General features: G+C 46.4%; 125 protein-coding genes, 8 rRNA genes and 5 pseudogenes (1 of these 138 running past the window's edge). 100 read left to right on the forward strand and 38 right to left on the reverse strand.

From position 1 onward, the window contains the following. Positions 1-181: 181 nt before the first annotated feature. From NSQ57_RS11290 to NSQ57_RS11330, 9 genes are all read left to right on the forward strand, one after another. A 23S ribosomal RNA gene (locus NSQ57_RS11290) occupies positions 182-3129 on the forward strand. 151 nt (positions 3130-3280) lie between these two features. Continuing rightward, positions 3281-3397 (forward strand): 5S ribosomal RNA (rrf, locus tag NSQ57_RS11295). Positions 3398-4361: 964 nt separating this feature from the next. Continuing rightward, positions 4362-5186, forward strand: coding sequence for an alpha/beta fold hydrolase (locus NSQ57_RS11300; RefSeq protein ID WP_029517088.1), 825 nt, complete (start codon positions 4362-4364; stop codon positions 5184-5186). Positions 5187-5401: 215 nt separating this feature from the next. Further along, the gene (locus tag NSQ57_RS11305) at positions 5402-7297 is read left to right on the forward strand and encodes an ABC transporter ATP-binding protein (RefSeq protein ID WP_081317618.1); all 1896 of its coding nucleotides are present in this window, start codon (positions 5402-5404) and stop codon (positions 7295-7297) included. Then, on the forward strand, positions 7272-9137 hold the full coding sequence (locus tag NSQ57_RS11310; RefSeq protein WP_340955368.1) for an ABC transporter ATP-binding protein: 1866 nt from the start codon (positions 7272-7274) through the stop codon (positions 9135-9137). The genes NSQ57_RS11305 and NSQ57_RS11310 overlap by 26 nt, the downstream gene beginning before the upstream one ends. 51 nt (positions 9138-9188) lie before the next feature. Next, positions 9189-51443 (forward strand): non-ribosomal peptide synthase/polyketide synthase, encoded by a 42255-nt coding sequence (locus NSQ57_RS11315; RefSeq protein WP_342426031.1) that lies wholly within the window; start codon positions 9189-9191, stop codon positions 51441-51443. Between the two features lie 164 nt (positions 51444-51607). After that, on the forward strand, positions 51608-62827 hold the full coding sequence (locus NSQ57_RS11320; RefSeq protein WP_342426032.1) for an amino acid adenylation domain-containing protein: 11220 nt from the start codon (positions 51608-51610) through the stop codon (positions 62825-62827). Positions 62828-63093: 266 nt separating this feature from the next. Continuing rightward, on the forward strand, positions 63094-64995 hold the full coding sequence (locus NSQ57_RS11325) for a serine hydrolase domain-containing protein (RefSeq protein ID WP_342426033.1): 1902 nt from the start codon (positions 63094-63096) through the stop codon (positions 64993-64995). Between the two features lie 99 nt (positions 64996-65094). After that, on the forward strand, positions 65095-68151 hold the full coding sequence (locus NSQ57_RS11330; RefSeq protein WP_342426035.1) for an endonuclease: 3057 nt from the start codon (positions 65095-65097) through the stop codon (positions 68149-68151). Between the two features lie 220 nt (positions 68152-68371). Here NSQ57_RS11330 and NSQ57_RS11335 read toward each other — a convergent pair whose 3' ends face one another. Then, on the reverse strand, positions 68372-68731 hold the full coding sequence (locus tag NSQ57_RS11335; protein WP_029514846.1) for a hypothetical protein: 360 nt from the start codon (positions 68729-68731) through the stop codon (positions 68372-68374). Positions 68732-69096: 365 nt separating this feature from the next. Between NSQ57_RS11335 and greA the strand changes: the two genes are divergently transcribed. After that, positions 69097-69576, forward strand: coding sequence for a transcription elongation factor GreA (greA, locus tag NSQ57_RS11340; protein ID WP_013310174.1), 480 nt, complete (start codon positions 69097-69099; stop codon positions 69574-69576). Between the two features lie 134 nt (positions 69577-69710). Here the strand turns inward: greA and NSQ57_RS11345 are convergent, their stop codons facing one another. Continuing rightward, positions 69711-70250, reverse strand: a complete 540-nt coding sequence (locus tag NSQ57_RS11345) for a transcription repressor NadR (RefSeq protein WP_029514848.1) — start codon at positions 70248-70250, stop codon at positions 69711-69713. Next, the gene (locus NSQ57_RS11350; protein WP_342426036.1) at positions 70247-71401 is read right to left on the reverse strand and encodes an IscS subfamily cysteine desulfurase; all 1155 of its coding nucleotides are present in this window, start codon (positions 71399-71401) and stop codon (positions 70247-70249) included. The genes NSQ57_RS11345 and NSQ57_RS11350 overlap by 4 nt, the downstream gene beginning before the upstream one ends. A 166-nt stretch (positions 71402-71567) precedes the next feature. Here NSQ57_RS11350 and nadA point away from each other — a divergent pair, with 166 nt between their 5' ends. The 4 genes from nadA (at position 71568) to NSQ57_RS11370 (ending at position 74995) form a co-directional block, all read left to right on the forward strand. Next, complete coding sequence (nadA, locus tag NSQ57_RS11355) at positions 71568-72674, forward strand: quinolinate synthase NadA (protein ID WP_029514851.1); 1107 nt, start codon at positions 71568-71570, stop codon at positions 72672-72674. Positions 72675-72834: 160 nt separating this feature from the next. After that, a complete protein-coding gene (locus NSQ57_RS11360; protein ID WP_342426037.1) occupies positions 72835-73164 on the forward strand; it encodes a hypothetical protein in 330 nt (109 codons plus the stop codon). Continuing rightward, positions 73130-73963, forward strand: coding sequence for a membrane protein insertase YidC (yidC, locus tag NSQ57_RS11365; protein WP_069011673.1), 834 nt, complete (start codon positions 73130-73132; stop codon positions 73961-73963). The genes NSQ57_RS11360 and yidC overlap by 35 nt, the downstream gene beginning before the upstream one ends. Positions 73964-74305: 342 nt before the next feature. Beyond that, a complete protein-coding gene (locus NSQ57_RS11370) occupies positions 74306-74995 on the forward strand; it encodes a phosphatase PAP2 family protein (protein ID WP_342426038.1) in 690 nt (229 codons plus the stop codon). Positions 74996-75021: 26 nt separating this feature from the next. Here NSQ57_RS11370 and NSQ57_RS11375 read toward each other — a convergent pair whose 3' ends face one another. Continuing rightward, entirely contained in the window at positions 75022-75672 is a 651-nt protein-coding gene (locus tag NSQ57_RS11375) for an undecaprenyl-diphosphatase (RefSeq protein WP_342426039.1), read from the reverse strand. 146 nt (positions 75673-75818) lie between these two features. Here NSQ57_RS11375 and NSQ57_RS11380 point away from each other — a divergent pair, with 146 nt between their 5' ends. Continuing rightward, positions 75819-76532: a response regulator transcription factor gene (locus NSQ57_RS11380; RefSeq protein ID WP_069011671.1), complete on the forward strand. Its 714-nt coding sequence runs from the start codon at positions 75819-75821 to the stop codon at positions 76530-76532. Further along, positions 76529-77905 (forward strand): ATP-binding protein, encoded by a 1377-nt coding sequence (locus NSQ57_RS11385; protein WP_029514860.1) that lies wholly within the window; start codon positions 76529-76531, stop codon positions 77903-77905. The genes NSQ57_RS11380 and NSQ57_RS11385 overlap by 4 nt, the downstream gene beginning before the upstream one ends. An 82-nt stretch (positions 77906-77987) precedes the next feature. On the opposite strand, the gene NSQ57_RS11390 is transcribed toward NSQ57_RS11385, so the two are convergent. Next, positions 77988-78461: a C40 family peptidase gene (locus tag NSQ57_RS11390; protein ID WP_029514862.1), complete on the reverse strand. Its 474-nt coding sequence runs from the start codon at positions 78459-78461 to the stop codon at positions 77988-77990. Positions 78462-78814: 353 nt separating this feature from the next. Here NSQ57_RS11390 and NSQ57_RS11395 point away from each other — a divergent pair, with 353 nt between their 5' ends. Both NSQ57_RS11395 and NSQ57_RS11400 read left to right on the forward strand, forming a co-directional pair. Beyond that, positions 78815-79849, forward strand: a complete 1035-nt coding sequence (locus NSQ57_RS11395; protein WP_342426040.1) for a glycosyltransferase family 4 protein — start codon at positions 78815-78817, stop codon at positions 79847-79849. 5 nt (positions 79850-79854) lie between these two features. Next, positions 79855-80550 (forward strand): succinylglutamate desuccinylase/aspartoacylase family protein, encoded by a 696-nt coding sequence (locus tag NSQ57_RS11400; RefSeq protein ID WP_165150067.1) that lies wholly within the window; start codon positions 79855-79857, stop codon positions 80548-80550. A 229-nt stretch (positions 80551-80779) separates the two neighbouring features. Here NSQ57_RS11400 and NSQ57_RS11405 read toward each other — a convergent pair whose 3' ends face one another. Both NSQ57_RS11405 and NSQ57_RS11410 read right to left on the reverse strand, forming a co-directional pair. Continuing rightward, positions 80780-82123 carry a sugar phosphate nucleotidyltransferase gene (locus NSQ57_RS11405; RefSeq protein WP_029514867.1) on the reverse strand — a complete coding sequence of 448 codons (1344 nt, stop codon included), beginning with the start codon at positions 82121-82123 and terminating at the stop codon, positions 80780-80782. A gap of 62 nt (positions 82124-82185) precedes the next feature. Next, positions 82186-83022, reverse strand: coding sequence for a DUF6492 family protein (locus NSQ57_RS11410; protein WP_342426041.1), 837 nt, complete (start codon positions 83020-83022; stop codon positions 82186-82188). 208 nt (positions 83023-83230) lie between these two features. Here NSQ57_RS11410 and NSQ57_RS11415 point away from each other — a divergent pair, with 208 nt between their 5' ends. Together NSQ57_RS11415 and NSQ57_RS11420 are read left to right on the forward strand one after the other, a co-directional pair. Beyond that, positions 83231-84076 (forward strand): YheC/YheD family protein, encoded by an 846-nt coding sequence (locus NSQ57_RS11415; protein WP_342426042.1) that lies wholly within the window; start codon positions 83231-83233, stop codon positions 84074-84076. A gap of 180 nt (positions 84077-84256) precedes the next feature. After that, positions 84257-85036 carry an ABC transporter ATP-binding protein gene (locus NSQ57_RS11420; RefSeq protein WP_029514871.1) on the forward strand — a complete coding sequence of 260 codons (780 nt, stop codon included), beginning with the start codon at positions 84257-84259 and terminating at the stop codon, positions 85034-85036. 17 nt (positions 85037-85053) lie between these two features. Here the strand turns inward: NSQ57_RS11420 and NSQ57_RS11425 are convergent, their stop codons facing one another. Further along, positions 85054-85980: an AEC family transporter gene (locus tag NSQ57_RS11425; RefSeq protein ID WP_342426043.1), complete on the reverse strand. Its 927-nt coding sequence runs from the start codon at positions 85978-85980 to the stop codon at positions 85054-85056. 209 nt (positions 85981-86189) lie between these two features. Beyond that, positions 86190-87083 carry a rhodanese-related sulfurtransferase gene (locus NSQ57_RS11430; RefSeq protein WP_342426044.1) on the reverse strand — a complete coding sequence of 298 codons (894 nt, stop codon included), beginning with the start codon at positions 87081-87083 and terminating at the stop codon, positions 86190-86192. A gap of 209 nt (positions 87084-87292) precedes the next feature. Between NSQ57_RS11430 and NSQ57_RS11435 the strand changes: the two genes are divergently transcribed. From NSQ57_RS11435 to NSQ57_RS11445, 3 genes and pseudogenes are all read left to right on the forward strand, one after another. Continuing rightward, on the forward strand, positions 87293-88582 hold the full coding sequence (locus NSQ57_RS11435) for a glycoside hydrolase family 27 protein (RefSeq protein ID WP_340932115.1): 1290 nt from the start codon (positions 87293-87295) through the stop codon (positions 88580-88582). 256 nt (positions 88583-88838) lie between these two features. Then, positions 88839-89882, forward strand: coding sequence for a carbohydrate kinase family protein (locus tag NSQ57_RS11440; protein WP_029514878.1), 1044 nt, complete (start codon positions 88839-88841; stop codon positions 89880-89882). A gap of 505 nt (positions 89883-90387) precedes the next feature. Beyond that, positions 90388-92128 (forward strand): annotated as a pseudogene (locus NSQ57_RS11445) (proline--tRNA ligase). Here NSQ57_RS11445 and NSQ57_RS11450 read toward each other — a convergent pair. Beyond that, a complete protein-coding gene (locus NSQ57_RS11450) occupies positions 92125-92889 on the reverse strand; it encodes a fused MFS/spermidine synthase (RefSeq protein WP_340957767.1) in 765 nt (254 codons plus the stop codon). The pseudogene NSQ57_RS11445 and the gene NSQ57_RS11450 overlap by 4 nt on opposite strands. A gap of 218 nt (positions 92890-93107) precedes the next feature. Here NSQ57_RS11450 and NSQ57_RS11455 point away from each other — a divergent pair, with 218 nt between their 5' ends. After that, complete coding sequence (locus NSQ57_RS11455) at positions 93108-93827, forward strand: YebC/PmpR family DNA-binding transcriptional regulator (RefSeq protein ID WP_013310214.1); 720 nt, start codon at positions 93108-93110, stop codon at positions 93825-93827. A gap of 78 nt (positions 93828-93905) precedes the next feature. Here NSQ57_RS11455 and NSQ57_RS11460 read toward each other — a convergent pair whose 3' ends face one another. From NSQ57_RS11460 to NSQ57_RS11470, 3 genes are all read right to left on the reverse strand, one after another. Continuing rightward, positions 93906-95096 (reverse strand): oxalate decarboxylase family bicupin, encoded by a 1191-nt coding sequence (locus tag NSQ57_RS11460; protein WP_069011190.1) that lies wholly within the window; start codon positions 95094-95096, stop codon positions 93906-93908. 86 nt (positions 95097-95182) lie between these two features. After that, a complete protein-coding gene (gene ybaK / locus NSQ57_RS11465; protein WP_342426045.1) occupies positions 95183-95662 on the reverse strand; it encodes a Cys-tRNA(Pro) deacylase in 480 nt (159 codons plus the stop codon). Positions 95663-95679: 17 nt separating this feature from the next. Beyond that, complete coding sequence (locus NSQ57_RS11470) at positions 95680-96015, reverse strand: ribosomal protein L7/L12 (RefSeq protein WP_069011188.1); 336 nt, start codon at positions 96013-96015, stop codon at positions 95680-95682. A 314-nt stretch (positions 96016-96329) separates the two neighbouring features. Between NSQ57_RS11470 and NSQ57_RS11475 the strand changes: the two genes are divergently transcribed. The 10 genes from NSQ57_RS11475 to NSQ57_RS11520 all read left to right on the forward strand — a co-directional run bounded on the left by NSQ57_RS11475 (position 96330) and on the right by NSQ57_RS11520 (position 107179). Beyond that, complete coding sequence (locus NSQ57_RS11475; RefSeq protein ID WP_342426046.1) at positions 96330-97238, forward strand: ROK family protein; 909 nt, start codon at positions 96330-96332, stop codon at positions 97236-97238. A 35-nt stretch (positions 97239-97273) separates the two neighbouring features. Next, entirely contained in the window at positions 97274-97882 is a 609-nt protein-coding gene (locus NSQ57_RS11480) for a DUF1349 domain-containing protein (RefSeq protein WP_029515109.1), read from the forward strand. A 211-nt stretch (positions 97883-98093) separates the two neighbouring features. Beyond that, complete coding sequence (locus tag NSQ57_RS11485; protein ID WP_029515108.1) at positions 98094-99509, forward strand: glycoside hydrolase family 1 protein; 1416 nt, start codon at positions 98094-98096, stop codon at positions 99507-99509. Positions 99510-99740: 231 nt separating this feature from the next. Continuing rightward, positions 99741-100121: a VOC family protein gene (locus NSQ57_RS11490; RefSeq protein ID WP_069011186.1), complete on the forward strand. Its 381-nt coding sequence runs from the start codon at positions 99741-99743 to the stop codon at positions 100119-100121. 352 nt (positions 100122-100473) lie between these two features. Beyond that, positions 100474-101025 (forward strand): phosphodiesterase, encoded by a 552-nt coding sequence (gene yfcE / locus NSQ57_RS11495; protein WP_342426047.1) that lies wholly within the window; start codon positions 100474-100476, stop codon positions 101023-101025. 118 nt (positions 101026-101143) lie between these two features. Next, on the forward strand, positions 101144-102175 hold the full coding sequence (locus NSQ57_RS11500; protein WP_069011185.1) for an agmatine deiminase family protein: 1032 nt from the start codon (positions 101144-101146) through the stop codon (positions 102173-102175). A 29-nt stretch (positions 102176-102204) separates the two neighbouring features. Further along, positions 102205-103080, forward strand: a complete 876-nt coding sequence (aguB, locus tag NSQ57_RS11505) for an N-carbamoylputrescine amidase (RefSeq protein ID WP_342426048.1) — start codon at positions 102205-102207, stop codon at positions 103078-103080. Between the two features lie 141 nt (positions 103081-103221). Beyond that, the gene (locus tag NSQ57_RS11510; protein ID WP_342426049.1) at positions 103222-103752 is read left to right on the forward strand and encodes a hypothetical protein; all 531 of its coding nucleotides are present in this window, start codon (positions 103222-103224) and stop codon (positions 103750-103752) included. Between the two features lie 288 nt (positions 103753-104040). Beyond that, a complete protein-coding gene (locus NSQ57_RS11515) occupies positions 104041-106062 on the forward strand; it encodes an NAD(P)/FAD-dependent oxidoreductase (protein WP_029515097.1) in 2022 nt (673 codons plus the stop codon). A 196-nt stretch (positions 106063-106258) separates the two neighbouring features. Beyond that, positions 106259-107179, forward strand: coding sequence for a phosphotransferase family protein (locus NSQ57_RS11520; RefSeq protein ID WP_029515095.1), 921 nt, complete (start codon positions 106259-106261; stop codon positions 107177-107179). A 103-nt stretch (positions 107180-107282) separates the two neighbouring features. Here NSQ57_RS11520 and NSQ57_RS11525 read toward each other — a convergent pair whose 3' ends face one another. Further along, entirely contained in the window at positions 107283-107438 is a 156-nt protein-coding gene (locus NSQ57_RS11525) for a hypothetical protein (RefSeq protein ID WP_245231687.1), read from the reverse strand. A gap of 86 nt (positions 107439-107524) precedes the next feature. Between NSQ57_RS11525 and NSQ57_RS11530 the strand changes: the two genes are divergently transcribed. From NSQ57_RS11530 to NSQ57_RS11545, 4 genes are all read left to right on the forward strand, one after another. After that, positions 107525-107974 (forward strand): Imm63 family immunity protein, encoded by a 450-nt coding sequence (locus NSQ57_RS11530; protein ID WP_029515094.1) that lies wholly within the window; start codon positions 107525-107527, stop codon positions 107972-107974. Positions 107975-108102: 128 nt separating this feature from the next. Next, positions 108103-109086 carry an ABC transporter substrate-binding protein gene (locus tag NSQ57_RS11535; RefSeq protein WP_069011183.1) on the forward strand — a complete coding sequence of 328 codons (984 nt, stop codon included), beginning with the start codon at positions 108103-108105 and terminating at the stop codon, positions 109084-109086. A 33-nt stretch (positions 109087-109119) separates the two neighbouring features. Beyond that, a complete protein-coding gene (locus NSQ57_RS11540) occupies positions 109120-110145 on the forward strand; it encodes an iron ABC transporter permease (protein WP_069011182.1) in 1026 nt (341 codons plus the stop codon). Beyond that, positions 110142-111149 carry an iron ABC transporter permease gene (locus NSQ57_RS11545; RefSeq protein WP_029515089.1) on the forward strand — a complete coding sequence of 336 codons (1008 nt, stop codon included), beginning with the start codon at positions 110142-110144 and terminating at the stop codon, positions 111147-111149. Before NSQ57_RS11540 ends, NSQ57_RS11545 begins: the two co-directional genes overlap by 4 nt. A 162-nt stretch (positions 111150-111311) precedes the next feature. On the opposite strand, the gene NSQ57_RS11550 is transcribed toward NSQ57_RS11545, so the two are convergent. After that, entirely contained in the window at positions 111312-111887 is a 576-nt protein-coding gene (locus tag NSQ57_RS11550; protein ID WP_029515088.1) for an NAD(P)H oxidoreductase, read from the reverse strand. Between the two features lie 234 nt (positions 111888-112121). Between NSQ57_RS11550 and NSQ57_RS11555 the strand changes: the two genes are divergently transcribed. Then, positions 112122-112493, forward strand: coding sequence for a helix-turn-helix domain-containing protein (locus tag NSQ57_RS11555; protein WP_029515086.1), 372 nt, complete (start codon positions 112122-112124; stop codon positions 112491-112493). A gap of 101 nt (positions 112494-112594) precedes the next feature. On the opposite strand, the gene NSQ57_RS11560 is transcribed toward NSQ57_RS11555, so the two are convergent. Beyond that, complete coding sequence (locus NSQ57_RS11560; RefSeq protein ID WP_029515084.1) at positions 112595-113023, reverse strand: VOC family protein; 429 nt, start codon at positions 113021-113023, stop codon at positions 112595-112597. A gap of 202 nt (positions 113024-113225) precedes the next feature. Between NSQ57_RS11560 and NSQ57_RS11565 the strand changes: the two genes are divergently transcribed. Then, complete coding sequence (locus tag NSQ57_RS11565; protein ID WP_029515083.1) at positions 113226-113423, forward strand: DUF3934 family protein; 198 nt, start codon at positions 113226-113228, stop codon at positions 113421-113423. Between the two features lie 115 nt (positions 113424-113538). Continuing rightward, positions 113539-114231: a pseudouridine synthase gene (locus tag NSQ57_RS11570; protein ID WP_029515081.1), complete on the forward strand. Its 693-nt coding sequence runs from the start codon at positions 113539-113541 to the stop codon at positions 114229-114231. Positions 114232-114286: 55 nt separating this feature from the next. Here the strand turns inward: NSQ57_RS11570 and NSQ57_RS11575 are convergent, their stop codons facing one another. The 4 genes from NSQ57_RS11575 to NSQ57_RS11590 are packed head-to-tail and all read right to left on the reverse strand — an operon-like array spanning position 114287 to position 118284. Further along, positions 114287-115387 carry an endospore germination permease gene (locus tag NSQ57_RS11575; protein WP_340957757.1) on the reverse strand — a complete coding sequence of 367 codons (1101 nt, stop codon included), beginning with the start codon at positions 115385-115387 and terminating at the stop codon, positions 114287-114289. A 12-nt stretch (positions 115388-115399) separates the two neighbouring features. After that, entirely contained in the window at positions 115400-115627 is a 228-nt protein-coding gene (locus NSQ57_RS11580) for a hypothetical protein (protein WP_029515077.1), read from the reverse strand. Positions 115628-115633: 6 nt separating this feature from the next. After that, complete coding sequence (locus tag NSQ57_RS11585; RefSeq protein WP_318628355.1) at positions 115634-116842, reverse strand: Ger(x)C family spore germination protein; 1209 nt, start codon at positions 116840-116842, stop codon at positions 115634-115636. A gap of 14 nt (positions 116843-116856) precedes the next feature. Further along, positions 116857-118284: a spore germination protein gene (locus NSQ57_RS11590; RefSeq protein WP_029515074.1), complete on the reverse strand. Its 1428-nt coding sequence runs from the start codon at positions 118282-118284 to the stop codon at positions 116857-116859. A gap of 270 nt (positions 118285-118554) precedes the next feature. On the opposite strand from NSQ57_RS11590, the pseudogene NSQ57_RS11595 reads away from it, so the two are divergent. The 3 genes and pseudogenes from NSQ57_RS11595 to NSQ57_RS11605 all read left to right on the forward strand — a co-directional run. Beyond that, a pseudogene (locus tag NSQ57_RS11595) lies at positions 118555-118680 on the forward strand (LysE family translocator); the annotation flags it as partial. 166 nt (positions 118681-118846) lie between these two features. Next, on the forward strand, positions 118847-119215 hold the full coding sequence (locus NSQ57_RS11600) for a hypothetical protein (protein ID WP_165150101.1): 369 nt from the start codon (positions 118847-118849) through the stop codon (positions 119213-119215). Positions 119216-119340: 125 nt separating this feature from the next. Beyond that, positions 119341-120183: an alpha/beta hydrolase gene (locus tag NSQ57_RS11605; RefSeq protein ID WP_342426050.1), complete on the forward strand. Its 843-nt coding sequence runs from the start codon at positions 119341-119343 to the stop codon at positions 120181-120183. 153 nt (positions 120184-120336) lie between these two features. Here NSQ57_RS11605 and NSQ57_RS11610 read toward each other — a convergent pair whose 3' ends face one another. Next, entirely contained in the window at positions 120337-120939 is a 603-nt protein-coding gene (locus tag NSQ57_RS11610; protein ID WP_340957754.1) for a TetR/AcrR family transcriptional regulator, read from the reverse strand. Between the two features lie 188 nt (positions 120940-121127). Between NSQ57_RS11610 and NSQ57_RS11615 the strand changes: the two genes are divergently transcribed. Then, entirely contained in the window at positions 121128-122333 is a 1206-nt protein-coding gene (locus NSQ57_RS11615) for an MFS transporter (RefSeq protein ID WP_340957753.1), read from the forward strand. 480 nt (positions 122334-122813) lie between these two features. Here NSQ57_RS11615 and NSQ57_RS11620 read toward each other — a convergent pair whose 3' ends face one another. Beyond that, positions 122814-123032 carry a helix-turn-helix transcriptional regulator gene (locus tag NSQ57_RS11620; RefSeq protein WP_250262078.1) on the reverse strand — a complete coding sequence of 73 codons (219 nt, stop codon included), beginning with the start codon at positions 123030-123032 and terminating at the stop codon, positions 122814-122816. A 114-nt stretch (positions 123033-123146) separates the two neighbouring features. On the opposite strand from NSQ57_RS11620, the gene NSQ57_RS11625 reads away from it, so the two are divergent. Continuing rightward, positions 123147-123425: a DUF6809 family protein gene (locus tag NSQ57_RS11625; RefSeq protein WP_029515068.1), complete on the forward strand. Its 279-nt coding sequence runs from the start codon at positions 123147-123149 to the stop codon at positions 123423-123425. Between the two features lie 89 nt (positions 123426-123514). Here NSQ57_RS11625 and NSQ57_RS11630 read toward each other — a convergent pair whose 3' ends face one another. Then, positions 123515-123733, reverse strand: coding sequence for a helix-turn-helix transcriptional regulator (locus tag NSQ57_RS11630; RefSeq protein ID WP_029515066.1), 219 nt, complete (start codon positions 123731-123733; stop codon positions 123515-123517). 560 nt (positions 123734-124293) lie between these two features. Here NSQ57_RS11630 and NSQ57_RS11635 point away from each other — a divergent pair. Beyond that, positions 124294-124869, forward strand: a complete 576-nt coding sequence (locus NSQ57_RS11635) for a hypothetical protein (RefSeq protein ID WP_322252602.1) — start codon at positions 124294-124296, stop codon at positions 124867-124869. A 641-nt stretch (positions 124870-125510) separates the two neighbouring features. On the opposite strand, the gene NSQ57_RS11640 is transcribed toward NSQ57_RS11635, so the two are convergent. Further along, positions 125511-125666 (reverse strand): hypothetical protein, encoded by a 156-nt coding sequence (locus NSQ57_RS11640; protein ID WP_230585206.1) that lies wholly within the window; start codon positions 125664-125666, stop codon positions 125511-125513. A 252-nt stretch (positions 125667-125918) separates the two neighbouring features. Between NSQ57_RS11640 and NSQ57_RS11645 the strand changes: the two genes are divergently transcribed. The 3 genes from NSQ57_RS11645 to NSQ57_RS11655 all read left to right on the forward strand — a co-directional run bounded on the left by NSQ57_RS11645 (position 125919) and on the right by NSQ57_RS11655 (position 127817). After that, on the forward strand, positions 125919-127151 hold the full coding sequence (locus NSQ57_RS11645; RefSeq protein ID WP_342426051.1) for a WXG100 family type VII secretion target: 1233 nt from the start codon (positions 125919-125921) through the stop codon (positions 127149-127151). Then, the gene (locus NSQ57_RS11650) at positions 127138-127458 is read left to right on the forward strand and encodes a hypothetical protein (protein ID WP_237449070.1); all 321 of its coding nucleotides are present in this window, start codon (positions 127138-127140) and stop codon (positions 127456-127458) included. The genes NSQ57_RS11645 and NSQ57_RS11650 overlap by 14 nt, the downstream gene beginning before the upstream one ends. A gap of 83 nt (positions 127459-127541) precedes the next feature. After that, positions 127542-127817, forward strand: a complete 276-nt coding sequence (locus tag NSQ57_RS11655; RefSeq protein ID WP_318628357.1) for a hypothetical protein — start codon at positions 127542-127544, stop codon at positions 127815-127817. 578 nt (positions 127818-128395) lie between these two features. On the opposite strand, the gene NSQ57_RS11660 is transcribed toward NSQ57_RS11655, so the two are convergent. Beyond that, positions 128396-128629 (reverse strand): hypothetical protein, encoded by a 234-nt coding sequence (locus NSQ57_RS11660; protein WP_318628358.1) that lies wholly within the window; start codon positions 128627-128629, stop codon positions 128396-128398. A gap of 589 nt (positions 128630-129218) precedes the next feature. On the opposite strand from NSQ57_RS11660, the gene NSQ57_RS11665 reads away from it, so the two are divergent. Next, positions 129219-131114 carry a carbohydrate-binding protein gene (locus NSQ57_RS11665; RefSeq protein ID WP_342426052.1) on the forward strand — a complete coding sequence of 632 codons (1896 nt, stop codon included), beginning with the start codon at positions 129219-129221 and terminating at the stop codon, positions 131112-131114. Positions 131115-131181: 67 nt separating this feature from the next. Next, entirely contained in the window at positions 131182-133209 is a 2028-nt protein-coding gene (locus NSQ57_RS11670) for a family 43 glycosylhydrolase (protein WP_340885303.1), read from the forward strand. 336 nt (positions 133210-133545) lie between these two features. On the opposite strand, the gene NSQ57_RS11675 is transcribed toward NSQ57_RS11670, so the two are convergent. Beyond that, positions 133546-134658 carry an alpha/beta hydrolase gene (locus NSQ57_RS11675; protein ID WP_069011161.1) on the reverse strand — a complete coding sequence of 371 codons (1113 nt, stop codon included), beginning with the start codon at positions 134656-134658 and terminating at the stop codon, positions 133546-133548. Positions 134659-134804: 146 nt separating this feature from the next. Between NSQ57_RS11675 and NSQ57_RS11680 the strand changes: the two genes are divergently transcribed. Beyond that, positions 134805-135380 (forward strand): TetR/AcrR family transcriptional regulator, encoded by a 576-nt coding sequence (locus NSQ57_RS11680; protein ID WP_069011159.1) that lies wholly within the window; start codon positions 134805-134807, stop codon positions 135378-135380. 169 nt (positions 135381-135549) lie between these two features. Here NSQ57_RS11680 and NSQ57_RS11685 read toward each other — a convergent pair. After that, positions 135550-135952: pseudogene (locus NSQ57_RS11685) on the reverse strand (MBL fold metallo-hydrolase); the annotation flags it as partial. Between the two features lie 428 nt (positions 135953-136380). Between NSQ57_RS11685 and NSQ57_RS11690 the strand changes: the two are divergent. Both NSQ57_RS11690 and NSQ57_RS11695 read left to right on the forward strand, forming a co-directional pair. Continuing rightward, complete coding sequence (locus NSQ57_RS11690) at positions 136381-137883, forward strand: dienelactone hydrolase (protein ID WP_342426053.1); 1503 nt, start codon at positions 136381-136383, stop codon at positions 137881-137883. A gap of 655 nt (positions 137884-138538) precedes the next feature. Beyond that, positions 138539-139318: pseudogene (locus NSQ57_RS11695) on the forward strand (glycoside hydrolase family 16 protein); the annotation flags it as partial. A gap of 53 nt (positions 139319-139371) precedes the next feature. On the opposite strand, the pseudogene NSQ57_RS11700 reads toward NSQ57_RS11695, so the two are convergent. The 3 genes and pseudogenes from NSQ57_RS11700 to clpP all read right to left on the reverse strand — a co-directional run. Continuing rightward, positions 139372-139911, reverse strand: a pseudogene (locus tag NSQ57_RS11700) (MBL fold metallo-hydrolase); the annotation flags it as partial. An 88-nt stretch (positions 139912-139999) separates the two neighbouring features. Beyond that, a complete protein-coding gene (locus tag NSQ57_RS11705) occupies positions 140000-140206 on the reverse strand; it encodes a hypothetical protein (RefSeq protein ID WP_039275041.1) in 207 nt (68 codons plus the stop codon). Positions 140207-140263: 57 nt separating this feature from the next. Continuing rightward, a complete protein-coding gene (clpP, locus tag NSQ57_RS11710; protein WP_013310269.1) occupies positions 140264-140848 on the reverse strand; it encodes an ATP-dependent Clp endopeptidase proteolytic subunit ClpP in 585 nt (194 codons plus the stop codon). 198 nt (positions 140849-141046) lie between these two features. Between clpP and NSQ57_RS11715 the strand changes: the two genes are divergently transcribed. Beyond that, entirely contained in the window at positions 141047-141772 is a 726-nt protein-coding gene (locus NSQ57_RS11715; RefSeq protein WP_342426054.1) for an RNA polymerase sigma factor, read from the forward strand. Between the two features lie 153 nt (positions 141773-141925). Beyond that, a complete protein-coding gene (locus NSQ57_RS11720; protein WP_039275043.1) occupies positions 141926-142201 on the forward strand; it encodes a hypothetical protein in 276 nt (91 codons plus the stop codon). Positions 142202-142397: 196 nt separating this feature from the next. Here the strand turns inward: NSQ57_RS11720 and NSQ57_RS11725 are convergent, their stop codons facing one another. Beyond that, positions 142398-142928 carry a DUF4303 domain-containing protein gene (locus NSQ57_RS11725; protein WP_342426055.1) on the reverse strand — a complete coding sequence of 177 codons (531 nt, stop codon included), beginning with the start codon at positions 142926-142928 and terminating at the stop codon, positions 142398-142400. A gap of 687 nt (positions 142929-143615) precedes the next feature. On the opposite strand from NSQ57_RS11725, the gene NSQ57_RS11730 reads away from it, so the two are divergent. The 5 genes from NSQ57_RS11730 to NSQ57_RS11750 all read left to right on the forward strand — a co-directional run bounded on the left by NSQ57_RS11730 (position 143616) and on the right by NSQ57_RS11750 (position 152459). After that, positions 143616-143885, forward strand: coding sequence for a CD3324 family protein (locus NSQ57_RS11730; RefSeq protein WP_039275052.1), 270 nt, complete (start codon positions 143616-143618; stop codon positions 143883-143885). Between the two features lie 304 nt (positions 143886-144189). Further along, on the forward strand, positions 144190-145188 hold the full coding sequence (locus tag NSQ57_RS11735; RefSeq protein ID WP_342426056.1) for an alpha/beta hydrolase: 999 nt from the start codon (positions 144190-144192) through the stop codon (positions 145186-145188). A gap of 97 nt (positions 145189-145285) precedes the next feature. After that, positions 145286-147352: a thioredoxin domain-containing protein gene (locus NSQ57_RS11740; protein ID WP_039275054.1), complete on the forward strand. Its 2067-nt coding sequence runs from the start codon at positions 145286-145288 to the stop codon at positions 147350-147352. Positions 147353-147753: 401 nt separating this feature from the next. After that, positions 147754-149754, forward strand: coding sequence for a methyl-accepting chemotaxis protein (locus tag NSQ57_RS11745; RefSeq protein ID WP_342426057.1), 2001 nt, complete (start codon positions 147754-147756; stop codon positions 149752-149754). A gap of 143 nt (positions 149755-149897) precedes the next feature. Next, on the forward strand, positions 149898-152459 hold the full coding sequence (locus tag NSQ57_RS11750) for a response regulator (protein ID WP_342426058.1): 2562 nt from the start codon (positions 149898-149900) through the stop codon (positions 152457-152459). A gap of 5 nt (positions 152460-152464) precedes the next feature. Here the strand turns inward: NSQ57_RS11750 and NSQ57_RS11755 are convergent, their stop codons facing one another. After that, positions 152465-153151, reverse strand: coding sequence for a response regulator transcription factor (locus NSQ57_RS11755; protein ID WP_341070809.1), 687 nt, complete (start codon positions 153149-153151; stop codon positions 152465-152467). A gap of 591 nt (positions 153152-153742) precedes the next feature. Here NSQ57_RS11755 and ectB point away from each other — a divergent pair. Next, the gene (gene ectB / locus NSQ57_RS11760; RefSeq protein ID WP_029515041.1) at positions 153743-155005 is read left to right on the forward strand and encodes a diaminobutyrate--2-oxoglutarate transaminase; all 1263 of its coding nucleotides are present in this window, start codon (positions 153743-153745) and stop codon (positions 155003-155005) included. An 87-nt stretch (positions 155006-155092) separates the two neighbouring features. On the opposite strand, the gene NSQ57_RS11765 is transcribed toward ectB, so the two are convergent. From NSQ57_RS11765 to NSQ57_RS11775, 3 genes are all read right to left on the reverse strand, one after another. After that, entirely contained in the window at positions 155093-155611 is a 519-nt protein-coding gene (locus NSQ57_RS11765) for an NAD(P)H-dependent oxidoreductase (protein ID WP_341070811.1), read from the reverse strand. A 163-nt stretch (positions 155612-155774) separates the two neighbouring features. Further along, positions 155775-156899, reverse strand: coding sequence for a GGDEF domain-containing protein (locus NSQ57_RS11770; protein ID WP_029515039.1), 1125 nt, complete (start codon positions 156897-156899; stop codon positions 155775-155777). A 95-nt stretch (positions 156900-156994) separates the two neighbouring features. After that, entirely contained in the window at positions 156995-159430 is a 2436-nt protein-coding gene (locus NSQ57_RS11775; protein WP_342426059.1) for a glycosyl transferase, read from the reverse strand. A 224-nt stretch (positions 159431-159654) separates the two neighbouring features. On the opposite strand from NSQ57_RS11775, the gene NSQ57_RS11780 reads away from it, so the two are divergent. Together NSQ57_RS11780 and NSQ57_RS11785 are read left to right on the forward strand one after the other, a co-directional pair. Beyond that, positions 159655-160389: an alpha/beta fold hydrolase gene (locus NSQ57_RS11780; RefSeq protein ID WP_341040451.1), complete on the forward strand. Its 735-nt coding sequence runs from the start codon at positions 159655-159657 to the stop codon at positions 160387-160389. A gap of 19 nt (positions 160390-160408) precedes the next feature. Continuing rightward, positions 160409-161263 carry a sugar phosphate isomerase/epimerase gene (locus NSQ57_RS11785; RefSeq protein ID WP_039275066.1) on the forward strand — a complete coding sequence of 285 codons (855 nt, stop codon included), beginning with the start codon at positions 160409-160411 and terminating at the stop codon, positions 161261-161263. A 93-nt stretch (positions 161264-161356) separates the two neighbouring features. On the opposite strand, the gene NSQ57_RS11790 is transcribed toward NSQ57_RS11785, so the two are convergent. Further along, complete coding sequence (locus tag NSQ57_RS11790; protein ID WP_029515033.1) at positions 161357-161725, reverse strand: DUF423 domain-containing protein; 369 nt, start codon at positions 161723-161725, stop codon at positions 161357-161359. Between the two features lie 315 nt (positions 161726-162040). On the opposite strand from NSQ57_RS11790, the gene NSQ57_RS11795 reads away from it, so the two are divergent. The 29 genes from NSQ57_RS11795 (at position 162041) to NSQ57_RS11935 (ending at position 220045) form a co-directional block, all read left to right on the forward strand. Further along, positions 162041-164989, forward strand: a complete 2949-nt coding sequence (locus NSQ57_RS11795) for a glycoside hydrolase family 48 protein (RefSeq protein ID WP_342426127.1) — start codon at positions 162041-162043, stop codon at positions 164987-164989. A gap of 139 nt (positions 164990-165128) precedes the next feature. Next, the gene (locus NSQ57_RS11800) at positions 165129-165632 is read left to right on the forward strand and encodes a ferritin (protein WP_039275069.1); all 504 of its coding nucleotides are present in this window, start codon (positions 165129-165131) and stop codon (positions 165630-165632) included. A 290-nt stretch (positions 165633-165922) separates the two neighbouring features. Further along, a complete protein-coding gene (locus NSQ57_RS11805; protein WP_342426060.1) occupies positions 165923-166471 on the forward strand; it encodes a GNAT family N-acetyltransferase in 549 nt (182 codons plus the stop codon). Between the two features lie 290 nt (positions 166472-166761). Beyond that, positions 166762-168789, forward strand: a complete 2028-nt coding sequence (locus NSQ57_RS11810) for a S9 family peptidase (protein ID WP_342426061.1) — start codon at positions 166762-166764, stop codon at positions 168787-168789. 113 nt (positions 168790-168902) lie between these two features. Further along, the gene (locus NSQ57_RS11815; RefSeq protein WP_342426062.1) at positions 168903-170006 is read left to right on the forward strand and encodes a hypothetical protein; all 1104 of its coding nucleotides are present in this window, start codon (positions 168903-168905) and stop codon (positions 170004-170006) included. A 188-nt stretch (positions 170007-170194) separates the two neighbouring features. Then, positions 170195-171784, forward strand: coding sequence for an acyl--CoA ligase (locus tag NSQ57_RS11820; protein WP_342426063.1), 1590 nt, complete (start codon positions 170195-170197; stop codon positions 171782-171784). 47 nt (positions 171785-171831) lie between these two features. Further along, positions 171832-173064, forward strand: coding sequence for an aminopeptidase (locus NSQ57_RS11825; RefSeq protein WP_342426064.1), 1233 nt, complete (start codon positions 171832-171834; stop codon positions 173062-173064). Positions 173065-173291: 227 nt separating this feature from the next. Further along, positions 173292-173882, forward strand: coding sequence for a TetR/AcrR family transcriptional regulator (locus tag NSQ57_RS11830; protein WP_307354070.1), 591 nt, complete (start codon positions 173292-173294; stop codon positions 173880-173882). A gap of 18 nt (positions 173883-173900) precedes the next feature. Next, positions 173901-174527: an HXXEE domain-containing protein gene (locus NSQ57_RS11835; protein WP_342426065.1), complete on the forward strand. Its 627-nt coding sequence runs from the start codon at positions 173901-173903 to the stop codon at positions 174525-174527. Between the two features lie 120 nt (positions 174528-174647). Further along, positions 174648-175349: a DUF4309 domain-containing protein gene (locus tag NSQ57_RS11840; RefSeq protein WP_342426066.1), complete on the forward strand. Its 702-nt coding sequence runs from the start codon at positions 174648-174650 to the stop codon at positions 175347-175349. Positions 175350-175499: 150 nt separating this feature from the next. Then, entirely contained in the window at positions 175500-176027 is a 528-nt protein-coding gene (locus NSQ57_RS11845; protein WP_340957715.1) for a TetR/AcrR family transcriptional regulator, read from the forward strand. Positions 176028-176245: 218 nt separating this feature from the next. After that, positions 176246-176836 carry a sulfurtransferase TusA family protein gene (locus NSQ57_RS11850; RefSeq protein WP_342426067.1) on the forward strand — a complete coding sequence of 197 codons (591 nt, stop codon included), beginning with the start codon at positions 176246-176248 and terminating at the stop codon, positions 176834-176836. After that, positions 176833-177309 (forward strand): DsrE/DsrF/DrsH-like family protein, encoded by a 477-nt coding sequence (locus tag NSQ57_RS11855; RefSeq protein WP_342426068.1) that lies wholly within the window; start codon positions 176833-176835, stop codon positions 177307-177309. The genes NSQ57_RS11850 and NSQ57_RS11855 overlap by 4 nt, the downstream gene beginning before the upstream one ends. Before the next feature lie 76 nt (positions 177310-177385). Continuing rightward, a complete protein-coding gene (locus NSQ57_RS11860; RefSeq protein ID WP_013310304.1) occupies positions 177386-177652 on the forward strand; it encodes a metal-sensitive transcriptional regulator in 267 nt (88 codons plus the stop codon). A 233-nt stretch (positions 177653-177885) separates the two neighbouring features. After that, positions 177886-178566, forward strand: a complete 681-nt coding sequence (locus NSQ57_RS11865) for a DUF421 domain-containing protein (protein ID WP_342426069.1) — start codon at positions 177886-177888, stop codon at positions 178564-178566. A 303-nt stretch (positions 178567-178869) separates the two neighbouring features. Further along, positions 178870-180030, forward strand: coding sequence for an aminotransferase class I/II-fold pyridoxal phosphate-dependent enzyme (locus NSQ57_RS11870; RefSeq protein ID WP_165150849.1), 1161 nt, complete (start codon positions 178870-178872; stop codon positions 180028-180030). Between the two features lie 433 nt (positions 180031-180463). Further along, positions 180464-182019 (forward strand): 16S ribosomal RNA (locus NSQ57_RS11875). 403 nt (positions 182020-182422) lie between these two features. Beyond that, positions 182423-185370: ribosomal RNA gene (locus NSQ57_RS11880) — 23S ribosomal RNA — on the forward strand. 151 nt (positions 185371-185521) lie between these two features. Beyond that, positions 185522-185638 (forward strand): 5S ribosomal RNA (gene rrf / locus NSQ57_RS11885). Together the 16S, 23S and 5S rRNA genes form the textbook arrangement of a ribosomal RNA operon. 1043 nt (positions 185639-186681) lie before the next feature. Continuing rightward, positions 186682-186858, forward strand: a complete 177-nt coding sequence (locus NSQ57_RS11890; protein WP_238438043.1) for a GNAT family acetyltransferase — start codon at positions 186682-186684, stop codon at positions 186856-186858. A 749-nt stretch (positions 186859-187607) separates the two neighbouring features. Beyond that, entirely contained in the window at positions 187608-188831 is a 1224-nt protein-coding gene (gene fabD / locus NSQ57_RS11895) for an ACP S-malonyltransferase (protein WP_342426070.1), read from the forward strand. Beyond that, positions 188806-201486: an amino acid adenylation domain-containing protein gene (locus NSQ57_RS11900; protein ID WP_342426071.1), complete on the forward strand. Its 12681-nt coding sequence runs from the start codon at positions 188806-188808 to the stop codon at positions 201484-201486. The genes fabD and NSQ57_RS11900 overlap by 26 nt, the downstream gene beginning before the upstream one ends. A gap of 24 nt (positions 201487-201510) precedes the next feature. Then, positions 201511-210873 (forward strand): amino acid adenylation domain-containing protein, encoded by a 9363-nt coding sequence (locus NSQ57_RS11905; RefSeq protein ID WP_342426072.1) that lies wholly within the window; start codon positions 201511-201513, stop codon positions 210871-210873. A 12-nt stretch (positions 210874-210885) separates the two neighbouring features. Next, the gene (locus NSQ57_RS11910) at positions 210886-212139 is read left to right on the forward strand and encodes an MFS transporter (protein ID WP_342426073.1); all 1254 of its coding nucleotides are present in this window, start codon (positions 210886-210888) and stop codon (positions 212137-212139) included. A gap of 602 nt (positions 212140-212741) precedes the next feature. Continuing rightward, positions 212742-214297 (forward strand): 16S ribosomal RNA (locus NSQ57_RS11915). Between the two features lie 403 nt (positions 214298-214700). Next, positions 214701-217647: ribosomal RNA gene (locus NSQ57_RS11920) — 23S ribosomal RNA — on the forward strand. Positions 217648-217803: 156 nt separating this feature from the next. Next, positions 217804-217920: ribosomal RNA gene (gene rrf, locus NSQ57_RS11925) — 5S ribosomal RNA — on the forward strand. Positions 217921-218198: 278 nt separating this feature from the next. Beyond that, positions 218199-219050, forward strand: a complete 852-nt coding sequence (locus NSQ57_RS11930) for an alpha/beta hydrolase (RefSeq protein ID WP_342426074.1) — start codon at positions 218199-218201, stop codon at positions 219048-219050. Between the two features lie 272 nt (positions 219051-219322). Next, a complete protein-coding gene (locus NSQ57_RS11935; protein WP_342426075.1) occupies positions 219323-220045 on the forward strand; it encodes a YjjG family noncanonical pyrimidine nucleotidase in 723 nt (240 codons plus the stop codon). Positions 220046-220343: 298 nt separating this feature from the next. On the opposite strand, the gene NSQ57_RS11940 is transcribed toward NSQ57_RS11935, so the two are convergent. Beyond that, positions 220344-222620, reverse strand: coding sequence for an alpha-galactosidase (locus tag NSQ57_RS11940; RefSeq protein WP_342426077.1), 2277 nt, complete (start codon positions 222618-222620; stop codon positions 220344-220346). 84 nt (positions 222621-222704) lie between these two features. Further along, a complete protein-coding gene (locus NSQ57_RS11945) occupies positions 222705-223691 on the reverse strand; it encodes a LacI family DNA-binding transcriptional regulator (protein WP_209950343.1) in 987 nt (328 codons plus the stop codon). Positions 223692-223868: 177 nt separating this feature from the next. Here NSQ57_RS11945 and NSQ57_RS11950 point away from each other — a divergent pair, with 177 nt between their 5' ends. From NSQ57_RS11950 to NSQ57_RS11975, 6 genes are all read left to right on the forward strand, one after another. Continuing rightward, a complete protein-coding gene (locus NSQ57_RS11950) occupies positions 223869-225677 on the forward strand; it encodes a histidine kinase (RefSeq protein WP_342426079.1) in 1809 nt (602 codons plus the stop codon). Continuing rightward, positions 225670-226776 (forward strand): response regulator, encoded by a 1107-nt coding sequence (locus NSQ57_RS11955; protein ID WP_342426080.1) that lies wholly within the window; start codon positions 225670-225672, stop codon positions 226774-226776. Before NSQ57_RS11950 ends, NSQ57_RS11955 begins: the two co-directional genes overlap by 8 nt. A 197-nt stretch (positions 226777-226973) precedes the next feature. Next, positions 226974-228275 carry an extracellular solute-binding protein gene (locus tag NSQ57_RS11960; protein ID WP_342426081.1) on the forward strand — a complete coding sequence of 434 codons (1302 nt, stop codon included), beginning with the start codon at positions 226974-226976 and terminating at the stop codon, positions 228273-228275. Between the two features lie 78 nt (positions 228276-228353). Beyond that, complete coding sequence (locus NSQ57_RS11965; protein ID WP_039274981.1) at positions 228354-229232, forward strand: sugar ABC transporter permease; 879 nt, start codon at positions 228354-228356, stop codon at positions 229230-229232. A gap of 28 nt (positions 229233-229260) precedes the next feature. Continuing rightward, positions 229261-230103: a carbohydrate ABC transporter permease gene (locus tag NSQ57_RS11970; RefSeq protein WP_029518494.1), complete on the forward strand. Its 843-nt coding sequence runs from the start codon at positions 229261-229263 to the stop codon at positions 230101-230103. A 491-nt stretch (positions 230104-230594) separates the two neighbouring features. Beyond that, positions 230595-230686 carry the start of a response regulator transcription factor gene (locus NSQ57_RS11975; protein WP_069011312.1) on the forward strand. The gene runs 610 nt beyond the window's last position, so only the first 92 of its 702 coding nucleotides appear in the window; the start codon lies at positions 230595-230597; its stop codon lies beyond the right edge, outside the window.

A 230686-nucleotide genomic window follows, 5' to 3' on the forward strand; every position in this document is an offset into this window, starting at 1 on the left:
CGCTTCGATGAAGCGAATTGCACCTTGAAAACTGGATACCGAAACGAAATTGCGTTTTAGAATATTCCTTTAAGCTGATCTTGTGTAAACAAGTGAAATAAAGGTAGCTGCCTTGAATTTCATTCACACGTAAGTGTTGAACCGAAATTCAAAGCAAATCGTATTTACGATGTAAATACTAGGTTAAGCTACAAAGAGCACACGGAGGATGCCTAGGCGCCAGGAGCCGACGAAGGACGTGGCGAACAACGATAAAGCCTCGGGGAGCTGTAAGCAAGCTTTGATCCGGGGATGTCCGAATGGGGAAACCCGGCTGTCTTCATCGACAGTCACTTTCTGCTGAATACATAGGCAGAATAGAGGCAGACCAGGGGAACTGAAACATCTAAGTACCCTGAGGAAGAGAAAACAATAGTGATTCCGTCAGTAGCGGCGAGCGAACGCGGATTAGCCCAAACCAAGGAGCTTGCTCCTTGGGGTTGTGGGACGTCTCACATGGAGTTACAAAGGAACCGGTTAGATGAAGAGGTCTGGAAAGACCCGCCAGAGAAGGTAAAAGCCCTGTAGTTCAAAACTTGTTCCCTCCGAGACGGATCCCGAGTAGTGCGGGGCACGTGAAACCCCGTATGAATCCGGCAGGACCATCTGCCAAGGCTAAATACTCCCTGGCGACCGATAGTGAAGCAGTACCGTGAGGGAAAGGTGAAAAGCACCCCGGAAGGGGAGTGAAATAGATCCTGAAACCGTGTGCTTACAAGAAGTCAGAGCCCTATGATATTTTCCTTTGGAAAAATCACGGGTGATGGCGTGCCTTTTGTAGAATGAACCGGCGAGTTACGTTCCCGTGCAAGGTTAAGGTGAAGAGCTGAAGCCGCAGCGAAAGCGAGTCTGAATAGGGCGAATGAGTACGTGGACGTAGACCCGAAACCGGGTGATCTACCCCTGTCCAGGGTGAAGGTGCGGTAACACGCACTGGAGGCCCGAACCCACGCATGTTGAAAAATGCGGGGATGAGGTGGGGGTAGCGGAGAAATTCCAATCGAACCCGGAGATAGCTGGTTCTCCCCGAAATAGCTTTAGGGCTAGCCTCGGAAAGAAGAATCGTGGAGGTAGAGCACTGATTGGGTGCGGGGCCCGCAAGGGTTACCAAGCTCAGTCAAACTCCGAATGCCATAGATTTAGTTCCGGGAGTCAGACAGTGAGTGCTAAGATCCATTGTCGAAAGGGAAACAGCCCAGACCATCAGCTAAGGTCCCCAAGTGTGTGTTAAGTGGGAAAGGATGTGGAGTTGCACAGACAACCAGGATGTTGGCTTAGAAGCAGCCACCATTGAAAGAGTGCGTAATAGCTCACTGGTCGAGTGACTCTGCGCCGAAAATGTAACGGGGCTAAACACACCACCGAAGCTATGGCTTGATGCTTGCATCAGGGGTAGGGGAGCGTTGAATGCGGGTTGAAGGTGTACCGTAAGGAGCGCTGGACTGCATTCAAGTGAGAATGCCGGTATGAGTAACGAAAAGATCTGTGAGAATCAGATCCGCCGAAAGCCTAAGGGTTCCTGAGGAAGGTTCGTCCGCTCAGGGTAAGTCGGGACCTAAGGCGAGGCCGATAGGCGTAGTCGAAGGACAACAGGTCGAAATTCCTGTACCACCGTAATCCGTTATGAGCAATGGGGTGACGCAGTAGGGTAGTGACGCGGACGGATGGATGTCCGTCTAAGCAGTGAGGCTGGTGTGTAGGCAAATCCGCATATCATTAAGGCTGGGCTGTGATGGGGAGCGAAAATTATAGTAGCGAAGGTCATGATCTCAGACTGCCAAGAAAAGCCTCTAGCCAGGAGAAGGTGCCCGTACCGCAAACCGACACAGGTAGGCGAGAAGAGAATTCTAAGGCGCGCGGAAGAACTCTCGTTAAGGAACTCGGCAAAATGACCCCGTAACTTCGGGAGAAGGGGTGCCTCGGTAGGGTGAATAGCCCGAGGGGGCCGCAGTGAAAAGGCCCAAGCGACTGTTTAGCAAAAACACAGGTCTGTGCGAAGCCGCAAGGCGAAGTATACGGGCTGACGCCTGCCCGGTGCTGGAAGGTTAAGGGGAGTGGTAAGCCCTTCGGGGCGAAGCTATGAACCGAAGCCCCAGTAAACGGCGGCCGTAACTATAACGGTCCTAAGGTAGCGAAATTCCTTGTCAGGTAAATTCTGACCCGCACGAATGGCGTAACGACTTGGGCGCTGTCTCAACGAGAGATCCGGTGAAATTTTAATACCTGTGAAGATGCAGGTTACCCGCGACAAGACGGAAAGACCCCATGGAGCTTTACTGCAGCTTGATATTGAATTTGGGTACGATCTGTACAGGATAGGTGGGAGCCGTCGAACTTTGAGCGCCAGCTTGAAGGGAGGCATCCTTGGGATACCACCCTGATCGTATCTAGGTTCTAACTTGGTACCGTAAACCGGTGCGAGGACAGTGTCAGGTGGGCAGTTTGACTGGGGCGGTCGCCTCCTAAAGAGTAACGGAGGCGCCCCAAGGTTCCCTCAGAATGGTTGGAAATCATTCGAAGAGTGCAAAGGCAGAAGGGAGCTTGACTGCGAGACCTACAAGTCGAGCAGGGACGAAAGTCGGGCTTAGTGATCCGGTGGTACCGCATGGAAGGGCCATCGCTCAACGGATAAAAGCTACCCTGGGGATAACAGGCTTATCTCCCCCAAGAGTCCACATCGACGGGGAGGTTTGGCACCTCGATGTCGGCTCATCGCATCCTGGGGCTGAAGTAGGTCCCAAGGGTTGGGCTGTTCGCCCATTAAAGCGGTACGCGAGCTGGGTTCAGAACGTCGTGAGACAGTTCGGTCCCTATCTGTCGTGGGCGTAGGAAATTTGAGAGGAGCTGTCCTTAGTACGAGAGGACCGGGATGGACGTACCGCTGGTGTACCAGTTGTTCCGCCAGGAGCACCGCTGGGTAGCTATGTACGGAAGGGATAAGCGCTGAAAGCATCTAAGCGTGAAGCCCCCCTCAAGATGAGATTTCCCAGTATGTAAGACCCCTTGAAGACGACGAGGTAGATAGGTTGGGGGTGGAAGTGCAGTAATGCATGGAGCTGACCAATACTAATCGGTCGAGGGCTTATCCTAAAGATAAAGCGCAATGAGTTTCGGATCCAGTTTTCAGGGTGTAACCTTGAAGGTATGTACAAGTGACATACGACAAGCGCATGGCTATTCATTCACACAATAAGTGATGAACCGAATAACCTTACGGAAGAATTTGCGTAGCAAATTCATGTTTGGTGGCGATAGCGGAGGGGTTCCACACGTACCCATCCCGAACACGACCGTTAAGCCCTCCAGCGCCGATGGTACTTGGACCGCAGGGTCCTGGGAGAGTAGGACGTCGCCAAGCACGATAAAAAGAGCACAGCCTTAATGGGCTGTGCTCTTTTTGTATACCATAAGGCTTTCGCATTTTGGAAATTATATATACATGAACCCATACATATACTCCATTCCACTAAATTAATAAGATTGGGGGATAACTACAATAAAGCCTACAACACTCTGCATATCGACCGATAGTGAAGTCAAACATAATGAAATTTATAAAGCAGCAAGTCTCCAACAACGGGGAGCCTTGCTGTTTGCCGTTACTGTTTTTTGAGAGGGTGAAAGATTAAAAGTAAGGCTATAAATTTCTAGAGAACAGGTACTTTTGAAGCGAGATAGAAACGTTTTTATTAGAGTTTAAAAAGAAAATTCATAGATTTAGGAGAGAAAAATTCAATTCGAACTGGATTTTTTAGACGAAGAGTCAGAAAAAAATATGAAAAAAAATGGTTCTTTATGACTATGGAATAACAATATTTATTACAAAAATAAAGAGTTATTAATTTTGTCTTATGTGAGCTTGATACAAATCCAATCCAATATTTAGGTGATTGAAGAGAGCTGCGGAAAAAGTCGGAATTTGTCGGATGATATCAGGTTGAATTTGTTACATTTATGTTAATGGCAAGTAAAGATAAAATTGTTGTAGGATAAGGGGTTGGGACCTCAATGTAAATCAAAATGAGTTCAGTTTTACAAAATTCGTGAAAACCTGAAATCTTGTTTTAAACTAAATTAACAGATCATGATTGACAGATAACTCATACAAAAAGTGAAATTGTTGCTTTTGAAGTTTGGAAACAAATAACATAATATGGATTTTGTTTTATTTTTATGAGCTCTATCAATTTAGCCCTTTTGTCCCATGCCAAGTGGTTTTAAAGTTTGTATATTTAAAAACAGTTAGAAAGTGTTGGAAGAAAAAAAGAGATATAAGGATTTACTGTAAAATTATGAACTGCATAGAGGATGGAGGAATTCTTATGACAACTCGATCACAATCTTGGTTCGCGAAAACAGAGGTCCAACCGACTACGAAGCTCCAACTATTTTGCTTTCCCTACGCCGGTGGTGGTGCTTATATATTTAACTCTTGGAAGTCCAGGTTTGCGCCTGACATTACCGTGTTGCCTATACAACTTCCAGGACGTGAAAGCCGCTCAACAGAAGCTCCAATGGATACTCTTCAAGATATCGTTCAATCGTTGGTTCCAGCTATGGCTCCATACATACATAAGCCGTTCGCTTTTTTTGGACACAGTATGGGGGCACTGATTGCATTTGAAACAGCACGGCAATTGTACAGCAAAACTGGAAAGCTACCTGAGCATATCATCATATCCGGTAAATCCGCACCACATATTCCATATTCCAAAAAACGACTCCATGATTTAGCAGACGATTCTTTCACCGAAGAGCTTCGTTTGATGCAGGGAACACCTGAAGAGGTGCTGCAAAATGCAGAATTGATGCAAATTATTATGCCTCGTCTGCGTGCAGATTTTAAGGTATGTGAAACTTATGTTTATCAGCCGGGAAATCCATTGATATGTCCGATGACTGTTTTAGGCGGAATGAAGGATTTCGAGGTTAGCACAGATTCACTGCATGCCTGGCAACAGCATACGACATCACCTATGGATGTTCGAATGTTCGAAGGTAATCACTTTTTCATCCATGAACAAGAACAAGAGGTTATGAGCACAGTCGAGAACATTCTTTCTACATCCTCGCCGATGGCCCACGCGGCGGGAGCTCATACAGCTTACAACACAAGCACCCTACAACCACGATTCAGACAGAGTTAAATGTCCCACACATCACGATACACTTCGTTATTACCATCTCAGCAACAATCAACAACCAACCCACACCAAGATGCAAATTCCAGCATAGTTCAAAATCGCATTTTATTCTGTACGGATACTCATGCATCCAAACCCAGAGTTTATCTCAACGACGTCCACAGCCAATATAAAAAGTTCGCACTGAAAAAGTGTGGGCAGCGAAAAGAGGGATGCCCTTGTTTCGATTAAATTCTGCTTTTCGGAGACTCGCACGTTATGTAAGGCCGTATAATCTATGGGTTTTCATAACGGTGATCACCTCCTTGTGTTTGGCAGCTATTGACATTATTTTGGGTAAGGCCATTGAGCAAATGGCACAGGGGACATTCTCCTCTACCCAGAACATGATCTATCTGGTTGTTGGTATGACGCTAATTGGAATGCCCTGTAAGTTTGTGATGAGGTACGCTTCAGCGCGATTTAGTGTTAGTGCTCTGCGCGACTTGAGAGGCGATCTCGTACATAAGTTTTGCGATTTACCGGTTTCCAGCGTGGAAAGGAAATTTACCGGAGATTTGGTATCCCGTCTAACCAATAATACGGCAGTATTACAGAACTTTTTTATCCAGCAGTTTGCCAATCTGTTCTATTTACCGCTCGTGTTTACGGCATCACTCATATTGCTTTTACTGACAAGCTGGAAACTGATATTGGCAAGTCTTGCGCTCATGCCAATAGGAATGATCATAACATCACTAATGAGCAAGCCAATTGAAAAATACTCCGCGGATCTTCAGGAGAAAATTGCTCATTTGAACGCTGTGGGGCAAGATGCAATCGGAGGAATCCCTATCGTCAAGGCATTCAATATGCAAGCTGTGCTGTTGAAGAAGTATATGGTGATTATGGAGGAGGTCGTCAAGCGCGGCTTACGGCTAGAAAAGCGCTATGCAGCCATTACTCCGGTAGGTGTGATGATGCTAGCAACACCGATTATTTTGGTCATTGTATACGGAGGATACCTGATACAACATGGAGAGTTGAATGCTGGAGGCATTGTACTTTTTTTATACCTGATTTCGTTCATATTGCAGCCGATTGCCATGCTGCCGACGATCATTTCGCAAATGAAGGAAGCGGGTGGAGCCGCAAAGCATTTGTTTGAGGTGCTGGATTGGCAGAATGAACGTCAGGACGGCGAAATGACCTTGGTAGATCAGAAGCGAGAGAATAGGGCGCCTCATTTGAAAGACGATGCAGATGGGGAAGCCAACCGAATGAGTGAAGGCGGAGCAGAAAGTGATGATGACGTTGATAGTGTTGCTGTAGTCAGCTTTGAGCATTTGACCTTTGGCTACGATGAAGGGAACACAGTGCTGAAGGATATCAGCTTCCAGGCAGGGCAAGGGGATATGGTCGCGATTGTCGGTGCCAGCGGTGGGGGTAAAAGCACGATTTTCAAGCTGCTTTGCGGATTTAATGAACCTGGAGAGCATGCTGGAACCATTCAACTATTTGGAAAGAGTTTGACAGATTGGAATTTAACAAGCCTGCGCAGTCATATTTCGATGGTATCTCAGGAGCCGTCGCTTTTTCCGGCCACCATTGCAGAAAATATCGGATATGGACGTTTGGAGGCGACTCGAGAAGAAATTGTCGAGGCGGCGAAAGCGGCACATGCGCATGATTTTATTGTTCAACTTCCCGAGGGCTATGAAACCCTGTTGAGCGAGCGGGGAGGCGGATTGTCTGGCGGTCAAAAACAGCGTATTTCCATAGCAAGAGCATTACTGAAAAATGCTCCGCTGCTTTTATTGGACGAGCCGACTTCAGCACTCGATAGTCAGTCGGAGGCTCAGGTGCAGAATGCGATGAATGCGGTAATGCAAAACCGGACGGTACTGGTCATTGCTCATCGACTGTCAACCGTACGTCAGGCGAATCGCATTATTGTACTCGATCAGGGGAGCATTGTGGAATCGGGTTCTCATGAGGAATTACTGGGTCGTGATGGTGTGTACCGAAAGCTGTATTTGAAAAATTTTGAAGAAGAACAGCATACGGCGGAAAACGGTAATTCGTTGCCTGAGGAAAGGGGTGAGCGTCGTGACCTTCAAGCAGGGGTTTTATGAATTTAAGCAGTTGATGTCCCTGATGAAGCCGCACCAAAAATGGTATTTTACCGGGCTGGTTGGCAATAGTCTGACCAATGCCAGCATCACGATTTTACTTTCTTTTGTGGTGCATTATTTGCTGAATTTCGCGGTTAATGGCAATGTACAGGAGCTATACCGAGCGGTCTATTTGGTCAGTGGTACATTTTTGGCATTAAGTCTTATCTCCCCCCTGTGCAGCTATATGTATAAACGGTGTGTAAAGCTGGCGATTGCTGATGTACGAATGAAACTATTTGGCCACATTGTCAAGCTATCGTACGAAAAAGCCGAAAAACACCATTCGGGTGATCTTGTATCCCGTATGACGAACGATGTACAGGCGCTAGAGCAGGCTTACACCGTTCATATTCGCTCGATTATACTGGAAATTTCGCTTTTCTTGGGCTCGTTGGTCATTTTGATGGCTTTGGATTGGCGATTTGGGATTATGGCGGTTGTACTTGGGCTGGCTTCAGCCTGGATAAATGCTCATTTCGCGAAGAAAATGCGAAAGACGAGTGAAGAGTTACAGGGACGGATGAGCAGGTTCACGGAACGATTGAGTGATTTGCTTTCCGGTTTGCAGACGGTGAAGTTGTTTGGGTTGAGGACAAAGGTAGGTGGACTATGTAACGATGCAAGCGAGGACATCAATCGCATCAGCATCCGGCAGGGACGTCATATGGGCTTGCAGGATATGTGCAATTTTGTCATAGAGTTCATTACGCTGGGCGGTGTGCTTGTCGCCGGATTGATTCTGGTATCGCAGAAGCAAATGGAACTGGGAGTATTGGGACAGATTGTACAACTGCAAACCGGTATTTCAACGGTATTTTTGGAGCTAGGGGCGGCTGTAACACTGTTACAAAACTCCTTGGCAGGCTTGGCGCGTATCCGCGAAATTCTGGATGAGTCGAAGGAAGAGGAACAGTTCCCCGCGGCTAAAAAGAAGGGACCGCTGACTAGGCTTAGCGATCCCGAGACGGCAGCTTTATCAGCCCGTGAATCTGGGGAATTCTATGGCGATGTTGAAACCTTACGTTCAGACCACGCCATTGAACAGACTCCGGCTGCGCTGGAGCTGCACGACATCACCTTTGGCTATCAGCCTGACCATCCAACGCTGCAAAGGTTAAACTTGGTCGTGCCGGAAGGGCAGGTCACTGCACTTGTCGGTCCGAGTGGTGGTGGCAAAAGCACAGTCATGAAGTTGTTGCTGGGATTTTACCCACCGGATGAAGGTGTGCTGCGGGTTCGTGGTCGTTTGGCAGAAGAATTTCCGTTGGATGAGGTCAGGGATTTGATGGCCTATGTACCACAGGAGGCTACGCTGTTCCACGGTACAGTAGCGGATAATATCCGTTTTGGCTCACCGACTGCCACGGATGAGGAAGTGGAGGCTGCAGCCAAAACAGCCTATGCCAGCGGCTTCATAGCCGAGTTGCCAGAGGGGTACGACACGATTGTCGGTGAACGCGGAGCCAATTTGTCCGGCGGTCAAAGACAGCGGATTGCAATTGCCCGTGCTTTGCTCAAAAATGCACCGATTTTGCTATTGGATGAAGCGACCTCGGCTTTGGATGCAGAATCGGAATATGAAGTCCAGCAGGGCTTAAATGAGTTGATGAAGGATCGTACGACATTAGTTATTGCCCATCGATTGTCTACGATTGAACGGGCGGATACGATCTGTGTCCTTGCCGATGGCGAACTGAAAGAGCAAGGTACCCATGATCAGCTCCTTGCCGAGGGCGGCCATTATGCAGAGCTGTATGAGCTTCAATTTCGAAAGCATCCCGAGGAACAAACCGCATGAATATGCGAATTTCCTTTTTACCAAATATCTATTTTGTGAGGAGAGAGACGGATGACACAGCAAGATGTTCAATTGTTTTCCTTAAGCCAGCCACAGCAACGTATTTGGTATACGGAGCTTTTGTATCCTCATCGGAACACTTCAACAATTATTGCTACTGTAAAGATCAGGGGAACTGTTCGCATAGATGCCTTGCAGCAAGCAATGAATCGGGTAATTGCCCAAAATGATTCTTTTCGTATCAAAATTACTGCTCAGGATGGGATTCCATATCAATATGTAGAGCCATTTACGGCAGAAAGTATAGAAACGATCCAAGTTACCCCGGAAGAAGCGAATGTATGGTTAAAGCATCATAATCCACAGCCGTTCTCATTGTTGGATTCGCAGCTGTACCGATTTGTTATCTTGCAGCTCGGAACAGAAGAAACCTGGTTTAATTTTAAAATGCATCATATTATTTCAGACGGCGTGTCCATGAATCAGGCCATTAATGAAATCACAGGACATTATATGGATATTGTGCATGGTACAGGCCAAGATGCGCCGACCAAAGGCAATCCCTATCTGGATTTTATCCAGGTAGAGCAAAGTTATGAGCAATCAGACCGTTATCAAAAGGACAAAACGTACTGGACGGAAAAGTTTGCCGATTTGCCTGAGACTACAGGTTTGAAATCATATAACCCGCTGACACTGAGTACAGCTGCACGCCGGGAGAGCTTTATACTGGAACATGAGTTGTATCGTGGTGTTACGGCTTTTTGCGAAGAGCATAAAATTAGTATTTTCACGTTCTTCCTGGCGGCTCTGTATATTTATTTGCATAAAGTGACGGGGGAGCAGGACTTAACCGTGGGGACACTCTATGCCAACCGTACGTCTAAGAAGGAAAAGGATACCATCGGTATGTTCGTCAGCACCGTGGCTACGCGTCTGTTGGTCGAACCAGAATCCGAACTGCTGACCTTTCTGCAAGGTGTAGGGAAGGAGCAGGCGTCCATTTTGCGGCATCAGCGTTACCCGTACAACAAAATTATTCAGGATTTGCGTGAACAGCAAAGCAGCCTGGACATTCAGCGTCTGTTTGGTGCTTCCATTCAGTACCGCACCTTGAGTTTCTCCCGGTTTGATGAAGCGATTCAGCAGGTGGATAACGATTTCTGCGGAGATACGGTGAACGACTTCGATATTCACATGGTTGAAATGCTGGATGATGATAGACTCGTGCTGTATCTGGATTATCGTACCGAGCTGTTTAGTGAACAGGAAATTGCTCGAATTATTCGGCAATTTTTGAGTGTGGCGGAGCATATGGTGCAGGGCCCACACAAGCGGATACAGGAATTGTCGCTGATCAGTGAGGAAGAACGGGCGCAAATCGTCGACGTATTCAATGCTACAGCGGTGGAATATCCACACGAAGCAGGCATTCATGAGTTGTTTGAGGAACAGGCTGAACATACACCGAATCAGACAGCAGTTGTGTTTGGAAATGCCCGTTTAACTTATGGCGAACTGAATGTAAAAGCAAATCAACTGGCTCACACGTTGCGCGGACACGGTGTTACCGCCGAGCAAACTGTAGGTATCGTTGCTGAGCGTTCCACGGATATGATCGTCGGCATGTTGGCGATTCTCAAAGCGGGCGGTGCATATGTACCCATTGACCCTGATTATCCGGCTGAACGTGTACGTTACCTGTTGGAAGATTCGGGAGCGAAGTTGTTGCTGGTGCAGCGTGCAGAACAGCAACCGGAGGAATACACCGGAATCGTGCTGGATCTAAGCGATGCTAAGGTGTACGCGGCAGAGGATGACCAAGGCTTGAATACCGTACATGGGGAGCAAAACGAGGCTTATCATGTGGATTATGCCGATTATACAAATCCGAAAAATGAGATTTTAAAGGAATCGTCCTCGTCTGTCGTAGACAGCACTGCTGGGACACAAGAACGTAAATTTGGAAACCGACTAGCTTATTTGATGTACACTTCGGGCACGACGGGACAGCCCAAAGGAGTTATGGTAGAACATCGCAATGTCGTGCGTTTGGTAAAGCATACAAACTATGCGCAACTGGGTGCTGACACGCGCATTTTGCAAACTGGCGCCGTTGTCTTTGACGCGTCCACCTTCGAAATTTGGGGTGCGCTATTGAATGGTGGACAGCTCGTGCTGGTGAGTCAGGATGTTATTTTGGACGCTCCCAAGCTCAAGGAAGCCGTGCGCAACCATGGTATCACGACAATGTGGCTGACTGCGCCGCTCTTTAACCAGCTATCTCAGCAGGACTTGGAGCTGTTCGAGGGGGTAGAAGAACTGCTGGTCGGTGGTGATGTGCTGTCCGTACCGCATATTAACCGGGTACTGGAGGCTCATCCGTCCCTGCGGATTATTAACGGTTATGGTCCGACGGAAAATACAACTTTTTCTACAACTCATACGATTGCCAGCGTGCAATTGGAATCGGTGCCGATTGGGCGTCCGATCCACAACTCCACAGCGTATGTCGTAGACCGTTCCATGCAGCTTCAGCCTGTTGGAGCATGGGGTGAGCTGATCGTCGGCGGTGATGGGGTGGCACGTGGCTACCGGAACCGTCCTGATTTAACGGCTGAAAAATTCGTAGATAGTCCGTTCCGTAGCGGAGAGCGCTGCTACCGTACAGGCGATTTGGTTCGCTGGAATGAGGATGGAACGCTGGAATACAAAGGACGGATCGACGCACAGGTGAAAATCCGGGGCTACCGGATTGAGCTGGGCGAGGTGGAAGCGCAGCTCTTGAAGCTAGATGCGGTACAAGAAGCTGTCGTCATTGCACGTGAGGATGAGCAGGGACAGAAACAACTCTGCGCATATGTAGTCACCCTTGTGGATATCGCGGCTAGTGAGTTGCGAAGCACCTTGAGCCAAGAATTGCCGGGTTATATGGTGCCGTCGTATTTTGTGCAGATGGATCAATTGCCGTTAACACCAAATGGCAAAGTGGATCGTCGGGCGTTGCCGCAACCGGAGGGAAGCGTGGATTCCGGCGAGGATTATGTAGCAGCCCGTAATGAGGTAGAGCGGACATTGGTATCGGTATGGCAATCTGTACTGGGAATCGAACAGATTGGTGTTCTGGATAACTTTTTCCATTTGGGCGGCGACTCGATCAAGGCCATCCAAGTGTCTTCAAGACTGCTGCAAAATGGTTACAAGCTGGAAATGAGGGAGTTGTTCCAGTATCCGACGATTGCTGAGCTGAATGGACGGGTGCAGCGGGTGACCCGCGTTTCCGATCAAGGAGAAGTTAGTGGAACCGTGGCATTGACACCGATTCAACACTGGTTCATTGAACAGCAGCCATCCAATCCTGAGCACTATAACCAGGCTCTGATGCTGCATCGTGAGGATCGACTGGACGAAACGGCGCTTCGTCAGGCACTGCAAAGCATTGTCGAGCATCATGATGCTTTGCGCATCGTATTCCGCCAGAATGCAGACGGTGGGTATGAAGCATGGAACCGAGGCGTGCAAGAAGGAGAGCTGTATAGCCTCGAAGTGGTGGATTACACAAGGGAGTCTGACTTTGCTCATTTGCTGGAGAACAAAGCCAACGAAATCCAAAGCAGCATCCGTCTAGATGAAGGACCGCTGGTAAAGCTGGGTCTGTTCCGTTGCAACGATGGAGACCATTTGTTGGTAGCAATCCATCATTTGGTGGTTGACGGTGTGTCTTGGCGTATTTTGTTGGAGGATTTGGCAACCGGCTATGAACAGGCTTTACGGGGCGAGTCTGTCCGTTTGCCGAATAAAACGGATTCCTTCCGCCTTTGGGCTAATCAGCTGTCAGTTTATGCGAACAGCACAGCATTGGAGAAGGAGCGTGCGTATTGGGAGCAAATTGAGGAAGCAGGGAAAAGCCAGGCATCCTTGCCTAAGGATTACACTCGTAAATCTCAGGCCAAGCCACAGCTTCGCGATGATCGAACGCTGACCGTAGCGTGGACGGTAGAAGAAACAGAACAATTCTTGAAACAAGCTCATCGGGCCTACAATACGGAAGCGAACGACCTCTTACTGACAGCTCTGGGCACTGCAATTCAGGAGTGGGCGGGCATCCGTCAGGTGCTTGTAAATCTGGAGGGTCATGGACGGGAAGCCATTTTGCCGGATATGGATATTACGCGCACAGTCGGTTGGTTTACCAGTCAATTCCCGGTTGTACTCAATATGGGCGAGGATCGGAATGTAGGACGGCGTGTCAAGAACGTCAAAGAAGGGCTGCGCCGTTTGCCGCATAAAGGGATTGGATACGGGATTTTGAGATATCTTGCTAGCGGTGAAGGAGAAGCAGCTTTTGTTGCCGAGCCAGAAATCAGCTTTAACTATCTCGGACAATTCGATCAGGATTTAAAGAATAATGCCTTCCGCATGTCTCCTTATTCCATCGGAGCTTCCATGAGTGACACGTTGACCAAGCGGTATGCTCTGGATATCAACGGCATGATCACGGACGGTGCACTGGAACTGACGATCAGCTACAGCAACAAAATGTTTATGAAAAAATCAATCAAAAAGCTGGCTGATCTGTTGCAGGAGGGCTTACGTGAGGTATTGGCTCACTGTGTGGGTAAAGAGTTGCCGGAGCTGACACCAAGCGACTTGTCCTTCCAAGGACTGACGGCTGGAGAGCTGGATCATATTGTAGAGCAGACGGCTAATGCGGGAGAACTGGAAAACATTTATTCGCTCACACCCATGCAAAAAGGCATTCTGTTCCACGGCTTAATGGAGCCGCAATCCGGGGCGTACTTTGAGCAGGCGACATTTGATCTGCAAGGCAGCTTTCAAGTGGAGGCTTTTGCCGAAAGCCTAAATCAGCTGGTGGATCGCCATCAAATATTCAGAACGAATTTTTATAGCGGATGGAATGAGCAGCCTTTACAGGTGGTGTACCGTCACAAGCACGCCGGGTTCCGTTTTGAAGATGTACGTTCGATGGAACAAGGTGAGCAGGACGCATACATTGCTGATTTTGCTGAACGCGACAAAGCCGAAGGCTTTCATTTCAGCTCAGGCGAGCTGATGCGGGTGTCTATTTTACGTACAGGCGAGGAGTCGTATCGTTTTGTGTGGAGCTTCCATCATATTTTGATGGACGGTTGGTGCTTGTTCCTTGTTGTAGGGGAAGCATTTAATACGTACTTTGCCATCCTCGAAGACCGCAAGCCGGAGCTCGCTCCGGTAACACCATACAGCGAATACATTGAATGGCTGGATCGGCAGGACAACGTGGAGGGTGAACGGTTCTGGAGTGATTATTTTGCTGGCTTTGAGCAGCAGACCGTATTACCGCAGGTAAAACAGCTGGACAGTCACGCTAAAGAATATGAAGCGGACAAGCTTTCGTTTACACTGGGCCACGAAGTGACGGAACGGATGAACAAGCTGGTTAAGCAGAAGCAAGTAACGGTCAATACCCTTCTGCAAGCAGCGTGGGGCGTTGTGCTGCAACGGTATAACAACAGTCGGGATGTTGTATTTGGCAGTGTCGTATCCGGCAGATCAGCGGATATTCCGGGCATCGATAAAATGATTGGTTTGTTCATTAATACGGTTCCTGTACGAGTTCACAGTGAGAAAGATATGACGTTTGCTGCGTTAATGAAGCAGATACAGGAGCAGGCACTGGCTTCCCGTGCCTATGAAACCTATCCGTTGTATGAAATTCAGGCCCTAACAGAGCAGAAACAGGACCTGGTGAACCATATTATGGTGTTTGAAAACTACCCGGTGGAACAGCGCATGGAGCAAATGGGCAGTCGTGGCACGAATGGCTTTACGATTGCAAATGCTTCCGTGTCGGAGCAAACGAACTATGATTTCAACATTACGGTTGTGCCGGGCGATGAAATTCATGTCCATTTGGAGTACAACGCGCAAGTATTGGAACGCACGGCTGTAGAGCAAATCCGCGAGCATTTGCTGCATATGATTGAAGAAGCGATTAACAGACCAGATGCGCTGGTAGATGAACTTGAGCTGGTGACTGCTGCGGAAAAAGCAAAAATCATCGATGGTTTTGGATCCGTGGGCGTAGCTGCATGGAGTGATGAAAAGCAATCAGAAGGGTTGTTCCACGTCTATGTGGAAGAACAAGCGCAGCTTGTGCCGGATCATGTGGCAGTGGTATACGAGGAGCGGCAGCTTACGTACCGCGAGCTGAACGAGCGTGGGAATCAACTTGCTCGTAGATTGCGAAAGGAAGGCATTGGGCGTGAATCCATTGTTGGTATTTTGAGCGAGCGATCGGTGGACATGATGGTCGGCGTACTGGCGGTGTGGAAGGCCGGCGGTGCATACGTGCCACTGGATGCAGATTATCCTTCAGAACGTATCCGCTTTATGCTCGAGGACAGCGGCGCTACGGTGCTGCTTACGCAAACAGGTTTGCAGGAACGCGCGCAAGCATGGCTGGAGGAGAGCCGACAGGTCTTGGCCGGTGGGCAGTCTGAGGGCGAGTTGGAAATAGCGGCTGGCGCTGAAACGATGGAAAGAGGCAGCCTGAGTGAAGGCGTAAGTTTTAAATTAGATTCGAGTTCTGACAACGAAGAAGCATCCGAACCGGCAACAGGGCTGCGTCTGCGTACTGTATTGGCGCTGGACGATGAGTCGTTGTACACCGGAGATGCCACGGATGTGGAACATATCAACGAGCCGCAGGATCTGGCATATGTGATCTACACCTCCGGTACAACGGGACGTCCGAAGGGTGTCATGATCGAGCATCACAGTTTGGTAAACACAGCTGTGGCATACCGACGGGATTACCGTTTGAACCAGTTCCCGGTACGGCTGCTGCAACTGGCAAGCTTCTCCTTCGACGTGTTCGTCGGCGATATCGCGCGGGCGCTCTATAACGGTGGCACGATGGTCATCTGCCCGAAAGACGACCGCATTGATCCAAGCCGTCTGTATGGCTGGATTCACGATTATCAGATTACGGTGTTCGAATCCACACCGGCTTTAATCGTACCGTTTATGCAGCATGTGCATGAACAGGGCCTTGACATGAGCAGTCTGGAACTGCTGATCACCAGCTCGGATAGCTGCAGCGTGACGGATTATCGGGTGCTGCAAGAACGGTTTGGCGCAGATATTCGCATTATGAACAGCTATGGCGTCACGGAAGCGACGATTGACTCCAGCTTCTACGACGAAGAACTGTCAAAGCTGCCAAGTAGCGGCAGTGTGCCGATTGGTCAGGCATGGCTGAACGCACGCTTCTACATCGTGGACAGCCAGCTGAATCCGGTGCCGATCGGCGTACTGGGCGAGCTGTGCATTGGCGGTGCTGGAGTGGCACGTGGATACCTGAACCGCCCAGACCTGACGGCCGAGAAATTCGTGGCGAATCCGTATGTAGCCGGTGAACGATTGTACCGCACAGGTGACCTGGCGCGGTGGATGCCAGACGGCAATGTGGACTTTATCGGTCGGATGGACTACCAGGTCAAAATCCGGGGCTACCGGATTGAGCTGGGCGAGATTGAAACGGCGATCCAGCGGGTACCGGGTGTGCGTCAAGCCGTAGTCATCGACCGGACGGATGAGCGTGGACACAAGTACTTGTGCGGGTACATCACGGGAGAAGCTGAGCTGCGGATCGAGGAAGTACAAGCAGAACTGGAATCCGGGTTACCAGCGCATATGGTGCCAGCACGCTTGATGCGACTGGAGACGATTCCGCTGACCAGCAACGGCAAAATCGATCGCAAGGCCTTGCCGGAACCGGAGGGAAGCATCCATACGGGTGCAGCCTATGTGGCACCACGTACTACGGCAGAGCAAGTACTGGCTGCAGTGTGGGCCGGAGTACTCGGCGTGGAAGCGGTAGGCACGCAGGATAACTTCTTTGAACTGGGCGGCGATTCGATCAAAGCACTGCAAGTATCGTCCCGCTTGCTGCAAGCAGGCTATCGATTGAACATGAAGGATCTCTTCAGCAATCCGACGGTAGCGGCGCTCAGTCCTTTGCTTCGTACAGATGGTAAGATGGCCAGTCAGGAAGAAGCAGTAGGCAAGGTAGATCTGACACCCATTCAGCGATGGTTCTTCGAGCAGCAGCCTGCTGATCTGCACCACAGCAATCAGGCGATGATGCTGTACCGAGCTGGGCGCTTTGACGTCAACGCGCTACGCCGTACAATGGACCGTATTGTCCAGCATCATGACGCATTGCGCACGGTATTCCGTGAGACGGAGCAAGGCTATGCAGCTTGGAACCGCAGTGTAGAGGAAGGCGAGCTATACACGCTGGACATTGTAGATTTTAGTGGAGTTGAAGACGAATCCACCGCTGTAGAAGCTAAGGCGAGTGAAATTCAAGCCAGCATTCATTTGAGCGAGGGGCCGCTGGTGAAGCTCGGTCTGTTCCACTGCGCTGAGGGCGACCATTTGCTAATCGTCATTCATCATTTGGTTGTGGACGGCGTATCGTGGCGTATTTTGCTGGAGGATTTGGCATCCGGTTATGAGCAGGCTGTTGCAGGTAAAACAGGCACAGCTATTCGGCTGCCGCATAAAACAGATTCATTCCAGGTATGGGCCGAGCAGCTGTCGGCCTATGCGAATAGCGCGACGATGGAGCGGGAGCTTGCTTACTGGCAGCATATCGAACAAGCAGAAGCCAGTCTTGCGAAGCCTTTGCCAAAGGATTTTGCGAATGACAATGCACTGCTTGGGGACAGTGAGGTTGTGACGGTCCGCTGGACGAAGCAGGAAACCGAGCAGTTGCTCAAACAAGCTCATCGCGCATACAACACGGAAATGAATGACCTGCTGCTGGCTGCGCTCGGAAAAGCCGTATATGACTGGTCTGGTTCTGAACGGGTGCTGGTCAACCTGGAGGGCCATGGACGGGAAGCTATTGTACCGGATGTGGATATTACGCGGACAGTCGGTTGGTTTACGAGCCAGTTCCCGGTTGTACTGGATGGAAGTCTGGGACAAGGGGGGAATACGGCTCGTCTGATCAAACGGGTCAAGGAAGGGCTGCGTCATATTCCGCAGAAAGGCATCGGCTATGGTATTTTACGATACCTGTCGGATACGAATGTTCTGGAGAAAGCAGGCGTGCAGTTAAAGGCTCAGCCTGAGATCAGTTTTAACTATTTGGGCCAATTCGATCAGGATTATAAAGGCAATGATCTGGAGCCTTCCTCCTATTCCATCGGTGTGCCTGTCAGCACGAATGCGGCTATGGATTTTGCACTGGATATCAATGGAGTCATCGAGGATGGAGAACTGATTTTCACGATTCGCTACGGTACAACGCAATTCCGTCATGAGACGATTGCACGACTTGGAGAGCTGCTGGCATCCGGCTTGCGTGAGGTGATTCATCATTGTGTCGCTCAAGAAAGAACGGTGCTGACCCCAAGTGATGTCCTGTTAAATCATGTAACACTGGATGAGCTGGAGCAATTGGTGAAGGATACGCAAGATATGGGTGAGCTGGAAAATGTGTATGCTTTGACGCCGATGCAAAAGGGCATGCTCTTCTTCAGTCTGATGGATGAAAATTTGGCAGCTTATTTTGAACAGGCCACCTTTGAGTTGAACGGTCGTTTTGATGTGGTTGCTTTTGGTAAAAGCTTTGATCTGCTCGTGCAGCGTCATGAGGCATTGCGGACGAACTTTATCAGTTCATGGAAGGATGAGCCTGTACAGGTCGTCTTCCGCAACCGTAGCGGACAAATATATTATGAAGACTTGCGCGGACTAGAAAAAGAGGAACGAGAAGCTCGTGTTGAAGCTTTTGCCATCGAGGACAAAGCGAAAGGATTCAATCTCGCAGAGGATGCACTCATTCGTGTCTCCATTTTGCAAACGGGGGATGAAACGTATCACTTTGTTTGGAGCTTCCATCACATTTTGATGGATGGCTGGTGCTTGTCCTTTATGACACAGGAGGTATTTGGCAGCTATCTGACACTGCGCGCCGGTCATGAGCCAGCGCTGGAGCCTGTCACGCCGTTCAGTCGATTTATCGAATGGCTGGAACGTCAGGACCGTGAGGCAGCTTTGCAATATTGGCGTGGGTATCTGGCGGACTATGAGCAGCAAATTACGCTTCCTCAGCAAAAAACACAGCCGAAATCGATGCAAGCCGGGCTATATGTCGCTGAAGATCTGGAATGTGACTTCCAGCCAGAGCTGGTTGCTCAGATCGAACGGGTAGCGAAGCAAAATCAGGTCACGATCAATACGCTGATTCAGACCGTATGGGGCGTTCTGTTGCAAAAATATAACAACAGTACGGATATCGTGTTTGGCAGCGTTGTGTCCGGTCGTCCAGGGGATATTCCAGGTGTGGAGCACATGATCGGGCTATTTATTAATACAATTCCAGTGCGTGTGCAGTCTGAACCAGGTGAAAGTTTTGTCGAGCTGATGAGACGAACACAGCGGCAGGCGCTGGCTTCCAATGGTTATGATGCGTTCCCGCTGTATGAAATTCAAGCACTGACCGAGCAGAAGCAGGATTTGATCAATCATATTATGATATTTGAAAATTATCCGGTGGAGCAGCAGGTAGAGCAGCTGGGCAGTGAAGGACAGGAACCATTTACAATTTCGAATGTGGTGGCTACAGAGCAAACGAACTACGATCTAAACGTCGTCGTGATGCCAGGAGAAGGTATCAAGATTCGTTTTATGTATAACACGCTCAGCTTTGATCAAGCAGGTATTGAGCGCTTGTATGGACATTTTGCACGTTTGCTGGAGCAAATTTCGCTCAACCCGCATGTTCGGGTGGAAGAGCTGGAACTACTCACAGCAGCAGAAAAACAACAGATTACAGCGGCCTTTAATGACACCGCTTGTGCATTTCCGTCCCATCAGACGATTCATCAGCTGTTCGAGGATCAGGTGGAGTGTACGCCGGATCAGGTAGCATTGGTGTTTGGACATCAGCGTCTGACATATCGGGAGCTGAATGAACGTGCCAATTCATTGGCTCGAATGCTTCAAGCCCAGGGAGTAGGACCTGACAAACTGGTCGGTCTGATGGTGCAGCGTTCCGTGGAAATGATCGTAGGTCTGCTGGCTGTGCTAAAAGCAGGCGGTGCTTATGTGCCGATTGATCCCGAATTTCCATCCTCTCGTATTGCATACATGCTGGAAGACAGCGAGGCCGCAGTGCTTCTGACCCGTCGTGAACTGGCAGAAGAACACCATTGCCATGCCAATACCCTGTTTCTTGAGGATGCCGCATTGTATCAGGGAGAAAGTAGCAACCTGGAGACGATTGCCCGCCCAGAGCATTTGGCTTATGTCATCTATACGTCGGGTTCGACTGGAAATCCGAAAGGAGTTATGCTCCAGCATCGCTCGGTCCTCAACTTTATTACTGGGATGCGCGAAGTCATTGATTTTGAAGCGAGCCAAACCATGTTGTCACTGACGACCATTTCATTCGATATTTTCGTATTGGAAACCATTCTCCCCCTGTTGGGTGGAATGACGGTTGTGCTTGGCGACAGCCAGCATCAGGTGAATCCTCAGGCGCTGGGTGAGTTGATTACTCAACATTCGATTGAGATGTTGCAAATGACCCCATCCCGGTTACAAATGCTGTTGAGTCATGAAGCAGGCTCGCGCGTGCTGCAAAGCGTGAAGGCAATTATGGTTGGGGGCGAAGCTCTTCCGTCCAAGCTGCTCGCAGCACTGCAAGAGATAGACGGTCCCCGTATTTATAACATGTACGGACCTACAGAAACGACGGTGTGGTCGGCCGTGCAGGAACTGACCCATGCTCAGCATATTAATATTGGACGTCCTATTGCGAATACCCAAATCTATATCATGAATGCGAGTGGAGAATTGCAGCCCGTCGGTGTGCCGGGCGAGTTATGTATTGCCGGGGAAGGATTGGCCCGTGGGTATTGGAAACGTGAAGAACTGACGGCCGAGAAATTTGTGATTAATCCGTTTGCTGGGGGTAAGGCAGGCCATGAGCGGATGTACCATACAGGCGATTTGGCGAGATGGACGCCGGACGGCAACATTGAATATTTGGGGCGGATGGACCATCAGGTGAAAATTCGGGGCTACCGAATCGAACTGGGCGAGATCGAATCGCAGCTGTTGCAGGTGGAGTCGGTACAAGAAGCGGTCATCATGGCTCGTGGGGACGAAACGGGTCAAACACAGCTCGTGGCGTACTATGTGGCGAGTCAAGAACTGGGAGCCGGTGAGCTGAGACATGAGCTGGGACAAGAACTGCCAAGCTATATGATGCCGTCGTATTTCATCTGGTTGGAGCAGATGCCGCTGACACCGAACGGTAAAATCGACCGCAAGTCCCTGCCAGCACCGGAAGGCAATCTGCACAGCGGTGCGGATTATGTAGCGCCACGCACTGCACCGGAACGAGCGCTTGTAGCGGTCTGGCAGTCCGTCCTGGGTGTGCCAACCGTCGGTATGTTGGACAATTTCTTTGATCTGGGTGGCGATTCGATCAAGGCGATTCAAATCGTATCGCGTGCATTCCAGGCCGGCTACAAGCTGGACATGAAGGATTTGTTCCGCTATCCCATCGTCGCAACCCTGGCATCGCATATGCATGAGGTCAGTCGTATGGCAGATCAGGGAGAAGTAAGCGGAGAAACGGCGTTGCTTCCGATCCAGCACGAGTTCTTTGCGCAGGAGCAAGTGGATGCGTATCATTTTAATCAGGCGGTTATGCTGCACCGGGAGCAGGGGTTTGACGAGTCGGCTCTGCGTCAGGCGCTTGGCAAGCTGACAAAGCATCATGATGCTTTGCGGATGGTGTTCAGCAAGACAGAACAAGGCTATCAAGCATGGAGTCGCGGAATACAGGAAGGTGAGCTGTATCATCTGGATGTGGTGGACTTTACGAACTTGACGGATAAAGCCACGCTCAGCGCAGCCATTGAGGCGAAAGCCAGTGAAATTCAAAGGAGTATCCAACTGCATGAAGGGCCGCTGTTTAAAGCAGGTTTGTTCCACTGTGTAGATGGCGATCATCTCCTGATGGCGATTCACCATTTGGTCGTGGACGGGGTATCCTGGCGTATTTTGTTTGAGGATTTGGCTACTGCCTATGAACAGGCCGTTCATCAGAAAGTGCTTCAGCTGCCGGACAAAACGGATTCATTCCGTTCCTGGTCACAAAAACTTTCCAAGTATGCGAATAGCACAGCCATGGACAGTGAGCACGCCTACTGGGAGCAATGGAACGCAGTCGCTTTGTCTGACCAAGTACGATTGCCTGAGGATCAAGCGCAGGCTGACTCATTTACTTTGGCTGACACCGATACAGTGGTCTTCCAGCTTACGGAAGAAGAGACAGAGAGACTATTGAAGCAAGCGCACCGCGCGTACAACACGGAAGTGAACGATCTGTTGCTGACGGCTTTGGGCATGATGCTGTACACATGGACCGGCCATGAACGTAGCCTGATCAATCTGGAGGGACACGGACGTGAGAACATTTTACCGGATACGGATCTTTCTCGTACGGTAGGCTGGTTTACGAGTCCATATCCGGTATGGCTGGACATCGGTCGTGATCCAGCTTTGTCGGGACGCATCAAACAGGTCAAAGAGAGTCTGCGTGATATTCCGAATCAAGGAATGGGCTACGGAATTTGGAGATATTTGAGTGAATCTGGCCAAGCCATGGGTCAGCAAGCAGATGCACTGAATCTTGCTCAACATCAAGCTTTTGCTGAGCCGCAAGTGAGCTTTAACTATCTCGGACAGTTTGATCAGGACTTGCAAAACAACGATCTGCGTAGGTCTCCTTATTCGATGGGATCGGTCGTTAGTGACCGGACGAAGATGAAATTTGCGCTCGATGTGAGCGGAATCGTAACGAACGGCATCCTGGAACTGGACATTCGGTATAACAGCAAAGCCTTCCGTAAAGATACGGTCCAAATGTTAGCCAACCTGTTGAAATCCAATCTGCTTGAAGTTATCGAGCATTGTGTTACACGAGATCGGATCGAATTAACTCCAAGTGATGTACTGTTCAAAGGTCTGACCCTGGAGCAATTAGATACGATTAAGGAGCAGACCAAGACGGTTGGGGAATTGGAAAATGTGTACCCGTTAACTCCCATGCAAAAGGGTATGCTGTTCCACAGTCTAATGAATGCAGAAACAGGCGTGTATTTTGAGCAGGCGACCTTTGATCTGGAGGGCCACTTGGAGCCTTCCCTATTCGAGGAAAGCTTGAATCTGCTGGTGAGCCGGCATGCTATATTACGGACGAATTTCTACAGCGGCTGGCATGGACAACCCTTGCAAATCGTCTATCGTCATAAAAGTCCGATCTTCCATTATCAGGATGTCAGAGGGCGTGAACATGCTGTAGCTGAGTTTGTGGTTCAAGATAAAGCTCGAGGCTTTGATCTAAGCAAGGATGCGCTTATGCGAGTATCCGTCTTCCGCACGGGTGAAAGCTCATACCGTTTTGTATGGAGCTTCCATCATATTGTGATGGACGGCTGGTGCCTGTCCCTGATGACGGACGAAGTGTTTGGTGCCTATGCTGCCTTGCTGGAGAATAAGCAGCCAGAGCTCGCACCTGTCAAGCCGTATAGTGACTATATCGAATGGTTGGAACATCAAGATGCACAGGAAGCGACCCGTTATTGGAGTGACTATTTGGCAGGTTTTGAGCAGCGAACCTTGTTGCCTGGTGAGAATACGCATGTTTCTGTGGCAGAACGAGATGACGACACAAACAGAAGCGGTCAAAGTTCAAATTCTGGCTATGTTTTGGAAAAACTGCCATTTATGTTGGGTAAAGAACGGAGTGCCGCATTAAACCAAATGGCCAAGCAACAACATGTCACGATTAACACCTTGCTGCAAAGTGTGTGGGGCGTTATTTTACAGCAATACAATAATAATCAGGATGTTGTGTTTGGTGGTGTGGTATCCGGTCGTCCGGCAGACATTCCAGGTGTGGAGAACATGATTGGATTGTTTATCAACACCATACCGGTTCGGATTCAAAGTGAACGGAATGCTACATTTGCTGAAGTATTGCAGCGCACACAGGAACAGGCTTTGGCCTCCAGTGTCTATGATACGTTTCCGCTCTACGATATTCAGGCACGGACTGAACAAAAACAAGACCTGATTCATCACATCATGGTCTTTGAAAACTACCCGATTGGGCAGCAGATGAAGCAGATGGGCGGTTCCGGCGAGACAAAGGCACAAACTGGCTTCTCTATTGCCAATGTGGCACTTGCCGAGCAAACCAACTACGATTTCAACCTGATTGTCGTGCCTGACGAAGATATCTCTATCCTACTTGAATACAATGCGCTGGTGTATAACCGGTCTGCAATGGAGCGTATCCAGGGTCATATCGACCACGTCATCGGACAAATCGTAGACAACCCAAATATCCGTGTGAATGAGCTGGCATTGGTGACCCCGCAAGAACAGGCACAGATCGTTCAGGTCTGGGGCGATACGGCGGCAGCCTATCCGCAGGATCAAACGCTAAGCAGTCTGTTTGAGCAGCAGGCAGCGAACACGCCGGAGCAAGTGGCGGTGTTGTACGGAGCGGAATCGTTGACCTACGCTGAGCTGAATGAGCGCGCGAACCGTTTGGCTCGGACGCTGCGTGCGGAAGGTGTTGAACCGGATCAGCCCGTGGGCATTCTGGTCCACCGCTCGCTGGACATGATCGTAGGCATCTACGCGATCCTCAAGGCAGGCGGAGCCTATGTGCCAATCGATCCGGAATATCCGGCCGACCGCATCCGCTTTATGCTGGAGGACTCGGGCGCGAAGCTGGTGCTGACGCAATCGCATCTGGCGGAGCAAGCATCGCTGAGTTTCAACGGCCAGGTGCTGGTACTGGACCGCGAGAACATCTATCACGAAGATGGCTCGAATCTGGAGCCTCTGGCGGGGCCGCACCATGTTGCGTACGTCATCTATACCTCTGGCTCCACCGGAAAACCGAAGGGTGTGATGGTGGAGCACCATTCCGTGCTGAACCGGATTTTGTGGATGCATGATCGTTACGGCTTGAGTGCGGAAGATACGATCCTACAAAAGACCGCTTTCACCTTCGACGTGTCAGTGTGGGAGCTGTTCTGGTGGTCGATGGTCGGCTCGAAGGTAAGCCTGTTGTCCGTGGGCGGGGAAAAGAACCCGGAAGAGATCGTCGACACGATTGCCCGCGATGGCGTAACCACGATGCACTTTGTACCCGCTATGCTGCATGCGTTTCTGGAGTACGTGGAGCAGCAGCCACGGGAAGTGATGCAAGCGAAGCTGGGCACGCTGCGCCATGTCTTTGCCAGTGGTGAAGCATTGCCACCACAGCATGTGGCCCGGTTCCAACAGCTTGTATCGAGCCTGACCGGAGCGAAGCTGATCAACCTGTATGGACCAACCGAAGCGACGGTGGACGTATCGTACTTCGATTGCGAGCCGGATGAGGAATATGCGGTGATTCCCATCGGGAAACCGATTCAGAATATTCGTCTATACATTGTGAAGGAAGGCACGGAACAAATGCAGCCGATTGGGGTTGCGGGTGAGCTGTGTATCGGCGGTGTCGGCGTAGCCCGAGGTTATCTGAACCGTCCAGAGTTGACGACCGAGAAATTTGTAACTGATCCGTTTTCGGGTGGTGAAGCAGGCTATGAACGGATGTATCGCACCGGCGATTTGGCGAGATGGATGCCGGACGGCAACATTGAATATCTGGGCCGGATCGACCATCAGGTGAAAATCCGGGGCTACCGGATTGAGCTGGGCGAGGTGGAATCGCAGCTGCTCCAAGTGGAATCGGTACGCGAAGCCGTCGTCATGGCTCGTGCGGCTGAAACGGGCCAAAAACAAATGGTGGCGTACTATGTTGCGGGGCAAGAGATCGGTGCCAGCGAGCTGAGAAGTGAGCTAGGCCGGGAGCTGCCAAGCTACATGGTACCGTCCTACTTTGTACAGCTGGAGCAGATGCCGCTGAGTCCAAATGGCAAAATTGACCGCAAGGCCCTGCCAGCACCGGAAGGCAGCCTGCAAACTGGAGCTGATTATGCAGAGCCGCGTACGGCGCAAGAACGCGCACTGGTAGCGGTCTGGCAGTCGGTACTGGGGCTGCAGACAGTCGGTATTTTGGACAATTTCTTTGATCTAGGCGGCGATTCCATCAAAGCCATCCAAATCGCATCGCGTACGTTCCAGGCCGGTTATAAGCTGGACATGAAGGATTTGTTCCAGTATCCAACGGTTGCAACACTGGCACCGCATATGCATGAGGTCAGCCGTATGGCAGATCAAGGAGAAGTGAGCGGGGAAACCGCGTTGCTACCGATCCAGCATTGGTTCTTTGCGCAGGAGCGCGAGCGTCCGCAGCACTTTAATCAAGCGGTCATGCTCTATCGCGCTGAGGGCTTTAACGAGGCAGTGGTTCGGCAAGTCATGGATCACCTTGTGAAGCATCATGATGCGCTTCGTACGGTTTTCCGTCAGGATTCCTCTGGTTATACGGCTTGGACACGCAGTGTAGATGAAGGCGCGTTGTATACGCTGGAAACCGAAGACTACCGTGAACAAGTAGCCTATGCGGAAGCGCTGGAAGCGAAGGCAAATGAAATTCAAAGCAGCATTCACCTGTCCGAAGGACCGCTGGTGAAGCTGGGATGGTTCCGCACAGCCGAAGGCGACCATCTGCTAATCGCCATTCACCACTTGGTGGTGGACGGAGTGTCGTGGCGGATTCTGTTCGAAGATTTCTCGACAGGCTACGAGCAGGCGAGCAAGGGTGAGCCTGTACGATTGCCCTATAAAACGGATTCCTTCCAAGCATGGGCACGGGAGTTGTCGTCTTACGCCAACCGCCCTGAGGCTGCCTCGGATGAAGTTTATTGGAAGCAGCTGGAACAGGCCAAAGCGGAAGCCGCACCGCTGCCTAAGGATTTTACCTACGAGGGCTCCTTAAACGCAGACAGCGAAGTGCTGACGGTAGAGTGGACCGAAGCTGAAACGCAGCAACTGTTAAAGCAGGTCCATCGCGCCTACAACACCGAGGTCAATGATTTGCTGCTGACCGCGCTGGGACTGGCGGTGCACAATTGGACAGGCGCAGGACAGGTACTGGTGAATCTGGAGGGCCATGGCCGGGAAGCGATCCTGCCAGAGGTGGATATTACACGTACCGTAGGTTGGTTTACGAGCTTGTATCCAGTGCTGCTGGAGACCGGCAAGGAAATGACACTGGCTCAGCGGATTAAAGAAACGAAGGAAGGCCTGCGCCGGATTCCGCATAAAGGGCTGACCTATGGAACTTGGCGCTACTTGTCTCCTGCGTCTGCATCGGATGAAGCGCATACGATTGCAGCAGAACCGGAAATCAGCTTTAACTATTTGGGTCAGGTCGATCAGGATCTACAAAACAGTGGAATCGCATTGTCACCCTATAGTGCAGGGGAGACAGAGGATGCACATTCACCGCTGCAATATACGCTGGATTTAAACGCGATGATCTCGGAAGGCACGCTGCGCTTGACGATTGCTTACAGCCGTAAGCAGTATCGTAAAGAAACGCTGGAACGTGTGGCAGGACTGCTTCAATCCGCTTTGCAAGAGGTGATTACGCATTGCGTCGCTCAGGAACAGCCGGAACTGACCCCGAGTGATGTATCCTTCAAAGGTCTGACGACTAGAGAACTGGAACAAATTGCGAAACAGGCGGCACATACCGGTGATTTGGAAAATGTATACGCACTGACGCCGATGCAAAAGGGGATGCTCTTTTATAATCTGATGGATTCGCAATCAGGAGCTTATTTTGAACAGGCCTCCTTTGATCTGCGAGGACATTTTAATATCGCTGCATTTGCGGCCAGTTTGGATGTTTTAATGCAGCGGCATACGGTACTGCGCACGAACTTCTACAGCGGCTGGCAGGATGAACCGCTTCAGGTTGTGTACCGCAATAAGCGCAGTGAACTGTATGTGGAAGATTTGCGGGATATGAAGGACGAGCAGCAAAACGAATACATGCTCGAATTTACGCGTAAAGACAAGCAAAGAGGCTTTGACCTAGCACAAGACGCCTTGATGCGTGTCGCTGTGTTGCGCACAGGTGAGGAGACGTACCGTTTTGTATGGAGCTTCCATCATATCGTGATGGATGGCTGGTGCTTGTCGCTGGTGACCAACGAAGTGTTTGCGAGCTATTTTGCGATCCTGGCCCATAAACAACCGGAACTGGCCCCTGTAACGCCGTACAGTCAATATATCGAATGGCTGGAGCAGCAGGATCGTCAGGCCGCATCAAGCTACTGGAGCAAGGTTCTGGAAGGATATGAGGAGCAGTCTCGTTTGCCACAGGCTAAAATTCAGGGCAAAACGGGGTATCAGTCGGAGCGTTTAGATTTTGATTTGGGCGCGGATCTCACAGCTGGTATTCAGCGCATAGCCAAGCGTTATCAGGTGACGATCAATACGTTGATGCAGACCGTTTGGGGCCTTTTGCTGCAAAAATATAATGGCACCGATGATGTCGTGTTTGGCAGCGTGGTATCTGGACGTCCGGCAGACATTCCGAATGTGGAGCACATCATTGGTCTGTTTATCAATACGATTCCGGTGCGTATCCGCAGTCAAGTGGACAGTTTATTCTCCGATGTGATGAAGCAAACCCAGGAGCAATCGATCGATTCCCATGTCTATGATACGTATCCGTTGTATGAAATTCAGGGACTGTCGGAGCTTAAGCAGGATTTGATCAATCATATTCTTATTTTTGAGAACTATCCGGTCGAGGAACAAATCGAGCAATTAGGCAGCGGTGATGAGTCCAGCTTCACGATCACCGGAGCCGAGTCTGTCGAGCAGACCAACTATGACTTTAACCTGGTGGTACTGCCCGGGAACACCATTCACATGAGCTTTGGCTATAATGCCCTGGCCTTTGAACGGGAAAGTGTAGAGCAAGTCCGAGGCCATCTGGTGCAACTGCTGGAGCAGGTGACTGCGAATCCGGACATCCGTGTACATGAGCTGGATATGTTAAGCGAGCAGGAGCGCGAGCAAATCGTTAAGGTTTGGGGGAATACAGCAGCAACCTATGCAAGCGAGCAAACGATCCATGGCTTGTTCGAGACGCAAACGGCGCAGACACCGGAGCAGACAGCCTTGTTCTTTGAAGGAGAAACGCTGACTTATCGCGAGCTGAATGAACGCGCCAATCGCCTGGCTCGTACCTTGCGCAGTCAAGGCGTGACGAAGGATCGTTTGGTGGGTCTGATGACTGAGCGGTCGGTGGATATGATCGTGGGCATCTTCGGGATTTTAAAAGCCGGAGGCGCATATGTGCCTATCGATCCAACCTACCCGGAAGAGCGTATCCGCTATATGCTGGACGACTCGGGGGCGAAGCTGCTGTTGACACAAAGTCATCTGGTGGACAAAGCAGTTATCGATGGTCAAGTGCTGGTATTGGATGGAGCGCAAACGGTGTATCACAAGGATGGTTCTAATCTGGAGCGGTGGTCCGGTCCGAACGATTTGGCGTATGTGATTTATACATCGGGGACCACAGGACAGCCGAAGGGCGTCATGCTGGAGCATCATGGGCTGTGCAATCTGAAAACGTATTTTGATCAGACGCTTCGAATCCGCACGTCGGATCATGCGTTGCTGTTCGCTAGCTATTCGTTTGATGCGGCTTGCTGGGAAATCTTCCAAGCGCTGTTCTGCGGAGCCACGTTATATGTGCCAACGACAGAGACGATTTTGAACTACGAGCGGTTTGAGCAATATATGGCGAATCACCGGATTACGGTGGCCGCTTTGCCGCCGACCTATGCGGTGTATCTGGAGCCAGAGCGGATGCCACACCTGCGTATTCTGTTCACTGCGGGTTCAGCATCTTCCACCGAACTGGTATACAAGTGGAAGGATCAAGTGGCGTACTACAACGGCTACGGTCCAACTGAAAACTCAGTTGCAACGTCCATCTGGCCGGTGTCCGAGGATGCAAGGGCTGGACAACTCATTTCCATTGGACGTCCTGTGCCGAATCATCGGGTATACATGGTGGATGGGCATGGACATTTGGCTCCGGTAGGCGTAGCAGGTGAGCTGTGCGTGTCTGGTCCAGGTCTGGCGCGTGGATATCTGGATCGTCCAGAGCTGACGGCGGAGAAATTTGTAGCGAACCCGTTTGCGGTTGGTGAAGCAGGCTATGAACGAATGTACCGTACGGGGGACTTGGCGAGATGGATGCCAGACGGCAACATCGAATATTTGGGCCGGATTGACCATCAGGTGAAAATCCGGGGCTACCGGATCGAGCTGGGTGAGGTCGAGGCACAAATCTTGAAAGTGGAAGACGTGCAAGAGGTCATCGTACTGGCCCAAGCGGACGAACAGGGGCAAAACCAACTGGTGGCGTACTATGTCGCTGAAAGAGACGTAAGCGCTGGGGAGCTGCGTAGCTTACTGGGTGAGGATCTGCCCAACTATATGGTGCCTTCGTATTTCATCCAGCTGGAGCAGATGCCACTGACACCGAACGGTAAAATCGACCGCAAGGCACTGCCAGCACCGGAGGGCAGCTTGCAAAGCGGAGCGGATTATGTAGAGCCGCGCACAGCACTGGAGCAGACGTTAGTGTCCATTTGGCAGTCTGTATTAGGAGCAAAGAGAGTCGGCATTTTGGATAATTTCTTTGATCTGGGCGGCGATTCGATCAAAGCGATCCAGGTATCGTCCCGCTTGCTGCAAGCGGGCTACAAGCTGGAGATGAAGGATTTGTTCCAATATCCGTCCATTTCACTGCTGAGCAGTCATGTACACAAAGTTAGCCGCACAGCCGATCAGCGGGTGGTCTCGGGAGCAGTTAAATTGACCCCAATACAGCAATGGTTCTTTGGACAATCCTCAGCAGAGCCACATTATTTCAACCAATCGGTGATGCTGTATAGAGCACAAGGATTCGCTGAAGCCGCATTGCATCAAACGGTGACCCAGGTGACGGAGCATCATGATGCATTGCGTATGGTCTTCCGTCAGACCGAACAGGGCTATGAAGCGTGGAATCGCGGTGTGAACGAAGGCGAGCTGTACAGTCTGGACGTTGTTGATTTGACAGGCGTCGAAGACACGGCAGAGGTGGCGATGGCGATTGAAACGAAAGCCAATGCCATCCAAAGCTCTATTCGTCTAGATGAAGGACCGCTGGTGAAGCTGGGACTTTTCCGCTGCATGGATGGAGATCATTTACTGATTGCGATCCACCATTTGGTCGTAGACGGGATTTCATGGCGGATTGTGTTTGAGGATTTTGCCACTGGGTATGAGCAGGCCGTGCGGGGAGAAGCGATTCGCTTGCCATATAAAACGGACTCTTTCTCTGCTTGGGCAGAGCAGTTGTCTCAATATGCGAACAGTCCGGCGATCGACAACGAACGCGAATATTGGCAGCATCTTGCCCAAATGGAAGTTGCATCGTTGCCTAAGGATCAAGAGAGAGCGGAGGGACAACATTCTCTAATCAGAGACACTGCGACGGTGAGCGTGGCTTGGAGCGAACAGGAAACCCGGCTACTGCTTCAGGAATCGCATCGTGCGTACAACACCGAGGTCAATGATCTGCTGTTAACTGCACTCGGCACCGCGTTATATAACTGGAGCGGTCAGGAGCGCGTACTGGTCAATCTGGAGGGCCATGGCCGGGAAGCCATTGTTCCAGATATCGACATCACACGTACCGTGGGCTGGTTTACGAGCCAATATCCGGTGCTGCTTGATGTGGATGGGAAGGCAGAAGTAGGGCAGCGAATCAAGCGGGTGAAGGAAGACCTGCGCCATGTACCGCATAAGGGCATTGGCTACGGCATTTTGAAATATATGTCTCAGCATGATGTCCATCCTTCCTTGACCTTGCAGCCTGAAATTAGCTTTAACTATTTGGGACAATTTGATCAGGACTTGGAAAATGGGGATATCAGGCTGTCTTCGCATCCAGGTGGAGAGCCGATGAGTGATCATACCGTTCTGGAGCAGCCGCTGAATGTGAACGGCATGATTACAGCAGGCGGGCTGACACTGGACATTCGCTATGACAGTAAGGTATATCAACAGCAAAATGTAGAGAACTTTGCGCAGTTGCTGCAGGAAAGCCTGCAGGAAGTGATCGCGCATTGTGCCTCCCAAGAGCGGAGCGAACTAACCCCAAGCGATGTCTTGTTCAAAGGCTTGTCGTTGGAACAACTGGAGCAATTGACGGAGCAAACGGCTTCTGTGGGCGAACTGGAAAATGTGTATGCTCTTTCGCCGATGCAGAAGGGGATGCTGTTCCATAGTCTGATGGAGCCGGACTCAGGTGCATACTTCCAGCAAGCGTCGTTTGATCAAAAAGGCAGCTTTGATGTTGAAATTTTCCGCAAGAGTCTAGATGTACTGACACAGCGTCATGAAGCACTGCGGACGAATTTCCATCGATTTGAAACAGGACATGGTCCGGAGCCATTGCAAATCGTGTTCCGTCACAAAGATAGCGATCTGTCCTTCAAGGATATACGCGAAATGCAGGAAGCGGAGCAACAGGCGTATATCCAGACGTTTAAGCAGGAAGACCAGGCTAGAGGCTTTGATCTCGGTACGGATGCACTTATGCGCGTACAGGTATTGCAAACCGATGAAGAAACGTATCATTTGGTCTGGAGCTTCCATCACATTGTCATGGATGGCTGGTGCTTATCGCTCGTTACAGGCGAAGTGTTTGGTACGTACTTTGCGCTGCTGGAGCAGAAACAGCCGGAGCTTGCTCATATCACACCATATGGCCAATATATCGAATGGCTAGAGCGTCAGGATGAACGTGCGGCAAAAGAGTATTGGAGCAGCTATTTGGCAGGCTTTGAACAGCAAACCTTGTTACCTGGATTGGATACTTCATCGAAAGACCAAGCGGCTAATACTGTATTCGCTACAGCAAACGAAACCAGGGAATATGTTTCTGAAAAAATAACGGTAGATCTGGATCCAGCGTGGAGCGAAGCGATGTACCGGATTGCAAAGCAGCAGCAGGTCACGATTAATACGCTGATGCAGAGCGTGTGGGGCCTTATTTTGCAGAAATATAACAACAATGAGGATGTTGTATTCGGCAGTGTGGTATCTGGACGTCCGACGGATATTGCGGGTGTAGAGCATATGATCGGTCTGTTCATTAATACGATCCCAGTGCGGATTCAAAGTGAACAGAATGCCACGTTTGTGGACATCATGCGCAAAACGCAGGAGCAGGCACTGGCCTCAGGAGCCTATGACAGCTTCCCGCTGTATGAAATTCAGGCGCTGACCGAGCAGAAGCAGCATCTGATTAACCACATTATGGTATTTGAGAATTATCCGGTTGAGGAGCAAGTCGAGCAGTTGGGTGAAGTTCGTCCATCCGCTTTTGAAATTACGAATGTAGAGGTTGTTGAGCAAACGAATTATGATCTGGACTTGATTGTGATGCCAGATGAGCTTTTCCGCATCATGTTCAGATATAACGCCAATGTATACGATCGGTCTACGATCGAGCGGATGCAGGGACATGTACTGCATGTCATCGAGCAAATCGTGAATAATCCGCATATCCGTGTGAATGAGCTGGAATTGGTGACACCGGAAGAGCAGGCGCAGATCGTTCAGGTGTGGGGAGATACGGCGGCAGATTATCCGCAAGATCAGACGTTAAGTTCACTGTTCGAGCAGCAGGTAGCGAGCACACCGGAGCAAGTGGCAGTGCTGTGTGGAGCGGAATCGTTGACCTACGCGGAGCTGAATGAGCGCGCGAACCGTTTGGCTCGGACGTTGCGTGCGGAAGGTGTTGAACCGGATCAGCCGGTAGGCATACTGGTTCAGCGCTCGCTAGAGATGATCGTAGGCATCTACGCGATCCTCAAGGCAGGCGGAGCCTACGTGCCAATTGATCCAGAATATCCGGCCGACCGCATCCGCTTCATGCTGGAGGATTCGGGAGCGAAGCTGGTGCTGACGCAATCGCATCTGGCAGAGCAAGCATCCTTGAGCTTCGACGGCAAGGTGCTGGTGCTGGATCGTCAGGAGCAGGCTGGCAAGGACATTTACCACGAAGACGGTTCGAATCTGGAGCCACTGGCCGGGCCGCATCATGTCGCCTATGTCATCTATACGTCTGGCTCCACGGGAAAACCGAAGGGCGTGATGGTTGAGCACCATTCCGTTCTGAACCGGATTTTGTGGATGCATGATCGGTACGGCTTGAGTGCGGAAGATACGATCCTGCAAAAGACCGCCTTCACCTTCGACGTGTCGGTGTGGGAGCTGTTCTGGTGGTCGCTGGTCGGCTCGAAGGTGAGCCTGTTGTCCGTGGGCGGGGAAAAGAACCCGGAAGAGATCGTCGACGCCATTGTCCGCGATGGCGTGAGCACGATGCACTTTGTACCTGCCATGCTGCATGCGTTCCTGGAGTATGTGGAGCAGCAGCCACGGGAAGTAATGCAAGCGAAACTGGCAACGCTGCGTCATGTCTTTGCCAGTGGTGAAGCCTTGCCGCCACAGCATGTGGCTCGCTTCCAGCGGCTCGTGTCGAGCCTGACCGGAGCGAAGCTGATCAACCTGTACGGTCCAACCGAAGCGACGGTGGACGTATCGTACTTTGATTGCGAGCCGACGGAAGAATATGCAGTCATTCCGATCGGAAAACCGATTCAAAACATTCGCCTGTACATCGTGAAGGAAGGCACGGAGCAATTGCAGCCGATTGGGGTTGCAGGGGAGTTGTGCATCGGTGGTGTCGGTGTGGCACGTGGGTATCTGAACCGTCCGGAGCTGACGGCCGAGAAATTTGTGAAAGATCCGTTTGCCGGCGGGGAAGCCGGGTATGAGCGGATGTACCGCACCGGCGATTTGGCGAGATGGATGCCGGACGGCAACATTGAATATTTGGGCCGGATCGACCATCAGGTGAAAATCCGGGGGTACCGGATTGAGCTGGGCGAGGTCGAAACGCAGCTGCTCCAAGTAGCGTCCGTGCGAGAAGCGGTTGTCATGGCTCGTGCAGACGAAACGGGCCAAAAACACATGGTGGCCTACTATGTCGCGGGGCAAGAGCTAGGAGCCAGCGAGCTGAGAAGTGAGCTGGGCCGGGAACTGCCAAGCTACATGGTGCCGTCCTACTTTGTACAACTGGAGCAAATGCCGCTGAGTCCAAATGGAAAAATTGACCGCAAGGCCCTACCAGCACCGGAAGGCAGCCTGCAAAGCGGAGCCGATTATGTCGCACCGCGAACGTGGGTGGAAGTGAAACTGGCACACATTTGGCAGGAGGTGCTGGGCCTCACGCAGGTCGGTGTGAAGGAAAACTTCTTCGAGATTGGCGGACACTCGCTGCGGGCGACGACACTGGCCTCGAAGATTCACAAGGAGTTGAACAAGCCGCTTCCCCTGCGCAGTATTTTTGAAGCACCCACGATTGAACAACTGGCAGCCGTTCTGGAAGGTCTGGATCAAGTGGTGTACGCGTCCATTCCGGTAACAGAAGAACGCAGCTTCTACCCGTTATCTTCAGCACAAAAACGACTGTATGTACTGCATCAGTTTGATCCAAGTGATGTGAACTACAACATGCCGTCAGTGCTGCAAGTGAGCGGTCCGCTGGATGTGAAACGAGTAGAAGACGTGTTCCGTCAACTAATTGATCGTCATGCAACCTTGCGTACCCGCTTTGAGCTGGTAGACAATGAGCCGATGCAATGGATTGAGGATACCGTGCCATTCGAGGTGGAATATACGAAGGTACAGGTAGAGAGTACGACTACGGCTACGTACACGAGGATTAGCGAGGAAGCACAAGAACGGGTACGGCAGTTTATCCGTCCGTTTGATCTAAAAGCTGCACCGCTGCTGCGGGTAGGCTTGGTGGATCTGGGTGTCCAAGGAGTAGGGCAAGAATCCCAGCATTTACTCATGCTCGACATGCACCATATCGTTTCGGATGGCGTGTCGATGGAGGTACTGACCGATGAGTTTGTCCGCTTGTATGGCGGTGAAGAACTGTCGCCATTGCGGATTCAGTACAAAGACTATGCCGTATGGCAGCAAAGCGAAACCCATCAGGAGTGGATGCAGCGTCAGGAAGCGTACTGGCTGGGCACCTTCCGGGGCGGAGTGCCTGTACTGGATCTGTCAACCGACTTTGCCCGTCCGGCGGTGCAGAGTACGGCAGGGGATACGATCGAGTTTGCACTGGGGCGTGAGGTTAGTGAACGCCTGAAAGAACTGGCTTCGCAAACAGGCTCTACCCTGTATATGGTGCTGCTGGCGGCGTACACCACACTCTTGCACAAATATACAGGCCAAGAGGACATTGTCGTCGGCACGCCGATTGCAGGACGACCGCATGCGGAGCTCAGTAATCTGGTGGGTGTCTTCATTAACACGCTGGCGATTCGCAATTATCCGTCCAGCGACAAAACGTTCCTGGATTATCTGCAAGAGGTGAAGGAGCATGCGCTCAGTGCTTATGAGCATCAAGACTATCCTTTTGAAGAACTGGTTGAACAGCTGAATTTGACGCGGGATACGAGCCGAAATGCGCTGTTTGACACGATGTTTGAGTTGAAAACCTTGGAGCAGCAGGCGTTGCAGTTGGAAGGTCTGACCCTGAATTCGTATCCGCTGGAAAATCATACGGCCAAGTTTGATCTGACTTTAGATGCAGTGGAGCAGCCAGAAGGCATTCTGTGCAGTCTGGAATATAGCACGGCGTTGTACAAGCCTGAGACCATGACGCGATTGGCACAGCATTTTGCGGAAATCGTTCGAGCTATTGCATACCATCCACAACAGCCCCTGGCAACTTTGAATATGGTAACCGTTGAGGAAAAGGAGCAACTCATCTACGGTTTTGGAGAAGTGGGAGTAACGGATGGTGCTGCAGTTGAAGCAGGAGCCCTGTTCCATACCTATGTGGAAGAACAGGCACAGCTTGTACCAGATCATGTGGCGGTGGTGTACGAGGAGGAGCAGCTCACTTACCGGAAACTGAACGAGCGCGCGAACCAATTGGCGCGGAGATTGCGGAATGAAGGCGTTGGACGCGAGTCGATTGTCGGCATTTTGAGTGAACGCTCGGTAGACATGCTGGTCGGCGTACTGGCGGTGTGGAAGGCGGGAGGCGCCTATGTGCCGCTGGATGCAGACTATCCGTCCGAACGCATTCGTTTCATGCTGGAGGACAGTGGTGCGACGGTATTGTTGACCCAAATCGGCTTACAGGAGCAAGCACAGATATGGCTTGGGGAAAGCCGACAGGCCTTGGCCGGAGGGCAGACTGAGGGTGAGTTGGAAACAGCGGCTGGTGCTGAAACGATGGAAAGAGACAGCCTAAATGAAAACTTAGGCTTGAAATCAGATTCGAAGTCTGACAGCGAAGCAGCATCCGAACCGGCAACAGGGCTGCGTCTGCATACCGTACTGGCATTGGACGATGAGTCACTGTACACCGGAGATACGACAGACGTCGATCACATCAACGAACCGCACGATTTGGCGTATGTGATCTATACATCCGGGACAACCGGACGGCCGAAGGGCGTCATGATCGAGCATCGCAGCCTGGTGAATACGGCTGCGGCGTATCGCCGGGATTATCGCCTGAACCAATTCCCAGTCCGACTGCTGCAACTGGCGAGCTTCTCCTTCGACGTGTTCGTCGGGGACATTGCACGGACGCTCTATAACGGCGGCACGATGGTCATTTGTCCGAAAGACGACCGGATTGATTTTAGCCGTTTGTATGGCTGGATTCGCGATGTCCAGATAACCGTGTTCGAATCGACTCCAGCCCTGATCGTACCGTTTATGCAGCATGTGCATGAACAGGGGCTGGACATGAGCAGTCTGGAACTACTAATCACCAGTTCGGACAGCTGCAGTGTGACGGACTACCGGGTGCTGCAAGAACGGTTTGGTGCGGATATCCGCATTATGAACAGCTACGGCGTCACCGAAGCGGCGATTGACTCCAGCTTCTACGATGAAGAACTGTCGAAGCTGCCAAGCAGCGGCCATGTGCCGATTGGTCAGGCGTGGCTGAACGCACGCTTCTACATCGTGGACAGCCAGCTGAATCCGGTGCCGATCGGCGTACTGGGTGAGCTGTGCATTGGTGGAGCCGGGGTGGCACGGGGCTACCTGAATCGTGCAGACCTGACGGCCGAGAAATTCGTAGCGAATCCGTATGTAGCGGGTGAACGGTTGTACCGCACAGGCGATTTGGCGCGGTGGATGCCGGATGGCAATGTAGACTTTATCGGCCGGATGGATGATCAAGTCAAAATCCGGGGCTTCCGGATTGAACTGGGCGAGGTGGAAGCGCAGCTGCTGACCGTGGACGGCATTCAGAAAGCCATCGTCACCGCCTGGGAAAACGAAGACGGAGACAAGGATCTGTGTGCGTATGTCGTAGCCTCGGAGGCGCTGAATTTGCCGGATCTGCGCAGCACACTCCAGCCCAAACTGCCGGGCTATATGATCCCGACCTATGTGGTACAACTGGATCGTTTCCCGCTGACACCGAACGGAAAAATTGACCGCAAAGCGTTGCCTGCGCCAGAAGCGCGCCTCGAAGGAGGCACGGCGTACGTGGCACCGCGCACACCGCTGGAAGAGCAGTTGGTACGTATTTGGCAAAGTGTTCTGAATCATCCGCAGATCGGTATTAAGGACCATTTCTTTGAAGTCGGAGGACATTCTTTGCGCGCGACAACACTGATGGCGAAAATCCATCAGGAGCTGAATTACAAGCTGGCTCTGCGAGATATTTTCCAATATCCGACGATTGAACAATTGGTGCAGGTGATGGGTGAAGATCAGACCCAGCAAACGTATGTATCTATTCCTGTGGCGGAGGAGCGTGAATATTATCCTGTTTCCTCGGCGCAAAAACGGATGTACGTGCTGAGTCACCTGGAAGGTGGAGAGGTTAGCTACAACATGCCAGGAGCGTTGATTATCGAAGGCTCCTTGGATAAAATGCGACTGGAACAAGCCTTCCGCCAGCTGATTGCCCGTCATGAAGCCCTGCGAACCCGATTCGAGATGGTGGATGGTGAGGTGATTCAACGGATTGAATCGGGCGTCGCATTCAGCGTGGAGCATGTGCAGGCAAGCGAAGAAGAGACCCAGCAGTATGCCCAAGACTTTGTACGCGCATTTGATCTCGCACAAGCACCGTTGCTGCGGGTTCAGCTGGTGGAAACCGGACCGGAGCGTCACGTCATGCTCTATGACATGCACCATATTATTTCGGATGGCGTCACGGAAGGAATTATCGTGCAGGAGTTCTCTCAATTGTATGAAGGCAAGGAACTGCCGCCACTGAGCATCCAGTACAAGGACTATGCGGTTTGGCAGCATGCAGATATGCAAAGTGAGCGGCTTCGTGAGCAGGAAAGCTACTGGCTGAACACGATGGCTGGTGACATTCCGGTGCTGGATATGCCTACGGATTTTGCAAGACCAGTCGTACAGCGTCTGGAAGGAGCGCGATTGGAATTTGCGATCAGCCTGGAGGACAGCGAACAGTTGAAACAGCTGTCCGCGCAAACCGGCTCCACCTTGTACATGGTATTGCTGGCCGCGTATAGCACGCTTTTGCATAAATATTCGGGACAGGAAGACATTATCGTCGGCACGCCGATTGCCGGAAGACCGCATGCGGAGCTGGAGGGCTTGGTAGGCGTATTCCTCAACACGCTGGCGATCCGCAATTATCCGGCTGGTGACAAAACGTTCCTAGATTACTTGCAAGAGGTCAAAGAGCATGCGCTCAGTGCTTACGAACATCAGGAATATCCTTTTGAAGAGCTGGTTGAAAAGCTGAATTTAACGCGGGATACGAGCCGGAATGCGCTGTTTGACACGATGTTTGAGTTGAAAACATTTGAGCAGCAGGAGTTCGAGCTGGAAGGTCTGACCTTTAAAACGTATCCGACAGACAATCATACGGCCAAATTTGATCTGACCTTGGATGCCGTGGAGCAGCCGGAAGGCATTCTGTGCAGTCTGGAATACAGCACGGCGCTGTACAAGCCTGAGACCATCGCGCGATTGGCACAGCATTTTACCGAACTTGTACGTGCGATTACTCTTCATCCGCAGCAGCCACTGGCAGCTTTGGATATGGTAACTGTCGAGGAGAAGGCACAAATCATCTACGGTTTTGGAGATGTGGGAGTATCGGATGTTACTGCTGAAGCAGGAGGCTTATTCCATACTTATGTGGAAGAACAGACCCAGCTTATACCAGATCATGTGGCGGTGGTGTACGAGGAACAACAACTGACGTACCGCACACTGAACGAGCGTGCGAACCAATTAGCCCGTAGACTGCGAAATGAAGGCATTGGACGCGAGTCGATTGTTGGCATTTTGAGTGAACGTTCGGTCGACATGCTGGTTGGCGTACTGGCGGTGTGGAAGGCAGGAGGCGCCTATGTGCCGCTGGATGCAGATTATCCGTCCGAACGTATTCGTTTCATGCTGGAGGACAGTGGTGCGACGGTACTGTTGACCCAAATCGGCTTGCAGGAGCGTGCACAGGCATGGCTCGAGGAAAGCCAACCTACATCCGAACCCGCAACAGGGCTGCGTCTGCACACCGTACTGGCACTGGACGATGAGTCGCTGTACACCGGAGATACCACAGACGTCAATCACATCAACGAACCGCAGGATCTGGCGTATGTGATCTACACCTCAGGGACAACGGGACGTCCGAAGGGCGTCATGATCGAGCATCGCAGCTTGGTGAATACCGCCGCGGCGTATCGTCGGGATTATCGCCTGAACCAGTTCCCGGTACGTTTGCTGCAGCTGGCGAGCTTCTCCTTCGACGTGTTCGTCGGTGATATCGCGCGGACGCTTTATAACGGCGGCACGATGGTTATCTGTCCGAAAGACGACCGCATTGATCCGAGCCGTCTGTATGGCTGGATTCACGACTATCAGATTACGGTGTTCGAATCCACACCAGCCTTGATCGTACCGTTTATGCAGCATGTATATGAGCAGGGACTGGACATGAGCAGTTTGGAATTGCTGATTACCAGCTCGGATAGCTGCAGCGTGACGGATTATCGGGTGTTGCAAGAACGATTTGGCGCAGATATTCGCATTATGAACAGCTATGGTGTTACGGAAGCGGCGATCGACTCCAGCTTCTACGACGAAGAACTGTCGAAGCTGCCAAGCAGCGGTAATGTGCCGATTGGACAGGCATGGCTGAACGCACGCTTCTACATCGTGGACAGCCAGCTGAATCCGGTGCCGATCGGCGTACTGGGTGAGCTGTGCATTGGCGGAGCTGGGGTAGCACGAGGCTACCTGAACCGTGCGGACCTGACGGCCGAGAAATTCGTAGCCAATCCGTTCGTGCCAGGTGAACGATTATACCGCACAGGTGACTTGGCGCGATGGATGCCGGACGGCAATGTGGACTTTATCGGCCGGATGGACTATCAAGTGAAAATCCGGGGCTATCGGATCGAGCTGGGCGAGATCGAAACGGCGATCCAGCGGGTGCCGGGTGTACGTCAAGCGGTAGTCATCGACCGGACGGATGAGCGTGGACACAAGTACTTGTGCGGATACATCACAGGAGAAGCTGAGCTGCGGATCGAGGAGGTACAGGCCGAACTGGAAGCCGGACTGCCAGCGCACATGGTGCCTGCACGTTTGATGCGACTGGAGACGATCCCGCTGACCAGCAACGGTAAAATCGACCGTAAGGCCTTGCCGGAACCGGAAGGAAGCATCCATACGGGTGCAGCCTATGTGGCACCGCGTACCACGGTGGAGCAAGTACTGGCTGCGGTATGGGCCGGGGTGCTCGGCGTGGAAGCGGTAGGTGCGCAGGATAACTTCTTTGAGCTGGGTGGCGATTCGATTAAGGCCTTGCAAGTATCCTCCCGATTGCTGCAAGCAGGTTATCGACTGGAGATGAAAGACCTGTTCAGTCATCCAACCGTGTCTGCCTTGGCACTGAAAGTTCAATCGGTGACCCGATTGGCGGATCAAAGCGAAGTGGTGGGCGCTGTGAAGCTGACACCTGTTCAACACTGGTTCTTTGAGCAAAACCTGACGGATGCTCATCATCATAACCAGTCCATCATGCTGCATAGCAAGGATGGTTTTGATGAACCGGCCCTGCGCACGGCGATGGATCAAATCGTTAGCCATCACGACACACTGCGGATCGTTTTCCGTCCTACGGAGCACGGATATGAAGCCTGGAATCGCGCAATTGGGGAGGGCGAGCTGTATACGCTGGAACGTATAGACCTCAGCCATGAGACTGAGGTGTCAGCGGCGATCGAGGCTAAAGTGAATGAAATTCAGGCGGGTATTCAGTTAAGCGAAGGACCGCTGGTGAAACTGGGGCTGTTCCATTGCCCAGATGGTGATCATTTGCTGATGGCGATTCATCACTTGGTGGTGGATACCGTATCTTGGCGCATTTTGTTCGAGGATATTACAACCGCCTACGAGCAGGCATTGAACGGACAAACGGCTCGCCTTCCGCACAAAACGGATTCGTTCCGCACCTGGGCGGATGGGCAGTCTCAATATGCGAATAGTCCGGCTATGGCAGCAGAACTTGGATTCTGGAAGGAAATGGAACATGGCGTATATCAGCCGCTTCCAAAAGACGAGCCCCCTTCTCATTCCTTGAATAGGGACAGCGAGAACATGACAGTTACGTGGACAGCTCAGGAAACGGAGCAGTTGTTAAAACAGGCGCATCGTGCCTACAACACGGAGATGAATGATTTGCTGCTTACCGCATTGGGACTGACGATTCATCGCTGGGCGGGCCTGGAACGAGTGCTCGTGAGCCTGGAAGGCCATGGGCGGGAATCCATTCTGCCAGAACTGGATATTACGCGCACCGTGGGCTGGTTTACGACCCAATTCCCGGTGGTGCTGGATATGAGCGTGGGGCAAGACCTTTCACAGCGCATCAAACAGGTGAAAGAAGGACTCCGCCGCATTCCGCAAAAGGGCATTGGCTACGGGATGTTGAGATACCTGTCCGCAGCATGTGAGCCAGAGCGTTTTGTGACCGAACCTGAAATCAGCTTTAACTATTTGGGACAATTTGATCAAGATATGCAAAGTCAGTCCTTTGGCGTATCTCCTTACTCTAGCGGTGCAGAGCTTAGCGCCCATGCAGCCAGAACGCACACGCTGGATATGAACGGACTGATTTCGGAAGGTAAGCTGCAATTGACAATCAGCTACAGCAAGCAGGAATATCGTCGTGAAACGATGGAGCAGTTAGCTGAACAGTTCAGAACCAGCTTGCAGGAAATCATTACGCATTGCACAGGCCGCAAACAGCAAGAACTGACGCCAAGCGATGTCATGCTTAAACATGTAACGATGGCCGAGCTGGATCAATTGGTAGAACGGACTCGTGACATCGGGGAACTGGAAAATGTCTATGCGTTGACGCCGATGCAAAAAGGCATGTTGTTCCATAGTCTGATGGATGCAGCATCCGGGGCTTATTTTGAACAAACGACCTTTGATTTGCACGGACGTTTCCAAGCGGATATTTTCCAGGATAGCTTGAATCATTTGGCGCAGCGGCATGAGATCTTTAGAGCTAATTTCATCAGCGGTTGGCAGGATGAGCCTGTGCAGGTGATTTTCCGCCGCAAGGAGGTTGGTTTCAGATGTGAAGATTTGCGTCATCTGAATGAGCAGGAACGTGACGCGTATGTGCAGGAATTTATTCGCAAGGACAAGGCAGCCGGATTCGATTTGTCCCGGGATGCGTTGATGCGCGTGGCGATTTTACGAACAGGTGATGAGGATTATTATTTTGTGTGGAGCTCTCATCACATCTTGATGGATGGCTGGTGTGTGGCGTTAGTCACGGATGAGGTGTTTGAGGCTTATTTTGCAGCCGTGGAGCATAGACAGCCGAAGCTTGCCCCCGTGACTCCATACAGTCAGTATATTGAGTGGCTTGAAGCACAGGATGAAGAAGCAGCAGCTTCCTACTGGAAGGATTATTTGCTCGGCTATGATCAGCAAACTTCGATTCCGACCGGAAAAGTAGGCGTGAAAGCGGGCGATGCACAATTTGAGCATATCCTGTGCGATCTGGGCAAGGACTTGACCGGACGTATGGAAATGGTGGCCAAGCAGCACCACGTGACCCCGAATACATTGCTGCAAACCGCCTGGGGCTTACTGCTTCAAAAGTACAACGGTAGTGACGACGCTGTTTTTGGCGGTGTAGTGTCGGGTCGTCCAGCGGATATTTCGGGGATCGAAAACATGGTGGGCTTGTTCATTAACACCATTCCAATACGTATCCGCAGTGGGGTTGACGATACCTTTGCCGACCTGATCAGAACGAATCAGAAACAGGCGCTGACTTCTCAAGATTATGAAACGTATCCGCTGTATGAAATTCAAGCCTTGACCGAGCAAAAGCAAGACCTGATCAACCACATTATCGTGTTTGAAAACTATCCGGTGGAGGAGCAGGTCGAGCAACTTGGCGAAGGGGCAGCGTCGGACTTTGAAATTCGCAATGCCGGCATGATTGAACAAACCAACTATGATTTCAATCTGGTTGTCATGCCGCAGGAAGCGATGAAAATCCGATTTGAATACAATGCGAAGTTATATGATCGTGAAGCCGTGAAGCGGACTCAGGGCCATCTGATACAGCTATTGGAGCAGGTGGTAGCGAAGCCGGACACTCGGGTGCAGGAGCTGGATATGGTAAGTACGCAGGAGCGCGAGCAAATTCTCCGCGTATGGGGCAATACAGCCGCCGAGTATCCGAGCGAGCAAACGATCCATGGCCTGTTCGAGACACAAACGGCACACACACCGGAACAGCCAGCATTGTTCTTTGAAGGAGAACAGCTGACCTATCGCGAGCTGAATGAACGTGCGAATCGTCTGGCGCGCACCTTGCGTAGTCAAGGCGTGACGAAGGATCGACTGGTGGGTCTGATGACCGAGCGTTCGGTGGACATGATCGTGGGCATCTTCGGGATTTTAAAAGCCGGGGGCGCATATGTGCCCATCGATCCGACCTATCCAGAGGAGCGTATCCGCTACATGCTGGACGACTCGGGTGCGAAGCTGTTGTTAACGCAAAACCATCTGGTTGATAAAGTGGCTTTCGACGGTAGCGTGCTGGTGCTGAATGGGGCACAGGGTGTGTATCACGAGGATGGTTCCAATCTGGAGCCGTTGTCTGGTCCGAACGATCTGGCCTATGTCATTTATACGTCAGGTACGACGGGTCAGCCGAAGGGTGTTATGTTGGAGCATCGCGGTCTATGCAATCTGAAAACGTATTTTGATCAGACGCTCAAGATCCGCACGTCGGATCATACGTTGCTGTTTGCTAGCTATTCGTTTGATGCGGCTTGCTGGGAAATCTTCCAGGCGCTGTTCTGCGGAGCCACGTTGTATGTACCAACGTCAGAGACGATTTTGGACTATGAGAGATTCGAACATTATATGACAGAACATCAGATTACGGTGGCGACGTTACCACCGACCTATGCGGTGTATCTGGAGCCGGAGCGGATGCCATACCTGCGTGTTCTGTTCACTGCGGGTTCAGCATCCTCAACAGAATTGGTATACAAGTGGAAGGATCAGGTGGCGTACTACAACGGCTACGGTCCAACCGAAAACTCGGTGGCGACGTCCGTCTGGCCGGTATCCGAGGACGAGAGAGCAGGACAACTCATTTCCATCGGACGCCCTATACCGAATCATCGGGTGTACATGGTGGATGTGCATGGACATTTGGCTCCGGTAGGCGTAGCGGGTGAACTGTGCGTGTCCGGTCCGGGTCTGGCCCGTGGTTATCTGGATCGCCCAGAGCTGACGGCTGAGAAATTTATACCAAATCCGTTTGCAGCTGGTGAAGCCGGCTACGAACGAATGTACCGTACGGGTGACTTGGCCAGATGGATGCCAGACGGCAACATTGAATATTTGGGCCGGATCGACCATCAGGTGAAAATCCGGGGTTACCGGATCGAGCTGGGCGAAGTCGAGGCACAAATTTTGAAAGTGGAGGATGTACAAGAGGTCATCGTACTGGCCCAGGCGGACGAACAGGGGCAAAACCAATTGGTGGCGTACTATGTTGCTGAAAGGGAAGTGAGCGCTGGTGAGCTGCGCAGCTTACTGGGCGAGGAGCTTCCAAACTACATGGTGCCTTCGTATTTGGTACAGCTGGAGCAGATGCCGTTGACACCGAACGGTAAAATCGACCGCAAGGCACTGCCAACACCGGAAGGCAACCTGCAAAGCGGAGCTGATTATGTCGCACCGCGGACGTGGGTAGAAGTGAAGCTGGCGCAAATTTGGCAGGATGTGCTGGGTCTGGCGCAGGTCGGTGTGAAGGAAAACTTCTTCGAGATTGGCGGACACTCGCTGCGGGCGACGACGCTGGCCTCGAAAATTCACAAGGAGCTGAACAAGCCGCTTCCACTGCGCAGTATTTTTGAAGCGCCAACGATTGAACAACTGGCAACGGTCATGGAAGGTCTGGATCAAGTGGCGTATGCGTCCATTCCGGTAACGGAAGAACGCAGCTTCTACCCGCTTTCCTCGGCGCAAAAACGACTGTTTGTGCTGCATCAGTTCGACCCGAATGATGTGAACTACAACATGCCGTCAGTGCTGCAAGTGAGTGGTCCGCTGGACGTGAAGCGAGTGGAGGACGTGTTCCGTCAACTGGTCGCCCGCCATGCAACTTTGCGTACCCGCTTTGAGCTGGTGGACAGTGAGCCGGTGCAATGGATTGAGGACACCGTGCCGTTCGAGGTGGAGTATACAAAGGTACAGGTAGAGGGTGCGACTACGGATACAGATCAGGATACAACCACGGATACGGACACGATGGTCAGCCAGGAAGCACAAGAACGGGTGCGGCAGTTTGTACGTCCGTTCGATCTGAAAGCCGCTCCGCTGCTGCGGGTAGGCTTGGTAGATTTGGGCGTACAAGGAACCGAGCAGGAATCGCAGCATTTACTCATGCTCGATATGCACCACATCGTCTCGGATGGCGTGTCCATGGGAGTACTGACCGATGAATTTGTCCGCTTATACGACGGTGAAGAGCTTTCGCCATTGCGTATACAGTACAAGGATTATGCGGTATGGCAGCAAAGCGAAGCCCATCAGGAGTGGATGCAACGTCAGGAAGCGTACTGGCTCGACACCTTCCGGGGGGAACTGCCTGTACTGGATCTACCTACGGACTTTGCCCGTCCGGCGGTGCGAAGTACCGCAGGCGATACGGTGGTGTTCGGACTGGAACGTGAAGTCAGCGAGCGGCTGAAAGAACTGGCGGCGTACACAGGCTCCACGCTGTATATGGTGCTGCTGGCGGCGTACACCGCGCTCTTACACCAATACAGCGGGCAAGAGGACATCGTAGTCGGCACACCGATTGCCGGACGACCGCATGCCGATCTGGAGCCGATGATTGGGATGTTCGTCGGAACGCTGGCATTGCGAAACTATCCGACAGCGGAACATACCTTCCGCAGCTACGTGGAAGAAGTGAAAGTTTGTGCACTGCAAGCCTATGAACATCAGGACTACCCATTTGAGGAGCTGGTGGAAAAGCTAAATGTGAAGCGGGATATGAGCCACCATCCGCTGTTCGATACGATGTTTACCCTGCAAACCACTGAGGAAGGCGAACTGCAACTGGCAGATCTGAGCTTCCGTCCATACGGCTTGGAACAAACGCCAGCGAAGTTTGATTTGACGCTGGAAGCCAGAGAGGAAGAGGCGGGTATCCAGTTCGGATTGCAGTATGCAACTGCGTTGTACGAGCGTGAAACGGTAGAACGGATGACGCGTCACTTTGTTCGCTTGGCCAAAGCTGTGGCGGTGAACCCGGATGCGAAGCTGGGTGAGCTGGAGTTGATTACAACAGAAGAAACCGAGCAGATTCTGAAGGTATTCAATGATCCGAATGCGCATAGCGTGCTTGGAGCATTACAAGGCCATTCGCTCAGCGAACGCTTTGAAGAGCAAGCGAAGCGCAACCCTGAGCGGATAGCCGTTGTGTCTGGGGCCACCGCGCTGACCTACACTGAGCTAAATGAGCGTGCGAACCAATTGGCTCGTGTGTTACGAGCGGAAGGGGTCGAAGCAGATCAACCGGTTGGCGTATTGCTGGAACGTTCTGCGGATATTCTGGTGAGCATTCTGGGGGTACTGAAGGCCGGAGGCGCGTATGTGCCGATGGATACGATGTATCCACAGGAGCGCATCGACTACATGCTCCAAGACAGTGGGGCCAAGGTCGTGATTACAAGTAGAGTTGCCAACCTGTCGCTCAGCTTGCCATCCACAGTTCGAGCTGTAGTCTTGGATGACGAGGACGTTCAAGCTCAACTGGGAGCACAGGATGCGAGCAACCTGATCCCTGTCGCCGGCCCGCATAACCTGGCCTATATGATTTACACGTCAGGCACCACCGGTCAGCCGAAAGGGGTCATGATCGAGCAGGGCAGTGTTAGCAATCTGGTAGATGCTTTATGGAAACGAGTATACAGCCGTTACGAACAGCCGCTTCATGTCGCATGGCTGTCAGCATTTGTATTTGATGCTTCGGTGAAGCAAATCTTTGCCAGCTTGCTGTTAGGCCACACTCTGCATGTGGTGTCCCGTGACGTCAGCCTGAGCGGAGAGCATTTGATCGCCTACTACCGCACGCACCGGATTGATCTGTCGGACGGCACACCTGCGCATCTGCATATTTTGAACGAAAGCGTCAGTGTGACGGAAGCGCCGGAAGTGAAGCATTACCTGATTGGTGGCGAAGCATTATCCGTGCAGCTGGTACAAGTGTTCCTGCACAAGTGGTCCGGGTATCGTCCGGTGATTACGAACGTGTACGGTCCGACCGAAACGACGGTAGATGCGACCGCTTATACGATTGAAGATGTGGAGTCCCTGAACGCACTGCTGGAAAAAGGGGAGCATACGGTATCCATCGGAACGCCGATCGCGAACCAGTCGGTGTACATCTTGAACAGCCAGCAACAGCTGGTGCCGATCGGTATCGCAGGTGAGCTTTATATCGGGGGTGCAGGTGTCGGACGAGGATACCTGAACCTGCCGGAGCTGACGGCAGAGAAGTTCGTCCTGAATCCGTTCGCTGATGCGGCAGCAACCGATCCAGCGGACAGCACTCACGCAAACCGGATGTACCGCACGGGCGACTTGGCACGGTGGATGCCAGACGGCAGTATTGAGTATTTGGGCCGGATCGACCACCAGGTGAAAATCCGGGGTTACCGGATCGAGCTGGGTGAGGTGGAAGCGCAGCTGCTGACCGTGGATGGCATTCAGAAAGCCGTGGTCACAGCATGGGAAAACGAAGACGGACACAAGGACCTGTGTGCCTACATCATAGCTTCAGCGTCCCTGAGTTTGCCGGAGCTACGGAATGCGCTGCAGCCGAAGCTGCCCGATTACATGATCCCGACGTATGTGGTACAACTGGATCGTTTCCCGCTGACACCGAACGGGAAAATCGACCGCAAGGCGCTGCCGGCGCCGGAAGCACGCCTCGAAGGAGGCCTGGAGTACGTTGCACCGCGGACGCCGCTGGAAGCCAAGCTAGCCCAAATCTGGCAGGATGTCTTGAAGCTGTCCAGCGTAGGAGTCACCGACTCATTCTTTGACGTGGGTGGGCACTCCCTGCGGGCAACGACGCTGGTGGCCAAAATCCATCAGGAACTGGACAGCCGGATTACGCTGCGTGAGGTGTTCCAACACTTTACGATTGAGCAGCAAGCCCAGCTCATCGCAACGCACGGCACAGACACCTATACGGTGATTCCTGCGGCGGCGCAACAGGCATACTACCCGGTTTCCTCGGCTCAAAAACGACTGTACATTTTGAGCCATCTGGAAGGTGGGGATCTCAGCTACAATATGCCGGGTGTATTAACCGTGGAGGGACCGCTTCAGGCCGATCGGCTGGAGGATGCGTTCCGTCAGTTAATAGCTCGCCATGAAACGCTGCGGACTTCCTTTGAAATGCTGGAAGGCGAGGTCGTACAGCGGGTGTACGATCAAGTGGAGTTTGCAGTAGAGCACCTGCAAGCCAGGGAGTCCGAAGCCGATGCCTATATCGAGTCCTTTGTACGCAGCTTTGACCTTCGCCAGGCACCACTGCTGCGTGTCCGTCTTATTCAAACCGGACCAGAGCGCCATCTCCTGATGTACGACATGCACCATATTATTTCAGACGGTGTATCGTCGAACAATATCGTGCAGGAGTTGGTACAACTGTACGAAGGACAGGCATTGGAGCCGCTGCAAATTCAGTACAAAGACTACGCCGTGTGGCAGCAGCAGGAGATGCAGCGTGAATCATACCAACGCCGGGAACACTTCTGGCTGGAGCATTTAGCTGGAGAGTTGCCGGTACTGAATTTGCCAATTGCTTATCCTAGACCTGCTGTTCGCAGCTTCGAAGGTGCGATGTATGAATTTACAGTGGACGCGAATGTATCCGAGCAACTGCACCGAATTGCGACACAAACCGGAAGTACACTGTACATGGTGCTGTTGAGCGCCTACACCGTTCTGCTGTCCAAATACAGCGGTCAGGACGATTTGATCATCGGTACGCCAGTAGCAGGCCGCTTGTTGCCTGAGCTGGAGCCACTGATCGGAATGTTCGTCAATACGCTAGCCATCCGGCATCAGCCGAAGGGCAACCAAACGTTCCACAGCTACTTGCAGGAAGCCAGAGATCGTACGCTGCAAGCCTTTGAGCATCAGGATTATCCACTGGAAGAGTTGGTGGAAAAGCTGGATGTAGCACGGGATGCAAGCCGTAACCCGTTGTTTGACACCATGTTTGTACTGCAAAATACAGAGTCGCAGGAAACGAAGCTAGAAACGCTGTCCTTCAGTCCATATGTTCAGGAGCACAGCATCTCCAAATTCGATTTGACCTTGTCTATGAGTGATGAAGACGGGGAAATCAAGGGTTCGTTTGAATATTGCACGAAGCTGTTTGGGGCCGACGCTATTGAGAGATTAACCAGAGATTTGATAGCGATCCTGTCCCAGATTGGAATCGATCCAGATTTGCTGTTAGGCGATATTCAGGTTAACTCGGACGAGCGGCCGGAAGGCTTCTCACCGGATTCCATCGACTTTGTTTTTTAAATCCGTTTTCTAAAATGCAATGAGTTCACTTTGCGTGTGCAGAGGGCGGCGGCTTGTCCGACTGCCCTTGCCTGCAAAGTATTCTTTTTCTGACACAACGCTCATGTACGTAACAACGCACCATCCAACCGGGGAACAGGCCCCGAGAAGCAGGAGGGATGTCATTGAAAGCCTTATTTGAGAAGGAAAAAAATTACTGGAGTCATAAACTGGAATCTGAGGATCATACCATCTGCCTACCATACACTAACCATGTGTCCAGAAGTACAACTGTAACGAGTTTAAATTCCCATATGTACACGCTCACATTTCCAACTGAAATTTCCCAAAGAATATCATCTATAACAGGTGGCGCTCCATGGGCCGTGTTTATGGTCCTGCTTGCTGGAGTAGAGAGCTTATTGCATAAATACACAGGTGAGGAACGTGTGCTGCTGGGCATTCCGGTAGCCAAGTCTAGCAACGGTGCTACAAAGCCGATCAACCATCTACTTTTATTGAAAAATACGCTGGATTCCAGCACAACCTTCAAAGCCTTGCTGTCTCAAATCAAAACCTCTGTCGGCGAAGCTATTGAACATCAAAACATTCCTTTTTGGAACTATTCTGAATTACTTGACATTCAACGTGATGAGGATGGAAAGCCTCTTATTCACACCACAGTATCCTTGCGAAATATTCATATTTCTGATTTTTTGGATCACGTACAATCTGAACTAGATTTCCAGTTTCAATGGGAACATGAAGCGGTTTCCCTAAACGTAAAGTATAGTAGCGACCGTTATAGCGAGACGACGATTGAGCATTTTGTTGAGCAGCTTCTGCGGCTGTACACTATTGTTTTGCAGCAGCCAGAGTTGGCGATTTCCACAGCACAAGTGCTGTCAGAGCAAGAAATAGAGCAGCTGCTCCATACCTTCAACGATACAAATGTGGATTATCCACGTCATGCGTCTATTCATGAATTGTTCGAGAAACAGGCGAAGCAGACACCACAGCAGGTGGCGGTAGTGTATGGGCAAGATAGCCTAACCTATGCAGAATTGAATGAAAAGGCCAACCGACTGGCTCATTCTTTACGTAAGCAGGGAATCCGCACCGAGCAGACGGTCGGCATTGTAGCTGAACGCTCGATTGAGATGATTGTCGGTATGCTCGGAATTCTCAAAGCAGGTGGAGCGTATGTACCCATTGATTCTGATTACCCGGATGAGCGTGTACGCTATTTGCTGAAGGATTCCGGTGCGGACATACTGCTCGTGCAGCGAATGGAACATCGGCCCACTGATTTTAAGGGAATGGTGCTTGACCTTAGCGATGCCGCAATTTATGGAACGGATGATGCTGATCGTTACGATCCCATTTTGTCGAATGAGCACGGGACGAATACTGATTCGGGATACGTGGACTGCCTAGATCCGTTCTACTCCATTTCCGCCAGTCCCGAACTTGCTTCTACGACAACCATACAACCAGAAATCATGCAACCAAAAGCTACGCAATCAGAACAAGCAGAACCAGAACAAATACAGCAGACTTATGCAGCTAAAGAACAACCACAGGCGAGCGCAGCTGGTCGCTTGGCCTATATTATGTACACCTCAGGGACTACAGGCCAGCCCAAAGGGGTTATGGTGGAGCACCGTAATGTCGTGCGTTTGGTGACAAACACAAACTATGCACGCTTGAATGCCGACACACGCATTTTGCAGACCGGGTCTGTTGTCTTTGACGCGTCCACCTTCGAAGTTTGGGGTGCGCTATTGAACGGTGGACAGCTGGTGCTGGTGAGTCAGGATGTTATTTTGGACGCGCCCAAGCTCAAGGAAGTTGTCCGCAATCACGGCATTACCACGATGTGGCTGACCGCACCACTCTTTAATCAGCTATCCCAGCAGGACTTGGAACTATTTGAGGGGATGCGGGAGCTATTGGTCGGTGGTGATGTGCTGTCCGTACCGCATATTAATCGGGTATTGGAGGCCCATCCGAATCTACATATTATTAACGGCTACGGTCCGACGGAAAATACGACTTTTTCTACCACACAAGCCATTACTGGCGTTCAATCGGGATCTGTGCCCATTGGTAGCCCGATCTATAACTCGACGGCATATGTCGTGGACGGTTCGATGCAGCTCCAGCCTGTTGGAGCGTGGGGGGAACTGATTGTCGGCGGTGACGGGGTGGCTCGCGGATACCGCAACCGCCCAGAACTGACGACCGAAAAGTTCATTGACAGCCCGTTCCGTGGTGGCGAACGCTGCTATCGAACAGGGGACCTGGTGCGTTGGAATGCGGACGGGACGCTGGAATATAAGGGACGGATCGACGCGCAGGTAAAAATCCGGGGCTACCGGATCGAGCTGGGCGAGGTGGAAGCACAGCTGTTGAAGCTGGAGGCAGTCCGAGAAGCTGTTGTAATTGCACATGAAGATGAACAGGGGCAAAAGCTGCTCTGCGCATATGTGGTCACCCATGCGGAAGTAGCGACAAGTGAGCTGCGTAGCGCTTTGAGTCAGGAGCTGCCGGGCTACATGGTACCGTCGTATTTTGTACAGCTAGAGCAATTGCCACTGACGCCCAACGGCAAGGTGGATCGCCGAGCGTTGCCACAGCCAGAGGGAGGTGTAGGCTCAGGCGCAGAATATGTACCTCCTCAAAATCAATTACAAGCACAACTGGCTAGCATCTGGAAAGATGTGCTTGAGCTTGAGCGCATTGGCATTAAGGATAACTTTTTTGAGGCAGGAGGACATTCCCTGCGGGCGACACATGTCATATCACTCATCTATAAAGAATTGCATAGAAATGTGCAGCTAAAGGATCTGTTCCAGCATCCGACCATTGAACAGCTGGCGCAAGTTATTGAAGCACTGGAGCAAACCACTTATGAATCCATCCCTGTTACGGAGAATAAGCCATTTTATGCGGTCTCTTCGGCTCAAAAACGGATGTATATCCTCAATCAGCTTGATGGAGCGGGAATTAGCTATAACATACCTGGTGTCCTGACTCTGACCGGTTCACTTAATCACAAGGCACTGGATAGCGCGTTCCGTCAGCTTATTGACCGTCATGAAACATTGCGCACAAGTTTTGAGACCATGAACGGTGAACCTGTCCAGCGAGTACATGACGAGGTTCCTTTTTGCATGGAATTGACTAATGCTCACGGAGCTACCCCAAAGGAAACGGATGAGCTGGTACGTAACTTTGTCCAACCATTCGATTTGGGGCAGGCTCCGTTATTCCGAGTTGGTTTGATTGAAACAGACCCAGAGCATCATATTTTGCTCATGGATATGCATCATATCATTTCGGACGGCACCTCTATAAATGTACTAATTCAGGACTTCATTCATTTATATGCAGGCGACACGCTGCCCTCGTTACGTATTCAGTATAAAGACTACGCCGCTTGGCAACAGAAGCAGCAGCAAAGTGAACGCTACCGGGAACAGGAAAACTACTGGCTCAATACCTTCGCAGGAGAGCTACCAGTGCTTGATCTACCGACTGATTATCCACGCCCAGCGGTGAGAAGCTTTGAAGGAGATGTGCTGGAATTTACGCTTGACCAACGACAAAGCGAAGGCTTAAAAAGCATTGCGGTGCAGACGGAATCGACATTATATATGGTGTTGTTGGCTGCCTATTCGGCTTTGCTTAGCCACTATAGCGGGCAGGAGGATATTATTGTCGGTTCGCCAATTGCAGGGCGGCCCCATGCGGATCTTGGCAGTCTGATCGGGATGTTCGTGAATACACTGGCAATCCGTAATTATCCAGAAGGCGGGAAAACGTTCCGCGATTATGTGTTGGAGGTCAAGGAAAACGCGTTAAAGGCTTTTGAACATCAGGAATATCCGTTTGAAGAGCTGGTGGAGAAGCTGGGCGTGGATCGAGATTTAAGCCGTAATCCGTTATTTGATACCATGTTTGCACTGCAGAATCTAGAGCAAAAAGAGCAGCAGCTGGCGGGACTGCAATTGGCATCCTATCCAAGTGAACAAACGACCGCCAAATTTGATTTAAGTCTGTTCGCAGTGGAGGATAGAGATCAAATTTCCTGTGCTCTTCAATACGGAACTCGGCTGTACAAACGAGAAACCATTGAACGACTGACTGAGCATTTGCAGCAGCTTATCAATGCGGTTATTCAACAGCCGGATATCGCTCTTTCGGCTATAGAAATGGTTTCGGCCCAAGAAAAAGAGCTGCTTGTGCAGAGATTCAATGATACGGTAGCAGACTATCCGTATCCACGAGATCAAGCACTGCATGTGCTGTTCGAGGAACAGGTAGCACAATCACCTGATCGGCTGGCCATCACCTTTGCGGACATGCAGCTTACCTACCGTGAGCTGAATGAACGTGCCGACCGTCTGGCACGCATTCTCGCTTCCCATGGGATACGGCGCGGGTCCGAGCCAGAGACACAGCGAGTAGCAATTATGGCTGGACGCTCCATTGAAATGGTCGTCGGTATGCTGGCGATTTTGAAGGTCGGAGGGGCTTACGTTCCCATTGATCCTGATTATCCTGAAGAGCGTATCCGTTATTTACTGGAGGATTCCGGTGCGGGGCTGTTACTGTTACAACGACGTGAGCAGATGCCTTTTGAACCAGGCATTCCGGTCATCGATTTGAGTGATGAACAACGATGGAGTACCAAATCTGAATTTGACGCTCATACGGATGGAACACTTCCGATTACAACAGGGGGATCTTCCTCGGATCTTGCGTATGTGATCTACACCTCTGGTACGACAGGCAAGCCGAAGGGCGTGATGATTGAGCACCGTAATGTCGTGCGCCTAGTGAAAAACAAAAGCTATGCCACGCTTGATGAAAATACACGTATGCTGCAATTGGGCGCAGTTGTGTTCGATGCCTCCACATTTGAAATCTGGGGAACGCTGCTGAACGGGGGACAACTGTATGTGGTAAGTCATGACACTATTCTGGATGCCTCCAAGCTCAAACAGGCAATTGACAAGTATCGTGTTAACACGATGTTCATGACCACGGCTTTATTCAATCAATATTCGCAGCAAGAAATCGGAGTGTTTGCGTCCTTGAAGGAGTTGCTCGTGGGTGGTGATGTGTTGTCTGTACCGCACGTCAATCGTGTGTTGAAGGAGTACTCGCAGCTTCGCCTAGCCAATATTTATGGGCCGACGGAGAACACCACCTTTTCCACCATCTATGACATTACAGAACCGCAAACCCAGGCTATTCCCATTGGACGTCCAATTGATCACTCGACCGCCTATGTGGTCAATCGTTCGTTGAAGCTGCAACCTATCGGGGCCTGGGGGGAACTGATCGTCGGTGGTGATGGTGTTGGGCGTGGATATCTGAATCGGCCCGAGCTTACGGCGGAAAAATTTATTGAAAGTCCATTCCGGTCTGGAGAATATTGCTATCGTACAGGGGACTTAGTGCGTTGGCGTGCTGATGGTGTACTGGAGTACAAGGGAAGAATGGATGAACAGGTCAAAATTCGCGGCTACCGCATTGAACTGGGTGAAATTGAAACCCGTTTGTCCACGATTCCAGGTGTGAAGGAATCAGTTGTTACCGTGCGGCAGGACGATCACGGACAAAAACAGCTATGTGCCTATTTTGTAACAGATAGCGAACTGAGCGCCAGCGACTTACGTAACATTTTGTCGCAGGATCTGCCTGGCTATATGGTGCCGTCCTACTTTGTGCAGCTCTCCAGACTGCCTTTGACGCTGAATGGCAAAGTAGACCGCAGGGCACTGCCCGCACCTGAGCACAATCTCGATACAGGTATGGACTATGTGGCACCCGAGACGGATGTCCAACAGGCACTGGCTACAGCTTGGGGAGCCATTCTTGGTATCCCGAAAGTCGGAATACAGGATAACTTTTTCCATTTGGGTGGTGACTCCATCAAGGCCATTCAAGTATCGTCCCGCTTATTTCAGGCTGGATACAAGCTGGAAATGAAGGACTTGTTCAAATACCCGACAATTGCAGGACTAAGCACATATATTCAGCCTGTTAACCGAATAGCCGAGCAGGGCGAGGTTACAGGAAATGTAGTGCTTACACCGATTCAGCGCTGGTTTTTTGAACAGCCAACGGGAGAACCACACTATTTTAACCAATCTGTCATGCTCTATCGTCAGGAAGGCTATGACGAACAGGCACTACGGCGGGCGCTCCATCAGATTACATCGCACCATGATGCACTGCGTATGGTTTTTAGTTTGTCGGAGAACGGATGTACAGCATGGAACCGCAGTGTAGAGGAAGGCGAACCGTACCATCTAGAGTGCTTTGATTATAATGACAGCGATGTAAACCAGCAAGATTTGGCGAAGATAATTGAAGCGAAGTGCAATGAAATTCAATCTGGTATTTCTCTAAGTGAAGGTCCGCTGATGAGACTGGGGCTGTTCCGTTGCCCGGATGGAGATCATCTGCTGGTCGTGATTCATCATTTGGCGGTGGACGGGGTATCTTGGCGCATTTTATTCGAGGATTTGGCGACTGCCTATGATCAAGCTTCCAAGGGTGAACAGGTGATTCAGCTGCCTCATAAAACAGATTCGTTCCAAACATGGGCCGAGCAGCTGCACGCTTATGCCAACAGCCCAGCTATGGAACGTGAGCAAGCGTATTGGGGGAAACTTGCACAAGCGGAACGGACTCCTTTGCCGCAGGATTACGGGTATAATGAGCACGAAAAGCCATTGATTGGCGATAGTGAATCGGTTACTGCTTTGTGGACACACGCAGAGACAGAGCAGCTGCTCAAACAGGCCAATCGTGCCTACCGTACAGAAATTAATGACCTGTTGCTAACGGCGGTAGGAATGGCATTGCAAGCATGGAGTGGAAATGATCGGTTCCTGATTAATCTGGAGGGACATGGACGTGAAGCCATTTTACCAGAGGTGGACATTACCCGGACGATAGGGTGGTTTACAAGCCAATATCCTGTTTTGCTCGATATGCCTGAAGAACTGGCACTTTCGCAACGGATTAAGCGGGTGAAGGAAGGACTGCGCGGCATCCCGCAAAAAGGGATTGGCTACGGTGTACTGAAATACTTAGCCGATCATCAGACACAGGCACCGGAGGCATCTCCAGCCCTATTTACGACAGACCCCGAAATCAGCTTTAACTATTTGGGACAGTTCGATCAGGATATGAAAGGGAACGACTTGCAATCATCCTCATATGAGGGTGGGATGCCGCTGAGCCCGACCATGGCTCGAACGTATACGCTGGATTTTGGTGGCATCATTTCGGGAGGTCAACTGGGTCTGACGATTAGCTATAGCCGTACCAGCTATAGACCGGAGACGATCGAGCGATTGGCGAAATTACTGGAATCGAGCCTGCGCGAAATTTTGGTGCATTGCATCCATAAAGAACACCCGGAGCTTACCCCAAGTGATATTTCCTATAAAGGAATGAGTGTGGAGGGCTTGGACAGCCTCTTATCTGAAATGGGTGCTGCAGGTGAGATCGACAATGTATATGCACTGACCCCGATGCAGAAAGGGATGCTGTTTCACAGCCAGCTAGATAGTCAAGCAGCCGCGAATGACGCGTATTTTGAGCAGGTTTCTTATGATATGCGAGGTCAGATGGACATTCGGGCTTTTGCAGAAAGCCTGAATATTCTGGTTCGGCGACATGAGGCGCTGCGTACACATTTTTATTTTGGCAGAGATACGGAACCGTTGCAGGTGGTGTATCGAAATCAGGATTGCGGCTTTCAATATGAAGATTTACACCATCTGGAGAAGGATGAAATAGATACCCGGGTGAAAAATTTCAAGCTACAAGATAAAGCACGAGGCTTTGATCTGCGTAGGGATGTTCTGCTGCGTGTAGCGATTTTACGTACCGGAGAAGACAGCTATCATTTTGTATGGAGCTTCCATCATATCGTCATGGACGGCTGGTGTCTGTCCCTTATAAATAAAGAAGTGTTTGAAAGCTATGCAGCACTTCAGGAGGGCAGAGTACCAGAGCTAGCACCCGCAGTGCCGTACAGCCGCTTTATTGAATGGCTCGAAGCACAGGATCGCAAGGCGGCAACCGACTACTGGAGCAGCTATTTATCCGGATATGAGCAGCAAACAGCATTACCAGCTGTAAAATCCGGTCGCAAGAGTGGAGGCAACACGGCTAGTGATTGGGTGACGGTTTTGGAACGTGAGTTGACCCTCCGGGTGGAGGAGACGGCTAAGCGATATCAAGTGACCATGAATACGTTATTACAAACCGTCTGGGGGATTGTGCTGCAAAAATATAACAACCACAGTGACGTCGTATTTGGCAGTGTCGTCTCAGGCCGTCCATCGGATATTATCGGGGTAGAGGATATTATCGGCTTGTTCATTAATACCATTCCTGTTCGCATCCTTAGTGAGGCAGGGGAATCTTTTGCAGAAGTTATGAAGAAAACGCAGGAGCAGGCTCTGGCTTCTCATGCGTATGATACGTATCCACTGTTTGAGATTCAGGCATTGACCGATCAGAAACAGGATTTAATTAACCATATTATGGTATTTGAAAATTATCCGGTAGATGAGCAGGTCGAAGAACTGGGAAGTGACGGGCAGGAACTATTCCCGATTTCCAACGTGGTGGCTGCAGAGCAGACTAACTATGATCTGAGCTTAGTCGTTATGCCAGGAGAATGCATCAAGATTCGTTTTATGTATAATGCGTTAAGTTATGATCAAACAGGCATTAAGCGTCTGCATGGACATTTTGTGAATCTGTTGGAGCAAGTTTTGCTTAACCCGAATGTTTGCATAGAAGAGCTGGAACTGGTTACAGCGGCGGAAAAACAACAAATTACAGGAGAGTTTAATAACACTGCCTCTGCATATCCAAGCAATCACACGATCCAAAAATTGTTTGAGGAGCAGGCAGAGCGTACGCCGGATCATATTGCCGTCGCTTTGGGTCATCAATCATTGACCTACCGGGAGCTCAATGAGACAGCCAACCGATTAGCGCATACGCTGCGTGATGCAGGGGTGAAACCCGATGAACCTGTTGGCATTTTGACGGAGCGCTCGCTGGATATGATTACGGGAACACTCGCTATTTTGAAGGCTGGTGGCGCGTATGTGCCGGTAGATCCACAATATCCGGAGGACCGTATCCGTTATATGCTGGAGGACTCGGGAGCCAAACTGCTGCTGGCTCAACAAGATTTGCTGGATCGTTGCTATTTTGACGGACAGATTGTTAATCTGAATGAGGATACGTCCTACAGTGCAGATGCTTCCAATCTGGGTATAGATGGAGTGGGTAATCATGCTGCTTATGTTATTTATACCTCAGGCTCAACAGGTAAGCCTAAGGGTGTCGTTGTTGAGCATCAAAGTGTCGTGCGCCTCGTCCGCAATACCGATTATGTGCCATTTGATGAATCGACTCGAATGCTGCAGACTTGCGCGTTTGTATTTGATGTATCTACGTTTGAAATTTGGGGCGCGCTGCTGAACGGCGGTCAGCTTGTTCTTGTGCATAAGGATGATCTATTGGACGCGGCCAAGCTTAAAGAGACGATACGGGATCATAGCATCACCATGATGTGGCTGACCACACCGTTATTTAATCAGCTTTCACAGCAGGATAGTAAACTTTTCGGCGATGTGAAGTATTTGCTGGTTGGTGGTGATGTTTTGTCTGCACCCCATATTAACCGGGTTCTGCGTGATAATCCGGACATGAACATCATTAACGGCTATGGACCAACGGAAAATACAACCTTTTCGACGACGTATCACATTACGGAAGAACAGCTGGATTCTGTGCCGATCGGACGTCCCATCTGCAATTCGACGGCGTATGTTGTGGATTCGTCATTTAACCTGCAACCGGTCGGAGCCTGGGGTGAGCTGGTTGTCGGCGGAGACGGAGTTGCACGTGGTTATTTAAATCGTTCTGAGCTGACGGCTGAGAGATTTCTTGCTAACCCGTGGGTGGACGGAGATCGCCTGTACTGTACAGGAGATCTTGTTCGCTGGCGTGAAGACGGCATATTGGAATACGCCGGACGGATTGATCAACAGGTTAAAATTCGCGGTTACCGGATTGAGCTGGGCGAAGTGGAGGCGCGGCTGGCAAGTGTACCGTCCGTGCGGGATAGCGTCGTTATCGCTTTGCGGGATGGAACGGGTCAACAGCAATTATGTGCTTACTTCACTGGCGATGAACAGCTGACCGTCCGTGAGATTCGAGCTGCGATGTCGGCCAGTCTGCCGAGCTATATGATTCCATCCGCATTTGTACAACTGGATCGGCTTCCGCTGACGACAAACGGCAAAATTGATCGCAAAGCTTTACCTGTGCCGGACAAAGGGCTGCACACGGGTATAGAATATGTCGCCCCACGAACCGATGTGGAGCAGTTGCTGGCATCCATTTGGCAGGAAGTGCTTGAAATTCCACAAGTGGGTATCCATGATGACTTTTTCACGTTGGGTGGACATTCCTTGAAAGTACTGGAGCTTATACGCAAAGTTCACCTTGCCACAGACATTGAGCTCCCCATCCGTAGTGTTATGGACTTCCCAACCATAGAAGAGCAGGCGCTCACATTATTGAAAGCCGATCTGGAATACAAGGCCGATAGTCCAATCATTCGGTTGAATGAACACGGTCCGATCTCTATCTTCTGCTTTCCTCCTATGCTTGGATACGGGCTGTCGTTCGCGGAGCTGGCCAAACAACTGGATCAGGACGCAGTCGTGTATGGATTGGAGTTCGTGGATGATGCTGCGGATGAGCAGGCCATGCTGGCACGTTACGTTGATTTGATCGTCAGCACGCAAGCGCAAGGTCCGTATGTGCTGCTTGGTTATTCCATAGGTGGTAATCTGGCGCATAAGGTTGCTGACACACTGGAACGTCAAGGTCATACCGTATCCGATATTTTTATGCTCGATTCGGTCAAAAGGGCGGAAGCCCTGCCCTTCACAGCTGAAGAAACAGAGCATGAAATTCATGACATGCTGGAACAGGTTCCCGACTCCTACCGTGAGCTGTTGAATGAAACGTACCAACGTAAAATGATCGCTTATGCGGTGTATGGCAATCAGCTTGTGAATACAGAGAGCGTTCAGGCGAATATTCACGGCTTTGTCGCCGTTGGATCGGAAACGGTGAGGGGTACAGGAGATAATCGACTTTTATGGAAAGATGCTACACAAGGTAGCTATGAAGAGCATAGCTTGATTGGTAATCATTATGAACTACTGGAACCCGGATTTATCGAGAAAAATGTAAAAAGTATCCGTGCCGAAATACAAAAGATAACTCGGAACACGGACAAAGACATGACACAAGATTTAGCACATCATAAATCTTGAAAATCTACGGTTGATGATTTTAAGAACTGAATCACTAATTTTTTAATCTGTAACACATGAATCCTGATCGACAGGTAAGATGCCTTCTGCTTACACGACTCGATCAGGATTCGCTTTATTATGTGCACTCCCGCGATGGGAAGTGCGATGATTCCATAGCGCCATGCTGATGGCTTCCATACGGAGTATAAATATCTGCTCGCTATGCAATCACCGCACGGTTCAAATCATTAAATCAACTTCATACGTAAGGATGGTACTTCAATATGAAGAATAAAGGCATTTGCTACCTATCCGCATTTTTAGCAGCGTTGTTTCTCTGGAACCTGCTCATTGCTCCGGCATGGGCAATAGACAGCATAACACCTAATTCATTGGAAAAAAAAGTGGACGATATCATGGTTACAAAATTGGAAAAATTGCATATTCCGGGGGCTGCGGTCGTCGTGACTCAGGGAAACCAAATTCTTTTTAGTAAAGGCTACGGATATGCAGATCTGGAGCGGAAAATGGCATTCGATCCAGCAAAGACCATTGTTCGTGTCGGCTCTCTAACCAAATCATTTAGTGCAAGCGCCACGATGCAGCTGGTTGAGCAAAACAAGCTTGATTTGAATGAAGACGTGAATAACTATCTCCACAGCTATAAAGCTACGCAATACCAGAATCAGCCTTTCAATTTGCATCAGCTTTTGACACATACCTCAGGATTGGATGAAGCGCTGTACGACATTAACAGCTCGACTCGGGCAGGCGTTTTACCCACAGAACAGTATCTCAGCACGTATTTTCAAAATCAGCCACCTATCCGCAAACCTGGAATTCAGTATGAATACAGTAATGTCGCCTTCGGTCTGATCGGTAATATCGTGGAGCAAGTAAGCGGTCAGGGACTGAATGATTACCTTCGTACACATCTGTTCCAGCCGATGAATATGCCCAGCGCGACACTGGAATTGCCGTTAAATCATCCTGCACAGGCCCAGTCGTATCAGTGGAAGGATGGAGCGTATTTGAAACAGCCTTTGTCGTATATCAATCTGCCCGGAGCAGGAGCGTTGAACGTCACACCCAACGAGTTTTCCCATTACTTGATCACTCATTTAAACCAAGGCAAGTATGAGGGCAAAGTGGTGCTCCAGCCACATACGGTAAAAGTGATGCATGCGCAGCAATTTGCAGTCGATGCACGCCTGGATGGCGTGGGCTACGGATTTTTTCGTGGTCATTTGGAGACAGGAGTACCTATGCTGTGGGCTACCGGGGAAATTGATGATTTTATTTCCGAAATGGTACTGATTCCGTCACAAAAGATCGGTATTTTTGTGATCATTAATTCAGCTGACACGGACACTCTGCTTCATGGAAAAGTCATCGATGCGATAGCCCAAATGCTGCCCGCAAATCCGCAGGCCGCTTCTCAGTCACTGGCTCGTTCTACCACGCAAGTGAAGCTTTCGCCAGAGATTGAGGGCGTATATCAGGTGGATTCTAATCCTGTTCATGGGTGGGGAAAATGGATTCGAATACTGGGAAACATTACATACACCGTGCGAATTCAAGATGATCATACGTTAATTGTTAAAGGAAAATACCCAAATGAGAATGAAGCAACAGACAAAGTTTTTCAAGCAGCAGGCGATGGATTGTTTGTGGAAAAGGAGGGCCAGCTTAAAATTTTGCTGTATCAGGAAAACGGTACGTGGATGATGGTTGCCCCGGATAGTAAAACCATGAAGCAAACGACACTTTGGCACCGCACCTGGACTCTGCTTGTCAGCTATGCAGCCGCCTCCTTATTTTTCATCACAACCTTGCTGATTTGGATCGTAAGATATGTGATCAAAGCTATCCGTAAAACGAATAATCACATTTCGTCCAACCTTGCATTCATTGCGTCACTAAACACGATTTTTCTCGGAGTGCAGGTCGTCTATGGTAACAATCAGATCGTGTATGGCTATTCCGCGTGGTATATCTGGGGAATTTGCACACTGCCACTCATTTCAGCACTCATTGCCGTGTGGGTATTGATCGTGAATGGCGCAAAGCTGATTACAGGGGAAAGAAGAACCCGGGCTGCCGGGAAAATCCTATTTGCGGTGCTCACATTGCTGCATACAGTGTATCTCTTTTATTGGAATTTCCTTCCTATCCATTATTCCTAAAGATTTACAAAACAATGCATATTCGAACATAAATGAATGCTAAAATTTGTATCTGATGCCCCCCAGAAGGGCTTTAAACCAACAAACAGGAGGGAAAGAATGGGAATCTTTCGTCGTTTTACATCCCGTAGCTTCAAATATGCAACTGCTATGGTTTTCACTTTATCGTTGTATGCTGGTGTTGCGGGCAGCATGCAACCGGTACGGGCAGAAGGTCCGGCGGACCCAGCCCCCTTCATTGCAGCGAAAGTGGTCAATGAGAACGCTGGTAAAAAAGTGCTGTTTGATAATACTCATGGACAGACAGCTGGCGCAGCAGATTGGGTGATTGATGGTGGATTTTCAGACTTCGGCCAAGCCCTCGCGAGCAATGGCTATGATGTACACGAGCTTCGCCAATCTACGCCCATTACTTACAATGATCTAAAGAATTATGATGTATTTGTTACAGCAGAGCCGAATATTCCTTTTAAACAGAGCGAACAGGCTGCAATGGAGCAGTATGTAAAAGCAGGCAATAGTATTTTTTTCATTGGAGATCATTATAACGCGGACCGCAACAAGAATCGCTGGGACGGATCGGAGAGCATTAATGGCTATCGTCGTGGTGCATGGGAAGACCCTGCGAAGGGAATGAGTGCGGAAGAAAAAAGCTCGGTAGCAATGCAGGGCGTAGTCAGCTCAGATTGGCTGGGCAGCCAGTTTGGTGTGCGCTTTCGCTACAATGCATTAGGCGATATCACGGCCAATCAGATTGTCGAGCCAGCACAGGCGTTCGGCATTACAGCTGGAGTGAGTAATGTGGCAATGCATGCAGGATCAACACTCGCAATTATCGACCCAGCGAAAGCCAAGGGAATCGTATATCTTCCTAAAACCAATCAGGCTTGGGGCAACGCGGTAGATCAGGGCGTGTATAATGGAGGCGGCATTCCGGAAGGACCTTATGCAGCTGTATCGAAAGTAGGACTAGGCAAAGCTGCTTTCATTGGGGACTCGTCTCCTGTCGAAGATGCAACGACAAAATATTTGCGCGAAGAGACAGGAACCAAGAAGACAACGTATGACGGCTTTAAGGAGCAGGATGACGCCGAGTTACTGGTCAATATCGTAGACTGGTTGTCCAAGAAGGAGGAGTATACCAGCCTGACGGAAGTGAAAAGCTTACAGCTGGACCAGCCGACGGCATTACTGCCTTTTGAAGAGCCACAGGCTTCCACGGAACCACAAACCGAGCCTTGGTCCGCTCCCGCAGCTGGCTACAAATGGTGGGATCAGCGAACCTTCAAAGCAGGGTCCTATGGCGGATCTACAGCCAGTGCGCAACCAGTGTACAGCATCGTTCGTCAAGAGCAGCTGCCCAATGCACAGCCTTTTCAAATTCGGATTACTGCCGACCAACTGGCTCCCAATAGTACGATTAGCGGATTCAGCACAGGTATTTATATAGAGGGCGGCAATCAAGTAGCCCAGATTCAAAATCCGGATGGAAGCTGGCCAACCTCTTACGGCTATAGCGGAACATTTAGTCTGGAGTCCAACGGCAAAGGGCATGCCTATAAGGACTTGACGGTGCGAATCAAGCCGGGAACCAGTGGTTCAGCTAATCTTAGACTAAGGCAAAACGGCAGCAATCTGCTGACTCAATCCGTCGTGTTGGCTGATGTCCCGGCCCAGCCGTTGCCTGAGGAAGGCAATACGGTTCCAGCTCGTATCAGTGTCGCAGAAGCACGGAGTCTCCCGGCTGGTAAAGTCGTGACCTTAGAGGGTGTTGTGACGACAGAACCAGGTGTATTTGGTGGTCAAGCCTTTTACATGCAGGATGAAAGTGGCGGTATTTATGTATATCAGAACCAAAGCGGCTTTCACCAAGGGGATCGAGTAAAGCTTACAGCAAGCTTGGCACTGTTTAATAGTGAGCTAGAGTTAACCGATCCAGTGGCAATTGAAAAAACGGGAGAAGGACAACTTCCAGAAGCTGTACAAGTCACCCAACTCAGTGATGCGAGCCAAGGACAGTTGGTTGAGCTTCCTACGGCAATGATTCGTAATGTGATAGACGCGACTCCCGTAGGTTCGTTTGAATTTGATGCAGTATCAGGTGAAGTAAGTCACCATGTGCGTGTCGATGCACGTACAGGCTTAACACGGACAACTTTTCCATATCAAGAAGGACAGCACGTGAAGCTAAAAGGAATTTCGGCGATTTTCAAAGGGAATTATCAGTTGAAACCGCGTGGACTGGATGATTTTTCAGCTCAGGCAGGTGCAGAGTTGCAAGAAGTAGAGCTTTCACTGGATCAAACGACCCTCAACGTTGGGGATACGGCAGTGACACATCTCAAGGGTACGCTGACAGATGGCAGCGAAGCAGATTTAAACCGCGCTTCTGTTCAGTATGTCAGCAGTCATGAATCCGTTTCGCTGGATACGTATGGAGAACTTAAGGCCCTAAAAGAGGGGAGCGCGGAGATTACAGCCAGCGTTACCTTGGATGGTAAAACGGTCGTATCCAATCCTGTAACTGTTAGAGTCGAAAAGACTGGTGTAGGTGAAGTGCCGAGTAAACCTGTGCTGTCGCATGATAACGGGCAGGACACTGGGCTGAAGGATGGCAATTACAACATCACTATGGATCTGTGGTGGGGTACGAATGGTGATGAACTCAAGTTGTACGAAAATGACAAGCTGATTGGCACTCAATCGTTGCAAGCGGCTTCTCCTGGAGCACAGCATGCAGTCATTCCTGTTACAGGTAAGACCAACGGTACCTACACGTATACTGCAGAACTGATCAACGCTTCTGGTAAAACGACCAGCGACCCGTTAACTGTCGAAGTGACCGATGCTTCTCCTGGCATTCCAGTGCTGTCTCATGACAATTGGGATGGTGATGGTGCCTATACTCTTGCTATGAACATGTGGTGGGGCACAAATGCGACGAAATACAACTTGTATGAAAACGGAAAGCTGATCGACGCGCAGGATCTGCTGAGCCAAAGTCCGCAGGCCCAAAGTGCAGTGACCAGCATCCAAAATCAAAAGCCGGGTACATATGAGTACCGGGCCGAGTTAGTCAATGCTTCAGGAGAAGTTTCTAGTCAAACGATAAGTGTAGAAGTAAAGGGCCATGAAGTAGAAATGATGGGCCGTTAAAAAGTAAGAGCATCTATTGACCTCGTGAGAGTCTATAGATGCTTTTTTATTTTTTACGAAGCGGGAATTATCATTTTAGGATTGGGTTGGCGAAGCGGAAAGTCCCTCTATATCTGAGGAGCCATAGAAGAACATGGCAACTAGAATCACAATAATGACAACCTCTGCAAAATATTCTCCATCAAACTCACTCACCACATAAGTCTCCTTTCGCCACTTGTTAATTATTTATTTTCTGTGAAAAGGCTTGTATCACCTGGTCCAGTGTCATATTCCCGTTATCATTTAAAAATTTCACCATATTATCGACATTGGATGGAGTGGATGCTAGTGTTTTGTATTTTCCTGTGAGTCCTAAAAACAATGTTGCTTGTCTGTATAAAGTCACCGAATCGACGTTTAGTTTTCCTGTTAGTAGGAGGGCTGCCACAAGGACCTCCACATTTTTTCCTTGAAGCGCGGAAAAGATAGCCGAATTACTGTTTAATCCATTTTTCTTTTGACCGTTAGGTGGGGATTTGGATTTACGATTCCCGTTTCCATTGCCATTCCCATTGCCGTTCTTTCCTAAGGAAGCCATTGAATCTTCCTCCCGCCATATACTGTTCTTGCCTGGTTTTTATGAAAATTCGGGACAAGGACAGCGGCACTACAGTGCTCATCAAAATACGTTATGATCATACGATATGCGAATAAGAGAGCATTGGTTACTATAAGAATCACCCTGGCTGAAGGCAGTTGGCTACTGTTATCCAGTAATTTATTTCGCATGTTGGTCCGATTTAGAGTAAACTACAATAAAGCAAGCCAAATGATCAATTGCATAAATCCCAGAGCGTTTTCAATCAGCAATGTTTAGACTAAAACGGTTTAGTTCGTTTATTGTATTTTTGAGCGTTGAATTGGAATTAAGCAAAATGCTGAAATAGGAGTTGTAGATAAAATATGTCGAATGAAGAAGTATTGTTAACTAAAGAGGGATTGGCCAAGCTGGAGGATGAGCTAAAGGAACTGAAGACCGTAAAACGCAAGGAGCTAGCCGAACGCCTTAAGTTGGCTATCAGCTACGGCGATTTGAAAGAAAATAGTGAGTATCACTCAGCCAAGGACGACCAAGCGTTTATGGAAACCCGCATTCTCATATTGGAGAAGATGCTGACCAAAGCCCGGGTCGTGGATGAGAGTAATTTAGACCTTAGAACCGTTAGTATTGGATCGACTGTCATTTTGAATGACATCGAATTTTCAGAAAAGATGGAATACAAAATTGTAAGTCCTGCTGAGGCGGATGTTCTTGATAACAAAATTTCCTATGAGAGTCCTTTAGGCAAGGCACTTTTGGGAAAAGAAGTGGGCAGTATCATTCATGTGGATGCACCCATGGCTGTAATTAAATATGAGCTGCTTGAAATTAAGCTCACATAGTTCATTCCCGATTCCCTTATATGAGGGGGCCGGGATTTTTTTATTTCTCGCTGCTTACATACCGTCCATGTGGAGCACAGTTGCACTCCACATACACTGGACAGGATTTTCTTTACTCCGCTAAGCGCACTAAGTTAGTCCGTCATTAGGAAGCCTGCTTGCTCCAATGCAGCGCAGGCATCATTAATTTTATCTTCATCCGAGGCATTCAAGGTGTGCAGGTGGATGCCTCCCGTCAGCTGGGACAAATAAGTGGCCTGGGTGGAGCTGATTTTACGGATAAAATCGTCCACTTCCTTGCGAGTTCCAACCCGTATCGGAGCAGTCAGATCCCCGTATACCGGATGCTCAACAATAACATCCTGCACACTTACACCGTAGTCCACAATCAGCTTTAGTTCCTCTTCTGTCTGTTCAGGTCGATGTTTACACACAATAATACGTGAGGCTAAGGGAGTTGCCTGACCCGCAGGCTCCATATAAATGTATCCTTGACTCGTTGCAAGGATAGGCTCTTGGCTTGCTTTTAACAGGGAAATATCCTGTACAATTACTTGTCGGGAGACGGAGGATCTGCGCGCCAGTTCGCTCCCGGTCAGTGGTGATTCGCTCTTGAGCCACAATAGTAGCTGTTCGCGGCGATCCGTACCTGACCGTTTTAAAGATTCAGTCAACGGGATAAGCTCCTTTCTTTTCGATGCGTCAGGTCTGTCAAAATATCTACCAATACATTCAATTCCTCGATGGTGGTCGTTCTTCCGAAAGAAACACGGATAAATTGTAACGCTTCACGGCCGGATGCTCCAAGCGCCTGTAAGGCAGGCGAAGGATCGTGGTGTCCGGCAGCACATGCGCTTCCAGTGGATATACAGACACCTCTGCGATTACATTCCAGCATAACATATTGTCCCTCATAACCGTGAAAAAAACAGCCTACTATATGATGAAGCGCTGCTTTATTCTCGCTTTCCTGTACCACCCAACGTAACGGAATGGATCTTTCCCGAATTTTCGTAATAAAGTGTCTTCTCAGGGAAGCATATCGCTCCTGATGCGACTCCATCTGTTCGGTCATCATTTCTGCCGCCGCGACAAAGGCTGCAATCCCGGGAACATTAACCGTTCCAGGACGAAATCCGTTTTCATGTAGTGTAACAGGGTACACGGGACGCCACGGAGTTCCGGGTTTGAGATATGCAGCTCCGACGCCTTTGGGGCCATACACTTTATGGCTCGATACAGAGAGTGCATCTACTCCCATGGCTTCTACATCTACGAGAATATTCCCAAATGTCTGTACCGCATCACTATGCAGCAAAATACCCCGTTCGCGTAGCAGGGGAGATAAGGCAGCAAGGTCCTGAACCAATCCCGTTTCCGAATTGGCGTGTTGTACGGATACAAGTCCGGTGTTTTCTCTCAGGTGAGGTAAAAGAGCTTCACGAGTCACTCGTCCTTCCCGATCCGGTTGCACAATGGTCAGCTCATAGCCCTGACGTTCCAGCAAAGTGGCAAGGTTGTACATCGAGTGATGTTCCAAAGCGCTCATGATCCAATGCTTTTTATGCTGCGGCAACCCGTTCAGGATCGATTGCACAATCAGCATATTGGATTCTGTTCCCCCTGTCGTAAAATAGATGCCTTCCTTTTGCCCGCCAATCATATTTGCTATTCGTTGCCTGCTGTAATCCAGCGTGTAGGCTGCTTGACCGCCCGCATCATGAAGGCTGCTGGCATTTCCGAACATTTCCTTATTTAATACGTTAAACATATTTAAAGCTTCACCACACATAGGTGTAGAAGCGGCATAGTCGAGATAAATCACACCAAATCCTCCCTGCTTAAAAATAATTCCATTCAAAAACTCTTGAGATTATTGTAGGCATGTGTAAATATAAGTGTCAAGACACTTGTAAATATGAATGTACACAAAGCGGTTATCTGTTCGCTGAGAGCGGAACGATCAGCCGCATCGATATGGAGGGATTCTAATGTCTATGCTTGACGTTTTACAAGGAAATCGAGGGCTTATGCCAGAGCATTATAAGACACTGACGGTTGCTGAAATGGAGCAGCGAGTGGCCGAACTGAAACAAAAATGGGGACCCAAGCTGCTCATACCGGGCCACCACTATCAGAAGGACGAGGTTATTCAGTTTGCTGATATAACAGGAGATTCTCTACAGCTTGCTCAAATGGCTGCACAAAATCAGGAAGCGGAGTTCATTGTATTTTGTGGGGTACATTTTATGGCAGAGACAGCGGATATGCTGACTACCGATCGACAGACTGTTGTCCTGCCGGATATGCGTGCAGGTTGCTCGATGGCAGATATGGCGAATGTGGAACAGACAGAACGAGCATGGAAGCATTTACAGGAGTTGGTAGGAGATACGATCATTCCGTTAACATATGTAAATTCCACAGCAGAGATCAAAGCCTTTGTAGGACGGCATGGTGGGGCTACCGTGACTTCTTCGAATGCTAAGCAAGTGCTGGAGTGGGCGCTGAAGCAAAAGGAACGTATTTTGTTTTTGCCGGATCAGCATTTAGGTCGCAATACAGCTTACGATCTTGGAATTCCGCTAAATGAAATGGCCGTGTGGAATCCGCTGGCAGATCAGCTTGAGACTGAACAGGACCCAGCAACCGTAAAAATTATTTTATGGAAAGGGCATTGCTCTGTTCATGAAAAGTTTACAGTAGATCATATTCGCAACGTTCGCGAGCGTGATAAGAACGTCCGGGTCATCGTTCACCCCGAATGCTCTTATGAAGTCGTACAGCTCGCAGATTGCGCGGGCTCCACAAAATTCATCATCGATACCATCCGTGCGGCAGAGCCAGGGACCCAATGGGCTGTTGGCACAGAAATGAATCTCGTGCAACGAATCAAGCAGCAGTACCCTGAACAGCAGATTGAATCGCTCAATCCCGATATGTGTCCCTGCCTAACCATGAACCGGATCGATCTTCCCCATTTGCTGTGGGCAATGGAACAGTTTGACCGGGGTGAGCCTGTGGGTGTGATTCGTGTGGATGCTCAGATCAGACAGGATGCTGTACTAGCATTGAATCGTATGCTTGCTATCCGTTAAGTTTTACCGTAATATAGAGCGTCCTTCCACCGGATTTGAGCATTAGACCGAAGGAGCAGAAATAATTATTTCAGTTGCTTGTGATCCAACCCGTATCTCTAATTAAAGATTAGTCGCTTGTCCGGTTTCGTGCTATAATTGTAGCAACAAACCGAAGGAGGTGAATCCCTTGTTTGAGCTTCAAGACCTACTCCCTTATTTATTTACAATTGGCTTGCTGTGCACAGTGACTTATACGTATCTCGCTCATTTGCACGGCAATGTACCCGAATGCTGGGTCGAAGGTGGGCCCGTGAGGTCTCATGCCTCTCCGCAGATGCCGATGTCTGCCCGTGGACAGGACATGCCTGTCCGGCTGGCCCGACATATCCGGCGTAAAGAAGCGCCGGATGAAGATGCATCCGATTGTTCTTCCTCGTTGAACGATGGCACAGCCAATCAACGAGGAGGAACATATGAAACGATTCAAGGGATTCACCTTTTGGGGTAAAAAAGAACGGATATTTGGATTAATGGTAGCGTTGGCGGTGGTCATGCTACTGTCTGGTTGTGGTGCGAATGCTGCGGAGATAAATGCACAGACACCCGGATTTTTTAATCATTACGTGGTGTTCCCGCTTTCTTGGCTTATTCAGCAATTGGCGCAATGGTTTGGTGGAAGCTTTGGGCTGGCGATTATGACATTGACATTCATTGTCCGTCTGGCCTTACTGCCTCTTATGATGCGTCAAACGCGTGCCCAGCAGGGTATGAAGCGCAAGATGAGCGCTATGCAGCCCGACTTGGACCGAATTAAGAAGAAGTATGAAAACAAGAAAGATACCACCAGCCAGCAGAGTATGCAGCAGGAAATGATGTCGCTTTACAAAGAACATCAATTCAATCCGCTTAATATCGGTTGTCTGCCTATTCTCATTCAGCTCCCGATCTTGAGCGGTATGTATACAGCAATCCGCTTAACCCCGGAGCTCGCATCTCACTCTTTCCTATGGTTCCGGCTCGGACAGCCGGACTGGATTTTGTCAATCGTCGTCGCAATTGTATACTTGGCACAGGCCAAGCTTTCTCAGTTTCAGATGACGCCTGACCAGCGCAAGCAATTTGCGATCATGGGCTATCTTTCACCGATTATGATGGCGGTCTTTTCCTTCAATGCCCCTGCTGCCATGCCATTATATTGGACAGTAAGCGGCACCTTCTTGCTGCTTCAGTCGCTGTGGTTCCGCAGACGCTATCCAATAGAGGAAGCAGAGAGTAAGGTTAAACTTGGAGAAGTCACACCAACCTAATTAGTAGATGATGCTTGTTTAACTTGGGAATTACGTTTGTAGTATGCCACGTGTAATCATAGGATGTCATTCGAGCCGTTTATAAGGCTTGAATGGCGTCCTTTTTTGTTGCTGCTTTTTTCGCTACAGTCCGCTTGCGATTTTGTAGTCAATATGAATTTCTTATATTATAAAATGATTCTGAAAGTGATATTTTTTGAAAACGGGTTTCATTATGTGGAGGATGCAACTAATTCTTTTAATGAAATGATAAGAGAAAAGTGGGCAAAGTAAGACCTATATCTAAGCTAATGCTGCACTTTGTTTTATCACGCAATGAATATTATGGAGGAACTACAGAAAATGAAGCAAACATCAACAAAGCTGCCCATTTCCTTGGCTCTGCTCACATGTATAGTATGTGCATTCGGTTTTAGCTTAGTCGCATTATGGGTGAGTGACCATCAAGTTCGGCATTTTGACCAGGAAATTATTTCGGTTATTGGACAACTGGAGTCGCCCGCCATGACCCGTGTAATGAAATTTTTCACCATGATCGGCAGCGGGATTCCAGTTGTGATCATTGTTTTAATGGCCATGTTCGTGCTCTATAGAGTATTGGGACACCGTAGAGAACTGCTTTTTTTGGCGGCTGGTGTATTGGGATCGGTAATGCTGAATACGATACTGAAAGTACTTTTTCAGCGTGCGAGACCGGAGATTCACCGTATTATTGAAGAGAATGGATACAGCTTTCCAAGCGGACATTCCATGACAGTTTTCAGCATGTATGCGGCGCTGACATTTTTAGTGTGGACGCATGTTCCTTCTAGGCTGGGGCGTATCCTTCTTATTGTACTCAGCAGCCTGCTGATTGTAGCAATCGGGACGAGCCGCATTTATTTGGGCGTACATTATCCGAGCGACGTTGTGGGTGGCTATTTTATGAGTGGCTGCTGGATGGCGGCTTGTATTTGGTTTTATCAGCGGTACGAAGAACGACGAATGTTGTCACTTCGCTCTAAATCACAGCATAACGGGTTGCATAAATAATGAAGTTTCTAAATAAAGCAGACGCTTTAGCGTCTGCTTTTCATTTGGACAGAGGAAGTGTGTTCAGTCATCTTGGTTCTGGCCTGTTCACCAGGCTTGAGCCCCAGCTTCTGCTCCCATTTTTCATAAAATATAATAGCCGCCTGCATAAAGATGCCAGGTAGCTTCCGACTTCGAATGAATTGATGAACGCCGATGGCACAACCTGCACCAATAAGCGCACCTGCCAAAATATCCGAGGGATAATGCACTCCGGTCCATACGCGGGATACTGCGATGAGTACAGCTAAAATAACCCAGAGAACACGAAATTTTTGATGATGAATCCATAAAATGGCAGCCAGAGAAAACGCTCCAAGTGCATGGTTACTCGGGAATGAAGCATTGGGATCATGATGAATAAGCTGAAGGACTGAATGTCCGACAAAAGGCCGATCTCTGTAAAACAAATGTCCAAGACCCCAACTAATTACAAAGCCGATACAAACCGTTATAACGGCTTCTAAAACCATCATTCGATGCGGCATTTTAAAGGTGAACCAGTAAATCAGCAAAGCCACTCCGAATAAATACGGTGCATATTGCGCCAAGAAACGCATGGTTCCATTCAAAAAGGCGAGGGAATTAGCGAGTTCATTGATCCAGTGAAATAAAGCATAGTCTACATTAATTAACATGAATAAATTACTCCTTAACATCAAAAAATTGAATAACAAAGTTATATTATAGAGCGACTACACGGATAAAAGCTTAAAATCAAATAAAAAATGAATGTCATTTCCGTTACTCATTTGCTTTTTCTATAGAAATAGGTGGTTTTGCGATGGAAAAGTCGGTGCTGGTCATTGATGATGAAGAGAAGATATCCAGATTGCTTCAGTTGGAGTTATCCCATGAAGGATATGCAGTTGAAATCGCACAAACGGGCAGAGAAGGATTGGAAAAAGCTCTAGCACGTACATGGGATATCATCATTCTGGATGTCATGCTGCCGGAAATGAACGGGGTCGAGGTGCTGAAGCAGATTCGAAAAGTGAACAATCATACACCAGTAATTATGGTCACTGCACGTAACACGACTCCTGATAAGGTTTCAGGTCTGGATGAAGGTGCCAATGATTACATTACGAAGCCTTTTGAGATTGAGGAGTTATTAGCGCGGATGCGGGCCAGTATGAGGCATCAAATGGAGCCAACAGCTACCGCTTCACAAAAAGAGGACAAGTTGTCGTCCAGGCTCCAAGTGGATAGCTTGGTGTTGGAACGCAAGACTAGGTCAGTGGTGCGGGAAGGAAACCGAATCGAACTGACGCCCAAAGAATATGATCTGCTTCTCTATCTGATGGAGCACAAAAATCAGGTATTGCAGCGGGATGAATTGATTCAGAACGTGTGGGGGTTTGATTTTGTTGGTGATACGAATGTCGTAGATGTGTATATCCGGTATGTTCGCAAAAAAATTGATCATGGATACAAAAAGAAATTAATTAAAACCGTACGTGGTGTGGGGTACTGCATCAGGGAGGAAGAACATTGAAGCTGCGGACCAAAATCACCCTGCTCAGTTCTATTTTAGTGATGATAATACTCCTGTTTGTGGATGTCACGGTTCATTTGTTGTTCGTCAAAATCGCTACGCGAAATGAAAGAGAAGTGCTGCAAAATAAGTGGACTGAAATCATTGCCGAAACCGGACATACCATGATTCTGAAGAATGCATGGAGTCCAAAATTGAAAGATGAGCTTTCCGGAGATACTATTCTGAGGGTGTTTGATCAGCAATCCCGACTTCTGTATGAAGTAAGTCGCCAGTCACGCTTTAAGCTGGGCGATATTCGTTTTAACACTTCTCAAAGCTCTCAATTGACTGATGTACAGGGTCATAAAATTCTGGTAATCCATCTCCCCGTGCTTTCTCCGGAGGGCAATCAGAAGGGAACGCTGGAGATCGTGGAAAAATGGGATGCACTCGAAACCAATCTCGATATTTTAAATACGATTCTCATCACTTCGACTGTAGGAGCAATGATGCTAAGTTTGGTAGGGAGCACGATTTTGGCGAATGCCATATTGCTGCCGATTTCCAGTAGTATTCAAACGATGCAGGAAATTGAGAGAAGCTTAAAATTTAAAAAAATCCCCGCTGGCAGTCATAATCAAGATGAATTGTCCCAAATGACCGCTACTTTTAACCGAATGATGGAGAGATTAGAAGAAAGCTTTCAGAGCCAGCAGCAGTTTGTTTCAGATGCCTCACATGAACTGAATACCACACTTATGATTATTGAGGGCTATGCCAACATGCTGCGGCGGTGGGGCACGCGTGATGAGGACATTCATAAGGAATCCATTGAATCGATCTATGAAGAAACTCAGCGAATGCGTACGATGACACAGCAGTTGCTGACTCTTGCCTCCTCACAGCAGAAAGACCCTGAGCCGCATGAGCGGATAGAAATGATCGGTTGTTGTCAACAGGTAGTAGCGCATCTCAAGCCTGTACATGATCGTCAAATTTCTATTTTAACCGAAGAGAAAGAAATTTGGCTGGATGCCAACCTGACAAAAATGAAGCAATTGCTAGTGATCCTACTGGATAATGCATTAAAATACAGCTCGGATGAGATTGAAATAGGGTTATCTAAAGATAAAAAGGATGTCTATATCCGGGTTAAGGATTATGGGATCGGAATACCTGAGGGCGAGATCAAGCGGGTCTTCGAACGATTTTATCGGGTAGATAGCTCCAGGCATCGTAAAACTGGAGGGACCGGGCTGGGGTTGCCGATTGCCAAGGCAATTACAGATGCTCATCAGGGTACGATACGTATGGAGAGCGTAGAAGGAGAAGGAACGGTAGTCATCGTCACGCTGCCCCAAAGACAAAAGGAAAGGCTGTCCCTCCAGTAGAAATATCTACTCGCGGAACAGCCCTTTTTATTGTTATTTGTAAGTTAAGCATTCGGTGGATGGGAATCAACTAAAATTTATCCTAGAGGACACGACGTGCTGTTGTGTAATTGCGGCTCCACCAGCCCGAATTTAGATCTGTAACCGTTACGCCGCCTTTACCATACGTATGCAGAATTTTGCCGTTCCCCATGTAAATGGCTACATGATGAATTGGCGCATAGAAAAAGACCAAATCGCCTTTTTTCAGCTGACTACGCGGTACGAAAGTGCCAACAGTTGATTGCTGTCTGGACGAACGTGGAAGCTTGATGCCATTTTGTGCAAATACATATTGAGTGAACGAAGAGCAGTCAAAAGATCTTGTATTGCCTGCTGGGGCTCCATGCTCATAACGCACACCCATAAACTGGGAACCTTTAGAAATAATCTGATCAGCTTTACTTGCCGAAGCGGCATGAGTGGTGGCTGGCCCAACGACGAAGCTCCCTGCGCTCAATGCCAAAGTCATAGTAAAGCAAATACCCATCCACAATTTTTTTGAAGTACGTTTCATATATAAATTCCTCCGTTATTCGTATTGTGTTGATGTCCTGAAATGACAATAACACAAATAAAATGTCCGGAATTTACCACTCATGGTTACAAACCTGTTACCCCAACGCTTTGTCCTCATTTATTAGAAAACGATGAGAATTTTCTCCCTAATTTTGGCTTGACAAATTGTATAGACTCCCCTTATAGATAGGCTCGTATGGCAAAAAACGACTTGCAGACGATTGGCACAAGCAATCACGCAAAATATACATACCTATATACTACAATTTATAACTTGTACGGGAGTATGCTCTGATTCCCGTTGACATCGTAAGGATCACACCGTATTTCCGGTCAGGAAGGGGAATTCGTATGGCTTCAAAGCAGAATAAAGCACTCAAAAAACGGCGTCTAACCATTGTTCAGGTCATTTCCAACTATCCCGATGCACAGCCGGTACCCTCTAACAAAGGCGGAACGGAAAAGGTCGTGCATGAATTAACTGAGGAATTGGTGAGACGAGGGCATCATGTATCGCTGTTTGCCGCCCGTGGGAGCAGGAGCAGTGCGCGGTTGATTACCTATCCCAAGGGTTTGAAACATAGTCAGATCCCCCAATATGTACTCCGGCATATGCCTTCCAACACACATATCATTCATGATCATACTTTTCGTTCTTCTGTGGGGCGTAGGAAGCTGCCTTGTCCATCAGTATGCACCGTTCATCTTCCAGTGAAGAGACACGGTAAAAACCCGGTATATGTCAGTAAACGAGCGCGTCAGCTGATGGGCAGGGGCAAAGGTTTTTATATCTATAATGGTATCAACACCCATGAATACGAGTTCAGCAGTGAGAAGCGTGGCTACTTGCTGTTTATGGGCAGAATCATACGAGATAAAGGTGTATTGCAGGCCATTCAGGTTGCAGAACGAACAGGAAAAAAACTGCTTATTGCAGGTCCTATCAAAGCTCCAGAATTTTTCCGTAAAGAGATTCAGAAACGAATTCAGCGCAATCCGAATATACGCTATGTGGGGGCAGTTGGAGGCGATCAGAAACAGAAATTGCTGAAACATGCAGAATGCCTGTTGTTTCCGACACTGTGGGAAGAGCCATTCGGACTCGTTATGGTTGAGGCCATGGCTTGTGGAACACCGGTGCTGGCATTAAAAAATGGCTCCGTCCCCGAGGTGCTCTCGGGCTTTCCGCAGTTGATTTGCAAATCGGTTAGCCAAATGGCACGAAAAGTACAGCAAAAAAACTACCCGTCACCAGCGAAGCTGCGTTTGTATGTGACTCAAAGATTTACCAACAAACAGATGACCAGTAACTACTTAAGACTATACCGTGAAATCATCCGTCGGCGAGAACAGAAGAGAGGACAACGACAGCCTATACGGAGGTGAAGGGGATGCAGGTCAAACGATATATGCTCGGAAATGGCTCTTGGGCAACTCCTTATTATATAGTCACAGGGGGGCAGAAAGGTCCGTGTGTGATGGTGGTCGCGGGGATACATGGTAAGGAAATAGCAAGCATACGAGCTGCTGAGAAATTGGTGAAGCTTTTGAATCAGCAAAAGCTGCGAATTAGCCAGGGTAAGCTTATAATTGTACCGATTGTAAATCAAGAGGCTTACCGCAAACGGATTAGAGGAATACCTGATCTTAATCGAACCTTTCCGCGCAAAAAAAAGCAGCTAGCAACACAACCGCTTTCCGCTGCTCTATTCAAATTAACACAAAAGCATCAACCTGAATGGTACCTCGACTTGCATGAGGCTAACGGATTGTCACAAAAGGATGCCAAGGTGCTTGGTCAAACGCTGATCTCCAACAAGGGTAATCCGGTGGTTCCTACGGTTCGTCGGATTATTAAGCGAATGAATCGCTCCATCCAGGTGAGCGACCGACATTTCAACATTCGGCTGCATGAGCTTCCAGGTTCCTCCCGCACCGCAGTAGCCCGTATTTTAGGTGCACGCGCGGTTACCGTGGAAACGGGTTGGAGCCTGCCTAAGAAAGTACGCATACACTATCAGTTGGAGATCGTTCAGCATTTTTTAAAAGAAGCCGGAATAGTCAAAGGTAACTGCATCACAAAATAATATCGCTTCTGGAGCAAGGGCTTTTTCACCTTGCTCAGAAGCGATTTTTTATGTGCGACCTGCGACCTTCGTTCAGAATCCGTAGCGTGCATTATATCTGAGGATTTTGCAAAAATCCAATAAGCGACTTCCAATGAACAATATATAGATCGAAATGGTCTAGTTCGTCTATATATTGCACTTTGGAGCGACTGAAATCAAATTTTGCAAAATCCTGATCTATGTGTTGTCAGGACTCGGATTTATAGAAGGCGTTCACCAAGCTGTTTCCCAGACGTACCTCAATCAGCTCCAGTGGTGTATCCAGATCGGCACGGATTGTGTGATGCGTATCGACCGGAATGCTAAATACAGAACCGCTTGCCGCAGCAAAACGTTCTCCGTTCAGCATGACCTCTCCCCGGCCGGACACGATCGTCCATACTTTAAGTCCACTGCCGTGAATACGGCCATTCAAACGTTGATCTGGCAGTACCGTCAGCCGTATGGCCAGTATATCGCTCAGACTCCGATGATCAAATTCGTCCAGCACTCGGTAACTGCCCCAAGAGGTTTCACCATGCATGGGGTGAAGTTGAAGTTTACCTAGCTGCTCCTTGATTACGTGGGCATGGCTCTTGGACGCAATGAGAATGCCATCGGGACTCGCGGCAGCAATAATATCTTCCACACCAATGACATGAAGTGGATAGGGCAGCTCATTAACGATATGCGTGCCGTGAGTCTGCCCACTAATCTGTCCACGCCCGATTACTTGACTGTTTAGCTGCTCTGTTAGGGCCTGCCAGTTGCCGATGTCGTGCCACTCGCCATCGTAGGGCAGGACGATGGCATGTTCGGCACGCTCTGCAATCTCTTCGTCGAAACTGCGAACGGGGAGGCTATCATACATCGCGCATAATGCTTTATCGTTCAGCGGCAGATCACTTCGCTCCATACAGGACAACATATACCGTAATGTAAAAGCGTAAACACCACAGTTCCACAGCGCGCCCTGATGAATAAGCTGTTGTGCTCCGGGGAGATCCGGCTTTTCTGTGAAGCGGGCAACTTGCGCATAGGAAGTTTTCCCTTCCCGTATCATTTGCAGACCCGGAACGACGTAGCCGTATTGGTCGGAGGGATGAGTGGGCCTTGTCCCAAGCATAGCCAGATCGGCTCCGCTCTCAAACAATATGCCGGAGAGCGCTGCTATGCTATGGAAGAAATCCTCTCCTGCAAACATGTCCGCTGGGGCAATGCAGAGAACTTCATCCAGCCCTGTGCCTCTGGTGTGAAAATAAGCAGCTGCCAGTGCAGCAGCGGTGAAGGTTCCACGTTTGGCAGGCTCGCCCAGAACGGGCAGACGACCTTCTGTATGGCGAAAGGCTAGATTTACCTGACTCCGATGAGCCAGAAGCAGGGCAGAGGAATCCAGCCCGGTTAAGGTAAGCTGACGGTACACCCGACCGAGCATAGATTCCTTATGCCCGTCAGGAGCGGACAACAACCGGAGAAACAGCTTCGACCGGATTTCGTTGGATAGTGGCCATAGCCGTTTTCCGGCACCACCGCATAATAATACGATGCGCACGGACGTTTCCTCCTTCAATGCAGATCTATTTTGGACTGCATCATTTTGCAGGATTTTAAAAACTATTTTAGCGATGATTCAATCTTTGTTTTTGGAGTAAGCTGGTACACCTTGCGTTGATGAAAAGATAAGGAGCGATAGCTCTTAGCCAAGACATCCAATTGTTTTTGCGACAGGGAAGAAGCCCGACGATGAAGCGCTTTATTCAATGACTTGCGCAAAATCATCCGAGAGGGTTGCTTGCTGTATAAATAGTTAGCATACGTTTCATATTCGGAAAAACCAAACTGTTTTGTCCGGTCTATACTGTGGATAATTGCGTTGTACCAAGGTTTTCCATGTCGTGCCTCGATAACTTGTTTGAGCTGGGTAAGGCGCGCTTTTTCAAAAAGCATATAGTGAGTAACAAAGGACTTTGGTGAGGGAGCTTTAACGCCCATCAGCTTGTGGTAGGTGCGAAAATACTCAGGCTGGCTCCAGCTGCGGTAGTAAAAAATCGTTTTTCCGTCTTTACGGAACGTATGTGGACGAATCAAAATCGTGTCCGCGTCAATGACGAGAAAAAAAGAGGCTTTACTGATTTTGTCGCCATTCATTTTGAGTAATTGTTGATACAGCCAGCCTGAGCGGTCCCAGCGTGTTGTCCCGTAATGAATATGTTTTTTGGTGATGGGCAGCACCTTTTTTTCGTCTATAAATGTACATTTCTTGTTTGCGCACAGACGGCGAATCCCAGTGCTTTGTGGTGAAACGATATAAATAGTTCCAATTCGGTGCTGCACGTGACGGCGCAGACTGTCAATCACCAGTGGTAGTGTGGCAATATCTTTATCAATTGCGGGGATCAGAACATCGATTGTAAGCGAACCCTTCTGGGGCCTATCCGATTGCGCTGACATGTTATTCACTCCCTATATGTGCAAATATACGCTCCCAGCGTCTCCCAATATCGTATGCTTGGACAGGCGCTTTCGACCGGGCAAGGTCAAACGTCCATTTCTATGCAGGACAGGGCTGATGAAGCTTCGAATGGGGAGTTAGCGCATACGATAGATTGATCTTTTTTAACAAGAGCGTTCTACCTGAGAGTAGAGAGGAGAGGGGCAAGTGAATTCTTCACAAGCGCAGGCGTCGCGCAGCAAATGGCATAAAACCCAATTGTTGCTTCAGAATGGAAGCATCAAACCTTATGTACCAGAAACTCGCAAATATAACAAAGCAAATTTGAAGTCAATGCTGGAGAAATACGGTATGGTCTATGTAAAACCCGAGCGAGGTACCTTTGGTAAAGGTGTAATGAGAGTAGAGCAGGAGGCTGGCCAGCGTTTCGCCTATCAATATGAGGAAACGCGTCAAGAATTTAAACATTTGGATGCACTATATACCAGCCTATCGAAACATACGGGGAAGAAAAGTTATCTTATTCAAAAGGGAATCCATTTACTACGCCATCAAATGCGTTATTTTGATATTCGGGTCATGGTGCAGCGTAATGAAAAAGGGCTATGGGAGTCTACTGGAATTATTGGACGTCTGGGTCATCCCCGTAAAATCGTGACTAACTATCATAGTGGTGGCAAGCCGATGGCCTTGGAGCAGTTACTAAAATCCCATTTATCGCAAAGCAAACAGGCGGAGCTGGTCAAGAAACTAAATGAACTGGGTCTTACCATCGCCAAACAACTGCAAAAAACATATCCAAATTTCCGGCAAATTGGTGTGGATATTGGACTGGATCATCGCTTTACCCCATGGATTATTGAGGTGAATACGAAGCCAGACCCATATATTTTTAACCAATTATCAGATAAGTCCATGTACCGTAAAGTATTAGGCTATTGGCGACTGGCTAATGAAAGAAGGAAGGTTAGGGACCCAAGCAAAGACACAAATAAAGATAAGAACAAAGATAAGAATGTAATTAAGGATTCTAAAAAAGAAAAAATATCTTGACCAGTAGATTACTACATTGCCAGCCCACTCCTATATGAACAATGGAGTGGGCAATTTAAAATTGAACAACCTGTGACCCTGTGCTATGCTTACATGAAAGAGAAGCTAGACGTACGAACGATGATCTTTACTATGCGTATAAACATCAGATGATACGATGAATAGAAAGGATGTGCAGCCATGAATTCTGTCATTGAACTTAACAATGTAAGCTGGAAGAGAGATAACCGCACCATACTGGATCAAATCAACTGGCAGGTAGCTGAGGGAGAGCACTGGGCTGTACTCGGCTTGAATGGGTCAGGTAAAACAACGATGCTCAATATGATTAACGGTTACATATGGCCAACCACAGGTAGTGTTGGTGTATTGGGCCATACCTTTGGGGATGTGGATCTGAGGGAGCTGCGCAAATCTATTGGTTGGGTCAGTTCCTCTTTACAGGAAAGAATTAATGGGAGTCAGCGTACGCAGGATGTTGTTATTAGTGGCAAATTTGCCTCCATTGGACTTTATGATCAGACGACGGATACAGATTATGAACAGGCCGTTCAGCTTATGACGCAACTGGGGTGTGCTCATCTCGTGGATCGATTGTATCAGGGATGCTCACAGGGAGAAAAGCAGAAAGTGCTTATCGCCCGCGCATTAATGGCCTCGCCCAAGCTACTGATTTTGGACGAGGCGTGTAATGGTTTGGACTTTTTTTCCCGGGAAGCATTGCTGGATAGCATTCGCCAGTTATCGGAGTCGCCGGCTTCGCCGAATTTACTGTATGTTACACATCATATCGAAGAAATTCTACCGATGTACACGCATACGATTTTAATCCGCCGGGGCACGGTATTTGCTAAAGGTAAAACGACTGATATCCTAAGCAGTGAAACGCTTAGTGCTTTTTTTGAAACACCTGTGCAAGTAGAATGGAGACAGAATCGCGCATGGCTCTCTATGGTGTAGAGAGTCTTTTTTTCTCGCTAACCTGCTACCAACATAATCAGAATAGGCAATATCAGGAATGAGGCAAGCGTGCTCCACAGGATGCAGGTGGAAACCAGTTTTGGCGATGCATTAAATTTTTCTGCTAAAATGACAGCATTCACAGCAACCGGCATTGAGGCGAGAATGAAGAGAACGGAGAACAAAAGACCTGAAATTCCCAGTATCAGCATAGCAAGACAAGCCGCAAGCGGGGAGAGTAGAAGCCGAATTGTTAGTCCGACGTAGCTGGCTTTTTTAATAGACGACTCCAGATTGAATATTTTTACATAAGCCATCTGGGTACCCAGAATCGCCAGCACGACCGGAGAATAGGCAGCAGCAATCATCGAGACGCCTGATTGAATCCCTGAGGGAAGATGCCAGTCCAGTAGCCGCAGTCCCATGGCGAGTAGAGCTGCATAGATCGCAGGAAGTGAAAACACCGACTTAACAGCACTTTGAACAGAAAATTCAGAGCGGGCTGCAAAATAAACGCCAATGGTATTGACCATAATTATCTGGATGACGACATACACGGAGGCTTTATCCAGACCGAGCTGCCCAAAGGCAAGTAAAATTAGGGGCAGGCCATAATTTGCACTATTGGTGAGTGTGGAGATTAAGGTAAGTCCAGCCGTTTCCGGAGTGCTCAGTCTAAAGATTTTCCCTGCTAATTGTGCAATTCCCCACAACAGCAGCAGGTTTAATATTGAAAAAGCGGCAGTCTGCGCCACATCATGCCAGGTAAGCTGTGCTTTGAGTAGCGTGTCCAGAATCATGGCGGGGCTTAAAAAATATAAATACAAAGTCGAGAGCGGTTTCGTTTCCAGCTTCATGAATTTTCCAAGTAAAAATCCGGCGATCACCGGAATGGACAGCGGAACGATAACCGATAATAGAGTTGAAAGTACGATTTGAATCATGAATTCCACCCATCCTTTCTGTAATGACATTTTCCATTATAAGATGCTACTTTCGAGCCCGTCCAAGATGAAAATACAATCAAGGCCATAGGTATATACTATGAAGCCTGCGGCACTTATTGTGAAAATAACAAAAGGGATGCCCACAGCCATGATGAACGGCTAATAGGGCATCCCTTTTATTATAATGAACCAATGATACTGCCAATTTATGCAGTAGCTACGGTTTCCGCTTTGGTTCGGCAATCGTCAGAGCAATAGTGCTGATGCTGTTCTTCGCAATCCGGACATGCAATATGCTGGAGATTGCACACTGGGCAGTTGATATAATGATCGCTCGGCGTTTCACAATGGAAGCACTTGCCGACAATGACGTCCTCATCCGTATGATTGATCGGAATCGAGATTCGTTCGTCAAATACGTAGCATTTACCGTCAAACAAACGTCCTTGTACTTCCGGGTCCTTGCTATAAGTCACAATGCCGCCATCCAGCTGGCCTACATCGTTAAATCCTTCTTTGATCAGAAGACCCGATAACTTTTCGCAACGGATACCTCCGGTGCAGTACGTCAGAATTTTCTTGTCCTTGAACTGAGTCATATTGTCGCGAATCCATTGTGGAAATTCACGGAACGATTCGACTTCGGGGCGAATCGCCCCACGGAAATGACCGATGTCATATTCATAGTCATTACGTCCATCCAGAACAACTACATCTTCATCTTGAAGCTGTTCATAAAACTCCTTTGGTGACAGACGCTTACCGCTAATTTCATTAGGGTCCAGCTCATCTTCATGACGCAGCGTAACAAGCTCCTGACGATGGCGTACAAATATTTTCTTGAACGCATGACCGTCAGACTCATCTATTTTAATAACGATATCGTGGAATTTCGGATTGGCGCGCAAATCACGCATATATTGCTCCGTTTGCTCTACTGTACCAGACAGTGTTCCGTTGATTCCTTCCGCAGCAATCAAGATTCTTCCCTTGACGCCCAGCTCCTTGCAGTAAGCCAGATGCTCTGCCGTAAAGGTGGCAGGATCTTCAATGTTGACATATTTGTAAAACAACAAAATTCGATAAGTATGTTCACACATGTAAAATCACCCTCTGATTCAAGTCAAAGTTTTTTAAAAGCAATTTTAAATGTACCACATTCTTTTAGTTAGTCAACTTAAATGTATAAAAAGTGGAAATGAAAAAGGAGACGAGCGACAAAAGTAAGGGTTTACATTATAATAGTTACGTACTGATGAGGGGATTTTTGGTAGCAGGATGAGATCTACTGGATGAAAGGATGAATGAAATGAAGCATCATTTGACAGCGCATACACCACCTATGGGGTGGAATAGCTGGGATTGCTACGGTGCAGCAGTACGGGAAGAGGAAGTACGGGGAAATGCTCAATATATGGCGGAGCATCTGAAGGAATATGGTTGGGAATATGTCGTGGTAGATATTCAGTGGTATGAGTCAGGAGCAGTATCTTCACAGTATCGCCCGTTTGTCCCATTGGCAATGGATTCATTTTCACGTCTTATTCCAGCGGTGAATCGGTTTCCTTCGGCAGCAGATGGACGAGGCTTCCAAGCTCTTGCGGAATATGTACACGGTCTGGGATTGAAATTTGGTATACATATTATGAGAGGCATCTCCCGCCAGGCGGTGCATCAGGATACCCCGATTTTGGGAACCACAGCCACGGCGAGACAAATTGCGCATCCCAACTCTATTTGTCCCTGGAACACAGATATGTATGGGGTAGATGCATCCAAGGAAGGCGCACAGGAGTACTATAATTCGTTGTTTGATCTGTATGCGGAATGGGGTGTGGATTTTGTCAAAGTAGATGACATTGCTGCATCACGTCTCTATGGTATTCATTTGGCGGAAATTGAATTGATTAGGCGGGCTATCGCCCAATGCGGACGTCCGATGGTGTTGAGTCTATCGCCTGGTCCTGCACCGCTGGAGTATGCATCTGATTTAATCGCAAACGCGAATATGTGGCGTATGACTGATGACTTCTGGGATGTATGGCCTTTACTGTATGGTATGTTTGAGCGCTGCGAGAAATGGGCAGAACATGTAGGTCCAGGTCACTGGCCGGATTGCGACATGCTGCCACTGGGTCATCTGGGCATTCGTTCGGTAGATTCGGTAGATTCCGGCAGCCATGACAGATGGACACGCTTTACTAAGGATGAGCAGCTAACGATGATGACCTTGTGGAGCATTTTCCGGTCTCCCCTGATGTTCGGGGGCGAACTGCGGGATAATGATGCATGGACTCTTTCTTTGCTGACTAATGAAGAAGTGTTAAATGCTCATCGCAACGGTTTGAATGCACGGCAGGTGTATAGAAAGGATGAACATATCGTTTGGACTTCACATAACGGGAAAGGGCATGTATATGCAGCTTTGTTTAATGCTGGGGATGAATCTTCAAAGGTGCGTGTATCCTTAAAAGACCTTGGTATTGAAGGTCAGGCAAATGCCAGAGATTTATGGAACCATGTAGATTTAGGTGTTTTAGCACAAGAGCTGTCCACAGATTTACCTCCTCACGGAGCAGCTCTATTTATTTTGAAATAGAGGATTTTGCAATAATCCTGAATAACATAATGTAAGGAAGAACTATGCTGTAGTTCCAACCCAATCACCCTATCGTAAAAGTGAAAGATATCTTTACAATAGGGTGTTTTTTTGCATGTGTAACTTTAGGATATTTTAACGAACTCGACATTATTCTTGGGAATATGACATTTGGAACGTGTTAATTTTATATAGTGCCTATTTCTGTACAAATTTAAATCATTTTAACGAATAGACTCGAGAAAGGAGTCAAATGATGAAATTAAAAAAAATCCACCAAAATGAACAGGACGAGCCTTGGCCCTCTAGCAAACCAATACTATGTATCGGGGGGGCCAATTTGGATCGTAAAATCATGATTAAAGGTACATTTCAGCTTCATACCTCCAATCCGAGCAGTACAAGACTGCAATCTTGCGGTGGGGTAGCACGAAATGTAGCCGAAAATTTAGGGAGGTTGAGCCAGCGGGTCAGCCTGCTGACCGCAGTTGGGGACGATGCGGAAGGTGAATTTATTATCGAACAGTCCAGCCGTTACATGCACGTGGTTCCTCTGCAAGTCCAAGGTGAACCGTCAACTGGGGTTTATACTGCCTTGCTGAACGAGCGTGGTGAACTGATTGTAGCGACAGCAGAAATGGAGATTTATGATCAGATTCGTCCTTCAGTAATTTTTGAAAATGCTCCTTTAATTGCCTCATCCCGACTCGTTCTGCTGGACACTAATTTCTCTATGAACGTAATTGCAGCCACCATACATGTCTGTCATGAGCATCGGATTCCGATTGTCGTTTCTTCGGTATCGGCCTCGAAGATGAGAAAGCTTCCCCGAAATTTGCATGGAGTGGAGTGGCTGGTATGTAAACCGGTGGAGGCTGAAGCCTATTTGGAGCTAGAACTTACAGATGATCAGCATATGTTGGATGCCACCCGAATTTTTCACAAACTTGGAGTTCAGAATGTCATTTTTATCTGCGGTGCTGATCGTGTTTTGTACGCCTCTCAGGATGGAACTCATGGCCAAATTCCCATTCATCCCGTTCAAGAGGTCATTGATGTCACAGGCGCAGATGATGCTTTTATTGCCGGGATGATATATGGAATTACCCAAGGTTATCCTATGGAGCAAGTGTGCCAATTTGGAATTAGCTGTGTCGACTTGACCCTGCAAACGGATCGGACGGTCTCAGAGACTCTTTCTATGAATAAACTCCATTCTAGGTTTCAGGAGCTGTATGGCACACATACGCAAAATTTTGTGTTTTTCAAGGGCGTGTATTTTAAAAAGAATGATACATAAGTAATCAAGAGAACTCTAACCTACAACAGCGCATATTTGGAGCTTCACGTATGTAATGGCCTCAATTATTGAATTTGTAAAAGGAGCATGTTGTATAATGGACAGACTGATCTATTCTATGCGGCCCTTACAGGCAGAGCAGGGTAACGAGTTTCTTGCTGTGTAGCAGAAGATTATCTCCTTGACTAGAAATTACATTTCGTGTAAAGTGGTGAAAATTGTAATATATAGGAATAGTGTAGACCAAGGATCAAAGGTTCAATACTCGCTGTACAGAGAAGAAACTCATGGGCTGAAAGGTTTCTCGCCGCGAATGAACGTTTCCCTGCCTTGCGAGCTGTAGCGGTTTGTATGATAAACCGTTACCGGCTAGACGCCGTTATCTAATGAAGGACCGTTCCGTGTATGGCTACGGTCAAATGAAGGGTGGTACCACGACACATTCGTCCCTGACGGATGTGTCTTTTTGCGTACATTTTATCGTCCAACAAGGAGGAAGCTACACATGCGCCAAAGCCAATTATTACTGACAACCTTGCGTGAAGCACCCGCAGAAGCTGAAGTGATCAGTCATCAGCTTATGCTGCGGGGAGGATTTATCCGCCAACTGGCGGCTGGAATGTACACCTATATGCCCCTGGGCAGACGGGTGCTCAGAAAAGTAGAGCAAATCGTACGGGATGAAATGGATCGCGTAGGGGCGGGGGAGCTGCTGATGCCTGTATTGCAGCCAACGGAGCTGTGGCAAGAATCAGGAAGATACGATGTTTACCGGTCCTGAGTTGATGCGTTTGCAAGATCGGCATGATCGGGAGTTTGCTTTGGGGCCTACACATGAAGAGGTCATTACGTCTTTAATACGAAATGAAGTGAATTCCTATCGCAAATTGCCTGTAACGTTGTATCAAATCCAAACCAAATTTCGGGATGAACGACGTCCGCGATTTGGCCTGCTTCGCAGTAGAGAATTTTTGATGAAGGATGCCTATTCGTTCGATGCACATTGGGAAGGACTAGATCATACCTATTCGACCATGTTCCAGGCATATCATCGCATTTTCACTCGCTGTGGTCTAAACTTTCGTGCAGTAGAAGCAGATGCGGGTGCCATTGGTGGCGAAGGTGAAACCCATGAATTTATGGCTCTAGCTGATATTGGAGAGGACACCATTGTAGCATGTACCTGCTGTGAATATGCAGCTAATCTTGAAAAAGCCGTGGCGCGATTGACGGGAAAAATAGAAATATCTCCTGTCTCATATAAAAATGAACAAGTCAGCCCTCCTTCTTTTGATACAGCTAAAATGGAAAAATTCCATACTCCAGGCCTGTGTACAATAGATCAACTGGTTGAATCGCTTCACATAGAGCCCAAAGAAATCATCAAAACACTGATTTATATGGCTGACGATCAACCTATTGCTGTAGTTGTTAGGGGGGATCATGAGGTTAACGAAGTGAAAATTAAACATATTTTAGGTAGTGAAAAATTCGAAATAGCAAGTACAGACATCGTGTCAAAGGCGACTGGAACCCCCTCGGGGTTCATAGGCCCATGCGGATTGACAATCCCTGTGTGGGTGGATTACGCCGTTGTCCAAATGTCCAGCGGTATCGCAGGCGCGAACGAGCTGGATTACCATTATCGACATGTGAACCCAAGGCGCGATATAGATCTTCGGCATGTGGCTGACTTGCGCAATGTCATAGAAGGGGATAGATGTCCTCGATGTGACGAAGGGGAATTGAAACTTCATCGTGGAATTGAGATCGGACACGTATTTAAATTGGGCACCAAATATAGTGAGAAGCTGGGTGCGACCTTTCTGGATGCGTCTGGAGCTGAGCAAGCGATGATTATGGGCTGCTATGGCATTGGCTTATCCCGGATCCTTTCTGCCATTGTAGAGCAAAATCACGATCAGAACGGAATGATATGGCCTTATGCACTAGCCCCGTTTCAAGTTCATATTATTCCGATTTCTGTGAAAGACAGGCTTCAGATGCAAATAGCCGAGAAATTACACAACCAGCTGCAGGATCGCGGTGTGGAGGTGCTGCTGGATGATCGGGAGGAACGGCCTGGGGTTAAATTCAAAGACTCCGATTTAGTAGGTATTCCCGTGCGCATCATCGTAGGTAAAGATGCCGAACACGGGAAAGTAGAGTTAGTGGAACGAAAAAGCTGCAACAAAGAGACGATTCGTATTGAAGATGTAGAGAGACGAATATTGGAACTACACTAAGCATCTATATCCCGTAGAATATGGCCTTCTCCGAGTGTAATCTCATGAAAGTCCGCCATCTGACGTGCCTGAAACCGGATTGGCTTGTCCCGACCTATCATAATGATATTTTGAACGTCGGCAGCGCCTTCCGAGGGGAGCGAGAAAGTTGAGACATAGGCAAATTCTTCACGCAACGTTGTATGAATGGCATGGATCAAATGGTCGTGTTCACTTTTGCCCATTAAATTCATGATCAGGGAGCCTTCGGAATCCAGCTTTTCTTTGGCCATCTTGAAAAATTCCCAGGATACTAAATGCAAGGGCGTACCCAGCTCCGTGAAGGCGTCCAAAATAACATAGTCATAAGCATCCGGCGCTTCCTTCTCCAGAAGGCGTCGTCCATCGCCAACAGTCACATTATCCTGATCGTATCCAAAGAATGTTCGGCTGAACTCTACAACTTGTGCATCCAGCTCGGCAATCTTAAAACGTTTATCTGTAAAATGACCCGCTATTGTACCTATACCGTGCCCGATAACAAATACATCTTCAAATGATGGATCGTTCAGCTCCATAAGATGGATAATTGCTCTCGGATATTCGAACAAAATGCGTTGTGGATGATTCAAGTCCACCGCGCCTTGGACGGCTGTATTTGAAAACTGCATCACCCGAAATAATCCCTTTTCACCATACAGCTCGGTGGTTTCGTATACTGTGATTTCATGATTATGGCTCAACTTTTTGTACAAGACATCCAAGTGAATGATCTCCTTCAAGTCAGACTTCCTCTTCATCTTAGACATGGATAGGGAGATTGTCCATAGATGAGGAGAAATGAAAGTACACATTTTCAAGCATCCCTAATTAGGTAGAATTGTTTATTTTTCCATAACAGAGTTGTTTAAACTTGTTCGTATGTCCTTTAGGAGATATAATATACAAGGATATAATGAAGTTCGTTGTGTATATTCATACAGGAAGAGAGCGGGATATTATGGGACGTAAGTGGAATAACATTAAAGAAAAGAAGGCATCCAAGGATGCTAATACGAGTCGTATATATGCTAAATTTGGCGTGGAAATTTATGTGGCAGCCAAACAAGGCGAACCTGATCCTGAATCCAATCGGGTACTAAGAGTAGTTCTAGAACGTGCAAAAACGTACAATGTACCCAAAGCAATCATTGACCGTGCTATTGAAAAAGCAAAAGGTGCTGGCGATGAAAACTACGTAGAGCTTCGTTATGAAGGTTTCGGACCGAACGGTTCCATGGTCATTGTAGATGCGCTGACCAATAACGTTAACCGTACAGCATCGGATGTGCGTTCTGCTTTTACTAAAAATGGTGGTAGCCTGGGTGTGAGCGGATCTGTAGCCTACATGTTTGATTCAACAGCAGTTATTGGTCTGGTGGGTAAAACCGCAGATGAAGTGCTGGAGCTACTGATGGAGGCAGATGTAGAGGTACGTGACATCATTGAAGAAGATGAAGCCGTCATCGTATATGCAGAGCCTGATCAATTCCATGCTGTGCAGGAAGCTTTCAAACAAGCAGGAGTAACTGAGTTTACCGTTGCGGAGCTCACCATGCTTGCCCAAAATGATATTTCTCTTCCAGAAGATGCACAGGTTCAATTCGATAAACTGATTGATGCATTAGAAGATTTGGAGGATGTTCAGCAGGTTTACCACAATGTAGACTCTGAGGAATAGTCTTTGTTAATTAGTTTGTAAAAACACCGTATTTAGATACGGTGTTTTTTTGTATAGTAATCATCGGACCTCTTATGGTTATTTCTTTTTAGGGTCATAAGAATAACTGGGATATTTGACAACGGGCCATTTTACCTTTCGTAAATTTGAGATCACATCAGTACCTACATGTAAATTACTCTGAATCAGTTCTGTAGGCGTAAGGGCCATCCATTGATTCAAGGAAACATCTGCAAAACGGTCACTTTTAAACATTTCAAGAAACCAAAGTGTGCTGGAGCCTGTATTTTGAATGTAATGACCGTAAGCAAAAGGCACATATCCAACATCTCCGGCTCTAAAATCAAACGTACGGGCTGCACCATTACCGCCAAAGACAGTCATCCGTCCTTGCCCGGCAAGATAGTATTGCCATTCGTCATTATTAGGATGCCAGTGCATTTCTCGCATGGCGCCGGGCTCAATCTCAACAAGAGCAGCTGCAATGGTTTTGGAAATCGGAAAATTGGAGGAGTCGACGATTCGTACGCTTCCGCCCGGCGTTTTGATTGGGGGCTGGGCTAGTAATTCATGCTTGAAGGACTGAGGTATCGTACCATAGGGAGAGGAAACCGCTTGGCTTTGAAGAGAACCGGGAACGGAATCCTGATAGATATATACTTGGTCTTGAGGAATTGCTGCAAAATCAGCTTCTGGTACACCAAAATTTGCAGAAAGTACGTCTTTGGGAGTATGTGCGAACCAATCGGAGATGGATAGGGTGTTCAGATCGGAGAAACTACCATCATCAAAAACCAGCAAAAATTCGCACCCATCCTCAAGTCCCTGTATAGAGTGCGGAATGCCAGGAGGGAAATACCAGAGATCTCCGGGACCCACATCAGCAATAAAATTACGTCCATTTTGGTCTACTGCTGTAATGCGAGCACTTCCCAACAGCATATATGACCATTCCGCTTGCTGATGCCAGTGAAGCTCACGTACACCACCCGGTGTCAAACTCATATTCACCCCGGCAAGGGTTGTAGCAATAGGTAATTCCCTTACCGTTACTTCTCTTGACCACCCACCGTGATTAAGCTGCATATGGGCATCAGAAAAAGAAAATCTCATATTTGGAATGAGACCATTGTCCGTTACGGGGGGAACCAGCATATCGGGATTCTGTAGATCCCTCATCACATCACGTGGACCCTTGTCGATGCCCCCAGCACCATCACATCTGATGGGTTGGGGGATTCTTGCATTTTTAGGGCAATCATTATGCATCATTAAATCTTCCTCTCCAGGTTGAAGCTTGATGAAGTATGGGATAAGAAAATACGCATAAAGATTTTATGATCATGTAGTGAGTTTTATGCTGTATGCGTTAGATCTGTAAACTGAGCCTGAATGATTTGAGCTAAATCGTGCGGACTTAACTCCAGTTGGGTCCCAATTTTCCCACCGCTTACAACGATGGCTTCCAGTTCCAATGCAGGCTGGTCGATAAAAGTGGGGCAGAGCTTTTTCATTCCAATGGGGGAGCAGCCACCGCGAATATATCCCGTAAACTTTTGCAAATCCTTAACTGGAAGCATTTCAATTTTTTTCTCTCCCGCGGATTTGGCTGCTTTTTTGAGATCAAGCTCTTTATGTACAGGAATTACAAAAACAAACAGATTTTGTTTGCTGTGTGCAACCAAAGTTTTGAAAACTATCTCCGGGGCTCTATCGATTTTCTCAGCCACATTCATACCGTCTATTTTTCCATCTTGATGATCATAACTCAAAATATTGTATTGTATATGTTGCCCGTCCAATATGCGCATGGCGTTTGTTTTGCTGGCACTCATCTTATTTCTTCCTTTCTTTAGAGTTTTTCCAAGTGATCCACATAATCCTTTGCATCCTTAAGGGAAAGATCCTTAGCCGTTCTCAGTTCTTTTATGGCTTGAATCTTTTTTCCTTCCCTAATGAGCAGGAGCAACCTTTCATTGATATCTTCTGAAGCTCCTGCATCTAGAATATGTGGAGGAGAGGCAGGGATGGTGCCTGACAGCGATGTTCCTTGTATTCCTGAACGATTTTCTAGACGCTCCACGTCGGATTTCAAGTCATTAAGCCGAGATTGAAGGCTGTAGACCTTAATTAAAAGTATGACGGAGAGGAGCAATGCGATGATTGCTATATACTCAATAGCTGACAACAGAATTCCCCCCTATTTAAGTGACTTTCAACGCAGAAATGCTGCACTAAAAATTTATTTCTTATTTATAGTATAGCATGATGATAGAGGAGAAGAGGAAAAGGCGTACAAATTGACTTTTTACAGGCAGAGCGTTATATTACAACTTATTATAAACCTTTTAATAAATACTGGAAAAGGAGTGTATTCAAATACAACCAGTCTCCAATAACACCATTCGGGTTAAACAAATTAATGTAGAGTTAGTTAAAAACACACTGAAATCCAAGGAATATGCAACCAAGTCATCGATAGCCAGTATCACAGGTCTTAGTGTGGCAACCTGCGGAAATATTCTGAATGAGCTTCTTCAAACCGGGGAAGTATTAGAGACGGAATTGGAAGAGTCGAACGGCGGACGTCCGGCTAGACGTTACAAATATAACGCTGATTATTCTTATATTATCTGTTTAAATGTGAAAACGGAAGGCGGTATACATTCTCTTACTTATGCTGTTGCTAATTTGCTTGGTGATATCATCATCGAGAATACTTCCATTGTGCCTCATATTGATTATGAGGTCATAGAAACCAAAATTGGAGAGCTGATTAATAACTATGGAAACGTCAAAGCCATTGGAATTGGCATCCCCGGGGTTGTTCATCAAGGAATTATCGATGTTTGTGATCTCGACCTGCTCATAGGAGTCCCTGTAGGTCCACAGCTTCAAGATAAATACGGATTAGAAGTTACCATTGAAAATGATATGCATTTAACAGTCTACGGATTTTATAACATGCAGAATTATGATGAGGATAAAACCTTTGCTATTGTTACGTTTCCAAAAGACAATTTCCCCGGAGCGGGTTTTATTGTCGATGGACATATGTTAAAAGGAAATACCAAATTTGCGGGGGAAGTTTCCTTCTTACCTTTTGATTTAACAAGAGAGGAACAGCTTAAACAGTTAAATAGCACAGAGGGATTTGTTCCTCTGGCGATCCAAACGATAACTTCCATTATTGCAATTATAGACCCTGTATCTATCGCTTTGACTGGAGAGTTATCCAAGCCGAATCTGTTGGACGATATTTATAACGGCTGTCTAAAAGATGTACCCAAAGAACATATGCCCGAAATTTTTGTGAAAAACGATACTCATGATGAATACATGTTTGGGTTGATTTCAGTGACCCTTGAAAGTCTGACGTACAATTTGCAATTGGTGGAGAAAAGGAAATAGGGCATCGTTCAATAAAGCATGAGAGGATGAGATTAATGAATCAAAAATCGATTGCATGGACTACAGGGACATGGACTAATCATCCTGTATCATCCATAGAAGAAGACCAGTTCCTTAAAGTTGAAACCAGAGAAGGAAGCGACTACTGGGAAAAAACTTTGTATGGGTTTGAACGCAGTAGCGGACATTCCCTGCTTACAGACTGGGAAGAAGGCTCTGCCATCGAAGTCACGTTTCAATTAGGCTCATTTACGGAGCTTTACGATCAGGCCGGTATAATGCTGTATCAAGGACAACAAAAGTGGATTAAAGCCGGAATCGAATTAAATGACGGAATTCCTCAGCTGGCAGTCGTAGTCACAGATGGCTATTCCGATTGGTCATTAGCTCCTGTACCCGATTGGGTAGGGAAAAATGTCACGATCCGTGCTTCACAACTACAGGATGCGGTTATCATTAGAGCCCGAACCGAAAATCAAAGCTGGCGCACTGTACGTGTAGCACGTTTTCCTTATGAAACGGGACAACAGGCAGGTCCTTTTGCCTGCGCGCCGACTCGAGCCGGATTTCAGGTTATCTTTACACGCTGGGTAAGTACTGAACCAGATAGAGATATTCATGTAGATCCGCCATTTGAAGAATAGTCATTTTACTCAATATATAGAAGAGTTATAAATATGGGAGTAATTATTGGAGATAATACTATGATAAGCTCTGGATGTTTTTAAAATAAAACTTGACATGAAACGCGTTACAAACCTTAAGATTCAATTAGAAGTACTTTATAACACATTAGCATAGAGGTAACGTGTTTCTATCCTAGTTAATAAAAACATCAGCAAAGGCGGAGAAAATATGAGTACACAGTTTCCAAAAGATTTCCTGTGGGGCGGAGCAGTTGCTGCTAATCAGCTCGAAGGCGCTTATCAAGAAGATGGAAAAGGCTGGTCCATTCAGGATGTAACTCCTCGTGGTGGTTGGGGGCCCGTTACGGATGTACCCACAGAAGATAACATGAAATTGATCGGTATTGATTTTTATCATCATTATAAAGAAGATATCAAACTCTTCGCGGAAATGGGTTTCAAAGTATTCCGTACTTCTATCGCATGGTCACGTATTTTCCCTAAAGGTGACGAACTGGAGCCTAACGAAAAAGGCTTGCAATTTTATGATGATTTGTTTGATGAACTTCACAAATATGGAATTGAGCCACTCGTTACACTATCTCACTATGAAACACCTTTACATTTGTCCAGAGAATACGATGGTTGGGTAAACCGTAAGCTTGTTGATTTTTATGAGCGCTATGCTACAACTGTATTTAATCGCTACAAAGATAAAGTTAAATACTGGTTGACTTTCAATGAAATCAACTCCATTCTTGAAGCACCATTCATGAGTGGAGGAATTAGCACACCAAAAGATCAACTTAGTGAGCAAGATCTTTATCAAGCTATTCACCATGAGCTTGTAGCGAGTGCAAGAGCGGTAAAAATCGGTCATCAGATCAACCCTGATTTCAAAATTGGCTGTATGGTGCTGAGTATGCCTACTTATCCGCTGACACCAAATCCAGACGATGTCATTGCTGCGATGGAATTTGATCACAGAAACATGGCATTTGCCGATATTCACGCAAGAGGTCAATACCCAGGTTACATGAAACGTTTCTTTAAAGAAAACGGAATTACTATTCACTTTGAACCAAGTGATGCCGAAGATTTGAAACATACCGTTGATTTTATCTCGTTCAGCTATTATATGAGTACTTGTGAGACAGCTGACGAAGCTAAAAAAGTCAAAGGTGAAGGTAATATCCTTGGTGGTGTCATCAATCCGCATCTTGAGGCAAGTGAGTGGGGCTGGCAAATTGATCCGCAAGGTTTACGTTATGTCCTGAACACGTTCTATGATCGCTTCCAAAAACCACTATTCATCGTTGAAAATGGTCTGGGCGCCGTTGATGAACTGATTACAAATGAAAAAGGCGAAAAAACGGTTGAAGATGACTACCGGATCAACTACCTGAATGATCATTTGGTTCAAGTTGGAGAAGCTATTGAGGACGGAGTAGAGGTTTTGGGCTATACGTCTTGGGGATGTATTGACCTTGTCAGCGCATCGACCGCTCAGCTTAAGAAACGTTATGGCTACATTTACGTAGATCGTCACGATGATGGCAGCGGTACACTTGAAAGATATCCGAAGAAATCGTTCCATTGGTATAAAGAAGTTATTGCTACGAATGGTGAAAGCTTGAAACGTTAATTTATAAATAATCCAGTGATTAATTATATATAAATGAAGGCTTATAGATAGCGACCGCTTTTTTTCTTTTACGAAGCGGTTGCTAATTTTTTAGGGGTGTTAGAATTGGACAAAAATTAATTACTAATATATATTAAGACTTATTAAAACGATAATAATAACTATACAGAAAATAGAGTCCAGTATAAATTAATGATTTTTAATGATGAGGGCTACAGAAGGAGGAAAATAATGAAGATTGAGCATGTAGCGATCTGGGTGAGAGACTTAGAAAAGATGAAGAGTTTTTACGAGCAATACTTTGATGGGAAATCTAATGATAAATATTATAATGCGACAAAAGGGTTTGAGTCCTATTTTATCACTTTTGAGGATGGAGCAAGGTTAGAAGTTATGCGCAAAACGGGAGTAGATCATTCTCCACAGATCAATATTACGGGCTGGGCTCATGTGGCATTTTCCGTTGGAAGTAAAGCACTGGTGAATGAAAAGACAGAGCAGCTCATGCTTGCAGGATATGAAGTAGTGGGTCAGCCAAGATTGACAGGTGACGGCTATTATGAAAGCGTAATTAAAGATCCAGAAGGTAATTTAGTGGAAATTTCAATGTGAGTAGCTTTTCAGTTCTGAAGAGTGAGCATGTGGAATCCTACAATGAAGCTTTAAAAGAAATCTGACTTCTGTATCTAAATAAGCGAAGCGAGGATGGATCGGTGGTAATGTGCCTTCTGGTGTGATTGCGGTTGAAAACCCTTGCAAGGTCACCCGTAAAATCACCGAAGATGATAAGTACAAATATAAAAGGAATAACAATAAACTACAGCTCACTCGGAGCTGTAGTTTATTGTCTTAAAAAGAGTATGACCAAACGAAAGAACATTTTTGCACAGATTTGTTTAGGGAATAATGCAATAATGTGCTTAAGTAGAATATTTTCAGCCTATTCAGAAAGGAAAGAATAATTATGAAATTGATGTTTATATCAGATATTCACGGCTCACTGCATTGGTTGCAATTGGCACTGGAAAAGTTCAGGGAGGAGAAAGCCGATCGTCTTGTCCTGCTCGGAGATTATATGTACCACGGACCACGTAATCCGTTACCAGAAGGGTATAATCCGGCAGAAGTCGCCGCACTGCTGAATAAGCACAAGTCCCATATTACGGTTTCTGTGCGCGGAAATTGCGATGCAGAGGTGGATCAGATGCTGCTGGAGTTTCCTATGATGGGTGATTATGCTTTGCTATACCATGAAGGACGGAGAATCTATGTCACGCACGGACATGGCTTTAGTATCGGAAATTTACCACCACTAGAAGCGGGAGATGTGTTTATCCAGGGACATACTCATATTCCGGTAGCGGATGTGGAAAATGGGATCTTTATACTGAACCCCGGTTCGATCTCGCTGCCAAAAGAAAACTATCCATCCTCTTACGGTGTGTTGGAGGGGGCACAATTCACTGTGAAGGATTTTGATGGGAATACAGTGAAAGCAATCACATTTTCAAAGTAATTTACTCCAATGTGAATGTAAATTATTGAAAGTTTTCCGCTTCGATTGAGACAAAGATCATATTATTGTATGATAGGAGCGGAGTCTACATTATGAAAAAGAAAGAGAGCTTCAATACATGCAAATTAAGGATTCACATTATAAGATGCCGCCTGAATGGGCGCCACATGAACGCACGTATATTTCTTGGCCTGTAAAATCTTCAATGGTTTACCCGGATATGCATGCTGATGTATGCAAGGGCTATGCCGGAATTGTACGCGCCATGGCGGAATTTGAACCAGTTACTGTGGTCGTAAATCCGGAAGATTTGGAGAGCGTTAAGGCGCTTGAACTTGGGGAACGGGTAGAACTGCTGTCGATTGAGCACAGCGATGCGTGGCTGCGTGATAACGGCCCTACTTTTCTCACAGACGAGCATGGTCAGTTGGCAGGTGTTAACTGGAAGTTTAACGCCTGGGGTGGCAAATACGCCCCATGGGACCTGGATGACCAGGTTGCACCGCAAATTTTGGACAAACTTGGAGTTCCACGGTTTGATGCACCGGTTGTGATGGAAGGCGGCTCACTGCACGTAGATGGCGAAGGCACACTGATTACAACCGAAGAGTGTTTGCTCAATTCCAACCGAAATCCGGAATTAAGCAGAGAAGAAATTGAACGGCATGTATGTGAGTATACAGGTGCCGAGAAGATAATATGGCTAAAACGTGGTCTTAGTGGCGACGAAACAGACGGTCATGTGGACAATATTGCTTGTTTTGCAGCTCCTGGCAAGGTCATTATGCAAGTGTGTGATGATCCTGAGGATGAAAATTACGAAATCACGCAGGAAAACCTGCGCATTCTGGAGCAAGCAACGGATGCCAAAGGCCGTAAGCTGGAAGTGATTCGAATCGGTCAGCCGCCGCGTGTGGATTATGAAGACAGCCGATTGACACTGAGTTATATTAACTTCTATTTTGTGAATGGCGGTATTATTTTGCCAGTGTTCGGCGGCACTGCCGCTGAGAGTGATCTTGCAGCTGAGCAAGTGCTGGCAAATGTATTCCCAGATCGCACCATTCGTACTGTAGACGGTATGGCGGTCATCCGTGAAGGCGGTAACGTGCACTGTACGACCCAGCAGATGCCTGCTGTAAAGCGTTGAACGATACAACATCTAAAAGGAGGACTAAAGTGAGAAAAGTAAAAGTTGCAGCAACTCAAATGAGCTGTTCTACCAATATCGAAGAAAATATTAGTAAAGCAGAGAAGTTAGTACGTGAAGCGGCTGCGCAGGGCGCACAAATTATTTTGCTACAGGAGTTGTTCGAGACTCCATATTTCTGCCAGAAGGAAAAGTCTGATTATTATTCATATGCCACTGAGCTGGAGCACAACAAAGCGGTTAACCATTTTAGGAAAATCGCCAAAGAATTACAGGTTGTGCTGCCAATCAGCTTCTATGAAAAGAAAAACTACGCGCGCTACAACAGTCTTGCCGTCATTGACGCAGACGGTGAAGTGTTAGGTAAATACCGCAAAAGCCACATCCCGGACGGTCCTGGGTATGAGGAAAAATTTTATTTTAATCCGGGCGATACCGGTTTTAAAGTATGGAATACACGTTATGCCAAAATTGGGGTAGGCGTGTGCTGGGACCAATGGTATCCTGAGGCGGCCCGCTGTATGGCGCTCATGGGCGCAGAACTTTTGTTCTATCCGACAGCTATTGGCTCGGAACCGCAGGATTCTGCCATTGATTCCAAGGCTCACTGGCAGACTTGCATGCTGGGTCATGCGGCTTCCAACCTGATTCCAGTCATAGCTTCCAATCGGATCGGAACTGAAACGGACGAAGACTCCAGTATTACATTCTACGGTTCATCCTTTATTGCCGGACATCAAGGTAACAAGATCGCAGAAGCGGGTCGTACCGATGAAGAAGTGCTTACTGCTGAATTTGACCTGGATGAGCTGGAAGTAGGACGGATTGAATGGGGCATTTTCCGTGACCGTCGTCCTGAACTGTACAATATGATTGCCACCTATGATGGTGATTTAAAAGTATAATCTTGATACGGATAGACAAGTCTCCCTTGACGTCAAGCCGGGGTGTTTCCTTTCATTGGACTCACCCGGCTTTTCGGGCAGGGGATTTTTGGTTTCTGAATGGAGCACTTCTAGTGATGGATAGGAGGAAAGAAAACAGCAATGAGACATAAGGGGATAGACCAATCACTCGCACAGTTCTCAACTTCGACAGAAGAGGATCAAGAGTGGGAATACTCGAATGAAAGAGATATGGCTATTCTGGGCTTGTGGGACGAATACACACTATCTGCTCAGCGTTTATGTGAACGAATGGCTACCGAAACCCACCAATTCAGACCTTCTGAGTTCGACCCGTTCCCAACTCAGTTTGAATGGCTGGAACAGAAAGAAACAGACTTGATTATTGATGGAATATGGTCAGCTGATTTGCATGGTGATCATTGTCTGTTTATGAATATTGGGGAGCATCACCCAGAACGGCATACATCTATTGAGGCTTATATTTACGATACCCAGGTCATCGACGAAGGATTTTTCCTTAAATATCTGAATACCTCTCCTAAAGCCTCAGCCTACGCACCTTTATTCGAAGTAAATGGATATACCACAATGTGTGGACTGCTGGACAGATACGTTAGGGGAGGGATTTTGGTACGTGTACCCAACGGTTTTAAAAGAACAGCTCGGTAGATGGATACCAGAATATAAGCATGATTTTTCCACACCAAAGGGACATTCCTCACAGGATTGTTCCTTTTTTATTTTATTTATAACTCCAGTTAATCTATAGATTGAAACTATGATTTAGTACATAAAATAGCATTAGAATTTATGGATTAGATGATATAAAATCAAGTCATAAGGAATGATCGTACTCAATAACATCTCGATATTCCCAAAAGTGAAATAAATCACATATGAGAATGCTTTAATGGAAGCTTGAACATGAAATTTGTACACTCGCAAGGAGGAAGAACAATGAACCACTATCCTGCTATCTTTGAACCTCTAACCATACGACGCATGACCTTGAAAAATCGGATTGTTATGCCCCCAATGGGAACTAACTTTGCTGCCATGGACGGAAGCTTTGTTCAGGATCATATTGACTATTACGTGCAACGGGCCAAAGGTGGTACCGGCTTGATAACAGTAGAAAATGTTTGTCTGGATTTCCCAATGGGTACAAACGGAACAACCCAGCTGCGTATGGATAACGATCAGTTTATTCCCGGACTGTTTAGATTAACAGAAGCCCTACACTCTTATGGAGCTTGTGTTTCTGTACAAATTAACCATGCGGGTGCTTCAGCTTATGCGGGACGACTGAACGGAATTCAGCCTGTATCTTCTTCCAATATTCCTTCTAAAAAGGGCGGAGCGATTCCAAGACCTTTGCAAAAAGAAGAAATTTACGCCATTGTGCGCAAATACGGAGAAGCAGCGGGAAGAGCGCAACGAGCAGGATTTGACTGTGTTGAAATTCATGCGGGACACTCCTACTTGCTGAGTCAGTTTCTTTCGCCGATGTATAATAAACGCACGGATGAATTTGGCGGCAGTGCAGAAAACCGTACCCGTTTTGCCAGATTAGTCATTGATGAAATTCGTTCAGTGGTAGGCCCATTCTTCCCTATTTGCTTACGTTTTAGCGCGGAAGAGTTCACAGAAGGTGGGAACACACTGGAAGATACACTCGAGTTATTGGAGTATCTTAATGATGAGGTAGATATTTTGAATGTTTCTGCTGCTCTGAATGATTCCATCCAGTTCCAGATTGACGGGATGAACCTGCCAGATGGTTGGCGCTCATATATGGCCAAAGCGGTAAAAGAAAAATTCGGGAAGGTAACGATGACCTCAGGTAATATTCGGAGCCCACAGGCTGCGCAGGATATTTTGGTGAGAGGTGACGCGGATCTTCTGGCAATGGGTAGAGGCTTGATTGCAGAACCGAACTGGGTGCTTAAAGTGCAAAACGGCTACGAACATTTGCTTAGAAAATGTATCTCTTGCAACATTGGTTGTGCCGATCATCGTATCTCCAAAAGTAAACCGATTTGCTGTACGGTAAATCCGGATCTGTTCAAGGAAGCTGAATACCGGAAACAACGTGTTAAAAACAATGTTCAGGTTGTTGTGATCGGTGGGGGTACCGCTGGGATGGAAGCAGCATGTACGGCAGCCGAAGTAGGCTGCAAAGTAACCCTCTTTGAGGAGAAACCAGAGTTGGGCGGTTTGGCCCGTGATATTGCCCGCTTGCCAGACAAAACACGCATCAATGATTTCCCTGATTATCTGATTCAACGCACCAAACAGTTAACCAATCTGAACATTGTAACAGGGAGCCGAGCCGATTTGGCGATGATTAGTGCCCTGAATCCTGATATTATTGTCAATGCGACGGGGGCCATACCACTTCTTCCGCCTATTGCAGGTTTGCATGAGCAACTGGGCAAACCGGGGACAAAAGTGTTCTCCATCTTTGATCTTTTGCACAACATGGAGAAATTCCAGGAGTTTGAAGGTAAACGCATTGCTGTAGTTGGTGGCGGGGCTGTGGGACTGGATGTCGTCGAATATTACGCAGAGCGTGGAGCACAAGAGGTTTCCATTATTGAGATGATGCCGCTACTCGGTAAAGATCTGGATATGATTACCCGAATCTCCATGATGAAAATGGTAGAGGAGCGGGAAGTGAACGTCCATACGGAAACAGCTTTGACAGAAGTGTGTAGCGACCGTTTCAAAGTAAAGCATGGAGAACAGGAGTTTGAGATTCCTTTTGATCTTGGATTCGTATGCTTGGGTATGCGTTCATACAGTCCGCTGATGGACAGCTTGCTCGAATATGGTAAAAAACATCAAGTAGAAGTTATTAATATTGGGGATAGTAAACAAGCTCGTCGTATTATTGATGGTACACGTGAAGGTCGCAATATTCTCAAAACCATTCAACGGGTAGACGAATTTAAACATGAGTTTTCGTATTCTTACTGATTTTATAATATAAGTGATGGGTGTTCACGATGGCAACTCAGTGAATATTGAGGTTGAAGAGACAGCTTGTCTTTTCAGCCTTTTTTATTTGAGTTTTTTCTGGAAGAAGATTGATTCCTCTGTCATTTCAAAGGTAAACTATGGAAAGCATATAGTAAGTTAGTAAGTAAGGCTATTTTAACGTGGGGGGATGAGCGTGAATCAACTCTTTAGTGAAATACCGGGTGCCAGCAAGTGGAGCAACGTGGAAGAGATTCATAGAGGCTGGTCCAGTGACAAAAAATATTATATTCGAACCACTGATGGTAGAGACTTGCTGCTAAGAATGGCGGATATGGTTCATTATGATAAAAAGAAACGCGAGTTTGAAGCTGTAAAAAAGCTGAATCACGTGGAGAATCTGTTCATGTCCCGGCCGCTTGAATTTGGGTTTTGTAATGAGGGTCAATCTGTATATTCCTTGTTCACCTGGATCGAAGGGAAAGATGCTGAAGAGATGATCCCCACGTTAGCTGCAGCACAACAGTATCAACTTGGAGTTCAAGCGGGAGATGCATTGAAAAAAATGCATGAGATTCATGCAGAGCCAGATCGAGCCCCATGGGCTGAGCATTATAATGGCAAAATCAACAGGTATATTACAAACTATAAGTCATGCGGTATTTTCTTAAAGGGAGCAGATCAAGCCATAAGCTTTATTGAGCAAAACCGTCATCTATTAGAAAATCGTCCTCAAACATTTCAGCATGGGGATTATCATGTGGGCAATATGGTGGTTACCCCATCTGGTGAACTGGGTATCATCGATTTTAATAGAATGGACTATGGTGATCCTTGGGAAGAATTCAATAGAATTACCTGGTGTGCAGCATTAAGTCCTTTATTCGCTTCGGGCCGAATCCACGGTTATTTTAATAACAATGTACCTGATTTATTTTTTAGATTAATGGCTCTGTATATTGCAAGCAATCAGCTTTCATCGATCCACTGGGCCATTCCATTTGGCAAAGAAGAGGTAGACGATATGGTGCAACGAGCTGAAGAGGTATTGGAGGCATATGATGACTTTCAATCCTATATACCGAAATGGTACCTGCCCAGTTACCGCGACTTGTAAATATGAAGACCGCTGCTCCTGGGAGTGACGGTCTATTTTTAGCATTCTATTATCGTCACTTTTAGCTTAACGGTAGAACCTTTGGCAGAAACGGAGGAGGCCTTTACGCTGTTACCTTCACTAATGGATTGACCTGCCACCTGGACAGCAATGGCCTAATCGTGCCTACGTGATCGTTGTATACCAAGGTTGCTTGTTGAAACGTAACGATAAACGTTGATGTTGCTGAAGCTGCGAGCGCGTACGTTCCATTGAACATCAGGGATACCACTACCCATAGAATAGCCGATGCTTTCGTCCATATGACTTGAATTTATTTAGTAGAGAGAGGGAAGGGAAAATCTGATGAAAAAAATATATAGCGAACAAGAACTCATAGATATGACGATTAAACTGCTTGAACAAACTTCAATATATGAAGAGCAGTATGAGCAATATGTAAGACGACCTTTCTGTACGGATTTTTATGATGATCTGAGTCCGTATGTGCAAGTGAGCAAGCGGGGTTATACGCTCCAAATGTATGAAAGAGGCATACAGATGCTGAACAAGCTTACGAAAGAGGAAGAGGATGTGATTTATTGGATCATCGAAGATACAATTCACATCATTGCCCATCTGAATCTGCTTCGCAAATATAAAGTGGATAACATAAATACTCATTTAAAATATACAAAGGAGATCATGAAGGAGCTGACAACTTCAATGAACAAAGCATTTTATGAAATTGGAGGAATCTATCAGGAATGGCATGAAGCGAATAGAAGAGCAACACTGGAGAACCCATTAAAGTAAAACAAAACAAGAAACAGTTGACAATCAGTGAGGTAAAATTTACAATTTTATATTAGTGATAATGATTATCAATATCATTAATTTTAAGTATGCTTTGCACTTACTATATTTCAAAGGAGATTTGCAACATGCATCGTATGATGAACAAGAAGTTTCACATGATTTTATGTGCACTATTCGTAGTGATTTTCGTTATTTCAGGTTGTGGGAATGCTGGCAGCTCCTCTGATTCATCTGCTAAATCCGCGTCGTCCACGAAGGAAGAGGTAAGCAGTGATTCTGATACACGTACAGTCTCTACGGTAAAAGGAGATGTGAAGGTGCCCGCTAATCCTCAACGGGTAGTCGTGAACTGGTATGTTGGCGATGTATTTACACTAGGGATTAAGCCGGCCGCAGTCATGGGGTGGAAACAAGAAACGATGCCTTTTTACGATAAGTTTAGCGACGTCCCCAATATTGAAAAGTGGGAAACTGAGGAAATTATGAAGTATGATCCTGATCTTATCATTACATATGATACAAAGGATTATGATAAGCTGTCTAAAATTGCGCCTGTTCTTGTGATACCTGAGGATAAAATGACCTCCCTAGAACGTTTGAAATTTCTTGGTCAGGCCACAGGACATGAAGCAGAAGCGGACAAAGTGATTTCACTGTTTGAAAGCAAGCTGAGTCAGGCCAAAGAAAAACTAAATTCCGACATATTCAAGGACAAAACGTTTAGCATTTTCGAGGACTGGGGCAGTGGCTCCTACGGAATTTATTATGAAACAGGCTCACGCGGAGGAACGTTGCTTTACAATTATCTTGGACTTCACAAACCGGAAAAGCTCAACACATTGGTTAAAAACTCCGGAGAGAATCGTGGTTCTTTATCCTACGAGGTAGCTGCTGAATACTTTGGAGATTATGTCCTTTGGTTTAAGCAGGAAGGCAAGGAATCCGAATATGCGAAGACAAAAATCTGGAGCAGCATTCCAGCCGTTAAAAACGGACATATCATCGAAATTCCAGCGAAATATGCAGGACTGTTCTATTATTCGGACGTTGCTAGTATGACGGGACAGCTAGATTATATGATTAGCAAATTGCTGGAACAGACGAAGTAATGATGCATAATTGACCAACTAAGGGTGTAATCGATGTCTACTCACAAAGAACCAAATAAAAAAGGAATATTTCATTTTATAGGCTGCATGATCGTGGGCGTGTTCCTGCTTCTGGTGGTTACCGCAGCATCCATTACCTTTGGTGCTGCTGAAATGAGCTTGAAGCTGGCGTGGGGGGCTATATTTCAGTTTGATCCCTACATTACGGAACATCAGATTATTCACACCTTGCGGTTTCCACGCACCGTGGCAGATATCATGGTAGGGTGTAGCTTGGCTGTGTGTGGGGCGATTATGCAGGGAACCACTCGTAATCCACTAGCGGATTCGGGACTCATTGGCATAAGCTCAGGCTCGACATTTGCTATTGCGTTATGTATGGCCTTTTTGCCTGGTCGCACCTACGGAGAAACCATGCTGTATTCTTGCCTAGGTGCAGCAATCACTACGGGCATTACGTATTACATCGCATCTATAGGCAAGCGAGGCATGACGCCTCAGCGACTGGTACTGGCAGGAATGTCCATCTCCATGCTTTTTGGTGCATTTAGTACGTTTATCGCTATTAAGTATGAGATTGGCCAAGCCCTTGATTACTGGTCTGCTGGTGGTACAGCCAGTGCCAAGTGGGGTGAACTAGCTTTCATTGCACCACTGTTTGTAGTGGGTTTGGTCTGTGCCATCGCGCTTTCTCCCTCAATTACGATTTTGAGCTTCGGGGAGGATGTAGCATCAGGCTTGGGTATTCGTGCCAATAGGATTAAGTTGTTTTCAACCCTAATTGTATTAATTCTAACAGGATTATCGGTAATTGTGGTCGGTCCTGTTGGCTTCGTGGGTTTGATCGTGCCACACATTATGCGCCATCTGGTCGGAACGGATTATCGGTATATTATCCCGGCCTCAGCTTTGTATGGAGCAGTCTTTCTGTTGGCAGCGGATTTACTTGGACGACTGATCAATCGCCCTCACGAAACACCCCTTGGCATTATTTTTGCCTTGGTGGGCGTACCCTATTTTCTCTACCTTGTGCGCAAGCAAAGGAGGGAGTTTAGTTGAAGCTGTCCCGCAATAGCAGGGGTATTAGCATTATTTTACTGTTAGTAGTGCTGACGCTGTTAGTGGCTATACTCAGTATGAATGTTGGGAAAATGAACCTTTCTCCACTCGAAGTTTTCAAGGTCATCATGGGCGAAGGAACGAGCAAACAGAACCTGATCGTGTTTGACTTTCGACTGCCACGTATTGTGCTTTCTATATTGGTAGGTATTGGCATGGGGATATCAGGCTGTATCATGCAAAGCTTGCTCAAAAACGACATGGCCAGTCCCGGGACACTCGGCATCAGCTCAGGCTCGGGGCTATTTGTACTTATGTATATTACGTTGTTCGCTAGTGAAGGATTGCTATCGCCGATTCTTCTTCCAGGGTTAGCTTTTGCAGGCGGCCTCACGGCAGCTTTCTTGATTTTTATGTTTGCTTTCAGGCGGGGAAGAGACATCTCGCCTACAGGCCTAATTTTAACCGGTGTCGCTATGGGGAGTGGCTACAGCGCATTATCTCTGATGTTGACACTCCGGCTAGACAAGCAACAGTATGACTTTGCTCTGAGATGGCAGGCTGGAGACCTGTGGGGGGACGACTGGAGCTATATTATGGTGCTGCTCCCGTGGGTGTTTATCATCTGTTTTTACGTTTTTTACAGGTCTAACACACTCAATACGTTGAATTTGGGGAATCAGACAGCATCGGGCCTCGGTGTAGCAATTAAAAGGGAGTTTATCGGCTTGACGATTGCTGCCGTTGCGCTCGCTTCTGGTAGCGTGGCACTTGGAGGGAATTTCTTTTTTGTAGGCATGGTCAGTCCCCATCTAGCGCGCAAGCTAGTAGGGCCCAATCATAAGCTATTGCTACCTACGACAGCATTAGTTGGTGCACTCGTCATTTTGATTGCTGACACACTTACTCGGACGATAAGCTTTGGTGCAGATATTCCAACCGGAATTATTATCACCATACTGGTTACCCCTTATTTCCTTTACTTGCTGTCGAAAGCTAGTTAAATGCAGAATAATGAAAAGACGCTAACCCCTGTCCATGCAAAATATGGCTGGGTTAACGTCTTTTTTCGCGTTACTACTTAGGTCTCCTTGCGGAAAGATAATTCTTTCTCGCATTCTGTTAAGATTTCCGGCCTTCGTGTCGGAGGGGATTGTAAATAAAGCCTAATCCTTGCCATAATTCAAACCAAAGTGATAAGCTTGATCCAGCAGCATTACAAAATGACCGGAATTTGAACTCAGGGTCTCATCTAAGAATTCAACCTTGGAATTGGAAACTCCGCAATAATCTGCAATTCCCACATTCAGCAAATGAGTAATCATTTCATCATAGTTACGCTTTTTCAACTGTTCTTTCGAAACGCCGGCCAAGCCAAGCCACAAGATATGCTGATGATGCAGGTGATTCGAACCGTACGCAAACCCATTGTTCCATACACGGTCAATATAACCCTTCAGCATAGCTGGCAAATTCCACCACCAAAGTGGAAAAATAAATGCCAATGCATCATGCTCCTTCATCCGCCTTATTTCCATTTCTACTTCAGGGGAAAAGGACTGTTCCGCAACTGTCAAATCCGGTTCATCTACTCCTTTTAAAATAGGATCAAAACCAATCCCATGCAAATCTAATATCTCATAATCGTGGCCTGCATCGGCAAGACCCTGTACGAAACGATCAGCAACCTTAAAGGTCAAGGAATCTTTTCTCGGGTGTGAAACAACGGTTAATACTTTCATGCTTCTTCACTACCTTTCTCAATAGCTTACTTCTAGGAATGCTCAATGCTTGATGCTATTATATACAGTAGGAAAATAATCTGGAAGTACGCACTTCTAAGTTCTATAGGATGATACAGGTGCCATAGGAACATGGAAGTGCCCTAGGTAGATTCCCTAGAAACTGATCTGAGTAATGAATTGAAGTGATGGGTTGTTCTGAGCAAACGAAGCCTTCTAAAGGAGGATTAAGAAATGACTGAACAGACAAAAAATAGGGTTCAAAAGAAGTATCAAGTTGGAGTGGAAGCGGCTTTAGAGGTGATGGGAGGGAAATGGAAGCCTTTAATTATCTACCATCTGATGACAGGACGGAAACGAACGTCTGAGTTTCGTCGGTTAATACCCGGCATTACACAAAAAATGCTGACCACTCAGCTCAGAGGCCTAGAAAAGGATGAGATCGTTACACGAAAGGTTTATAATGAAATCCCTCCTAAAGTAGAGTATGAGTTAACGGACTACGGCTGGGGATTAAAACCCGCGCTAGACCATTTATGCTACTGGGGAGAGGATCACCTGGATAAGATTCATGGAGACAAATTCAAGGTTTTGGAAGAATTCTAAGGCTGCTGTATAGAGTAACTTTAAGCTGATATTAAGCCCTCACAAAGTATTCAATTAGAATAGCTTGCGAGGGCTTAACTATCGCAGGGTAATATAACAGACTAACTGTCGGTCATTCCGTTATCATAACTTAATTGCCATTCAATTCCGAACTTATCTTTAAGGCTACCGTAACATTTGCTCCAGAATGTTTCTTGAAGTTCCATGTTTACGGTTCCTCCTTCTTTTAATTTATGAAAGTACGATCGAATTTTCTCTTCGTCCTTATTGACGATGGCGAGGCTGATGTTGTTTCCGGCTACGAATGGCATACCAGGAAAAACGTCTGAAAACATGACATTACTACCATCAATTTGAAGCCGCGTGTGCATGACCAGATTTTTGGCTTCTTCTTGTAGAGGATAATCAGGATTGGGCGGTGCTTCACCGAACGTCATAATTTGTGGTTTCTCAGTCCCAAATGCCTCTGCGTAAAACTCCGCTGCTTCACGACAGTTTCCATTAAAGTTAAGATAAACATCAACAGACATGTGTTTCACTCCTTTAAGAATCATTATTTTTCCATACTATATGGCCTTATCTCATTATTAACCTGTAAACTAACAAAAAGATCCGTTTTGCGAAAGTATTTGCGGCTTAACATGTTCAATTTTTAAAACAAATGGGCATTATATTCAAAGTAATGGTATGATAGCTTAGTTAAATCTGAACGACTAGTAATGGAGTGATCATATGGGTGGAAAAAGCAAGGGCGGCGGGACCGGCAGAGGCACAGGTAGTAAGGGATGGACACGCTGGAACAAAACTGCGAAGCCAGTAAGGACAAAAAGCGCTTCTACAAGCGCACCGGGAAGCAAAGCGGCAGGTGGCACAAAAGGCGGCACTGCCAAACCAACAAGGAATAAAAACGGCGGCAACAGTAGCAAATAAGCCGGGAAAGTATAAGTTGTCGTAAACGGCGAACATCTGATTAAGCAAGAACAATCAGGTGTTTTTTTAATTATTTTATTTAAACTCACATATTATAATCAGAAGCAGGTGAATCGTGAGAATTAACAAGTACATCAGTGAGACAGGATTCTGCTCACGTCGGGAAACCAACAGACTGATTGCAGCAGGACGAATTACGATTAATGGCATTGTCTGTGAAGCGGGCGCGGAAGTAGAGCCACAGGATATCGTGCTGATTGATGGGGAAGTTATTCCGTATAATTCCAGTGAACCTGTATATTTGGCTCTGAATAAGCCTATAGGCATTGTTTGTACCGCAGCAGAACAGGTTGCTGGTAATATTATTAGTTATGTTAACTACCCTTCGCGGATTTTTGCCATTGGCAGGCTGGACAAAGCGTCAGAGGGACTCATTCTATTAACCAACGATGGAAGCATTGTCAATCAAATGATGCGTTCCGAGCATGGTCATGAGAAGGAATATGTAGTAACTGTAGACAAACCTGTTACAAACGAGTTTACGCAGGCTATGTCTTGTGGCGTTGAAATATTGAACGTTATTACCAAACCGTGCAAGGTTGATCGTACAAGCGAATACGAGTTCCGCATTATTTTGACGCAGGGTCTGAACTTGCAAATTCGCAGAATGTGTAAGGCCTTGGGGTACAGGGTGCTCAAGTTGGAACGTGTTCGAATTATGAATATTACCTTGGATCATCTGGAACGTGGGCAATGGAGACATCTTGAGAGGGAGGAACTGGAGTTGCTTCTTGCTAAATTGCAATAATGAGTACAACAAAAGTTTATTTGAAGGACAGTATGTTCATACGGCCAACGCAACTTTAGTGATACTTTTTACGAAATTTTAGCGAGCCGCCTACCTTACCCACCAGCCATAGCACAATAGGAAACACGATACCGAAAATCATGGCGTAAAAAGGCCATACTGAAAAAAACTTGGTTAAAAATTGCATATTTGGCCAAATAGAGTGAACCATTGCCAATGCGATTAGGATCAGAGGAACTAAGAGAGAGTTAGCGCTTCGAAGACGAAAAGCATCTGCAAGCCCTTGCGCTGAAACATATAAAAGTAGTGCGAGTCGAAAAAATATGGTGACAAACCAGAACACTGCAACAACAATTTCAAACCGTTGAAGAAACTCCCCGTTACTGATTGTTCGGCTAATAAAATAAGTGGGAAATGTCAAATTAGATACAACACCTTCACTCATCACGGCGATTATTTGTAGAACCATGAAAAAATACATGCCGCCGCTAATCAATGCAGAGGTAATCACTGTCTTTCTCCACTTTTTTGGATCGGGGATGTACTGTGCAAAAAAAAGATACAGAATTGCTTCAAGGTAGGGAAAGGCAAACAAATTGAACGAAGCGAGAACGATAGGGTTCAAACCATACTCGAAAATAGGGAGCACATTATCTATGTTGGTATCAGGAAGGAGGGTAATCCTGACCAAAAGATACAGAGCAAGAAGGAAGAAAAACAGGATTTCCGCGCAACGGCCAATTACAGCAGGGCCTGATCGAACGGCGAAATAAATGACTATTAGCATGATGAAATATATCGCTTCGGAGGGAGTTTCCGGCATAATAGCTATCGTGATAAAGTCGCCCAGATTTCGAAGTGTCATAATGAACACAAGAAAGGGAAACAAAAAAATGAAAACGATGCTGATCGTCCCGCCCAAGGGACCGAAGAGGCAACGGAGATGCTCTACAAAAGATTTCCCCTGTATTTGCCTAGCGATGGAGGCATATAAAGGTATCAATAACAGATGGAAACCTAAGGAGACTGGAATGGAGAGCCAGGCATCTTGTTTAGCGACAGCGGTAATTGCCGCTGGGAGTACCAGATATGCGCTTCCTATTTGATATAATGCAAACCACATAATAGCTTGTCGAACGGTCAGGTTGGAATTCATCCCAATGCCTCCTTAAGATAATATTTCAGTAAGTAACCGGCTTATCGGTTGAAATAGGATTTGGATGCCCGTCAGTGGAGTCGGCAGTTTAATATTGGCGATCCGTAGGATAATCAATATAACGCCTATAATCAACAATATCGAGCTGAATACAATTTCACGCACATATTGTTTCGCCTTAAATTTTTTAAACTCATACAACGATGTTAAAATGGAAGTTACGAGAATCACATAAAGCATATGCATTCACTCCTGATTGTGTATTCCCATATCAATTGGACTGGTAATGTCTCCGAACCGGACTAAACGATAGTTGAGCTGAATATCCACTTTAAGCGTTTGAAATTTTTGTGGCCAATCCTCTTTCCATCTATGCCATTCACGTGGGAACTTGCGGTGAAAAGCTTCTCCAAACCCGAATATATCGGAACCGATTTGTTGTGCGTGCGAAATGCCTTTCTTCAAAGACTGTTGCAGATGCTCTTTAGCTGATTCTTGAAGATCTCTAAATGTCTCTTCATTCTTAGGGTTGGCATTGCACGAGATCGTTCCGATATTGGATTCTGTATCCACAATAAGAGAAATGTGCGGCTCATGGTCTATTATTTCTGGACGCATCTTTACTTTGGAACGGATTACTTCAACAACAAATTTCCCTTTGGAATTCGGACAATCGATGGAAGCTACGGTGCTGGAAACACGGTTGGATATATATGTAAAGGCTTTACTTTGTGAATCATCCATCCAATTGATAAGTCGGTCGCCCTTGAAAACACCAACTCCAGTAAAAAAATATTTAACATGTTGGGGCGACTTTGTCACATTATCAATAGTTAGACCTTTTTCTACGTTTGTCAGTCGAATACCGGTGAGAACCGGTTCAATGCCATCCTCTGTAAATTTCTCTAAAATATCTTTCACATTGACCGCGGAAGTTGGAGCCCATGCTTTTTCAGAAAGCCTTAATGCCTTATACATATCCATTGCAGGCAAGATCTCGGTTGGAGCTACAAAAGTAACGGCCTCCTTTGCCGAGTTTCCTCTGACAACGGCCAAATAGAAATCAGGTCGAACTTCATGATCACGGAACAGAAAGTCCAGCGGCTCCTTGATTCCTTTTTTTGCCGTTTTCTCATCAAAAATGACAAACTTTAAGTGAGACATATACATTTTTCGGGACGATTCCGTTGTTAATTTTCGAATAGCTTCAAATATGGTATCGGCGCGCTTGGAAAAAACGATCGTTGGCGTCCGTTCCATGGGGGAATTCTGCGACATTTTCGATGGGTCAACCACTTGTAAACTGACTTCATATTGGTCATCAACGGCATCAATGCCCAGAGCCATCACGACGGAAATTGCACTCAATTCCTTACTGTTCCAGCAACCCGTAAGAAACACCATTAGCCAGATGCACATAAACAGTAATAAAATGGTGGATCGATACGAGTTCATGATGGTTTACTCCTTTAGTTTTTACGATGTTTTTTAGTTCTATATGGAAAACGCAATATGGCGTCCCTCTGCTCCGACGATTTGTAATTGGCAAAGGGGCTCAAATACGGTACACCGAATGAATGAAGCCCATTCAGATGTACAAAGAGCATGAGAATACCAACAGTCAATCCGTACACACCAAACATAGCGGCTATGCCTATGAAAGCGAAACGTAATATCCGGATTGGAATAGCAAAAGTGTACGAGGGAATGACAAAGCTCGAAATGGCAGTTATTGCAACAACAATGACCATAACAGCCGAAACGATGTTTGCTTCTACAGCTGCTTGGCCGATCACTATTGACCCGACAATAGAAACGGCTTGACCGACCGTCCGTGGCATACGAAGACCTGCCTCCCTCAGAATTTCAAAAACCACTTCCATGATCATCGCCTCAATAAATGCTGGAAACGGTACTCCTTCACGTTGCGCGGATAAGCTTAATAACAAAACGGTTGGAATCATATCCTGATGGAATGTCGTTAATGCGACATAAATGGCCGGAGCCAACATACAGATTGCCAGGCAAATGTACCTTAATATTCGAATGATACTACTGTAAACAAAGGATTGATAATAGTCTTCTGCGGATTGAAGGAAATCTGCAAACACCGCAGGTGCAAGGATGGCGAAGGGAGATCCATCCACAAATATCGCTATTTTCCCCTCCATAATTCCTGCTGCAATAGAGTCTGGGCGATCAGAATTATAAAAGAGCGGAAATATCGTGAATTGTTTATCTTCATGGAGACATTCTTCCAAATATTCGCTTTCAAGCACGCCTTCCACATGCATGTTCTTTAACTTGGATATCATGTCCTGCACCTTTTTTGGGTCAGCGATCCCATGTAAATACATGACCGATATATCGGTCTTAGTTTTTTTGCCAACTTTTAGGGTAGTTAGACGTACTCTTGTATCCTTCACCCTTCGACGAACCATAGTCGTATTCGTACGTAAAGTTTCTGTAAACGCTTCTTGCGGACCTCTGACCACTGGCTGTGTCTTCGAGTCCGAAATGCTGCGTTCTTCCCATCCAGGCAAAGAAATGACCAATCCTTCATCCATATCGTTCAGGAGTAGGAGAAGACCACCGGAGAGGATCTGTTCCAAGGCATCTTCAAAGTTTTGAGTAAAGTTTGCTTCACCAATGTCCAAAATTGCGTTTTTCAATAACGGTAAAGTGATCTCGTCAGAGGAGACACGATCATGCAACGGACGGATCACGTTATCCTGTACCTTTTGCATGTCAGTCATGCCGTCCAAATAAAAAAGAGCAGCGTGTTTATGGCCAGTCGTGATCTCACGAACAACAAAATCCGAACTGTTTCCCATGAAGTCACAAATGAGATCAATATTCTGGCATAATTGTCTTGAAAATTTGGTATGTAACTTCATTTTCACCCTCCTCAGATACGTAGTATTAACAATAATCCAAAATAATACCACAATAATCCATAATTGCGTTGTTGTCGGTAAGGTCAATGACATCTTCAACGGTGGAGGATAAAGGCTATTCTCTTTCTTTGAAGGCTTGGTATGATGAGGAAAAGCAAAAATGATGGGAGAACGTGACTACGAAGGATACAATACCTGCAATAACATACTATATGCTATTTATCTTAAGATGTAATATTTCATGAGAATACGCTAAAAGGAGTTTTCCTTATGAATATTACATCAGTTTTAATTTATTGTTTTATTGCTACCTTCACACCAGGCCCTACCAATATCGTCATATTATCCACAGTGCATCATTTTGGAGCAAAAAAGGCAATGAAATATACGTTTGGAGCATTTGAGTATATGTCACATCTAAAGTGAGGAGGAGGGAGTATGTTTAAATAGGCTACAGATGACTATCCTTTTTTGGAATAGTTTACTTGTGTAGTATAATACTTTTGAAGGATATTCTTTTCTATCAATTCATTTAAACATCCAAATAGAGAGGTATTTGATCATGCTATTTATTACAAAAAAAACGATCAATAAGCTAGCAGAACCTTATAGAGAATCTGACATGCTTATCTGCTATTCAACTCCACAAAGCTTTTCGGCATATACAAGTCGAGCCATATTACTCTTAAATAATGATAGGATTATTATCCTTTTCCTCAATCTATTTTCCACAAAAGTAGTACAAAAAGTTGAATATGAAGTTGCTGATTTACAAGAACAAAAATATCATTCTGGACACCTGTCTTCTGCAATATGGTCATTTAAAATCAAAGGCCAGCATTGTAGGTTTAGGATAATCAAAAAAATTCTTACTCTTGGCTCTATGCAAAGAGATTTTCTGAATTTCTTGCAACAAAATAATTTAAACTAGCGACCGAGTAGATCGGTAATTTCTGTCTGCCTAAGGCGGGGCACCGTAAGTACTTTATGGGGATAAGTGATGAAGGTAATATTCGGTGTTTTTTTGTTATATATCATTGAGGGGAGGAATTCTACATGAACGAACAACTCATAAAAAGCGATGGAATAGAAATCTGTAGTGAGAGTTTCGGCGAGCAAGTTAACCCGGCAATATTACTGATTATGGGGGCTCAATCCTCATTGGTCTGGTGGGAGCAAGAATTTTGTCAGCGTTTAGCTGAGACAGGTCGCTTTGTCATTCGCTATGATAACCGAGATGTTGGACGTTCTACAACCTATGGACCTGGTCAACCGGACTATACCTTCGAAGACATGGCAGATGATGCGATTCGAGTATTAGATGCTTATAAGATTGAGCAAGCGCATATCGTAGGGATGTCTATGGGCGGTATGCTGACTCAGTTGATAGCTCTACGACATCCAGACAGAGTATTAACCGTGACTCTTTTAGCAACGTCAAATTTTGCTTCCGATCTTCCACCGATGGAGAAAAAGGTTATGGACTATTTCTCGAATATGGGAGCAATAGATTGGTCGAACGAACAATCGGTGGTCGATTTTGTGGTGGGTAGATCAAGAATTTTAGTCGGTTCAAAGCATCCTTTCAATGAGAAAAAGGTTTATCAATTAGCAAAAGAAGAATGGAAAAGAAGCAACAATATGGCCAGTATGAATAATCACGCTATGCTGTCAGGCGGAGAATCCTATTTGGCTAGAACAGGGGAAATAAACGTTCCTACACTGGTTATACACGGTACTGAAGATTCGATTATCCCTTATGAACACGGAATAAATCTTGCTAACGCAATTCCGCGTGCGGTTTTACTGACATTGGAAGGTGCCGGGCATGAGCTTCACTATGACGACTGGGATTTAATAATCGATTCTATCTCAAAACACACTTCGATACTCAATTAGGTCAGCTGATGTGTAGGATAGCTGAATAAAGCCGTTTACGAGAGAAGCAATCTTCCTGAATAAAAAGGCAATCTCCTTTTTTAAGGGGATTGCCTTTTGCTATTTGTATGCCCTTATTTTCATGAAGACTGGGCAAGTCTCAAGTCTCAAGTCTCAGGCACAAGTATCCCAAAGCTCCATCAATTTAGTTATGGCTGTATCAATGTTGTCTAGGGACACACCATCTCTGGCTTCCGTAGATATACCTTCCAGAAAGGTAACGAATAGTGTGGTTAACATGCTAACATTTGTGGATTCTTGAAGTTCTCCATTCTTGGTAGCTCGCTCAATACGAGCATAGAACTTGTTCCTAGTCACTGCTCTTTGCCTGATCAATAGTTCTCGAATATGAGTGTTTTCTGGGGAACATGTATTTGCAGAGAATATGACTAAACAACCCAAGGGATGGGTCTGCTCAGTCTGCATGATTGCTGAACTTCTTAAGGCTAATTCAATAGCTGTGCGCGATGAAAGTGAATAGTTTGTAAGGCTTGTCGATACTTGTCCGTATGTAGCCAAATACCGGTCCAGCGCTTCTTTGAATAATGCGTCTTTTGATTCAAAAGCTGCATAAAAGCTGGCTGAGGAGATGCCGCCCATCGCCTTTTTGAGTTGAGCCAAAGAGGTTGATTCAAATCCATGCTCCCAAAACAACATCATAGCTTGGGAGATCGCTTCGTCGCGACAGAATTTACGTGGTCTTCCGGTTCTAACCATGGAGTCGCCTCCTTATATCTTGTACTTATATACTAATCGATCCAAAAGTAATTGACAAGACAGAGAGGTATCTTTAAAATGTGGATTGATCGATCCATAAGTAAAATAAAAGGAGAGCAAATCATTGGCATATATGCTTGATTTTTCGCTTGAACTTGTTTTGAAATCGATTTTAAGGAGCTGCGCTAATGTCCAGCAATAACTCTTCTACTACTGTAAAGATTGCTTCTTCCGCCTCCTCTGAGCGCTTTCCCTGGCTTGGTCTGCTTGCTTTGGCTATGACAGGATTCATCTGTATTATGACGGAAACGATTCCGGCTGGTTTGCTTCCGCAAATAAGCAAGGGACTTTATATTTCAGAGGCAATGGCGGGTCAACTGGTCACTGTCTATGCCATCGGTTCCCTAGTGGCTGCCATCCCTGTAGCTATAGTTACCCGCCAATGGCGGAGGCGTCCGCTGTTACTTCTGGCTATTTGCGGGTTCCTGGTTTTTAACAGTGTCACCGCGATTTCTTCCAGCTACATACTGACGCTGGCTGCCCGTCTACTGGCAGGAGTTTCGGCTGGAGTTCTATGGGGGATGATCGGCGGTTACGCTCTCCGCATGGTATCTGCTACATTGAAGGGGAGGGGGATGGCCGTTGCCATGGTTGGAACGCCGATCGCCTTGGCTATTGGTGTCCCAGCGGGGACGTTTCTGGGGAACCTTATGGGTTGGCGTTCTGTTTTTGGAATTATGTCACTACTGACAGTTATACTGATCGCGTGGGTGCTTTGGAAGGTGCCGGACTATCCGGGACAGTCCTCCGATAAGCAAGCTTCGATCTATGCAGTCTTCCTTACACCGGGGATTCGGCCCATACTATTGGTTGTACTGACCTGGATGACAGCCCATAATATTCTTTACACTTATATTGCTCCATTTCTTGCGGCCAATGGGATGGGGGAGAGAGTGGGGCTGGCGCTGGCTTTCTTTGGCATTGCTGCTCTCATAGGTATATGGATAACTGGCGTATTCATCGACCGTTGGCTGCGTAAGCTTGTTTTGATTAGTCTTATTTCCTTCGTCTTAATTTCTATTGCCATGAGCTTTAGCAACTCCAATGTCCTTATGATCTATATCATTGTTACGGTATGGGGTTTAACTTTCGGTGGCGCAGCAACGCTGTTGCAAACGGCGCTTGCTCAGGCTGCAGGGGAGAGCAAAGTGGATATGGTTATGCCGATTAACACGACCGTATGGAATCTGGCTATCGCTGGCGGTGGGATGGCTGGGGGTATTTTACTTGAAACTTTTGGTGCGGGATCATTTTCATGGGCGTTATTCATACTCTTATTCCTTGCGCTTCTCGTGGCTTGGGGTGGCAAAAAGTATTCGTTCCCTCCACAGTAATATGGTAATTAGTGAAGATTTTTTTAAAAATTTTCTTGTTATGACTTCTAACTTTAATGCACAGAAGATGCTGTCCCAAGGGCAGTTGCAATAAAATAAGGAGCATTGTTCAGGCCGATGTTGTCGACAGGGCAATGCTCTTTGTGTTTGCATTCAATCTTACTATAAAAATGAGGTGCAATACGCACCAGACTGGACAGCCTGTAGTTCGACTTCGCCATCCTCCAGAACTAGTAGCAACTGATGCTCTGTGTCTGCGAACGGCTTGTCGCCTAAGGGGAGTTGGGTATGTACATAGACTATACTATGATGGTCCTTCTTCGTTCCTTCGTAAAGCCAATAAAATGACCCATACTCTTGGTGTAAAACTGATTACGGAGGATGGGAAATCTACAATAAAAGAGAATTTTGCGTTGGTTGAAAAACATTTATTGAAACAATGCACAATTAGATTAAGCCTATATTTATTTCTTAGAAATGTTATCCCGCCGGGTAGGGCTTTATTTGTTTCGTTCTATTTAGTAAATAGTCTGTGCTTGTATGGTGGAAATTAGCTAGTCTAATTAAAATCTCCGTTGGAATGTCTATTTCCCCACGTTCATAATTGCTGTATATCCGCTGGCTACAATTCAGATAATCGGCCATTTGAGTTTGAGTCAAATCCTTATCTTCACGTAAATCTCGAATCCGTTGATACATCTTATTCACCTCGAACTAAGAATATATTAGCGAAATAATCGCTATTGATTTTTAGCGAATAATTCGCTAAAATTAGTCAGAGGGTTAATAATACATATCATGAAGGAGTAGAACATGAGTATCTTGGAGAACTTTTATTACGGAAAATGTAACCCAAGTGAACGAATCAAATCGAAAGACACTGAGTTTGAACTGGTCTCTCAGAGAATAGCCGATGCTGAGGAAGCCCTCAAAACAAAATTGCCAGAACAAGATTACAAATTAATTGAAGAGCTTTCGGATTTACAAGATGTTTTAATTTCCTTATTGTCCGCTTCGGCTTATATTGAGGGTTATAAAATGGGGGCACTAATAATGATTGAAGTATTTGACGGGAAAGAAGAGTTGAAATAGGTAGTTCAGAAGATTGTAGGGGGCGATTATAAAAAAATTTGAAAGGTAGCTCCTTTATGAGGAGTTACCTTTTTTATTTCTAAAAGTAGCTAGCCTGCGGGATAAGGTTTTTTTTGTTTCGTTCTGTTTAACAAGTAGTCTGTGCTTGTGTTATGGAAATCAGCTAGTTTGATTAGAATCCTTGTAGGAATATCAACATCGCCGCGTTCGTAATTGCTATAAATTCGTTGACTGCAATTCAAATATTCAGCCATTTGGGATTGAGTCAAATCTCTATCTTCACGCAAATCTCGGATCCTTTGGTACATCTTCTCACCTCCAAACCTAGAATATCCCAGCGAAATAATCGCTTTTTATTTTTAGCGAATATTTCGCTATTTAGTCAGAGGATTTCATTTAGGTTTAGAGCATGAAGGGAACAAACGTATGTGCATCCATTTATTGTTTGAAGTATATGATTTTGAGACTCAATATTTTTACCAAATATGCGCACCCACCGTTTCTTACTGCGCTTGCTTCTGTAGACATGATTTATGTTCCCTAATTTGGTTTGTTGAAAAATCAAAAGGCCGGCACATTGGCCGACCTGGTTCACCGAGGCTCGAAAGCGGCGGGGTGTTCCTTATTTAATTTTCCATGATATAAATATATCATGCTAAAAGTCTAACGAACGGCCATCATTCGGTCAAAAGTTATTTAATAAACAGTCTCTTTTCACAGGTTATAATAACCATTTATTGTCCAAATACTATGAATAGATATTATTACAGGAAAAAACAACTACTATATCCCTCTATTTTACAAGTATATATAATTCATGTTAGTATATCGATGAAAATACCAAATATATGAAGAGAGGATTGATTTTATGCAAAAGTTTAAGCAATTGGGTATCGCGTCATTATCAGCTCTTATGTTATCATCGTTTACACTTCCTGCTTTCGCTAATGCTCAAGCTGTAAACAACGTAGAATCTTCTATAACTTCAGAGACTAAGATAGACTTGGAAAATGGAATTGTTGATGAAAGAGTAGAGCAAGAATTAAGACAAGTTGATTATGATGACCTTTTCAAAACTGTAGGCACTAATCTTGGAATGGTCGATACTCAACGTCCATCTGGGGAAGTAAGTACACAAGGCTGGAGATCAAAGTTCGCAAAGGAAGTAGCGTTAGAATTAATTTCTAAACTGAAAAATATTGGATCACGTGCTTGGAATGAACAGATAAAAATTTATGTAGATAAGATACCACTTTTGACCGACGGTGCAAAAGAAACTTTGAAATATTATCTTGGTTATCAAGTAATAATGCAAGCTTTGGATATCATGGTAGATTTCACAGGCACAGCAGAGGACGGTCTTGCTTACGCCTTAAAATATGTTGGGTTGCCTGCGTGGTTGGCCGAACCCGCATCCAGAGCTATTGTCTTCTTCTTGCTGTAAAATCGGAAAAAAGGGGGACTAAACGTGTACATACTCGCATTGATTATACTTATTACTACAGGTTTGGTATCCATAGCTGATATTTTGTTTGATATAAAAGATTCCGGTGAAGGAATCAGGTTGATGGTTAAAACTTCACAGGCTCTATTCTTTTTATCATTGTTGTTTTTTACAGTAAAAAGCGGTACCAAGAAAAGAGACTGAACTCGTCACACACAGAAAAAGGGTGGAGTTGATAAACTATATCAACTCCACCCTTTTTAGTTATTCGTCGTACGTGTTGATATAACCACTGCTTCTATTGGCTTAGCAAACAACTTCACTTCCATTGTTTGTTTGTTATTTAATCACTTCCAGTCTCAATGCAGCAGCTAAAATACTCAATACCTCGATCTTGATCCTCCTAAACGTGCCCTCGCTAATCCCCATTTCCCCGCAACTAATGTAATCAAACTCTCCTCATCATCCAAATAACTGCGCTGGATAACCTCTCGTTGTATACTGGACAATTTGCTCATTGCAAGCTCCAGCAGCCGATCTTTAGCCTGAAGCTTTGCCTCCCTGTTCACGTTGTATGTGGCGATGTTCTCCGTTTGCTTGGATATTTCATTTGTCGATTGATGCTCTCTATATGAATACGCCTAAGTAATTGCTGCTTCCCGACGTACAAAGCCAATCTGACGATTCTGACGAACTGTTTCCAAATATTCCTCCACCGCAAGGCTGGTTGCTTTTTCGTCGACTAAGTCCTCCTGGTAACCATATTCCAATAAAAATTTTCGATAACCCTTAGTCATAGCGTGCTGCTCCTTAGGGAGATTACCTTGATGTAAATTGACTAAAATAAGATATATATTTCGAATATTCTGCTGAAGATGAGGCATTAGAAAGGTACTTCTTTATAATGAGGAGGAGCTGTATTTAATAAATATAAGTCAGAGGTCGTAGGGATTAAGTCTTCTAATTCATATAACAATTAGTAATAAAGATGGTCTTCCATAAATTTGAATAATGTTATTATGTCTTAATGAACTCAACCGAGGTAAATTATGACAACAATTAAAGTGACACCTGAACAACTTATAACTGTCTCTAAGAAATTTGAGCTTGCGCAGCAAACGGCGATGCAAATGAATAGTCAGTTATCGCAGCAAATTTCGTTTATGGAACGATTTTGGGAGGGGATAACAAAGGAGCAATTCTATTATAGTTTCCAAACATCTCAGAAGAATATGGCTGACTTTGTTACACTAACAGATTCGATTGCTAGAGAACTACGGCAGCATGCAAATAAATTTAGTTTAGCAGATATGATGGAGGATGGGAATCTAGACCCAGGTTGCTTGCCACCTCCACCGAATACTTGCGCAGTTCCTGTTGCAGATACACGAAATGCGCTCCAGAAATCGGCGGATAGCTTAACGGAGCTTGGTCAGGATTTTGTAGCAGCTAATTCAGAACGATATGAGAAAAAATTTGATTCAGTATGGAGCTTCCTAGATTATATGTCGTACGGCATTCCGAAGGGAATGTATCAAGGGTACATGGAACGGGCAGCTAAACAAAACGATTCATGGAATGATATGCTCAATTTCGGTACATTTGGTGTAACGGGCATGATTCAGGGAGCATTTAATCCCACAAATGCATGGTCAAAAGAACACTGGGCTAATATGATCGGTACAGCAGGATTATTTGGAGGAGTTAGTTCAGTAATCAAACCTAAGATTAGTTTGAAATCATCGGTTAAGTATGAGGGCGCAGTGGACTTACGACAAATTTCTTCGGACGGTTTGCGTAATGAATTGCCATTAACAGATGTCCAGAAAACGGAGATTATTCAGTATACTAAATCGTTGGATTTTCCCGAAGATAATATAATAATGAGTAGACCTGGTTTTTATGATGAGTGGAATACAGGTATGATGTACGATAGATTTATTATAAATACAGATGTATTACCAGCAGAGCATACAGGAGTTGGAACCTTAAGTGCTAACTCACGTGTGTCAGCCAAGGCAACGATTGCACATGAAATTGTGGGACACTATGAGGCATATAAGGCAGGGAGAGCATTTGAATTATATGATGTTGCTCCAGATGCATTTAAAATAAATTTTGCTCTAGATGAAGCCCAAGCTAGTATAAGAGCTGCAAGGTTCGCTCCCGATTTAACATCAATAGAAAGGATGACGCTACTGAGGGATGCCATAACCCGATTAAAAAGTGCTGATTTGCGTATAGGTGATGTTAAGGGAGAACTTTATATTGAAGAACGATAAAGGGGTAACGTTTAAAATGGAAAAAATAATGGATGTTAGTTTAACTTTTGAGTCAAAAGATGAAGGTACAATTATAGTAGGAACAAACAAAGGATTAGACCATTTAACCTACCCAGAAATAAAAAAAATCATAGGTGATAAAATTCTTATTAAAAATGCAAATCAAATTGAGACGGTATTAAGCGTTAGCTCTGTTCAAATTTCAACTTCAATGGCTGAAAGGAAAAATATTGGAATATGCATTGGCAAGTTAGCATCTCCTGATCTTGTTCAAGTTGGGGCAAGTATTTACAGTTTGGAACATTAATTAATATCAGTTTAAAGGTGGAATAAAATGAATATATTAAAAAAATTGAAGAAGGAAAATGTTCAATAGATGAGTTAGAAAATTTGCTAGAAGAAAAGAACCCCATAGTTTTATATCATGCAATGACACATATCGGAAAAGAAGGTATTCGTACAGAGGAAATATTTAAAAAATTAAATGGATTATCTTTAAAAAGGGAACATCAAGATAAGCTGATAGGTCATTATAAAGTAGGAGACTTAGCAATAGCTACTATGATAAAACTTGGAGAAAAAGAAGATGAGATGACTGGGTTTAAGATATTAGACGAATTTGAAAAAAAGATGGTTTTCCGTTTATGTGAAGAAATCGAATGGTAATGCCTCCTGTTCGTCTGAATGCACTTAATTCAAAACTTATTTCACCTCGAACCATGAGGAGAAATAAGTTTTTTTCATATCTAATGGAGGTGGACCAAATGAATAGAATACTTATTCAAGCTGTAGAGCGTTTGTATTCAATTCATTTTGAAAGTTTAGGTGTGTTGTTGAGGTCCAGAAGGCAAAAAGCAAACATCGTAGGTTTAGACAGGTAAAGACAATCGTTATCGATGCTAGTGCGCTTGGACTCCGTAACAATCCGTTTAATATTAAACCCAATTTCATTGAACACCTAAATATCCTTGATCTAAAAATGTTAGTGAAAACAGTTTGGCTTGGATCGTTGAATATGGTTACTGTTACGCATATCCGCGACTAAAAGAAAAGGATCGGGCATTAATGAGAGGGGATAAATGTTATTTATAGATTGAAGTTTGAATTGTAAGATAACTCATGATTGATGGCTATTCTGGTTAGAACTAGTCGCATAAAATGGCATGAATATAAGCTTCGCAACAGCCTGGAATTATTAGCATACTCCACAAGTTGCAAAGCTGTCGCCCAATTTGAACGGTCTGTTAAAGGACAGAAGCCGACACTTCTTGTTGTCGATCTTGGCATTTCCCCCCGGCAACGATTAGAATCGCATGCTTTGCTCTCCCCGGAAGGATAAAGCCTTGGCGAACCATGCAGGAATGATGCCCAATAGTATCGACCACTTGTTCCAAAGTGGCGTTTATGGTATTATATTCCTGGATATCGTTTTCCCGAATGTGTAGCCTAAAATTCGCTTCAACGCTTACTAACGACATAATATTCCTTTGTAATTGTGTAAAAGCTTTCAAGTTCAACTCTAAAGTTAAAGTTTTCAATCGGTACGTGTAATGAAAAAGAAGGGAGGGGAATTTGGGAATACGATCGGTAGTTCGTTAATATACAGGGTTGCCTATGAACCAGACACTATATTTGAGCACCTTGAACTTTGGGGATTGACATTTGAGCACAAACAGCTCGAAGAGCACCATCTTGCATGAAGACGACTGTTATGGCTTGCCATCGGTGAATTAAGGCGCTGATATCCAAAAGAATGCCTGGAACCCGTGCAACGCAGTTTGCTGTATGTATCGTAACCAAGGTAATTATAAAAAGCTATTAACTGAAATTTATTGGGCGAAAATAAAAATGATGAACTGGCTAATTCGGCTTGATTCGAGTCTCCACCGTAAAATGAAAGCGTTTACAAATTTAGAGGGGAGGCTATAATATCTGCTGAAAATGTTACAAGTCCAAGTTTCGGAGCACCAACCTTCAAATAGGATACAAAATTACTAATTAAATCTATGCATAGGCAATTTGTAAACTTTTAATAGACATAATATATAAAAATGGAGGAATATGTTTATGATTAAAAAATTTTCGGTGTTTTTATTAGCTTTTACATTATTGCTGAGTTGTTTACCAATGGTACCTGTACATGCTGCTAACAATGCAATTGCAAAGCTTTCAGGGAATTCGAATCCTCTTATGGACCATAAATTGGGCGCTGATCCCTATGCGTTGGTCTATGATGGAAGAGTCTATATCTATATGTCCAGTGATACGTATGTGTATAACAATGACGGCTCGATTAAAGACAATGACTTCAGCGGACTGGATCGCATCCAGGTCATCTCTTCCGCGGACATGGTGAACTGGACGGATCACGGTGCCATTCCGGTTGCCGGTGCGAACAACAAGAACAACGGCAGAGGCATTGCCAAGTGGGCCGGCAACTCCTGGGCTCCGGCCATTGCGCAAAAAAAAATCAATGGCAAAGATAAATTCTTTCTCTATTTTGCCAATGGTGGAGCCGGCATTGGCGTTCTGACCGCAGACACGCCGATCGGCCCTTGGACAGACCCCCTGGGCAGAGCTCTTGTGACACATAATACGCCGGGAATGGCTGGTGTAACCTGGCTTTTTGATCCGGCTGTGCTGGTGGATGATGATGGCACAGGGTACTTGTATAGCGGCGGCGGCATTCCGAACGAATCCGATCCGGCCTCCATTGCGAATCCGAAAACTGCCAGAGTCATCAAATTGGGCGCAGATATGACCAGCGTTATTGGGAGCGCTACCACCATTGATGCCCCGTACCTGTTTGAAGATTCGGGCCTTCATAAGTATAACGGAAAGTACTACTATTCCTACTGTATCAACTTTGCCGGGACACACCCGCCACAGTACCCTGCAGGTGAAATTGGCTACATGGTCAGCGACAGCCCGATGGGTCCCTTTACTTATAAAGGGCATTTCCTGAAAAATCCGTATACGTTCTTCGGTGTGGGCGGCAACAACCATCACGCTGTATTTAACTTTAAGAATGAATGGTATGTGGTGTACCATGCCCAGACGGTCAGCAAGGCTCAAATTGGAGCTGGGAAAGGCTATCGCTCCCCGCATATTAATAAGCTGACGCATAATGGAGATGGAAGTATCGCTGAAGTGCAGGGGAATATGACAGGAATCGCTCAGTTCTCCAATCTGAATCCGTATACCAGAGTGGAAGCAGAGTCCATGGCGTGGCAAGCGGGAGTCACAACCGAGCCTACTCAAGCCAGCGGCGGTCCCATTAGTAATCTGAATGTGACAAACGTACACAATGGAGATTGGATCGCTGTAGGAAATGCCGACTTTGGTAGCGGTGGAGCCAAGACGTTTAAAGCAAACATAGCGTCCAATGCAGGCGGTAAAATAGAAATACGTCTGGACAGTGCAACGGGTCCTCTGGTTGGAACTCTTAATGTCAGTTCTACTGGAGGAACACAGACCTGGAAGGAAGTCGAAACCACTGTAAGCAATGCAACAGGAGTCCACAAGGTTTTCTTAGTGTTTACCGGAACAGGGACTGGTAACTTATTTAATATTGATTACTGGCAGTTTACACCCAATACTACTGGAACAAGGGTTGAAGCTGAGGATATGACTCTCGGTGGTACTTACGCTGGGAAGATCAGTTCTCCTTTCAATGGGGTCGCTTTATACGCCAATGATGATTATAGTGCATACACTCAGTATTTTGCCAACTCTATTCATAGTATTTCAGTCAGGGGTGCTTCGAATAACTCCAGTACCGCCAGAGTAGACTTGCAAATAGGAGGAACCACAGTTGGCTCCTTTTATTTTACGGGAACTACGCCGACGGTCCAAACCTTGTCTAATATCACCCATGTAACCGGAAATCAAGAGGTCAGACTGATCGTAACCACCGATAACGGGACTTGGGATGCCTATGTGGATTATTTACAATTTAATTAACTAAAACTAAAAGCTTTTGAACCTATCAAAGATTAGGGGCGATTCTAATATGTATAGGAGGATAAGTGTGCTTTTATTAGTTTTACCATTATTCATGAGTATGATGTCCAATACTTCTGTATTTGCAGCTACTACTTTTACAAACCCGTTTATACATGCTGATTCTCCAGACAACGATGTTATCAGGGTAGGTAATACTTTTTATATGACTAGCACGACCATGCACATGAATCCTGGAGTTCCGATCATGAAATCTTATGATCTCGTCAATTGGGAAATCGTAAATTATGTTTACGATACGTATGCCAACAATGACGCACAAAATCTTAACAACGGGCAGAACGAATATGGAAAAGGCTCGTGGGCAAGCAGCCTTAGATATTATAACGGCATCTACTATGTGTCCTTTGGCTCCAATTCTACCGGCAAAACATACATCTATCAAACCAGCAATATAGAAACTGGTCCATGGACATCATCAGTGCTTGACAATTATTATCATGACGCATCGCTGCTGTTTGATAATGGACGTGTATTCTTGGTTTATGGCAGTGATAATATCAGCATTATTGAGCTTACTGCAGATGCAAAGGCTATCAAGCCAGGGGGACTTAATCAGGTGATTATTTCCGCTGCCAGTAATATTGCCGGTTCCAGCTTCATAGTCAAGGCTGAAGGCGCGCACATACAAAAGATCAAGGGAATGTACTATATATTTCTTATATGCTGGCCATCGGGAGGCAACCGCACACAATTAACCTATCGTGCAAGTAGCTTGACAGGACCCTATACAGGTCAGGTGTCATTGAATGATTCAGGTATTGCACAGGGGGGAATTGTTGATACTCCTTCTGGCTCCTGGTATGCTATGCTGTTTAAAGACAGCGGAGCAATTGGACGTATGCCGTATCTTGTTCCGGTTACATGGTTAAATAATTGGCCGGTATTCGGTGTTAACGGTAAGGTTCCTCTTACGATGGATGTTCCTGTTGAAGGTTATCCCGAAAAGAAGGTCTATGCGTCTGATGAGTTTTCATCTTCTCAAGCCTCCAGTCAGCTTATTGCAAACGGTGGATTTGAAAATGCCACCATAAGCCCGTGGACGAATAATAACACTGCATTTGTTGCAGCAACCACTACAGACTATTACATCGGCTCAAAAAGCTTGTTTGTCAGCGGTAGACAACAAACAGCTGCTGGTCCAAGACAAGTAATTACCGGAAAAGTAACAGCCGGCGGAATGTATAATTTTTCTGCAAAGGTTAAATACACTGAAGGTCCTGCCACTAAGCAATTTAATTTTGGTATTCAGAATGGTCCAAGTTACACAGGTATATCGATTCTTGGGTCCACCACGCTAACCAAGGGCCAATGGGGCACAATTCAAGGAACATATACACTTCCGGCAGATGCCGACCTCTCACAAACGTTTATTTTCATTGAGACACCCTACAGTTCAACCCCAGACCCAACAAGTGATTTGATGAATTTCTATGTGGACGATGTTTCGTTTACAGGAACCTCGTCTTCTGAAGCGACTCTTAAAAAGGAGTGGCAATGGAACCACAATCCTGACAATACTCATTGGTCCCTTACACAGCGTCCTGGATTTATGAGAATGACTACAGGGAAAGTGAGTAAAAGTATTCTGGATGCCAGAAATACGCTTACCCAAAGGACATTTGGACCGAAAAGTACAGGAATCATTGCAATGGAAACAAGCGGGATGAAGGACGGAGACTATTCCGGTCTTGCAGCTTTTCAGGCTAATTATGGATTTGTAGGCATAAAGATGAACGGGACCTCCAAATCCATTGTTATGGTGAATGCCAGCTCTGGAGCAATGACTGAAGTGGCAAGTGTCCCTTTCACCCAGAACAGAGTATATCTTAAGCTTATATGTGATTTTACAAATCAGATGGATAAAGCATATTTCTACTACAGTCTTAACGGCACAAATTGGACGGCTATAGGCAACACACTTCCGATGTCATATACAATCCCTCACTTTATGGGATACCGTTTTGCTTTGTTCAATTATGCTACTAAATCAACGGGTGGTTTTGTTGATTTTGATTATTTAAACTTGCAGTGACAAACAAGAGGGTTTGAAGCTGTGGACTTAACTCCCTGGATCTATCAGATGTTAAATAATGGAAATTAAGGGCCGATAGACATCTAAGTTCGTTTCTTGCGCTCCTTCAAGGTTCTTCGGTTCGAAAATCTAACCATGCTAGGCCGCATGAATTGAAAAGCTCAGAGGAAATTACGGACTTCTCCATTGAGATAACAGGGGGAAATGAATGGACTAAACCGACTCCATAATTGGAGTCGGTTTTTACTTGCCAATGGGATAACAACGATTGAAGCTATGGAACTACGATTTTTTGATGGGCATGTTGCGTATAAAAAAAATATATATTTACAGTTGTTATAGGAACTTCTTCATTTCATTAAATGCTAACTCCCTGTGACCTGCTTGGCAGTGTTGCTCGCCACCTGTTTCTTTAGTAAATACTTTGGTTGTAATGGACGCAGCATTGATTAATTCTTGTTGGATTTGTGCGAGTCGGCTAATAGGTACGTATTGATCATCTTCTCCAGCTAGTAAAAGAACATCTTGATTAATGAATGCCCCAATGCCGTGCATCGTGTGCTTTTCGAAATTTTTAATGAGATCAAAAGGCGTTGCTTCACCGGTGTTTTCCATCCCTTTGGTAATCTTCCAATGCAAATCAATATTGTGAGTCATCATCTGTTCGAATAATGAATTCACTTGATCTACTTCATTACGTTCGACTAGCTGCACTATGCTTTGGTAAGTTTCTTCTGGCATTCCCATTTTTAAGGCATCTAAACCACAATAGAAAATGTTAAAAGCAACTACTTTATCGATTCTCTTTTCGAAGGCTGCCGCACGCATAGCTAAATATCCTCCCCAAGAAGCACCTACGAGACTTGCACGATCTAGTTTGAAATAATCAATCACCGTTGATATGGGCTTTTCCCAGTTGTGAATGAATTTTAGGCCGTTTTTTAATGCAGTTCCTTGGCCTGGACCATCAAATACAATAATATTGTAATTAATTCCCTTCATGAATTTCATCATTTTAAGCATCTCTTCCATGTAAGAATCATACCCACCAAAGACAAGTAATGTTTTCGTAGCTCCAGGCGTCAACAATTTTACAGCAGGAAGATAGGAATCTTCATATGGAATTTGGTAGGATTCATAATCAAAATCATGAAAGCCTTTATAGAAGGTATCTCTATATTTTCGATACATTTTTTCTTTATTGGGGTCTGTGGTTGCAAGATAAAATTCTGCAGCTTGATAGTAGACTGAGGCTAAGTCATAGTCCTTGCTGTCTTCGCGTTCCCTTGCAAAATTGAGCCAAGCTTCATACCAGCTATGGGTGTCTTTTAATTTCGGAATCATTTTTTCTAAGTCAGCTTGTGCTCGATCATCTTCTTGATAATAATCATTGATAAAACGATTAATTTGAAGATTGAACTGTTCGTTATGGACATAGGATTTAAACATATATTGTCCTCCTTCAATTTGGGTATGTGCTTACTATAGAGTATAGTTACTACATAAAAAATAATTAGTATCGCATAATCTGTAAGATATCTTACACGGTATATATGAAGTGTTCGAAAACTTACACATAAGGAGCAAGTGGTTAAATGAATGAAGATATCAGAATTTATAAAACAAAAATAGCTATTGAGCGAGCTTTCATTGAATTACTCCAACAACATGATTTTAAAGATATTACGATCAAAAAAATTTGTGATCAATCCCTTATCGGACGTTCTACGTTTTATAGTCATTATTTGGATAAGTACGACTTGCTAGAAAAGATAGTTAAACAGTATGCTTCTGATTTTAAAGTTGAAATTGAGCAGCGTTTTGATTCCATGGAAGATGGCAAGGTGGCAAACGCCATAGAACTTGTAACCGATCAAATGATTAAAAATAAGATGGAAATTTCAACATTGTTAACCGTTCATGAAATATCCGCCGATTTACGTAAAGAATTTGAACAAATTTTGTTTCGGACTTGTTTAGATTATTTAAAGCAACAGAATTCTTCAACTTCGATCGCATTGGAGTATTTAGCTGAACTATATGCTGCTAACTCAATGACGTCTATTCAGTGGGTTTTGAAAAATGGCAAAGATACTAACATCATTCTTCTTTTAGATCAAATGCAAGAATACATTTTTAATCAGTTAAAGTCTGATCTATATACAAGTTAGCACGCGTGGAGTGATGTTTTTATGACTGATAAATCATCAATGGGTTGCAGAAATAAACTTTAAAGAAGGGGTTGAAGGGAGGAAACAGTAGGAGAATTGAAGCACTGGTTCAATTCTTCTACGCTAACAACATCGTTTCACGAAAAGGTAGCTTGCTGGAACTTTAACTTTATAATCCTTGGGTAAGTCCTAATATCTGATCATTCACATGTACATTACTTAATCCCCCGTGATAACAAACTACGGATGTAATGTCGAGATCTAAATACTTTTTCAATGAGAGACGAGCTGCACCCACATCCGGTGTGGTCGGGACATGAATCCCCCCCCCCAGAATCCCGTTTACACTGTACATCGAATCCCCGGCAATAAGAGTCTTACTTTGCCTTTCGAGGGATCTCAAGGTGACTATCTTTTAAAAGGGGGATATCCCCCTGAATATACGGCTTATCTAGTTCGTGTGCATAGACTTTGATATGATTGCCACACTCCTGCAAAATCTCAGGAAGACAACCTATATGATCGACATCCTGATGCGTCAAAATCACAGCTTTTAGTTGGCCGAACGACACGTCTTAGCTGAAGCATTTTCTACTCCCTGTGAAATTTCCATAATATCGGACTTCACGAACACGAATTTTTGTCACATTGCCGTGAACTGCATCACGTACATATTCCGTATATTGTGTTTGAGTCACAGAAATTGGTTTCGAGACACCAACAAGTAAATGCAACGTTGCATCATAGGTGTACGTTGTTGGTACACCCAACACGTCAACAGCGCTTGTGATACTACCATAGTCGTTATAAGTCTGTGATGTATTAACCACATACTTATTGGTATTTCCTGATTCATCCTTGGTTTTACGAGTCTTCCAATACCGCAAGATCGAATTACAAAATTGTTAGGTTGATGTAAGGCAAATCGATAGCTTAGGCCAGCCTGGCAGGATAAGATTAGAACAAACGAAAATAGAAAATTTTTGAAAGGAGAATCGAGATGAGGCTGTTTGAACTGTTGCTTTTATTGTCAAACATCGGCTTATTTGCATTAACCGTACTATTAAAAAAAGGACGGCGTAGAATTCCAGTATTCGTTGCAAGCGGGATTGCCACACTTTTACTGGTCATTCATTGGACGGTGGAAGGATACAGAGTTCAGCTATTTTTCCCATATTGCATAACGATCATTTTTTTAGCCATTTCAGGTTATAGCTCTTTTAAAAAAACCGGCCCCAAAAAAATTCCACGATTCATGTTGGGTTCAGCTTATACCGCTATAGCAATAATGCTGGTCGCAACAGCGGGCCTCATGTATGCTTTTCCTGTATTTAAACTACCTGAACCGACAGGCGAATTTAAGGTAGGAACGCAAACTTTTCATTTCGTGGATACAAATAGGGAAGAGATTTTCGACGAAGCCAGAGAGGGTAAGAGAGAATTGATGGTTCAGGTCTGGTATCCGGCTCAAGCTAGCACCGGCAAGTATGCTCCCTTTATTCCCGATACCCAGATTTTACGTTATATGGCCGCAGACTATGGCCTTCCCGAGTTTACGTTTCAACACCTGAAGTACGTACCCAGTCATGCTTATTCGGGGGCCGAAGTCTCTTCGGCACAGACTTCATACCCGCTGATCCTTGCGAATCCCGGCAACGGCTCTTCCAGGTTTCTTCACACGTCGCAAGCCGAAAATCTCGCGAGTCATGGATATATCGTGGCAGTGATCGACCATACCTACAATACATTTGCAACCGAGTTTCCGGACGGGCGAATCACGACCAGCACAACCAACGACTTATTCTCGCCCGACCATGATTACCAGACGAGTAGAGGAAATCGCGACAAGTTGGGAAAAGTTTTAACCGGCGATGTGGCGTTTGCGTTGGACCAATTCGAGCTCATCCAATCGGGGTTGATTCCAAGTCATCTAAAAGGGAGGATTGATCTCGGTCATGTCGGGACGTTCGGTCATTCCATCGGCGGAGCGACGGCCTATGACGCTTCTTATGATCCGCGAATCACGGCTGGAATAGACCTTGATGGAGGGCTTTATCGACTGCGTGACAGAGAGGGTCTACGAAAGCCGTTTTTGTTCATCAACTCGGAAAGCTATTTCGAAAAATTGAAAATGGTGATGGATAACCGGGTCTACACGGATGCAGAGCTTAACCGTATGGGATCAACAAGAGAGTGGGAGGATCAAGTAACGGAAGATAAAAAGTTGGAGCTTGAACGGATGCGCGAAACGGTCGACGAAGGAGGACAAGTCCTCTATATCGAAAATACGGAGCATTTGAATTTTACCGACGTACAGTTCATTTCTCCGATTTTCAAAATGCTGGGCATTACAGGAAAGATTGCGCCCGAAAGAGCGAACTCCGTTATCAATGCCTATATGCTGGATTTCTTCGATAGGTATCTGAAAAATCAAGGCGGAATCTTAATGAAAGGACCGGATAACCGCTTTCCGGAGGTGAAGTTCGTAACCTCGCTATTATAAATTACGGAACAGAGTACCGATTTTGATATGCTCCCCTTCAAGTAGACAGGTTTAATAAATAAACCGCTGCTTGAAGGGGAGTTTTATTTTGTCTAAGAAAAACGAATACAATGCGATTGAGAAACTAGCCATCATACAGGAGTTAAAAGCAGGACAGAGCAGCCGTGTGGAAGTAGCAAAAAAACATAACACAGCGTTACCACCTTAGTGAAGTGGCGACATCGCTATGAGTTGTACGGAATTGAGGGGGAAGGTTTCCTCCGGATAAGAAGATTTGTGGATGCTCGCCGCCACGTGTCTTCTGGTAATCGTAGATGACCGCCAGCGCTACACCGTGTCCGGTGCGATACGTGCTACTACGTTTGTTTTAATGGCTGTTAAATTTCTTATTGATTTATAAAGACCGACTTTATCTAGATGGGGAAGTAATTTTTGTGAAAAAAACTTAAATATAGGTTGAATATGGATTTTGTTTCCATTATACTCCTGCTTGAGCGGTATATTTTTTCAATCGTCTATCTACGATTCTAACTTATGAGCTGTCCAAGAAGAAAAATATAAAGAGAGGTGATCCCCGTTTCAATGGTCAATACCGCTTGAAGGCTTATTTTTCTGAAGTGTCTAAGAACCTGGATTATTATTGAGGAGGGAACTAATGCTAAGAAAAGGATTATGTGCGGTTGCGCTGCTCAGTCTCCTAATCGTTCTGCTTCCAGAAATGCATACAAGCGCAGCACCGAACTCGAATCTTGTGTGGAGCGACGAATTTAATGGAACTTCGTTAAACCGGTCCAATTGGACCCCTGAAATCGGTACCGGAAGCGGCGGATGGGGAAACAATGAACTGCAGTACTATACCAACCGTACGCAGAATTTGCAGGTTACCGAAGGCAATCTGGTGATTACGGCACAAAAAGAAGCTTATGGCGGAATGAATTACACCTCTGCCCGGATCAAAACTCAAGACTTGAAAAAATTTACTTATGGGAAAGTAGAAGCGCGCATCAAGTTACCGTCCGGTCAAGGGATATGGCCAGCTTTCTGGATGTTAGGCAGCAACATCAGCTCGGTAGGTTGGCCGAAATGCGGAGAAATCGACATTATGGAACGTGTAAACAACAATCCTTCTGTGAACGGTACTGTGCATTGGGATGCGGGAGGCCACGCTGACTTTGGGCGGGTATCGGGCAATCTGGATTTTTCCCAATACCATGTGTATAGCATCGAGTGGGACTCCAAGTATATCCGCTGGTTTGTCGACGGACAGCAGTTCAATGAATTTTATATAGAGAACGGAACCGGGAACACCGAAGAATTTCAGCAGCCGTTCTTTATTCTCCTGAACCTAGCGGTCGGCGGAAACTGGCCTGGTGCTCCCAATAACTCGACGCAGTTCCCGTCCCAAATGCTAGTCGATTACGTGCGTGTCTATCAATAAAGTGTGGGCATTAGATACAATTCATATGAACATTATAAAAGCAACCCCGGTCATTTACGGGGTTGCTTCAATTCGCTATAAATTAACTCGCCACTAAGTCCTAATATCTGATCATTCACATGTACATTACTTAATCCCCCGTGATAACAAACTACGGATGCAATATCGAGATCTAAATACTTTTTCAATGAAAGACGAGCTGCATCCATATCCGGTGTGGTCGGAACATGAATTCCCCCGAGAACCCCGCTTACACTGTACATCGAATCCCCGGCTATAAGAGTCTTACTTTGCCTTAAATAAAGACTGATATGACCAGGTGTATGCCCAGGCGTATGGATGACGTGAATCCTGCCGCAAAACGGCAGTTCCTGACCATCTATTAAGGTATCGTCCACTTTGCCCTTCGGGCGATGCACAAGGTGACTATCTTTTAAAAGTGGGATCTCCCCTTGAATATACGGCTTATCCAGTTCGTGTGCATAGACTTTAATATGATCGCCACACTCCTGCAAAATCTCAGGAAGACAACCTATATGATCGACATCATGATGCGTCAAAATCACAGCTTTTAGTTTGTCGAACGACACGTCTTAGCTGAAGCATTTCTACTCCCTGTAAAATTTACATAATATAGGGCCTCCGTACAATGTAATTGACACCCATACTAAAATAGGTTCAAGGGGCGAATCCAACTCTATGGCGTTGCCGTTCCTTAATGTCAATGGATACGGTGCGAATAGATGTGATAGGAATAACAAGCGTTTGATATTGCGTAAGATATTTAACGAACTTGTCGTCAATCTGATCCAATATCCCGTCGCATACATTTGCCCCATCTATAAAATGAATAGTTACTTCCTTACCTTGTAAACTTGCTAACATGATATCACCTCATATTTTCTTAAAGTTTCTTGCGGATCATTAGGGTTTGAGCATACTCTATAAAGAAGTGATCACCTGATCAATAACACCATATTCCAGTGCCTCCTGAGCGGACATGTAAAAATCCCGGTCCATATCTTTTTCGACTTTTTCAAAAGATTGTCCGGTCCGTTCAGCTGTGATACGGGTTGCCTTTTCACGAGTCCATAAAATTCGTTTTGCGCTGATCGCAATATCGCTGGCCTGACCTTGTGCGCCGCCGTGCGGCTGATGGATCATGATTTCACTGTTCGGCAACGCCGAACGTTTCCCTTTGGCGCCCGCTAGCAACAGGATCGCGCCAAACGAAGCAGCGAATCCCGTACATATCGTGTGTACATCAGGTTTGATGTACTGCATCGTATCATAAATGGCAAATCCTGCGGAAGTAGAGCCACCCGGGCTGTTGATATACATGTAAATTTCTTTTTCCGGATCTTCTGCCGCCAGGAACAATAATTGAGCAATAATACTGTTAGCCAAATGATCATCGATGGCTGCCCCGACAAACACAATACGATCCTTTAATAGTCTGGAATAGATATCGTACGATCTTTCACCTTGAGCAGTTTGCTCAACAACATAAGGAACATAAACACTCATTTTGATACCCCCAATTTCCTGTTTTCAGTTGATTTCTCCTTGTAAACGAACCGAGGCCGTAAAAAGATACGGAGGTTTCAATGGGAAAACGATTTGCGTAAATGGTGTAACTTTTACAACCACTTATTCGTTTACATTGGAGGTAACAAAGGCTTTGCTCTAGGAAAGGGCAGAATAAGACCGTGGAGGAGAGGACCTATGCGCATAGATGATTCTATACAAATGACAGATAATACAATAAACATCGAGAACTTGGAGGAATTACAGGCAGTCCTGAAGCGTTACTGTCTGTCGCTTACGAAATCAAATTGGGATGCGGAAGAATTGGCTCAGGATACTTGGGTAAAAGCATTAGGAAAGTTAAACAATCTCGAACATACAAACCCCAAAGCGCTTTTGTTGCGGATTGCGAAGAACACCTGGATTGATGAGATACGGAGAGAAGCAGTCTACAGTCGGGTATTGAATAGAGAACAAGCGAAAGTAACTGTGCCGGATCATGGATCTTTTGAAATCGAGATAGTGTTACATTCCTTAATGAATCATTTATCTCCGCTTCAGAGAACAGTTTTTTTGCTACGAGATGTGTTTGGATATTCGATTCGTGAGACATCCGACATGCTCAAAACAACGGAGGGAGCGGTAAAAGTTGCACTCCACCGGGCACGAAAATCGCTTGAAGCAGTCAAGGAGGATCTCCTCAAAGGAGAGTTATCCTTACCGGAAAGTGAAAACTCGAAAACTTTTCTGAGAGCGTTGACAGCGGCATATCATAGGGGGGATATTGCAACATTGGTTATGCTCTCCCATCAGGATGTAATGGAGCCGGACGTGGTAATCGGAATCGTTAATCATAAGCTGCACCGGAGTCTCGCTTCAGTAAAACAAACGGATTCCCATACCATGAGTATGATAGCGGCGTAGTTTGCGAAGAGAAATGTGGAACTCATCATAGTGGTTATTTCTGATAAAACATTTTCCCGGTCATTCCAATTTATAGCTCTTAGCTGGGATTAAAATGAAGTATATTAAAGAAGATAGCGGAAGGGGAAGGTTCAAATAGGTGAATTAGAAAATTTGTTAGAAGATAATAACCCCATAGTCTTATATCATGCAATGACACAGATAGGAAAAGAAGGCTTCCGTACAGAGAAAATGATAAAAAAATTAAGTGAATTATCATTAAAAAGGGAACCCCAAGATAAACTATTAGGTTATTATAAGGTGGGAGACCTAGCAATAGCGACTTTGATAAAACTTGGAGAAAAGAAAGAAGAAATATCTGGATTTAGAACTTTAGATGAATTTGAAAAAAAGATGGTTTTCCGATTATTTGAAGAAGTTGAATGGTAAGAATTCCTGTTCATCTGGATGAAAGCTTTAAATAAACTTATTTCAACTCGAACCATGAGGAGAAATAGGTTTATTCGTATCTAATGGAGATAAACCAAATGAAAAGGATACGTAATCAATAGATGCATGGGACAAGCACATTGCGAATTAAAGCAACTACCTGAACGAAATGAGTGTAATATTTCAAACTGTATTTCTATTGATAACGATGCAAGAAGCCATCAACTAGTTTGGCGTTTGTCATCTGAATTACAGACTGATCTTCGAGTTCCTCGGCCATATCATCATCCGTCATGGACACGAAAAAAATAATATCTTCTTTGGCTTGACCAAATTGATTGAAAAGCACGTCGTCTGTTTCCTTAACTACCTTGGCCATAATTTTTATCATTTCATCTTTATAATCAAACACATTTTCGGTTGCATATAGAAATTTGCTTATATGATTCAAGTGTGTTGCATCGCCATATTGATATTCGCAAAATCCCCATCTATAATAATTTTCATCTTCCTTGCTGTCGCACAGGCCTTCGGCTTTCATGTTTGTGATATGTCTAACAAGGGATTCTTCTGTATTAACAGCTAGAAACAAGGTGACAAAATCGCTGTCTGTGCCAAAAGCACAGGCGTAAACCTTCTCATTCTTCACTTCTTCCAGTATGCTTTTAAGATCATCCAAAAATCCTGCCCTAAATCTTTCCTCAAATTCATTCAAAAAATTGTTCATCTGGTTCATATGCTCCTTTATGAGTCTTATGCTTGATTATACATTATCAATATTGGCACGACTCGTGTAGCCTACCATGCTCAGCCAATAGCAAGATTTGCAATGAAAAAAATAAACGCAAGACAGGCTAACCAAGCAGAAAGTGTAAATCAGTAACATCTAGAAGCCGCTCCTAGGCTAACGAGGACTCCTGTTCAGCTGGATAAATGCACTTAATTTCAAATTTTTATTCGGAAGCTAAGTTAGAAAGTGTGTCTCACACTCTGAAAAAAGTATTGGGGAGTCGGTTATGGATGGTAAAAAATTTGTTTTTATGCTTTTACTTTTTTGCTTGTTGGGCATTGTAGGGCTAGTGGCATTAATCTACGGATTTATGTGGTTCGTATTCATGGTTAGTATTTAAAATCAGCTATCTAACGGCTCAATTTTTAATCGCTTGCTTTTTGCTGATATCATTTAGCTGGTCCCAGGTGAGCAGAAGTTATGCTATACTTGCGAGGTAAAAGGGGGTGCCTACTGATGGAGAATCTGTTAGGATTGTCTGTGACTTCTTACACTCATGCAAAGCCAATTATTAAGAAAGCGTTACTTTGTATGGGGCGAAACAATTTTTAACGCTGAATAAGCTTTTTAATATTTTTGGCTTTGCACCTTATTTTAAAAAATCAAAATAAGGGGCGAGTAAAATTGAGATATACGAATGCTTCCAAAGTTTTACCTCAAGAATTAATTATAGAAATCCAAAAATATGTTCAAGGAGAGACTCTGTATATTCCTAAGCCAAAAACGGAATATATGGATTGGGGAAGCTTGAGTGGCGGGAGATGGTTGCTAGAACAGCGAAATGCCGCAATCAGAAATGCTTTTCAAAATAGAAGCAGTATCGAGCAATTAGCTAATGAGTTTTTCCTCTCTACCGAAACCATTAAGAAAATTGTTTATTCACATAAAAAGTAGATGGACATAACGTGATAAGCTTAAGACGCGACCGGATAATCGCTATGAACGACCAATCCGGTCGCGTCTTTTTGTTTGGTAAAAGGTTTGATGTGCCTTCGCATTCCCACAGCCAGATTCCGAAATACTTTTTTTGGCATTCCATTTTTTTGTAATTTTTATGTCAAGAATGATTCTAACTCGTTGTTTTCATTTATAAAGCTGATTTTAAACTTAAAATATAAATATAAACGACAACAACAATTGAAGGGAAATATGTATTGATTCATTGTCTTTAAAACAAGAAAGTGAGGAAAAGATTACTATGAGGGAGCAAAAAAGTAGAAGTAGACATCTGATTGATCCAGAAATTATCAGTGCAGTTGATTTAATACCAACAACCGATCTTACCGAATCTACACTAAGGGAAGCACGTAAAAATCAATCTCAAATGATGCAACAAATAGATGTAACGCAGATGTTCCCTATTACATTAGAAAAAAAGGCTGTGCCAAGTTATTTTAGTGGTCCAGATATTCAAATCGAAATCATTAAGCCCAAACAATCAAAGCATCATAAGATGCCTCTATATTATTCGATACACGGAGGCGGGATGGTCTTAGGAAGTCCAGTCGTGGATCGTCCTGCTAATGCATCTCTTGCGGCACAACATGGTTTCTGTTGCGTATCCGTGTACTATCGCCTAGCACCAGAGCATGTACAGCCAAGTCAGTTACAGGATTGTTATTCGGGCCTAAAATGGTGCATTGAACATGCGGAAGAGTTAGGGATAGATACTCAGAAAGTTGCCGTAGGGGGCAGCAGCGCTGGCGGCGGTTTGGCGGCTGGCCTAGCCTTGTACATTCGTGATCAGAAGGAATTCGAAATCCATCATCTAAGATTAATGAGGCCAATGCTAGATGATCGCACAAGTACCGCACCAGAGCACCCATACGCAGGAGAGTTTATTTGGACAAAACAAAGTAATTATTTTGGCTGGAAATCTGTATTGGGGGATGAACCGGGTCAGGAGGAGGTATGTGAGTATTATGTGCCGGCTCGTGCTAAGTCATTGGCCGGATTACCACCGACTTATATAAATATAGGTACCATTGATTTATTCATTGATGAATCCTTGTTTTTTGCAAAACAATTGGCCTTTGATGGAGTCTTAGTCGAATTACATGTCTATCCCGGGTACCATCATATGTCGCCCGCGTTTCCGGATGCACATTTTTCAAAAGAAGGGGCCAGAACAAGTGAATACGCCTTACTGAAAGCTCTCGAGATCTTTGATATAAATTCTAATGAGTATAATGCTTGAGAGTCATTATCTTTTTTCATCTCTTCCGACTTTTACCACCCATTTAGGGTAAAATAGTACCAAGTATAAAATTCAACTACGGAAGTGGTGATGTCCCATGACAACGAGCAGCAAACCGAATAGACTATCCAAGGAAAAATCACCGTATTTGCTACAGCATGCTCACAATCCGGTAAATTGGTTCCCTTGGTCAGATGAGGCTTTTGAAATGGCTAAACGTGATAACAAGCCTATTTTCCTATCTGTTGGCTATTCCACTTGCCATTGGTGCCATGTAATGGGGAGAGAATCTTTCGAGGATGAAGAAGTGGCTGAGGTATTAAACCGGGATTATGTATCCATTAAGGTGGATCGTGAAGAACGTCCAGATGTGGATCATATCTATATGTCCATCTGCCAGACGATGACGGGGCATGGAGGCTGGCCACTGACGATATTGATGACACCGGATCAGAAACCTTTTTTTGCGGGGACGTATTTGCCCAAGGAGCAGAAGTTTGGCCGTGTCGGACTGTTGGAGCTGCTTGGCAAGGTGGGTACCCGGTGGAAAGAACAGCCGGAAGAGCTGGTGGAGTTGAGTGAGCAGGTACTGATCGAGCATGAGCGGCAGGACTTGCTTGCGGGTTATCGGGGTGAACTGGATGAACAGAGCTTGACTAAAGCTTTCCATGAATACAGCCACACCTTCGATAAGGAATATGGCGGCTTCGGGGAAGCACCCAAGTTTCCTTCTCCGCATAACCTGTCTTTTTTGCTGCGATATGCACAGCATACGGGGAATCAACAGGCATTGGAAATGGCAGAGAAGACGCTGGATGCGATGTCCCGGGGCGGAATCTACGACCATATAGGCATGGGGTTCTCACGATACTCCGTGGATGAGAAGTGGTTGGTGCCGCATTTTGAAAAAATGCTATATGACAATGCTCTGTTGGCCATCGCGTATACAGAGGCTTGGCAGGTGACAGGCAAGGAACTGTACCGACGGATTACAGAACAAATCTTTACATATATCGCAAGGGACATGACGGATGCAGGTGGTGCCTTTTATTCGGCGGAGGATGCGGATTCCGAAGGAGAAGAGGGGAGATTCTATGTCTGGGACGACTCTGAGGTAAAGGCTGTACTAGGCGATAAGGATGCCGCCTTTTTCAACGATTTGTATGGGATTACACCTTACGGCAATTTTGAAGGTCACAACATTCCAAACCTGATTGATATCAATCTGGAAGCCTATAGGATCAAGCATGACTTGACTGAGCAGGAACTGGAGCAGCGGGTTAGTGAGCTACGGGCCAAGCTGTTTGCTGCCAGAGAACAACGGGTTCATCCTCACAAAGATGACAAGATTTTGACCTCGTGGAACGGATTGATGATTGCTGCACTGGCGAAGGCAGGACAAGCTTTTGGAGACACGAGATATACAGAGCAAGCTCAGAAAGCGGAGACGTTTTTGTGGAACCATTTGAGACAGGAGGACGGACGGCTGTTGGCGCGTTATCGGGACGGCGAGGCAGCTTATCCCGGTTATGTGGATGATTATGCTTTTTATGTGTGGGGCTTGATCGAGCTATATCAGGCGACCTTCGATGTACAATATCTGCAACGGGCATTGACGCTCAATCAAAATATGATCGATTTGTTCTGGGATGAGGAACGGGACGGATTATTCTTTTATGGGTCAGATAGTGAGCAGCTCATTGCCAAGCCTAAAGAAATTGATGACGGAGCCATTCCGTCAGGTAACAGCATTGCGGCCTATAATTTTGTGCGGCTTGCGCGGCTAACGGGTGAATCTGGATTGGAGAACTATGCAGCCAAGCAGTTTAAGGCTTTTGGCGGTATGGTTGCTCATTACCCGTCAGGCCACTCCGCGTTGCTCAGCGCGTTGTTGTATGCGACGGGAACGACGAAGGAGATTGTGATTGTGGGTCACAGGGATGATCCGCAGACCGTACAGTTCATTCAGGCGGTTCGAGCTGGGTTCAGGCCGAATACGGTCGTTATTTTGAAGGATGAAGGACAGTCGGAGATTGCAGAGACGGCTCCTTATATCCGTGATTATGATCTTGTGGAAGGCAAATCAGCCGTATATGTGTGTGAGCATTTTACCTGTCAGGCACCTGTTACCAGGCTCGAAGATCTGAAGGTGTTGTTGGATTAGAACTGAATAAAGCGATCGAACCTAATCCCCTTGGGAGTAGAAAATATATGGCGATTTTCAAAAATGACCCTATGTTTGCTACCTTCAGGGGGATTATTTTCATGTTAAGTGGTAGGTATAGTGAGATGAAACTAACACTTTCTTAACATCTATACTGCATTTTTTTTAATATTTTTTAGGTATATTATATCAAAGAACCGGTTCCGACCAGCCTTGCTGTTTTCGAAAATAAGTACATATACCTATTTAACTAGCGTGTTTATATCTTTTATGTCCAAGCGTTTTAGCAGCAGATGTGAAAAATGTGAAAGAGAGTCTGTCGGGTGATTGTCGTCATCGGCAAGACGAAGAGGTTCGCTATAGGTTGGGAAATACAGGTAATGAAATGGAGATGTTTATTAATGAAGAAGTTATCGGGGAAAAAGTGGCTAGTCGCAAGGAAGCTCAGCAAAAATTTTAAAACGAAGCTAATGGTCGCCTTTATTGCATTTTTGATTTTACCGTCCATGATCGTGGGGGCTTTGTCGTTTATAAGCGCGAGTCAGCAGATTCGAAACCAGATTGAAGAAAGTGCCGAGCAGGCTATTGTCCGCACTAATTTTATTATTGATAGTACTATTGAACCCAAGGTACATGACGCAGACTATTTTGCAGAAAGACTAAAAGGCAATCGGGTAGAGACGGAGGAACAAGCGGCGAATTTGGAAGAATTCTTTAAGCAATATATTGCACTCCATCCTGAAACAGAATCCATTTATTATGGTACGAAGGACGGCAAATTTACAACCTACCCACAGAAGCAATTACCAGATAATTATGATCCACGAGTCAGACCTTGGTACGATAAAGCGATAAAGGAACAAGCGAAGGCAGCAATTAGTTCTCCTTATCTTTCGGCAAGCTCGAAGCAAATGACGGTTACTGTGTCCAAGGCAACGTCAGATGGATCGGGTGTTATTGGCATTGACCTGAAAATGAGTGGTATTAAAGAGACGTTGAACAATATTAAAGTAGGTCATGAGGGTTATGCCATATTGCTGGACAACAACCATACTTACATTGTTCATCCGACGAAGGAACCAGGTACCAAAATTACAGATATTGAATCACGCATGTTTCAGAGTGATACTGGTGAATACGAGTATGAGTATGAGGGCCAGCTCAAATATATGAACTATGCGACTAACAAGCTGACTGGCTGGAAGATAGGCGGAACGCTGTATTTGTCTGAAGTCGATGAAGCAGCAGGACCGATTTTGATCAGCACTTTACTAACCATTGTCGGTTGTCTTGTGATTGGTATTATCATTGTTTATTTCCTGATCCGTTCCATCATCAAACCGATTTTAAAGTTAAAAGAACAAGCGGTAAATGTGAGCGCCGGAGATCTCACACAGGACATTCAAGTAAAGAGCGAGGACGAGATCGGAGAATTAGGAGTGGCTTTTCAAAATATGCAGAATAACTTGCGATCTGTCATTCAGAACGTAGGGAACAGTGCAGATCATGTCGCAATTTCTTCCAATGAACTGACAATAAGCGCGGAACAAACCAGTGCTGCAAGTGAGCAGGTGTCTCAGGCTGTACAAGAAATTGCCAGTGGTGCAGAGAAGCAGACTACAGGGCTGGAAAGTAATTCGGTGGCCCTGGATGAAATTGCACAAGGGATCACCCAAATTGCTGAACGATCGATTTCGGTAGCTGATTTGGCCAAACGATCTGCCTTGCAAGCCGAGGAAGGACGAAAGTCTGTTGAGCAGACAGGCGAGCAAATGAACTCCATTCATCAATCAGTAGAGCGTTCCAACCAGATGATTCAAACCTTGCAAGCCCGCTCTCATGAAATCGGTGAAATTACGAAGGTTATCGGCGATATTTCCAATCAGACAAACCTGCTGGCATTGAATGCAGCTATTGAGGCAGCCAGAGCGGGCGATCATGGAAAAGGCTTTGCCGTCGTTGCTGATGAGGTGCGTAAGCTAGCAGAGCAGTCTCAGACATCCGCCACACAGATTGCCACCTTGATTGCCGAAATTCAGCATGAAACCGAAACAACAGTGAAGACGATGGACAGGGTCACGACTGAGGTGCAGGATGGACTACAGATTTCCAAAGCAACCATTGTCAAGCTGGGTTATGCGATGGAAGGCATTCGAGAGACAACACCTCAGGTAGAGGAGGTCGCTGCGATTGCAGAGCAAATATCAGCCAGTGTACAAGAAATCGCAGCGACAGCCAACGAGCTGGCGACGATTGCAACCGGTAATGCCGCCACATCTGAGGAAGTTGCTGCCTCCTCACAAGAGCAACTGGCTTCCATGGAGGAAATATCAGCTTCAGCACAGTTGCTTTCGACGATGGCTGCTGATTTGAAGATGATGATCAGTCGTTTCAAATATTAAAACGAGCTTGAACCTTATGGAATCTATAGTACAATGAATGCTCGGGACAGTTCTTTAAGCCTTATGGCATAAGGAATCTGTCCTGAGTTTTTTTGTGTTTTTGATATATTATAAAAAATGGAAGATTATAGGGGGGTGAACACTTGGTTCGAGATTTAGTGCTATGTGCTATCGTGATTTTATTGTTAGTTTTGGTTTTTCAGCGTCAACTTGTTCGTCAGGCGATCACAGGTGTATTTTATGGAGGAGCGGGAATTTTGTTCTTATGTTTTGGCATAAGCGATAAAACACCGTTGACCTGCGTGCTAGAGTTAGGGATGGGTCTAATGTTCATGACTCTGTTTGTGCACACTTTAACCACCGCTAAGTATACATATGGACAACGTTTGTTAAACAAAGACCGTGATCTGCTGAATTTACTAGGTGTTCAACCTGGCTTTACCTTCAAGCTGGAGAAAAGCGGTAATGAATTTTATTATAGGCTGCTTGAAGGTGAATTGCTGGAGCGCGTGGGTCTGAATATGCAAGTCAACTACAATAAAAGGGAGCATGTGAAGCGTCTTGGGGACATTTTGGAGCTTTCCTCTGAAACGATGGAGCAGCTTTGCCAATACTACAAACAGGCCTGGTTCGGTGATCGGACCGTATTTGAATTGGAGTTTTGGGAATATTCGGCTCTCATTACCTTACATCCGGTTATGGAGGACGGGGTTACTAGCTCTGTTATCGGTCACGCATTGGATATTACGGAGTGTAAAGCCTCAGAGCAGAAGAGAAAGGAAGTGGACGAGGCTAACCGTGCGAAAAGCATTTTTTTGGCTCATATGAGTCACGAAATCCGCACCCCGCTGAATGGAATCATCGGTCTGTCAAAGCTGTTAAATAAGACTGAACTGACTGCCGTTCAAAGAGATTACCTCCACAAGCTTCTCGCTTCCTCTCGTACCCTTTCATCCATGCTCAGTAACGTATTGGACTTTTCCAAAATGGAAGCCGGCAGTCTGGAACTGGAAAAGGTAGAATTCGAGCCGGAAAAAATGCTTCGGCATCTCGCAGATACCGTTGGAACTTTACTTGAAGATAAGGAAATAGAGGTTCTATTTATAATGGACCCGGCGTTACCGAAAAGCTTTAAGGGAGACCCGCTTCGAATCGAGCAGGTGCTTTCAAATCTTCTGACCAACGCCATCAAGTTTACGGATCAGGGACATGTATTGTTACAGGTAAAAATGCTAAGTCAGCAGGAAGGGCGAGTAGGCGTTTCTTTTATGGTAGAAGATACGGGCATAGGAATTTCCGAGACGTGTATGGACAAGCTATTCGTCCCTTTTATCCAGGCGAGTACAGCAACCAGCCGCAGATATGGGGGCTCTGGGCTGGGTTTGGCCATTAGCAAGCATTTGGCTGAAGCTATGGGGGGGAAAGTAGAGGTGAAAAGCCGATTAGGAGAGTACAGTCAATTTCACTTTAATGTCGAGCTGGAAACTGGGGAATTGAATGCAGGAAGCACACGAATAGAAAAACAAATCAAAGGCAAAGCCCTAATTGTTGCGCAGCATGAACTGGTGAGATACAGCTTGAACGAACTACTGCAAGACTTGGGATTAAAACCTTTCACTATTTCATCCTTCCAAGAAAGTGTGGATGCTTTTCAAAAGGGTGAGCATTTTGATTATGTTATCATTGATATGGGGATGGAAGGTTTGAGAGAACTGGACTCCCGGAGGCAATGGCTTCAAATGCTGGATAAGCAGATAACTCAGATCATTGGACTTACAACCGTGTTTCAGATGGAAAAAATAGCTGCAGGGGACATGGATTATAGTGTGGATGCCTTTTTGTCCAAGCCCGTTACCCGGAACGCTCTGCTGGAGGTTCTCTGCTGGAAGAAGGAACATTCAGTGCCTGCAGATGGTAATACTCTGGAGACTCATGCGACGATGAGTTCCCGCAATGAGATAGGGGATACAACACAAAAGTATCAAATTCTCATAGCAGAGGATAACGAAATTAACCAGGTGGTGATTACCGAGTTTTTAGCAGAGCGTAACTTTGAGGTAACGATGGTCACGAACGGAAGGGAACTAATAGCGTTACTTGAACTGCGTTACTGGGATATGGTGCTGCTTGATTTGCATATGCCAGAGATGGATGGTTTTGAGACGGCGAGACATATTCGGAGAAACAAAGCTTTTAACAGGCTTCCCATTATCGCTTTTACCGCTGATGCTGTGCAGCATGAACAGGAAGTTTGTCTTCGTGCCGGTATTAATGCCGTGTTGCTCAAGCCTGTCCATGAACTGACCGCTGCTAGAGTGTTAACTAGCTGGATTAATTTAGCGTGGCTGCAAGATTTACATGGTATTCACGCTGAGCAGTCGATAGCAGGTATGGATGGCAAGGTGTATATTTTTCAATTTGCCCTTTACAAATGGATACAGGAATACCAGTATCTCGATAAAAGAGTTGTGAGAAAAATGGACAATGGACAGTTATCTTCTGCTCTTCGATTAATCCACTCGCTTAAGGGAGGAACGGGGAACCTGTGCGCGCCTGAGTTGCTGGCAAAGGTTATAGAGCTGGAAAAGGCATTGAAGCGCAGCAATGAAACCTCAACAGGAGAACTGTATCCAGACTGGAAAGAGCATCTGAGCACGGTTCAGAAGGATATTAACCAAATCAAGTCATCACTTCCTTGGAGCTGACCGTGTTATTGCATAAATTTGTAGCCGATTCCCCAGATGGTCTTAATCAATTGCGGTTTCTTAGGGTCTTTTTCGATTTTTCTGCGTAAATGGTTAATATGTACGTCCACGGCCCTCTCGTTAATAAAGGAGTCTGTGCCACGGAGAGCCTGAATTAAAGCATACCTGCTGAATACAATTCCCCGGTTCAAATAAAAAAGCTTCATAAGCTCAAATTCTGAATATGTTGTCTCCACATTTTGTCCGTTAACGGTAATCACTCTTCTCGCTAGATCCAAAGTAATGCCCGTTTCAGGTTCAGGTGCTCTGCCACTTCCTTGTAAGCGCGTGATTTCAATACGACGAAAAAGAGCCTCCATCCGTGCTTTTAGCTCTTGCATACTAAAAGGCTTGCAAATATAATCATCTGCTCCCAACGTAAGTGTACGAATGCGCTCTGATATGTTGTTTTCTGTAGAAATCACGATGATGGGGACGTCCGTATGCTTGCGTATCAGTGGGCAGGGATTCACGCCATCCAAATCTGGAAGCAGCAGATCCAACAAAATAATATCGGGCTGTACGACCTTAAGCCTGGCAATACCCTCAGACGCTTGTTCCACTCGAGTAACGTTGTAGTCTTCTCCTATTAAATACAAGGAAAGGGTATCTCCCAGCATATTGTCATCTTCAATAATCAAAACATTAGACATGATCATATTTCCTTATCTTTCTATCAAATTCGAGCCAAATAGTTAGGATAACTGCAATGTTTACAACAAGTTTTGACAGGTTCTGTTGATAGAGTAAACTCCTTTGGACAGTCTGTCAAAAGATCAGGTTTGTTGTGACAATCCTGTGGACAATTAGTCCAGATGTATATCTATTTGATATGGAAATGTACTATTTTTGAGATTTATCACTATAATACGACATTTTTCGTTTTATTTTAACAATATACTACAAGCCGCTGATGATAAATTACAAAAATTTAACAAAACATCTCAGAAACATGCATTGACTTAAATGAAAATTATGGTATTTTATTACATAGGAGTTGACATCCTCTGATAGGCCTCTTAGAAAAACCCACTATTTAATCTTCTACTAATCTACTCTCATGTGCTATCTCTATATTTAATTTTAGTACTTTAATTGTTCTTGTAATCGTACTCATGATTCTTTGGTGTGGATATCCCATTGTGAATTCAGACTGTCTTCTCATTTAGATTACATATTTACACTTTTTTTGCTTTCCATGCTTGTATGTTTTTAAAATCAGGTCAGCGGGAGGACGAGAGATCATGAACACATTCGAAGCGCTGGAGTCCAATGTAAGATCCTATTGCAGAAGTTTTCCAGTTGTATTCAACAAAGCTAAAAACGATGTACTGTACACGGAGACAGGCAAGGGTTACATTGACTTTTTTGCCGGGGCAGGGGCTTTGAACTATGGGCATAATAATGATTTTATGAAAAACCGGTTATTGGATTATTTAACATCCGATCGGATTATGCATGGTCTGGATATGTACACGACGGCCAAGCAAGAGTTTATGGAGTCTTTTTCAGAGCGTATTCTCCAGCCCAAGGGCTTGAATTATAAGCTGCAATTTTGCGGACCGACCGGAACCAATGCGGTGGAAGCAGCACTGAAACTTGCACGCAAGGTGAAAAACAGAAATGGTATTTTTGCCTTTATGGGTGCGTTCCACGGAATGTCGCTGGGTAGTTTATCGATTACCAGCAACACCTCCATGCGAGAGAGCGCAGGGGTTCCCCTGAACAATGTTACCTTTATACCTTATAACAGCACATTTAACGGAATGGATACCATTTTGTATATGGAGCAGCTTTTAACAGACACCCATTCAGGTGTGGAAAAGCCTGCCGCGATCATTTTGGAAACGGTACAGGCTGAAGGCGGCATTCATATTGCAGATACCGAATGGCTGCGTGATTTGCGACAGTTGTGCGATGATCATGATATTTTGCTTATTGTGGACGATATTCAAGTCGGTTGCGGTCGAGTTGGTTCGTTCTTCTCATTCGAGCGGGCGGGAATCGTTCCTGATATGGTTGTTTTGTCCAAGTCGATCAGTGGATACGGTTTGCCCATGTCTCTATTGCTGCTCAAGCCAGAATTGGATATATGGAGTCCAGGTGAGCATAACGGCACCTTCCGTGGAAATCAGCTTGCTTTCGTCGGGGCAAAGGCGGCGCTTGAGTTCAGAGATACGGTAGGGCTGGAAGCACAAGTGAAGGAAAAAGAGGCTTTTGTTCAGCAGTTCTTGCGTGAACAAATCCAATCCATAGATCCTCTTATTGAAATTCGCGGCATGGGATTGATCTGGGGGATTGATGTATCTCATCTGGGAGAAGCGTTCGCCAAGGAGGTAACGACTCTCTGCTTTAGTAGGGGACTCATTGTTGAGCGTGCTGGGCGTAACGATACAGTAATTAAAATTATGCCAGCGTTAACGATAAGCTTGGAAAACTTGCGTAAGGGCTGCGACATTATTAAAGAAAGCATGGCACAGGTAACCAGTACCTTGGTTACGATGTAATCAATCAGTAAAGCCCCTTGGTTGGAGCTGCCGTCTGCTGTAAAGCAGGTATGACAGGCGCCGTCCAAGGGGCTTTCTAGTAAAAAATTAAGAAATAACTGTTTGCGCGTATTTTTGTGCGGATTGGTCTAGTTGCTCATCGGTCAATACTGCAGCACCATATTGTACGAAATAAGGGAGCAATTTGACACCAATCATATGGCCTGTAGCTTCCAGAGGTCTCAGTAGCTCTTCGATCGTATACCTATTCCGTCCGTCATGTTGATAGTTTTCCTCAACACTGGCAGCAGACAAGGCAATCAACAACTCTTTGCCCTGTAGCTTGCCACCTTCGCTCCCATAAGCCCAGCCGTAGGTTAGAACCTTATCCAGCCATTTTTTCAGTAGGGAAGGAGTGCTGTACCAGTAAAAAGGGAATTGCAGAACGATACGGTCATGCTGCTCTAGCAGTTCCTGCTCCTGGGCGGCATTGATTTGCTCATCCGGATATACTTCATACAGGTTGTGAACGGTCACGCCGGATTGTTTCTTGAGTTCTTGCACCCATCTTTTGTTAATGCGAGATTCCGCAAGATCAGGGTGAACGACAATAACGAGGGTTGACATTTAAAAACCATCTCCTTCGAACTTATTTATCGTAAGTAAATAACCAATACATATGTAACGATTTTAGTTTCAACTTATGGAATTGTCAACTCTATTACATTTTAAGCTCTATATACAAAAAACTCCGGCAAGCCGGAGTCTCATCAAATGAAGCGTTTTTACATTAAGCGGTATGATTAAGAGCAACAATTTTGTTTTTCCCGGAGCGCTTGGCTTGATACAAATAGTTGTCTGTCTCCTGGAAAAATACATCTTTGTCTTTGTTCATATCCTCGGTATAGCCTTTTAATCCAATGCTAACGGTTACGGAAACGATTTGCATTTTCTCCTGAAAGGTCATATTCTCTACTTCACGCCGGATATTCTCAACGATCTGATAGGCTTCCTCAGAAGTATGCTCAAACATCAAAATAGCAAATTCTTCACCGCCATAGCGGGCCGGAATGTCATTCGCTGTAATTTGCTCTGTAATGATTTGCGAGATGCCTTCCAAAATTTTATCACCGAACTGATGTCCGTAATTGTCATTGATTTTCTTGAAATTATCAATATCCACTAACGCCAGATGGATGATCGCTCCTTGTTCGGCATATTCGAGTGCTTTTTCATAAAAGTTTTGAAAGGACAAATGATTGTACAGCTTTGTCAAACCATCAGTCATTGACATTTTGCTGATAATCGCATTACTGATCATTAATTCCTGTTGGGCACGCTTTGTTTTATACAAATCCACTAACAAATCGCGGCCGCTGGCCTGAATAATGAGAGCAAGAAAGGTGGACATAATCAAAAAGGTTGGAATCGCCACAATATCAAAGTCTGACAAATAGCTGCGGAATGATCCATCTGCTGCCAGCAACAGAAAAAAGACGACCACTTGCAATACAAAGGAAAGCCATATTAAGCGACGATTGAAGAACAGAATAGAAGAGAAAATAGGCAACAAACATAGCGCAGGAATAATCCGGATATCATAATTTAGACGAATAATCATCCAGCAAATGACGGTGCTTGCCATAAACAGGATCGCAAAAGAATACCTGTTAAATTTAAAATGAGCCAACTCTGCCAGTAAGTTGGAACCACTCATGATTAGCGTAGGAACAATCAGGGTTCCGACGTAAAATTCATAAGGCGAAGCGGCGTAATCAAGAAATAAGTAGCTGCCCAGCTGGACGATAAAATGTACAGCTATAATCATCCAATACAGTAATAACATTTTGCGTACCCAGTGGGCTTGCTTTGTTTTGTAATCCATGGTTTGAGTAAGCCGTTTTGTCTTGTTCATGATGTCACCACACTTAATGTATCTTTAGCCATTCTCGTATTATAAGATACTATGTGATGAAGTTGAAGCTAATTTTTTTGAAGGCCATGAACTTGTTAACCTAGTAACACTTTTACTTGGTGGATAGCCCCATCCGCTGCAACCGGCAGAATATTATTCGTTAGGAGGGTACCGTCTACAGTAACCGTAGCTACACCCTTGGAGACATGCTGTGGATTCGTGATATGGATCACGTAGGTATCGCCACGGAAGACGCGGGTGACTATGAATTCGTCCCAGGCTGTAGGAATGCACGGGTCAATACGCAGACCGTCCCATTCCGGCTGGATACCGAGGATGGATTGAGTAATAGCTATAAAATTCCACGCCGCTGTACCCGTCAGCCAGGAATTTTTGGCTTCGCCTTCACGAACAGCATCCTTGCCCGCAATCATTTGAGCATACACATACGGCTCGGTGCGGTGAATGTCGCTGATGTCCTCCAGATAGGCAGGTGCAATTTTGCTATATAGCTCAAAAGCGCGATCTCCACGTCCTATTACGGCTTCCGCCATCATAATCCACGGGTTATTGTGGCAGAAAATACCGGCATTTTCCTTATACCCGGGAGGGTAAGATGAGATTTCGCCCAGATTGATGTGGTAACGGGAATAAGATGGATGTTGCAGCACGATGCCGTAGGGAGTTTCCAGTCGATCACGTGTAGAATCGAGAGCTTTATGTGCCAAGCCTTCTTCAACACCAATTCCTGCCATGACACAGAAACCTTGAGGTTCAATGAAAATTTGACCTTCCTCACAATCCTTGCTTCCTATTTTGTCTCCATAATGGTCATACGCACGTAAGAACCATTCCCCATCAAAACCATGCTCCAATGTAGCTGCTCGCATACGATCCACATGGGCTTGAGCTGTGGACGCTTCTTCATCCAAACCTCTGCGCTTGCAAAGCTCAATAAAATCCGGTCCCGTATATACGAATAGTCCGGCGATAAACACGGATTCAGCTACTCGGCCCTCCAAATTTTGTGTTGTCTGATAGGACTCATCGGGTGTAGCGGAAAAACAATTGAGATTCAGACAATCGTTCCAGTCAGCTCGGCCAATGAGTGGAAGACCATGCGGACCAAGATTATCTATTACATGGTAAAAAGAACGCTTCAAATGTTCAAACAGCGTAGCCGTACGCTCTACATTTCCGTCAAAGGGCACTTGTTCGTCCAGTATGCCAAAGTCTCCCGTTTCTTTGATATACGCTGCGGTACCGACAATAAGCCACAACGGATCGTCGTTAAAGCCACCGCCAACCTCGTGGTTTCCTTTTTTGGTTAACGGTTGGTACTGATGATAAGCTCCGCCGTTTTCAAATTGAGTAGAGGCAATGTCGATAATCCGTTCCCGTGCCCGCTCCGGTATTTGGTGGACGAAGCCGAGCAAATCTTGATTTGAATCCCGGAAGCCCATACCACGTCCGATACCAGATTCAAAATACGAAGCTGAACGTGACATATTGAATGTAACCATGCATTGATACGGGTTCCATATGTTTACCATTCGGTTCAGCTTGTCGTCGTGGCTTTGAAGGGTGTACTTGGACAGCAGATTGTTCCAATAGGCTCGGAGTTCACTCAAAGCTTGTTTTACATCGGCTTCATCCGCAAACTGCGCAATCATGGCATGTGCCTGTTTTTTATTAATAACACCGTGGGACTCCCATTTCTCTTCCTCGGGATTTTCCACATAACCGAGTATAAAGTTACAGCTTGTTTCTTTGCCTGGCTCCAGCGTGATCTCAATGCAATGTGATCCGACAGGGGACCATCCGCTGGCAATAGAGTTCGAGGCTTGCCCAGCGGCGACCGTTTGAGGCTGATCTAATCCGTTGTAGAGTCCCAGAAAAGCTTCACGATCTGTATCATAACCCGCTAGCGGACGATTAGCAGAGAAAAAAGCATAGTGATTGCGGCGTTCACGGTATTCCGTTTTGTGATAAATGACAGAGTCCTGTATCTCAACCTCGCCCGTGTTCAAGTTGCGCTGGTAGTTGGTCATATCGTCATAGGCGTTCCACAGACAAAATTCCACGAACGAAAAGAGTTTGATCTTTTTGGTTTGTAACGATGTGTTCTGAAGCTTAACCTGATGGACTTCGCCGTCAAAGGATAGGGGTACAAAAGCCAGCTGCGTGGCTCGAATACCGTTGCGTTCTCCCATAATTGAGGTATAACCAAGTCCATGGCGGCATTCATACTGCTCCAGCTCCCGTTTAACCGGCATCCAGCTTGGAGTCCAATAATCCCCATCATCATAAATATAAAAATAACGACCACCGTTATCGACAGGAATATTATTGTAACGGTAACGTGTTAAGCGACGTAAGCGAGCATCCCGGTAAAATGCATAGCCGCCACTTGTGTTGGAAATCAGTCCAAAAAATCGTTCATTACCTAAATAATTAATCCAAGGATAAGGGGTTTGAGGGGTGTGGATGACATATTCTTGATTGACATCATCGAAGAAACCATACTTCACGGCGCAGAACTCCTCTCGATTTGAAAAAATAAAAGGCCCAATACATGATTATATTCAAACATGAAGCCGTTCTTCCTTTAGGAAGATATTCCCCTCTTTATGTAAAATGCGCTTGACTTTCTCAACCTTTCTTCTGGGATTTGCAAAATATTTGAAATGGGTAAATATACCTTTTTATGCTAAAATGAAAAAGTTAGAACTTAGCAAGGCAGGAGGTTGCAAGAATGGCACCTATCACATTATTTTTCATCCCATATGCAGGCGGATCGGCGTCGGTCAGCTTCAAATGGAAAAAGTCGCTACTTCCGCAGATTAAGCTTGTTCCACTGGAATTAGCGGGCAGGGGTATTCGTTCTGGGGAACCGCTAAAGGAAAGCATTGAGGAGATGAGCGAGGATCTGATGCACAAGATCAGCGAAGAGATAGCCCCCGGCAATCCTTATGCCATATACGGCCACAGTATGGGGACGATGATCTCATTCGAGCTGTACTACAAGCTGGTGGCCGGTGGATATGGCAAGCCTGCTCATCTGTTCGTTTCGGGTGGACGGGCACCGCATGTCCCAAGAAATTCCCCGTGGTTACACGATCTGCCCGCAGATCAGTTCAGGACGCATTTGCAGCGGTACGGTCAGCTTTCGGAAGCGATTTTTGACAATCAGGAATTATACGACTATTTTATGCCCGTGTTAAGAGCGGATTTCAAAGCTGTTGAGTTGTATAAGTACACGGCTAAAGCCGCACTTTTACATTGTCCTATCACCGCTTTGACGGGAATGACCGATAACACGGTGACCTTACAAGATGCGGAGGCATGGGCACAGCATACGGATCAGCAATTTCGTATGTTTACCTTTGAGGGAGGACACTTTTTTATTCATGATGAAGTGGAGCGGATTACGCACATCATCAATGAGACCTTGGAGCAGAGTACGGTAACAAGTAGCATACAAAAATAAAAATAAGAGGTGAATTTTAGTGACAGTAGGTGTATTGGCACATTTGTTTGGCAAGTTGCCTTATCGCGAATTGGCTGCAAAGGTAGGCGCAGCGGGCTTTACTCATGTTCAGCTGGCTCCGTGGAGAGCGATCAGTGATGTGGATTTTAATAAACCGGGTAAGTTCAATCCGGGATTGGCACTGTCTATCGCAGAAGAATTTCGTAAGCATGGTGTTTCCATATCGGTGCTCGGGTGCTATTTGCATTTTTTTGTACAGGATGAGGAATTGCTGCGTGAAAATGTAGAGCGCTTTAAAGAGCTGATCCGATATGCGGGTCTGTTAGGAGCACCCATGGTTGCAGCTGAAGTGGGACGTAATGAGGATGGTACCGCCTATACGGAACGTGACTGGAGAGTTGTAAGGGAAGTAGTGCGTGAATTAGCAGATGAAGCGGAGAAGTGGGGCGTATTCGTAGGATTGGAAGCTGCAAACGATCACTTGGTAGGAACTGCCGTAGAGTTGGCTACCTTTCTGGAGGAAGTGCCCTCTTCACACATCGGTGTTGTGATTGATCCTGGTAATCTGCTGAAAACGGAAAATATGGCGCAGCAGGATGAGATCATTCGGGAAGCTTTCCAACTGCTGGGCCCCCGGATTATCGCTGCGCATGCCAAAGACCGGCGTTTGTCATCGTCGGGTGAAATTGAGACGGTGCCGCCGGGTTTTGGAGACATGAACTATGGCCTCTACATGGAACTGCTGGAGCAGTACAAGCCGGGGGTTCATATTATTATGGAAGCTGCTCAGGAGCATGAGATGGCTGAATCCAGACGTTATATCGAAGGACACCGGATAGCCGCTCAGAAAGCGCAACAAGTGCAGACGAAATAATGTATTCTATCATAATACTCAGGAATGCTACGTTAATAATTCGAGAGACTTGGAAGCGCCTCCTTTTCCAAGTCTCTGTTTCTTTACCCTTGTTTAACCCTGCACAACCGCCACGATCACAATGACCCAGCTTGCCAAAAAAGCCAACCCGCCAAATGGGGTGATTGCTCCAAGCTTTTTCACACCGGATACACTAAGGGCATACAGACTGCCGGAAAACAGGAGAATACCCACCAGCATAACCCAGCCTGCGGTTACGATGAGAGAAGAATGGACAAGTCTGTCAGCAAGAACTCCAAGCAGCAGCAAACCCAGTCCATGAGCGATTTGATATTGAATTCCTGTCTGGAATATGCTCATCATGTCTGCGGAAAGTCTCTTTTTCAATGCGTGTGCGCCGAACGCTCCAAGCGCTACGGCTAAAAACATCACGATACAACCAAGCAATAGCAAAATTTTCATGTTTTAACGCCTCCCTGTGAAATAGTACCGATTCCAATTGATTTCGTCAATTTTCCTTGTGAAACTCTAAACATATATAATTTTTCGACTCTCATTTGGCGCCTAGTGTGGTATATTTTTTCCAGGGCCAATGCGAAGCATTTGGAGCAATAGACAGCGTGTCCTCCACCTTTTTTATGGGAAAGTGAGGTGATGGTGCTGTCTTTTTGTGCTGTCATTTTTCGGAATAAAATCTTGTGTAACGTCAAAATTGATAATGGAGAGGATGAATGCAAAGTGATCAGCAGAAAATCCGTGTTCAGGAAATCTGTCTCTATGGTCATGTCAGCTATTTTGGTACTTCCGTTAACCTTGGGCTTATTTCAGGCAGAACCCGACCGTGCATCAGCTGCAACACCGGAATCGACACGCTTTCTACAATTGTATAAACAGCTGAAGGATCCGGCTAGCGGATACTTTTCAAAAGAAGGCATACCTTATCATTCCGTTGAAACGCTCATGAGCGAGGCTCCGGATTACGGACACTTAACGACTTCGGAAGCGTACAGCTACTGGATGTGGCTGGAAGTACTGTATGGTCATTATACCGGGGATTGGGGGCATTTGGAATCCGCGTGGGACAACATGGAGAAATATATCATTCCTGTTAATGAAGGCGACGGTAAGGAAGAGCAACCGACAATGAGTAACTATAACCCGAACAGCCCCGCCACTTATGCAGCAGAATATTCGCAGCCGGATCAGTACCCGAGCCGCCTGAGTGGTCAGTATGGTGCTGGCAAGGATCCGCTGGACTCTGAGCTGAAGGCAACCTATGGCAACAACCAGACATATCTGATGCACTGGTTGCTGGACGTGGATAATTGGTACGGTTTCGGAAATCTTCTGAATCCATCGCATACAGCAGCCTATGTAAACACCTTCCAGCGCGGGGAACAGGAATCGGTCTGGGAGGCTGTACCGCATCCATCACAAGATAATCATAAGTTTGGGAAGTCTAATGAAGGCTTTATGAGCCTTTTCACCAAGGAAAATAATGCCCCTGCACAGCAATGGCGCTACACGAATGCCACCGATGCAGATGCACGGGCAGTTCAAGCGATGTACTGGGCTAAGGAATTGGGATATGACAACTCCGTATATTTGGTTAAAGCCAAAAAGATGGGAGACTTTTTGCGTTACGGCATGTACGATAAATACTTCCAGAAAACCGGAAGCGCTTCCAATGGAAGTCCAATTGCTGGTACGGGCAAGGATGCCAGTCTTTATCTGATGGCATGGTATACATCCTGGGGCGGCGGACTTGGCCAAAGCGGCAACTGGGCTTGGCGTATTGGTGCCAGCCATGCACATCAGGGCTACCAAAATGTCGTCGCAGCATATGCGTTGTCCAACCAAGATGGTGGATTAATACCGAATTCACCAACGGCGGGACAGGATTGGGCGACCTCGCTGAAGCGCCAACTGGAGTTTTATACTTGGCTGCAATCCGATGAGGGGGCCATTGCAGGCGGAGCGACGAATAGCTGGGATGGTGCCTACAAGGCTTATCCATCTGGCACAAGTACCTTTTATGGCATGGCTTATACAGGGGCTCCTGTATATAACGATCCACCGTCGAATAACTGGTTCGGGATGCAGGCTTGGCCTGTCGAGCGAGTTGCCGAGCTGTACTACATTTTAGCCAAGAAAGGGGATACTTCGTCCGAGCAGTTTAAAATGGCTAAACAAGTGACGGAAAACTGGATCGCATGGTCCAAGAACTATGTATTTGCCAACGAACGGCCTGTGACTGACGTGCAGGGATATTATTTGGATGCACAAGGCAAGCGTATTCTGGGTGGCAAAAATCCGAAAGTGGCTACTACAGCAGCTAAAGGCGAATTCTGGCTGCCGAGCAATCTGGAGTGGAGTGGAAAGCCTGAAACCTGGAGCGGATTTGCCAATCATAAAGGGAATACCAATCTCCATGTGGTAACAAAGAATCCGGGGCAGGATGCCGGAGTACTGGGCAGCTATGTTAAAGCACTTACTTTCTTTGCTGCTGGAACGAAAGCTGAAAAAGGAGACTATTCCGAGTTAGGCAAGGAAGCTAAGGATCTGTCTAAAGCTTTGCTTGATGCTGCATGGGGTTATAACGATGGTATAGGTATTACAACGAAGGAAGCTCGCGAGGATTATTATCGTTATTTTACTAAAGAAGTGTATATCCCGAACGGCTGGAGTGGTAAGACTGGACAAGGCAACACGATCCCTGGCACAGACGCTACCGCTTCTGACCCGTCCAAGGGCGGCAATGGTACCTATTCCAGCTATAGCGATATCCGGCCTAATATCACTAAAGATCCGCAATGGTCCTATCTTAAAGATAAATACACGACTTCTTGGAACAATCAGACCAAAAAATGGGATAAAGGTGCTCCAGAATTTACGTATCACCGTTTCTGGTCCCAAGTCGATATGGCAACGGCTTATGCTGAGTATGACCGTCTCATTAACGGTAGTGGACCAACCGAGCCGACAGCTCCCAAAGCTCCGGCAAATGTGAAGGCAAACGCAGGGGATGCTCAGGTTACACTCACTTGGAGCAAAGCGACGGGTGCCGATAGCTATACGGTCAAGCGCTCGACAACCAGTGGTGGTCCTTATACCACAGTAGCAACGGTAACAGACAGCACTTACAAGGATACAGGAGTGCTGAATGAAACCACTTATTATTATGTAGCAAATGCAACAAATTCTTTAGGAACCAGCCCGGATTCTGTCGAGGTCAGTGCTAAGCCTACGGCAGCTCCCATTCCAGCAACGGGAGACGTGATTGCCCAATACCGCGTGGGCGACACTAATCCGGGAGATAACCAGATTCGGCCACTGTTCCGTGTTGTAAACAAGGGTAAAGAGGCTGTCGAACTGAAAAATGTTAAGCTGAGATACTACTATACCGTAGATGGCGACAAGTCACAGGAATTCCATTGTGACTATGCACAGTTGGGTAGTAGTAACGTTCAGGGACGTTTTGTGAAACTGGATAAGGCCGTTACAGGTGCAGATTATTATCTGGAGATCTCCTTTGGAGCTGGTGCGGGAAGTCTGGCAGCAGGGGAAAATACAGGAGATATTCAAATTCGCATGAACAAGACGGACTGGAGCGACTATAACGAAAGTGATGATTTTTCCTATGATTCTACCAAGACCTCTTATAAGGATTGGGACAAAGCACCTTTGTATATAAACGACAAACGTGTCTGGGGCCTGGAGCCTTGATTGCGAACTGAGTGTGGAAATCGCGGGCGGAATGTGAGAGCACTGAACTGAATTCATTTCCGTCCGTTTTTTTGTGATCGGATTCGTGGTACACTATGATCGTTACATCATTACATACATGACCGAGGTGACCTGAGACATGAATGACAATTTGGCACAGGCTCTGAATGAGCAAATGAACTTTGAATTTTACTCCGCTCACGTATATCTGGCGATGGCTGCTTATTGCTCCAGTGAAAGTCTGGATGGGTTTGCAAACTTCTTCCTAGTACAAGCTGAGGAGGAACGGTTTCATGCCATGAAACTGTATAAATACATTAATGACCGTAGAGGACGCGCTACATTGGCTGCATTACCAGAGCCCAAAAACAGCTACGATTCCATGCTGGACGTATTTGAGCATGGCTACAAGCATGAGCAGCAAAACACGCAAAAATTTTATCATTTGGCTGACTTGGCCCTCGATGCACGTGAGCATGCAACGATCCATTTCTTGAAATGGTTTATTGATGAGCAAGTCGAGGAGGAAGCGCTGTTCGACAGTGTTATTCAGAAGCTTAAACGCATTGAAAGAGACAGCAACGCCTTTTATATGCTGGACAGCGAGTTTGCCAAACGCAGCTTTACTGCCCCTGCGGAGTAACACTGCAAACATGTTGTGTTTGAAAATGCCTGAGGCATGGACAGCATTTTATTCGCCTAGAAATTAAAGGAGCCCGGCTTTCGGGCTTTTTTGCGTTGACTTTGATTAACCGAATGCCCCTCTTTCGAGGGGATATTGTTATTTTAAATGGAGTTATAGAAAAAATTAATTTGTCGCTGGATGGTGAGCATGCTACAGTTATGTTAACTTTTATATCTGATTAAATAGATAGGAATAATTATATAGTGGTTCACGCGTTTTATAAAAACACTATAAGGAGGCGGGTTAGTATGAGTGAAATCTATCGTCTGGCACTCCAAGAGGACGCAGAAAGATTGCAGTATGTGACGTATGAGGCGTATGAAACAATTCGGCAGTTGGGGCTTCGATGGCCTGCCGCTCAGGCAGACGTTGCTCTCATTCAAGAAAATATTAAAAATAATGATTGCTATGTGCTGGAAGTAGACGGTGTCATTCAGGCTACCGTTAGCCATCTCAAAAATAGAGTCCTTAATTTTATAACCGATCTACCGTTTGTGATGTGGTTTGCTGTAGACCCGGCTACCCAGGGCAAAGGATATGGGAAAAAATTGTTGAATTGGGTAGAGCAAACGATTATACGTGATCAGGTGGGAGCTCCTGCAGTAACACTGGCGACTGCAGAAAAGCATCCCTATTTGCTATCCATGTACGAGCGTTGGGGATATGAACGTATCCATGCTTTTGACCATGGAACAGGGGACGGGACGATGCATTTACTGCGTAAAGTGGTGAATCCTGAATTATTCTCCACTTACATTCGTGAAAAAAATGAAGCCGAGACAGCCAACCAAAATTAGATCCGATCACCCGGAACAGACGAAGCCGATTCGTTCGCTGAAAGGGGCTTGGAGCGAATGAATTTTCAGTTATGATTGATGAATAACGTTACCCTCTCTCATGAAAGCAACCGAAATAACGGTGTTTTCTGGTCGATAGCGACTGAGAAAGGGGCTTTTTAATTTTGGACAAATTGACAGAAATAAATTAAAAGAGTAACGTAATTGTATAATTATTATAATCACATAAAATTAATCGGATTAATTAAAATTTGAAAATGTGGAATCTGATGATATAAGGAGGAATTTTTTTGAGCGACTCGCAATTTAGCACGACCAAGCGCTGTATAACAGCCGAGGATTTATATCGACTTCACTGGGTTAGCGATCCAGCTATTCATCCTATTAGTGGTGAAATCGCTTACGTAGAACAGTATATTAATAAAGAGCGGACAGATTATAACTCAGGAATTTGGCTATTATCGTCCGATGGCGCTAGCGCATTACCCTTTACATACGGACCGAAAGATGAAACGCCTGTCTGGTCACCCGACGGATCACAACTAGCTTTTCTCCGTACAACAGACGGCAAGCGCCAGGTATGGATTATTCCAGAACGCGGGGGAGAGGCACGACAGCTTACATACGTAGAGAACAACGTTCGTTCATTAGCCTGGTCTCCTAATGGGACCTGCATATCGTTTGTAGCTAAAACGGCCGAGAACCCGTCAAGCCCGATATCCGATGAAGGAACTCAGGAGACGCAACTTAAGGGACGAGTTGTTAATCGAACGAAAGCTAAATCCGACGGCTATGGACTGTGGGATGATACTCGTGATCACTTGTATGTAACGGATATGACTTCGGGGCACACAGTTCAACTGACTTCCGGCGCTTATGATGTGGCAGAGCCTGTGTGGTCACCGGATGCTCAACGTATTTTATTCGTCGCCAGAATAGCAGAACATTCGAAAGAGGATACGGATTTACGTGAACTAAATGATTTGTTTACGATAACTCCTGCGATTTCAAATGATGATGCCGCAGCACCGCTTAAGCTGACCCATTCTGAACTGCACATCGAGAGTGCTGCTTATTCTCCCGACGGTTCAACGATTGCCTTTTACGGCCATGATCGACATGCCAAAGGCGCTACTCAGACCCGACTGTACACGGTTCCTTCCAGTGGGGGGAAGGCAGTATGCGTTAGTGAGACGCTTGACGCTCACCTTGGTAATGCGGGTATGAGCGACATGCGTTCACATCTTCATATAGGACCACCACGCTTCAGTGCGGACGGTCAATCCCTGTATACGCTGGTAAGTCTTGAAGGCAATGTACACGTATATCAGTTTGCGCTTGATGGAACTTTTAAAATTTTAACGCAAGGAGAACGAGAAATTTACCAATTCGAGCTTACATCGGATGAGCAGCATATCATTGCCGCTTCCACCGATGTAACTTTACCAGGCGATTTGTTCCGGATTGCGATTCATTCAGGAACTGAGGAACAGCTGACACGAGTAAATGATTCTTTGCTTGATGAGATTGAGATCAGTGTGCCTGAGTGCTTTTGGACGGGGGTTGAGGATGGCCGACGGGTGCAGGGATGGGTAATGAAGCCTGCTGGGTTTAAGGAGGGAGTATCCTATCCTGCCATTTTGGAGATACACGGTGGCCCTCATGCCATGTATTCCAATTCTTTTTTTCATGAATTTCAGTTGCTGGCCGCTCAGGGATATGCAGTCATCTATACGAATCCCGGAGGAAGCCGAGGGTACGGACAGTCTTTTACCAATGTCGTCCTTGGAGATTACGGCGGACACGATTACACTGATCTACTGAGCGCAGTGGATGAGGCTATACGCCAGTTTCCATTCATTGATCCGGAAAGGCTGGGTGTAACAGGGGGCAGCTATGGTGGCTTTATGACAAACTGGATTGTCGGCCATACCGATCGTTTCCGCGCAGCTGTAACCCAGCGCTCCATATCTAATTGGCTGTCAATGTATGGAGTGAGCGACATAGGGTACTCGTTTACTGAAGATGAAGTCGGCGGGAATCCGTGGGAGGATTGCGAGCTCTTGTGGAGGCAATCTCCGCTGGCTTATGTGCAGCAAATTAACACACCGCTGCTCATATTGCACGGGGAGCAGGATCTGCGATGCCCTATAGAGCAGGGAGAACAGCTGTTTACAGCATTGCGTCGTTTGGGGAAACCTACGCAATTTGTCCGTTTTCCAGCTTCAAGTCACGAGCTTTCACGAAAAGGGCACCCGCAGCTTCGCGTGGAACGACTGCAACGCATTACCAATTGGTTTGCCCAACACGAATTATAAGTTAAATCGATTTCTTGTGTTGATGTAAAAATGTCAGGTCCTCATCATAGGACTTGGCATTTTTAGTATGCCTTGCTACAATTCTCTCAACCTCATTCAAAAGGAGATATATAATGGCTGAGCCCTTAAAAAATATGTACACGGAGAATTTTCTTCAACAATTCGGTGAAAAAGTACAGTCTGCATACAGGCCGTTCGATACCATCGGATTTATCCATCAAGTGATGGATAAAAAATGGGATGAGCTGGAGCTGAAAGAACGAATACGGCGTATTTCGTTAACATTAGGGGCATTTTTGCCCAGTAATTATGAAGAAGCTCTGGGTATTCTTTTTACTATAGATGAGTATTGCAGTGGTTTTCCGTACTTGTTTTTCCCCGATTTTGTGGAGGTGTATGGGCAGGGAGAAGGGTATTGGGACCTGTCCATGAAGGCGCTGGAGCGATTCACATCTAGGTCCTCTGCGGAGTTCGCCGTAAGACCCTTCCTCCTGCGTGAACCGGAACGGATGATGCAGCAGATGACGACCTGGGCGGGACATCAAAGTGAGCACGTTCGCCGTCTTGCCAGCGAAGGCTGCCGTCCACGGCTGCCCTGGGGACAGGCGTTGCCTGTGTTTAAGCGCGATCCTGCTCCAGTATTGGCTGTATTGGAATTACTGAAAGCCGATCCATCACTATATGTACGTAAAAGTGTAGCCAACAACCTGAACGATATTGCCAAGGATCATCCTGATGTGGTCATTGCTACGGCTCAACGGTGGAAAGGGACACATCCTGACACCGACTGGATTGTGCGTCATGGCTGCCGGACCCTGATTCGCAAATCCATCCCCGAAGTGATGGCAATGTTCGGCTATGCGGATGAAACAGACGGGGGACCGTTGGTCACGGGTGCCTCTTTCACCACAGACCTTACCGTGCTAAAGCTTGGTGATAGCTGTGAGTTGAGCTACGCGCTTCAGCTTCGTGAAGGTGACCCGGTACGAGTCCGCATCGAGTACGGCATTGACTTTGTAAAGGCGAGAGGACAAGTTTCACGTAAACTGTTTTTGCTATCTGACAAAACGGTCCCCGGAGGAACCCATCTTACAGGTACACGGACACACCGTTTTGCAGACCTGACAACTCGTCGCCATTATGCGGGAACGCATCGGATTGCGTTGCTCGTAAATGGTCAGGAAGCGGCTTATACAGTGGTAGAACTCCAGTTGTAGATCAAGATTGCAGTGAAGAGAAAGAGTCTGAAATCAGGCTCTTTCTTTTTGTTGTTGGTTTTACCCAATTTATTTTTTTCCAAAAAAATGATTAAAAAATGATTCTGGTATTAGAACCTGGTACTAAGACGTGTTATACTACAGTAAGAAAGTGGATCTCATCTTATGTATAAAGGGGAAGGTATAATTTGACAAATCAACAACAATGGCTTGCGCCTGAATATTACAATATGACTTCGGAAATGGAACGCCATGAGGCTGATAAAACAGCACTTAAGTGGCTGAGTGAGACAGGAGAATACGAAGAAATCACCTATGGAGAGCTGTTGAAAAAGGCTAACCGACTGGCTGGAGGACTCGCAAGTCTGGGATTTAACAAAGGTGACAGAGTTCTGGTCGTAGTACCACGGCGTATTATTGCGTATGTAATTTATTTAGCCTGCTTGAAGCTGGGGCTTGCTGTCATTCCATCTTCAGAAATGCTGCGTGCCAAGGATATTGCATATCGTCTTCGCCATTCTGAAGCACGCGCAGTCATTGCCTGGACCGGAGTAACAGGTGAAGTGGACAAAATAAGCGATGATTTGCCTACTCTGGATTATCGTATCGTGGTCTCCGGGGACGACACGCCAGATGTATCTGGCTGGCTCGTGCTGAATGAGCTGATGGATGGACAGGAAGATACTTTTGAAGCTGTGAAGACGCACCGTGACGACATGGCTATTCTGGCCTATACTTCAGGCACCACAGGAAATCCTAAAGGTGTTGTACATAGCCATGGCTGGGGATATGCTCATCTGCGGATAACATCACCGTGGTTGGATATTCAAGCTTCAGATGTAGTATGGGCTACAGCTGCACCGGGCTGGCAAAAGTGGATTTGGAGTCCGTTTTTATCCGTACTGGGAAATGGAGCGACCGGATTCGTATATAATGGTCCGTTTCGTCCAGGTCGCTATTTGCAGTTCATGCAGCAGTACGGAATCCAAGTGTTGTGCTGTACGCCGACAGAATATCGGATTATGGCGAAAACGGATGGTTTGGATCAATATGATCTATCCCAATTGCGCAGCGCAGTTTCTGCGGGAGAGCCTCTCAATCAGGAGGTCATTAATAAGTTTCAGGAGCAGTTCAATATTACGATTCGTGACGGCTACGGTCAAACAGAGAGCACATTAATTATTGGTAATTTAAAGGATGCACCTCTGCGTACAGGCTCGATGGGCAAATCTATTGCATCGGGACTCGTTGAGGTCGTAGACGAGGATGGCATTCCGCTGGCTCCGGGGCAAGTGGGGGATATTGCGGTGCGTGCCGATCTGCCGGCATTATTCCAAACGTATTACCATGATCCAGAACGCAAATTAACTAGTGTCCACGGAGATTATTTTGTTACGGGAGACCGGGCTCGCAAAGATGAGGATGGATATTTCTGGTTCGAAGGACGTGGGGATGATATCATTATCAGTTCTGGCTATACCATTGGTCCTTTTGAAGTAGAGGAAGCGCTTATGAAGCATGACTCCGTGCAGGAATGTGCTGCCGTAGCCAGCCCTGACGAAATCCGTGGACATGTTGTAAAGGCTTTTGTCGTACTCAAAGCTGGGGTAGAAGGATCACCGGCGTTAGTGAAGGAACTGCAACATCATGTGAAAACATGGACGGCGCCTTATAAATATCCACGAAAAATAGAGTTTATTCAAGAACTCCCTAAAACCAGCTCAGGCAAAATACGAAGAGTGGAGCTGCGTGAACTGGAGAAGCAATCCGTACTGTAGTGATGAAATCATTCAATATAATCAAAACGGAACAGGAGCGTGGAAAAATGAGTACATTTGAATCATTGTTGGAGCAATACGCAGAACTGGTTGTAAGAGTAGGGGTTAACATTCAGCCCGGACAGGTGTTTTTGGTAACTGCACCACTGGAAACTGTTGAGTTTACACGCCTGATTGTCAGCAAAGCCTATGAAGCAGGCGCTAAATATGTACAGGTAGAGTTTGAGGATGATTCCATTACACGTAGTCGTTTTGAACATGGTGACGAAGCCAGCTTTGATTACTACCCTGCTTGGAAGTCAGAAATGATGGAGAAATTTGCCGAAGAGGGTGGAGCCACACTAACGATTAAAGTGCCGAACCCCGATTTATATCAAGGCATTGATCCACAAAAGGTATCTCGTGCGACTAAGGCGGCAGCTACGGCGAGAGAAGGTTTTTCCAAATATACCCGAAATCATAAAATTAGCTGGTGTTTGATTAAAGCGCCGACGAAGGCTTGGGCCGATAAAGTATTTGCAGATGTAGCAGAAGAGGATCGTATACGTGTCATGTGGGATACAATCTTCCAAATGAACCGTGTAGATGGCTCTGATCCTATTCAGAATTGGCAGAAACATTTGAAAAACCTTGAACAGGTACAAGACAAGCTGAATCATAAAAAGTATAAAAGTCTCCACTATCGTGCACCAGGAACAGATTTGCGAATTGAACTGGCTGTCGGGCATATTTGGCGCAGCGGCGGTGGGGAGAACGAGCGCGGAGATTACTTTGTCGCGAATATGCCGACAGAAGAAGTGTTCACGATGCCTAAGCGTACAGGTGTGAATGGTCATGTCACAAGTACCATGCCACTCAATTTAAATGGACAACTGGTGGATCGCATAACGTTTACCTTTAAGGACGGTAAAGTCACTGAATATACAGCAGAATCCGGCGAGCAGCATCTGACTCATTTGCTCGCTACGGATGAAGGGGCCAGCTATTTGGGAGAAGTTGCACTGGTGCCGCACGATTCACCGATCTCCAATCTCAATCGTATTTTTTACAATACAGGTATCGACGAAAATGCCTCCTGTCACTTGGCCCTAGGTAGTGCGTATCCATTTAATATGGAAAATGGGACACAAATGAACCGGGAGGAGCTGCTCCAGAACGGTGCCAATGTCAGTCTGACTCATGTTGACTTCATGATCGGCTCAGCTGAGCTGGATATTGATGGCGAACTGCAAGATGGAAGTAACGAAGCCGTGTTCCGCAAAGGAAATTGGGCTATTTAGTCCTTTTCTCAACCTCAATTCAATCAACCCGCAAACGATCTCATTCGTATGCGGGTTTTTCTATTCCCTAAATCTCAAATCACTCCTTGTTTTGTGAAGTATAAAGTGCTAAACTGAGTTCAAACAGTGATTTAAACAACGTTTTAATTACTGTTTGAAAAATGATTTACATAAATTTCCCTATTTCATTCATCCGTTATGATTGACCAAACAGGAGGAGGAACAACATGAATCACCCAGACAAAAAACAACAAACCAAAGAAAAAATCTTAGACGCTACGCTGGAATTTATTCAAAAGGAAGGTTTTGAGGCGGTTACAATCCGAAAAATTGCCGACCTGTCTGCTACTAATATTTCTTTAGTTAATTATTATTTTGGCTCCAAGGAAAATTTGCTCAGTGAAGCTATTGAAGTGATATTAAATGGCTTTCAACACACCTTTTCTATTTTGGATAATACAGCGATCCCCCCCCAAGATAGACTGAAACAATTTTTACATAACTATTTACAGGTGATTCGTCAATATCCAGAGCTTCTTTCGCGAATTATTGCCATGGGTAGCACGCCCTTCACATCTCAACAGGAATACGGAAGGTTTTTAAACATAATGGGATTTCCAAAGGTTCAGAACACGATCAAGGAGCTGACAGGCGAGCAACAGCCGGAGCGCTTGTTAGCGATGATGCTGCAAATATTCGGAGCTATTTTTCTGCCCGCACTGATGAGTCCGATTCTTGAATCAGGGGCAGTTGTGGAAATACCTTCAATAGAGGAACAATTAAATCTGCTGTTTGAAAGATATTTTGATCAAAAATAAAGCATAGGGGTGACTAATATGAATTATTTGAGAAAATATTGGCAAGATGCAGGGGCTATAATCGGTGTGGTCGTATGTGTTGTTTTGCTTATGAATCAAGCTATCCTTTCGGATATAACAGGCATGTTATGGTTGAGTTTTGTAGCTATATTGTTTCATCAATTTGAGGAGTACCGCTGGCCTGGATATTTTGCTGGTTTATTTAACAACGTTATGTTTAAAAGTGAAGCACCCGATCATTACCCCTTAAACACTCAATCAGCGATGATTATCAATGTGGCAATTGCCTATGTGTTTTACCTGCTCCCCGTATGGTTTCCGCAAGTAATCTGGCTTGGACTCGCACCCGTTTTTATGGGATTCTTTCAGGTCGTATGGCACGGCATCGTTGTCAATATTAAAGCAAAAACCCTATATAATCCTGGCTTGTTTACGGCACTTCTCCTGCATGTTCCAGTCGGAATTTGGTATATACATGCAATAGTACAGCGAGACATCCCAACGGCAATAGACTGGATTGCGGGTACGATCTACTTTGTTTTTGCTGTATACATCTTCATCATTAAAGGGAATATATGGTTGAAGAAGAGTGATTCTCCTTATTCCTTTTCTAAACAACAGCTGGGAGCTTATGATCGTAAATAGGGTATGTTAGAAAATTATCATTGTCCTTGTTTACAATTTGGAAACAAGTAGAGGTATTCCGGAAACGAGGTTCGGTTACACTTGGTTTGTACCCAAGAACAAGGAAAGAGTGATCTTATAATGAAGCATACACATCAATCTTATGATCGTAAAAAGTTGGCTTACAAGCTAATCACAACTAGTGCTTTATTGGCGATAGGTTTTGCTGTGATGACAGGATGCAGCAATAGCGGGGAAGCAAAATCAACTGCTCCTACTAAAGCAGAAACAGTCACATCGCCTGCTAGTTCTACAGATCAAAACACGGATCTCAATACTAATGGGCAAGGCTCAACCTCAACCTCGACCCATCAAGAACCTGCCAATAGTACAGCTACACCTCACAGTAAACACAGCCCTGCAGCCGCTATATTTAGCGCAGCCAAGCAGGGAACCTTACCGAATTTGCCTAAAGGTCTTGGCTTGGGAACTAGCAGCGATCTTTTATTTGAGCTGTGGGGGAAATCCGAGTCTGGTTCTACTGGTCCTATGAGAAGTTACGCTAAGTATCATACAGACATCATGCTGGATGGAAGCGATAAAGTTACAGAAATTACATCTTCCGATCCAGACTATAAAAAGTTGCTTATCAAACAAATTGTTGACGATTTAGGCCAACCTACAGAAACCGTTGATACCTCTAGAGACATACCTGACACAGCAGAAGCTAATTATACGATCAATAACACATCAGGACTTAGTTATAATTTAGTATTTTCCTATCAAACAAAAACGCAAAAGGTCAATTATATCCGATTATATTTTAACTCTAAAACGCCATAATTGGATGTATATAACAGAGTCGTTTCCGTTAGAATTGCGGAGGCGACTTTGTTCAAGCTCATTGCATTTTTAGGGTATGTCGTTTATACTATTTTGTAATTGATTAATCACTAATCAGAAAACTGTGTTAAATAAAAGGATGAAAAAAACATGACTAAAGCTACGTCAACATCTATAAATCGCCAAAAGGAAATCATATCTGCTGCCATTGAAGTGTTTGCTGAGATGGGCTACTACCGAGCTACAACAGCCAAAGTTGCAGAACGGGCCAATATTTCTCAACCCTATGTCTTTCGTTTTTTCGCTACCAAGGAAGCATTGCTTGTTGAAGCCCTGAAGGTTTCATTTACACGTATCATAGATTCTTTTCACAGCGTCATTCATTCGGCCTCATCCGAGCAGCTCGAGCAAGAGCTAATTGCAGCCTATTCGCAAATTATGACGGAATACCGTAATGAAACACTTTTGCAAATGCAGGCGCAGACGATCCGCGAGGATGAGGTTGTAAGCGTGATGCAGCAAGGGTTACGTGAAATTCATACGACGGTGTATGATGCTTTCCGACGGGCAGGTATTGAACAAGCAATGGAAAGAACGATGCTTTTTCTCGCTAGAGGTATGCTGTGTAATATTTCAATGTCGCTGGATTTGCCAGAACTGATGAAAAAAAACGATTAATTTTGGTTTATGTTTATGCATTAGAGTCGCGTTTTTGCGCGGCTTTTTTTGCTTTTAATTTTATTTGTTTAAGACATGGTTTTGTTTGCTTCTGAGAAAAAACGGCCAAATAAGTTGACAAGAGAAGTGAGTATCATTATTCTAATACCTATAGGGGTATATGTATAAAAAATTTTACTAAGCTAAGCCCCCTCAAAAAAACAGACGGAGGTTATAGAATGTCATCAACTAACAATATCCAAGCAGATCATATTCTTGATTGTAAAGGGTTAGCTTGTCCTATGCCTATTGTAAAAGCAAGAAAGGCTATGAATGAGCTCGTTCCCGGAAAGATTATGGAGGTTCAGGCGACTGACAAAGGTTCATTAGCCGATTTTCAGAGCTGGGCTAAAAACACCGGACATCAATATTTGGGCACCCTCCAAGAAGGAGATGTAATGCGACATTATTTACGAAAAGCAAATCCGGCTGAAGTGAAGAAGGAGCAAATATTTTCTTCTACGATAAGTCATGAAGAGCTACAAGCAAAATGTTCTGGAAAAGAGAACTTCATTTTGCTTGATGTTCGTGAACCCGCTGAATTTGCGCTTAAACATATCCCTGGATCTAAGCACATCCCTCTTGGCGAACTGGAGAACAGACTTTCTGAGCTGAACTTGGAAGAAGAGATCGCAGTGATTTGCCAAGCTGGAGCACGCAGTGAAATGGCTTGTCAGTTATTAGTTGCCAAAGGCGCTAAAAAAGTCAAATCTGTGCTTTCAGGCATATCCGAATGGGCTGGAGAAACTAAGGGAAGCGAATCCATATGAGCACACCCAAAACAACGATTGTATTATTCAGCGGGGAGCTGGATAAGGCGATTGCTGCATTCATTATTGCGAATGGAGCGGCAGCATATGATCATGAAGTAACTATTTTCTTTACTTTTTGGGGGCTAAATACGCTGCGCAAGGATGAAATCGTGAGCACCAATAAGGGAATGCTCGAAAAAGCCTTTGGCTGGATCATGCCTCGTGGACCCAAAAAGCTTGCACTATCCAAAATGAATTTTGCCGGACTCGGTCCACAGATGATCAAGCATGTCATGAAAAAGCACAATGCGCTTTCCTTGCCGCAGCTTATAGAGTTGGCACGAGAGCAGGGGATCAAGCTCGTCGCCTGTACCATGACCATGGATTTGTTAGGACTGCAGCAAGAAGAGCTAATCGAAGGTTTGGAATATGCTGGGGTAGCCGCCTACTTGGGGGATGCTTCCCAGGGCAAGGTGAATCTATTTATTTAGGGTATCCTATTTATTTTTTTGGTTTATAATATACCTATACGTGTATATGGTAAGTCAAAAAAGGAGTGCATTACTTATGGATTACAATTACAGTGATGAACTGAAAACGCGCCTGAGGAGGATTGAGGGACAGGTGCGTGGGGTACTTCGTTTAATGGATGAAGGAAAATCGTGCAAAGACGTCGTTAGCCAGTTATCTGCCGTACGTAACGCATCAGATAAAGCGATTGCCCAAATTGTAGCAGAGAATCTGCAACGATGTATATTGGAAGAGCAAGAGGCAGGAGGAGACACGGATAAGCTGGTTAAAGAAGCGATTCAGCTTCTTGTGAAAAGTAGATAATCTGACTTCAGAGTCCAAGCTAGCGGACAATGATGTCACTATGCACAAAATTACGGGAGCTGGCACATTGCCTTTGATTAAGATTATATACTAGCCGTAATTAAAAAGTTCGCTGCCTCTAGTTGGTAGCGGACTTTTTTATTCGGACATTTCAGGAATAATCCTCTGTTTATGCTGAGGTAGGCCGGTGTAAATAACACATAACAAAACAACTTCTTCCGGGAGGCCTATTTATGGAGGTATTTGTTTCGATTGGTGTCAAATTGATCATAAGCTTTTTTGGCTTGTGGATCATTACTTTTATTACAGGGCGGAAAACACTCAGTCAGTTAACACCACTCGATTTCCTAACATCATTGGTGTTAAGCGAAATTGTGGGAAATACGTTATATGACGATAAGGTGACCATTGGGCAGCTTTTGTTTGCTTTGGCACTATGGTGCGCGCTGGCCTACTTTTTTGAAAAAGCGACGACCCATTTTGTGAAATTTGGATATATGGCAGAAGGTCGAACAGTGCTGCTCGTGGATAAAGGGCAGGTTAATCAAGAAATGCTGGAGAAATATGACATAGAATTTACACAGCTACTCTCCATGCTACGCCAGCAAAATATTTTTTCTCTGCGTGAGGTCTGGTACGCTACGTTAGAGACGAACGGCTCCTTGTCAGTCATGCGCAAACCCGAATACGAGCCACCCGCCGCTCAGGATATGGGAATAGATGCACAGCCTGATCTTTTTTCTGTTACTGTCATTGATAAGGGAAGGTTGCTAAATGAATCTATGCGTGGGAAAACAATTGATATTGGAGAGGTTAAGGCTAAGGTGCGAGAGCAGGGATATGATAGTATCGATGAGATTGCCTATGCAGAGTTAAGCGAGGATGGGACACTTCATATCGTGCCAATGAAATAGAAAAAGCATTAAAAATAAGACCATTTTGATAATTAAGCCAAGAAAGAGGAGCAAGGTGAACAGTCAGGGTTGTACTTCCCAGCTCAAACAATGAAATACAGATGATCAACTCTGATACCCGGAGTATATTTTTACTCATTGCTTCCATTCACCCCTCCATATTTATTTCATGCATTTAATTATCATTTTTAGATCCCAGCAATTCTTTAAAAGATTTTTGAAATAACCCTATAGAATATTTGAGTCCCGGATTGAGGAGACTACCTCATGAGTTTGAAATTTTTCAGAAAGTGGTGATCAGATTTGAGTTTCTCGGATGATCAGCTTATCTGTCTCCGATTTGAGGACGAACTAGGGTGTTTTGCTAAGGCTGCTGCTCCTCCTATTTATGAGACTGCTCCATTTTTCTTTGATACTTACGAAGATTATGCTGAAGCGGCTAATAATGAAAAGGAGCATTATGTCTATTCGAGGGGAACCAATCCTACCGTTCAGATTGCAGAGCAAATGATTGCTGCACTGGAAGGTGGGGCGGACTGCAAGTGCTTTGCTTCCGGAATGGCTGCTATCAGTGCGGCTCTAATGTGTAGTTTATCCGCCGGGGACCATCTGATTCTGGTCGGACACATATACGAAACCTCCGTCAGCCTAGCTAAATACTTATCGAAGTTCAATATAAATTATACAATTGTACATTCCATTTCTACGGAAGCAGTTGCTGATGCCATCAACCCGCAGACCCGTGCTATTCTTATGGAGTCTCCTACCTCATTCACATTCGATATGGTAAATATTCAGGAGGTAGCTTCGCTTTCCAAAGCGAAGGGCATCCGCACAATCATAGATAATTCATGGGCTACACCCCTTTTTCAAAAACCATTAGAATGGGGCGTAGATATCGTTGTTCACTCCGCATCCAAGTACTTGGGTGGTCATAATGATTTAATTGCAGGGGCAGTGATCGCTTCTAAAGAGATAATAAATCGTATGTATGCTGAAGAGTATGAGTTGATTGGCGGCTCGTTGGCCCCTTTTGAAGCATGGCTACTCATTCGGGGGCTAAGAACACTCCCGCTCCGAATGGAAGCCCATCAGAGAAATGCTCTGTTGGTTGCTCGTTTTCTATCAGATCATCCGGCCATTTCAAAAGTGAATCATCCCGGACTTCCTTCTCACCCACAACATGAGCTGGCATGTAGGCAACTCAAAGGGTATGCCGGATTATTCAGTTTTGAACTAAAAGATTCGGGTTATGAGGATATATGCAGAGTGATCAATAAACTGCGACTGATTCGGATCGGTGTATCTTGGGGGTCTATGGAGAGCCAGGTGATCTCACCAAACTACGGCTTCAATAAGCAGAGTCTAGAAAAACAACACATGCCCGAATCGCTTATCCGCCTAGCTGTAGGGCATGAGCCTGCTGAACTTCTGATACAGGATTTAGCTACAGCTTTAAGCTAAGCTAACTTTCAGGATTTTATCTAAAAAAGCGGAAGTAGCGGTTCCTCCAATACATAAAGAGCTTCTGCTTTTCTGCTTTATGATGTTTATACCTGATCAACTTTGCACTTGAAGTAGGAGATAAGAGAGTCTCAGTTGTTCCAGGTAAATCACCCCGTGTAGAAATACAAACTAGTAAATTGGGAAATATTACAACTTGCCTGATAGGTATACACGTGATAAATTATATATCCAGCCAGTTAAACGGCTGTTGACTTGATCTTTGAAAACTGAACAACGAGTGAGTACGGATTTTGTTCACAAAATCCAACGCTGAAATTTTGGTACATGCCTTCCAGGCTGTATAAAATGGAAGCAAACAAGAGATATTTTTTATCTCGTCAGTTTCAACATGAGCATATCGCTCTTTCTATAAACCAGCTTCGGTTGGTCTTTAATGGAGAGTTTGATCCTGGCTCAGGACGAACGCTGGCGGCGTGCCTAATACATGCAAGTCGAGCGGGATTGTTTAGAAGCTTGCTTCTAAACAATCTAGCGGCGGACGGGTGAGTAACACGTAGGCAACCTGCCCACAAGACAGGGATAACTACCGGAAACGGTAGCTAATACCCGATACATCCTTTTCCTGCATGGGAGAGGGAGGAAAGACGGAGCAATCTGTCACTTGTGGATGGGCCTGCGGCGCATTAGCTAGTTGGTGGGGTAAAGGCCTACCAAGGCGACGATGCGTAGCCGACCTGAGAGGGTGATCGGCCACACTGGGACTGAGACACGGCCCAGACTCCTACGGGAGGCAGCAGTAGGGAATCTTCCGCAATGGGCGAAAGCCTGACGGAGCAACGCCGCGTGAGTGATGAAGGTTTTCGGATCGTAAAGCTCTGTTGCCAGGGAAGAACGTCTTGTAGAGTAACTGCTACAAGAGTGACGGTACCTGAGAAGAAAGCCCCGGCTAACTACGTGCCAGCAGCCGCGGTAATACGTAGGGGGCAAGCGTTGTCCGGAATTATTGGGCGTAAAGCGCGCGCAGGCGGCTCTTTAAGTCTGGTGTTTAATCCCGAGGCTCAACTTCGGGTCGCACTGGAAACTGGGGAGCTTGAGTGCAGAAGAGGAGAGTGGAATTCCACGTGTAGCGGTGAAATGCGTAGAGATGTGGAGGAACACCAGTGGCGAAGGCGACTCTCTGGGCTGTAACTGACGCTGAGGCGCGAAAGCGTGGGGAGCAAACAGGATTAGATACCCTGGTAGTCCACGCCGTAAACGATGAATGCTAGGTGTTAGGGGTTTCGATACCCTTGGTGCCGAAGTTAACACATTAAGCATTCCGCCTGGGGAGTACGGTCGCAAGACTGAAACTCAAAGGAATTGACGGGGACCCGCACAAGCAGTGGAGTATGTGGTTTAATTCGAAGCAACGCGAAGAACCTTACCAGGTCTTGACATCCCTCTGACCGGTCTAGAGATAGACCTTTCCTTCGGGACAGAGGAGACAGGTGGTGCATGGTTGTCGTCAGCTCGTGTCGTGAGATGTTGGGTTAAGTCCCGCAACGAGCGCAACCCTTATGCTTAGTTGCCAGCAGGTCAAGCTGGGCACTCTAAGCAGACTGCCGGTGACAAACCGGAGGAAGGTGGGGATGACGTCAAATCATCATGCCCCTTATGACCTGGGCTACACACGTACTACAATGGCCGGTACAACGGGAAGCGAAATCGCGAGGTGGAGCCAATCCTAGAAAAGCCGGTCTCAGTTCGGATTGTAGGCTGCAACTCGCCTACATGAAGTCGGAATTGCTAGTAATCGCGGATCAGCATGCCGCGGTGAATACGTTCCCGGGTCTTGTACACACCGCCCGTCACACCACGAGAGTTTACAACACCCGAAGTCGGTGGGGTAACCCGCAAGGGAGCCAGCCGCCGAAGGTGGGGTAGATGATTGGGGTGAAGTCGTAACAAGGTAGCCGTATCGGAAGGTGCGGCTGGATCACCTCCTTTCTATGGAGAATCGTTTCCTGCGATGGAAACATTCAAATTAGCAGGTATAACGTACCTGCGACCGGATATTCAATTCGGTTCATCACATTCGTGTGAATGAAATGAATATCCTGAACTTACTCACTCGTTGCTCAGTTTTGAGAGTTCAAACTCTCAAGCTTCGACGAATACTTCATTCACACATCCGTGTGGAACCGAAATATTCATCGGGTTTCGCTTCGATGAAGCGAATTGCACCTTGAAAACTGGATACCGAAACGAAATTGCGTTTTAGAATATTCCTTTAAGCTGATCTTGTGTAAACAAGTGAAATAAAGGTAGCAGGTAAGGAAAGATCTTTTGCCTTTGGCAAAAATCATTCTTTATCGAACATCGACATTTTCTTTTATCAAAGAAAAGTCTAGGTTAAGCTACAAAGAGCACACGGAGGATGCCTAGGCGCCAGGAGCCGACGAAGGACGTGGCGAACAACGATAAAGCCTCGGGGAGCTGTAAGCAAGCTTTGATCCGGGGATGTCCGAATGGGGAAACCCGGCTGTCTTCATCGACAGTCACTTTCTGCTGAATACATAGGCAGAATAGAGGCAGACCAGGGGAACTGAAACATCTAAGTACCCTGAGGAAGAGAAAACAATAGTGATTCCGTCAGTAGCGGCGAGCGAACGCGGATTAGCCCAAACCAAGGAGCTTGCTCCTTGGGGTTGTGGGACGTCTCACATGGAGTTACAAAGGAACCGGTTAGATGAAGAGGTCTGGAAAGGCCCGCCAGAGAAGGTAAAAGCCCTGTAGTTCAAAACTTGTTCTCTCCGAGACGGATCCCGAGTAGTGCGGGGCACGTGAAACCCCGTATGAATCCGGCAGGACCATCTGCCAAGGCTAAATACTCCCTGGCGACCGATAGTGAAGCAGTACCGTGAGGGAAAGGTGAAAAGCACCCCGGAAGGGGAGTGAAATAGATCCTGAAACCGTGTGCTTACAAGAAGTCAGAGCCCTATGATATTTTCCTTTGGAAAAATCACGGGTGATGGCGTGCCTTTTGTAGAATGAACCGGCGAGTTACGTTCCCGTGCAAGGTTAAGGTGAAGAGCTGAAGCCGCAGCGAAAGCGAGTCTGAATAGGGCGATTTGAGTACGTGGACGTAGACCCGAAACCGGGTGATCTACCCCTGTCCAGGGTGAAGGTGCGGTAACACGCACTGGAGGCCCGAACCCACGCATGTTGAAAAATGCGGGGATGAGGTGGGGGTAGCGGAGAAATTCCAATCGAACCCGGAGATAGCTGGTTCTCCCCGAAATAGCTTTAGGGCTAGCCTCGGAAAGAAGAATCGTGGAGGTAGAGCACTGATTGGGTGCGGGGCCCGCAAGGGTTACCAAGCTCAGTCAAACTCCGAATGCCATAGATTTAGTTCCGGGAGTCAGACAGTGAGTGCTAAGATCCATTGTCGAAAGGGAAACAGCCCAGACCATCAGCTAAGGTCCCCAAGTGTGTGTTAAGTGGGAAAGGATGTGGAGTTGCACAGACAACCAGGATGTTGGCTTAGAAGCAGCCACCATTGAAAGAGTGCGTAATAGCTCACTGGTCGAGTGACTCTGCGCCGAAAATGTAACGGGGCTAAACACACCACCGAAGCTATGGCTTGATGCTTGCATCAGGGGTAGGGGAGCGTTGAATGCGGGTTGAAGGTGTACCGTAAGGAGCGCTGGACTGCATTCAAGTGAGAATGCCGGTATGAGTAACGAAAAGATCTGTGAGAATCAGATCCGCCGAAAGCCTAAGGGTTCCTGAGGAAGGTTCGTCCGCTCAGGGTAAGTCGGGACCTAAGGCGAGGCCGATAGGCGTAGTCGAAGGACAACAGGTCGAAATTCCTGTACCACCGTAATCCGCTATGAGCGATGGGGTGACGCAGTAGGGTAGTGACGCGGACGGATGGATGTCCGTCTAAGCAGTGAGGCTGATGTGTAGGCAAATCCGCACATCGTAAGGCTGGGCTGTGATGGGGAGCGAAAATTATAGTAGCGAAGGTCATGATCTCAGACTGCCAAGAAAAGCCTCTAGCCAGGAGAAGGTGCCCGTACCGCAAACCGACACAGGTAGGCGAGAAGAGAATTCTAAGGCGCGCGGAAGAACTCTCGTTAAGGAACTCGGCAAAATGACCCCGTAACTTCGGGAGAAGGGGTGCCTCGGTAGGGTGAATAGCCCGAGGGGGCCGCAGTGAAAAGGCCCAAGCGACTGTTTAGCAAAAACACAGGTCTGTGCGAAGCCGCAAGGCGAAGTATACGGGCTGACGCCTGCCCGGTGCTGGAAGGTTAAGGGGAGTGGTAAGCCCTTCGGGGCGAAGCTATGAACCGAAGCCCCAGTAAACGGCGGCCGTAACTATAACGGTCCTAAGGTAGCGAAATTCCTTGTCAGGTAAATTCTGACCCGCACGAATGGCGTAACGACTTGGGCGCTGTCTCAACGAGAGATCCGGTGAAATTTTAATACCTGTGAAGATGCAGGTTACCCGCGACAAGACGGAAAGACCCCATGGAGCTTTACTGCAGCTTGATATTGAATTTGGGTACGATCTGTACAGGATAGGTGGGAGCCGTCGAACTTTGAGCGCCAGCTTGAAGGGAGGCATCCTTGGGATACCACCCTGATCGTATCTAGGTTCTAACTTGGTACCGTGAACCGGTGCGAGGACAGTGTCAGGTGGGCAGTTTGACTGGGGCGGTCGCCTCCTAAAGAGTAACGGAGGCGCCCCAAGGTTCCCTCAGAATGGTTGGAAATCATTCGAAGAGTGCAAAGGCAGAAGGGAGCTTGACTGCGAGACCTACAAGTCGAGCAGGGACGAAAGTCGGGCTTAGTGATCCGGTGGTACCGCATGGAAGGGCCATCGCTCAACGGATAAAAGCTACCCTGGGGATAACAGGCTTATCTCCCCCAAGAGTCCACATCGACGGGGAGGTTTGGCACCTCGATGTCGGCTCATCGCATCCTGGGGCTGAAGTAGGTCCCAAGGGTTGGGCTGTTCGCCCATTAAAGCGGTACGCGAGCTGGGTTCAGAACGTCGTGAGACAGTTCGGTCCCTATCTGTCGTGGGCGTAGGAAATTTGAGAGGAGCTGTCCTTAGTACGAGAGGACCGGGATGGACGTACCGCTGGTGTACCAGTTGTTCCGCCAGGAGCACCGCTGGGTAGCTATGTACGGAAGGGATAAGCGCTGAAAGCATCTAAGCGTGAAGCCCCCCTCAAGATGAGATTTCCCAATTAGTAAGACCCCTTGAAGACGACGAGGTAGATAGGTTGGGGGTGGAAGTGCAGTAATGCATGGAGCTGACCAATACTAATCGGTCGAGGGCTTATCCTAAGATAAAACGCAAATGAGTTTCGGATCCAGTTTTCAGGGTGTAACCTTGAACGTATGTACAAGTGACATACGACAAGCGCATGGCTATTCGTTCACACGATAAGTGATGAACCGAATAACCGTACGATAGAATTTGTATAGCAAATTCATGTTTGGTGGCGATAGCGGAGGGGTGCCACACGTACCCATCCCGAACACGACCGTTAAGCCCTCCAGCGCCGATGGTACTTGGACCGCAGGGTTCTGGGAGAGTAGGACGTCGCCAAGCACGATAAAAGAGAGCACAGCCTTAATGGGCTGTGCTCTCTTTTATCTTTTCGGAATTAGATATTTAAACAGTTTAAAAGTAGGATATGGAAACTAAGAAGGAATAACATAGAAGTAACCTAGTCCTGACGAAGAGTAGGCTAGATGGGTGACGTAGTTCTTACATTGAAATAACAAAAACGGAACATGTATAAAAATGCCTTGGTCATACCCTGCTGGATTAATGAACTGTATCCCGTTTCTAAAGCTGTAGGGAATGTTCGCCATACAGACGCAAGTTTAATTGAAGAAATTCCTCTGAACTCAAAGTGAACTGTTAGCCTAAAGAGTGCTATTATATGTATGAGCATGGATATGTATTACGTCCATATCAAATAAAAGTAAGAATAGCAGAATACTGGATTATTATGCTTGTTCCTAAAGATATGTATCTGAAAGGTTTTAAGACATTTATTTTATGGGTGCTAACAAGGACAAAGTGAGAAATCAGCTTGCTAAAGCGACGATAAGTGAAGTATCTTTTATGAGGAGCACCTTTGAAACTTAATTTTTCATTATAAAATTCGTCATAAAAAGCGTGGTATCAGGTTGCATTTTAGAACTTTTGATCTTCTTCATTTACTTTGCATACATAAAATGAAAACTGGGTCTTCATATCGTGGAAAAAAAGGGTTTCCAAAATTAAGACAAGGAACACTGACTTTAGAAATGCTGAAAAAAGCCAACTTAGGCGGATATGAGAGAACCATTTATCGTATATGACATTTCCCATTTCTTCATAAATTACTACATCAACCTAGCTTTATTATTTTTAATCCTCAGTTAGCCCAAAGCATGATTGATGCTGAGTTTATGTTGTATAACATTTTTAGTGGCAGATACATTCATTTGGGTATAAAGAAAGAAGATAATTCGGACTTTTACGTTCCTGTTACTTTTTTGGAGCGTAAAACCCCTTATCAATGAATGACTGTTGTTAAAATTGATGACATAGATATTGATTTTACCTGAACATTCAGATAACTTAGTGCAGACGAACAGTATGTGACCTACGAAGCGTACGAAATGATCCGGCAGTTGGGACTCCAGTGGCCTGCCACTCAGGCAGACGTTGCTCTCATTCGGGAGAACATTAAACACAATGATTGCTATGTGCTGGAAATTAACGGGGTCATTCAGGCTACTGTTAGCCATTCGAAAAATAAGCCCTTGATTTTATAATCGACTTGCCGTTTGTGATGTGGTTCGCTGTAGACCCGGCTGCACAGGCCAAGGGTACGGGAGAAAACGAATTGAGTAGAACACACAATTATTCGTGATCAGTTGGGTGCCCCTGCGGTGACACTGGCGACAGCGGAGAAGCATCCATATCTGCTATCCATGTACGAGCGTTGGGAATTCATTAAAAATTACAAACAATGCCTGATTTTTAGACAAAAGAGGGCATTGTTTGTGTATATAATATACTTATACATTATATCGACATACTTTAATTTACTTTTATATTTATATTGAAACAAAATCATTCATATATCGCATTTTTTCCTTATTAAAGGAATTTAAAAAAGATATTGACATTTTTCGAGTCCATATCTATTATATAAATAAAATATTTCTCATTTAATACTTAACATCGAAAAACATCCTGTATGACCTCAACAATTTCTCATCACATTCATCTATGATACTGAATTTTAGGTTCCAAGCCTGGAATTCCAGTATACCTCAAGTTTTTTTACACTTCCAAGTCTACTCACACATCTGACTTTTGATCTCAATCACACCACGAATGGAAACTCCATAACCAACTCATTTTTACATGTCGATTACTGTTTTTTGACAATCGGTTTTGTTGCTTTTTGCTACATCTATCTCTACAGCTATTGTCTTCATACATATGTACATTAACACCTGAATCGTAAAAACATTTTTGCTTTGCCACATCTTTGTGGGGAGGAAAGGGGTTTGATATGAATCGCATTGCTTTGGTTTTTCCTGGGCAAGGCTCTCAGTATGTAGGAATGGGGGCTACGTGGCATAGCGGCTTTGCAGAAGCGGATCGCTTGTTCGAAGAGGCTGCTGATATTTTGGGATATGATCTGAAAGCTTTATGCATGGCAGGTCCGATGACCCAGCTATCCAGAACATTCTATACTCAGCCCGCACTTCTCACGATCAGTGTCATTGCATTCCGGCGTTATATGCATGAAATCGGAATTATCCCTGAATTTTCAGCAGGTCATAGCCTGGGTGAATATTCAGCTCTGGTAAGTAGCGGTGTTCTATCCTTTAGCGACGCTTTACGACTGGTTCAAAAGCGAGGACGCATCATGGAAGAAGCCGCAGAGGCCGGTCTGGGCAGCATGATTGCCATTCGCGGAGCTGAGTTGAACGCCGTGGAAGAATTCTGTCGTCTGCACTCCCCAATCGATCAGCCTGCTGTTATTGCTTGTTACAATTCGCCTAATCAGTATGTCATCTCTGGTCATCATACATCGATAGCTATGGTAGCTGACAAGTTAGAACAGCGGGGGGCCCAAATTACTCGCTTGCAGGTCAGCGGCCCTTTTCATAGTCCGCTTATGCAGCATGCTGCGGACAGGCTGACCATCGAGCTGCAAAAATACACTTTCCATGAAGCGCAGTGGCCCGTGATCTCCAATGTGACCGCTCTGCCATACCCCGATGTTGACAGCATCCGTCAAGGATTGATTTTGCAAATGACTCACCCGGTTCGCTGGATTCAAACCATGCAGTATATGGAGAATCATGGCGTGGAACAAGGCATCGAGTTAGGTCCACGAACGGTGCTGAAAAATTTGGCGAAGGAAATAAGCACTACCATTGAATTGCTGTCCGTGGATAGAGACTTGGATCGCGTTGAACTGGAACGCCGCTTCTCAATCCGTGATTGGGTTGCTCGTTCCCTTTCACTGGCGGTATCTACCCCCAATGCCAATTGGAATGAAGATGATTATCGAAAGGGTGTTATTTTACCTGTTCAAAGACTGGAAGAATTACTTCGAAGCTCTGAATCAGGGAGCGGTTCATCTCCTGCTTTTGAGCAAAGACAGGAGATTTTGGAGTGTATTCGCCTGGTGTTGCAAACCAAACAGGTCTCCGAAGGAGAGCAGAAAGTAATGCTAGAGCAATTGAGGAGGGATCAGGATGGAACAGTTTCAAACTTTAATTGAAATCATTCATGACCGTGCAAGCCGGGATGAGAACGGAATCACCTTTATTTCTGGTGATAAACAAGAGGAATACGTATCCTACTGTAAACTTCTGGAGCAAGCATCACAGGTACTTTATGAATTACAGGAAAAAGGGATACAACCTGGCGATGAGCTGATCATGCAGATCGACGACAATCATACCTTTGTGAATGTATTTTGGGGTTGCCTACTCGGTGGAATCGTTCCTGTTCCTGTAAGCATAGGGAATAATGATGAGCATAAAATGAAATTGTTTAAAATCTGGAATACACTTTCCCACCCTTATATGATTGCAGATGACAAGGTATTGGAGCAGTTGGAAAAATACTCGCACCAGCACGAACTGCTGGATTCCTTTGAGCCCGTTAAAAAAGCGACTTTTTCAAGCCATATATTCGATTTTTCCAATCAGAGTAAAGGTGTTGCCCATATACCCAAACCGGAGGATTTAGCTTTTATCCAATTTTCCTCAGGTTCTACAGGTGATCCCAAAGGAGTCATGCTGACGCATGAAAATTTGGTTTACAATATTCGGGATGTCGCAAATCAAACGGGCATGAGCTCCAAGGATGCTTATTTGGGCTGGATGCCGCTTACGCATGACCTGGGATTGATCGCATTTCATTTAACCTGTGTGATCGCTAATGCCAAGCAGTTGATTATGCCAACGGCACTTTTTATCAGACGCCCGTCTTTATGGCTAAAAAAAGTATCGGAGCATAAGGTGACTCAAATATGCTCTCCCAATTTTGGATATAAATTTTTTCTCGATCAGTATAAACCCGAAACAGCAGCTAACTGGGATTTGTCAAATGTCCGTATGATCTTAAATGGAGCGGAGCCCGTATCTGTGGAGCTTTGTGATGTGTTTATGGATGCAATGAGTGTTCACGGTTTGAATAAAAATGCGATGTTTCCTGTCTACGGATTGGCAGAGGCGAGTGTGGGAGTTTCCTCTCCACCTCTGGACAAAAGCACCTTTATACCCATTCATTTGAACCGGCAGCAGTTACACGTGGGTGAACCCATAGAAGAAGTGGACAAGTCCGACAAGCGGTGTCTTACTTTTGTGGATTTGGGGTATCCGTTGGCCAGTACCTCTGTCCGCATTTGCGATGAAAAAAATCAGGTGCTTGAAGATGGGGTGATTGGACACACACAGATCCGCGGCAAAAATGTGACATCCGGATACTATAACAATCCAGAGGCTACCGCGAAGGTCAAAACAGAGGATGGCTGGCTTATCACCGGCGATTTAGGGTTTATGCGGAACGGTCGCCTGACTATTACTGGTAGAGCCAAGGATATCATTTTCGTGAACGGACAGAATGTCTACCCGCATGACATCGAGAGGATTGCCGAGGAACTGGATGGTGTGGATCTCGGAAAAGTAGCCGTGTGCGGTGTACATGATACGCAAACGAGGCAGGATCGTATTATTGCCTTTGTGATGCACACGAAAAAGATAGAGCATTTTGTACCGCTTGTCCAAAAGCTGAAAAGTCATCTAAATTACCGGGGAGGTTGGCATATTCAGGATGTGGTTCCGATCCGGCGTATTCCTAAAACAACCAGTGGAAAGGTTCAGCGCTTCAAATTAGCCCAGAGTTATGAGCAGGGCGAATTTGATGAAATATTGACAGCACTGGCCGAGGCTACTCGAGTCATGCAAGCAGCTGAGCGTGTAGTCTTACCTCAAGGAGAGATAGAACAGAAGCTGATTGGAATCTGCCAGGATATTTTAAATGTAAAGTCGATCGGGACGGACGACAGCTACTTTGATATCGGAGTGACTTCCTTGCAGCTCGTTCAAATTGTGGACCTGTTGGAGGATCAATTAGGGATTCATATTGAGGTGACGGACTTCTTTTCCTATCCGACCATCGCCAAGCTTGCTGCATATATCTCTAGTCAGGGCATGAGCAGCGACCCGGCTGCAACAGCACAGTCCGAGACCAAGGAGGAAGCAAATGTCCGGGATATCGCCATCATCGGCATGTCAGGCAAGTTTCCTCAAGCGGAAACATTAGAGCAGTTTTGGGCGAATGTGGCATCAGGGGCTGACAATATCGGCCCGTACAGCGATGAAAGAAGAAAAGATGCCGAAGATTTCATTTCCCGTTTGAATACGGAAGGACGGAATATGCAAATTGCAGAAGGCGGCTATCTGGATGAAGTAGACAAGTTCGATTACTCCTTCTTTAAGCTGACTCCACGGGAAGCCTCACTCATGGACCCGAATCAACGGTTATTTCTACAAACAGCCTGGAGCACGATTGAGGATGCGGGGTATGGGGGTAAGCAACTGGCAGGCCGAAAGGTCGGCGTGTATGTCGGCTTCTCCAAAACCAGCTTCGAATACGAGCGTTTGTTGTCTGAGGTGGAACCGGGAGCGCTGCCGAACTTTGCCATTGGTAATTTATCATCCATTATTTCCAGCAGGATTGCATATTTGCTCGATCTAAAAGGTCCGGCGCTAACCATTGATACAGCATGCTCTTCATCCCTCGTGGCAGTGCATTTGGCCTGCAAGTCCATCCTTAGCGGAGACTGCGACATGGCCTTGGCAGGAGGAGTGAAAACGATTTTACTGCCGCTGAAAGCGGGCATTGGCATGGAATCCTCCGATGATCGAGCACGCGCCTTCGACGACCAGTCGGACGGAACGGGCTGGGGTGAAGGAGTTGGAGCCGTTTTACTGAAGCCGCTGCGCAAAGCGGAACAAGACGGTGACAACATTTTAGCCGTGATCAAGGGAAGTGCCATCAATCAGGACGGCAGCACGATTGGTATTTCCGCGCCGAATGCCCTCGCTCAGGCAGAAGTGATTTCGCAGGCGTGGCGTGATGCACGGATTGATCCTGAAACGATAAGTTATATCGAAGCACATGGCACCGGCACCAAGCTGGGTGATCCGGTTGAGATTGACGGCATTACCAAGGCTTTCCGCAAGCATACACAGCGTAAGCAGTTTGTGGCGATCAGCACGGTCAAAACGAATATCGGTCATTTATACGAAGCCGCCGGGATTGCGGGCTTGATCAAATCCGTATTGTCCATGAAGCACCAACAGATTGCGCCGCTCGTTCATTTTCGCACACCAAACCAAAAGATCCATTTTGAGGAATCCCCGGTATATGCCAATACGAGGCTTAGGGAATGGAAGACGGACGGTTTCCCCAGAAGAAGCGGCCTGAGTTCCTTTGGATTCAGCGGGACAAACTGCCATGTGGTGCTGGAGGAATATATAGCGAGGGCAGAATCAGACCAAGCCTCAACGGACAGCAATAATAGATCATCACCACTGCTGCTGACCCTGTCAGCGCGGAGTGAATCCGCTTTGCACGAGCTGGTCGGGCGGTACGCAGAACGGTTCGGATGTGCGGAAGAACTCGTGATGCAGGAGGTATGCTATACGGCTAACACAGGCAGAAGTCACCTGAATCACCGGATTGCTGTTACTGCCGCAGGGGCGGATGCGTTGAAGGCGAAGGTGCTTCAGTTACACGAACAAGGTAGAGTCGTCGAAGGTGTATACACCGGGAAAGCGGATAGCACAGGTGGCGCAGAGATGGTCACTGGAAGCTTGGACACGTTGCAATCACTGGAGCAACTGGCTGCCAAGTATGTGCAAGGAGCGCAGATCGATTGGAATGCCCTCTATGCAGGTAAGCACTATAAAAAGGTTTCTCTGCCTACGTATCCATTCGAACGGAAAAGATGCTGGATTAACGTACCCGAACAGGTTCGAACGGAACAGAAGGTACCAGTTCATGAAAACTCAAAAGCAAAGGAGTCTGGAATTATGGGGAACGAGTATTCAGCGCCAGCATCTACTACCGATCAGCACAAATCATCTATTCTTCAAAAGTTAGCGAAAATGATCGGTAACGTGTCCCAACTCAGTCTGGAGGAACTGGAGCCACAAACACATTTTCTGGAGCTTGGGCTGGATTCCATTAATTTGTCCCAGGTTCGCCACAGTATCAAGGATACCTTCGGACTGGACATTCCAATGAACGAATTTTTCGAATCGTTGACCACGCTGGAGCTGTTGGCCAGCTACGTAGCCGAGCGGGTCAGCATTTTCACTTCTGCTGAAACCCCGGTTCAATCTGTGGAAAATCGTCCAGAAACAACTCTGAATCAGGTTGATCACGCAGCTTTCCCGCTAACCCAACCGTCTCATGAATCCGCTGTTCCGGCTGCGGCATCCGTTTATGCCATAGACACGGCTGGACAAACACGGGCTCAAAGCTTTCCAATCGCTACAGCTCCTGCGGCTGTAGAGCGAATTTTGGAGCAACAGCTACATCTGATGTCACAGCAGCTCGATGTTCTCCGGCATCAGCCATCTGCATCCGTAATAGCTTCCGAGCCATTTAACCCGGAAACGGGCGTTTTGCTACCGGCAAGTAGTGAAAGTGCGCAGATCATCCGTACCGAATCCAAGCAGAAAGTCGCGGCTGCATTAGCACCAGCACCATCCGTAAAGGCTGTTTTCAAGCAGACAGGCAATGAAGTCAAGCCGTATACGCCTTATAAAAAGCTGGATGTTAAAGCACGTGAATTGCTTTCGCTCCGTCAGGAACAACACCTGCAAGAACTGATTGAACGCTACACGGCCCGTACGGGTAGCACCAAACAGTACACCCAGCAGTATCGCTCCGTATACGCCAATAACCGCAATGTGGCTGGTTTCCGGCCTGTTTTGAAGGAAATGGTGTATCAAATTGTATCCCAACGCGCCGATGGTTCAAAAATTTGGGATCTGGACGGCAATGAATATGTCGACTTGACGATGGGCTTTGGTGTGAATCTGTTCGGACACAATCCAGCCTTTATTCGTGAAGAAATTGAAGAAGAGCTGAAGAACGGCATGTGTGTCGGCCCCATGTCCAACATGGCCGGACAGGTCGCCGAGCGAATATGCAAGATGACCGGCGTGGAACGGATTGCCCTGTATAATTCCGGCACGGAAGCCGTCATGGTCGCGCTCCGTTTGGCACGTGCTGCCACTGGACGAGCTAAAGTCGTCATTTTTGCTGGCTCGTATCACGGTACATTCGACGGGGTGCTGGCACTGGGGAGCGCGGGTGATGACAAGGAGCATTCGACACCTCTAGCTCCAGGTATCTTGCAGCATATGGTGGACGATGTCGTCGTGCTTCATTATGGGACGGACGATTCTCTGGATTATATCCGCACCCATGCGCATGAACTGGCCGCGGTTATCGTGGAGCCGGTACAAAGCCGCCGACCAGATTTTCAGCCTAAAGCCTTCTTGCAGGAAATTCGCCAGATAACGGAGCAGTCGGGTACTGCCTTCATTTTTGATGAAGTCATCACAGGCTTCCGGATTCAGCCCGGAGGAGCCCAAGCGTGGTTTGGGGTACAAGCCGACCTCGTGACCTACGGTAAAATCATTGGCGGCGGGCTGCCCATCGGCATCGTAGCCGGAAAAGCCGCCTTTATGAACGGGATCGACGGAGGCACGTGGAGCTTCGGGGATGATTCCTATCCGCAGCATGAGCAGCAGCGAACCTTTGTGGCAGGAACCTTCTGCCATCATCCGCTGGCAATGGCTGCATCCTTAGCGGTGCTGGATCATTTGGAGAAGCATGGCGAGCAACTGCAAAATCGCTTGAACAGCCGCACCTCGGCGTTAGCAGCGGAGCTGAACAGCTATTTCACTGACGAACGCGTACCTATGAAGGTCGTTCACTTTGGCTCCCTATTCCGCTTCGTGCTCAAAGGCGATCTGGAGCTGTTCTTCTATCACATGCTGGACAAAGGCATCTATATCTGGGAGGGACGAAACTGCTTCTTGTCCACGGCCCATACCGAGGAAGATATTGCGCGAATCGTACAAGCGGTCAAGGATAGCGTGAACGAGCTGCGTAAAGGGGGATTTTTACCGGACCCGCCCCCGAATGGAAACGGCCCGGGGCCGGGAAAGCAACCTGTACCTGTAACCGTACCTCCAGAGGCTGAAGCAGCAGAAACTGTTATTGCGTTAACTCCAGAGCAAAAGCAGCTTTGGTTCGCTTCTGTTTCAGATCGAAGTGACTCTCAATCTTTACACGAAACCGCCTTGTTGCGGTTTCGTGGTCCACTTCAGCAGCAGGCGTTCAACCAAGCTGTCCAGACCATTGTAAACCGTCATGAAGCCTTACATATCTTTATGAGCGGCGATGGGGAAACTCAGGTGTTCGCTCCTGTGATGAAAGCGGAAATCCCGCTTCATGATTTTACCAGTTATCGCCCAGATGAACAGGAACAACATATCCGGGCATGGATGATCAAGGACAGTGAAACCCCATTTGCCATGACGCCAGGCGAGCCATTATTCCGGATTCATCTGCTGAAAATATCGAATGAAGAGCATCTGGGTGTTTTTACGTTTCATCATTTTATCGCTGATGGCTGGTCAATCAGTGTATTCATTCAGGAACTGGAACACATCTATTCTGCGCTAGTTCGACATGCTGCCTACAACCTTCCCGATCCAGTACCTTTTCGGAATTACGTTGTTTGGCAGCAGGATCAATTGAAAGCAGGGAAAAAAGAGGCCCTTGCTTTTTGGTCGGCAGTGCTAGAAAAGCAGCAGCCTGTCCTCCATTTGCCATCTCCGGTGAGGGGAATACAGATTCCGTCTTCCAGAGGAAGCAGACATACCGTAATGCTCGAAGCGCCGCTCGTTAAACAATTGAGATCCGCCAGCATAAAGCTAGGCAGCAGTCTTTTTATAACGCTGCTATCCGCCTTTCAGATTTTTCTACATCGGCTGACAGGGCAGCAGGAAGTAACGGTGGGGGTTCCCACCGCAGGACAATCCCATATGGACGCCTTCTCTCTGATCGGCAACTGTGTCAACATGCTTCCGATGATCAGCGAAGTGCGTCCTGATGCTACTTTTACGGAGCATGTCCAAACAGTGAAAAAGCGCATGAATGAACTGGATAGCTTCCAAAAGTACAGCTTTGCCGGACTTGCTCAGCTGGGGCTGAGGCATTTGCCAGTCATTAACGCTGTATTCAATATGGATCGACCGATTCCGCGTTTTCAATTCCATGAACTGGAAGTAGAACTCATTAAGAATGAGGTATCATTCAGCAAATACGAGTTGTTTTTGAACGTGACAGAGGCGCAGCAACAATTACGTCTTGATTTCGACTACAATTCGGATCTTTTTCAGTCAAACATTATCGAAGCCTGGTCAAGATATTTCCTGAATCTGCTGTATTCCATTGTAGAGGAAGAAGGGGCTCGCGTTTCCGCGCTGACTTTACTCCGTGCGTCGGAGAACGAACAACTTCGAACTGCATGGGCAGCAAATACCGATGCCAACGGAAACTATCTTTGCGTCCTCGATGCCTACAAGCATTTGGCACCTGTTGGGACAGCAGGGGAGGTGTATCAAGCCTCAGTAGCAGGCCTGTTGGGAACGACCCGAGAATGGGCTTACGTAGAAAACGATGGCAAGCTGCGGCATATTGGCAATTTGAATCGGACTATCCACATTCGCGGACATCGGGTTAATTTGGGGCAGTTGGAGAAACTCCTGCTGCAAACTTTCCGATTGGAGTCCTGCGTCATTACACCGCAAACGGACGAAGCTGGAAAAGTCTCATATATAACCGCCTATGTGGTCGCAAACGCATCGAAGCCATGGGAAGAAGACGCACTGAAAAAGGCTGCAATCGAAATTCTTCCAGATTATACGCAGCCCCGTTTTTGGATTCCTATGGATCATATTCCTCTTCTGCCGGATGGTCAGCCTGATCTACAGGCTTTGCCAGAGCCGGGACAAGCAAGTGTATTGACTAAAACAGACACCGCTCCTGAGAACCACGGCGTAGAAGATCAACTCGTGAACATTTGGATGGACGTTCTGAATGTAACAGATATCAGCGATGACGATAATTTTTTTCAACTGGGTGGTGATTCACTAAAAGCGACGGTCATTCTGTCGAGAGTCAATAAGGAATTGGGTGTACACATTCCACTCAGCCACATTTTTGAGCTGCAAACGATTGCTGAGCTGGCTACATACATTGCGGGTGGAACAAAGAAGAACTATGAACCGATTGTATCTGTGAAATCGCAAGCCTTCTATCCGGTATCTTCTTCCCAAAAGAGAATGTACGTGCTGGATCAGCTGGGAGGTGGAAAGGCCTATCATGTACCAGGTCAGCTTTTCATAGAGGGAGATCTGGAGGTTCCCCGCTTCATTGAAGCCGTTAGGGAAGTTATTTTGCGTCATGAATCCTTTAGGACGTATTTCGATCTGGAAGACGGGGAAGTGGTACAAAAAGTTCGGGACACGATTCCATTCGACATTCCATATACCCGTATTTCCAAGGAAGAAGCAAAACAGGCTCGGACCTTGTTTGTTCAGCCTTTTCATCTGGGAACAGCTCCTTTATTCCGCGCCGAACTGTACGAATTTATCGAAGGTGGCTTCAATCTGCTAGTGGATATGCATCACATCGTGTCCGATGGTTTCTCCATGGCCGTGCTGCTAGATGAAATCATTCAACGGTATCAGGGCAGACAGCTTGCGAACATTCAGCTTCATTACAAAGACTTTGTTGCTTGGCAGAAGCAGCAGATCACTGACGACGCATTGCAAGCGCATGAATCATATTGGCTCCAGACCTTGAAGGGCGAGCTTCCTGTACTAAATATGCCTACGGACTTTTCGCGTCCACAAGCACAAAGCTTTGAAGGTGACAGCTTGACCGTCACCTTGGAATCCAAACTTACTAACACACTCTACAAATTGGCCCAAGATACCGAATCTACGATCTTTATGATACTTTTGGCGGCTTATAATATCCTGCTGGGCAAATATACTGGCCAAGAGGACATTATCGTGGGTACACCTGTTGCCGGAAGACGGCATGTGGATACGCAAGCGATGATTGGCATGTTCGTCAATACGCTGGTTCTTCGCAATCAGCCGCGATCTTCTTTAACGGTCCAATCCTTTTTGCAGGAGGTTAAGCAAAACTCGCTGCTGGCACTGGAGCATCAGGAATACCCGTTTGATGAGCTTGTAGACAGGCTGGAACTGGTGCGCGACCTAAGTCGAAACCCGGTGTTCGATACGATGTTCAGTTTGCAAAATGTCGGCACAGATGTTTTGGAAACAGGAGGCATTCGTTTTAAACCGGAAGAATTCAACGCGGGTATATCCAAGGTGGATTTTTCATTGCATGTGACCGAGGAAAAAGAATGTTTGTCCTTCACTTTGGAGTATGGCACAAAGCTGTTTAAACCGGAGACCATCCGACGGATGGGAGAGCATTTTGTGCGAATTTTGGAAACGGTGACGCAGGATGTCGGGGTGCGGTTGGCCGATATTACGATCGTATCTGATGAAGAGAAGCAATTACTGCTAACCGAATTTAATCATACCGTCGTACCTTTCCCGCACCATGAGACAGTTCACGGGCAGTTTGAAAAGCAGGTCGTACAGACGCCGGGTCATATAGCATTGGTGTTCGGAAATCAGCGTCTGACCTACCGGGACTTGAACGAACGTGCTAACTCACTGGCACGGATACTTCAAGCGCATGGCGTAGGACCCGATAAGCTAGTCGGCCTGATGGTGCATCGTTCGGCGGAAATGATTATCGGTCTGCTCGCCGTGCTAAAAGCGGGTGGCGCTTATGTGCCTATCGATCCTGAATATCCGTCAGCCCGTATTGAGTATATGCTGAGTGACAGTGAGGCTGCCGTGCTCCTGACCAGTCGCGATCTGGTAGGAGAACACCATTACAGCGCCAACACCCTGTTTATCGAAGATGAGGAAGTATATCAAGGAGAAAGGACCAATCTGGAAGCCACTGCTCAGCCGGAGCATCTGACTTACGTCATCTATACTTCTGGCTCAACCGGAAATCCGAAAGGAGTTATGCTCCAGCATCGCTCGGTGCTGAACTTTATTACAGGAATGCGTGAAGTGATCGACTTTGCAGCGAACAAAACGATTTTATCGCTAACCACTATTTCGTTCGATATTTTCGTTTTGGAAGCGATTCTGCCGCTGCTAGGCGGAATGACCGTCGTGCTAGGCGACCGCCATCATCAGGTCGATCCTCAGGCACTTGGCGAACTGATTACTGCACATCACATTGACATGCTGCAAATGACGCCATCCCGGCTGCACATGCTGCTGAGTCATGAGGAAGGCTCCCGTGCGCTGCAAGGTGTACAGGAAATTATGGTTGGGGGGGAAGCGTTTCCACCCAGGCTGCTGGAGGCATTGCAGAAATTGAACGGCCCCCGTATTTATAACATGTACGGACCTACGGAAACGACGGTTTGGTCGGCAGTGCAGGAACTTACCCATGCCAATCAGATTGACATTGGACGCCCCATTGCGAATACGCACATTTATATCATGGATGCGCAGAACAGATTACAGCCAATCGGTATACCGGGCGAGCTATGCATTGCAGGGGAAGGGCTGGCCCGTGGCTATTGGAACCGCGAGGATTTGACGGCAGAGAAATTTGTGGATAATCCATTTTCAATAGGGACACGAATGTACAGAACGGGTGACCTCGCTCGCTGGAAAGCAGATGGAAATCTGGAGTTTATCGGCCGAATCGACCATCAGGTGAAAGTACGTGGATTCCGGATCGAACTGGGTGAGGTTGAAAATGCTTTGATGAGCCATTCTGCAATTCAAGAGGCTGTCGTCACTGTATATCAAAACAAAGAGCAAGAATCCGTCTTGTGTGCCTACATTGTATTGCATACAGAAGAAACACCAAGCTTAACGGTCATTCATGAACATGCCGCCAAGTTGCTCCCGTATTATTCGGTTCCGTCTTACTTCGTGTTTCTGGATCGGATACCGTTGACACCGAACGGAAAAACCGACCGAAAAGCATTGCCGGAGCCTGAAAAGCTATTCCGACCGGATGTGGCCTATGTAGCGCCGCGAAATGATGTGGAAGAAGCTTTGGCCGCCGTATGGCAAGATGTTTTGGGACGCGATCAGGTGGGCATTCAGGATAACTTTTTTCTACTCGGAGGCGACTCGATTAAAGCAGTTCAAGTCATCGCACGCATGCGTCTCCACGGGTATTTGCTGGATATCCGACACGTACTGGAGCATCCGTCCATTGAAATCCTGAGCGGCTATGCAGAAACATTGTCCCGTCCGATAGAGCAAGGTCCGATAGATGGAGAAGTACCACTGACACCGATACAACGACATCTACTCGATGGGTTTGAACGGCATCCAGCATCCGAGGCACTTCCTGCCGCAATGTCGGTACTGCTGTTGGCAAAGTCGGGCTTTGACGAGCAGCCATTGCGAGCCGCATTGAAGAAAATCGTAGAGCACCACGATGCTCTGCGCCTTGGCTTATTACAACAGGCTGACGAGTCGGTTACGCAAGCTCACAAAGGACTGCATGAACAGCTAATCACGCTGGAGGTACTGTCGCTTACGGGAACGGAAAGCGAAGCACGCAGCCAGATGGAAGCTGAATGTCAACGGATTCAAAGCAGCCTGCGGCTGTTTGAAGGACCACGAGTTCGGGCAGGGCTTTTCCGTCTGGATAGCGGAGATCATCTTTTCCTTGCTGTAGACCCACTAGTGGCTGACGCCATTTCATGGAATATTTTGCTCGAAGATCTGGCAACAGGCTACGGACAAGCTCTGGATGGGGAAACGATTGTTTTACCGGACAAAACGAACGCTTACCAAACGTGGGCAGAGCATCTTGAGCATTATGCGAATAGTAAAGAGCTGCTCAAGGAGCAGGACTATTGGAACAAGATAGAGTTGTCAGAGTGGAGAACGCTTCCCAAAGACCATGAAGTCATTACGGATTCTGGATCGGAGAGACAAACACATCAGCTCCACCTGCAATTATCAACTGACGAAACCCAGCATCTGATGACACAGGTCAATCATGCCTATAATACCGTGCCGGAGGAAGTACTGCTGTCCGTACTGGGGCAAACAGTGTCTGAATGGTCAGGACAAGAACGGATTGCACTCTACGTGGAGAACCCTGGCCGAGAGCAGGCTGAAACAAATTCGCTGGATATCTCCAGAACGGTAGGGCAGTTTACGTTCGTGTATCCAGTTGTACTGGACATCAAATCTGCGGATGATACAGCGCTGTTGCTCAAGCGTGTGAAGGAAACGGTTCGGCAGGTTCCAAATCACGGATTGGGCTACGGTGCATTGAGATATCTGACCGAAGCCAGCAATCCAACGGATTCTAAACGTTTTCGTCATCCGGAAATTGGTTTCCGTTATATAGACTCCCCACACCCGGAATCGGTTTATTTTTCAATATCGCCGCTGCAAGCTGAAATTGGACCAGGTACCAAGGATGTGATCAATGGTTCATCTTATGCTCTTTATATGGATAGCCGGTTGGAGGACGGAAAATTAAGTATCCGTATATCCTATGACAGGAATGCATATGAAGAGCGCACGGTCAAACAACTTTTCTCCCGCTTCGAAACACACCTGTTGAATACCATTCGTCATTGCCTTAATCAGTCCGGTCAGGAACTGACACCAACAGACGTAGGGGCAGATGATCTGGATTTGGAAGAGTTCGAAGAGATGAAGCATTTTTATGAAAGCCTATAAATATTCGATTGAGGGGGAAATCCGATGAGTAAAAGGCTTGAAATCGAAAAAGTGGCCAATTTAACGCCTTTGCAGGAGGGGATGCTCTTTCATACAGTGATGGAGCCGGAATCACAGGCGTACTATGAGCAAGTACGAATGATCATCCGGGGTGAACTGAACCTGGAGGCTCTGCAAAAGAGCTTCGAGACTCTGGTGCAGCGTCACGAAACGCTTCGTTCGAATATTTATCATAAAAGTGCTTCCCGTTCGCGGCTCATCGTGTTTAAGGAGCGAAATCCAACGCTTCGTTATGAGAATCTGACGAATATTCCCGAGGCAGAGCAAGCAGAGGCCATTCGCAGCTACGCAGACGCAGACCGAAACCATCGTTACGATCTGAGCAAGGATTTGCTCATTCGTCTGGCTGTGCTTCAAACCCAAACGAACGCATATACGCTGCTTTTAAGCTTTCATCATATTATTATGGACGGCTGGTGCCTCGGCATCGTTATGGACGAGCTGTTCGCGGCTTATGAAGCACTGAAAGCGGGGAAGCCCGTACAACTGCCGACACCGCAGCCCTATACTGGCTATGCCCGCTGGCTGGATAAGCAGGATAAGGAGGCGGCGAAGGAATACTGGCGGTCCATCTTGAACGGCTATGATCAGCCAGCTGTGCTGCCTACCCTGCCTGTAGCCCATCCGCTCCAGCCAGATACCGGGTACTTGCTGCATGAGCATAAAATAACACTCACGGATGAAACAACCCGTCAATTACGGACGGTGGCTGAACGCAACGGAACAACCCTTAGCAGTCTGTTTCTAGCTGCATGGGGAGTGGTGCTTGGAGGATACAACCAAAGTGAAGACGTCGTCTTCGGCACCGTTGTTTCCGGTCGACCGCCGGAGCTTGAAGGTGTTGAACAGATGTTGGGACTTTTCATTAACACCATACCGGTACGAATCAAATTGGATGCAGATCTGCCATTCTCAGGTCTGCTTCGCGAAGTGCAGCGCAGCGCGATTCAATCACGGGCATATGACTATTTTTCACTCGCTGAAATACAGTCCCAGTCAGCACTCAAGCAGCAACTCATGGACCATTTTGTTGTATTTGAAAACTACCCGCTGCAGGATATGGTTGGCCGGCCTGATCTAAAGGAACGACTTGGATTCGTCGTGGAGGACGCTCAGCTGTCCGAAGAAACACCTTACCACTTCAACATCGAAGTAGAGGACGGAAAAGCGCTGAGCTTTATGCTGTCCTACAACAACTATGTTTACAGCGATGAAGCGATGACACGGTTAGCTGGGCATTTGGAGCATGTTCTCGTCCAAATTGCACGTACACCAGAACTCCTGCTGCGGAACATTCGTCTGCTGACCGCTACAGAAGAGATGGAACTCACCAATGTATGGAGCGGGCCGATTACCGACTATCCTGCTGGAACGTTTCATGGAATATTTGAGGCGCAGGCAGAACGTATCCCGGAACAGACCGCCGTCATCTACGAAGACACCGCACTTACCTATCATGAGCTGAATGAGAAGGCTAATCTGCTTGCTCAAGCACTGCAAAACCGTGGGGGCAAGCGTGAGCATCTCGTCGCCGTGATGCTTGAGCGTTCAGCAGACATGATTATCGCTGTGTTAGGGATTATGAAGGCGGGAGCTGCCTACGTACCTGTCGATCCGACCTACCCGAAAGAAAGAATTGCTTACATGCTTCAGGACAGCGGAGCTACGATTATGCTCACGCAGTCTTCCTTGACTGAACTATTAGCCGATGTGGATTTTGCGGGGGAAGTGCTGGACTTGCCAGCGTTACTTCAACAGGCTTCACAAGCGGAGCATTCCCATCAACAAGCGCCTATCTACGCACCTATTCATGATCCCGAGGCTTTGGCCTACGTCATTTACACATCGGGAACGACGGGCAACGCCAAAGGCGTGATGATCGAGCATCGCCATTACGTAAATACGGCGTGGGGCTATAGAGAAGCTCACCAGTTAAAAGAGTTTCCCGTCAAGCTCCTTCAGATTGCCAGTATGTCGTTCGATGTCTTTGCCGGTGATCTGGCCAAGACATTCGTGAACGGAGGCACCATGGTCATTTGCCCACAGGATGTGCGCAACGATCCTCCAGCTTTGGCCCAGGTTCTCGAACAGCACGAAATTACGACGTTTGAAGTTCCGCCAGCCTTGTTGACGCTGCTTATGGACTATGTATATGAACACGGTACAGATGTCAGCGCCATGAAGCTGCTTACTACAGGCGCGGACAGCTTTGGCGTTGAAAACTATCGGACGCTTTTGAATCGCTTCGGCGATACGATGCGCATCATGAATACCTACGGTGTAACCGAAGCGGCTATTGATTCCAGCTTTTATGAAGAAACAGCTGAACGTTTGCCTCCATCAGGTATCGTCCCGATTGGAAAGGCACTGCCGAATCATAAAGTATATATCGTGGATGAGGCTTTTCGTCCGCTCCCTGTCGGCGTAGCCGGGGAGTTGTGTTTGGGCGGCGCTTCTGTGGCCCGCGGTTATTTGAACCGTCCTGACCTGACGGCGGAGAAATTTGTACCGAATCCTTTTGTAAAGGGAGAGCGTCTGTACCGCACCGGAGATCTGGCACGCTGGCTGCCGGATGGCAACATTGATTTCATCGGTCGGATTGACTTTCAGGTGAAAATTCGTGGCTACCGGATCGAACCTGGTGAAATTGAGTCGGCCTTACTCCAATTGGATGAGGTACGCCAAGCGGTGGTCACGGATAGAACGGATAAAACCGGACAAAAGTATTTGTGCGCCTACGTAGCAGGTACAACCGACAAATCCTTCTTGCGGACAGAGCTTGCCAAGCAGTTGCCAAGCTATATGGTGCCCGCACATATTATCGTGCTGGATCAATTGCCTTTGACCCATAACGGTAAAATTGATCGACGTGCGCTTCCAGAACCCGAAGATTTTGTGTTGACCGACGTCGAGTATGAAGCGCCGCAGAGCGAACTGGAGCAAACACTCGCTTCCATCTGGGAGGAAGTCATTGGCGTTAAGCCGATTGGTCTGCGCAACAACTTTTTCGAGCTTGGTGGCGATTCGATCAAAGCGTTGCAAATCGCAGCCCGATTGAACGCGAAGGGCCTCAAAATGGACATGAAGGATTTGTTCCGCCATCCGCAGATTGATTTGATTGCTCCTTATATAAAAAAAGTAATTCGGACCATCCCGCAGGGGGCGGTACAAGGTACAGTGGAGTTGACACCGATCCAATGGGAATTTTTTGAGCATCATCGAACAGATCGTCATCATTACAGTCAGGCTGTCATGCTCCAGAACCCCGAAAGATGGAACGAAACCTGGCTGCGAAGTGCCGTGGACAAGCTGACCATGCACCATGATGCCTTGCGCATTACCTTTGATGAACGTGAAAAAGAACCTGTCGCCTATAACAGAGGCACAGCCGAAGGTGAACACTTTACATTGGAAAGCTACGATTTTTCACATGCTGACCAGCCTGAGGAAGAAATCGCGCAGCTCACTGACGCGTTACAAAGCAGTTTTAATTTGCGTAACGGCCCGCTTGTACGTTTGGCTTTAATTCGGCTGCAGGAATCCGATCATTTGTTAATCGTCATTCATCATCTTGTCGTAGACAGTGTGTCGTGTAGAATCCTGCTGGAAGACTTGGAAACAACCTACCAACAGTTAGCTAACGGTGAAAAGCTACAGTTACCCGCCAAGACCGATTCCTACAAAGAATGGGCAGCACGTCTGTCCAAGTATGCACAAAGCGAGCTGGCGCGTCAGGAAATCAGCTATTGGAATACGGTAGAAGCTCGTGAAATACTTCCGCTGCCAAAAGATCATGAGGTTCCAGATAGCCTGATCCGTGACGTGCGCAAATCCGAAGTGACACTCAGCCGGGAAGAAAGCGAAAACCTGCTAAAACATGCGCACCATGCTTACAATACAGAAACAAATGATATTTTAATGACGGCGCTAGGACTGGCTTACCGGGAATGGAGCGGACATGCTGAAATTGCAGTCCAGGTGGAAAGTCATAGCAGGACGGAATTGATTAAAGACATTGACGTATCACGTACAGTTGGCAGGTTTACGTCCGTGTATCCGTTGGTGGTAAATGTGAGCAAACCCGAAGATTTGGCCCATCAAATCAAGCTGGTTAAGGACAATTTGCGACGCGTACCCAACAAGGGTTTCGGCTATGGCATTTTACGCTACTTGACCGACAGGGAGCAGCAGGATAGGGCAGCTCTTTTTTCTGCCAAGCCACCTGAGATCAGCTTTAGCTTTGACGGAGAAGCCAGAGAAGGTACGACATGGCGTACCTCGCCACTATCCACGTTTACTGGTACTGAAATCAACCCTCTGACTGAAAAAGCGTCCAGCTTTGATATTCATGGTGCGGTGACTGACGAAAGACTCCGCATTGTATTCGAATACAACGCACGTGAATATGAAGCATCGACGGTGGAGCGACTTACAGCCAGCTTTAAGAATCATCTGATCGAACTTATTCGCCATTGCTGTGCCAAGGATACAGCAGAACAAAGCCCGACGGATTTTACATATGGGCAATTGTCTCTGGACCAGTTTGAAAATATTGCAAATCGCTTATCAAATAAGCTGTTAAACCACCAAGTGAAAATTAAAGACCTCTATCCGCTATCCCCGATGCAGGAGGGAATGCTATTTCATTCCATACTTGATGAAAAGTCAGAGGCTTATTTCGAACAAACGATTATTACCATTCATGAAGCTATGGATACCAACCTAATCAGCCGAAGCTTACAAAAGCTGATTGACCGATATGATATTTTCCGTACGGTATTCATGTATAAGGAGGCAGATCGTCCGCTTCAGGTTGTACTGGGGGAACGATTAGCTGCTCCTGTCCATACCGAAGATGTGCGTAGTTTACCGGATGCGGAAAAGCACAGACGACTTCAAGCCATTTTACAGGAAGAGCGGCAGAGAGGTTTTGATCTGGAAAAGGAGGTTCTCATCCGGTTAACGCTTGTACAGTGGGATGAGGACACCTCAAAGCTCATCTGGATCTCTCATCATATTATTATGGACGGCTGGTGCCTGAGGACGGTAGCCAAAGATTTTTTTGATATTTACACATCGCTTCGGGACGATACTCCTTTAAAATTAGAGCCTGTCTATCCATTTAGCAACTTTATTCAGTGGTTGGAAAGACAAAATAAAGAGGAAGCAGCAGCATACTGGAAACAATATGTGGCTGATTTTGAAAATGAAACCGTCGTGCCCGGCTATACCCGCTCCGTTGATTCTTCGTTTCAGGCAGAGCAGCTCATATGCACATGGGGGGAGCGGCTGACCCAAGACATGGAGCAAATGGCCAAGCAAAACCGTGTCACCGTCAGCACCTTATTTCAAACCGTTTGGGGCTTATTACTACAAACGTACAAGAACAGTAAGGACGTCATTTTCGGGTCTGTTGTGTCGGGCAGACCTGATGAAATCCCCGGTATTGAAAATATGGTCGGATTATTCATTAATACCATTCCCTTACGTATTAAAAGCTCCGCTGAACTGCGGTTTTCCGACTTGCTTACGTCTATACAGGATTCCTTGATGGAGTCCAATCGGTATTCTTATTTTTCCTTGGCTGATATTCAAGCCCATAGTGTACTAAAACAAAACCTGATCCAGCATATTGTCGCCTTTGAAAATTTTCCCGTTTCGGAAGAGCTTACGGGCTTGGAAAAAAATCCTAAAGCCCTCCGTGTTGGTGAAGTAGAGGATATTGAACAGACCAATTATGATTTGAATGTAATCGTCATGCCTGGCCGAGAGCTGGAAATCAAATTTAGCTATAACGCGCTGACGTATAACAAAAATGCGATCAAACAATTGGCTGCTCACCTCATCCAAATGATGAAGCAAGTTATTCAAAACCCAAATATCCGGGTTTCGGAGATTGATCTTTTGACAGCGGAGGAAAAACAGCAGCTCTTATTTGATTTTAACGATACACGGAGACCGTATCCATCGGACCACACCATACATCACGGATTTGAAGAACAGGCAGAGAAAACACCGGATGCAATAGCTATTGTATTTGAAAATCGTGAGCTAACCTACCGCGAATTAAATAAAAAAGCTAATCAACTGGCCACGAAGCTGCGAAAACTGGGGGTTGCGCCGGATACCATCGTAGGCATTTTGACTGAACGTTCACCAGAAATGATTATCGGTATTCTTGGTATTTTGAAGGCGGGTGGAGCCTACTTGCCCCTGGAGCCTTCTTATCCGCAGGAACGGATTATGTTTATGCTTCAGGATAGCGGTAGCGAAATTCTGCTAACCCTATCTGACAAGGGTGAACAGATGAACACTTTCGATTTTTCCGGTACGGTTCTGGATCTGGCCGACATCAGCTCCTACGACTCCGAGGACTTCATTTTTTCCGAATCGACAACGGCAGACGATCTGGCCTATGTCATGTATACATCTGGCTCAACTGGACGTCCCAAAGGTGTCATGATTGAACATCGGAATGTCATACGGCTGGTGAAGAACACCAATTACATGCCATTTGCCGAGAACGAACGCATTTTGCTGACCGGGGCGCTCGTGTTCGATGCCTGTACCTTTGAAATTTGGGGAGCATTGCTGAACGGATTGCGTTTGTACATTGTACCGGAATCCGTAATCTTGGATGCTGTTCAGCTTGGTGAAGCGCTGGATCGATATCATATTACAACGATGTGGCTGACATCGCCCTTGTTTAACCAACTCACACAGCATAAACCAGATCTCTTTGCTTCGCTAAAGCACTTGCTGGTGGGCGGGGATGTGCTTTTACCTGGGATCATTAATACGGTTAGAGCACATTCTCCGGGACTGAACGTTATCAACGTCTATGGCCCCACAGAAAACACAACATTCTCTACTTATTTCCCGATTGATAAGGAATATAACCGCATTCCTATTGGTCGCCCAATTGGCAATTCAACTGTTTATATTTTGGACTCTTCAAGCAGGCTGCTGCCTATTGGTGCTCAAGGGGAAATTTGTGTTGGTGGGGATGGTCTGGCGCGCGGCTATCTAAACAGGGATGATCTGACCCAGCTAAATTTTGTCCCTAATCCATTCATTCCGGGCGAAAAAATATATCGGACAGGTGATTTGGGCAGATGGCTACCGGACGGCAATCTGGAGTATCTCGGACGGATAGACCAGCAGGTTAAAATCCGTGGATACCGTATTGAACCCGGCGAAATTGAAACCCAGCTCATGAAACATGATGCAGTTCGGGAGGCGCACGTAGCGGTAAAAGGCACGAAGGATGGTCAAAAAACGCTCTGTGCTTATATCTCAACCGACGTACTGCTATCCAAGAGTGATATGAAGACCCATTTGACTGGCCAGTTGCCGGATTATATGATTCCTGCCCAGTATGTGTTCCTGCCGGCGTTTCCCTTGACAACGAACGGTAAAATCGACCGCCAAGCATTGCCTGAGCCAGAAATGACCAGCGGTTCCGATATGGAATACGTTGCTCCAAGAAATGAAGTGGAACAACAGTTGGTGAACCTGTGGCAAGCGGTGCTTGGCGTTGAAAAGGTCGGCATTGACGACGGCTTTTTCGAGCTTGGAGGTCATTCATTGAAGGCCATTCAACTGGTATCGAAAGTACAGGAATCGAACATTCCGCTGGATATACATCAATTGCTTCAATATCAGACAATAAGAAGTTTGTCTGATCTTTTACAACGTGTTGAAGAGGGCGGAGTGAACGCGGATACGCTCATTGCGAAAGCTCAGGAGGTTGAGCGGGCTATTACAGAAGCGTTTGGTGTACAGGTCTTTCTTCAGACTGTTTCCACCGATAATCAAAACTATTTGTTCCTGCAAGTGGAGCCTTTTCACGTAGAACAAGTTCAGGCAATCTCAGAATTTATCCAATCTCATATCCATCCAGACCTGCACCCGCATTATATCGTCCGCTGGGGAACCGACGAACCAGATAGAATTCTCGGAGCTATACCGACAAACGAAGAACAAGAAACCTTACTTAAACAACAGGCCGATGTATGGCTTGCCAGCATTGCTGAGTTAAATACTGAGTGGAATACCAATATACTAAGTCTGAATGCTATTGGGCGCTATCCGCTTGCACCAGCTCAGCATTACCATTTGCAATATTTTACAGGCTCGGGTATGGCTGTGCAGTTAGATAGCTACTTGAACACCGAGCGTTTGACCGTAACGATTCAGCGGCTTATTGAACGCCATGAATTGCTAAGAAGCGTACTTGTTCAATCATCCGGAGCATGGGAATGGGAGTTGCGTCCAGTTCCAGAGCATTTTTCTTTACCGACTGTTGATCTCTCCGGTCAGCCGGTACAAGCACAACGCAGGCTTCTTTCTTCCATTGCTTCTAAGTTATTTTTAGAACCTTATAAACTTACACAGTCGCTGCAGTACCGGATCGTCCTGATTCGCTTAAATTTGCGGGAACATCTGCTATTGCTCCCTTGCTCGCACATCATTTTTGATGCTACGAGCAGCGACATCCTGCGCAGACAACTCCTTGATGAATATCATCGTCCGCAGCAGACGGCACATGCGACAGAAGAGGTGCAATACCGGGAATATGTAAACCATATCCGCCAAGGCCCTCAAGGAATCGGGGATCAGGAAATCAGCGAGCAATTCAAACTCCAAACGTTTGGTGAGAATAATGATCGTATCCATGTGCTGACCGAAGAACGCAACTATGCGGACACTACCAGATATCGTTGGGAGCTGAATTTAAGCGACATTTCAGAGCAGCACGGCGCTGCGAATATGTGGGATATTTCGCTTCAAATGGCTGTACGTTTTTTCAGCAGCTATTTCCAACTCTCTGATGTTCCGCTTTGGATTACTAATTATGGAAGACAATATGGCGACCGGAACTATTTTGGAACCGTAGGCGAGTGTATTGATCATATACCCGTTGTGCTGCAGGAAGATGACTCTGAATCCTATGAAAAGAGTATCCATACCCACCTGGACTTTGCTTCACGCTATCACTTGAACTTTTTCAATCTGATCTTCAATGCTGAAATGGAGAAAGCTTACCCGGTATCCAGCAGCATTTTGAAAAAAGGACTTGAACAGCTGCCTATCGTATTCAACTATTTGGGTGAGGTACGAGAGGATGCAGAATTGCTCGACAATCTGCATACCGAAGGCACACAGGCCAATGTCAACAAGGTTATTTTTTTTGAGTCAGAGCATGTAGGGGATATTCTGAAAATCTCACTTACCATTCCATATCATGAGAACGACCAGTATATTCATCAAATCTTCCAGACTGCTAGTGACAGGCTCTTGAATGCTTTGACCATTTTGCAGTAAGGAGATGAAGATGTGAACCCATTGTTTAAGGATAGCCGTTTTATCCGATTTTTTGCATCTCGTACTTCTGCCAATATCGCAGACAGCATTTATTCTATCGTCCTGCTGTATTTTGTTCAGCAATCGACACAGTCGGTGGCGATGACCAGCTTCACGTATACGGCCGTATCTGCGGCGTCGATTTTCAGCTTTCTCGTGGGTCCTTTGGTGGACCGTTATTCACCGCCTTTGTTAGCCAGTATCGCCTTGTTTACGCAGGCTGTGCTAATTTTGGCCGTCCCGTTTCTCATTCAGGACGGGATGGTCAATCTGGTCGCTATCCTTGTTATTGTCTTCATTGCATCCTGCTTCTCCACACTGTTTTATCCGGCCAATAGTAAAATGCTGCCGCAATTGATAGGCTCGCCGGATTTGATTGTCCGGGCGAATTCCATGATTTTGTCGACGGATCAGGTTATTAATATTGTCGGATATCTGGCTGGAGCCTCGCTCATCATCGCAATGGGGATGAAAAACACGTTTTTTCTAGCCGGCGCGATGCTGTTTCTGGCAGGCTTTGTATATGTCAGGCTCAACAAGCAAATTGGTGCTCCTCCGGTGGAAGACACGAACGGAAGGAGTTCGCTAAAGCTCGTGTACTATTTGAACGAATTGAAAGAAGGGTATCTTTTTGTAAAACGGCACACCTTCCTGAGAATTATGCTTCCGTTCTTTGCGCTGACAAACTTTTCGATGGCGATCTTGGTCATTGCCATGCCTTCTATCGCAGTATCCTATGGCTCGCCAATCTATTACAGCTTGCTGTATGTAGCCTACTTTATCGGTATTTTCATCGGTTCCTTTCTGGTCAGTGTATTGAAAAAGAACGGCATTACCATCGCGGTTTCCTGGGTAGCCATGGGACTGGCAATCTATGTTTTTTCCCTTGTGCCCGAGATGTGGATGAAGCTGCTGGCAGCTCTGTTATTAGGCATTTTTACTGGCATCATCAATGTGCTGCAAACGTCTTTGATTCAAATTATTACACCGCTGCCGTTACTGGGACGTGTTACAGCCTTTTTAAACACCTTGTCGAATGCGGCTCTGCCATTAGGGGCCTTGATTGGAGGGGCGCTAGCTTTACGGTTTTCTCTGAGTGAGGTTCTTTTTTTCAGTGGACTGATTACTGTACTATGCGGATTGATTATGTTTCTGGTTAAGGATATCCGCCAGTATCAGATTCCTTCTGGAGAGATTGGAAGAGTTGCCCCTTCCCAGAATTCATAAGCCATGTGCCAATGCCAGGTTCTCATCATAGAACCTGGCATTTTTGTATGTCTGGCCTCGCCATGATAAGGCTTTATCATAGACAAAGGTAAAACTATCGTTACATTTGGACACCAAAGGAGATACAAGATGGCTGAGTCTTTTAAAAAAATATACACAGCGAATTTTCTTCGCTCTTTCGGTGAAAGAAGTATAAACAGCTTATAGCTCGTTTGATACCCAGGGATTTATTCTTCAAATCATGGACGAGACGTGGGATGGGCTGGAGCTAAAAGAACGAATAAATCGGTATAATTTACATGTAGTATTCAGCAAACCTAAATGATATATTATTCATCCGGCCGTAAGATAGGCTGTGATGTAATGGTTCAAAAATTCAAAAGATCGTCTATGAGTTATTATTTACCAGTAGTATGAATCACCAAAGTATGATATATTAATTGTCCGGCCCAAGAAAAGCCGAATGAGAAAATTGATCTTTGAAAACTGAACAACGAGTGAGTAAAACGATTTTGCTTGCAAAATCAAACAAGAGATATTTTTATCTCGTCAGTTTCAACATGAGCTTATCGCTCTTTCTATAAACCAGCTTCGGTTGGTCTTTAATGGAGAGTTTGATCCTGGCTCAGGACGAACGCTGGCGGCGTGCCTAATACATGCAAGTCGAGCGGGGTTATTTAGAAGCTTGCTTCTAAATAACCTAGCGGCGGACGGGTGAGTAACACGTAGGCAACCTGCCCACAAGACAGGGATAACTACCGGAAACGGTAGCTAATACCCGATACATCCTTTTCCTGCATGGGAGAGGGAGGAAAGACGGAGCAATCTGTCACTTGTGGATGGGCCTGCGGCGCATTAGCTAGTTGGTGGGGTAAAGGCCTACCAAGGCGACGATGCGTAGCCGACCTGAGAGGGTGATCGGCCACACTGGGACTGAGACACGGCCCAGACTCCTACGGGAGGCAGCAGTAGGGAATCTTCCGCAATGGGCGAAAGCCTGACGGAGCAACGCCGCGTGAGTGATGAAGGTTTTCGGATCGTAAAGCTCTGTTGCCAGGGAAGAACGTCTTGTAGAGTAACTGCTACAAGAGTGACGGTACCTGAGAAGAAAGCCCCGGCTAACTACGTGCCAGCAGCCGCGGTAATACGTAGGGGGCAAGCGTTGTCCGGAATTATTGGGCGTAAAGCGCGCGCAGGCGGCTCTTTAAGTCTGGTGTTTAATCCCGAGGCTCAACTTCGGGTCGCACTGGAAACTGGGGAGCTTGAGTGCAGAAGAGGAGAGTGGAATTCCACGTGTAGCGGTGAAATGCGTAGAGATGTGGAGGAACACCAGTGGCGAAGGCGACTCTCTGGGCTGTAACTGACGCTGAGGCGCGAAAGCGTGGGGAGCAAACAGGATTAGATACCCTGGTAGTCCACGCCGTAAACGATGAATGCTAGGTGTTAGGGGTTTCGATACCCTTGGTGCCGAAGTTAACACATTAAGCATTCCGCCTGGGGAGTACGGTCGCAAGACTGAAACTCAAAGGAATTGACGGGGACCCGCACAAGCAGTGGAGTATGTGGTTTAATTCGAAGCAACGCGAAGAACCTTACCAGGTCTTGACATCCCTCTGACCGCTGTAGAGATATGGCTTTCCTTCGGGACAGAGGAGACAGGTGGTGCATGGTTGTCGTCAGCTCGTGTCGTGAGATGTTGGGTTAAGTCCCGCAACGAGCGCAACCCTTATGCTTAGTTGCCAGCAGGTCAAGCTGGGCACTCTAAGCAGACTGCCGGTGACAAACCGGAGGAAGGTGGGGATGACGTCAAATCATCATGCCCCTTATGACCTGGGCTACACACGTACTACAATGGCCGGTACAACGGGAAGCGAAGCCGCGAGGTGGAGCCAATCCTAGAAAAGCCGGTCTCAGTTCGGATTGTAGGCTGCAACTCGCCTACATGAAGTCGGAATTGCTAGTAATCGCGGATCAGCATGCCGCGGTGAATACGTTCCCGGGTCTTGTACACACCGCCCGTCACACCACGAGAGTTTACAACACCCGAAGTCGGTGGGGTAACCCGCAAGGGAGCCAGCCGCCGAAGGTGGGGTAGATGATTGGGGTGAAGTCGTAACAAGGTAGCCGTATCGGAAGGTGCGGCTGGATCACCTCCTTTCTATGGAGAATCGTTTCCTGCGATGGAAACATTCAAATTAGCAGGTATAACGTACCTGCGACCGGATATTCAATTCGGTTCATCACATTCGTGTGAATGAAATGAATATCCTGAACTTACTCACTCGTTGCTCAGTTTTGAGAGTTCAAACTCTCAAGCTTCGACGAATACTTCATTCACACATCCGTGTGGAACCGAAATATTCATCGGGTTTCGCTTCGATGAAGCGAATTGCACCTTGAAAACTGGATACCGAAACGAAATTGCGTTTTAGAATATTCCTTTAAGCTGATCTTGTGTAAACAAGTGAAATAAAGGTAGCAGGTAAGGAAAGATCTTTTGCCTTTGGCAAAAATCATTCTTTATCGAACATCGACATTTTCTTTTATCAAAGAAAAGTCTAGGTTAAGCTACAAAGAGCACACGGAGGATGCCTAGGCGCCAGGAGCCGACGAAGGACGTGGCGAACAACGATAAAGCCTCGGGGAGCTGTAAGCAAGCTTTGATCCGGGGATGTCCGAATGGGGAAACCCGGCTGTCTTCATCGACAGTCACTACTCACTGAATTCATAGGTGAGTGAGAGGCAGACCAGGGGAACTGAAACATCTAAGTACCCTGAGGAAGAGAAAACAATAGTGATTCCGTCAGTAGCGGCGAGCGAACGCGGATTAGCCCAAACCAAGGAGCTTGCTCCTTGGGGTTGTGGGACGTCTCACATGGAGTTACAAAGGAACCGGTTAGATGAAGAGGTCTGGAAAGGCCCGCCAGAGAAGGTAAAAGCCCTGTAGTTCAAAACTTGTTCTCTCCGAGACGGATCCCGAGTAGTGCGGGGCACGTGAAACCCCGTATGAATCCGGCAGGACCATCTGCCAAGGCTAAATACTCCCTGGCGACCGATAGTGAAGCAGTACCGTGAGGGAAAGGTGAAAAGCACCCCGGAAGGGGAGTGAAATAGATCCTGAAACCGTGTGCTTACAAGAAGTCAGAGCCCTATGATATTTTCCTTTGGAAAAATCACGGGTGATGGCGTGCCTTTTGTAGAATGAACCGGCGAGTTACGTTCCCGTGCAAGGTTAAGGTGAAGAGCTGAAGCCGCAGCGAAAGCGAGTCTGAATAGGGCGAATGAGTACGTGGACGTAGACCCGAAACCGGGTGATCTACCCCTGTCCAGGGTGAAGGTGCGGTAACACGCACTGGAGGCCCGAACCCACGCATGTTGAAAAATGCGGGGATGAGGTGGGGGTAGCGGAGAAATTCCAATCGAACCCGGAGATAGCTGGTTCTCCCCGAAATAGCTTTAGGGCTAGCCTCGGAAAGAAGAATCGTGGAGGTAGAGCACTGATTGGGTGCGGGGCCCGCAAGGGTTACCAAGCTCAGTCAAACTCCGAATGCCATAGATTTAGTTCCGGGAGTCAGACAGTGAGTGCTAAGATCCATTGTCGAAAGGGAAACAGCCCAGACCATCAGCTAAGGTCCCCAAGTGTGTGTTAAGTGGGAAAGGATGTGGAGTTGCACAGACAACCAGGATGTTGGCTTAGAAGCAGCCACCATTGAAAGAGTGCGTAATAGCTCACTGGTCGAGTGACTCTGCGCCGAAAATGTAACGGGGCTAAACACACCACCGAAGCTATGGCTTGATGCTTGCATCAGGGGTAGGGGAGCGTTGAATGCGGGTTGAAGGTGTACCGTAAGGAGCGCTGGACTGCATTCAAGTGAGAATGCCGGTATGAGTAACGAAAAGATCTGTGAGAATCAGATCCGCCGAAAGCCTAAGGGTTCCTGAGGAAGGTTCGTCCGCTCAGGGTAAGTCGGGACCTAAGGCGAGGCCGATAGGCGTAGTCGAAGGACAACAGGTCGAAATTCCTGTACCACCGTAATCCGTTATGAGCGATGGGGTGACGCAGTAGGGTAGTGACGCGGACGGATGGATGTCCGTCTAAGCAGTGAGGCTGATGTGTAGGCAAATCCGCACATCGTAAGGCTGGGCTGTGATGGGGAGCGAAAATTGTAGTAGCGAAGGTCATGATCTCAGACTGCCAAGAAAAGCCTCTAGCCAGGAGAAGGTGCCCGTACCGCAAACCGACACAGGTAGGCGAGAAGAGAATTCTAAGGCGCGCGGAAGAACTCTCGTTAAGGAACTCGGCAAAATGACCCCGTAACTTCGGGAGAAGGGGTGCCTCGGTAGGGTGAATAGCCCGAGGGGGCCGCAGTGAAAAGGCCCAAGCGACTGTTTAGCAAAAACACAGGTCTGTGCGAAGCCGCAAGGCGAAGTATACGGGCTGACGCCTGCCCGGTGCTGGAAGGTTAAGGGGAGTGGTAAGCCCTTCGGGGCGAAGCTATGAACCGAAGCCCCAGTAAACGGCGGCCGTAACTATAACGGTCCTAAGGTAGCGAAATTCCTTGTCAGGTAAATTCTGACCCGCACGAATGGCGTAACGACTTGGGCGCTGTCTCAACGAGAGATCCGGTGAAATTTTAATACCTGTGAAGATGCAGGTTACCCGCGACAAGACGGAAAGACCCCATGGAGCTTTACTGCAGCTTGATATTGAATTTGGGTACGATCTGTACAGGATAGGTGGGAGCCGTCGAACTTTGAGCGCCAGCTTGAAGGGAGGCATCCTTGGGATACCACCCTGATCGTATCTAGGTTCTAACTTGGTACCGTGAACCGGTGCGAGGACAGTGTCAGGTGGGCAGTTTGACTGGGGCGGTCGCCTCCTAAAGAGTAACGGAGGCGCCCCAAGGTTCCCTCAGAATGGTTGGAAATCATTCGAAGAGTGCAAAGGCAGAAGGGAGCTTGACTGCGAGACCTACAAGTCGAGCAGGGACGAAAGTCGGGCTTAGTGATCCGGTGGTACCGCATGGAAGGGCCATCGCTCAACGGATAAAAGCTACCCTGGGGATAACAGGCTTATCTCCCCCAAGAGTCCACATCGACGGGGAGGTTTGGCACCTCGATGTCGGCTCATCGCATCCTGGGGCTGAAGTAGGTCCCAAGGGTTGGGCTGTTCGCCCATTAAAGCGGTACGCGAGCTGGGTTCAGAACGTCGTGAGACAGTTCGGTCCCTATCTGTCGTGGGCGTAGGAAATTTGAGAGGAGCTGTCCTTAGTACGAGAGGACCGGGATGGACGTACCGCTGGTGTACCAGTTGTTCCGCCAGGAGCACCGCTGGGTAGCTATGTACGGAAGGGATAAGCGCTGAAAGCATCTAAGCGTGAAGCCCCCCTCAAGATGAGATTTCCCAGTATGTAAGACCCCTTGAAGACGACGAGGTAGATAGGTTGGGGGTGGAAGTGCAGTAATGCATGGAGCTGACCAATACTAATCGGTCGAGGGCTTATCCTAAAGATAAAGCGCAATGAGTTTCGGATCCAGTTTTCAGGGTGTAACCTTGAAGGTATGTACAAGTGACATACAACAAGCGCATGGCTTGGCTATTCATTCACACGATATGTGGTGAAGCGAATAACCGTACGGAAGAATTTGCATAGCAAATTCATGTTTGGTGGCGATAGCGGAGGGGTTCCACACGTACCCATCCCGAACACGACCGTTAAGCCCTCCAGCGCCGATGGTACTTGGACCGCAGGGTCCTGGGAGAGTAGGACGTCGCCAAGCAAGATAAAAGTATGACCTCTATATAAAAAACCGCGATAATCGCGGTTTTTTTGTTTCCCAAAAGATGTGTTTGTCAAAAATCCTGTATGAATGTCATAAGTCAAGACAAGTAAGACAAAAGTAAACCCGTTTTGTTTTTGAAAAAAACATGTTAAACTTTTCTCATAAAAATAAATGTACTTTCTGAGGTGAGTTGAAGTGTTGGAACGTTCTATGGAGAATACAAGGGAATTACACAAAGGAAAGGGAGTGATTTGAAAAAGAAAAGGTGATTATAAATGAGCACTTATCAAACAGTTTTTAGTGATGGATTTGAGCTGAAATATGCTATAAGAGGTAACGGAAGGCCGATATTGGTGATCGGCAGCAGTGTATATTATCCTCGTTTATTTTCAGACCATTTATATAAAAAGTTTCAGTTTATTTTTCTGGATCATCGAGGATTTGCAAAACCGACTCGAGCTTTAAAACCAGAAGACTATACTTTGGATAAAGTTATTAATGATATAGAAACAGCAAGACAATGCCTTCATCTAAATGAATTTATCATATTAGGACATTCCGGGCATGCCTTTATGGCTTTGGAATATGCTAAACAATACCCGGATTATGTTCAAAAAGTGGTGCTATTAAATTCAGCACCTACGAACAGCCAAGAAAGACAGCGGCAAAGCTCTTCATTCTTTTATGAAACGGCCAGCCCAGAAAGAAAGGAACGTTTTGAAAAGGACATTGTTTTATTAGAGGAAGATATCAAAAGAGACCCAGATAGAAGATTTGTTCACATGTGTATACGAATGGGAGCCCAAACCTTTTATGATTATGCTTACGATGCGGCTTATATGTGGAAGGATGTATACACGAATATGCCTATCATTGATTATTTATGGGGAGAAGCTTTCGGTAACATGAATTTAATACAATCCTTGGCGGATATCCATAAACCTGTATATATTGGTTTGGGAAGGTATGATTTTTTGGTTGCGCCAGTTTCTTTATGGGATAGGGTCGATGACACCTACGAGAACGTGAAAAAAGTGATTTTTGAATATAGTGGGCATAACCCAATGTTTGAAGAACCTCATTGTTTTGATCAAACATTAGCTAAATGGATGAATGAAGATCACTAGGATTTTTGCTAAATCATCTCTTAGATGCTCAGAAGCCCGTAAAATGAGAATCACCTTCATTTTACGGGCATTCTTATTGAGCGTTATTTACCTTTTGCACCGATGACAAAATACTATGACTTTGTTATTAGTGACTTGACGGTTTAACTAGGTTCTGTATAATAACCGAAAGGTAATAATGTATTGTTAGTTTTTCGTTGTGCTACTATCAGAAACAATCTAAGACTCATGGAACTGAACAATAGTCGTAAAGCAATGATATGGAGGTCGTTATGAAATACGAAATTATTATATTTGATGTCGATGACACGCTGTTTGATTTTAAAAAGGCAGAGAGTTATGCGCTACATAATACGTTTACCCAATTTGGCTTGCCACAAGGGGCCACGGAGTATAAAGCTAGTTATGATGAAATCAACAGCGTATTGTGGCGAGAGGCAGAGGAAGGACTTATTACCTCAGCGCAACTGCGTGTGGAGCGGTTTAAGCGATTATTTACTTTTCATGATCTAGATTTTAATCCAGATGCTTTTAGTGCTGCATATTTACGTTATTTGGGTGAAGGTGCTTTTTTAATGGACGGAGCGGTTGAATTATGTGATATGCTGTCTGATTGTCGCTTGGCGATCATTACGAATGGAATCAAAGAGGTGCAAACCTCCAGAATTCAGCTTTCACCGCTGCGTGATGTATTTGAACAGATAATTATTTCAGAGGAAGTGGGTTGCCAAAAGCCACAAGCTGGTATTTTCGATTACGCATTTACTAAGCTAGCCATTTCAGATAAGAGTAAGGTTCTCATGGTCGGTGATTCTTTGACCTCCGATATTCAAGGAGGCAACAAATACGGAATGGATACCTGTTGGTTCAACCCTGCTGGGAAAACAAACGCGTCTGGCATTCAACCTACTTATGAAATAAAAAGCCTGATGGAGTTATCGAATCGTGTGCTTTCAAAGCGTCCCATCCTGAATCGTACATCGGCGGAAATCTAGATGAATGAGAAATTGGAAATCAGGATGAATAATGTCGAAATCAGAAGGACGGAAGTTAAAGACACCGAAAAGTTGAATGAATTGTTTAGAGTTGTGATTACAGACACGTTCACTTAAGAAGGCATTGGTCATATGCTGGAAGATATAGAGGACGAAATTGAGACTAAGCGAGCGTATTTGGTAAGTGACATGGAGAGTCACGGTTAGCAACACGGGCACCAAAGTGATTAAACAAGGCAGGCCGGAAAATCGGTCTGCCTTGTTTTGATTTTTTTATCGCCCCTGGTCAGATTCACAATTAGCAGGAGATAGCTTTAAGGCGGAAAGTAGAACTGGCGAAATCTCCAGAGAGATCCGAGACAACAAGCCCGATTTTCATTAGGCGGTCGCCTCCAAAAATTTCGCCATCAAACGCTACGCGGAAGGGGGAACCGCCATCTTCCACTAAGGTATTACCCGTATGGACTGCAGTGCTGCCTGTCGCCCCGTGTTCGATTATATACTTTTTATCTGGGCCAAGTCCTTTTAGAGTTAGTCGCCGGATGGGCCCATTTGGTTCAGCAAGTACGCGGAAGTAAGCGACAAACGCTTCGGATTGGTCCTCGCTAACAAACATCCAGGCCGTGTCGCCTCGGCCTTCAAACGGACTAAGAAGTCGATACATATCTCCCTGCTGTACAAGGGAACGGATTTCTTTATACTGGGCAATTTGTTTGGCAGCGAGTTCTTTTTCTTCATTCGTAAATTCAGTAAGGTCAAGTTCGTAGCCAAAATTCCCGCTCATTGCCACGTCGCCGCGTATGGCGAGGGAGGTGTTTCGTCCCACCTGGTGGTTCGGCACGTTCGATACATGTGCGCCCATGGTACTGGCCGGGTACACGATGCTTGTTCCATACTGGATAGCCAATCTTTCAATGGCATCGGTATCATCACTGGTCCATGTCTGCGGCATATAGTAGAGCATTCCGGGATCAAATCGCCCACCGCCTCCAGAACAGCTTTCGAACAAGATGTCCGGGAACTGGGAGGTCAGACGTTCCAACAGATCGTAAAGTCCGAGCATATAACGGTGCGCAGTTTCCTTTTGTCGTTCGCTAGGGGCTGTAGCCGAAGCAATCTCCGTCATGTTACGGTTCATGTCCCACTTGACATAAGTGATTGGAGCGATCGAAAATACGGAGCTAAGCGTCTCGTACAAGTAGTCGCATACTTCCTTGCGGGAGAGATCGAGCACCAGTTGGGATCGGCCTTCCGTCCGCCGCCGACCTTCCGCATGCAGGCACCAGTCGGGATGGTTGCGGTACAGTTCACTATCAGGTGATACCATTTCCGGCTCAACCCACAAACCAAACTGTAATCCTTGTTCATTAACCCGTTTGGCCAGGTCAGTAAGACCGCCGGGCAACTTGTGGCGGTCTTCGAACCAGTCCCCAAGCGAACTGTTGTCGTTGTCTCGCTTACCAAACCAACCGTCATCAAGAACAAACAGCTCAATTCCAAGAGGCCCCGCTTCTTTGGCAATCGCCTCGATTTTATCAGCGTCGAAGTCGAAATATGTGGCTTCCCAATTGTTCACGAGAATCGGACGTTCTTTGTCACGGTAAGCCCCTCGGCACAGACGTGTGCGATAGAGTCGGTGATAGGTGCGTGACATGCCCCCAAGACCTTCTTCGGAAAAGACCAATACGGCTTCAGGAGTCTGGAATGACTGACCCGGCTCAAGCCGCCAGGAGAAGTCAAAGGGATTGATTCCGATACTTACACGAGTCTGATTGAACTGCTCTACTTCTGCCTGTGCGACGAAGTTGCTGCTGTAGATTAGACTGAAACCGTACACATCCCCACGATCTTCAGTCACATCAGGCCGAAGCAGTGCCAGAAAGGGATTCATTTGGTGACTGCTGGAGCCCCGTCTACTCTCGAGCCGAATGGAGCCAGGTCCGAGGTCGCGGCGTTGGATATGTCTTTCCCGAACCCAGGCTCCAGGTAAGTAGAGGGCTTGGTAGTTGGAATCGGCGAAGTCGACAGAGGCGCTCATGGCGTGTTCAATATTCATGGTAGCGCTTCCCTTTTGTTCAAAAAGAGTAGATCTAGCAATGGCACTGTGGTTCGCAAATACAGTATAGAGCAGTGTAGTCTTAAGCCCCGAGTATTGATCCTCAAGGATCAAATAGAGGGTTGTGGCTTCATCATCCGATTCGGCATAGACGGAAGGAAGTCCCTCGAGCTTGGGTTTACCCGGTTCAATACGGTAACCACTATATTTTAGCTCAGTAGTTCGAGTTCCGTCCGCAAGTGCAGCCTGGTAAGCCGGTTGACGAAAGTCGCTTGTTCCATACTGGGGGTATTCCTGAGGAAGCGTATCCAAAGAAATTATACGACTGGAAGAAACGGGAGTGGGAGAGAAGGAGCAACGCTCCCTAAGTTCCAATATACTTGCGAGACTTTGGTCATGATGAAGTTGAGCTCCCCAATAGACATGTGCGGGATATCCTTCTACTAGCTGGATAATATAGCTGCAATCCTTAGACTGCAAATGAAACAAACCAAGCGCTTCGTTAACATGAATGTTCATGATATTCACTCCTCAGGGGTTATCATATTGATTGTTTTACGAAAGGATATTAATCAATGACAATAAGACTCTCAAGTACTAATTTTAGCCTTTTTTGCATGAGCTTTCTCGAATGACAAGCTTAGTCCCGATCACGCTATACGCAGGTGGTTCACGCCCCTCAAACCGTTCAGAGAGCAGTTGCACGGCAGCCTTTCCCATCTGTTCGGGATATGCACGGATAGTGGTTAGCGGAGGCTGCACGAAGGCTGCCATCTCAATGTCGTCGAAGCCAACAACAGCCATATCCTCTGGTACCTTGACTCCAAGTCCATGAAGGGCGCGGAGGGCACCAATAGCGAGCGGATCGCTTGCGACGAAGCAGGCTGTCGGTCGTTCCTGTTGGGCTAGGAGTTCGTTCATCATGAGATAACCATCCGCGGTACTCCAGGAACCTATACGGACGAATTGAGGATTGTACAACCCTTGTTCCCGCATGAATCGTTCAAAATAATGGGCCCTTCGCTCACCGTCGCTCTTACCGCCGATAAATCCGATTTGTCGGTGGCCAAGCTCAAGTAGATGTCCGAGTGCCTGATCAACAGCTTGTCTGAAATGAAGTCGTACAGAATCATACTCCAACTGTTCATGGTACTGGTCGACAAGGACAATGGTGTTCTTGTCAGGATGAAGCTTGAATACCTCTTCAGGATCAACGCCGCCCACAACAATCAGACCATCCGCCTTCTGTAAGGTGCCGATGGACGAGCGGCCTCGCAAGGTCTGTCCCAACGTCAGGCCAAGCTCTTCACAGCGCAGTTCGATTCCACGGCGGATCGAGGCGTAATAAGGATCGTCTCTTTCCTCCTCAATAGAACACCACAGCAGGAGGGAGACCGTTTTCCCGGCCCGTTCCGTATTCTGCTTTAATTGCCTCAGCCGGGTAGGCTTATACCCGAGTTGCTCGGCAACCAAAAAAATTCTGTTTTTGGTGTCTGAGCTTACGGACAGTGACAGATCGTTATTTAAAACCCTTGAAACGGTTGCGGCAGACACACCCGCTTCGCGGGCAATGTCTTTAATGGTTGCCAAAAGAGCTCACACCTTTTTAGTTAATAATTTTACTAAAAATCGACTTTATCCTAACACATCTCTAAAGTACTTTCAAGATGGACGGTTGAATTTTTTAAACTTTATTTTTGATCTACTACTGTAGAGATTGTTTGTGTTAACATGATGGATATTCTCTTGATGACGGAGGGGTTCTAGGTGAATATTCTGTCACTAGCTCGTAAGTGGTTTGGTCGACTTCGCTTTAAAAGCAAGGTTATAGCGGTATTTCTTCCGCTAATTATTGTTTCTCTGCTTATTCTTGGACTATTGTCCAACCAACTTTTCAGCCGTTCTTTGATAGACCAAACTACCAGCAATGTGGTCGATGAGTCTCAGCTTATCTTGTCTAGGACCGATTACATATTCAGGAGTGTGGAGACGGCGGCCAATATTATGGTCACGAATATTAACCGGATGTATGATTCATACGGTGCCAAACCTGATACTGCCATGGAGCCTATTCAGTTTGGAAACTTGATGCAGAGCCGCCTATCCATTGATTTGTCAATCTTTCGTGAGGTGGATGCCGCTGTCTTCATTGATAACGAAGGGAAGATTTTCGCCTCTTATACCGAAAGCGGGGATGATCGCAAGATCTATAGCATGCTTAAGCGGGTAAGGGAATCTGAAAGTTATGGACAGGTCCTCTGGTTTGATATGGAGAAGAGGGATTTCCTAACACCAGATCCGAGCTCTCCCGTTTTGACACTGGGGAAGACGGTCATTAATATAGACACCGGCGAACCTTATGGAACGCTTTTTCTGTTAGTGAAGGAAGAAGGTTTGTCCGATTACTTTCGTTCCAGCGATCCAGATGCACCCAAATCTTATTATTTTTTAGATAACGAAATGCGCGTGGCTGTGGCAGAAGACAATGAGATGCTGATGAATCCGGTGAATCCACAGCTGGGTGAGGCCATCCAACGTTGTGCCCCTAATGCATCCCATGGAACGTGCTCATTCGAGTATGAGGGCAACCTGATAACGGTCACTGATTATAACCGAATGGAATGGAAGTTGGTCAATATTGTTTCTCTCAGCCTGCTTACAGCTGATGTCCGGCAAAATGTTAGATTGTCGCTATTAATCGGTGTGTTATGCCTTGTTTTTTCCTGGCTGGGTGCTAGCTTTCTGTCCAGAATGGTCGTTAGTCCTCTCGAACAATTGACTAAGGCCATGCGAAAAGTAGTAACTGGTGATTTGCAACCTGTTGCGACAGTCCGTACTGAAGATGAAATCGGTACCATTGCGGAAGCGTTTAACTTTATGGTAAGACGGGTTCGGGAGCTGCTGGATGAGGTAAGGCAGGAACAGAACCGTAAGCGTGAATATGAGCTTGCACTGATAAGCGCCCAAATTAAACCGCATTTTCTGTACAACACTTTGGATACCATTTATGCACTCAATGAGTTAGATCGTAATGAGGAGGCTAGAGATACTACAAAAGCGCTGGCAGATTTTTATCGAATGGTGCTGAACAAGGGACGGGAACTAATCACTTTAGAAAAGGAAGCTCAGATTACTGATGATTACCTGACGATTCTGCAAATCCGTTATCCCGATGTGTTTCGCTATGAAGTGGATATTCCTCCCGAGTTTGAAGGTACACCGATCCCGAAGCTCTCGCTTCAGCCGCTTGTCGAGAATTCGATTTACCATGGCCTTAAGAAGAAAGGAACAAAAGGTTTTATCCGCATTTTTGCCTTTAGACAGGGCGATAAGGTGGTCGTTAGAGTGGAGGACAACGGTGTGGGGATGAACGAAATACAGGTTCAGACCATTATGTCCAGACATTTGCCGGAAGAAGGAATACGATCAATCGGCACCTACAGCGTTCAGCAGCGGCTGAGCCTGTATTTTGGCGAGGAGTATGGGATATCCGTGCAAAGTGTGCTCACGAAGGGAACAACTGTTGACCTGTCGCTGCCGATGCTGCCAAAGGGGAGTGAACACCAAAATGTATAAAGTGATGATTGTCGATGATGAACCGCTGTTCCGAGACTTTCTGCGTATGAAGATAGATTGGGAAAGCCATGGTTTTCGGGTTTGCTGCGAAGCAAGGAACGGACAGGAAGCACTTCAGGAGGCCGAGCGGCATCAGCCGCATCTCTCCCTCGTAGATATCAATATGCCCTTCATTGACGGAATTGAATTAGCCGAGAGGTTGAAAGTCAAATTCGAACGCATCGTTATTGTATTCATATCCGGACATAACGAATTTGAATACCTACAGAAGGCGGTTCGAACCGGAGTACAGGATTATTTGTTGAAGCCGTTCAATGCAGAAGAAATGCTCTCGATGTTGGAACGCATTAAGCCGAAGCTACCGGTGCTTCCACAGGAGAGCGAAAGTGCAGAGTTAAGGGGACAGGGCGGCGAAGTGTTGCATAGCAGAGCAGGTATGCCTGATTTGGGCCATCTACGCGATGCGGTCGTGCTTGACCTCCGAATGAAAGACAGTGAAACGCTAGAGGAGGTCCGTAAGGCAATCCGTCAGCTTAGTAAATATAAATGGGGAGACGAATACGCAGATACGATGCTTATGGGAATCGTATCTTTAGCCCTTTCCTTTGCCAGTGAACGAGGCATTCCTTATGACCGGCTATGGGAAAATGGAGGAGACAATTCTCCTTACGAACGGCTGCGAGAGTTAGATTCCTGGGAGGCTGCTGAAGGTTGGATGCTCGCTCTATACCGCAAGCTGATCCAACTGATGGAGAATATGCGTCCTACGAAGGCTTCCAATTTATTTGTGGCGGCGATCAACTATATTGAGGAACATTATGCAGACGCAGAGCTGTCTGCTGAGCAGGTTTCGTGCGGAGTATTCGTCGATCCCAGCTACCTGCGCCGCGTATTTCGCAAGGAGTCTGGCTTTTCCATAGTGGATCACATTACACACATCAGAATGAAGAAGGCTAAAGAGCTTTTGCTGAAAGGAAATCGGAAGCTGTCAGAAATCGCTGAAAGTGTCGGATACAGTGACCCCAATTATTTTGGAAAATGCTTCAAGAAACGCTTTGGCATGACACCCACTGAATATGAGCAACTCAAAAAAAGGTAGCGCCTGCCCTACGAGGCAGGACAAATCGATTTAAGCCTAGCGGTTTTCCTATATTTGGGGACCGCTGCTCTATTTGTCCCGTTTTTTACTGATTAAGCCCGTTTTATTCCTTAATCAAGAAAAGAAGCGGCAGTATACTGTAGTCATGCAAATGAAAGCGTAAACATAAAACACACTGCATGAGGGGGATTAAGCAAATGAAAAAAACTTACAGAAGTTGGAGTGCAGCTTTGCTAGTGCTCACTATGTCGATTGGATTGGTTGCTTGTGGGGAAGATAACTCGACCTCTTCCAAGAGTGAGGCAGGGGACGGTACGATCAAATTAAAGGTGTATGCACAACATTTTGATGACGATACCATAAAGCCGTTCGATTATGCGGTGGAAGAGCTCAAAAAGAAGATGCCAAACGTAGAAATTGAACTGGATCCTGCCGTACAGGACGGAGGACAGAAGCTTAAAACTTATGCGGCAACGGGCAATATGCCGGATGTCTATTTAGCGGATTGGGCTGTCCTGCAAACTTTCGCAAAATCGAAAAATGTTGAGGTGCTGGACAACTATGACACAACGGCCGAATTCAAGAAGAATCTTAATCCGGGTGTTGAATCGCGTTTGGTAGCTCCAGACAATCATGTATATGCTTATCCCGAAACCGGCATTGAATTCCAAATGATCTATTACAACAAGTCAATTTTCGAGAAGGTAGGAATTAAAACACCGCTTAAGACGATTGACCAGATGACCGATGCAGCGAAAAAGTTGAAAGCTGCTGGTTACGTACCTATGTCAATCTTTGCCAAAGAAAAATGGATTACGACCGCTTTCTATAATGGGCTGGTTACAAGGGAGCAGCCGCGTGGATTCGGAGCACTTGATGAGAAGGGTGTAAAAGCATTGCCGGAAGCATTCGTAACAGCGGCACAGCAGATGAAGCAACTGCAAGCAGCCGGATTATTCGATGCAAACGCGACGAACACCAATTATGATCAGGCTTCGTCCCTGTTTTATCAGGGCAAAGCTGCCATGTTCGTGAATGGACAATGGGAAATTTACAGCTCACAGGAAAAGCTGGGCGACCAGGTCGACTGGATGTACTGGCCTGCAAAGGATGAAGCAACCTACGAGAAATCCAAATATTTCATTGACGGCTCAGGTTCTCCGCAGGGCTACGCAGTATCATCAAGTAGCAAAAATAAGGAAACAGCCGTAAAGGTAGCGGCGTTCCTTGCCACAAAGTCAGCCGAATACAGATACACCCAACTTGGAAGTCCAATTGTTTCGCAGAAAGTGGATAAGCCAATGGCCTCTAATGTTCCAGTAATGATGCAGCGGGTCGTCAAAGAGTTGCTGCCAAACGCGCAGGAATATGCTCAACTTCTGAGCAATACAAAAATTCAGAACACCATTAATGACAATACTCAAAATTTAATGGTAGACAACTTCTCTGAACAGGATTTTGTGAACAATCTGAATAGCACATTGGAAAAAGAAAACTGAGAATTCAGGGATTCGGCAACCCTTGGCGGATAAGTCGCTGGGGGATGCTGTTCCAAAGATAAGGGGTGGAAGCAAGACATGAATAAATATTTGGGGAACAAATCGGCGCTCGCACTGTTTCTCCTCCCTGCTTTGATACTGTATAGCGTGATACTGATATATCCCGTTCTGCAAACCGTTCTTCGCAGCTTTTATAATTGGGATGGCCTGAGTACGCTGACCTTTTCGGGACTGAGTAATTATCGGGAACTGTTCTCCGATCCTCTACTTGCTACTTCGCTTAAGAACGGATTAATATTTGCCATTGTGCTGGCGGTCTTTCAGATCGGACTGGGAACACTATTAGCGCTAATCTGTGCGGACCCGCGCACACGCGGGCGAAAAATACTGAAAACGTCTTATTTTATCCCAGTTGTCCTATCGGTAACCGTGGTGTGCCAGCTGTGGATCGCAATCTATGACCCAACTAACGGATTGATCAATCGACTGTTTGATATCCTGAACATCCCTTATCAGCAAAATTGGCTGAGCTCCCCGACAGCATCAATTATTGCCATTGCCTTCGTTAATGCCTGGCAGTTTATGGGTTATCAATTTGCGTTGTTATATGCGGGAGTTAAGTCAATACCCGAAGACTACTTTGAAGCCGCCACGATTGACGGTTGCAGCAAATGGAGAGCGCACTGGCATGTCACGCTTCCACTGATGAGGGAAACGTACAAATTCTGCTTCATTATTGCGATTACCTCTGGAATAGGGGCCTTTGTGCAGATGCTGATTATGACAAACGGAGGGCCCGGCACTACAAACTATACATTGACATTCATGATTTACCGCTATGCTTTTATGGAAAGCAATTATGGGTATGCGTGTGCTGTATCCGTGCTGCTTGTACTAATCTCACTACTGGCAACTGTAGTTATCAATAAGCTGTTCGACCGCGGACAAACCGCCTGATAAGGCGTGTATTGAAAAGGAGAACGAAATGAGTAAAACTGCTTTGAGCAAGTTCAGACAAGCTGTTCTGCAGATACCGCTGTGGTTGTATTTTATTGTTTCGGTCTACCCGTTGTTCTGGATGGTTTCCTACTCGTTCAAGAACAACGATGAGATCTTTGTCTCTAACCCATTTGGACTGCCAACGCATTTTCGTTACGAAAATTACATCAATGCGTGGACGCAATTTAATATTCCCCGTTACTTTCTGAACAGTCTGGTCGTATCAACGATTTCGACTTTGTTCATCCTTTTGCTGGCTCTGATGTTTGCCTTCGCAGTGGCTCGTATGAGATGGAGGTTTCGTTCAGCTGTCCGGACTTATATGATCATAGGAATGTTTATGCCACTGCAGGTTATCATGATACCGCTGGCGATTCTGGTTCGCGATTTTCATCTTACGAATACGTACGGAGCTCTTATTCTTCCTTATATCGCAATTGGGCTTCCTTTCTCGTCAATGATTTTCTATGGATTCCTAACAGCAATTCCTAAGGAGATTGAAGAGGCGGCATGCATGGATGGAGCTAATATTTATAGACTGTTCCTGAAAATCATTATGCCACTTGCATTGCCTGCAATTGCGACGGTAGCCATTTTTCAATTCTTGAACAACTGGAATGAGTTCACTTTGGCCTATATTCTAATTTCTGATGAAAATATGAAAACATTGCCTCTAGGCTTACTTTTCTTCCAGGGTTCCTACAGTACGGATTGGGGAGCCATGGGAGCTGTTATGACTATGGCCTCCTTACCGATGGTACTTGTCTACCTGTTCTTGAGTGAACAAGTGGAGCGGGCGATGACGGTAGGTTCTGCTGTAAAAGGGTAGAAAGAATAAAATGCCCGGCTAGAGAATCAGAAAAAGATTCTCTAGCCGGGCATTTTTGATATGTACATACGTTAATTCAATCCGACGATGGTTTGTGGCTAATCAGAAACCTTACAGTAAAATAAAGGTTTTTGTAAGTTTAAACTGTTGTTCGTTATGTAGAAGCTGTTATGCTGGTAAACAGCTAGGCAAGGAAAGAAGTGAAGCAAACTTTGAAAGATCCAAAGCAAAGTTTCCATGAAACATTAAAAAATCATAAAAGAACTATTATAACAGTCACAGTTATCGTTATTATAATTATACTGTTAATCACTCTGGTGCTCGGCACCATGCATATAATTCGGGATTCAATATATACCCCCATGAAAAACTCCTAATCATCTACAACCAAAGGGGGTTAGATTGTTGTTATTGCTTGAACGATCAAATAAAGGCATTATATAGAGAAATCAGTTGTTAAAAATTCAAGCACTAAGAAGGTAGAAAACACGATGCAGAAGATATTAATAGTAGAGGATGACCCTCAAATCAGCTCCTTGCTCCAATCCTATCTTGAGAAATATGGTTATCAAGGAATTATTGT

The organism is Paenibacillus sp. FSL L8-0502 (assembly GCF_038593055.1).
GTDB classification, from domain to species: Bacteria; Bacillota; Bacilli; order Paenibacillales; family Paenibacillaceae; genus Paenibacillus; species Paenibacillus polymyxa_D.

Bases quoted from the DNA above. Each gene is read 5' to 3' on its own strand.
- NSQ57_RS11610 (WP_340957754.1), bottom strand. From the start codon at position 120,939: ATGGTTAGAACCGGAAGACCACGTAAATTCTGTCGCGACGAAGCGATC.
- NSQ57_RS11575 (WP_340957757.1), bottom strand. From the start codon at position 115,387: ATGAATTCCAACCTGACCGTTCGACAAGCTATTATGTGGTTTGCATTA.
- NSQ57_RS11635 (WP_322252602.1), top strand. From the start codon at position 124,294: ATGCAAAAGTTTAAGCAATTGGGTATCGCGTCATTATCAGCTCTTATG.
- NSQ57_RS11735 (WP_342426056.1), top strand. From the start codon at position 144,190: ATGAGGGAGCAAAAAAGTAGAAGTAGACATCTGATTGATCCAGAAATT.
- NSQ57_RS11970 (WP_029518494.1), top strand. From the start codon at position 229,261: ATGAGTAAAACTGCTTTGAGCAAGTTCAGACAAGCTGTTCTGCAGATA.
- NSQ57_RS11315 (WP_342426031.1), top strand. From the start codon at position 9,189: ATGACACAGCAAGATGTTCAATTGTTTTCCTTAAGCCAGCCACAGCAA.
- NSQ57_RS11435 (WP_340932115.1), top strand. From the start codon at position 87,293: ATGAAGCATCATTTGACAGCGCATACACCACCTATGGGGTGGAATAGC.
- NSQ57_RS11725 (WP_342426055.1), bottom strand. From the start codon at position 142,928: ATGAACAATTTTTTGAATGAATTTGAGGAAAGATTTAGGGCAGGATTT.
- NSQ57_RS11525 (WP_245231687.1), bottom strand. From the start codon at position 107,438: ATGTTCAATGGAACGTACGCGCTCGCAGCTTCAGCAACATCAACGTTT.
- NSQ57_RS11780 (WP_341040451.1), top strand. From the start codon at position 159,655: ATGGCACCTATCACATTATTTTTCATCCCATATGCAGGCGGATCGGCG.
- NSQ57_RS11740 (WP_039275054.1), top strand. From the start codon at position 145,286: ATGACAACGAGCAGCAAACCGAATAGACTATCCAAGGAAAAATCACCG.
- NSQ57_RS11660 (WP_318628358.1), bottom strand. From the start codon at position 128,629: ATGTCGTTAGTAAGCGTTGAAGCGAATTTTAGGCTACACATTCGGGAA.
- NSQ57_RS11590 (WP_029515074.1), bottom strand. From the start codon at position 118,284: ATGAAGTTACATACCAAATTTTCAAGACAATTATGCCAGAATATTGAT.
- NSQ57_RS11640 (WP_230585206.1), bottom strand. From the start codon at position 125,666: ATGACTAAGGGTTATCGAAAATTTTTATTGGAATATGGTTACCAGGAG.
- NSQ57_RS11380 (WP_069011671.1), top strand. From the start codon at position 75,819: ATGGAAAAGTCGGTGCTGGTCATTGATGATGAAGAGAAGATATCCAGA.
- NSQ57_RS11715 (WP_342426054.1), top strand. From the start codon at position 141,047: ATGCGCATAGATGATTCTATACAAATGACAGATAATACAATAAACATC.
- NSQ57_RS11440 (WP_029514878.1), top strand. From the start codon at position 88,839: ATGAAATTAAAAAAAATCCACCAAAATGAACAGGACGAGCCTTGGCCC.
- NSQ57_RS11800 (WP_039275069.1), top strand. From the start codon at position 165,129: ATGAATGACAATTTGGCACAGGCTCTGAATGAGCAAATGAACTTTGAA.
- NSQ57_RS11565 (WP_029515083.1), top strand. From the start codon at position 113,226: ATGGGTGGAAAAAGCAAGGGCGGCGGGACCGGCAGAGGCACAGGTAGT.
- NSQ57_RS11805 (WP_342426060.1), top strand. From the start codon at position 165,923: ATGAGTGAAATCTATCGTCTGGCACTCCAAGAGGACGCAGAAAGATTG.
- NSQ57_RS11790 (WP_029515033.1), bottom strand. From the start codon at position 161,725: ATGAAAATTTTGCTATTGCTTGGTTGTATCGTGATGTTTTTAGCCGTA.
- NSQ57_RS11830 (WP_307354070.1), top strand. From the start codon at position 173,292: ATGAATCACCCAGACAAAAAACAACAAACCAAAGAAAAAATCTTAGAC.
- NSQ57_RS11490 (WP_069011186.1), top strand. From the start codon at position 99,741: ATGAAGATTGAGCATGTAGCGATCTGGGTGAGAGACTTAGAAAAGATG.
- NSQ57_RS11460 (WP_069011190.1), bottom strand. From the start codon at position 95,096: ATGCATAATGATTGCCCTAAAAATGCAAGAATCCCCCAACCCATCAGA.
- yidC (WP_069011673.1), top strand. From the start codon at position 73,130: ATGAAACGATTCAAGGGATTCACCTTTTGGGGTAAAAAAGAACGGATA.
- NSQ57_RS11390 (WP_029514862.1), bottom strand. From the start codon at position 78,461: ATGAAACGTACTTCAAAAAAATTGTGGATGGGTATTTGCTTTACTATG.
- NSQ57_RS11675 (WP_069011161.1), bottom strand. From the start codon at position 134,658: ATGTTTAAATCCTATGTCCATAACGAACAGTTCAATCTTCAAATTAAT.
- NSQ57_RS11765 (WP_341070811.1), bottom strand. From the start codon at position 155,611: ATGTCAACCCTCGTTATTGTCGTTCACCCTGATCTTGCGGAATCTCGC.
- NSQ57_RS11940 (WP_342426077.1), bottom strand. From the start codon at position 222,620: ATGAACATTCATGTTAACGAAGCGCTTGGTTTGTTTCATTTGCAGTCT.
- NSQ57_RS11500 (WP_069011185.1), top strand. From the start codon at position 101,144: ATGCAAATTAAGGATTCACATTATAAGATGCCGCCTGAATGGGCGCCA.
- NSQ57_RS11420 (WP_029514871.1), top strand. From the start codon at position 84,257: ATGAATTCTGTCATTGAACTTAACAATGTAAGCTGGAAGAGAGATAAC.
- NSQ57_RS11425 (WP_342426043.1), bottom strand. From the start codon at position 85,980: ATGATTCAAATCGTACTTTCAACTCTATTATCGGTTATCGTTCCGCTG.
- ectB (WP_029515041.1), top strand. From the start codon at position 153,743: ATGAACACATTCGAAGCGCTGGAGTCCAATGTAAGATCCTATTGCAGA.
- NSQ57_RS11335 (WP_029514846.1), bottom strand. From the start codon at position 68,731: ATGGCTTCCTTAGGAAAGAACGGCAATGGGAATGGCAATGGAAACGGG.
- NSQ57_RS11325 (WP_342426033.1), top strand. From the start codon at position 63,094: ATGAAGAATAAAGGCATTTGCTACCTATCCGCATTTTTAGCAGCGTTG.
- NSQ57_RS11600 (WP_165150101.1), top strand. From the start codon at position 118,847: ATGCTATTTATTACAAAAAAAACGATCAATAAGCTAGCAGAACCTTAT.
- NSQ57_RS11515 (WP_029515097.1), top strand. From the start codon at position 104,041: ATGAACCACTATCCTGCTATCTTTGAACCTCTAACCATACGACGCATG.
- greA (WP_013310174.1), top strand. From the start codon at position 69,097: ATGTCGAATGAAGAAGTATTGTTAACTAAAGAGGGATTGGCCAAGCTG.
- NSQ57_RS11680 (WP_069011159.1), top strand. From the start codon at position 134,805: ATGAATGAAGATATCAGAATTTATAAAACAAAAATAGCTATTGAGCGA.
- NSQ57_RS11690 (WP_342426053.1), top strand. From the start codon at position 136,381: ATGAGGCTGTTTGAACTGTTGCTTTTATTGTCAAACATCGGCTTATTT.
- NSQ57_RS11930 (WP_342426074.1), top strand. From the start codon at position 218,199: ATGAGCACTTATCAAACAGTTTTTAGTGATGGATTTGAGCTGAAATAT.
- NSQ57_RS11900 (WP_342426071.1), top strand. From the start codon at position 188,806: ATGGAACAGTTTCAAACTTTAATTGAAATCATTCATGACCGTGCAAGC.
- NSQ57_RS11845 (WP_340957715.1), top strand. From the start codon at position 175,500: ATGACTAAAGCTACGTCAACATCTATAAATCGCCAAAAGGAAATCATA.
- NSQ57_RS11795 (WP_342426127.1), top strand. From the start codon at position 162,041: ATGGTCATGTCAGCTATTTTGGTACTTCCGTTAACCTTGGGCTTATTT.
- NSQ57_RS11665 (WP_342426052.1), top strand. From the start codon at position 129,219: ATGATTAAAAAATTTTCGGTGTTTTTATTAGCTTTTACATTATTGCTG.
- NSQ57_RS11865 (WP_342426069.1), top strand. From the start codon at position 177,886: ATGGAGGTATTTGTTTCGATTGGTGTCAAATTGATCATAAGCTTTTTT.
- NSQ57_RS11395 (WP_342426040.1), top strand. From the start codon at position 78,815: ATGGCTTCAAAGCAGAATAAAGCACTCAAAAAACGGCGTCTAACCATT.
- NSQ57_RS11560 (WP_029515084.1), bottom strand. From the start codon at position 113,023: ATGTCTGTTGATGTTTATCTTAACTTTAATGGAAACTGTCGTGAAGCA.
- NSQ57_RS11455 (WP_013310214.1), top strand. From the start codon at position 93,108: ATGGGACGTAAGTGGAATAACATTAAAGAAAAGAAGGCATCCAAGGAT.
- nadA (WP_029514851.1), top strand. From the start codon at position 71,568: ATGTCTATGCTTGACGTTTTACAAGGAAATCGAGGGCTTATGCCAGAG.
- fabD (WP_342426070.1), top strand. From the start codon at position 187,608: ATGAATCGCATTGCTTTGGTTTTTCCTGGGCAAGGCTCTCAGTATGTA.
- NSQ57_RS11330 (WP_342426035.1), top strand. From the start codon at position 65,095: ATGGGAATCTTTCGTCGTTTTACATCCCGTAGCTTCAAATATGCAACT.
- NSQ57_RS11580 (WP_029515077.1), bottom strand. From the start codon at position 115,627: ATGCTTTATGTGATTCTCGTAACTTCCATTTTAACATCGTTGTATGAG.
- NSQ57_RS11370 (WP_342426038.1), top strand. From the start codon at position 74,306: ATGAAGCAAACATCAACAAAGCTGCCCATTTCCTTGGCTCTGCTCACA.
- NSQ57_RS11960 (WP_342426081.1), top strand. From the start codon at position 226,974: ATGAAAAAAACTTACAGAAGTTGGAGTGCAGCTTTGCTAGTGCTCACT.
- NSQ57_RS11955 (WP_342426080.1), top strand. From the start codon at position 225,670: ATGTATAAAGTGATGATTGTCGATGATGAACCGCTGTTCCGAGACTTT.
- NSQ57_RS11835 (WP_342426065.1), top strand. From the start codon at position 173,901: ATGAATTATTTGAGAAAATATTGGCAAGATGCAGGGGCTATAATCGGT.
- NSQ57_RS11615 (WP_340957753.1), top strand. From the start codon at position 121,128: ATGTCCAGCAATAACTCTTCTACTACTGTAAAGATTGCTTCTTCCGCC.
- NSQ57_RS11625 (WP_029515068.1), top strand. From the start codon at position 123,147: ATGAGTATCTTGGAGAACTTTTATTACGGAAAATGTAACCCAAGTGAA.
- NSQ57_RS11535 (WP_069011183.1), top strand. From the start codon at position 108,103: ATGCATCGTATGATGAACAAGAAGTTTCACATGATTTTATGTGCACTA.
- NSQ57_RS11770 (WP_029515039.1), bottom strand. From the start codon at position 156,899: ATGAACAAGACAAAACGGCTTACTCAAACCATGGATTACAAAACAAAG.
- NSQ57_RS11585 (WP_318628355.1), bottom strand. From the start codon at position 116,842: ATGAACTCGTATCGATCCACCATTTTATTACTGTTTATGTGCATCTGG.
- NSQ57_RS11480 (WP_029515109.1), top strand. From the start codon at position 97,274: ATGAATCAAAAATCGATTGCATGGACTACAGGGACATGGACTAATCAT.
- NSQ57_RS11935 (WP_342426075.1), top strand. From the start codon at position 219,323: ATGAAATACGAAATTATTATATTTGATGTCGATGACACGCTGTTTGAT.
- NSQ57_RS11905 (WP_342426072.1), top strand. From the start codon at position 201,511: ATGAGTAAAAGGCTTGAAATCGAAAAAGTGGCCAATTTAACGCCTTTG.
- NSQ57_RS11555 (WP_029515086.1), top strand. From the start codon at position 112,122: ATGACTGAACAGACAAAAAATAGGGTTCAAAAGAAGTATCAAGTTGGA.
- NSQ57_RS11550 (WP_029515088.1), bottom strand. From the start codon at position 111,887: ATGAAAGTATTAACCGTTGTTTCACACCCGAGAAAAGATTCCTTGACC.
- NSQ57_RS11540 (WP_069011182.1), top strand. From the start codon at position 109,120: ATGTCTACTCACAAAGAACCAAATAAAAAAGGAATATTTCATTTTATA.
- NSQ57_RS11530 (WP_029515094.1), top strand. From the start codon at position 107,525: ATGAAAAAAATATATAGCGAACAAGAACTCATAGATATGACGATTAAA.
- ybaK (WP_342426045.1), bottom strand. From the start codon at position 95,662: ATGAGTGCCAGCAAAACAAACGCCATGCGCATATTGGACGGGCAACAT.
- NSQ57_RS11645 (WP_342426051.1), top strand. From the start codon at position 125,919: ATGACAACAATTAAAGTGACACCTGAACAACTTATAACTGTCTCTAAG.
- NSQ57_RS11605 (WP_342426050.1), top strand. From the start codon at position 119,341: ATGAACGAACAACTCATAAAAAGCGATGGAATAGAAATCTGTAGTGAG.
- NSQ57_RS11825 (WP_342426064.1), top strand. From the start codon at position 171,832: ATGAGTACATTTGAATCATTGTTGGAGCAATACGCAGAACTGGTTGTA.
- NSQ57_RS11300 (WP_029517088.1), top strand. From the start codon at position 4,362: ATGACAACTCGATCACAATCTTGGTTCGCGAAAACAGAGGTCCAACCG.
- NSQ57_RS11485 (WP_029515108.1), top strand. From the start codon at position 98,094: ATGAGTACACAGTTTCCAAAAGATTTCCTGTGGGGCGGAGCAGTTGCT.
- NSQ57_RS11850 (WP_342426067.1), top strand. From the start codon at position 176,246: ATGTCATCAACTAACAATATCCAAGCAGATCATATTCTTGATTGTAAA.
- clpP (WP_013310269.1), bottom strand. From the start codon at position 140,848: ATGAGTGTTTATGTTCCTTATGTTGTTGAGCAAACTGCTCAAGGTGAA.
- NSQ57_RS11965 (WP_039274981.1), top strand. From the start codon at position 228,354: ATGAATAAATATTTGGGGAACAAATCGGCGCTCGCACTGTTTCTCCTC.
- NSQ57_RS11855 (WP_342426068.1), top strand. From the start codon at position 176,833: ATGAGCACACCCAAAACAACGATTGTATTATTCAGCGGGGAGCTGGAT.
- NSQ57_RS11840 (WP_342426066.1), top strand. From the start codon at position 174,648: ATGAAGCATACACATCAATCTTATGATCGTAAAAAGTTGGCTTACAAG.
- NSQ57_RS11620 (WP_250262078.1), bottom strand. From the start codon at position 123,032: ATGTATCAACGGATTCGAGATTTACGTGAAGATAAGGATTTGACTCAA.
- NSQ57_RS11630 (WP_029515066.1), bottom strand. From the start codon at position 123,733: ATGTACCAAAGGATCCGAGATTTGCGTGAAGATAGAGATTTGACTCAA.
- NSQ57_RS11815 (WP_342426062.1), top strand. From the start codon at position 168,903: ATGGCTGAGCCCTTAAAAAATATGTACACGGAGAATTTTCTTCAACAA.
- yfcE (WP_342426047.1), top strand. From the start codon at position 100,474: ATGAAATTGATGTTTATATCAGATATTCACGGCTCACTGCATTGGTTG.
- NSQ57_RS11755 (WP_341070809.1), bottom strand. From the start codon at position 153,151: ATGTCTAATGTTTTGATTATTGAAGATGACAATATGCTGGGAGATACC.
- NSQ57_RS11860 (WP_013310304.1), top strand. From the start codon at position 177,386: ATGGATTACAATTACAGTGATGAACTGAAAACGCGCCTGAGGAGGATT.
- NSQ57_RS11375 (WP_342426039.1), bottom strand. From the start codon at position 75,672: ATGTTAATTAATGTAGACTATGCTTTATTTCACTGGATCAATGAACTC.
- NSQ57_RS11430 (WP_342426044.1), bottom strand. From the start codon at position 87,083: ATGTGTGAACATACTTATCGAATTTTGTTGTTTTACAAATATGTCAAC.
- NSQ57_RS11705 (WP_039275041.1), bottom strand. From the start codon at position 140,206: ATGTTAGCAAGTTTACAAGGTAAGGAAGTAACTATTCATTTTATAGAT.
- NSQ57_RS11410 (WP_342426041.1), bottom strand. From the start codon at position 83,022: ATGTCAGCGCAATCGGATAGGCCCCAGAAGGGTTCGCTTACAATCGAT.
- NSQ57_RS11400 (WP_165150067.1), top strand. From the start codon at position 79,855: ATGCAGGTCAAACGATATATGCTCGGAAATGGCTCTTGGGCAACTCCT.
- NSQ57_RS11745 (WP_342426057.1), top strand. From the start codon at position 147,754: ATGAAGAAGTTATCGGGGAAAAAGTGGCTAGTCGCAAGGAAGCTCAGC.
- NSQ57_RS11510 (WP_342426049.1), top strand. From the start codon at position 103,222: ATGAGACATAAGGGGATAGACCAATCACTCGCACAGTTCTCAACTTCG.